Origin of the sequence: Acinetobacter sp. YWS30-1 (assembly GCF_033558715.1) — a bacterium.
In the GTDB taxonomy this organism is placed as follows: Bacteria; Pseudomonadota; Gammaproteobacteria; order Pseudomonadales; family Moraxellaceae; genus Acinetobacter.
Map to the genome: position 1 here is coordinate 1 of NZ_CP114606.1, position 230,686 is coordinate 230,686.

Genomic DNA, 230,686 nt, shown 5'->3' on the forward strand with positions numbered 1-230,686 from the left:
ATGCTTTGGACAGACTGCTTAAATCGCTTGCGACAAGAGCTCTCTGGAAATGTCTTTACAATGTGGATTCGCCCGTTGGTTGCAGAAGAGCTGGACGATACCCTGCGTCTTTATGCACCTAATCCGTATTGGACGCGCTACATTCAAGAGCATCATCTGGAACTGATTTCGATTTTGGCCGAACAGCTGTCTGAAGGTCGCGTACGTAAAGTTGAAATTCTGGTGGATTCACGTCCAGGTGCAATTTTATCTGCCAGTGAACAGCCAGCGACGACAACAGCGGCTTTGGAATCTGCACCTGTGGTTGCGCCAGCACCGCGTCCTAAGAAAGAAAAAGAAGATTCAGGCAAAAATAGCCGTAAACGTCAGCTGAACCCTTTATTTACGTTTTCGTTATTTGTTGAAGGTCGTTCTAACCAGATGGCAGCTGAAACCTGTCGTAAGGTATTAACCCAACTCGGGGCTTCACAACATAACCCGCTATTTTTATATGGTCCGACTGGTCTGGGCAAAACCCACTTGATGCAAGCCGTTGGTAATGCTTTATTGCAGGCCAAGCCGAATGCCCGCGTAATGTATATGACTGCGGAAAGCTTTGTGCAGGATTTTGTCAGTTCCCTACAACAGGGCAAGGTTGAAGAGTTCAAAAAAAACTGCCGTTCATTGGATCTTTTGCTAGTCGATGATATTCATTTGCTGGCAGGTAAAGAAGCCAGTCTGGTTGAATTCTTCTATACCTTTAACGCGCTATTGGATGAATCGAAGCAAATTATCCTGACCTCGGATCGTTACCCTAAAGAATTGACCGAACTGGACCCACGTCTGGTTTCACGTTTTTCCTGGGGACTTTCTGTGGGTGTGGAACCACCCGATATCGAAACCCGAATTGAAATCTTGCTGAAAAAAGCCGAAAACACCGGTGTAGATTTACCACGTAACTGTGCGCTATTTATCGCCCAACAAGTAGTAGCGAACGTCCGTGAACTGGAAGGTGCGCTAAACAAAGTGGTGGCGATCTCGCGTTTTAAAGGAACACCGATTGATCTGGATGTGGTGCGTGAGTCTTTGAAAGATGTCCTCGCAATTCGTGCCCGGACCATCAGCACTGAAAATATCCAGCGTGTAGTGAGTGAATATTTCCGCATTCCGCTTAAAGAGCTGGTAGGTCCAAAACGTACCCGTATTTATGCCCGTCCACGTCAGCTTGCAATGGGTCTGGCACGTGAACTGACTGGAGACAGTTTCCCGGAAATTGGTATGGCTTTTGGTGGTCGAGATCACAGTACAGTCATGCATGCCTGCGAAAAAGTACAGAGCTTGCGTGAAGAAGATCCGATCTTCAATGAGGACTATAAAAACCTGCAACGCCTGTTGCAGAGTTGACCTAAAACGCTCAAATTCTGTTCTTGCTATGCGGCCTGTTTTGCCGCATAGTTAACTGCTAAAAATTCAACTTTTATCTTATTAATCTTCAGCTTTAGAGGAATGTACCGTGCGTTTAAAAATCGCGAAAGAAAGCTTACTGAATGTTCTCTCACATGTCGTAGGAGCGGTTGAACGTCGCCATACCTTAAATATTCTTTCAAACCTGAAAATCCAGGTGACTGCTGAAGCTTTGACCGTCACTGGTTCGGATCTGGAAGTGGAACTGGTTGCCAGCACACAGTTGGCTGAAGGTGCATGCCTGCAAGCCGGTGAAACCACTGTTCCAGCACGTAAGCTGATTGATATCTGTAAATCTTTGCCATCAGCAGCCCTGATCGACCTGCAAATTACCGATGACCAGCGTTGTATCCTGAAATCTGGAAATAGTCGTTTTGTGCTCGGTACTTTGCCTGCGGATGACTATCCATTACTGAATACTGAAAATACTCAAGGCACGCAAGTGACTGTGACTCAGCGCGAATTAAAGCGTCTGTTTGAAAAAACGGCTTTCGCAATGGCAGTGCAGGATGTGCGTTTCTACCTGACCGGTACTTTACTTGAAATTGACGCCAATCAGCTTCGTGCGGTAACGACAGATGGTCACCGCTTGGCACTGTGTGAAACAGCAGCACAATCGACTGCAACTCAACCGATTCAAGCCATTGTTCCACGTAAGGCAGTCGCTGAATTACAACGTTTATTAAGCGTTGAAGATGAGCAGCTTTCTCTGCTGATTGGTCGTGAATTATTGAATGTGACCATTCGCATGGCCAGCCGTGATAAAGAACAGACCGATATCACAGTTCGTTTCACTACGAAACTGATTGACGGTAAATTCCCGGACTACCGCCGTGTGATTCCACGTGGTGGCGACAAGAATGTGATTATTGCGCATGACGTGTTTAAGCAATCTTTACAACGCGTGGCTATTTTGAGTAATGAAAAACTGCGTGGCGTATTCCTGAACTTTAATGCCGGTTCATTACAACTTCGTGCCAATAACCCGGAACAGGATGAGGCGATTGAAGATCTGGCCATCCAGTATGCAGATGCACCACTGGAAATGTCATTCAATGCGCAATACCTGATTGAAGTGCTAGGGGTACTGGACGGTGAAGATGTATCGATGACCATGACTGAAGCGAATCAGTCTGTGCTGGTTCAAGATCCATCTCATACCGATCAGACTTATGTCGTGATGCCAATGCGTGTCTAAGCGACAGCTGAGTTAAGCCAACGCTATGCATATTACGCGTCTTCATATTGAACGTGTACGAAACTTAAAAACGGTTGCACTCCAGGGATTGCAACCGTTTAATGTTTTTTATGGCCAGAATGGTTCAGGCAAGACTTCAGTACTGGAAGCTATTCATTTACTGGCCACAGGACGCTCCTTTCGTACCCATATCCCGAAAAATTACATTCAGCATGGCGCCTCGGATGCGATTGTGTTCGCCCAATCGGAAACTGAAAAAGTCGGCATGCAAAAAATGGCCAGCGGGGAACAGCTGATTAAGGTTAATGGCGATGCGATTGCGACTCAAGGCCAGCTTGCTAAAATGTTGCCCTTACAACTGCTTGATCCACAAAGTACCGATATTATCGATCATGGCGCCAAACCACGTCGTCAGTTATTGGACTGGTTAATGTTCCACGTGGAACCAGAGTTTTATCATGCCTGGCAATATTATTCACGAGCCTTAAAACAGCGGAACAGCCTGCTTAAATCCAAACGTTTTCTAAGTTTGTCTGATCTGGAACCGTGGAACCAGATGCTGAGTGAGTATGGCGAGATTTTGCACTCCCAGCGTGTCGGCATCGTGGAACAGTGGAAGCCATTTTTTGAGGATGATCTCAAGCATCTACTGCCTGATCTGGAGATTTCTCTGGAATACAGCCCTGGCTTTCACAGCGAAAACGGCCTGCTGAATGACCTGACCAATCATCATGATAAAGATGTGGAACGACGCTATACCGAATATGGTCCACATCGCGCAGATTTGCGTATCAAGACCCCTTTGGGGGATGCTGATGTGATCCTGTCCCGTGGACAAAAAAAGCTTTTAATGATGGCACTTAAACTGTCGCAAATCGCAATGCTGCATTCTTGTAATAAGGAAACTGTGGTATTATTAGATGATGTGACAGCAGAATTAGATTTAACCGCACAACAACGTTTAATTGAGCGATTGAGCCAGCTTGGTAGTCAAGTTTTTATTACCACTTTAGACCATGAATCAGTACAAAAGCACCTACATGATCTGTCTATCTCATATCAGTTATTCAATGTTGAAAACGGTACAGTTCAAGTTGTTGTGCAATAGTTTTTAAATTTTTACCTATCTTTGGATAAACCTATATTTCACTAGGGAGAAACCATGAGTTCAGAAGATCAAGCTGCTTCTCAAACAGAACAAACCACTGAAAAAGCTTATGATTCCTCTAGCATCAAGGTATTACGTGGTTTAGACGCAGTACGTAAGCGTCCAGGCATGTACATTGGTGATACAGACGATGGTACCGGCTTACACCACATGGTCTTCGAGGTCGTAGATAACTCGATTGATGAGGCGCTGGCAGGTCACTGTGATGAAATTTTAGTGACTATTCATGAAGATGAATCAGTTTCAGTATCAGACAATGGCCGTGGTATTCCGACCGACATTCACCCTGAAGAAGGCGTGTCTGCTGCAGAAGTGATTCTAACCATTCTGCATGCTGGCGGTAAGTTTGATGATAACAGCTATAAAGTTTCTGGCGGTCTGCACGGTGTAGGTGTATCCGTAGTAAATGCGTTGTCAGAAAAACTGGAATTAACTATTCATCGTGCCGGTAAAATCCATGAACAGGAATACCGTCATGGTGACCCACAATTCCCGTTAAAAGTAGTAGGTGAGACCGATAAGACCGGTACTCGCGTGCGTTTCTGGCCAAGTGCTGAAACCTTTAGCCAGACCATTTTTAATGTCGATATTCTGGCACGTCGTTTACGTGAACTTTCCTTCCTGAATGCAGGTGTACGAATCGTATTACGTGACGAACGTATCAATGCCGAATACATTTTTGACTATGAAGGCGGTTTGGCTGAGTTTGTTAAGTACATTAACCAAGGTAAAACCCACCTGAATGACATTTTCCATTTCACCACTCAGGCGGAAAATGGCATTGGTGTAGAAGTTGCACTGCAATGGAATGATTCTTATCAGGAAAATGTACGCTGCTTTACCAACAACATCCCGCAAAAAGATGGCGGTACTCACTTAGCCGGTTTCCGTGCAGCACTGACCCGTGGTTTAAATAACTACATGGACAGTGAAAATATCCTGAAAAAAGAAAAAGTTGTGGTTTCAGGTGATGATGCGCGTGAAGGTTTGACTGCGATTGTGTCAGTAAAAGTGCCGGATCCGAAATTCTCTTCACAAACCAAAGAAAAACTGGTATCGAGTGAAGTGAAATCTGCCGTTGAGCAGGCCATGAACAAGGCATTCTCTGAATATCTGTTAGAGAATCCACAGGCGGCTAAATCAATTGCAGGCAAGATCATTGATGCAGCGCGTGCCCGTGATGCGGCGCGTAAAGCCCGTGAAATGACCCGTCGTAAGAGCGCGCTGGATATCGCCGGTCTTCCAGGTAAACTGGCGGATTGCCAAGAGAAAGATCCAGCTTTATCTGAACTGTACCTGGTCGAAGGTGACTCTGCGGGCGGTTCTGCAAAACAGGGCCGTAACCGTAAGATGCAGGCAATTCTGCCGCTAAAAGGTAAGATCCTGAACGTGGAACGTGCCCGTTTTGACCGTATGATTTCTTCTGCAGAAGTGGGTACGCTGATTACGGCACTCGGCTGTGGGATTGGTCGTGAAGAATATAACCCGGACAAGCTGCGTTATCACAAAATCATCATCATGACCGATGCTGACGTGGATGGTTCACATATTCGTACGTTGCTGTTGACCTTCTTCTTCCGTCAAATGCCGGAACTGGTGGAACGCGGTCATATTTATATTGCACAGCCACCATTGTACAAGTTGAAAAAAGGCAAGCAGGAACAGTACATCAAGGACAATGATGCACTGGAAACTTACCTGATTTCGAATGCGATTGATGAGCTGGAACTGCATATCAGTGCCGATGCCCCTGCGATTCGTGGTGAAGCTCTGGCCAATGTGATTACTGATTATCAAACTTCACAGAAGAGCCTGGCACGTTTAACTGTACGTTATCCTGCAAGCTTGCTGGATGCGTTGATTTCACTCGAAGCATTCAAGCTGGATCAGCTGGAAGATAAAGCGTATGTGGAAACCTGGGGTGAAGACCTGCGTGCAGCGATTGAAAAAATCCAGCCAAGTTTACGTCCTGAATTGAGTCTGGAACGTTTTGAAAAAGACGTTGATGGCCAGATCGTAGAAAGCTGGTTGCCGAGGATTACGATTTATGTGCATAACCTGCCGCATCATTACCTGCTAGATGCTAGCCTGCTCAGCTCAAGTGAATATGCACGTTTACTGAAAAATTCGAAAAGCTGGTTCACGCTGCTTGAAGAGGGTGCTTATTTACAGAAAGGTGAGCGCAAGATTCAGGTCAGCAGTTTCCATCAGGTTTGGCAGCACATTCTGCAAGACTCTCGCCGCGGCATGATGATCCAGCGTTATAAAGGTCTGGGTGAGATGAACGCAGACCAGCTGTGGGAAACCACGATGGATCCAGAAAACCGTAACATGCTACAAGTGACGGTGCAGGATGCAATTGAAGCAGACCGCATGTTCTCTTGTTTGATGGGGGATGATGTGGAACCGCGTCGTGCCTTCATTGAAGAAAATGCCTTGAATGCTGATATTGATACCTGATCCATTGGAATAAATCGAAACGAAAAAGCGCCTTTTAAGGCACTGCTGTCCCACAATTTTTCACAAGAGGAAGCTCAAATGAGCTTCCTCTTGTTTTATGGGTATTTTATCGGGTGAAAATAAAGCTTTTAAAGTTCTTCTTTCAAACAAATTCACTTGAATTATTCTGAGTAAACGTTGAACTGTCCAACCTGTTTTTCCTAAATGTTGAGCGAAACTCACCAATAAATAGGCGATCATCGCAATCCAGATTTGTGTCTGAATTGCGTTCCTGCTGCGACCTAGAAACGCTTTTAATTTGAGATTCTGCTTAATCGCCTTAAAGAACAGCTCAACTTTCCAACGATCTTTATAAATCGCCGCAATGGTGGAGGCGGCTAAATGAAAGTTATTGCTGAGAAAGCTAAAGTGCTTGCCACTTTGCTGATCTCTATATTCAATTCTTCTTAACACTGGGGCTTTTCTTTTTAGGGCATGTGCGCTATTCAGCTGAATGGTTTCATCTTTTAGAATACCTTTGGATTCAAGCACTGGATGTTGCTGGATCACCTGATACACAGATTTAGGCCTAAAACGTGTGACAAATCCAATGTTTTGAGCAGTCAGATTTGCATACCATTGGTAATCGACATAGCCTTTATCAAAAACTACAATGCTGCCAGCAGGAAACTGGAATTTGCGGCCTTGTACCATGTCATTTTCTTTGCCATTTTCAACTGCAACAAACTCAGGAATATCATTGCTGTGATTCAATCCTATACTGAGTTTCATGCTGGCTTTTGAGTCGTGAACTTTGGCCCATTCACATAAGGAAAGCGACAGGTCAATATGACTGGCATCCAAGGAATACAAGGGATTCTTAAAGCGAAATTTATGAGCGACTTTTGAGTGGTCATAGTATTTAAGCAACTTGTAAAATAGCTGTTGATACAAGGCAGCAGGCTGCTGCTCATTGATTCGTGCCAGCGTGCTTCGGGGAATAGACTTTGCTCCGAGATGACTTAGCTTTTCCTGTTGGCACTCCAGATTGGATTGAATATCTCTCAGACTTTGCCTACAAGAGAATTGAGACATCAATATGGCAATAAACTGATCCCACCGGGAAGCCGCTCTAAATTTCTGTCCAACATGGTGCACTTTAGCAAGTTGTTCAAAATCCTGTCGCACAACAGGTTTAATTAGCTCATGAAATACGGTATTCTGATGTGACAAAACCTGAATCCTGGTCGTTAAAGTGTTTGTTTGCACTCATATTTTAACTGTTAGGACTCAGGTTTTTTTATTTAAAGCAAACTATGGGACAGCAGTGCCTTTTAAGGCGCTTTTTTTACGTAAATTTTCTATTAATGCCGGATGAACTGTTTAGAATAATTTTAATCTAAGCAGTTTTTAGACCAATGATCCGCTGATATTAGGTTTCAAAAAAGCCTGGTTCAGTAGAATCAAGTCTTATTTATAAAGAGGTTTATCCATGGATAGCCAGCTTGAAGAAATACGTGAGATCTGGGCCAATGCATTCTATAGTGGCGACTATGATGTGCTGCGCCACTACGAACATCAGGACTTTCAGGTGGTTTTTGAACAGGAAGGCCGCGTAGAAGGAAGTTATCTGCGTTATGACCGGATCGCTCATGCGGTACAAAACGGTGTATGGAAACCGCTGAAGCCAGACATAGAATATGAAGAATACGAGTACAATGAAGATCAGACCGAATGCCGGATCTTGATTGGACTGGAAAATAATAAACAGCGTCTTCAGGAGATCTGGAAGCTAGAGGATGAATGGAAAATTCTAGAACTTAGATTTTTGAAATCCTGAATTTCAATGATTTATTAAGTTACTTCGAAATTTTTTAAAAATATTTGAATAGTGTTGTTTTAAATCTTGCTTAAACCTTGATCAATCGTGTGGATAACTGCAAAGTTATCCATATTTTTTATGTGAATAAGATAGTATTTATCCACAAGTTATATTGCCTTTCTTATCTCTCATTTTTTTAAATTCAAATTTAATTTCTATATCTTGTGGATAAGTGTTTTTAAATTTAAAATAGGTTTTTGAATTTAAAAGACTAGTTGGAGCCATAACTTCTCTGCTCTTAAAAGCAACCAGTTCAGGTGAATTTTTATCTGTTTTTAATGGAAAAATTATATAAACCAGCTAAAAATTAATAGCTTATATTAATATTGTAGATTTAATTAATAATCAGCGTGGAACATATTTTAATTCTAAAAATCTTCACTGTAGTGAAACTACACAATTAATTTAATAATCAAGTGAACTTTCAATTTTTTATTACTGAATCATAGGCTTATAGATTTTTCTAACTTTTACTTCTATAGCTTAGTTTCTTTAAGCTGGATCATCACGTGACCTAGTGCCAGTTCATTTGATAAACAGGCAATAGATCTGAACTTTTAAAACTGAAAATAGAAAAAGTATGGTTTATAAAATGGTGATCAAAAATAAAAAAAGCGCCTAACGGCGCTTTCTATTTTTTAATGATTGTATTTATGGGGTCAGAATAATCTTGCGGCAGTCTTCTTCACGTTTATCGAAAATACGATAGCCTTCAGCAGCTTCTTCCAGTTTCATGCGATGGGTAATAATCACTTCTGGAGACAGCTGGCCATTTTCTACATATTCAAGTAATTGTGGCAGGAATTTATGTACATGTGTTTGACCCATTTTAAAGGTCAAGCCTTTATCGAAGGCATCACCAAACAGGAAGCCATGAATTGGACCAGCATATACGCCTGGCACACTCACCACACCACCACGGCGTACTGCGGCGATACATTGACGTAGGGCAAAGCCGCTCGAACCTTCAATTTTTAGATTCGTCATCACAGTTTCAAGCAAACTGCCTTTGGCCTCGAAACCAATCGCATCAATGACGGCATCAACACCACGATGACCGGCAGTATTTTGAATAATATATTCAGCTGCATCGACTTCATCAAAATTCACTGGAATTGCACCATAAGTTTGATGGGCGAAACGCAGACGGTAAGGGTGGTGATCGACCATAAAGATCTGTTCGGCACCTAGCATACGTGCGCAGGCAGCCGACAGTAAACCAACTGGACCAGCACCATAAATCGCAACACTGGAGCCGCGAGTGACCTGGGCATTGGTTACAGCCTGCCATGCAGTAGGCAAGATATCAGTCAGAAACAGGACTTTTTCATCCGGTAATGATCCCGGCACTTTAAATGGGCCCACATTACCTTTAGGCACACGAACATATTCAGCCTGTCCGCCTGGTACACCGCCATATAAATGGCTATAACCAAACAGAGCCGCACCTGGTGGAATTTGTTTCTTATTGATAATTGCACCACGGCCAGTATTGGTATTTTCACAGGCAGCCATCAGTTCATGTTCACAGAAAAAACAGTGACCACATGCAATCACGAAAGGAATAATTACCCGGTCGCCTTTTTTGACTTCTGTGACTTCAGGGCCGACTTCTTCTACAATTCCCATAAATTCATGGCCGAAAATATCGCCATCTTCAGTGGCCGGGATTTTACCCCGGTATAGATGCAGATCTGAGCCACAGATGGCAGTCGCTGTCACCCTTAAAATGACGTCATCTGGTTCCTGAATCACTGGATCTGGAACGGATTCAACTCGTACATCCCGAGCACCATGATAGGTAAGAGCACGCATGCGGATTTCCTCTCTCTAGTTCAACATTAAACAGACTCGTATCAAGGCTACCAAAAATAAAAAACACTTTTATTAGAGCCTTATGCGCCAAGAAATCGCTGTAAATTAATGTATGAAATAAGACATCCGAGTGTTTAAAAAATAAACTTATATAGGATTTGCGTAATTCACTACAAAATATGTCAAAAAACGGTTTCGATAAAAAAATCAGGGAAAAGATGGAGAGAGCAATATATAAAAAGTATAAAAAAGAGATTAGCTCCAGTTGCAGCTAATCTCTAAGATTTGAATCAAGGTTTAAAACTTAACCTTCCTGAAAAGATTGCTCCAAACTTTCTAGCTCCATCATCAGTTCTAGCATTTGCTCTTCGGCAGTTTCCAGTTTCTGTTTCAGTTCAGTTTGCTCGTTCATAAGTTTCAGCAAGTCATCTTTACGTGCAGCTTCATATAAAGCGCTATCTGCCAGCAATTCTTCAATTTCTGCCAGACGCGGTTGTAACTTGTCAATTTGCGCTTCGCATTTTTCGATATTCTTGCGAATCGGACGAGTCTGCTCACGACGCTGAGCGGCCAGTTTGCGCTGTGCTTCCTTATCTACTTTGGCTACCACCACAGGTTTAGCTTCTGTTTCTACTACCTGTGCTTTGGCTAAGGCATTCTGTGCATTGATCTGCTGTTGACGCGCTTCACGTAACCATTTGGCATAGTCCTGCAAATCACCCTCAAATTCGGTACAACGTCCGGCATGTACTAACAGCAATTCATCACATACTGTCGCAATCAATTGACGTTCATGCGAAACGAGTACCACCGCACCTTCAAAATCCTGCAAAGCCATAGTCAGGGCATGGCGCATATCCAGATCCAGATGGTTTGTCGGTTCATCCAGAATCAGTACATTTGGACGCTGCCAAACAATTAAAGCCAAAGCCAAACGTGCACGTTCACCCCCAGAGAAACTCTCACATGGGGTATCCATGCGCTCACCGCTAAAACCGAAACTGCCGAGGAAAGAGCGTAAAGAAGCTTCACTGATTTTTGGATCGGCGATACGTGCCAGTTGTAGCATTGGGCTGGCATTAGCATCCAAAGCATCCATCTGATGCTGAGCAAAATAACCGATATTGAGTAATTCTGAGGCTTTACGTTGACCATTTAATAAAGGCAAATCTCCGACTAAGGTTTTGATTAGGGTTGATTTACCCGCACCATTCATTCCCAGTAAACCAATGCGAGAATTTGGGGTGATTTGCAGGTTAATTTTGCTGGCAATCGATTTATCGCCATAACCAATTTCCGCCTGTTCCAAGGCCAGAAGTGGTGAACTCATTTTGGTCGGTTCACGGAAACTGAAGGTAAAAGGTGTATCCACATGAGCAGGGGCGAGATCCTGCATGCGCTCCAGCATTTTGATCCGACTTTGGGCCTGACGTGCTTTGGTCGCTTTGGCTTTAAAACGGTCAATAAATTTTTGTAAATGTGCCCGGGCTTCCTGCTGTTTCTCAAAGGCTTGTTGCTGTTGCGCCAGACGTTCACTACGGGTCACTTCAAAAGTTGAATAATTGCCGGTATAGAGGGTGAGTTCCTGATTTTCGATATGCAGAATATGATCCGTCACAGCATCCAGAAAATCACGGTCATGCGAAATTAGCACTAAAGTGCCTTCATACGCCTTTAACCAATCTTCGAGCCACAAGATCGCATCCAGATCCAAGTGGTTGGTTGGTTCATCGAGTAATAGCAGGTCGGAACGGCTCATCAGGGTACGGGCCAAATTCAGTCGCATCCGCCAACCGCCTGAAAAACTGGAAACATCCAGACGGATCTGATGATCCATAAAGCCCAGACCGGCCATTAACTGAGCTGCTTTTGATGGTGCAGAATAGCCATGAATCTCGTCGAAACGGCCATGTAGCTGTGCCAGTTCTGCATCGGACAGCTGTTCTGGATGCGCAAGTTTGGCCTGTATATCCCAATACTCTTCATCGCCTGACAGAACAAAATCAATGGCCGGCATATCTAGTGCTTTAATTTCCTGAGCCATATGCGCTACGGTCCACACGGATGGACGGGTTAGTGAACCTTCATCTGCACTGAGCTCACCTAAAAGAGCCGCAAACAGGGTTGATTTTCCTGCGCCATTCACGCCGGTTAAACCAATTTTCCAGCCGGGATGAAGCTGCATGGAGGCTTTTTGAAATAACACTCGCCCACCACGGCGTAACGAAACTTGGTCTAACTGAATCATTGAACTTACTAACAAGAGCAAAAGAGAATGCCGCTATTCTAATGGAAAGCCGGAAGAAAACAAAAAATCTTCGTTGCAGCTTATCCTGTTCAGGCTTTAAAAATTTATAGATTCATATATGATGAACTATATTTTGAGTAAATACTCTATTTTGTTTAAAAACCGAAAGATAGAGCCATCAAGGTTCATAATAATATTGAGTAGAATAAAAATGAAAAATAGATTTTTAATTTTATCCGCACTGGGCCTATGGGCTTCGAGTGCACATGCTGCCCCAGTCAATGTCTGTGTATTTGATTTACTGGGAAAATCGGGTGAATCCTTCAAGCTGCTGGAAGAGTGGGCATTGGCCAGCAAGCAGTGGGGGGCTACGGTTCAATTGATTGCTTATCAGGATGAAGCTAAAGTCGATCAGGATGCCAAAGCCGGAAAATGCGATGGCTTCTATATGACGTCCATGCGTGCGCGAGCTTATAACAAATTTGCAGGCTCCATTGATGCCATTGGCGGCGTTCCTAATAATGACATTGCCATGAAAGCGGTGAGTTATGTGCTGGATAAGCGTAATACCAAGCGCATGACCACTCAGATTGGCAAGGAAAAATTTGAAGTAGCCGGTATTGGCCAGATTGGTCCTGCTTATATCTTTGTCCGTGATCGTAATATGAACAAGCTAGAACATATTAAGGGCAAGAAGTTTGCTGTGCTGCATTATGACTATGCCCAAACCATTATGGTGAACCGGGTAGAAGCTGTACCGGTAAATTCGGAAATTTCCAATTTCATCCGTAAATTTAATCAGGGTGAAGTGGATATTGTGGCAGCGCCCGCTTATGCCTTTAAACCTCTCGAAGTGACTAAAGGACTGGGCCAAAAAGGAGCCATGATTAACTTTCCGGTGGTCAATGTCACGGCAGATCTGATTATTCGACCGGATAAATTTCCGGAACAGTTTGCAGCCAATTCCCGACAATGGTTTGTTAAGCAGTTACCACGCAGCTTCGCGATGGTGAAACGTATGGAAGCAGAAATCCCGCGTAAATATATTCTGAACCTGAGCCGTGAGGAACAGGTCAGTTATCAAAAAATTCTGCGTGAAGGACGCATGGATTTAACCAAACAGGGCATCTATGACGCTGGCATGATGACAGTATTAAAACGGGCACGTTGTACTGTAGAAAGAACTAATTTCGAATGCTCAATCAGTGGTGAATAATTTTAAAATCATGTATATCTTTGTAACTACAGCGAATGAAATGTAATTCAAAGTAGCCAAGTTAAAACATTAAGATACTGATATATTTATAAAAAAATTAGATAAAGGAAATTGGATAAAGCTCATTTATCTTTATAGGCCAAAAAATGACTTTTATCTGGAGTAAATGCTCTATTTTTTTGAAATAAATTTGCTTAATATTTGACGCGTGTACGGACACTCAGCTAACAACAAGATTTCAAAGGATAACTAAAATGAAAAAAACACTCTTATCATTGGCTGCATTTTCTGCATTTGGTTTTGCAGGTGTGGCACATGCAGAAAAGGTCAATATCTGTGTGTTTGACCTACTTGGTAAATCTGGCGAGTCTTTCCAGATGGCTCAGGAATGGGCGCTGGCAGCAAAAGGCTGGGGCGCAGATATTAATCTGATCGCCCGTCAGGATGAAGCCGTCGCTGACAATGACTTTAAGGCTGGCAAATGTGATGGTGTATTCATGACCGCCATGCGTGCCCGTCAATACAACAAGTTTGCCGGTTCGATTGATGCCTTAGGTGGTGCTCCAAGTAATGCCATTGCACAGCGTGCGATTAGCTTCGCTTTAGATAAGCGTAATGCGGCTAAAATGGTTACGACCATGGGCGGTAAAAAGTATGAGGTGGCCGGGATTGCGCCACTGGGTTCAGCTTTTATCTTTGTGCGTGACAAAAACATCAACTCTATTGAAAAAGCCGCAGGGAAGAAGTTCGCTGTTCTTGGCTATGATGATGCGCAAAAAATCATGGTTCAACGTGTAGGTGCTCAGGCCGTAGTGTCTGATGTATCCAACTTCGTGGCCAAGTTTAATAATGGCCAAGTCGATATGGTGGGCGCACCGGCGTATGCGTACAAGCCACTCGAAATCTATAAAGGTCTGGGCAATAGCGGTGCGATGTTTAACTTCCCGGTACTGCATGTCACCTCTGACTTTGTGATCCGTCCGGAGAAATTCCCGGCTGGTTTTGGCCAGAAGTCTCGTGACTGGTTCATTAAAAACCTGCCTAAGAGCATGGCGATGATTAATCGTCTGGAAGCTGGTATTCCAGCGAAATATAAGCTGAATCTGAGTGCAGAAGATAAAACCAAGTACCAGAAGTTATTACGTGAAGGGCGTATGGATATGACCAAGCGTGGAATCTATGATGCCAGCATGATGTCGGTACTGAAACGTGCGCGTTGCTCTGTCGATAAAGCCAACTTTGAATGTTCACTTTCTGGCGAATAATTTGATTTTTAAGGAAAAAAGCTTAGATTTATCTAAGCTTTTTTTATATTAAACAAAGTCAGATCTGCCATTGCAGATCACAGCAAAGCAGTTAAGCTGATTAAAAATAATGTTTTCATGTTTAGTATAAAAAACAATAACATGTAGCACTTAAAGCAGATAACAAAAACAAGGCAATCAAGGAAAGCAAAATGATGCAGAGAGGATGGAAAGCCCTGGCTGTAGGTGCAGCACTCACGGCAGTTTCAGGTCTGACGCAGGCTAAACAGGTGGTATGTGTATTCGATCTGGTCGGCAAAAATGGTGACGTCTATGCCGTAATGAAAGACTATCAGTTGGCTGCAAAAAACTGGGGTGCTGATATCGAGCTTAGGGTAAATACCAATGAAGCTGTCGTCGCAGAAGATTTTAAAGCCGGTAAATGTGACGGGATCAGTGTTACCGGTATGCGTGGCCGTCAGTTCAACCGTTTTACTGGTTCACTCGATGCGATTGGTGCAATTCCTGATCTGAACCTGGCGGTAAAAGTTATGCAAGGCCTGGCGAGTCCGACCTTTGCCAAGCTCATGGTTCAAGGCAAGTATGAAGTCGCAGGGGTAATTCCGGTAGGCGATGCCTTCCTGATGGTCAATGACCGGAGTATTAATACTGTTGCAAAAGCAGCAGGTAAAAAAATTGCTGTACTTGACTATGACGAAGCACAAAAAATCATGGTTCAACAGGTGGGTGCACAGGCAGTCAGCGCCGATGTGACCAACTTTGGCTCTAAATTTAACAATGGTCAGGTCGATATTATTGGCGCGCCGGCTGCTGTATTTAAACCGCTAGAACTGCATAAAGGTTTGGGTAGCAAGGGTGCTATTGTGAATTATCCGGTATTGCAGGTCACCGGTAATATTATTATTCGTCCAGATAAATTCCCGGCAGGATATGGACAAAAATCACGTGAATGGGTGAAAAGCCAGTTACCACGTGCTTTTGGAATTTTGGGTAAAATGAAGGCAGATATTCCCTCTAAATACTGGATGGATATTCCTGAAGCAGATAAGCCAGGTTACCAAAAGCTGATGCGTGATTCGCGGATTGATCTGACCAAACGCGGTATTTATGACAAACGTATGATGAAGTTACTCTGGCAATTCCGCTGCAAGCAGAATCCGAAAAACTTCGAATGTGCATTACAGGATGAGAACTATAAACAATCCTGATAAAATTACTCTGATTTGACTTTTAATCTGTACAGACTGACCATATATTGAGTGTGTTATACTTGAAATATGGTCTTTTCTTTTTAAAGACATTCCATTCAACAGAGGAATCCGCCATGAATGCTCAAGCGCTTGTGCTCACCGACAATGCCGCAAATAAAGTACGCCAGTTGCGTGACAGTGAAGGTAACCAAGACTTAATGCTCCGTGTGTATGTCACCGGTGGCGGCTGTTCAGGTTTCTCTTATGGCTTTAACTTTGCGGAAAGCCAAAATGAAGATGATGCAGAATTCGTCAATGGCGATGTCAAAATGCTGGTCGATTCTCTAAGCTATCAATATCTGGTCGGTTCAGTGGTTGACTATGTTGAAGGTCTGGAAGGTTCACGTTTTGTGGTACAAAACCCGAATGCGACCACGACCTGTGGTTGTGGATCTTCATTCTCGATCTAATACCTATCAAGTTGAATAAAAAAGTCCTCATATGAGGACTTTTTTATATCTGAAGAAAGCTTAGCTTTCCAGTTTGACCGCTTCAAGCAGGTCAAAAATCACTGTAGTGACATCCTGACTCAGTTCGCGGTTATTAAATATCTCGTAGGCTGTAATGGTAATGTCCGTATCACTCGGCAACAGACGCTGTTCTTCCTCAATCAAGTCATTGATCGGTAACAAAGTCTGTTTCACTTGCAGATGCAAAATATCCTTAAATTCAAGATTTTCATCATCCAGCTCGATCAGCTGTTCATTGAAATAAGGCAGCAAAATTGAATGAAGATAAGGTTGAATATCCTCGATATCAAAGATCTCGATATCACGGGTTTCATCAATCGTACTAATGTGGTCATTTACTTCAATTAAAATATGGTAGTAACTCACATGAATCTCCAAGAAAGTTGGCCTAAGACGTCCTACTGTTCTTCACAATAACATGAAATGAAACCAAGTTGTATTTCTACTAGCCTAAACACATAAATAATATAGGGAATTAAAACCTGAATGTTATCGGGTATACAATAGGGTCTTGTCTGCCGGGCGTAGTTTGAAATCTTGCAGATTCTGTTCACCCAATACAGGATACATTAAGGCTTCCGGATCATTATGATGATAGAGACCCAAGGCATGGCCCAGCTCATGTGCCAAAGTTAAACGTAAATCATCTTTGGCATCAAACTGGTAAATCTGGATCTTATCTCCCATAAAAATACCCTTATGAAACTGGCGTGGGGGAAAACGCTGCTGGGCCTGCTGGATATTTCGCTGATGGCTTTGCACACTGTTTTGATGAACAGAAACTTGCTGATTAAATGAAGATAGCTGTTCCTGAAGATAGGCATATTCGCGCTTAAAACTTTCCAGTTTAGGCTTGAGCATTTCCATCTCATACTGAAGCTGTTCACGCTCGGCAGATGAGCTGGCTTGTTGACGGCGTTGCAATAAGGTTTGAAATTCAAACTCAAGCTGACTTTTTTGCTGGATCAGTCGTTGCTGCTGATCTTCCAGATTTTTCTGTGAAACTTGCAGATTGCTGACTTCACGCTGATATCTGGCTTCATCGGCAAGTAACTTTTTTTCAACCTTTTTAAAGGCTTCATAGTCCTGTTGGCGTTGATCATAAATCAGTTGAATGGCCAGCTGAGCATTCTCATCATAGACCATCAGATCATCGCGATTGGTTCCTTCATGCCAGATCTGAATAGCTTCCTGACTTAATTGAATGACCTCATCACGGGTCAAGCCAAAACCGGGATCGACTTGGTCAATCCGGAAACGTAGGCGCGTATCAAAAGGATGGGTCAAACGGTCAGCCAGGGAATTAAATTTTAATTGTGGATGGGTCTTGGTTTGTAGATACAAAAACAGTGACACAATGAAAACGACAATCCCCAGAAAGCTTAAAAGACGCATAGTGTTTTTTTAAATATTGTTTGGCTCAATGTAGCTAAAAAACCAGCAAAATCCTAGCGTCAGAGCGATAAAAAGTGGCAATAAAAAACCGTGCTTATGCACGGTTCTGTTCAGGTCAGATTATGATTTTTTACCTTTCCACTGTTCAATCTGTCTTGGCATATTGGAATGATAGATAAAACCAAGGCCTATACCATTCAATAAGAAGATCATAAATTCAATTAAATATTTCAGGTTATAGGAATGTCTGGTTTGGTGATTAAAGGCATACAGCGTGATTTCAGATTTAAAGATCTGGAAAATAATATAGCTCAGCAATCCAATAGCTAGAATGATAAAACCTTTTCCGGAAGGGTAACGCTGAGGTACAGCCAGGATCAGTAATACAATGATAGCAATCAGGAAACCCAAGGAAAAAGAAGCTTCAATTCCGAAAGTTTGCAGGTAATTAAAAGGTGCTAGTACCACATTCGGCGGTAAGATCAGAAGCAGATTGCCCATCGGGTAGAGCAGCATGATCGCAAGCCCGGAAGCCAGAAGAAAAAGCTTAATAAAATTCTGCATACGTTTTTATTTTTAAGTTATTTATTTCATTATAGTTTAATTAAAAAACATTCTATTGCCTATGCATTGAGCAAAAAAAAGACCGCATAAAATGCGGTCTTTTTCTCAAAGTGACAAATTATTTTTTGTCATCTTTTACTTCAGTGAATTCAGCATCAACTACACCGTCATCTGCTTTTTGAGCTTGGCCTTCGCCGCCTTGAAATGCATTAGGATCGAAACCTTGTGCACCGCCTTGGCCTTGAGCTGCTTCATAAGCACGTTGAGTGATCGGCATAATAATGTTTTGCAATGCTTCAGTTTTCGCTTTGATTGCTTCAACATCATTTTCTTTCGTAGACGCTTCTAACTCAGAAACCGCAGTTTCGATTGCAGTTTTTTCGTCAGCAGTCACTTGTTCGCCAAGATCTTTTACTGCTTTTTGAGCAGAAGAAACTAGTGCATCCGCTTCGTTACGTGCTTTTGCAAGCTCTTCGAACTTACGGTCTTCTTCAGCATTTGCTTCAGCATCTTTGATCATTGCTTCGATTTCAGCATCAGACAAACCTGAGTTTGCTTTGATCTGGATAGATTGCTCTTTACCAGTGCTCTTATCTTTCGCAGATACTTTCAAGATACCATCCGCATTGATGTCGAACGATACTTCAATTTGTGGCACACCACGTGGAGCAGGTGGGATGTCGCCTAACTGGAAGTTACCCAACAATTTGTTTTGTTGAGCCATTTTACGTTCACCTTGGTAAACTGAAATGTCTACAGCAGGCTGGTTGTCCGCAGCAGTTGAGAACACCTGAGATTTCTTCGCAGGAATCGTCGTGTTTTTCTCAATGATTGGAGTCAACACGCCACCCATGGTTTCAATACCAAGAGTTAGTGGAGTTACGTCAAGAAGAAGTACGTCAGTTTTATCACCAGACAATACCGCACCTTGGATCGCAGCACCCATTGCGACTGCTTCGTCCGGGTTCACGTCTTTACGTGGTTCACGACCGAAGAATTCTTGTACTTTTTGTTGTACAAGTGGCATACGAGACTGACCACCTACCAAAATTACGTCAGAGATGTCAGAAGTTGAAAGACCAGCATCTTTCAGCGCAATCTTACAAGGCTCGATGGTACGAGCTACAAGATCAGCCACTAAACCTTCAAGTTTTGCACGAGTTACATTGATCACTAAGTGTTTAGGACCAGTCGCATCTGCAGTGATGTATGGAAGGTTGATTTCAGTTGCGTTAGAAGAAGAAAGCTCGATTTTTGCTTTTTCAGCTGCTTCTTTCAGACGTTGTAACGCAAGTGGATCATTCTTCAAGTTAACGTTTTGTTCTTTCTTAAACTCTTCAACCAGGTAGTCGATCAATGCGTTATCGAAGTCTTCCCCACCAAGGAAGGTATCACCATTAGTTGATAACACTTCGATTTGCTGGTCACCATCAAGGTCAGCAATTTCAATGATTGAAACGTCGAATGTACCACCACCCAAGTCGTATACCGCAACTTTACGGTCGCCTTCTTTCTTGTCCATACCGAACGCAAGCGCCGCAGCAGTTGGTTCGTTGATGATACGTTTAACTTCTAGGCCTGCAATTTTACCTGCATCCTTAGTTGCTTGACGTTGTGCATCGTTGAAGTAAGCAGGAACAGTAATCACCGCTTCAGTGACTGTTTCACCCAGGTAGTCTTCTGCAGTTTTCTTCATTTTTTTCAGAACTTCTGCAGAGATCTGTTGTGGAGCAAGTTTCTTGTCGTTTACTTCAACCCAAGCATCGCCATTGTCAGCTTTCAGGATTTTGTAAGGAACCAGACCGATATCTTTTTGTACTGCCTGGTCTTCATAACGACGACCGATCAGACGTTTGATCGCGAATAATGTGTTTTTAGGGTTGGTTACCGCTTGGCGTTTAGCTGATTGACCAACAAGGATCTCACCATCTTTGTACGCAATAATAGATGGAGTTGTACGTGCGCCTTCAGCGTTTTCGATAACTTTAACTTTGTCGCCTTCAAGTACTGCAACACATGAGTTTGTAGTACCTAAGTCAATACCAATGATTTTAGCCATTTGGATGTTTCCTCAAAAATTTTTTTGTGATTTACACTTGTTATCCGATATGAGAGCCGTTCAATTTTTTTCAAGTAAATTTTTAGAAAAAATTTCACAAACTCCCGATTTATTTCGCTTAAGCGCCAACCATGACCATTGCAGGACGTAATAAACGACCATTGAGGGCATAGCCTTTTTGCAAGACTGTACCGATTTCATTAGATTTGGCATTTGGATCAATACCGACTGCCTGATGCAATTCAGCATTAAAACCATTTGCGGTATCAACTGCGACTACACCAAATTTCTCTAGTGTATTGAGCAACGCTTTCAGGGTCAGTTCTACGCCTTCACGTAACGGGCCCTGTTCTTCGCCTGCAGCAACAATCGCGCGCTCCAGGTTATCTACTGTATCTAGCAGTTCTTTAGAGAACTTTTCCAGAACAGTGTCTTTATGTTTTTCTGATTCACGCTGGATACGTTCTACACTTTTTTGTGCTTCGTAAACTGCATTGGCAGTGCGTGCTTTTTCTAACTTTAAGTCACCTTCAAGTTGTGCAATCTGCTCTTGTAAAGATTCAACGGTAACTTCTACTTGCTCAGGTTCAGCTTGAGTTTGCTCTACCTCTTGTGTCGCTTGCTCTTGCTCAAGATCTTGAGCTTGTTCGTTCTGCTCAGTTGCCATTGATTTACTCCGTTTAAATGGGTTCTTAAACATGTACAGTCCTTGGGCGTCAGAGTTAACTGCGTTAATACTGAACTGCCATGATTGAAATTTTTAATTATTTAAAGAAATCGGGGCAGGGGCAAAAAATTCAAGCACAAGTACAGATTAATTTTAGGATTTATTTAGATTTAATGACTTTCATAAATGTAGCATCGTATTTTTAGATAGAAATAATAATTTTTATCTGTTTTAAATATTTTTAAGACCGGTGCATCATAGCGTCATTAACAGCGACCTTGTTCTGAGGAGAGAGCTGAACCAGGTTGCTGTTGCCTTATTTTTTAAGCTGTTTTTTCCAGTCGGATCCCTCACACATGGTCCGGCTTTTTTTTGTCCAGATTATTTTTTAGACATAAAAGCGATTAATAACTAAGCAATAAAGTATTACACAAAAAATGAGCAACGCTATATTATTCATTTCAGATTCTATCGCTGTAGTTTCTTCTCTTTTTAGAAATGTGTTTTCGTGGCTTATCTTTTCTCTAGATAAGCCTTTTTTTTGCCTGAAATTTGCTACGGTTTTCGACTTATAAAATGGGATCATCTTCATCAAGGCTGTGTTGAGTAAAAACATTTCTTCTATTCAAAGAAAATAACTGGAATGAGATCAAAACCATAAAACCGAGTCCATAAAAAAAGCCCTGATCTAAATCAGGGCTTCTTTTTTTATTTATATTCTGCCTAATCACGACGATTACGTGGTCGCTGCTGTTCCTGTTTACGTCGCTGATCATTCCAGCGTGGATTATTGGAGCGGTTTTGCTGAACCCGTTTACGCTGCTGTTCTGCCACTTTTTTACGTTGTTCCAGCTGCTGGCGACGTTTACGTTCGGCCTGGGCCTGTTTCTGACGCTGGTTACTCAGATTCTTGCGTTGCTGTTCCAGACGTTGTCGTTCCAGTTGAGTTTTACGACGATCCAGTTCTATTTGCCGACGACGTTCCTGTTTCCAGTTACGCTGCTGAATATTTTTGCGCCGTTCTAGTTCCAGCCTCTTACGTTGCTGTTCATATTCCCAGCGTTGCCGGTCATAGCGGCGGTCTTGATCATAACGATAGTCATAACCTCGATCGCGACGGTCATAACGTCCGTCATAATAACCATCATCAGGAAAAGCCACACAGCCTACGGCTAAAAATGCAGTGGCTAAGGATACCGTTATTATTCTTATCGCCATAAGCTATCTCCTTTTATACAGACTTCTACATCAAAGTCGCAAAAGTGCTGTAAAAATCTCACTTAAACTGTCAATGACATCTGATTAAATTCAGGTTAGCGTATTTGGCAGATGATCTATGTACATTGATATTAAGACTTATATAAGAATATGGTCACTAAAACCCTAATCATGTAGAAAAAATGAAGAATTATGGGAAAAGGATGAAAACTCATGGGTGCGAATAATCCGGTCACAAAATTTGTAATGGATAAGGGGCAGGGCACTGCAGCACGCTTGCTGGATTGCCTGCCGAGCTTTGCACAAGAACGTCTGGTAAAAGCATTGGATTATCCTTATGACTATCCTGATTTGGATCCTTATATAAAATGCTTGATGGCGATTCAGATCAAACAGGGACAGCACGGTTTTATTAGTGAAGATGCGGTGCGATCACGTCAACTGTTTGATGAACGCATGAAAGCTATTCAGGCGAAACCGACGCCGGTCAAGGCAGTCGAGGATCTGCGTTTGCCATTGCAAAATGGCACTATCTTTGCCCGACATTATCATCCGGCACCACAGAAAAAATTGCCGATGGTCATTTTCTATCATGGTGGTGCATTTATAGTGGGTGGTCTGGATACGCATGATGAGTTCTGCCGTTTATTGGCGGTGCATGCCAAGGTGCAGGTACTCAGCGTGGCTTATCCGCTAACGCCCGAATACAGTCCTTTGCAGATGGTACAGGTCTGTGAAGATGCTCTGGCTTGGGTACATCAAAACATTAAGCAGCTGAAAATCTATAAAAACCAGATTGTAGTGGCAGGGGATAGTGCAGGTGGAAATCTGGCGGCAGTGGTTGCGCAGCGGAGTGCCGATAAAATCTATGCACCTCGCGTACAGTTATTGCTTTACCCGGCTGTCGATTTTAAAAGCCGCCATCCTTCTTTTTATGCATACAATCAGGGCCTGGTACTTTCAGCTCAGGATATTGATCTGGTGACCAAGCTATATGCTGAAACACATCAGGTCGAACTGGACGATCCGCTGATTTCACCGACCTATGGTGAACTGAAGAATCTACCGCCTGCCTATGTGATTACCGCCCGTCATGATGTGTTGCATGATGAGGGTTCAATCTATGCTCTGAAGTTACGTGAGAATGGGGTACGAGTGTACTATCAGGAATATACGGATCAGGCACATGGTTTTATCAATCTGACCCCAATTCATAAACGTTCGAAAAAGCAGGTTATTGAACTCAGCAAGAATTTCCGTAAATTCCTGGATAAAAAGATCTGATTCAAAAATAGATGTAAAAAAGGTGTTTCACGTGAAACACCTTTTTTATTTTTTATGGATCTTGGCTTCTGGAAAGACTAAATTAAATTTAGGTACATAAAAGCTTTGTAAATATTTAGCTTTAGAAAAATCCGGGAATATATCCTGAGTATCTTGCCACTCTGCTTGGATGAGCTTGGATAAATAACCCCAAAATTGAGGGCTAAACTGATAATGCTGGGATTTCCAGGTTTGCCGGATTTTTAGCATGGAGCTTGGAAGATGATGACTATTTAAATAGAAAGAACGAGGAGATTTAGGTTTTTTAAGACGAAGCGTCATGCTTTGCCCACGATGAGTTATGCGACAAATCGTTTCTTGTCCCTGTTCCTGCCAATCAAACTCTGCATATTCTTTAGGAATACCCCACAAGTGCTGACCATGCACAATAGATTCATGAGTAGAGACATAAATTTTCGGAATAGTCGAAAGACGCCGTCTGCTAATTAAAGGATGATCCATAATCAGCAATTCATCATAAGGACCCACAGGAGAATGATGGTAGCGCACCAATAAAACCTGAACGACACGGCCAAGTGGAGATGGCGCAATCCGAAAACTCTGAAATTCACGAATAAAATGAGGGGTAATCCAGTAATTCAGAATAAAACCCTCCCCCTGCAAATGCCAAGGCGGAAATTGATGGACGCTTTTCTCCTGTAGTAATGCATGGCTCATTATTATTCTCTTGTCTTTAGTCGGCAGGTCACTGCATTATTAGTCATGAAAGATTAATATGTTGTGAATCTCAACCTTTCTTTATCAGTAGATGAGTTAAAAAATGTTAAAAAAATCATTATCTGCTATCGCGTTGATCGCATTTAGCTTGCCAAGTTTTGCTGCCAATACCCTGATCGAGATGAAGACCTCATCCGGTAATATCGAAATTGAACTCTTTAATGACAAAGCACCGATTACGGTGAAAAACTTTGAAGAATATGTCAAAAGCAACTTCTATACAGGAACCATTTTCCATCGGGTCATTCCAGGCTTCATGATTCAGGGCGGAGGTTTTGATCTCAACATGCAAGAAAAAGCCAATAATAAAGCTTCAATCAAGAATGAATCAGATAATGGTTTGCAAAACAAACGTGGCACTTTGGCTATGGCACGTACCAATGATCCTAATTCGGCTAAAGCACAGTTCTTTATTAACCTAGTAGATAACAGTTTTCTGGACCGTTCGACAAGAAATGCCGGATATGCAGTATTTGGCCGGGTCACAAAAGGTATGGAAGTAGTCGATAAGATCGCTCAAGTGCCTACTCAAAACTATGGCATGCATCAGGATGTTCCGAAAACAGCCGTAAAAATCAACAGTGTGACCCTTAAAACACCAAGCGTGAAAAAGTAAGTGAAAAATAAAATATAAATATTTTGTTTGTATTTTCTTTGGAATATTATGAACTTATGTGAAAATTGGTAGAAAAATGAACCAATTTGGTGCATAAAAATGAAACAGTCATGATTGGTGTGCGTTAAAAGCACTTGCTTGTGTAGGAAATTGCCCTATAATGAGCTCATACCGACGAGATAGACGGAAACGAACGAAACACGAAGCGTTGAGTTGTTAAGTTTATCGAAGTCCAGCTTCTGGCATTGACGAGATGTTAGAAAGATCATTAAGAGATTATGAAGAACAACTTGTGTGGATTTTTACTGGTTGATTGATCGAAATTATTTTCATTGATTGATTGGTTTAAATTACTCGAAGTTTATTTGAGCGAAATTTAAGTCAGAAAATTGATGAGCCAAGTTTAAGAACTTTACTTATAAAGTTCGAAATGATTTTAACTGAAGAGTTTGATCATGGCTCAGATTGAACGCTGGCGGCAGGCTTAACACATGCAAGTCGAGCGGGGATAGGGTGCTTGCACCTGATTCCTAGCGGCGGACGGGTGAGTAATGCTTAGGAATCTGCCTATTAGTGGGGGACAACGTTCCGAAAGGGACGCTAATACCGCATACGTCCTACGGGAGAAAGCAGGGGATCTTCGGACCTTGCGCTAATAGATGAGCCTAAGTCGGATTAGCTAGTTGGTGGGGTAAAGGCCTACCAAGGCGACGATCTGTAGCGGGTCTGAGAGGATGATCCGCCACACTGGGACTGAGACACGGCCCAGACTCCTACGGGAGGCAGCAGTGGGGAATATTGGACAATGGAGGCAACTCTGATCCAGCCATGCCGCGTGTGTGAAGAAGGCCTTTTGGTTGTAAAGCACTTTAAGCGAGGAGGAGGCTTACCTGGTTAATACCCGGGATAAGTGGACGTTACTCGCAGAATAAGCACCGGCTAACTCTGTGCCAGCAGCCGCGGTAATACAGAGGGTGCAAGCGTTAATCGGATTTACTGGGCGTAAAGCGCGCGTAGGTGGCTAATTAAGTCAAATGTGAAATCCCCGAGCTTAACTTGGGAATTGCATTCGATACTGGTTAGCTAGAGTATGGGAGAGGATGGTAGAATTCCAGGTGTAGCGGTGAAATGCGTAGAGATCTGGAGGAATACCGATGGCGAAGGCAGCCATCTGGCCTAATACTGACACTGAGGTGCGAAAGCATGGGGAGCAAACAGGATTAGATACCCTGGTAGTCCATGCCGTAAACGATGTCTACTAGCCGTTGGGGCCCTTGAGGCTTTAGTGGCGCAGCTAACGCGATAAGTAGACCGCCTGGGGAGTACGGTCGCAAGACTAAAACTCAAATGAATTGACGGGGGCCCGCACAAGCGGTGGAGCATGTGGTTTAATTCGATGCAACGCGAAGAACCTTACCTGGCCTTGACATACAGAGAACTTTCCAGAGATGGATTGGTGCCTTCGGGAACTCTGATACAGGTGCTGCATGGCTGTCGTCAGCTCGTGTCGTGAGATGTTGGGTTAAGTCCCGCAACGAGCGCAACCCTTTTCCTTATTTGCCAGCACTTCGGGTGGGAACTTTAAGGATACTGCCAGTGACAAACTGGAGGAAGGCGGGGACGACGTCAAGTCATCATGGCCCTTACGGCCAGGGCTACACACGTGCTACAATGGTCGGTACAAAGGGTTGCTACTGCGCGAGCAGATGCTAATCTCAAAAAGCCGATCGTAGTCCGGATCGCAGTCTGCAACTCGACTGCGTGAAGTCGGAATCGCTAGTAATCGCGGATCAGAATGCCGCGGTGAATACGTTCCCGGGCCTTGTACACACCGCCCGTCACACCATGGGAGTTTGTTGCACCAGAAGTAGGTAGTCTAACCTTAGGGAGGACGCTTACCACGGTGTGGCCGATGACTGGGGTGAAGTCGTAACAAGGTAGCCGTAGGGGAACCTGCGGCTGGATCACCTCCTTAACGAAAGATTGACGATTGGTAAGAATCCACAACAAGTTGTTCTTCATGACGATGTATCTGAGGGTCTGTAGCTCAGTTGGTTAGAGCACACGCTTGATAAGCGTGGGGTCACAAGTTCAAGTCTTGTCAGACCCACCATCTGCCAGAAAACAGAAAATCAGAACATTGACTTAATTGATAAGCTGGGGACTTAGCTTAGTTGGTAGAGCGCCTGCTTTGCACGCAGGAGGTCAGGAGTTCGACTCTCCTAGTCTCCACCAAATTTCAAGACCAGAAAAACAACGTTTTTCCTTGAAATTTAAGCAAGAAGCTACGCTTCGCGCAGTATGTGATCATACAGTAGCGTGAATGTTTAGTTCCTAAGCGATCAAGTGTGTAGATCCTAGAGATTAGCAAGTAGAAGCGTTAAGATACGCACCACTTGATAATCTCTGTGATTTATCACAGTAATGCAATCCGACGAGGATGCATTAAATCATTAACAGAATATATTTGAGTTGAAATAATTTGTTCATACTCATACAAGAGCGGAAACAAGAGATCGCAAGATTGATTGTTGAAGTGATTGAATGAGAACTAGCGAAATTAACTGAATCAAGCGTTTTGGTATATGAATCTAATTGAAGCTGTACAGTAGTTAAATCTACGAGACGCCAACTGTATGAGAGTGATGAGTAATCATCATAATCTGTTGCTTATCTTACTTGTGGGATAAACGACTGTTTGGGGTTGTATAGTCAAGTAATTAAGTGCATGTGGTGGATGCCTTGGCAGTCAGAGGCGAAGAAAGACGTGATAGCCTGCGAAAAGCTCCGGGGAGGCGGCAAATATCCTGTGATCCGGAGATGTCTGAATGGGGAAACCCACCGGCTATAAGGTCGGTATCATAAACTGAATACATAGGTTTATGAGGCGAACGCGGAGAAGTGAAACATCTCAGTATCCGTAGGAAAAGAAATCAATTGAGATTCCCTCAGTAGCGGCGAGCGAAAGGGGAACAGCCCATTAAGTCATATCAGTTTTAGTGGAATGCTCTGGGAAGTGCAACCATAGTGGGTGATAGTCCTGTACACGAAAGGGCTGATATGATGATGTCGAGTAGGGCGAGGCACGTGAAACCTTGTCTGAATATAGGGGGACCATCCTCTAAGGCTAAATACTCCTGACTGACCGATAGTGAACCAGTACCGTGAGGGAAAGGCGAAAAGAACCCCTGTGAGGGGAGTGAAATAGATCCTGAAACCGCATGCATACAAGCAGTGGGAGCCACTTTGTGTGGTGACTGCGTACCTTTTGTATAATGGGTCAGCGACTTATATTCAGTAGCGAGGTTAACCGAATAGGGGAGCCGTAGAGAAATCGAGTCTTAATAGGGCGTTTAGTTGCTGGGTATAGACCCGAAACCGGGTGATCTATCCATGAGCAGGTTGAAGGTTGGGTAACACTAACTGGAGGACCGAACCCACTGTCGTTGAAAAGCCAGGGGATGACTTGTGGATAGGGGTGAAAGGCTAATCAAACTCGGTGATAGCTGGTTCTCCCCGAAAGCTATTTAGGTAGCGCCTCGGACGAATACCATTGGGGGTAGAGCACTGTTTCGGCTAGGGGGTCATCCCGACTTACCAAACCGATGCAAACTCCGAATACCAATGAGTACTATCCGGGAGACAGACTGCGGGTGCTAACGTCCGTAGTCAAGAGGAAAACAATCCAGACCGCCAGCTAAGGTCCCTAAATCATAGTTAAGTGGGAAACGATGTGGGAAGGCATAGACAGCTAGGAGGTTGGCTTAGAAGCAGCCACCCTTTAAAGAAAGCGTAATAGCTCACTAGTCGAGTCGGCCTGCGCGGAAGATGTAACGGGGCTAAAACTATGTACCGAAGCTGCGGATTTGCAATTTATTGCAAGTGGTAGGGGAGCGTTCTGTAAGCCGATGAAGGTGTGTTGAGAAGCATGCTGGAGGTATCAGAAGTGCGAATGCTGACGTGAGTAACGACAAAACGGGTGAAAAACCCGTTCGCTGAAAGACCAAGGGTTCCAGTCCAACGTTAATCGGGGCTGGGTGAGTCGACCCCTAAGGCGAGGCCGAGAGGCGTAGTCGATGGGAAATTGGTTAATATTCCAATACTTCAGTGTAATGCGATGAGAGGACGGAGAAGGTTAAGTCAGCCTGGCGTTGGTTGTCCAGGTGGAAGACTGTAGGCATGTATCTTAGGCAAATCCGGGGTACTCTATGCTGAGAGTTGATAGCAAGCCAGTTTACTGGTGAAGTGGCTGATACCATACTTCCAGGAAAAGTCTCTAAGCTTCAGTTACACTGGAATCGTACCCGAAACCGACACAGGTGGTCAGGTCGAGTAGACCAAAGCGCTTGAGAGAACTCTGCTGAAGGAACTAGGCAAAATGGTACCGTAACTTCGGGAGAAGGTACGCTGCCGGCGGTGATAGGACTTGCTCCTTGAGCTGTTGGCAGCCTCAGAAACCAGGCCGCTGCAACTGTTTATTAAAAACATAGCACTCTGCAAACACGAAAGTGGACGTATAGGGTGTGATGCCTGCCCGGTGCTGGAAGGTTAATTGATGGGGTTAGCGTAAGCGAAGCTCTTGATCGAAGCCCCAGTAAACGGCGGCCGTAACTATAACGGTCCTAAGGTAGCGAAATTCCTTGTCGGGTAAGTTCCGACCTGCACGAATGGCATAATGATGGCGGCGCTGTCTCCAGCAGAGGCTCAGTGAAATCGAATTCGCCGTGAAGATGCGGTGTACCCGCGGCTAGACGGAAAGACCCCGTGAACCTTTACTGCAGCTTGACATTGAACTTTGATCTTACTTGTGTAGGATAGGTGGGAGGCTTTGAAGTGGTGACGCTAGTTGCCATGGAGCCGTCCTTGAAATACCACCCTGGTAATATTGAGGTTCTAACTCTGCTCCCTGATCGGGAGCGAGGACCATGTCTGGTGGGTAGTTTGACTGGGGCGGTCTCCTCCTAAAGAGTAACGGAGGAGTACGAAGGTGCGCTCAGCGTGGTCGGAAATCACGCGTAGAGTATAAAGGCAAAAGCGCGCTTAACTGCGAGACCCACAAGTCGAGCAGGTACGAAAGTAGGTCTTAGTGATCCGGTGGTTCTGTATGGAAGGGCCATCGCTCAACGGATAAAAGGTACTCTGGGGATAACAGGCTGATACCGCCCAAGAGTTCATATCGACGGCGGTGTTTGGCACCTCGATGTCGGCTCATCTCATCCTGGGGCTGAAGCAGGTCCCAAGGGTATGGCTGTTCGCCATTTAAAGAGGTACGCGAGCTGGGTTTAGAACGTCGTGAGACAGTTCGGTCCCTATCTACCGTGGGCGCTGGAAATTTGAGAGGATCTGCTCCTAGTACGAGAGGACCAGAGTGGACGAACCTCTGGTGTACCGGTTGTGACGCCAGTCGCATCGCCGGGTAGCTATGTTCGGAAGGGATAACCGCTGAAAGCATCTAAGCGGGAAGCCTACCTCAAGATAAGATTTCCCCGAGACTTTATGTCTCCTAAAGAGCCGTTGAAGACTACGACGTTGATAGGTTGGATGTGGAAGTGCAGTGATGCATGAAGCTGACCAATACTAATTGCTCGTGAGGCTTGACTATACAACACCCAAGCAGTTGTATATAAAGCATCAATTGATTTCATATTGATCTAACGATCAGACGAAAACTTGATTTAGTTAAGCTAATCGAACAAATGAGAGTATAATTAAGCACTGCTTAGTTCTACTCGCAAGAACTCAGATACTTCTGTTAATGCATTCTATTTGAAGAAAGCTAGGCAAACGAAGCACAAGCAACGTAGATAAGACCATAGCGAGTAAGCATACCAGTTGTGCTGGCGACCATAGCAAGAGTGAACCACCTGATCCCTTCCCGAACTCAGAAGTGAAACCTCTTAGCGCTGATGGTAGTGTGGGGTCTCCCATGTGAGAGTAAGTCATCGCCAGCTCATTATTCCTAAAGCCCTCTGCTCACGCAGGGGGCTTTTTTTATATTTATATAATCACTTTTCTCTCTTTAACGACTAATTTTTTACAGCTGTATAATCTCTGATCAGCTGTAAAATGTTATACTACTCGTGTAAATATTTTTTATTCTCTGAGTCATATGCAGCAGATTCTCATAAACACATTTGTGTTGATATGGCTCAGTTTGATTTCTCCACAGCTATACGCTGTAACAGAATTAAATTTTGATCATCATCAGTATGTCAAACTCGATGGAGAATGGGATTTCTACCCCAATCAGCTGATTGATCCCACTTCTGAGCAGCGACCATCCCCATTAAATTCCTTTAGTCAGACTCTGGCTGTTGAAAAAGTTCATTTACCTAATTCTTTCCTGACCTTAACAGGTCATAAAGACTATATTGGAACTTTTCAAAAAACCTTCAAGCTGCCTGAATCAGCCATTAATCATGCGGTTTATGTTTACATACCATACCAGTATGGGGCTTATCGCCTGTATGTTGATGATCATCTCCTGATAGAAGTAGGGCAGGTAGGCATACATGGTCAGCATCAGACCATGATGGCGCCAAAGTTGGCTTCTTTCTTTCCCTCACAGCGGGAAGTGACGATTACCATTCAGGCTTCAAGTTATCACCATATCCGTGGCGGGCTGGAAAACAGCATGTTTATTGGCTTTAACCAGCCTATTCTGGATAAGTTTTATGATCAGGTAATTCCTTTAAGTGTGATCAGTGGCGTTCTGCTGATGATTGGCTGCTTTATGGTGTTCTTTGCAGTATTTCGCAGCCTTAAAACGCAAGCAGGTAATTTGCTGCTGTTTCTAGGGTTATTTATTCTGTGCTTGAGCCTACGTAGCTTCTTTGCAGTCCCATTCATTTATACTTTATTCACGAATATTTCCTGGGTATGGGGCACACGATTTGAGTATTTACTGACTGAATTGGCGACTCTGTTCTTCTTGATTTATATCTATTTATTGCCGTATCGACTGTTAAATCCTTATTTATTAAAAATCACAGCTTTGTTAATTAGTATCAATGTGGCTGTGACCCTGTTTACGCTGCCTTATATCTTCCAGAGCTTCTTTTTCCAAAGCTTTAGTATTGCAGTACTGGTTTTTATTAATCTGCTTTATGGCGCTTACCGCATGCACAAATCGCATGTGCGTTATTCCAAGATCAATTCTATTGCGGTAGTGCTGGTCTGCCTGACCTTCCTGCATGACTATTTACTTGCGCTTAAGGTAATTGATTCAGTTGAAATTGCATTTTATACCTCCTGTGCCTATTTTATTTTAATTACCTTTCAGCTCAGCCGTGATTATGCGGTGCAAAGTATTAATACCGAGTTGTTAAACAAGCAGCTTTTGCGCCTGAATAAAGAACTTGATCAGAAGGTTCAGGACCGTACGCGTGATATCACCCTGCTCAATGAGAAACTCGCGCAGCAGGTGAGGCTGGATTCGCTGACAGGTGCCTATAATCGCTTTGCCTTAAATGAACAGCTTCAGCAGCAATATGAGCATGCGATCGTAAACCAATCTTCGCTGGCTGTTTATATGATCGATGTGGATTATTTTAAAAACTATAATGACTATTATGGCCATCTCAAAGGTGACTATATTTTAAAAACACTGGTTCAAACCATTCAGCAAATATTGCCTGAAAATGGCTTTCTGGCACGTTATGGGGGTGAGGAATTTGCGGTTTTACTGGCAGATATTTCCTCGCAGGAAGCCGAAGCTTTTGCCGAGCAACTTTGTGAGGTCATTCGTCAGCTCAATTTGGAACATGCCAATCGTGGGGATGACAAGACCTGGATCAGTATCAGTGTTGGGGCAGCGATTATGGACGCTGAGCATATCTATAAAAATGTTGACCGTTTACTGAAAACAGCCGATCAGCAGTTGTATCAGGCGAAAATTCTTCGCGATTCAGCCTGTATTAAATAATAAAAAATCCAATCAATACATCAGCTATCTTTATCCGATCAAGTTATATCCGCTTACGATTCCTTTACTTTTTTATTATTTTAACCGCTGTCCGGAATGCTAAATTGGTACTTATCTGAATGAAATTAGCATGAAGAATAACAATGAAACAGACTCAAATAGCAGCAATTTTATTATTAGGCTTGGGTTCCTATAGCCTGACTGCCTGTGCCCAAGACAAGATTTCATCACCGGCAGCTGGGCAATCCTCTGCCAAAACCACACAGCAAGCCTATAAAGTCGAAGAATTTGCACAGTTGAATGAGCCATGGGCACTGACTGAGCTGCCAGATCAGCGTTTACTGATTACCGAAAGATCTGGAAAGTTAAAATTATTTAATCCAGCCAATCGCAGTACTCAAACTGTTCAGGGTATTCCTCAAGTGGCCTATGGCGGACAAGGTGGCTTAGGCGATGTCGTACTCCATCCTGACTTTGCCAAGAATCAGTGGGTATATCTCAGTTATGCTGAACAAGGGCAGGGTGGTTATGGTGCAGTTGTGGTTCGTGGCAAGTTAGATCTCACCAAGAGCACACCACAACTCACTCAGATCAAAAAAATCTGGACTCAGGTACCGAAATTTTCTTCCGGTCAGGGCCATTATGGGCACCGGATTATCTTTGGCTCAGATAACAAACTCTGGATCAGTTCGGGTGAACGTCAGCAATTTAATCCAGCTCAAGATATGAAATCCAATGCCGGCAAGATTATTCGTCTGAATGATGATGGTTCAATTCCTTCCGATAATCCATTTATGAATCAGGGTGAAATTGCCAAGCAGGTCTGGAGTCTGGGACACCGTAATCCTCTCGGTCTGGCATTTGATCCACAAGGGCAGCTTTGGGTGATTGAAATGGGGCCTAAAGGTGGTGATGAGCTGAATAAAGTGATGAAGGGCAAAAATTATGGCTATCCGATCGTCTCCAATGGAGATCATTATGATGGCAAGCCGATTCCGGATCACAGCACCCGACCAGAGTTCGAAGCACCAGCACTAGATTGGACTCCAGTAATTTCTCCTTCAGACTTGCTGTTCTATACTGGCAATAGCTTTCCTCAATGGAAAAATAAAGCTATAGCTACAGGTCTTTCTTCTCAGGCAATGATTGTAATTGATACTACTCAAAGCCCTGTTAAAGAAATACAGCGACTGGATATGAAAGAGCGGATTCGTGGTGCGATTCAGGCCAAAGATGGCTCACTCTGGGTGATTGAAGATGGTCCAAAAGCCAAGTTGCTTAATATGATCGCATCTCAGTAAAAAGCTAAATAGTTAATATCAGAATGAAAGAAAAAGGCCCCAACTCCTGTGAGGGCCTTTTCAAATTTAGCTCAGATACCTTTCCTCCGGTATCGATCAGCATCCTGCCGATGTTTTATTCTTGTTTTTGCAAGGCTTCCTGTCTTGGTATGCACTCAATATAGCCTGAGTCAGAAAGACCGAGTAGAGGCATTGACCGCATCTGCTGTAGGCCAGAGGTGACAAGCTCACTTGAAAATATTTGTCCGATCAAATCCCAAGTTATCAGGACAATTTTACGATATGGTAGAGATAGAAGACCTTATTGAAGCTCATCTCTCTATTCAATAAAAAAATATTTAAAAAAATTCCATAACATAATAGAAAGGAGAAGCACATGCCTACCGTTCAAATTGAAGTCCGGCAGCAATATTCCCAGGCTGATGAAGAGCAGTTACTCGACAGCGTATTTCAATGTGTGAAAAATGCGTTTCAGCTGCCTGACTATGACCGTAATATCCGGCTGGTGGTACATGAAGCCCATCGTTTTCAATATATGGGCTCATCTGGCCCAGCCTGAATACTTTACCTTGATCAGTATTGACTGCTTCGTTGCCCGAAGTCTGGAGACCAAGCGCAAACTGTATCAGCAGATTATAGAAAGCTTGGGAAAATTGGGCATTCCGCCTGATCATATTCTGATTCATCTGCGAGAAAGTCCATTGGAAAATTGGGGAATCCGCGGTGGGCAAGCGGCCTGTGATGTCAATTTAGGCTTTAATGTAGAGATCTGATTTTTTTAAGAAAAATACCAGATTTTAAATACAAAAAAGCCCCAACATCCTGTTGAGGCTTTTCTGGATTTGCTTCTCAGATCTGACTCCTGTCTAACCTGTCAACGTCCTGTTACTCTGCGCTTTTTATTGTTGTTGTATCGCTTTGCAGACTTCCTGTCTGTCTATGAATCAAACTATAGCCTTGAACTGAAAGTGGGAATAGCCGACAAATTCTGCGCTGCCTGTAGGCTAAAGCGCATATCGCTGTCGTCCTCAGGCACTGACATATTGGATCAGCTTATCCACGACATCTCTGAGTGTTTTATTTTCGAATTCATTCCCTTCAAAGCTGTAGTCCTTATTGCGACTAAAAATGTCCCGCAGCTCCACAATGGCATTGGTATCCACCATGCCAAGCTGAGTGCCGACCTGACGGATCTGATCAATGGAACGTGAGCCGTTGGTGACGCCATAACCGATATAAGCTGCCGGTTTGCCTTGCCATTCCTTGGCTAGATAATCCAGCGCATTCTTTAATGCTGGGCTATAGCCATGGTTATATTCAGGACTGATAAAAATAAATGCATCCGCAAGAGCAATAAAGTCGGCCCATTCCTGCTGTTTCGGCTGATCATAAATACCGGTCAATGGAGGATGAGAACCAGCAAAAAGCGGAAGATCCCATTCTTTTAAGTCGACAAGTTCGGTTTCAAGCGTGCTAAAACCATATTTTTTAATTTCCTGTAGTACCCAATGTGCGACCTTAATTGCTGTACGTCCTTCACGCACACTGCCAACCACAATATAAATTTTCATATCTTTCCCTTTCTTATCGCATGCTCATCAAATTAAATTAATCAGATTTCTGAACAGAGACTAGAGAGGATTTGTATCCAAAGACTAAAAAAGCTCCCGAAGGAGCTGTTTTAAATCATGTGATTAGCTGATATTACATCAGCTTCACACCTTGCTGGCCAGCAGGAGTGACTTTGAAGATTTCGACTTCAAAGGTGATGTTTTTACCTGCAAGCGGATGATTAAAGTCCACTTCGGTGATGTCATCATTTACGGATCTTACTACGCCATACAAAGTCGATTTGGCCTTGTCTTCAAACTCAATCATGTGACCTTCAATTGGACGTTCGCCGAATTTCACCGTATCAAATTTTTGGACATTTTCAGGATTCCACGGACCAAAAGCTTCTTCGGGTGGAAGGCTGACAGTACGACGGTCACCAGCACGCAAGCCCATTAAGGCTTTTTCAAAACCTGGTAATAGGTTGCCATCACCAATGGTCAGGCTTACCGGTTCTTCACGGCTACGGGTATTGTCAATTTCTACGCCACTTTCGATCGCGACAGAAAAATGAAGCTCGACTTTAGAGCCGTCTTCAACACGAGTTTCCTCGTTAGGATTAATAAAATCAGTCATGTTGCGCCTGTGCACGTTGAATTCGGTGTTTTTCCAGGAAAAACGTATCAATCAGCAGCAGAATCGTACCTAAAGTAATGGCACTATCCGCAATATTAAAAGCAGGGAAGTGGCTGTTCTGATAATAGACATGAATAAAGTCAACCACATAACCCAAAGAAATGCGATCAATCAGGTTACCAATAGCACCACCCAGAATCAGGGCAACCGCTAATGGTAATACTTTCATGCTCTTTGGCATACGCATCAGCCAGAACACGAAAACCACAGACACTAAGCCTGCAAGAGAGGTAAAGAAATAACGTTGCCAGCCACCGGCATCGGACAAGAAACTAAAGGCAGCGCCATAGTTATGTAACAGTGTCCAATTTAAAAAGGGCAGGACGGGCACCGGATCTGCATATTCCAGATGTGTTACCGCAATCCATTTGGTCCATTGATCTAGAATGATCGCCAGAATAGCCAGTCCAATCCACCACAAATTGTGAGGATAGAACTGGAACAGACCCTTTTTCTGCTGTGGGTTAGGCATATTTTCTCTCTTCACCTTGGCCGCTCGGGAGGTTAATAATACAACGACCGCATAGTCCTGGATGTGAGGCATGTGTATTCACATCAGGAAGCACGTGCCAGCAGCGTACACATTTCTCGCCATCTGCCGCAGATACTTTCACGCGTAGACCTTCAAGTTCAGCATCATTGCCTTGAGCAGCATCAAACGGATTCACGATCACCTGAGAAGTGATCAGAACGAAACGCAGCTCATCACCCAGACGGTCTAGAACAGCTTTCAGTTCATCATTGGCCCACAGCTCAACTTTGGCAGACAGGTTTGAACCCACCAGTTTCTCGTTACGCGCATTTTCAATGTGCTTGTTCACCGCAGATTTGACTGCAATCAGGGTTTGCCAGTCTGCTTCAGACAACAGGTTTGCCTGTGCTGAAACTGGAATATCGTACCATTCAGCAGTGAACACATATTTCTCGCTTTGACCTGGAATTAGTGGCCATGCTTCTTGAGCGGTGAAGCTCAGGATTGGTGTCATCCAGCGAACAAAGGCTTGTACCAGATGATACAGCGCAGTTTGCGCAGAATGACGTGCCTGTGAATCTGCTTTAGTGGTGTACTGACGGTCTTTGATGATGTCTAAGTAGAAACCACCGAGGTCGTTAATACAGAAATTGGTCAAGGCATTGGTCACGATATGGAAGTTCATATCTTCATATGCTTTCTTGATGGTTTCCTGTACATCATTCGCGCGTTGCAGGATGTATTGATCCAGTGCAATCAGTTGATCTACAGGTAGTGCATCAGTTTCCGGATTGAAGCCATTCAAATTCGCCAGCAAGAAACGCAGGGTATTACGGATACGACGGTAACCATCTGATGCACGGTTAAAGATTTCTTTACCTGCGGTCATTTCATAACGGTAATCTGCTGAAGCGATCCAGAAACGCAGGCCGTCTGCACCCATGTTCTTGATAATGTCTTGCGGAGTAATAATATTACCCAGCGATTTCGACATCTTGCGACCTTTCTCATCAACCACGAAACCGTGAGTCAGCAGACCTTTATATGGCGCACGTTGATTGATTGCCATAGAGGTTAATAATGAAGACTGGAACCAGCCACGGTGTTGGTCAGAACCTTCAAGATACAGATCAGCCGGATCAGTTAACTCTTCACGGTCACGCAGCACTGCATAGTGGGTTGTACCAGAGTCAAACCATACGTCTAAGGTATCGCGAACTGCGTTGTACTGCTCAGCATCATTACCAATAAAGTCTTTGGCTTCACGGTTATACCAGGCATCAATACCTTCCTGTTCGATCAGTTTAGCCACTTCTTCGATCAGTTCAGGTGTACGCGGGTGCAGTTCATTAGTGTCTTTGTGCACGAAGAATGGGATTGGCACGCCCCAAGTACGTTGACGTGAGATACACCAGTCCGGACGGCCTTCGATCATTGCCTGGATACGGTTTTTACCCCAATCCGGAACGAAGCTGATGTCATTTTCAATGGCATTCAATGCGCCCTGACGCAGACCTTTTTCATCCATGCTGATGAACCATTGTGGGGTCGCACGGAAGATGATTGGAGTTTTATGACGCCAGCAGTGCGGGTAGCTATGCTTGATCGGCTTATGTGCCCATAGCTTGTTAGCTTCGCCAAGTGCCGCAATAATTTGGGGATTGGCCTTGTAGATGTGCTCGCCTGCAAATAGTGGTGAAGTCGGTAAATACACACCATTACCACCTACAGGATTATCTACTTTCAGGTTATACAGCAGACCAACTTTATAATCGTCCACACCGTGGCCAGGTGCAGTATGTACAGCACCAGTACCGCTGGTTGCAATAACGTGTTCACCCAGAATCACTGGCACTTGACGCTCAGCGATTAAAGGATGTTGTAGTACCAGATTCTCAAGTTTCGCACCGGCAAAATCTGCAATTACTTCAACCGCATTAAAACCATAACGTTCAGTCGCAGATTCAACCAGATCTTTGGCCAGGATAAAGTTTTGCGCCGCTTTATCTTCACCACGTGCAACAACCAATTGGTATTCAATTTCAGCGTGCAGAGCAACCGCCTGATTCGCAGGCAGGGTCCAAGGCGTAGTCGTCCAGATCACGATATCGGTTGAGTCTTTAACTTCAACACCTAAACGTGCAGACAGATCCGCCAGATCCACCACGGTGAAACCCACGTCAATCGCGTCTGACTTTTTATCTTCATATTCAACTTCAGCTTCAGCCAGTGCTGAACCACAGTCCAGACACCAGTTCACCGGTTTAAGACCTGGCTGGATATGGCCATTTTTCGCGATTTCACCGAGTGAACGCACGATGTTGGCTTCCTGCTTGAAGTTCATGGTGAGGTAAGGATTGCTCCAGTCACCAAACACGCCCATACGGATGAAGTCTTTTTTCTGTAGCTCCACCTGACTCAATGCATATTCGCGGCAAGCTTTACGGAAAGTAGGCGCATCCACTTTAACGCCGACCTTACCGACTTTTTCTTCAACTTTCAGTTCAATTGGAAGACCGTGACAATCCCAGCCTGGCACATAAGGCGCATCAAAGCCGTCCATGATGCGGCTTTTAATGATGATGTCTTTAAGTACCTTGTTGACTGCATGACCTAAGTGAATCTGGCCATTGGCATATGGAGGGCCATCATGAAGCACGTATTTTTTCTTGCCAATTCGCGATGCACGAATCTGCTGATAAATGTCATCGGCATACCACTCTTCTAACCATTTCGCTTCACGTACTGCCAGATTTGCTTTCATTGCAAAGTCAGTACCTGGGAGGTTCAGCGTGGCTTTATAATCCACTGCATTTTCAGGAGTTTGCTTATCGCTCATGCAAGTTGTCTTCCAATTTAATCAGTCATTAGACTGACACGTTTTACAATAAAAATACGGGACATTAAAAGGGAAATGTGGGGTGTTTTCGACGAAACTCAAGCAGTTTCTCAACATCATCATCAATTCCGGCCTTTAACGCTTCAAGCGAAGGATAATCTTTTTCGCCATGCAGATAATTCAAGAAGGTTACCCGCATTAACAGGCCATACAGATTAGCAGAAACATCAGGAAAATGTACTTCTAATCGCCATTCCGGATGAGTCTGTTTGATCGCAGGGCGGGTACCTACATGACCGGCACCAAACAGGCTGCCCTGATCATAGCCGGCAATACCCGGCTGTTCAGGATTTTCTTGCTGAACCTTGGCGCTGAGTGATCCGGTTTCACAGACGACTTCAACCCCATAAATACCCTGCAGACAGGGTCTATGCCGGTTTAACCGGACATTAATGGTCGGGAAATCAATGGTACGGCCAATCTGGTCGCCGTATTGCACCCGGCCGGTAATACTATAAGGACGTCCCAGTAATTTGGCTGCCAGAGCCAGGTCACCCGCTTGCAGAGTCTGACGGATGCGGGTAGAACTGACCCGTTCACCATCCAAGGCAATGGTATGCAGGTTGGTAACCTTAAATCCGTAGTCTCGCAGGAATTCACTATTACCTTGACGGTTTTTACCAAAGTGAAAATCATCCCCCAAGACCAGATGCGCTGCATTCAGTTTATCTTTCAGAATGTCGGCAAAGGCTTCGGCACTCAGGCTACGAAAATGATGATCAAACTTGGCGACCGCAATATAGTCCACACCCAGTTCGCTTAAATATTCCACTTTTTCACGCAAAGAGGAAATACGCGGCGGTGCTTCATAACCTTTAAAAAATTCAAGCGGTTGTGGCTCGAAAATCATCACAACAGTTTTTAGTTGCTCAGCTTCTGCAACAGCTTTTAACTGTTTGATCATGGCCTGATGACCCAGATGCACGCCGTCAAAATTACCAATCGTAACGGCGGTTTTTGGCAATTCAGAATGTGACGCTAAAGCATTGAGACGGAGCAGCTGCATAGGCGAAATCAGGGAATTTAAAAATAGGAAAGGCTATATATTGCCATAATCTCAACGATTCGTCTTGCTGTTGTGTTTTTATGCAAAAAAATTATTGAAAAATCACGAAACCCATCAAGAAGAAAGTGTGCCATCCAAGAATCTTTTGCTGTTATTTAAGCATGAGATCTGCAAAATAGAAATCTAAAAACCCGCTTTTCATTGCCTGGATTTTGCTTTCTAATGTCACGGTTTTCTCAGTATCGAGTAGTTTGCATGTCAGATTCGGCACTCATCATGGCATTGGCCAGTGAATCCAAAGGTTTGTTCGAAGCAGAAGGTGTAGAAGTCCACTATAGTGGCATCGGCAAGGTGAATGCTGCTTTTAAGGCTTTTGAAGTGATTCAGAAAACTCGCTGTAAAACCCTGATTAATCTCGGCACCGCAGGCAGTTCCCATTTCAAGGCGCATGAACTGGTTGAAGTTAAGCGTTTTGTGCAACGTGATATGGATGTTTCACCACTAGGATTTGAAGTTGGTATTACCCCGATGGATGATCATTTGCCAGGCGCAATTGATCTGGAACCGTTCTTTGCCCATTTACCGAAAGGGGTTTGTGGAACAGGGGATAGCTTTGAAACAGGCTTACCAAAAGTGGCTTGTCAGCTGGTGGATATGGAAGGCTATGCGCTGGCCAAGGTATGCAGAAAATTGGATGTGCGCCTGATTTCAGTCAAATATATTACTGACGGTGCAGATGATAGTGCTCATTTGGACTGGGAAGAGAATCTGCTGCTAGGTGCGCAGAAATTATTGAATTTATATCAAACGTTAAAATAATAATAAAGGGTGAGAGAAGGGGTCGGCGACCATAAAATTTATGGCCGTATGCCAAATGATTTTTGCGTTGACCTATTTTTCTTGTGTACGCGGAAGTACGCCGTACAGCATCATATGTACAGTATGCTGGATAATCCGTTGTTGCATGCTGCGGTTACGCAAGGTCTTGCCTGTTACCATTTCCATCTGGGTCGCGAAATCTGCATAGTTCTGGGTCACGGCCCAGATATTCAGAATCAGCAGTTCAGGATCGATATCTTTAGAAATTTTGCCTTGTTCCTGCCAGTTTGAAATCACTTTGGCTTTACGCTTGACCAGTTTTTTCAATGGACCTTTTAAGATTTCTAAAATGTGCGGCGCACCCTGAATCACTTCCAGAGCGAATAAGCGTGAAGCTTTAGGCTGGGTACGCGATACTTCAATTTTTTGCATCAAATAATTGGTAATCGCTTCTTCAGGCTCAAGATCAGCTTCTAGCATTTGTAAAGGTGCCAGCCATTTTTGTAGAACGGTCGTTAAAACCTCTACATAGAGCGCCTCTTTATTTTCATAATAATAGAAAATATTCGACTTATGCATTTCTGCAAGTTGTGCGATCTCATCTAAACTCGCCCCATTAAAACCGTATAGGGAAAAAACATCGAGTGCAGCATTCAGCAGCTGGTTGCGTTTTTGAGTACTCTTTTTTTGTTCCATCAGCAAATATTAAAAACAATTAAAAAGGGAATTTTTAATTGTACGTCAAATCATCAGATTTGTGCATCAAGTCAGGCGCTAATTTTATGAATAATGATGATTTATTCTTTAGATTAAAGATATAATTAGTATCGGTTTAAGGCGCAGGAATTAAAAACCAAGCTTTTGAAAAGGTTGATGATTTTTTAAGTACTAATTATTACCTTGAAGCATCATAAAGTTAAAATAAAATTAATGAATGAAGTTGAAATTTTGCCAATTGCTGAATAAATAATCAGTGAGACAGATATTCTCTTGATTCAAAATAAGGAATCCAGAATAAACAGTTATTCCAGATTCCCTCACATTTTAGGTTGCCAGAACGGCATTCAGAACCTGCTGTTCAAGTTCGGCGAATTTCACATTCTTTTGTCGTGGACGTGGCAGATCAACTTTGAACTCTTTGGCAATATAGCCTTTATCCAACAGGATAATCCGGTCTGCCAGTTGTACGGCTTCACTCACGTCATGGGTGACCAGAATCGCGGTAAAGCCCTGTTCAGTCCATAATTTTTCAATTAGGTTCTGCATATCCAGACGGGTCAGGGCATCCAGCGCACCAAGTGGTTCATCTAGTAATAAAATACGCGGCTTATGTGACAAGGCACGTGCAAGAGCTGTACGCTGACGCTGACCACCAGACAGTTGTGAAGGCCAAAGCCCGGCTTTTTCTTTTAAGCCGACTTTCTCTAGCATTTGTGATGCATTGTCATGCTGGTCTTTGGGTAAGCCGAGTTGCACGTTCTGTTCGATGCTGCGCCATGGCAATAAACGCGGATCCTGGAACATCACGCGGATATCATCAGCGGTGATGCCTTCACGGATATGACGTGCGGACTTGAATTTAATTTCGCCATAGCTCTGTTTTTCTAAATCTGCAATCAGACGGAGCAGGGTACTTTTACCACAACCACTACGGCCAACAATCGCCAGAAATTCACCCGGCTGAATATGCAGGTCCAGATCTTCCAGTACCTTCACCGAACCATAGAACTTGTGCAGCTGTTCAATAATGATTTCGGCACCCGCAACGGCATTGGGATTGATGTCGGTTGCAGCAGGCTCCTGCACTGCAGTCGGATCATTGGCAAGACGCCCTAAGCTGAGATCAGTCATCACATGCTCCTCAATATTTTTTCAATTATTTTTGATAGCCAGCATGCCAGCGCAGCAGGAATCGTTCTAAGGCCACGGCTAGGACATCTGCCAGTTTACCGAGCAGGGCATACAGTAAAATACCCACCAGTACGACATCAGTTTGCAGGAATTCACGCGCGTTCATGGTCATATAACCGATACCGGACTGGGCAGAAATCGTTTCAGCCACAATCAGCAGTACCCAGACCAGACCAAGTGAAAAACGTAGGCCGACCAGAATTGAAGGCATTGCCCCTGGCAGGATGATTTCTTTATAAAGCTGCCAGCGAGTCAGGCCATAGCTTTTACCCATTTCAATCAGCTGGGAATCGACTGAACGAATCCCATGATAGGTATTGATGTAGATTGGGAAAAACACACCAATCGCGACCAGAAACAGCTTGGCTGATTCATCAATTCCGAACCAGAGAATCACCAGTGGAATCAAGGCCAAAGCCGGGATATTACGGATCATCTGTAAGGTGGTATCCAGCAGGGTAGAAGCCGTTTTGGATGAACCATTCAGTAGACCCAAAATCAGCCCTAGACCACCACCCACCAATAACCCACTTAGGGCACGACCAGCACTCACTTTGACATGTGTCCATAACTCACCGCTAAGTAGTAAATTCCAGAATGCGATGACTACGGCACTTGGTGCAGGCAAAATACGGCTTTCCAGCAAACCGGTACTTGACGCGATTTGCCAGAGTAGAATTAATCCAACAGGAACTAACCAGGGCAGCAGATGCTGCCCCAGAATTGTTCCACGTGAAACCTGCTTTGGGGTCAGGGTTTCACCTGAAACGACTTTTGACATTAAGCAGACTCCTTAATTTTCTCAGCCTGCTTGTTCTCGTCAGGTGTGTAGTTGTTCGCCACAATCTCACCGAATGGACCAGTCAGGTTTGGCTGAGCCAGTTTTTGCTGAGTTTCAAGCGGAAGTAATGGGAATACCAGTTCCGCAAAACGGATCGATTCTTCCAGATGTGGGTAGCCTGAGAAAATGAAGGTATCAATACCTAGATCAGCATATTCCTGAATACGTGCAGCGACAGTTTCCGGATCGCCGACCAGTGCTGTGCCTGCACCACCACGAACCAGACCTACACCTGCCCACAGGTTTGGAGACACTTCGAGTTTGCTACGGTCGCCATTGTGCAGCTCAGCCATACGACGTTGGCCGACAGAGTCCATTTGCTTGAATTTCGCTTGTGCAGCAGCAATAGTGGCATCATCTACATACTGGATGAGCTCGTCTGCTGCTCTCCATGCTTCTTCATTGGTTTCACGCACGATCACATGCAGACGGATACCGTAGCTCAGCTTGCGACCTTTCGCTTCCGCTTTGGCACGCACATTTTCAATTTTTTCTTTCACTGCTGCAGGCGGCTCACCCCAAGTCAGGTAAGTGTCGACCTGATCAGTGGCCAGTTCAACGGCTGCATCTGAAGAACCACCGAACCAGAGTGGTGGATATGGTTTTTGAACTGGTGGATAAAGCAGTTTGGCATCATCTACACTGAGACGTTCGCCATGGAAAGTGAAGCTTTCGCCGGTATGTGAACGGGTCAGAATTTCACGCCAGATTGTCGTATATTCAGCTGCAGTCTTGTAGCGTGTTGCATGATCTTCATAAACGCCGTCACCTTTTAGTTCTTGCTCATCACCACCCGTCACCAGGTTCAGCAATACACGGCCACCAGACAGACGGTCAAAGGTTGCAGCCATACGTGCAGTCAGGGCAGGCGTAGTAACACCTGGACGCAGCGCGACGAGGAATTTCAGTTTTTTAGTGGCATCAATCAGGCTGGCTGCGGTTAACCACGGATCTTCACATGAACGGCCAGTCGGGATTAACACGCCTTCATAACCAAGATTATCGACCGCAACCGCAATCTGCTTCATGTAGGCATGATCGACCTGGCGTGCACCTTTGCTGGTACCTAAGTAGCGGCTGTCGCCATGTGTCGGGATAAACCAGAAAATTTTCATGTCTTTGATCCTTAGATTATTTGCCTGCCCAAACGGCTTGCTGAATATTGATAGATTTCGGAATGATCTTGAGTTCGCTAAAACGGTTTGCGAGTTCCTGCTGATCGGCAATCACTTTCTTGGTAAGCGGTGCCGGACCAGACGGATTCGGACGACGCTGGATAAAGGTCTGGCTGACAATCGGTTTTAGACCGGTACTTTGTGCAAAGATGCTTGCAGTTTCAGCCTTATGGCTTTGTACCCATTTATCCGCAACATTGATCTGCTTGATAATGCCTTTTAAGGCTTGTGGATGATTTTTGATTAAATTTTCTGAAGCCAGGTAAAAGGTATAATTTGGACTTAAGCCCTTGCCTGAAGATAAAACTCTGGCTTTATCTTCTACTTGAGCCGCAGCATAGTACGGATCCCAAATCGCCCAGGCATCAATCGCACCTTTCTGGAAAGCTGCACGCGCATCAGCAGGGCTTAGCCAGACCGGTTGGATATCAGTCCATTGCAGACCCGCTTTGCGTACTGCCTGTACCAGTAAATAATGTGAGCTTGAACCGCGGTGCACGCCAACACGTTTACCTTTGAGCTGGCTTAGCTTGGTAATTTTGGAATTGTGCTGGACCAAAATGGCAGAAGATAAAGGTTTTGCAGTTTCATAAGCAAAATAGTGCAATGGTTTATTGCCTGCCTGAGCGTAGACAGGAGGCGTATCTCCAGTTGCACCTACATCAATAGAACCTACCGCCAATGCTTCTAAAATTTGCGGTCCGCCTGGGAATTCATTCCAGCTGATTTTTGCATTTGGAAATTCCTTTTCCAACAGTTTTTGCTGCTGGGCAATGACCAGGTTCACAGAAGCTTTTTGATAGCCCACACGAAGCTGTTTAACAGAAGGATCTACTGCCCAAGCGGCACTTGAACCCAACATCGCGCAAGCAACTAATGCAGCGTTCATTCCATGACTGGAGGTCTTGAACCATGTGATTGCTTTGTTGTGTAGCTGATGTTGAGTCATGATTAAATCCCCTAAATTGTTCTTTGGTTTACTTCGCGATAATTGCAGATTGAATATTCAGTTTGGCTGGAATCAGTTGCTGGCCATAGAAGGCATCAGCCACCTGTTGTTGTTTTTGTGCCACTTCGGGAGTGAGTGGTTTTACCCCAAAGCCCATGCGTGAAATAGACGTTTTCAAGACATCAAAGGCCAGGCCTGTCGGTTTTTCCAGAAGTTTGGCGGCTTCATCCTGATGAGCAGAGACCCACTCAGTGGTCAGGTTGAGTTCATTCACGACAGCTTCAATAATCTGTGGGTTGGCTTCAGCAAACTTGCGATCTGCCAGATAGAACTGATGATTACTGACGATGTTCTCACCCGTGGCGATGACACGGGCACCAATCTGATGTTCTGCTGCAGCGAAGAACGGATCCCAGATCACCCAGGCATCGACAGCACCGCGTTCGAAAGCGGCACGGGCATCAGAAGGTGGCAGGTAAACCACTTCGATATCGCTGAGTTTCAGATTATTGGCTTCAAGGACTTTGAGTAGTAAGTAATGAACATTTGAGCCTTTATTTAAGGCAACACGTTTGCCTTTCAGATCCTGAACTGACTGGATATTCGAATCTTTTTGTACGATTAGCGCTTCAGCTTTCGGTGCTTCAGGCTGATTGGCCACATAGACCAGATTTGAGTTCGCTGCTTGAGCAAAGATCGGTGGCGCTTCACCGGCTTCACCAAAAGATACGCTGCCGACATTCAAGCCTTCAAGCAACTGAGGACCAGCCGGGAATTCAACCCATTTCACATTCACGCCTTGTTCTTTTAATGACGTTTCTAAGGTGCCACGTTCTTTTAAGATCGGCAGTACGCCATATTTCTGGAAACCAATATTCAGGGTCACGGCTTCCTGTTTTTTGCCACAGCCAGAAAGCATCATCACGCCAGCCACCGCAGCACTAAGGACCGCAGTTTTTGTGAATAATTGAATGTGTGATTGGCGCATGAATCAGAACTCCTGAAAATTTAGAAATGTGAAATGAAGAACTTAGGCATACGCTAAAGCTTTTTACTTTTCTAAAAAAATAACTATTCAGGAATTTCTAATGAAGAAAAAAGATAAATAAAAAAGTGCAAAACTTATGCAGGAAAGTGATTTACACATTAATTTAGGAAGAAAGAATTATTTATATAAGACAATGAAATATAAAATTATTTATTCTAAATAAAGTGGCCAGATATGCTTATTAGAAAATCAGCAATAGGATTTTTATGCTGAATACAGGTTTTATGAATATCGTTATCTAAAATAGAGATATGAGAGCGAATAAAAAGTCACTTTAAAGTGACTTTTTACAGACAATTGAATTGCGCTGATAATTATAAAAAGCCTGTCGGGCATCAGGCAAATCATCTACTGATGCCGGTTCAAAACCCTGTTCCAGAAACCAGTGTGCAGTACGGGTCGTTAAAATAAACAGTTGCTGAATACCCAGACTTTTGGCCTTATCTTCCAGATAATGCAGGATCTGGCTACCGCGGTTGGATTGACGGTAACTTGGATCTACTGCAACGCAGGCGATTTCTGCGGAACGCAGTTCATTGCCCGTAGTCGGAATCGGATACAGGGCAGCACAGGCCAGAATCATGCCGTCACGCTCAATTACCGCGAACTGGTCGATTTCATTTTCCAGACGTTCCCGCGAACGGTAAACCAGAATACCTTCTTCTTCTAAGGGGCGGAGCAAACGGATCAGGCCACCGACATCCTGAATATCGGCCATACGCACTTCTTCATAATGCGCATCGGTGATCATGGTGCCGGAACCATCCCGGGTGAACAGTTCTTCCAGCAAGGCGCCGTCATAGGTATACGAAATCAGATGAACACGATTGACGCCATTTTGGGAAGCTTCCTGAGCGGCCTTGAGCTGGAGCCGAATTTCAATATCCTGTTCATCAGAAAGAATATAGTCATCCAGTTGCTGTGGGGTTACTTCCCGTTTTAACTGGCCCTTACTGTCGAGCAGACCATGCTGTCGACCCAAGATAATCAGTTTATCTGCTTTGAGGCGGGTCGCAGTTTTGGTTGCAACTTCTTCAGCTAGAAGGTTAAAAACTTCGCCTGTCGTTGAATAGCCGGTCGGACCGAGAATCACAATATTATGATTATCCAGATGACGTTGAATCGCATCAGTATCAATCGCCCGAACTTCACCAGTTAACTGAAAATCAACCCCGTCACGGATACCATAAGGTTTGGCTGTTACAAAATTTCCTGAAACGGCATCGATGCGCGCACCATACATGGGTGAGTTGGCCAGCCCCATCGATAATAGCGCCTCAATCTGTAAACGGATCGATCCTACTGCATTCAGTACACAGCTTAAGGATTCACGAGTTGTGACCCGACGCTGCTGATGGAAAGGGGTCTCGAAGCCACTCGCAGCCAGATTCTGGTTAATCTGCGGACGCGCGCCGTGCACCAGAATCAGCCGGATTCCTAAAGAATTGAGCAGGGCAATATCATGAATGATGTGCTGAAAGTTGTCATGCAATACCGCTTCACCATCAAACATGATCACAAAGGTTTTATTGCGATGAGCATTGATATAAGGCGCAGAATGGCGAAACCAGTGCACATATTGCAAGGTATTGCTCGGTGAGGTTTCTGCTGCAGTCATAGCTGTGCCCATTTCAATATTTAAAGATCTAGCTTTGATTCTAATGAAAAAATACTGAAGTGGAAGTACAGATATAAAAAAACACCTGAAGCGAGCTTCAGGTGTCTGCTAGAAGGGCAGAAAAGAGAATGATTAGTTGATGATTCGAACAATCTTGTCGTTACGATCGTTGACTAGTACATAGTCACCATTGATTTTGTACCATTGCTGGTTTTTACCTGCTTTCGGCAGACGGCGTGCTTCATGGCCACTGACTTCAAAGCGACGGTTGTCATACTGGTTTGGCAGTTTTTGACCTACGCGCCAGTCACGGCTTGGGTTAACCCCACGGTTGTTATAACGACGGTCATCCCATTTTTTCGCATCTTTATGATTCCAGTGCGGTGCTGATTTATGCGGTGCATAACGTGGATCATGATGCTGCGGTGCTGCCATTGCAGAAGTAGCAACCAGCGCACTAAGAGATAAGGCAATTGTAGTTAAAACTTTTTTCATGGCTCTCACCTAAAAATCTGTACATGTTTTCGATGAGATTAAATTAGCGAATAAGTAGATAGAAAGCGTGAGGTCAGTTTAGTGGAATTGTTAAATTCATGAAGGAATTTAGGAGATTAGCCACGATTAAAAGGAAAGCTCTAAAATAAGAAAAAGCCTAAAAAGGCTCATCCGAAAAATCAAAAAGCCCAAACGAGGTTGGGCTTTGCATCAGGTTCTGAATCAGTCTCCGATAATCCGGACAATACTGTTATTTTCAGAGTTCACCAGAATGTAGTCATTGTTGACTTTGTACCATTGCTGCTTACGGTCTGGTTTAGGCAGTTTATGGTCCTTATACTCGACCTTGTAGCCATTACTGCGATAATGCTGCGGCATGACATAGCCAGGCTGCCAGCGTAACTGTTGCAGACGTTTAACGCCACGTTCTTCACGCATACGACGTTTATCATACTGGTCTTGGTGATCGTCATGAAACTCACGCGATTTCTTGGCCTGATGATGACCCGGACCCCGTTCCATACGCTGTTCATCATTGAAATGAGGGGCAGCGTTTGCAACATTTGCCAGCATGAATGCACTGCAGGACATCGCCAATGCTACCAGAACCTTTTTCATGTTGAACCCTCATTCAATTGTTCATTTTCTACAGTAACTAATGTACGGAAAAATTGCAGAGAAACTGTGAAGAACTGGCTGAAGTTTTATATCAATTACAGAGAAATTATGATTATGCCATGATTTTACATAAGCTTAGGATGCACTTCAGTCAGTTGGCCAGTTATGCCCAGCCCCATTGGCATTTCAGCAAAACCGGGATAAAGATGCAAGCGCAATGTCCTGAATTGTGTATCAAAACCGTCTCAAATTAGTGGAAAAATATTCTTTTTAAGCACCAGATCTTGATTCGGTCATTGCAATTTTTCAATTCCACTGTTCCGTTAAACCCTGTAAGGACTGAATGGCTTCAGCCACAGACTCTGCCTCGACTGCATCTTCTAAAGCCAAAATCAGGGCAGTTGATAACTGCAAATTTTCAATACAACGAATAGTTTCAGTTTTACGTTTTTGGTCTGCCATTAAATTTTCCTTCGCTTTGATTTAACTTGAAAAGCATTATAAAAATTTTATATTAATTTGGAAAACCGAATAATTTTATATTATTGATTCATTAAAACGATTTATATCTTTTTTTTTAAAGAATTTAAGGATAAGAAAAGCGCACTATCCGTAAATGCGCTCTTTCGGGATCTAATGAACGATCTTAATAGGCATAGTTCAGATCAGTATAGTCACTTAGGGATTTCTGTACATGTGCCTGAATAAAAGTACGCACATCTTCTGCTGTCATTGCTTTGCCCTGATTGCTAATCACATGTTCAATTTCAGGCTGACCTTCGATCTTGATGCGATAGACAAAGTGTTTCGCCACCTGATAGCGATCGTCCAGTTTTTCGATACCGGTCACATAATGATAGGAATGTTCAAAATTCAGATCGGTATGGGAAAAGACAAACTGGTCAAACAGTTTCAGTTTTTGACCATTTTCGAGTGCCTGAATGTCATCGACAATGCTGGCATCAAACTTCATGCCGTATTTTTCAGAGATCGGCTGCTGATCGACCAGCAGAGAGACCATGCCATCTTCCAAAGTCGTCACGGTGATGTTGTTTAAGTCAGTCATGTTGCACTCAAATAAAAATCTGTTGGCGCTAGTATAGGGGAATTTGCAGCGAACTGAATAAAGACAGTATTGCAGAGATAAGAAAGGTCTGGCTGATTCAGTCTGAAATCTGGATGAATTGGGCAGAAGAATAAGCCAGCTTTCAAATGGGTCTTATCTTTATAGAGTTTAAAAAAAACAAAAAGCCAATGCGGACATTGGCTTTTAAATAGGTGTCAATTAAAGATTAGTCCTGCGCATCAATACTTTGACCGTTCATATGCAAGCTATCTTCACCCATCAGGTACAGATAGGCTGGCATGATGGAATCCGGTGTCGGTAAGGTTTTCGGATCTTCATTCGGATAAGCCTTGGCACGCATTGCCGTACGTGTAGCGCCTGGATTGATACAGTTAAAACGGATATTCGAATTGACCCGTTCTTTGGCAAATAACTGGCTCACTGCTTCAATGGCAATTTTTGAAACTGAATAAGCGCCCCAGCATTCCAGGGCTTCACGACCTACGCCGGAACTGGCAAAGACCACAGAAGCATGTTTGGATTTTTCCAGCAGGGGTAACAGGGCTTGGGTAATCACAAAAGGCGCACGAAGGTTAACCGCCATGACATCATCCCAGACATTAACCGGATAATCTGCCAGTGACACTCGCTCGCCTAAAATACCGGCATTATGCAAAATCCCGTCCAGACGGCCAAACTGGCGATCGAGCGTGTCGAGCAATAATTCATAATCACGTTCAGAGGCGCTAGATAACTGCAATGGGAGAATGGCAGGTTGCGGCGCACCTAAGCTTTCAATCTCGTCATAAATGACTTCAAGCTTGTTTAAGGTACGCCCGTGCAGAACTACAGTTGCCCCATGCAGGGCATAGCTGATTGCTGCTGCACGACCAATGCCATCGCCCGCACCCGTGATCAGGATGATACGATCTTTTAACAGATCGGGGCGAGGTTGATATTCTGAATACTTCATTATCTACCTCCTCATTATTATTGTTAAGTGTCTTCAGTAGTTTCAGGAATCAAGACAGGACACTTGGCTCGCTCAAGACCAGTTTTTGAATGTGCTGGTGTAACTCGTTCACTGTATTCACTATATAGTCGGCTTGCCAGGCTGTTAAGTCATCTTTGTATTGCAGTGGTAAATAACCGTATGCTGCCAGTATGGTATACATTTTGGCATTGCGGCCAGCATCAATATCCCGTGGATGGTCACCGACATAGATACAGTCTTCTGCAGCCAGCTGTAACTGCTGGGCAGCCAGATACATTGGCTCCGGATCTGGCTTGGTTCGAGTTACATCTTCCGGACAGACCAGTACGGCACAGCGCTCGGTCAGGTTTAAAGCTTTGAGTAAAGCTTCGCTCAACCAGCGCGGTTTATTGGTCACAATTCCCCAAGGGACATCATTTTCTTCTAATTCTTCAAGTAGAGGATACATTCCGCTGAACAGGTCTGTATCTACAGCAATATCTGCGCCATACATATCCAGAAAACGCTGGCGATGATCCAAGAAAACCGGATCTTCCAGTTGTAGTTCCGGATAGACCAATTTGACCATAGCGCGGGCACCTTCTGAAACCTGGGTACGGATCAGATCAGCTTCAACCACTTCACGGCCGGCTTCGCGGCACATATGCTGGATAATCCGGATAAAGTCAGCCGCAGTATCAATTAAAGTACCATCTAGGTCGAATAGAACCGCCTTCATTGGGCAGCCTCTTGCGCACTTTCTTTAACGGTATACACCATATAGTTCACGTCAACATTCGGTGCCAGCCAGTAACGCTTGGTCAGCGGGTTATAATGCAGGCCAGTCATATCTTTCAGTTTTAAACCGGCATTACGGATGTCGTGCGCCAACTCAGAAGGCTTGATGAATTTGCTGTAATCATGTGTACCTTTGGCCAGCATACGCAGGATATATTCTGCACCAATGATCGCGAACAGATAAGATTTTGGATTACGGTTAATGGTCGAGAAGAAGACATGACCACCTGGTTTGGCCAGTTTATAACAGGCCTGAATAATAGAGGCTGGATCAGGTACATGTTCCAGCATTTCCATACAGGTAACCACATCGTATTGACCGGCTTGCTCTTCTGCCAGCTGTTCTACCGGAATCTGACGGTATTCAATATTGCTAACATCTTCCTGCTCAGCATGGATGCGTGCCACATTCAGTGGCGCTTCGCCCATATCAATGCCCAGCACCTGAGCGCCACGGCGCGCCATGCTTTCTGACAGGATGCCCCCGCCACAGCCCACATCCAGCACTTTCTTGCCGCTCAAGCCACCAGCATGTTCATCAATCCAGTTGAGACGCAACGGATTGATCATATGCAATGGGCGGAACTCGGAATGCTGATCCCACCATATAGCTGCAAATGCTTCAAACTTGGCAATTTCTTGTGGATCAACATTCAATTGCGACATCGGTGTTACCTCAATCAGTCGTGATTATTTAAAATTTAAGTTCGCCCAGAGGCGGTATAAACAGATTTAACTTCTTGTAAATCAGTACACTTGTTTAGTGTAGCGATTCTGGAAAAAAAAGCGATAAAAGCTGTAAAAAAGTTCACAGAATAAAAACGAAACCGGCATAATTACTTTATAGTGAAGCCATAAATTAGACATAATGATTTAGAGGACGATAATCCCAATGAAAAAATTTATTTTAGGCACTGTAGCCGCATCTGTTTTGGCATTTTCTGGCAGTGCAATGGCCGCCAACTTTGTAGCAGGTCAAGACTATCAAGTCCTGGCGAATCCAGTAAAAGTTGAAAAGCCGGGGAAAATTGAAGTCCGTGAATTCTTCTGGTATGGCTGTGGTCACTGCTATTCTCTTGAACCACACATGCAAAGCTGGTTAAAAAAATTGCCTAAAGATGTACGTTTTGTACGTACTCCAGCCGCGATGAATCCACTATGGGAACAGGCAGCTCGTGCGTATTATGTGTCTGAAGCTCTAGGTGTTCGTCAAAAAGCGCATTTGCAGCTATTTCATGATATCCATGCGAAGAAACAGCCAATTCTGGAGCAGGCTCAATTGGCCAAGTTCTATACCCGTTATGGTATTTCTGAAGCGAAATTTAATACCACTTATAAATCATTCCCGATTTCTTCAAAAATCGCACAGGCCAAAAATCTGGCTGCGACTTATCAGTTAAGCGGCGTACCAGCGGTAACCGTAAATGGTAAGTATGTAGTTCAGGGCGATGATGCCAAAGTGGTTCAAGTGGTGAATTATCTGGTTGAAAAAGAGCGTAAAGCTAAATAACACCAGATCTGCATGAATCTAAAAACCCGCAGCTGTATGCGGGTTTTTTTATGTCAGGATAAAATTGAATTGTGAAATAGATTTCACTCAGATGAGACCTCAGGTTTGAGATAAAATTCCACGAAATAACAGTTCTAACTGCTTTAGGCTTTGCGCTTTGAAGTCATTTATCCGAGTTTGTCGCAGTTCGGGATCAGGCTGTGCCTGAAGCTGAATCCAGCCCATAGCCCAGTTTAATGCAAGAGGAACCAGGACCTGTGCCAGTGCGGTTAATTCGGCTGGAGAAGAAGATTGCTGGGCGGCTGGAATCTGTTCCAGGGTATGCCGAAAGTCTTGGGTCAGATAATGAATTTCCCGCTCAATGCCTTGTCTGATAATGTTGGAACCGCCCCAACGTTCGGCACTGACAAATGTCCAGGCTTCGGGATGGGCATCGACTGCCTGAAAAAACAGTTCGATCTTGGCTGAAAGCTCATTAAGAGAAAAATCTGCAGGTCCTAACTGATTCAGCACACCTTTGAGATGAATTGAAACCTGATCCAGAAGTTCCAGTCCCAACTGATCCATATTCTGAAAGTGTCGATAAAATGCGGCAGGCACCAGCCCGACTTCATGAGTGATTTCGCGCAGGCTGATGCTGCTAAATGCATAGCCACGGCTGCTCAATGCCAAGGTAGCATCGAGGAGGGCCTGGCGGCTTTGGTGCTTGCGTTCTTCACGTAAAGACATAGGGATCTTCCTTCGGCAGATTTGCAGTTTAGCAAAAAACATCTGTCCATCGCAGTAGCGCAGATGGACTGAAAAATCTATACAAGCAAAGCGTGTCCAGTGATTTTGTAAATGATCTGTCCTCTGTTCCAATCTTGGCGGAGGCTTCTGTTATACTGAGCCGCAATTATTTTTAGTCAACAGCAGGACCTATTATGCGTATCGACCAACGAGCATTAGATCAATTACGTGAAGTGAAAATTACCCGTAACTATACACGTTATGCGGAAGGTTCCGTATTGGTTGAATTTGGTCATACCAAAGTGCTGTGTACTGCCAGTGTAGACAGCTCTGTACCACGTTTCCTGAAAGGTCAGGGTCAAGGCTGGGTAACAGCGGAATATGGCATGCTGCCACGTTCAACACATACCCGTAGTGATCGTGAAGCTGCTCGCGGCAAACAAAGTGGCCGTACTCAGGAAATCCAGCGTCTGATCGGTCGTAGCCTACGTTCAATGGTCGACCTGAAAAAACTTGGTGAAAATACCATTACCATTGACTGTGACGTGATCCAGGCAGATGGTGGTACCCGTACTGCATCAATTACGGGTGCAGCCGTAGCATTGATTGATGCCATGAACGTATTGCTTGAGAAAAAGAAAATTAAACAGGACCCACTTAAAGGTCTGGTAGCAGCCATTTCTGTAGGTATTTTTAAAGATGAAGTCTTGCTGGATCTTTGCTATGAAGAAGATTCAAACTGTCAGACTGACTTGAATGTCGTGATGACTCAGGCAGGTGAATTTATTGAAATCCAAGGTACTGCTGAAGATAAGCCATTTACCCGTGAGCAATGCAATGACATGCTGGCCATGGCTGAAAAAGGGATTCAGGAACTGATCAAGAAACAGCAAGAAGCTTTGGGCTGGTAAGCTTTTCAAGTTGTAAAAAACGCATCTTCGGATGCGTTTTTTATTGTACCTACACATTGCCTGACAAAAAATGAACAGGATCTGTCTACTGTGTAACCTCTGTTTTAAGCGATGATCTTTTAACCAAATCTCATTCAGAGGGGTATAACATGAAAATATGGTTAATGGCATTTTCAGTATTTGCTGTGCTGGGTTTAACTGCCTGCGATTCGAATTCTCGTGATGAAAACCGCGATGGTGCAAATATGGAACGAGGAAGTGATACCAATTAACAGAGTAGAGGCCATTCAACCTCTATGATTTATATCCTTGAGAATAAGAAAAAGGGTGCTGTGGCCACTGCTGTCCCATAGTTTGCTTTAAATAAAAAAACCTGAGTCCTAACAGTTAAAATATGAGTGCAAACAAACACTTTAACGACCAGGATTCAGGTTTTGTCACATCAGAATACCGTATTTCATGAGCTAATTAAACCTGTTGTGCGACAGGATTTTGAACAACTTGCTAAAGTGCACCATGTTGGACAGAAATTTAGAGCGGCTTCCCGGTGGGATCAGTTTATTGCCATATTGATGTCTCAATTCTCTTGTAGGCAAAGTCTGAGAGATATTCAATCCAATTTGGAGTGCCAACAGGAAAAACTAAGTCATCTCGGAGCAAAGTCTATTCCCCGAAGCACGCTGGCACGAATCAATGAGCAGCAGCCTGCTGCCTTGTATCAACAGCTATTTTACAAGTTGCTTAAATACTATGAACACTCAAAAGTCGCTCATAAATTTCGCTTTAAGAATCCCTTGTATTCCTTGGATGCCAGTCATATTGACCTGTCGCTTTCCTTATGTGAATGGGCCAAAGTTCACGACTCAAAAGCCAGCATGAAACTCAGTATAGGATTGAATCACAGCAATGATATTCCTGAGTTTGTTGCAGTTGAAAATGGCAAAGAAAATGACATGGTACAAGGCCGCAAATTCCAGTTTCCTGCTGGCAGCATTGTAGTTTTTGATAAAGGCTATGTCGATTACCAATGGTATGCAAATCTGACTGCTCAAAACATTGGATTTGTCACACGTTTTAGGCCTAAATCTGTGTATCAGGTGATCCAGCAACATCCAGTGCTTGAATCCAAAGGTATTCTAAAAGATGAAACCATTCAGCTGAATAGCGCACATGCCCTAAAAAGAAAAGCCCCAGTGTTAAGAAGAATTGAATATAGAGATCAGCAAAGTGGCAAGCACTTTAGCTTTCTCAGCAATAACTTTCATTTAGCCGCCTCCACCATTGCGGCGATTTATAAAGATCGTTGGAAAGTTGAGCTGTTCTTTAAGGCGATTAAGCAGAATCTCAAATTAAAAGCGTTTCTAGGCCGCAGTAGGAACGCAATTCAGACACAAATCTGGAGTGCGATGATCGCCTATTTATTGGTGAGTTTCGCTCAACATTTAGGAAAAACAGGTTGGACAGTTCAACGTTTACTCAGAATAATTCAAGTGAATTTGTTTGAAAGAAGAACTTTAAAAGCTTTATTTTCACCCGATAAAATACCCATAAAACAAGAGGAAGCTCATTTGAGCTTCCTCTTGTGAAAAATTGTGGGACAGCAATGGTGCTGTGGCACCCTTTTTTAATAATAAGACTTTAACCATTAAAACGCATTGATAGGTCAATGGCTTTGACATCTTTGGTCAGTACACCCATCGAAATATAGTCTACGCCTGTACTCGCCACTTCACGTAAGTTATCAATGGTGATATTGCCTGAAGCTTCCAGTTTACAGCGACCAGCCACATGTTTAACGGCATCAATCATTTGCTGCTGACTGAAATTATCCAGCATCACGATATCAGCCTCGGCTTCTAGGGCCTGATTCAGTTCATCCCAGGTTTCAACTTCCACTTCAACTGGTTTACCCGGTGCAATCTGGTGGGCCATGGCAATCGCCTGGCGAATGCCGCCGGCTGCCATAATATGATTTTCTTTAATCAAAAAGGCATCGAATAGGCCCAGACGGTGATTCTGACCACCACCGACAGCAACAGCATATTTTTGGGCAATACGTAAGCCTGGCAGCGTTTTACGGGTATCTAAGAGCTTGGTATGCAGACCGTCCAACTCTTTGACATAGGTTGCTGTTTTGGTCGCAACTGCAGACAGCGTCTGTACAAAGTTCAGGGCAGGGCGTTCTACAGTCAGTAGGCTACGTGCAGAACCGGCCAGTTTTAGAAAAGCTTCATTGGCAGCGACATGATCGCCGTCATTTTTTAGCCAGATCACTTCTACACTCGGATCATAGGCCTGAATCAGGGCATTGACCCAAGGCTGACCAGCAAGAACCATTGCTTCACGGCTAATAATCGTGGCAGTCGCCTGTTCATCTTCAGGAGTCAGCAGGGCAGTAATGTCACCATCGCCAATATCTTCGGAGAGTGCCTGTTGAATATTGATCTGAATCGACTGTTCTAGCAAAGCCTGAGATATGCTCATGAGTATTTCCGTATCTTTTTTAGCCGTGAAAAATTGTGCGTTATCTTAACACCGTTACATTAAAATGAGCGATTTTTCATACAGCCTGCCGGGATGAATTGAGATTTGCCTATGAAAGTTTTAGCATTAAGCCGGCTGCAATCCTGATATTGCAGATTTTATTTTTGTACAGGACAGTTTTATGCAACAGGCAGCTGAGTTTCAAATCCAGGACGGGCAATTGCTCGGGGCGCGCCAGATCCCTTCTCCAAATTTTAATCAGCGGCCTGAACATACCGACATCCAGTTACTGGTGATCCATAACATCAGTCTGCCGCCGTCACAGTTTGGTGGTGGCTATATTGAACAGTTTTTTCAGAATCAGCTGGAGTGGTCAGTGCATCCGTATTTTCGGACTATTGAAGGCATGCAGGTGTCGGCGCATCTGCTGATTTTGCGTTCTGGTGAAGTGCTGCAGTTTGTGAATTTCAATGACCGAGCCTGGCATGCAGGTCGTTCCAGCTATCTGGCCAAAAAAGAATGTAATGATTATTCCATCGGGATTGAACTGGAAGGCAGTGATGACCTGCCGTTTGAACAGGCACAATATGATGCCTTGGTCAAAGTCACCGCCTGTTTACAAGACTATTATCCAAAAATGCAGCAGCATATTGCCGGACATTCGGACATTGCACCGGGACGTAAAACCGATCCGGGACCATATTTTGACTGGTGTGCTTTTCGTGCCCAGTTACAACATTATAAGAACCCATGACCCTTCAGGAAGTCATGTGATTAAGCAATGAACTTCTTTTGCAAGTTTCATTACAATAGGCCCAAATTAATTATTAGGTGAATAGGATGGCGCTTTGGCGTTCGACCGTAATTGTCAGTGCGATGACCATGTTGTCGCGGGTTCTGGGATTGGTCCGGGATGTGGTTTTACTGAATGTATTCGGTGCCGGTAAAGATTTCGATACCTTCGTGGTGGCATTTCGTATTCCAAACTTTTTCAGACGGCTGTTTGCAGAAGGGGCATTCTCCCAAGCCTTTATTCCGGTACTGACAGAATATAAAACCAGTCGTACTCATGCAGAAGTGCAGATCCTGATCAGCCGGGTCTTTGGCTGTCTGGCTACTTTCATGACCACCCTGACCATGATTGCCATCATTGCCGCACCGGTGATCATGTATATCTATGCGCCAGGGTTCCATGGCGATGAAGCAAAGTTTGCGCTGGCTACAGACATGTTCCGCTTGACCATTCCATACCTGCTATTTATGTCACTAACGGCTTTTGCCAGCAGTATTCTGAACAGTTATGGCTCTTTCAGTACGCCAGCCTTTGCTCCGGTCTTATTGAATATTGCCATGATTGCCGGTGCGCTCTGGCTCACCCCTTTTATGGCAGAGCCGATTATGGCGCTAGGCTGGGCAGTCGTAATTGCCGGTATTTTGCAGCTGGCAATCCAGATTCCAGAATTATGGCGTAAAAACCTGTTGATTCCACCGAAAGTAGACTTCAAGCATGAAGGGGTGGATCGCATCATGAAACTGATGCTACCCGCTTTGTTTGGTGTATCGGTCACCCAGATCAATCTGTTACTGAATACGGTTTGGGCTTCTTTTATGCAGGATGGTTCAGTGTCGTGGCTGTATAGTGCTGAACGCATGACCGAGTTGCCATTGGGTCTGATCGGTGTCGCAATCGGTACCGTAATTCTGCCGTCTTTATCCACACAGCATACGGAAAAGAATCCGGAAAAATTCCGTGGCATGATGGACTGGGCAGCGAAAGTCATCGTACTGGTGGGTTTGCCAGCCAGTATTGCCTTATTCATGCTGTCAACACCGATTATTCAGGCATTGTTTGAACGCGGACAGTTCACTTTTGAAGATACCCAGATGACAGCCTTGGCACTGCAATGTATGAGTGGCGGTGTGATTGCTTTTATGCTGATTAAAGTCTTTGCTCCTGGCTTCTATGCCCAGCAGGATACCCGTACACCTGTACGCGTCGGTTTAATGGCCGTAGCAGCCAATGCGATTCTGAACGTGATCTTTATTGGTTTCTTTAAACTGATTCATTGGGAAGCGGAGCATATGGCACTGGCACTGGCTTCGACCGGTTCAGCCATGGTCAATGCAGGTCTGCTGTATTTCTATCTGCATCAACGCAATATTTTCCGTTTTGGTGCGCACTGGAAAAAAATCTTTATGCAATTCATGTTTGCCAATGTGGTGATGATTGCAGCCTTGGCCTATGCACTGAGCTGGTATAACGGTGATGTATCACAGTGGATGCGTGTACTGGAAGTGCTGATTTTATGTGTGGTAGGAGTCGTGGCGTATTTGGCCGCATTGGTCGCTGCTGGTTTCAGACCACGCCATATCAAACCGTAATTCATTTTGGGCGCATAAAAAAACAAGAGCCAAATGGCTCTTGTTTTTTCTGTAGGAAACTTTTCCTTAAGCAGAACTCAGTCGCTAGACCTTGCCGCGAGAAAGGAAACCAACAATGGCAAGAATAACGGCAATCACCAATAAGATAATTGCGAAATCCTTAGATAAGCCTGCTACTCCACCGAAACCAAGTAGACTGGCAATCAAGGCAATCACAGCAAAAATAATAGCCCAGCGAAACATATCAATTCTCCATGTGTTTTTATTCTCAAATCCAGTATAGGAATATTCGATTTTGGGCACTGTTAGTGTTTTGTTGATGTACTGTCTCTGATTTAACAATAGTTTACGTGATATTAATAAGATTCACGTCCCTACATTTCCTTTGTTGAGACTTGGTATAATAAGCTGATTTTTACCATAGCCGTTTTGATTATGTCTGATGCCTTACGTCCATACTTCTGGAAAAAATATAGTCTCACTGAGCTGACGCCAGAAGAATGGGAAGCGCTTTGTGACGGTTGTGGACTTTGCTGCCTGATCAAGCTGGAAGATGAAGACACCCATGAAGTTGCCTATACCAAAGTGGCTTGCAAATTACTGGACTGCAAAACTGCCCGCTGTTCGGATTATCCGAACCGGCTGCAATATGTGCCGGATTGTATCCAGCTGACACCTGAGAAACTGGACACTATTCACTGGTTACCCTCAAGCTGTGCTTATCGCCGAGTTGCTGAAGGGAAAAGCCTGCCATCCTGGCATTATCTGAAGACGGGTTCACGACAAAGCGTGATTCAGGCCAAAAAATCCGCTGCTGGTCGCTGCTTAAGTGAAGTCGATATTGATGAAGATGAAATTGATGAATATATCGTGCGCTGGGTGCGCTAATGATTAGCGCAATCCAACCCCGTCAAATGATTAAATAAAAAAATTAAGCTGCCTGTTGTAGCAGTTGCTGTGCTGAAGACCCGGACATAGGACGATAAAAATAAAAACCTTGTCCGATCTGGCAATCACAATTGATCAGCGTGTCCAGTTGTTCAGTATTTTCAATGCCTTCGACCAATACAACCAGAGAAATACTGGAACCAATCTGGGTAATGGCTTTGACAATGGCCAGCGCAGACGGATCATTGTTCATGCGTTCTACAAAGTTGCGATCAATCTTGATGCAGTCGACCGGATATTCCTGCAAACGGGTCAGGGAAGAATGACCGGTACCGAAGTCATCCAGAGAAATATGAATTCCATGTTTTTTCAGCAGGTTCAGTGCCCGGATCACATAATTGGCTCCGCCTTCAGACAAGCTCTGCTCGGTAATTTCCAGCTCAACCTTATGCGCAGGAATATCGAATCGGGACAGACGAGCCAGAAATTTCTCAGCATAGTCATCGCGCAGGAATTCAACTGGAGCTGCATTGATTGAAATTGGCAGAATATCCAGACCTTCGGCCTGCCAGCGGCTCATATCCTCAAAGACTTTCAGCTGCATGGTTTCACTGATGCGCGAAGCCAGATCATAGTCCTGGAACGCTGAAAAAATATGAGAGGGTAACTGGATCTGATGCTGCTGATCCTGCCAACGCAATAAGGCCTCAAAACCAATCACCTCACCATCGGAGAGACGGACCTTAGGCTGATAATAAGGAATAATCTGATCCGCATGAATAATCTTGCGTGCCAGCGTCAGTTGTTTGGTCATGTTTTCCAGTGATCTGAACATCTCCTGATTAAACATGCGAATCCCGCCACGACCACTATTTTTCAGATCATTCAGGGCAATATCGGCGCATTTCAGCAGGTTAGAGCTATTCTGGGCATCTCGCGGATAAACGGTACAACCAATACTCATGCCGATACTCATGCGATGGCCGACATAACTCACTGGTTGTTCCAGCTGGGCATAGGCCAGTTGTGCAGTATTAATCAACTGGGTTTCGTTTTCCAAGTTTTTGACCAGAATGGCAAACTCATCTCCACCAAGACGGGCAACGACTATATTTTTGGAACCAAAACAGGCCTGAAAACGCTTGCCCAAGACATGCAGTAAATGATCTCCGGCAATATGACTCAAAGTGTCATTGATATGCCGGAAATAGTCCAGATCGATCAAGAGCAAGCCAACCATCATTTGCTGCTGCTTAGCTTTTAGCAGTACTTGTTTAAAGGTCTTATAAAAGGCATTGCGGTTATACAGGCCGGTCAGCTCATCACGCTGAATTACGGCTTTTAAACGGCTTTCTGCTATTTTTTGCTGACTGATATTGCGTGAAACGCACAGGATATTTTGGGGAATATTATTTTCGTCTAATACTGGAGTCAATAAATGATCCCAATATTCTGGGTCCTGATTCTCTGTCTGGGCTTTTTCTACAAAACGGCTATTTAAGCCTTGGGCAGCCTGTTTTAAAGCACGTTGTCCGGTTTTCTTAACCTCAGCGGGTAACAGGCTTAACCATGAATGCAGGGCAGGCTGCTGTTCAGGATCAATCCCTAACTTATGACAGGCTGACTGATTGATATGACGGATCTCGCCTTGTGGAGACATGACTTTAATACAGTCGACACTGGCATCCAGCATATTTTTCTGGGTAGAAATCACCTGAGACAGCTGTTGCTGAATCTCGAAATATTCATGAATATCGGTCAGGGATACCGACCATTGCAGCAGATGTTCCGCTGTATGCTGAGACTTGATGGCCAAGGCACACATACGGTAGCTGGAATCGGCCGATTTAATCCGGCACTGGGTATTAAAGCCTTGTTGCTGATTCAGGGCAGCATGCCATTGCTCAGAAAAGGCTGGTTGATCATCTGGATGAATCAGGCTTTGCCATTCTTTAGGACCATGTTCACTTAAATTAGTGCCTAAATAATCCGAAAGTGCCTGATTAAAATATTCAATATTATCCTTGCCCAGCACCCAGAGTGGATGTGGCACATCATTGATCAGATCCTGTAATAATCTGGATTTTGCATGTTGCTCATTAGAAGATTGTATCGAGGTTGAAATAAGCGACTCAGCGCATTCTGCAGTTGTTCGTCTAGATTTATTATGCTTCATGCATCCCCACCGATACCACCCAAAGAGCATCCAATCAGTTGCTCAAGTCCATTCTAATTAATATGAGACAATGTGAAATTTACAAGGTTATTCACCTGTAATTAATCATGTTCTATTTATCTACTTTTCATAAGATTAATCCATTCATTGTAAAAAAAATAGAGCTTTCTTACATAAATTAAATTTTTCTCATAAATGTTTGAAATATTGGAATCAAAACTACCGGTGTTAGAATGAAAGCAGAATTTAATTTGAGCCAATAATAAGATGTCAGACAGTCATATCCCGCTTCCAGAACGCTTGCGGCCTCGCGACCTTGCAGAAATTATCGGGCAGGATCACTTGCTTGGAGAGAATGCACCTCTACGTCAAATGATTGACCAAGGGCATTTACCATCGATTATCTTCTGGGGGCCACCTGGAGTAGGTAAAACCACAATTGCCTTGCTACTTGCCCAAGCGGTGGACCGGCCATTTATCAGCCTGTCTGCACTCAATACTGGTGTGAAAGAATTGCGTGAAGTCATTGCAGAAAGTGGTGATCTGCTGACGCCCGTGGTGTTTATTGACGAGATTCACCGTTTTAATAAATCCCAACAGGATGCACTGCTGAATGCCGTCGAAAAAGGCAAAATTACCTTGATTGGTGCGACGACGGAAAATCCATCTTTTGAAGTCAATAGTGCCTTGCTGTCACGTTGTCAGGTCTATACCTTAAATGCGCTGAGTGATGAAGCGATTCAGACTTTACTGACTCAGGCGATTCAGACTGACAAATTTCTGCAGGAACGCTATATCCAGATTGAAGAATTTGACGCCTTATTGCAGTTTGCCGCTGGGGATGCGCGTAAGGCCCTCAATTTGCTGGATCTGATTGCCAGTACCTTTGAGGCTGACCAGGAAAATATCATTACCAATGCGATTGTGGTCAAAGTCGCACAGCAGAATATTGCCCGTTATGACAAATCTGGCGAACAGCACTATGATCTGGTTTCGGCCTTCATCAAGTCGATTCGTGGCAGTGATCCGGATGCTGCCCTGTACTGGATGGCGCGTATGCTCAAAGGTGGTGAAGATCCGGTCTTTATTGCCCGCCGTATGCTGATTGCAGCATCAGAAGATATTGGCAATTCCAATCCGAATGCCTTGTTGCTGGCGGGCGAATGCTTCCGCTCAGTTCAAGCGATTGGCATGCCGGAATGCCGGATTATTCTGGGACAATGTGCGGTTTACCTGGCGACTAGTGCCAAAAGTAATAGTACCTATCTGGCGATTAACAAGGCGATGGATCTGGCTGAAAAAACGGCCAATTTACCAGTGCCTTTACATCTACGTAATGCACCGACCAAAATGATGAAAGAGCAGGGCTATGGGGTAAATTATCTGTATCCGCACAACTATCCGGAACATTTTGTCCTGCAAGATTACCTGCCGCCTGAGCTGAAAGGCACCAAGCTGTACGAATCGGCACGTAATAAGCGTGAAGTAGAAGGCGAACGTCTGCAACAACGTCGCTGGCAGCAGGAACAACAGCAGCAATAAGCAAAAAAAAGCCCAATTCAAGGAGAATTGGGCTGAAATAGGATGTCTTGGGGGAGATACATCCTAGAGGGTAAGGGTATAAATCTGGTCAGCAACATCAGATGGATTGCATCTGCTGAGGAGATTGCCGGGATGCAGTAATACTAAGACATGCATTGAATAATGTAAAAACGATCATTTTTATTAATAAAATTCATTTTTTCGATCATAAGATTAGACAATAAAAAACCGGGCTATTAACCCGGTTCTTTGAAGCACTATTAGTGCTTAGATATCTTCAAGATTGATACCTAAACGTGCTGCAACTTCTTCGTACGCTTCAACCACGCCGCCTAGGCCTTGACGGAAACGGTCTTTATCCAGTTTTTTCTTGGTGTCTTTGTCCCATAGACGGCAACCGTCTGGAGAGAATTCATCACCCAGTACGATACGGTCGTGGAACACACCAAATTCAAGTTTAAAGTCAACCAGAAGCATATTACCCGCTTCGAATAATGCTTTAAGCACATCGTTCACTTGGTAAGTCAGTTCTTTCATTTTTGCCAGTTGTTCAGCAGTCGCCCAACCTAAAGCAATCGCTTGAGATTCGTTCACCATTGGATCGCCTAGCGCGTCATCCTTGAAGAACAATTCGAATGTAGGAGGAGTTAATTCTTTACCTTCTTCTACACCCAGACGACGGCATAAAGAACCCGCAGCATAGTTACGTACCACACATTCTACTGGAATCATTTTAAGTTTTTTCACTAACACTTCAGTTGGTGTCAGCAGTTTCTCAAAATGAGTTTCAATACCAGCAGCAGCCAGCTTTTCCATGATGAAGGCGTTAAAACGGTTATTCACCTTACCTTTACGATCCAGTTGTTCGATTTTTTCGCCATTGAATGCGGACGCATCGTCACGAAAAACTAAAATCAGGTGGTCTTCACTGTCCGTGGTATAGACAGATTTCGCTTTACCAGTATAGAGCAAGGTTTGTTTTAACATGAGGGAACCTTCTACAAAAAAAAATGCCTAGAAAATGTCTAGGCTGGCCAATTTTGGTAAATCTGGTTTAACAGTTCTGCTGCTTTTTCGCGGTCGGCAAAACTGTTATCGGGATTAAACACAGCCAGGGTGTTACTCGAACCTGCGGGAGAGAGTCTTAAAACATAGGTTTGCTGATCAACCTGAATCGTTACTTCATAACGATCTTTATTTTGACCAACGATAGAATGGTTAAGGCTGCTAAGCGTGGCAAGAGTGTATTGCCATATTGTAGCAGCATTTCCATCAATTTTGAGCAGTGGATTTTGATTTCCGTCAGTGACTAATTGCGGCTTTCCTGAAAAATTTTCTTGAGTTTCATCTGTTTGAGTTGAATTTACTGGCTGTGCAGTAGGGCGTGGCATCGCAAAGCGGTTACCACGCTGATTTTCAAGCTTTGGTGCATTTTCCAGGGCAAGCGGATCCACTGTCGGAGCAGGGTACAAAGGCGTTGCAGGACGAACCATTGACCCTTCAGGATATTGTAATGGTTGCAGCGTGGTTGTTTCTTTATAGTCCAAGGTACCGTTTTTAAAGGCCATTGAACTACAACCTGCTAAACTGAATACTGAAAGTGCCAGGGTAAGTCCTAAACGTAATTGCATAATCGTTGCTCTTTATTTAATGACGCTCGCTTCTACAAGTGCCTCATGAAGCGGAGCGCGATATTGTTCTGCAAGTGGTGTTAATGGAAGGCGAATACCTGTACCAATTAAGCCCATATCATGGAGAGCCCATTTCACAGGAATTGGGTTTGATTCGCAAAATAGAATATTGTGTAAATTTGCAACCTGAGCATTGAGCTCTTCAGCACGTGCAGCATCGCCTGCAATGGCTGCAGCACATACTTCACTCATGACTTTTGGTGCAACGTTGGCAGTCACAGAAATATTGCCTTTGGCACCATGACCCATTAACTCATAGGCAGTTGCATCATCACCTGAGTAAACGGTCATGTTTTTACCTGCCAGACCTTCAATCAGGGCAGCACCACGGGCTACATCACCTGTTGCATCTTTAATGCCCACGATCTGTGGAATATCTGCCAGACGGATCACGGTTTCATTAGCCATATCCACGCCAGTACGGCCTGGAACGTTATAAAGAATTTGAGGTAGGTCAACCGCTTCAGCAATGGCTTTATAATGCTGGTATAAACCTTCCTGAGTCGGTTTGTTGTAGTAAGGAGTAACCAGCAGGGCAGCATCAGCGCCAAGTTCTTTGGCTTCCTGAGTCAGCTCGATTGCTTCACGAGTCGAGTTTGCGCCTGTACCGGCAATGATAGGAATACGTTTGTTGGCAACACGAATGATTTCTTTGATCACTTGAGTGTGCTCGCTCATGCTGAGCGTTGATGCTTCACCAGTAGTACCTACAGCCACAATGCTGTTAGTGCCTTCTGCAATATGCCACTCAACCAGCTTCTCGAGACCCTTCCAATCTACGCTGCCATCTTCAAACATGGGGGTGACGATTGCGACAATGGAACCCTGAATGGTCTGTGCTTGCTGAGTCATTTTAAAAAACTATCCTATTTGTCCATCCGAAGAGAATGAGAAAACATATTTGGGATGGGTTTGTATTTTGATTTGTAGCAAATTCAATAGATTTGCACTGAATTGAATATTGCTTATGCAAATTATGACTGATCAAACGCATAAGAACAATATGCTTTAGTAAAAGCCACTGAATTCTTTATACAAAGCCTCTAGGCAACAATCAAGTTTTAATCGTTATGATTTTTTGCTGTCCAAATCATCCTTTATCCTCCAGCAGGATGAAAGCTAATGAATTCATTTTTTCAGGAAAAAATACACAGAATAAGTCACTTAAGTGAATTAAATAGATTTAGAAAACATTCTTTTATGGTGTTTTAGGGGAGTATTAATATTTATATTCGATGAATTAAGAGCTAAAATATATCGAATAATAAACCTCATTTATGAGGAATAAAAAGCAAAAATGCCTGAACTAATCTTTTTTTCGTATTAGTGATCGGCCCCGAATTTTTCTCACTGTTGAATTTCTGGGTTTGATGTATAAGTCTAAATCCAAAAATACTGGGATTTTAATACTTCTCATTAATTGCTTTTTTGACTTTATCGAACAGCATCTTAAAGTCATCAATTTTCTGGATTTTTCAGTATATCCGAGCAAATTGTTCAACTTATTGGTAGTTAATTCTATTTGAGCGCTCATAGATGATGGCCTCTCTTTTGAACGCTGATTGAACAAGGATATTCCAATGGAAAAATCAGACAATAAGCACGCGATCATCACGGTAGGGATCTGCTTTCTGATCGCTGTGATTGAAGGCCTGGATATTCAGGCTGCCGGGATTGCCGCTGCTGGTATTCGTGAGCACTTTGGTCTGGATAGCTCACAATTGGGTGTGTTTTTTAGTGCAGGGATTCTGGGCTTATTGCCTGGTGCACTGGTCGGTGGTCGATTTGCGGACCGTATTGGCCGTAAGAAAGTTTTAATCTGGTCAACCGCAATTTTTGCACTATTTACCTTATGTACCGTGTGGGTGAACAGTTTCCACAGTTTGCTGGCAGTTCGTTTTCTGGCGGGTGCGGGTCTTGGCGGTGCAATGCCAATCTTAATCACGCTGGCTTCTGAAGCCGTGGCTCCACAAAACCGTGGACGTGCCGTGGGCCTGATGTACTGTGGTATGCCAGTGGGTGCTGCAATCTTGTCTTTAATCGCAGCAACTGAATTCGGTGCAAACTGGAAAAATGTTTTTTACTTAGGTGGTTTATTACCCATCATCGTGATTCCACTGATGATGTTGTGTCTGCCTGAATGTAAAGAATACTTAAAGACACAAAACAAGACAGCCGCAGAACGTGCAGCATCTCCTCAGGGTTATTAATTGTTATTTGAATTCTACTTATTTCTATACTATTATATACAAATGAGTAGATATGTTAGCATTAGTGTTGCAGCTAAAACATTGGGTGTATCCATCCAAACCTTAAGAAGGTGGGATGAGGAAGGTGTTTTAGTTGCAGATCGAACACCTAAAAATCACAGACGTTATGATCTGAGCAAAATCACGCCTGAACTTATCCATGATCTCGCTATTCAAAACAATCGAAAAACGATTGCTTATGCAAGAGTTTCGAGTCACGACCAAAAGGCTGATCTTGAAAGGCAGAAACAAGTTTTGGAGATGTATTGCGCCAAGCAAGGTTGGACATTTGAATTAATTAGCGATCTTGGTTCAGGAATGAATTATCGCAAAAAGGGGTTAAAAGCCCTTTTAGATGGGATTATTGATAATGAAATTGGTCGCTTAGTTCTTACCCATAAAGACCGATTATTACGCTTTGGTGCAGAATTGGTATTCGCTTTATGCGAAGCACGTAATGTTGAAATTGTGATTATTAATCAAGGTGAAAATCTGAGTTTTGAAGAAGAACTTGCTCAAGATGTATTGGAAATTATTACAGTGTTCTCCGCAAGATTATATGGTAGTCGCAGCAAGAAAAATCAAAAGTTAATACAGGCTGTTAAAGAAGCACTATGAGTCGATTTATACGAGGGCATGTCATTGAGTTGATGCCTAATAATAAGCAAGCAAGCTATTTCGCTCAAGCGTGTGGTGTTGCTCGTTTAACGTATAATTGGGCGTTAAAGGAATGGCAACGGCAATATAAAGCTGATAAGGAATATCGAGATCAGTGTGAATATTATGGTGTTGAAGTAGATCGGAACTTACTAAACAAGCCTAAAGAGGCAAAACTAAGAAAACATCTAAATTCTTTTAAATTTGAAAAATACCCTTTCATGAAGAAGGTGACTAAATGTTCGCCACAGCTTGCTATCAAGCAACTAGGTAATGCTTTTGATCGGTTTTTTAGTGGTCTAAGTAAATACCCCAAGCCAAGGAAAAAAGGTAAGGATGATCGCTTTTCATTATCAAATGATCAATTCAGTATAGATAATAAATCTATTAAAATCCCCAATTTAGGTTGGGTGAGGATGACTGAGGCTTTACGATACAAAGGTAAAATCTTGTCAGCTAAAGTTTTTAAACAAGGTCGCAAGTGGTTTGTGTCGATTGCTGTTGAATTGGCTCAGATTGAAAAACTAAAACCCAAAACAGGGTTGTCTATTGGTGTGGATCTAGGGGTATCTAGTCTTGCTACCCTTTCAAATGGTGAGGTTATACCATCACTTGCACCACTCAAAAGACAGCTTGCTAAACTAAAAAGACTCAACAAGTCTTTTAGTCGCAAGAAAAAAGGTAGTCAGAATCGGGAAAAAGCAAAAACCAAGCTTTCTCGCCTGCACTACAAAATAGCTTGCCTTCGTAAAAATAATCTTCACCAGGTCACAACTGATCTGGTTACACGTTTTGATGTGATCGCAATTGAAGATTTAAACGTTAAAGGCATGGTGAAGAATCGAAAACTCGCAAGAGCTATATCTGATATGGGTTTTTATGAGTTTAAAAGACAATTGATTTACAAGGCTAAACAGCATGGAAAATCTATATTGTCTGTTGGTCGATTCTTCCCAAGTAGTAAAATGTGTTCTTGCTGTGGTGAATTAAATCAATCTCTTACACTTTCAATTCGTGAGTGGAAGTGTTCTGTTTGTCACACCAAGCAAAGTCGAGATATTAATGCAGCAATTAATATTTTAAATCACGCTGATAAGGATTTAATTGCTGCTTAAGTGGTGATTAAGGCGGTGAGTTACACCGTGACAGCCTATGGAGTTGGGGTAATTCCAAAAGCAGATGCTTTTGGTTCTTGATGGTGAAGTAGGAATTAAACATCAAATCCACATAAGTAGGTTTGAGTAGGTTTTAAATAACGGTTCATTCAAGGATCTGTTTAACTCTGACAACTTGCTTCGTACGCTTTGCATCTGGGTCAGCTACTTCTTCACCCTGATGGTGGTGTACATTATGTTGAGCTGGTTGCCATCATTGTTCATGGAACTGGGCTTCACCCGTAAAGATGGTTCAACTGCAGAGTTCTACTTTATGGTGACTGCAACGATTGGTACCGTGATTTTGGGTATGCTGACGGATCGCCTGAAAAAAGCGTATGTCATTCTATTGATGTACGGCGGTATCCTGGCGGGTCTATTAGCGTTGAACGGTGCAAGCTCACTTGAGCAAATGTACATGGCCGCAGCACTGGCAGGTGCCTTTGTGATTGGCTGTCAGGGTGTACTCTATGCCTTCGGTAGTATCGTTTACCCAACTGAAGTACGTGGTACAGGGGTAGGTGTTGCTTCCGCAGTTGGCCGTATCGGCGCCATGCTTGGCCCTGCAATTGCGGGTCAGCTACTGACAGCAGGTCTTCGGTGCAGCAGGGGTGATCTCGGCAGCGATTCCATGTATCGTAATCTCTGCGGTATGTATGCTACTCCTGGTCAGCCGTACCAAGGTTTAAAAATAAAAAGATGAATATCCGAAAAGCCTGCACTGATGCAGGCTTTTTATTTTCCAGTATCAGTTCAGCTTAAGACAAATTCTTTCTATGTTTTGGAGAGCAATAGCTTTTACAGTTAACTCATCATGCGTTTTATCAGAATGCAGAGTCATTCTATTTTTACCTAAAGGGCTAAAAATTTTCTTTAGTTTTAAGCTATGCTTGGATGCAAACTCAGATTTCAAGGGATGAAAATGATGCAAAATGCGGCGCTGATTGTGGTGGATGTACAAAAAGGATTTACCCCAGGTGGAAATCTGGCTGTTACCAATGCCGATCAGATTATTCCGAATATCAACCGATTGGGGCAGTACTTTCAGAATATTGTGCTGACTCAGGATTGGCATCCGGCAGAGCATATCTCCTTTGCAGACAATCATCCTGCTCAAGCAGCCTATGACACGATTCAGCTGGATTATGGTTCTCAGGTCCTTTGGCCGAGTCATTGTGTACAAGGGACTGAGGATGCTGAATTCCATCCGGAGCTGAACCTTCCGCAAGCTCAACTGATTATCCGCAAAGGCTTTCATCAAAATATCGACAGTTACTCCGCCTTTATGGAAGCTGATCAAAAAACCAGTACCGGTCTGGCCGGCTATTTACGTGAGCGCGGTATTGATACCGTATTCATCGTGGGTATCGCGACTGATTTTTGTGTGGCCTGGACTGCGATGGATGCCTGCAAACTCGGCTTTAAGGCCTATGTCATTGCGGATGCCACCAAAGGTATAGACCTGAACGGTTCGCTACAACATGCCTGGCAGGACATGCTGGCACAGGGTGTAAAACGGATTTATCTGAAAGATATTATTAATGCTGCCTAAGCGCTGACTTAAGGCGATTAGGGCCATTTGCCATTATGCAATGGTTTGTTTACTTTGAGGCATCCACAGATGCCTTGATTTCTTTTTCATGACACTTGGATTTTCCCATGTCAGCACTTCTTCAATTTAGCCAGTTTGTCCAAAAGACCTTTGCTCTATGGGTCATTCTGTTTTCAGCCATTGCCTTGATGCTGCCGGATCTTTTTGTCTGGTTACGCGCCTATATTCCCTGGATGCTGGGTCTGATCATGTTCGGCATGGGCATGACCATGACGCCAGGTGATTTTAAAAGTATCTTGCAAAGTCCCAAGGCCGTTGCGATTGGGGTCGTGGCTCAGTTTATGGTGATGCCAGGGTTAGCCTTTTTGCTCTGTCAGCTATTCCAGCTTCCGGCTGAAATTGCGATTGGTGTGATTCTGGTGGGCTGCTGTCCAGGTGGCACGGCATCTAATGTGATTACCTATATGGCCAAAGGCAATACGGCCTTGTCTGTGGCGTGTACTTCGGTATCAACTTTATTGGCACCGCTTTTGACTCCGGCAATTTTTTATCTGCTGGCCAGCCAATGGATTGAAATTAATGCCTTATCTATGCTGATTTCGATTCTACAAGTGGTGCTGTTTCCAATCATTTTAGGTTTGATTGTCCGTGCCCTTCTAAAAACCAAGGTAGAAGGCTATATCCAAGTAATGCCAGTAATTTCGGTGATTGCCATTGTCGCAATTGTGGCGGCCATTATTGCTGGCAGTAAAACCCAGATTCTGGAATCCGGGTTAATGATTTTGGGTCTAGTGGCTTTACACAATGGAATGGGCTACTTGTTGGGTTATTGGGCAAGCCGAATATTGAAACTGGCAGAAATCGATTGTCGCGCGGTTTCGATTGAAGTGGGAATGCAGAATTCTGGTTTAGGGGTAGCGTTGGCTGCGACCCATTTTGCCGCGTCTCCCATCACTGCGGTTCCAAGTGCTATTTTCAGCCTATGGCATAACATTTCTGGACCCGCCTTGGCGACGTACTGGGCCGCCAAAAGTAAGACAATTGAATCTGCATCAGCACAAGATACTTCCGCAGATAGATAACATCCTGATTGCTGAAGATTTTATTTCTCTCATATAAAAAGCCCGATATTCAATCGGGCTTTTTGCTTTCTGTGACTTAGGACGCTTTAGACTGTTTCGATTTGAGAATCTCGGTTCTGAAGCTTTGCGCTAGTTCAGCACTTTCCGCATCCATCCCATTGACCACAAAGGCATGACGGGTCAGAACATTGGTCGGATTTGGCATGCTGACCAGCTCAAAGTGGTCCGCGATTTGTTTCAACAGGGCATTAGGAACATACAGTGCACTTTCCTTAGCGACTAGTTGCTGAACCAGACGTTCTGCAGCCTGAACGGAATTAAGCTGCATTTCTTCAACGGCTGAAGAAATTGCGCTACGTGTCTGCAGGACAAAACGTTTTTCTTCGCGATAACGCTTATACAGGACTTCTGAAAGCAACTGGAATACTGAACTGATCATGGTCAGACAGGCGAGGGCATCTGGCTTCTCTGCCGCAATACTGATACTGGCACCTTTTTCATCAAACTTGTGTACGGTACAAATATCCGTGCTGTTCAGTTTGTAGTGCTGGATGCACAGTTCAGTAGCTTTGTTCAGGAAAATCTGGCACAGATTGAAATAAGGAACCGATACCGTCTTATTCACACTATCTAGCAACTGTTTTGGATCATAGAACTGAATGTTCAAGCTCAGGCTATCGGTATCTAGGACCACAGGTTTACTGTCTTTTTCTTTCGGTTTGTTTTTCAGGGCTTGCTGTGCCTGGGCAATGGCGAGGGCAGCATTATGCTTTTCCTGTTCTAATGCCTGAGTTAAAGTCTGAATCTCGAATTTCAGTCGCGATTCATTATTGATACGTGCCAGATACTCGGTACGGCTTGGACGCGCTACCGCACGATAACCGACCCAAAGCAAACCATGAATAATGAAAGAGAACAGAATGGCAAGCCATTGAGTCCGGAGAATTTCACCAATACTTGGCTCAATCAGGGTGATTTCAATCACACCGACTTTTTTCTCGTTTTGCAGGGCATCTCGGACAAAAACTTCCCCATCACGGGTCTTGGTCAGTCCACCAGTGGCTAAAACCTGACCATTCGCATCCAGGATACGAATTGAAGCAACGCTTGGGTTAGTCGCATAACGGTTGGCCAGAAGTGCCAGAGAAACGCGGTTCGCCGGTTCAAGCTCCGCCAGGCTGTCTGTGACCAGTTGGCTCGTCATGAGCTGTCCCTGGTTGGCACGGTTATCATTCAGTTGGTGAGTCGTTGCCAATACCAGTAAAAAGGTATGCAGAGCAAAACTTACAATCAGTAGGCTAGCAAATAGCCCTTGTCTAGGCGCATTCAACGTAAACTTCCAAGGCAATTCTGTTCAATTTCGATTATGATTCTAACAATAGTTGTAGCTCAGACCCGAGTCAATTCATGCGAGAAATCATTCTTATATCATTCTTAGGACCCGACCAGCCTAATCAATTTACACGATTAATGCAGGTTTTGTCCGCTCATTCCTTACAGATTCTAGATGTGGGGCAAGCGGTCATTCATAATCAACTGACCTTAGGTATTGTTGTATCGTCTGATGACCAAACTGCAACAGCATTAGCCATGAAGGAAATCCTGATTCTAGCACATGATATCGGGTTAACAGTGCGCTTTAAACCAATCTCTGCTGCTGAATATGAACAGTGGGTAAGAGAGGGTGGCCGCACGCGTTATATCGTAACGGCATTGGCCCCGGAATTAAATGCCTCTCATCTGCAAGCCGTGACCAAAATCGTGTCGAGTCAGGGCTTCAATATTGAAACCGTGACCCGTCTTTCTGGCCGTCCTGAGCTGGATGGTTCCAATACTGGCCCTAAACGTGCCTGTGTACAGTTTGGTCTGAAAGGCCAGATGCTGGATGCAGCAGCCATGCGTGCAGCCTGCTTAAGCCTGTCGAATAACCTGAATGTCGATGTGGCAGTACAGGAAGATAATGCTTACCGCCGTAACCGTCGTCTGGTCTGCTTTGACATGGACTCGACCCTGATCGAGCAGGAAGTCATTGATGAGCTGGCGATCGAAGCTGGTGTCGGTATCCAAGTCTCTGAAATCACTGAACGCGCGATGCAGGGCGAGCTGGACTTCCAGCAAAGTTTCCGTGCTCGTGTTGCTTTATTAAAAGGCATGGATGCATCGGTATTGCCAAAAATTGCTGAGCGTCTGACCGTGACTGAAGGTGCAGAACGCCTGATTTCAACCCTGAAAGCACTGGGCTACCGTACCGCAATTCTGTCTGGTGGATTCCAGTATTTTGCAGAATATCTGCAAGCCAAACTGGGAATTGATGAAGTTCATGCCAACGTTCTGGATGTGCAGGATGGCGTGGTGACAGGCGAAGTCAAAGGTCATATTGTGGATGGCGCACGCAAGGCTTTATTGCTCCGTGAAATTGCCGACAATATGGGAATTTCTCTGGAACAGACCATTGCTGTAGGTGATGGTGCCAACGACCTGCCAATGCTTTCAATTGCGGGCCTAGGTGTGGCTTTCCGTGCCAAGCCTTTGGTTCGTCAGAATGCCAATCAGGCCATTTCCAGCGTGGGTCTGGATGGTGTGCTCTACCTGCTCGGTGTACATGATAAAGATCTGAGCCGCGCGTAACACATAGCTTTTCGGTGAAATCCAACGCGGCCTTAGGGTCGCGTTTTTTTATATTTTTAGCTTAACTTTTATCGAGGGACGGCGCAGCTTGTCTATAAATACCCCGATCATCTTAAACGGAAAATATTTTTTTTAAGTCGATGAAAGGGCATATGATTTTGTAATGACACGCCAACATCGACGCAGCAATTGATCCACAAATACTGTGAAAATAAAAAATGTAATGACAAAATAATATCGCGACAGAGTATGTCGTAAGGGGAGAAAACAGGACTTTTTTTATGCAAAAAACTCAGCATAATGCATGCATAGAGATACAAATCGACACATTCCATTTTATTGATTTAACGAAATTCAATAGGTAGGACGGTTGCAATATCAAGCATACACACTATCCTTTTGGATGGAGGGGTTTATATGGTAACAGCGAATCTAGCAACTCTCGTAGGCTTTAGTTTAGTCGCCGCGGCTGTGCTTGCTGTTTTCTTCTCGCCTTATCGTCGCTGGTTAAGTTTTATGGCTGCGGGAATGCTAGCCTGGGGCCTGATCGAAGTGATTCGAGTAGGTACTCAAGCCTTGTTTGAGCTCCCGATGACATATAGCTATCTGACAGCTTTAACGGCCGTGATGGTCGTAGTGACCTTACTGTTATTGCGTGAAGATCGACGTGCAGAGCGTGCTTTGGCTAAACGCCGTTATATCGAACATACACCAGTGTATGAAGATGACCAGCAGCAGCTATCTAGCCGTTAAGTTCTCTAATATCAGCGAAATAATGCACCTGCGGGTGCATTTTTCGTTTAGAAATATGATACAAAGTCCTGCATCTGCCTGGCTTTGATCTATGCTAGGATATTTGTCAATTTTCGTACAATTAGAATAGGCATAATTCCATGAAACTGTCCTCCATTCCTGTGCTCAAACTTCCTCTGGTTGACCTCAGTACCGATCCACTTGATTTGCTGGTCGCAGGTCTTGCATTACGTATGAAGCAGTTAGCGCGTACCAGTCCGAAATTTATTGAATTGGTACATGAACGCCAGTTCCGTATCCAGATCGGAACAGATGAAGGAATGGCACGTCAGATCGTTGTGAATAATGGTCATATCGATACCGTTTCAGGTGATGCAGAAAAAGCTGATTTTGTACTGCAATTTGCTGACAGTGAACAGGGCGTAAAAACGTTGCTCAAAGGTGATCCGACTGCATTCATGACCGGTATGCAAAGTGGCACGATTAAAATGGAAGGTGATTTTGGTCTGCTGGTCTGGTTTAACCAGGTTGCGAAAATGATTCCACCTAAACTGCCAAAACCAGTTAAAGAAAAAGTGAAAATGGCACGTCAGTTTATTAAAGAAAAAACTGGTAAATAACTCCTAATCCCCCTGCTTTAATTAAAGGAGGGGCTAGGGAAGGATTATCATAAAAAAGCCCTCATCAAGAGGGCTTTTTTCATTTTGGAACAATGACGGTTTATTCAACTTCCAGATTAAACGTTACCGGCCCATCATTGACCAGATGCACTTTCATATCGGCCGCAAAAATACCGGTTTGTACATTTTCGAACTGGCTCTGCGCATATTCAACCAGCTGTTCATACAAGACCTTGGCATCGCTTGGCGGCATGGCGGGACCAAAATCCGGACGTAAGCCTTTTTGAGTTTGCGCCATCAAGGTAAATTGGGACACTAGCAGTAAACCGCCACCGGCCTGACTGACATTCCAGCCCATCTTGCCCTGCTCATCATCAAAGAAACGGTATTTCAATATCTTATCAATCAGTTTTTTGCCTTTTTCCAGATTGTCTTCTTTACCTAAACCTAGAAAAACCAGAATACCTTTGCCAATTTCTCCGGTGGTTTCACCATCGACCACGACTTTGGCTTCCAGTACCCGTTGTAATAATGCACGCATAATCAATTTTAGTCAGATTCAAAATTGCCGCCATTGTAGCAAGATCAGACTCATCTGTTATTAAGTTAATGTCTAAAAAATGGGCTTAATTGATTGATTAGCATTGATAATATTTTAAACTATCTAAAAACACGATCATAATCATAAAAATTATCTGTTTTATCTATTTTTTGCTCTCAAGTATCTTAGCTGCATGCAGGAAAGGTATTAAATTGAGAGATTTAGAAATGTTTAAGCGTTCATTACTTGTTGCAATGCTTGCAACGGTGACAGCTGCACAAGCTGCACCATTAACCAAAGATAACGGGGCACCAGTCGGTGATAACCAGAACTCGATCACTGCGGGTCCACAAGGTCCAACTTTGCTGCAGGATGTACAACTGGTTCAAAAACTGCAACGTTTTGGCCGTGAGCGCATTCCTGAACGTGTCGTACACGCACGTGGTACGGGTGCTTATGGTGAATTCGTTACGACGAAAGATCTGTCTGATTTAACAATTGCTTCTTTATTCAAGGCCGGTACCAAAACTCCAGTTTTTGTGCGCATGTCTACCGTCATTCATGGTAAAGGTTCACCAGAGACCCTACGTGACCCGCACGGTTTCGCCATCAAATTCTATACCCAGGAAGGTAACTGGGACTTGGTCGGTAACCAGACACCAGTCTTCTTTATCCGTGATGCGATCAAATTCCCGGACTTCATCCACGCGATGAAACCAAGCCCCGTCACCAACGTACAAGATGCCAACCGTGTGTTTGACTTTCTGTCTAGCCAGCCTTGGGCAACCAACATGCTGACTTATGTTTATGGCAAGCAAGGTGTCCCAACCAGCTACCGCGAACAGGACGGTTTTGGTGTACATGCCTACAAACTGTATAACGACAAAGGCGAATACAAGTACGTGAAATTCAACTTCCGCTCTAAACAGGGCGTGAAGGGCTTAAATGTCAAAGAAGCGGCTGCGCAACAAGGTAAAGATTTCAATCACTTGACCAATGATCTTTATAACAACATCTATGCAGGTAATTTCCCGAAATGGGATCTGTATATTCAGGTGCTTGATCCTAAAGATCTGAATAGCTTTGATTTCGATCCGTTAGACCCAACCAAAATCTGGCCAACCAATTTGGTTCCAGAAGTAAAAGTCGGTACATTGACGCTGAACCGTATGCCGAAGAACTTCTTCAATGAAACTGAACAGGCTGCATTTGCACCAGGTAATCTGGTACCAGGTATCGAACCCTCTGAAGACCGTTTGCTTCAAGGCCGTATCTTCTCTTATTCAGATACACAAATGTACCGTCTAGGTGCCAACCATCAGCAAATTCCAGTAAACCGTCCAGTGGTGAATGTGAACAACAACAACCAGGAAGGTCATATGAATGTGTCTGAGCGTGACTCTGATGTGAACTACGAGCCAAGCCGTAAAGAGCCTAAACCGGCGACTGAAAAAGCACGTGCAGTTGAAACACCATTGACTGGTCATGTTCAGCAGATCGCTACTAAAGAGCAAAACTTCAAGCAAGCAGGTGACTTGTATCGTTCATATACTGCCAAAGAGAAAGATGACCTGATCATGAACCTGGCGGCTGATCTGGGCAATGTCAAAGATTCAGAAACCAAGCACATCATGTTGTCTTACTTCTATAAGGCAGATGCTGACTACGGTATGCGCATGACTAAAGCTGTAAATGGTGACATCTCAATCGTTAAAGCCAAAGCTGCAAAATTAAAAGACTAATCCCGATTGGTCTTGAAGAACTGGTGACTAGGGCCTAGCGCATCACCTCCAAAAAGTCCTGTAATACTCCAAACCTTTCCTGCACCCTAGGGGGAGTTTTACAGGCACTCTGTTTTTCATTCCATCTCAGGTCAATTGAGTTTTTAAAAACTTAAATTTTCCTTTCGATTTCTATTGGAGTTCATCATGAAAGTTCTGCCACACGCATTTCTAGCCAGTATTCTTGCCTTTAGTTCCGCATTCGCAACTGCTGCTGAAGTGAAGAATGTCTCCCCTGCAAAAACTGCGGCAAGCGTTCAGATGACCTCACAACAGGAATTGATCGATCTGTTTTTTGCTGCTGCTAAAATCGGCAATAGCGAAGTGATCAATGAATTTTTAAAGCACGGCTTTCCAGTCGATGTACGCAATCAAGATGGTTATACCTCGTTGATGATGGCAACCTATTATGGCCATCAGGATATTGTGACCACCTTACTGGCCAAAGGGGCAGACCGCTGCGCCCGGGACAACCGTGGCAATACAGCCTTGATGGGTGCCTTGTTTAAAATGGAATTTGCCATTGCCAAACAGCTGCGTCAGGTCGACTGTGATGGCCAAGCCAAGAAAACCGGGCAAAAAACCACAGCTGAATTTGCCAAGGTGATCGGTCAGGAAAAGCAGCTACAAAAAATTATCAAGGAACAGGAAAACGGGCTGAAAGCAGTCAAATAACTGTGTGGGAAGCAGTTTATTTTCTTGAACTTTTGTCGATAATTCAGCTAGCTGTACGTAAATCCTGCAATATTGCCTAAACTTTTATGCTTTAATGCGGGATAAGCACAGCGATATTTCCCTTAGTTATGGCTCCAATTATCCACTCTTTGTTAGATACTGACTTGTATAAATTCACCATGCTACAAGTGGTATTACACAAGTTTCCACAAACGCATAGTGTCTATCATTTCCGTTGTCGCAACCTGGAAGATACGGAATATCCGCTGACGGATATTCTGGATGATTTGAATCACCAACTGGATTTGCTGTGTCAGCTCAAATTTAAAGAAGACGAATTACAATATTTACGCAGCCTGCGTTTTATCAAAAGCGATTTTGTGGATTATCTGGAACTATTCCAGCTCAAACGGCGTTTTATTAAGGCCACCATCGACAATGAAGGCCGCCTGGATATTACTATTGAAGGCCCCATGGTTCAGGCAATGATGTTTGAAATCTTTGTACTGGCCATTGTGAATGAACTGTATTTTAGCCGCATTCGTACATCTGAAGTGCTAGCTGAAGGTGAGCGCCGTTTAAAAGCTAAAATTGAACTTTTAAAACAGTATGATGCCGCGCAGAACCCGAATGATCCACCATTCCTGGTCTCGGACTTTGGTACCCGCCGTCGTTATAGTTTTGACTGGCAAAAGCATGTGGTCGAAGAATTTAATAAAGCTGCACCGCACGTGTTCCGTGGGACCAGTAATGTGTACTTAGCCAAAGAGTTGGGCATTACCCCGATCGGGACGATGGCGCATGAATTTCTGCAAGCCTTTCAGGCGTTAGATGTGCGTCTGCGTAATTTCCAGAAAGCCGCCCTGGAAACCTGGGTACAGGAATACCGTGGTGACCTTGGAATTGCCTTGACCGATGTAGTCGGTATGGATGCTTTCCTGCGTGACTTTGACCTGTACTTTGCCAAACTGTTTGATGGTTTGCGCCATGACAGTGGTGATCCCTATGAATGGGGTGACAAAGCTTATGAGCATTATAAAAAGCTGAAAATTGACAGCAAAACCAAAATGCTGACTTTTAGTGATGGCCTGAATCTGGAAAAAGCCTGGAAATTGCATCAATACTTTAAAGATCGCTTTCAGGTCAGCTTCGGGATCGGCACCAATCTGACCAATGACATGGGGCAGACGCCGCTAAATATCGTATTGAAACTGGTGGAATGCAACCGTCAGTCGGTAGCGAAAATCTCCGATAGCCCAGGAAAAACCATGACGGATAATGATACTTTCCTGGCATATTTGCGTCAGGTGTTCAATATCTCAGAACCTGTCTAAAAATCTCTGCTTGATTCAAAAAACCGCTTCAATCATGAGGCGGTTTTTTCTTGGATGATGGTCTTTCTTAAATCAGCTTTAGCTAAAATTATGCTAAGGATCTAGATAAAAACAACATAATTGAAAAAATGAGCTGTGCTAAGATCAAAAGGATTTGACCGCAATGACAACTACTAAGATGACAGCTTCCGCCTTTGACTTTGGTCTGCTGATTGAAGCAGAAGATTTGGTTCCACATTTGGGAAATGAAAAACTTCGAATTGTTGATTTAAGCCGGGCGTCGGTTTATGAACAATTGCATATTCCACATGCCTTACATCTGCAACCCAAGCTGCTGGTTCGTCAGGAAGAAACAGCCATGGGCCTGTTACCGGATGCAGAAGGGCTGGAAGCTTTAATTCGTTACCTGAATATTTCTCCTGAACATCATGTCGTAGCTTATGATGATGAAGGCGGTGCGTGGGCAGGGCGTCTGCTCTGGAACCTGCATTGTTTGGGCTTTGAAAATACCAGTTTACTCAATGGCGGCATTCATGCCTGGCTGGGTGCGGGACTACCGACTTCATCGGATCAGGAAACCTTTATACCTGTCGATCATCTGGTTCCAGTCAATCTTGAAAGAAAGGCTGAGTTTCAGATTGATTATGATGAATTAAAACCACTCATTGAAAATGAAAAAATTCAGGTATGGGATTGTCGTACAGAAGATGAATACACTGGCCTGCGTCTGGCTGCGCGACGCGGTGGTCACATCCCGGGCGCACGTCATTTTGAGTGGAGTACTGCCCTTAACCGGCAAAATCATTTAAAATTACATCCTTTACCACGTACTCAGCAGCGTCTGGAACAACTGGGATTTGATCTGGATCAGCCGGTTGTGGTGTATTGTCAGTCCCATCACCGTTCAGGTCTGGCTTATATTCTGGGGCGCTTATTCGGCTGGAAGATTCGAGCCTATGATGGTGCGTGGAGTGAATGGGGCAACCGCCTCGATAGTCCAATCGCTACAGGAGAGGTGCCATCTTGAGCATCACATCGCGTCTAAAACAACAACTGTTTATCCAGGCCCAAAAAGTGGTGCCACAGCATCGCCTGTCCCGTGTGGTGGGAAAAATTGCAGCCAGCGAAAATCCGATTGTAAAAACAGCCGTGATCGCAGCATTCAAGACCAAATACGGGATTGATATGTCGATTGCTGAGCAAACCAATGCCCTGAAATTCAAATCATTTAATGATTTCTTTACCCGTGGATTAAGAACTGGAGTGCGTGCGGTCGATGCTGATTCAACCGCAATTGTGTCTCCGGCAGATGGCGCAATTTCCCAACTGGGTAAAATTGAAAATGGCGATGTGTTTCAGGCCAAAGGCCAGAAGTTTACGGTTGAAAACCTGATTGCTGATCCGCAACTGGCAGAACCATTCAAGAATGGTGAGTTTGCGACGGTGTATCTGTCACCACGTGACTATCATCGTGTTCACATGCCATTTGCCGGGACTCTGACTGAAACTTTATATGTGCCGGGTGAACTGTTCTCGGTCAACCAGACCACAGCCGAAAATATTCCAGGTCTGTTTGCCCGTAATGAACGTATGGTATGTCTGTTTGATACCGAACTTGGTCGTATGGCAGTGGTTCTAGTTGGTGCGATGATTGTGGCTGGTATTGAAACTGTGGCGACTGGCAAGGTAAAACCATCTGGTCGTATCGAGCTAAACCAGCACAATTTATTCCTTGAAAAAGGCGCTGAACTGGGTCGTTTTTACCTAGGTTCAACCGCCGTTATCCTGTTTGAGGAAAACAAGATGCAATGGGATGAGAAATTTAAAGCCAATTCAACCGTATTGATGGGTGAGGCGTTGGGTCATACCCTATAAAAAGCTTTTAATCTCCTGTTATGTTGCTTCCCCCTTTGAAAAAGGGGGATTGAGGGAGATTAAATATTCTAATTTCCTCCTCTTGCGTTTCAATTCAAAGCAGTGCTTCAAAGCTTGCTTAGGAGGGAATCTCATGATAACAAATATCCCTTAGATTCTTTCCCTTTGAAAAAGGTGAGAAGCCTTGCTTCGCAAGAGGGAGTTAAAAAATTAAAATCCCTCCCAACCTCCCTTTAAAAAAGGGAGGAGATAAAAGATTCAAAAAAAAGCGCCATCTGGCGCTTTTTTATTTTCTAAACTTTATCGTTTGACAACGATCGAATCGATACCACTGTGCTGTAAGGTTTGCTGTGCAATAATCGCAGATTCTGCTGAATCATAAGGTCCAGACACGACACGATACCAAACCTTGCCATTTTCCACACTGCGGACTACATCTGCAGATAAACCGTTGAGAATGATTTCTGCACGGCGGGCATCTGCCTGATCCGGGTCATCAAAACTACGAACTTGTAAAATATAGCTTGCAGAAGCAGGAGTTGGGGCTTCGGTTGCATCCAGACCTGGCTCAGTTGCTGTTTCTGATTCATCAACTTCAGGTCTTGGTGCCTCTACAATCACCACTGCTTCCTGATTTTTTGCTTCAGGAACCGCCTCTTCAGGAATCGGTGTCACTTGCTGCTGTGGCAACAGATCATAAAAACGGTAGTCTTTATTGGTATCTTCTTCTTGAGAATGCTCAGCCGTAGCCTGGTTTTTAGGTTTAACAGGTTCCCATGGCTTCCACAGCATGAGTGCCATTAAAAAACTTAACACGATTAAAATGATCACGAGTGTGCCGAGCCAGGTAGGAATAAGTGGCTTTTTGGGCTTATTCGGTCTTTCAGATACACCGCGCTGCGTTTTTCCAAACACTTGGGATTTCCTCTTATTTATCGGGGCAAATAGAAAAGGCATAACAGCAGTTATGCCTCTACTATGACTTCATCCTATGTGATCGTGATAGAAAAGTCATTATCTAGATCACAAATCACACAGAATTTTAATTTATCTGCATCTTCAAACACATAGCTAAAGTTACAAAATATTTATTCAGCAGATAAACGGCAATGACTAGCATGCTGACTTCGAGCAGAGCTCTCCGTCTTGCGTCAATGTAAAAGCAGTGCTTTACATTTTCGCTTCGAGCTTAGCTCTCGCCTTGCGAGCATGCAAAACAGTGTTTTGCTTACATGCTCTCAGGCGCAGATACACCAAGCAGTTCCAGACCGTTACGCAGCACCTGGCGAACATTTACAGATAACAGTAAACGTGCCTGAGTTAATTCTGCATCATCGCCCAGAACCTTGTTGTCGTTGTACCAGCCATGGAACAGCGCAGCCAGCTCTTTCAGGTAGTTACCAATCTGATGCGGTTCATAGCTGTTTGCAGCACGAACGACAATCTCTGGATAAGCTGCCAGCTTTGCCAGAATTTCAGTCTCCGCTTCCAGCTCAAGTTTGGCTGCCAGACCACGTGCAGTGGCTGCATCAAAGTTCACACCTGTAGAGGCTGCCTTTTCTAACATACGGCAGATCCGCGCATGCGCATACTGGATGTAATACACGGCATTGTCCTTGCTTTGAGATACGGCAAGGTCAAGGTCGAAGTCAATGTGCTGTTCAGATTTACGCATGACATAGTAGAAACGTGCTGCATCATTACCGACTTCTTTGCGCAGGTCACGCAAAGTCACGAACTGGCCTGAACGAGAGGACATTTGTACCATCTCGCCACCACGCCACAGGCTGACAAACTGAACCAGAAGTACAGTCAGTTTTTTCGAGTCATAGCCCAGAGCATCAATCGCTGCTTTTACACGTGCGATATAACCGTGGTGATCTGAACCCCAGATATCAATGATATCGGTATAGCCACGTTGTAATTTGTTTAGGTGATACGCAATATCAGACGCGAAATAAGTGGTTTGACCATTACGGCGTTTCACTACGCGGTCTTTTTCATCACCAAATTCAGTTGACTTGAACCAGATGTTGCCATCTTTTTCATACAGGAAGCCTCGCTGATCTAGAGTTTGTAGCGCTTCACCAATTTTTTCAGTCAAAGTTGCTTCGCTAAACCATTGATTGAAAGTCACTCCGAATTCACCGAGGTCATCTTTAATATCATCAAGAATGGCTTTTAATGCAGCCTGATGGAAGACGCGGTAACCTTCATTTAATAAGGTTTGTGAGTTGAAGATCAGGCCATCAATGTGTTTTTCTTTATCGCCTGAAACAACTACTTTATTGCCTTCAGCATCCGGTTCGGCAGCATACTGTACGTCTTCAGGGACATCTTTATAAACGTCTGCAACAGGGCGAACATAGATATCGCCGTCTTGATCAATAATGCTTTGTGCGATTTCTTTAACGTAATCACCTTGATAGGCATTTTTCGGGAACACCAGTTCCTGACCCGTCAATTCTAAATAACGTAAGTAAGTTGAAGTCGCCAGAATATCCATCTGACGGCCAGCGTCGTTGACATAATATTCACGGTCAACTTTGGCACCTGTCGCTTCAAGCAGATTTGCAACAGTCATACCATAAGCAGCGCCACGACCATGACCTACATGCAGGCTGGAAGTCGGGTTCGCAGACACAAATTCAACCTGAACGCGTTTTTCCGCATTGGCCTGGGTACGACCATATGTTGCCTGTTGAGCCTGAATCTGATCCAGCACAGCAAAACGCTGGTCTGCATTTAAAAAGAAGTTAATAAAGCCTGGGCCTGCAATTTCTGCCTTGCTGATATCCGCCACTTCAGGCAGGGCAGCAAGAATTTTTTCTGCTAAATCACGCGGTTTCATACCCGCAGCTTTAGACGCGATCATGGCAATATTTGATGCAAAGTCACCGTGGCTGCGGTCTTTGGTACGCGTCAAATTACTTGTATTGTTCCAGTCAGATGGGAGTACGTTTTGTGCCTGTAAAGTTTGCACTGCATGATCGAGAGCTGCTTGGATTGCCGTATTCATAATCAGTCGAAAATAGATATCGCAGAAAAACAGCAAATATAGCAAATTTCCGACTCTTTAGGTAAAACCATTTATGGGGAATAAAAAATATACGATTAGCAGCCTATGGTTTCTATCCCTCGGTCGGTCATCAATGAAGGATCACATGAGAAAGAGGGGAATAAATAAGTTGCAAACTTTACTATAAAAAATGAATCATCCAGCAATCAAAATGGCCTATATTAGCCTGATTGAAACTATAAAAAGAGTCAGCATGGATTCAAAACAGCGTCCGACCATCATCGGCAATATTCCCAAACTTCCAGCCAAATGGGCCTTGGTCATTGTGCCTTTTATCTTGTCCTGCCTGATGAGTGGAATTATTTCCATGATTAACATGCTGCGCAATCTGGGCTGGATTGAGGGCTTTATGGCCCTCTGGTTTCATAACTGGATGATTTCCTGGGCGATTGCTTTTCCGATTGTGGTGACGCTTTTACCTTTTGTACGCAAATTTGCCGGCTTGCTGGTCGATATGTCAGGAAATCAGCCACCCAAATAATTGTTTTCTATCAATGAGAATTAAGAAAGAAGTTCTAGAAGGTAAAAAGCATTCACTAACAGATGGGCTCTCTAACTAAAAATCAATTAAATCAGATGCTCGACTGCAGCACGGATGATTCCAAGGATCAGACCAATACAGGCCCCGACCACGACACCATTAACCCGGATCATATGCAGGTCACCACCGACTTCGTTTTCAATCTTGTCGATCATCTCAGTCGAATCCCATTCATGAATACGTTCACTGATAAAACGGATCACTTTCTCACTGTACTGGTCACTCAAATCGACAGCGATACCACTGAGACGGTTATTCAGCAACTCACGCACTGAAGTATTTGAAATAATATTTTCACCGACTTGCTGAATGGCGACTCGCAGATTCTCCGCAATCCCCGAATCCGACTTTTGCAAATCTGCTTTGATGGCATCGCATAAAATGACCACTGCACCACTGATAAAATTTAGCACTTGCGGACTGTCAAGCAGGGCATCTTTAGTTTCATTCAGTCGCTGGCTGGCCATACTTTCAGAATCTGCCAATTGCTGCATCAATTCTTGAGCTGTTTCTTCAATTTTAAGCCGCCACGGATGGTCGGGATCTGCCAGCATGGCTTCCACCCGCTGAATCACCGAATCGATACTGCGTTGCTGCACATCAATACCGATCCAGCTGGCGCCTTTGGCCAGACGCCAGACGCCCATTTCCTTGAATAAAGTGCGGGTCAGCTCACGGGTTTGTTCTGGATGTGAAGTCATCCAGGCATGTACCACATCTAGGCCGCGTTGCAGCACATCCTGATGGAAATCATTTTCCAAAACAGCGCGCAGCATTTCGCTGGCCAGGGTATTGATCTGGGTGTTTTTGACCCATTGCACACTATTGCTCTGAATAAATCCGGCGATCTGTTCCTGCCCGACAAATTCAAATACTTTGGGTACGGTCTGCTGAATCACTTGTGTGACTTGAGCATTATTCTGCGGATTGGCCAGCCAGCGGCCAGCAGCCAGACTTAAATCGGTACTGGCCAGACTGCGCTGCACAATTTGCGGGGAAAGGAAATTTTCCTGCACAAAGCGCCCCATAGATTCGGCAATCCGGGCCTTATTGCGTGGAATAATTTCAGTATGGTCACGTAAAAATTTTGGAATCGGTAGCCGGCCAAAAGGATTGCGGAACAGCACGGTAATTGCATACCAGTCCGCCAGACCACCGACTACACCTGCTTCGGCAGAGAGCATCAGAATATGAATCAGCCAGACATATTCAGGCAGCAGTTTGGCAGTAATCATCAGCGCCAGCCAAGCCAGTACTGCGACGACCAGTGCAATAGTCGCAAAACGTTTACTGCGTTGTAAGCTCGGTGACGGCTGCTCTTTCTGCATAAATCATCCTGTTATTAGGGCGTGGCCGGCTGCGGTTGGAGTACTTGGCCGGATGGACTTACTCCATATTTAGCGCCAAGTGATTGTAAAATCAAGCGGGCATCAAAGGCATCTTTCGGCTCCTGACCGGCTTTAAAGCACTCAATGGTATAAGCCACTTGAGCAGGATCTAAAGTGACAGTATAGGGCTGGTCATAGAATGGATCGGGCCAGAATCCCGGATAGCGACGGGAATAACCATAAGGACGATAATAGCCGTATGGATAGACGCTAGGCGCCGGATAGACAATCGCCTGACGCGGTGGTTGCTGGGTACGGTTGCTTGGATCGTTCAGTACCCGGAAAAACTGGAAACCGTTCTGAACTGTGGTCTGCGCGGCTTTCAGCAGGGTAATTTCTTCGGCTGTACCGAAACTCATATTAGGTCGCGCCTGAAAACTGATGCGATAAGTGTTGGCATTCAGTGGAGTAGTGCTGTACTGGCCGAGCTGGTCAAAGGTAAGCGGCTTGGACGGTATCGTTGCACAGCCAGAAAGCAGGGCAGTCGTCGCAAGGGTCAGGGCAATGACGGTCTTTTTCATCTTCGTTCTCCTGATAGGATGATCCAGCGAGTTACAGACCTCTAGAAGCTGCTATCTGGCTGGGTCAGGAAACTCAATTCTTCCTCGGTGGATTCACGGCCCAGAATCTGGTTGCGATGTGGGTAGCGTCCGAAACGGTCAATAATGATTTTATGCTTGATTTCATATTCGAGGTTTTCTGGATTGCCGAGGCGCTGAAATAATTTTAGCGCAAATTCATGGATTAATTGAGACTCGCTATGCATGAAAGGCATATAAAGAAAGGAACGTTGCTCCGGACTCAGCTGTTTATCCAGATCCTGGCTGATGGCTTCCTGAGCCAGTGCCAAAGCCAGACTATCCTGAGCAAAAGCACGCGGCGTATCCCGAAAAATATTGCGTGAGAACTGGTCCAGAACAATGATTTCAGCTAATCGACCATCAGCATTCTTACGCCATGACCATAGTTCAGCTCTACTCGCCTGTTCCAGAATATCACCAAATTTTTCCTTCAAACTTTGGTCGAACTGGTCACTTTTGGCAAACCAGTTGGGTTGAGTTTCAGGACTAAACCAGAAGTCTAAAATATCTTGATAATTCATAATGTTTACAATTTATTAGCATTTATTTGTTAATAAAATCACAAATTTCACATGTCTTATAGAGAAACTTTGTGTTAAAAATTTGCCCAACTAAAAATCAATGGTTTGCTTGAAAACTAGGCAGGGCAGCATGTGCTGTCTGGAAATCGCGGTATACTAAGCTAAACCGATGATTCTATTTTAATAGTTACCCCCATTAAGCGAGATTGTAATGAGTCAACCTGAATCGACTGCCCATGATGTATTACCGGAATGGGTAGATTCGTCGCTCATCAAAGGAATGCTGCGCGGTATCGAGCGTGAGAGCTTGCGTATGCAAAGCAATGGTTTCCTGTCACAGGAACCGCATCCTCATGCCTTAGGTTCAGCTCTGACACATCCGCATATTACGACCGATTATTCTGAAGCCTTGATGGAGTTTATTACTCCACCGAAAGAGAGTATTACTGAAGCTCTCAACTATCTGACCGACATTCATGCCTTTGTACACCGTCATCTGAAAAATGATGAAAAGCTCTGGCCGATGTCTATGCCATGTATGCTCGACAGCAAGGATGAAAATATCCCGCTAGCGCAATATGGCAGCTCCAATATTGGTTTATTTAAAACGCTGTATCGTCATGGTTTAGGCGTGCGTTATGGCCGTCGTATGCAGACCATTTCCGGGGTTCACTATAATCTGTCTTTCCCGGATCATTTCTTTATAGCGCTCCAGGAACAGGAAACTGATGAAGAGCTGCGCGCTTTAAGTCTGCAGGATTATCGCAGCCATCGTTATATGGGGCTGATCCGTAACTTTATTCGTTTAACCCCATTGGTGATTTTTCTGGTTGGCGCCAGTCCAGCCGTTTGCCAGTGTTTTATGACCGGACGCGATCACCATTTATTCCCGCTGGTACGCGGTACTTTATATACGCCTTATTCGACTGCATTACGGATGGGACGCTTTGGCTACCAGAATTCAGCGCAGAAACAGCTGGGTATTCACTACAATAATCTGCAGGATTATCTGGAAGGTCTGCAAAAAGCGGTCAGAACACCGTACAAACAGTTTACCCGTCTGGGTCTGGATGATGCCAATGGTCAGCCAATTCAGATCAATGACCATGTGCTACAGATTGAAAATGAATACTACAGTCTGGTGCGTCCAAAGCAGGTACCTAAAGAAGGTGAAACTCCATCGCAAGCCTTGCAAAATCGCGGGATCGGCTATGTTGAGCTGCGTGCTGTAGATGTCAATCCGTATAGCGCGATCGGGATCAATGAAGATACTGCCGGCTTCCTGGAAGTAGTGGCACTGTACTGCTTATTGCAAGACAGCCCGGCATTGCTGGATGCCGAACAGGAAATCATTGACCAGAATCAGGCTGAAGTGGTCAATCGTGGCCGCGCCTATAACGCTGCGATTATGGAAAATGGCCAGCGCTATATGATTGAAGACTGGTGTAATCTGCATTTGCAACGTATGCAGCCACTGGCTCAATTGCTCGATCAGGCTTATGAAACTGATCTATATAGCAATGCTATGCAAGCCATGCAGATCCGTGTCGATGAAGTTGATGCGACCTTGTCAGCCCTGATTGTCGGAGATATTCGTAGCCACAGCAGCATGTGGCAGTTTGGCCAGCATTTGGCCCATCAGCATAGCAATCTCTATGAATCACATCGATTAAGCAAAGAAACACTTAAATATTTCAATGAATTGTCACAAAAGTCATTGCAGCAACAACAGCAGCTCGAGCAAGATAACACGATCAGTTTTACTGAATATTTAGCCCAATATCGATAATAAATAAGAGGATTAACCATGCAATGGGGTTATCGCTTCGTGAGTGGTGTGTTGTTTTTGGCATCTGTTGCCGGGATGGCATTTGCTTTATATCTTGAGCATGGACAGGGTCTGAACCCTTGCCCATTGTGTGTGTTTCAACGAATCGGATTGATCGGACTAGGGATTATTTCCCTGATTGCCTTGCTGCATAATCCGAAATCCAATGCCATGAAGCGTGGTTATGCTTTCTTAGGCTCGCTGAGTATCTTATGGTCAGTCGGTGTCGCTGCACGGCATGTCTGGCTACAGAACCTGCCCCCAGATCAAGTGCCGAGCTGTGGCCCAGGTCTGGATTACTGGCTGGAAACTTTGCCGATGAAATCGGTATTACAGCAGGTATTAAACGGTTCAGGTGAATGTGCCGCAATTGACTGGACGTTCCTGGGGCAATCTTTACCGGTCTGGTCATTGATGTTCTTCAGTATTTTATTGCTGATCAGCCTGTGGCAGTTATTCCGCAAATATCAGACTGCGCCCGTCAAACGTTTAAGAGATAAATACTGATTTTCAAAATTGGAATCAAAAAAGCCAGTCTACAGACTGGCTTTTTTTTATCACTCTCTTAGAGGCGAACCAAATTTTTTACCTTCAATCATGTTAGGGCAATGCCTTCAATACTGTCCAGATCGGTCACGTATTCATGAATTTGCGTATAGGTTTCATCTTCCACACTTGGATAGAACCAGCGCACAATCTGTTCGGCCACCAGTGGATGATACTGAATTTCAAAATGATTCAGTCCATAGAAAATCGCCTTATGTGCGTCGGGTACTTTCAGATCAAAACGCGGATGGGGATGTTCGCCCAAGGCACTTTTGACACTGACCAGATAATCACCGATCACATTAAGCGTTTTGTTGGTATGGTGTTCAAACTCGATCGTACCTGCCACCAGATAGGCATCAATATGCGCAGGAATCGGTGCCGGTTTACGGTTGTCGTCCATAAAGCCAATCCGTACCGGATTGTGTTCCCAGTCATCATCCCGGACGCTGCCATGACGTAAGTCTAGAATTCCGTTACTGCGAATATTCACCACATGTCCCACAATTTTCACTAAAGGAAAATGTCCGAGCTTTTCCTGCAAACTAAAACCAAAACGTTCCAGTACCGCACCATGATGCGGTGAGCCCAGACAGACCAGATTTTCTACCATCGGAATCCAGTCATAGACATTTTGTTTGCCATAGAACAAGGCGCTGCGTGACACCAGACCGCCCATACTGTGTCCGATCAGATCAATACTGGTAATTCCTGGATTACGTTTGACCAGATCCTGCAAGGCATTGGCCAGACTGCGGCCATTGGCTGAAATGCGGCGTCCGGTATTGTAATTCAGGTACAGCATGGTGTTATGGTCACGCTGTGCCAGTAATTTTTCCCCAATACCCGGATATTTGCGGGTTGACCAGTCCAGATGGTTCATGCACAGACCATGTACAAATAGGGTAATGCGTCCAGTTAGCTCACCTTGTTGCAGAGAACCATAATGATCGTAAATGAGCATCGGCAGGGCGAGGGGATTCTGATATTTCAGCAGATAATCGCCAATAATCCCGTTCAGGGCACTGACCATAAAATGCATGGTCGGGGTCAGGGGTTTATTATGTAATTTAGGAAATCTTTCAATAATACGACGCAGTCCAGGCGCAATCAGGGTATTGCCATAATGAAAGATCATGTCATAAGACATTTGATACAGACGTACGATATAAGGAATATTCTGGAAAGTTTTGGAATTTTTTTCACTCAGCCCGAATACGCTCATTAAAATTTCACGCTGAATCGATTTAATCAGCTCCTGTACTACATCACTAAAGCGCATGGTGACCAATTGTGCCAGGCCTTCCAGGACATCTGCCTGGCTAAGCGGAGTTCGGTCCCATCGACAATAGGTTTCATGCAATGGCGTTAAACTTGGCATTTGATCCTATCCTTTATATGAGCCGTAGACATCTTTCTTTTTTGAGCACTTCGCGGTATAAATTCTTTTTTCAGTATTCTTGATTCTCAATTTATTCGGAATACTCTTAAAATAGCGAGAATTGCATAACATTAAAGGCTTTTTTGTCAGACAATTTAAGCAATTAAGTGGTTATAAAATGAAGTGTATTTCACACTTTTAAATTAAATTTTGACATTTTGTTTGTTTTTTATTGATTGCCGATGAATATCATTTACCTGCATGGGTTCAAGAGTAGTAGTAGCTCGATTAAAGGCCAGTTATTGGAACAATACTGTGCCAAGTACCCGGATATTCAGGTGCATTTACCCGATTTGAACATGCCGCCGATGACTGCAATTCAGAAGATTTCTAAATTGATCCAGTCGATGGATCAGGTGGCATTGGTCGGCAGTAGTCTTGGGGGATTCTATGCGACATATCTGGTCGCTCAAGCGCATGTGCCGGCTGTACTGATCAATCCGGCAATGCGACCATGGCAGCTGTTTCGTGAACTGTTTGATGATGAATTGCCTCTGCAGATTCATCCGAACTGGTGCCTGAATGACGCAGATCTTGGCCAGCTCGAAGCTATGGCGCTACCAACTGCACAAGATGCAGACAAAATATTAGTGCTGTTACAACAAGGCGATGAAGTTTTGGATTATCGTGAAGCACATCGCTATTATAGTTCAGCTCGTCCACCTGCACTGCTGATGACCGAGGCCAATGGCAGCCATGGTATGGATGATTTTGCGGAGAAAATTCCGCTGCTCTTACAGTTTTTATCCGACTGCATAAAAAAGGAAACCGAATAACGTGTCTCAATATACGGCTCAATCTCTTGAAGTTTTATCTGGTCTAGATCCGGTGCGTCGTCGTCCGGGCATGTATACCGATACCTCTCGTCCAAACCACTTGGCGCAGGAAGTGATTGATAACGCGGTCGATGAGGCACTGGCGGGACATGCCAATAAAGTCACGGTCACGGTGTATAAGGATGGTTCATTATCGGTCGAAGACAATGGCCGTGGTATGCCTGTCGATATTCACCCGGAATATGGTCAGAGCGGGATTGAAATTATCCTGACCAAACTGCATGCCGGTGGTAAGTTCAGTACTGATAATTATCAATTTTCTGGCGGTCTGCATGGCGTAGGGATCTCGGTCGTCAACGCGCTTTCTAGCCGCGTAGAAGTTGAAGTTCAGCGTCACGGTAACCTGTACAAAATGGCCTTTGAAAATGGTGAACCGACTGCACCGTTAGAAGTACTAGAAGGCAAGGCACCGAAACGTGCCACAGGGACAACTGTTCATTTCTGGCCGGAAACCAAATATTTTGATTCGCCTAAATTTGCCCTTAAAGCATTAAAACATAACTTAAAAGCCAAAGCGGTATTGGCTGCTGGTCTGCAAATTAACTATATCGACCAGATCAATGATGAAAAGATCACCTGGCAGTTTGAAAATGGTCTGGTCGACTATTTGATGGATGAGCTGGAAGACCGTGAAATCATTCCGGCCCCTGCGTTTGTGGCGACAGGTGATGCTGAGCGTGCCAGTGCAGAATTTGCCATCTGCTGGAATGTGGAAGGTGGAGAAAGTATTCAGGAATCATACGTCAACCTGATTCCAACCGCACAGGGTGGTACTCACGTGAATGGCTTACGTTCAGGCGTGACCGATGCCATGCGTGAGTTCTGTGAACTGCGTAACCTGTTGCCGCGGAATATGAAACTGTCTGCAGAAGATGTCTGGGATGGAGTGAACTATATCTTGTCACTGAAATTCCAGGAGCCACAATTCTCTGGTCAGACCAAGGAACGTTTATCTAGCCGTGAAGCCTCAGGTATCGTACAGAATATTGCCAAAGATGCGTTTGCGCTATGGTTAAACCAGAATTCAGACATTGCTATGCAACTGGCAGAAATGGCGATTTCCAAAGCAGGTCGCCGTCTAAAAGCAGCCAAGAAAGTTGAGCGTAAGAAAATTGTCGCTGGTCCGACTTTACCTGGGAAACTGTCAGATTGTGTGGGACATGATCTGGATCAGTCTGAACTGTTTATTGTGGAAGGGGACTCTGCGGGCGGCTCAGCCAAGCAGGCACGGGACAAGAATTTCCAAGCGATCATGCCGATTCGCGGGAAAATTTTAAATACTTGGGAAGTCTCTTCGGATGAAGTGCTGGCCTCTCAGGAAGTGCATAACATTGCAATCGCGATTGGCGTCGATCCAGGTTCAGATGACCTGTCTGAACTGCGTTATGGCAAGATCTGTATTCTTGCCGATGCCGATTCGGATGGTCTGCATATTGCGACTTTGTTATGTGCGCTGTTTGTAAAACACTTTCCGATTCTGGTCGAGGAAGGGCATCTGTTTGTAGCGATGCCACCACTATTCCGTATCGATGATGCTAAAGATGTGCACTATGCGCTGGATGAAGATGAACTGGAAGGCATCCTGAAAAAATGTAAAACCAAGAACCCGCAGATTACCCGATTCAAAGGTTTAGGTGAGATGAATGCCAGCCAGCTTCGCGAAACGACTTTGGATCCTAATACTCGCCGTCTGGTACAACTGGATCTGGATGATGTGCACCTGACTTCAGGCTTACTGGATAAACTTCTGGCCAAAAAACGCGCCAGTGACCGTAAAGACTGGCTGGAACAGAAAGGTAATCTGGCGGATATCGTTGTTTAAGTATATTTCTAATATGCATTTAAAAAGTCCGCAATCGCGGGCTTTTTTAACAACTCAATTTAGGACTCAACTTTTAAATAGTGTCCATCTGCATAGACATTATGTCCAAAGCCACAACCTGAACTGCCACTGTCCTGTTTTAAAATTACCTGCTGCCCCTGTTTAGGATCAAAAGCAAAATTGAGATTAATTTTGCAGTCATCTGATCGATAGGTCGTTTGGGTTTTATTAACAGGCATTGTGGTTTCAAATTCACCTATATTTGGACCATAAATCATGCTATTTAGTCCCATATAGAGGCCATTAAAATGAATCTGATAAGAATTTTTAATCCGTTTGACTTGAATGGTATTCCAGTGACCGAAGCCAGCATGCTGTATATAGATGCCAGCCAAGTTTTGAGTTTTTTGCGGGGAAGGAAGCTGTTTTAAATTAAATTGACTGCTTTTGGCTTGAGGAAAGACTGAGAACCAGGCCCGTGCCCATTGTGGCTTTCCTGATTTAAAATAGCTTAAGCCAACATTATTAAAAGCAGTGGCAATAGCATTTTCGGAAAAAGATACACCACTGTTTTCACTATGCATCTCACAAAAAGCAGACCAGGAAGCTTGCTGTTGAAATTGTCCTAGCGCATTTTGATACTGTTTCTGATCATAAAATTTTCTTCCCGAGTTGGCATAGCTTTTCACCTTGGCACATTCGGATCGGAGTTCAGTTTCAAAGTCTGAATTGGCGAAACTGAAACTACTCAGAGGGAGAATACTGATAAAGATAAGCCACTTATTCATAATTTTACTCAACTGACATTATTCTGGTTTTAATAGAAAATTTTATCTATCAGTAATTTTTCTAACAGATTATTGATCCAATTAGATTAAGTTTTACATAAAAAATAAAATATTTTGGTTTAATTCAGGTTGAGTTGCATCAATACCAGATCGCGCCATTGTCCAAATTTCTGTCCAACTTCCGGCATATAACCGGTTTGTTTAAAACCTAATTTCTCATGTAAGGCAATTGATGCATGATTTTCATGGTCAATGGCACCGACCATGACATGGATAGCATTTTGCCGCGCATGTTCAATCAGCTTGAGCATCAAAGCTTTACCCAGACCTTGCCCAATAAAGTCTGCATGAATAAAGACAGAATGTTCAACAGTGTGTTTAAAGCCCTGAATGGGTCGAAATGTAGAATAATCCGCATAACCTGCAATTTGCCTGGATGCTGAATGCTCAGCTACTAATAAAGGAAATTGCTGAGCATTTAATTCATTCAGCATGTTCTGAAAATCCTGGATCGTTTTTGGCGTGCTATTCCAGGTTGAGGTTCCGTATAAGATTTCAGCATTGTAGATCGGGAGTAGATGTTCCAGATCTTGAATTTGAGCAGGACGAATAACAAAGCTCATAAGCAGATGCCAAAAAAGAAAGAGAATATCTAACCATAACCTGAATTTAGGCAATAAAAAAGCAGAACCGAAGTCCTGCTTTATTCATTCTAAAAACTTAGAAGTGGTATTTCACCAATGCGCTGACATTATGTTCGTCTAAACCTTTGATTGCATATTTATTGTTCCAAACTGAATGCTCAACACCGAAGTATAATTTGGTTTCAGGTGAAATATGTTTGCCTGCATTCCATTTGTATTGAGACGTCCAGTTCAATTCACTTGCATGATCGTTTTTCTCAGCTGTTGACCAGTCTAGGAAAGCATCTGCTAGGAATTCTTCACTACCAATTTTAAATGGAACCGCATAAGTAATGGTCATCTGATAATCATCTTCAGAACCTTTTTCATTATCAACTTTATAGAAGTTGATGTTTGCATAACTGGTATAAGGAACATCTAGAGCAAATCCAATACCATATAGGTAATTATTAAAGCCTTCACCACCTTCCCAAGTAGTAGAAATAAGTACGTCTTTAATTGGACCAGCTTCAAGTTTTTGGCCAGTGACCGCACCTAAGCTTAAACGTGGTGAAACTTCAAAGTAAGTTTCATTACCACTGAGATCATTATTAGTACGGTCAGCAAAGGCGAAGATATCACCATATTTTAAACCAGCTGCATATTCAGCCGTAATGGTTGACTGTTCTAAATCATCAACCATACCTATAGGATGTGCATAATTTTCGCCATATAGGCCTGTCAAACTAAAATCCTGCCAAACTGCTGCCTGAGTGAAAGCTGCTGTTGAAGCCAATGCACAAAGTGCCGCGATTTGTGTAAATTTCATTTAAATATCTCCCCCGAGAAAGCAGCTTAAGGATACAGATTAATAAGTAAAAATAAAGTCAAAATTGATCACTGACAGAAATATTTCATCGTCCTGAGCTGATGATAATTTGAGATATTGGGAGAAGAAGGTTTATAGGATATTTGAAGCGAGTTAAATTTTTATATTTAAATTAATTTTAAGAATTGAGACTCAATTTTGAAGCTGATTAAAGTAATTACATAGATCTTTTATGAACAGGGCAAAGACTGCTTTAATTTTGGGAAGGTCATGTGAATAGTATTTCGATTGTTCCAAATCTGGAAGGTCAATCACGATCCGGTAAGCAGTTGTCACGATCGGTTGTCCTTTTGCTAAAAAAATCAAAATATCACTTGCATATTTTCAAGAGAGGACCGATATTCGAAGTATAGGAACACGGTTCTGCAGACTCAAAAATGTGTTCATCATTCAATCTGGAGGGTTTTATCCAAAGCGATTTGAAGATTTGAAATGCAATATAAAACAGCAAGCTATACACGTGCCAAGATAAAAATTCTGCACTAAAAAGTTAAAATGATTTGAGGATGGTATTTTATGAACATTGAACTCCGTACCGATAAAAACATTCGCAATAGTGATCGTCTAATTACTTACGTTCGTACCGAATTAAATCAGGAATTTCAGCGCCACAGTGAGCGTATTACCCATTTCTCAGTGCATCTTAGCGATGAAAATGCCGCCAAAGGAGGCGATGATGATATTCGCTGCATGATCGAAGCACGTCCTGCCGGCTTGAAGCCAATTGTCGTGAACCATCATGGTCATAATGTTGATACTGCCATTCATGGTGCCATCGACCGTTTAAAACGCAGTCTGGAACATGTGATTGAGAAAAAAGATAACGTACGTAGCACTCCGCTAAAACTTGCGGAAGAAGATACGGGTACAGATCTAGAACAATAAATAATTCGCAGATGAAAAAGGCCCCTACGGGGCTTTTTTCAATTTTAGATAAAATAAACGAATGAGAACAAAACAAATCCCGCTTTATTCGGCATAATAGTGAAAAACGAATTTGAAGTGAGCTCCATCATGTTAACTGCGCAACAACAGCTTTTTGTGCAAGCACTCGAAGAACTCAATCTGGGTCAGGTCAAACAGCTTTTGGCAGATGGACTTAACCCGAATTTTATTGATCTGGAAAAAGGCCCAGTTATTTCCATCTGGTCAGATGGCCTGTTCAAATGGTGGGAAGAAGTCTGCGAAGCTTATGAAGCGGGCAGTCCCTTAACTGCTGAAGAAAAACAGCAACGTCTGGATGTACATTTACAGATTCTGGAAGCGCTGATCCAGGCCAAAGTCAATTTGCATCTCTGGGATGCTGAAGAAGTTTATGGCCCGCTTTGGGATGCGGCCAGTGCAGCCTGTGTACCTGCAGTGCAGCGCCTATTAGAAGAAAAAGTCAATCCGAACAGCAAGGATGAAGAAGGATTAACCATTCTGTCATCGATTAGTGATTTATTCTTTGATTGTGATTTTGATGAAATTAACTGGGCAGAAGCACTGGAAGAAGAAAAACAGACCCTAGAATTATTGCGTAGTCATGGCGCAAAAATGACCAAGGAATTACATTAAATTTTAAGAAAGAGCTCCAACAAGATGAAGACAACTTTAAGAATATTGGGTTTGATGGCACTGACGGGTGTCAGTGCACAGCTTTGTGCTGCAGTTGAATTTGACCGACCAGGTGAAGGTTTGGGTACCAGTACCGTACCAGTGGGTCAGTTAGCTTGGGAACAGGGTTTACCGAGTTTCTCTTATAGCGAAGCGACTGTGGATGGAAGCAAGCTGAAACAAACCACTTTAAATGCCGACGTCTTGTTGCGTACCGGTTTGACTGATGATCTGGAATTACGTTTAGGCTGGGCTGGTCCGGCCTGGTCACAAACCAAGTTCAATGGTCAGACTGAAGAGGATGATGGTTTAGGCGATGTCAGTATTGGCCTGAAAAAAGCCATTGATCTGGATGATGAAAAACTCAGTATGGCGCTGATGGCTGAAGCTATTATTGCCACAGGTAATGCTAATTTTAGTAATGAAGAAGATATTTATAGCCTGAGCTCAGCAGTTGCTTATCAATATAATGATTTGGTGAATACTGCACTGACCATGCGTTATGAATGGCAGGATAGCAACTGGGCAATTACTGCGATTCCAGCTTTAGGCTATCAGATTACTGAGCGCTGGTCAGGTTATTCGGAACTGATTTATCGTAAAGCCGAAAGTCAGAATAATGAATATGCACTAGGGACTGGCGTCATGTATGCATTGAATGATCAGGTACAACTTGATGCCAGTGTTGGGGTAGATCTGGAAGGTCAGAATAAAGGTTACTTCTCAGGCTTGGGCGTATCATTCCTATTCTAAGCTGCTCTTATTCCGATATGACCAAAGCACTACAGTTTAAGATCGGGAGAAAAGTTTTTTCTCCAGTCTTATTGGGCACAGTGTTGCTTAGTAATATTGCTCAGGCAGAAGCGCCTTTGCTTTCGCCTGAGCAGGCTTTTCCTCTGAGTATCAGTTCAGTCACTCAGCAACAGGCTGAACTTAGCTGGGAAATTCCGCAAAACTATTATCTTTATCAGCATAAGGTAGAGGTAAAGCAGGGAAGTCAGCCGATGACCTTGCAATTACCACCCGCTGAAGATCTACATGATGAAAACTATGGTCATACCCAGGTTTATTATCAGCAATTAAAAGTTCAGATTCCGACACAGGCGGGTCAAACGTATCAGGTCAGCTGGCAAGGTTGTGCCAAAGACCGGCTTTGTTACCCACCCCAAACCATTGAATTCAAGACTGACTTATCCGGTCTGGTGCAATATGAATCTACTGGCTCGGGTAATAAACGGTTACTGGATCTAAGTAGCTCTTCCTCACAGCACAATCGAATTCTGGAAAATTCTGCTGATGATCTAGAATCAGGAAATACAGACAGTAAAATCGTTGAAGTCATTTCTACACGATCCAACAGCGACTCGGCACAAGACCAGCAATGGTCTACACGTCTGGCTGAAAGTTCGCTGGCTTATGGATTGCTGTTATTTTTCGGCTTGGGCATTTTGCTGGCATTTACGCCATGCTCTTTGCCGATGCTGCCAATTCTGACTTCATTAATTGTTCGTGATAGCAAAGGCATCAAGGCCTGGATGATTGCCCTAAGCTTTGTAAGCAGTATGGCCGCAGTCTATGCGGTATTAGGCTTGATCGCGTCTTCAGCCGGACTCAACTTTCAGCGCTGGTTACAGCAACCTGCCACCCTGATGGCATTTAGTGCATTATTTGTGGTATTTGCCCTCAACCTGTTTGGCCTGTTTGAAATTAAAATGCCACAGCGTCTGACGCAACGTCTGGACCGGGTTCAGGCGATGCAGCAAGGGGGAACTCTGGTTAGCGCTGCGATCATGGGATCTGTTTCTGCCTTGCTGGTTGGGCCTTGTATGACGGCACCATTAGCCGGTGCTTTATTATTTATTTCCCAGACTCAGAACCAGTGGCAAGGCGCAGTGCTGTTGTTTACGTTGGGTTTCGGTATGGGCACCCCGTTGCTGCTGGCCAGTATTATGGGGGCACGTATTCTACCTCGAGCCGGGCACTGGATGAATCAGGTGAAAGTGCTCTTTGCTTTCATTATGCTAGCTTTGGCCTTGTATTTTATTCGTCCGCTGATTTCAGAAGCGGCATTGCAGTGGCTGTCGCTAGGGCTGGGCTTAAGCTTTGTTGTTTATGTTCTGGCACGATTATTCTGGAAAAATACCGGACTGCGCTGGCTCTATATCATCTGTTTGGCTATTGCAGTGCCTTATATTACATATAGTCAGTATCAGCATAGTCAGCGTTTTTTTGTTGAAACTGCCCAACAACAGGCGAGTTGGCATATAGCAAAAACGGCCACTGAATTTGAACAGTTATTGGCTACAGTACCGCAAGGGCAGAAGGTCATTATTGATGTCTATGCTGATTGGTGTGTGGCCTGTCAGCCGATTGAACATAAAGTATTAAAGGCAGTTGCTGTCCAGCAGGCCTTAGCCCCTTATTTTCTGATCAAGCTTGATCTTAGTCAGTATGATGCTACGCATCAGGCTTTACTTAACCGATGGGAAATTCTGGGACCACCGACCTATTTATTTCTTGATACTCAGCAGCAGGAGATTCGCAGCTTACGTTTGACTGGCGCATTTAGTAAAGCAGAATTATTGGCACAGCTACAGCTTTTAGAACAGCTCTAGCATTCACTTTAAAGCTTTTCGGGTACATGCTTTAAAGTGAATAAGGCCGATAAAAATATCAGGCTGGTTGAACTTTTAGAGGTTCCAGATAAGATTTCACTTGATTCCGTCCACTAGCTTTGGCCTGATAAAGGGCCTGATCGGCTTGGCTTAAAAGTTGCTGTGGGCGTAATTCTGGTTTTGAAATAGCAATGCCAAAGCTGGCCGTCACCGGGATCAATTGTCCTTCATCACTAAAAATCTGTAGTTGCTGGATCGCGCTTCGGCAACGCTCTGCTACCTGCTGAGCTTTCTCCAGGCTGGAATTATTCAGGACCAGAATAAATTCTTCACCACCGAACCGGCCAACGACATCGCTTTCACGCAATTGCTGGTTTAGTACCGCACTGACTTGTACCAATGTTTCATCGCCCTTGTGATGTCCATAGTAATCATTGATCTTTTTGAAATGATCCAGATCCAGCAGCACCAGGGCATAGTTAAAAGTCGCAGTACTATTTAACTGATCCAGACATTGATTAATGCTACGGCGATTAAACAGATTGGTCAGAGGATCAATCTGGCTGAGATGGTTAATTAGCTGTTCGCGATAGCGCCATTGACTGAGTAAAATCTCAAATAAAATCATGCAGACAGCAAGAATCGGCAGGATAAAATACAGCATTGATAACAGCCAGAAGCTATTATGGAAAAACTGGTCCTGAATATTAAAAAGTGGTGAATAAGGCAGTTGTTGGTTAAAGCTTAGATAGGCACAAGTTACCAGAAACAGTGAGGCCGGAATCAGCATGCTATAGACCAGTCTCCGGTGAAACAGGACTAGACCTACCGTCATCAGGCAAACATAGGCAATTGTGGCTACCGGGCTAATCACGCCTACGATATATGCATCCCGACACAGGGACACCACAAAGATGCCCACTGCCAGATAGGGAAAATATCGTTCTATCAGTGCATTGCCCTGAAATTTATAACAGGGATAAATCAGAAGAACCAGCGCCAGTAAAAATAGGCCATTCATGTGAATCTCTGAACGAACGACATCAATATGGACATGCTGCCAGTATTGCGGATGTGACAGGACAAAAAGGTCCCAACTTAGCCAGCTGATATGTATGCCACAGCCCAGTGCCAGCATCAGGATACACTTTTTCAAAATTCCCCAGTTCATCACCACTTCATCTTCGATCAGATATTTCTTGAGTCGATGATTCTGGAATTTTTGTAATACTGCTGACATTCGCTTCATACAACAGGTCTGACCTTTATTGTTATTGCTAAGTTTTTAAAAGATAGAAAAATATTGCTTTAATTATTTACAGAAATATAACATAAAATTAATTCATTGATAATCAGTAATATTTATCAAAAATTAAAAAAAAGGAGAAAAATTAAGCTAGAAATTTATTGTTCTAAATACGCAATGAAGTGTTTTATTTAAACCCATTATTTCATTATTTAAAGTTTATTAAGCTATGTCCATTCCCGAACAATGAACGGACCAGATTAAGCAATGAAAATTTTACAGATTGATGCCAGTATTTTAGGTGATGCCTCTATTTCCCGTCAGTTGACTCAAGCTATTGTGGGACAGCTTCAACAGAAACATGGTGAGGCAGTTGAGCTTGAATATCTGGACTTAGCTGCACAGCCGATTCCACATTTAACTGCCGAAATTTTGATGGGTCAGAATCTTGAGCAGGCGGCTTTAGGAGAACAGATTTTACAGCAGTACTTACAGGCGGATATCGTGGTGGTAGGGGCTGCTATGTATAACTTCGGCCTACCTTCTACTTTAAAAGCCTGGATTGACCGCATTAGTGTGGCGGGACGTACCTTTAAATATACAGAAAATGGCCCAGTGGGTCTGGCAGGTGAAAAGAAAGTCTATATTGCCAGTAGCCGTGGGGGTATTTATGGCGAACAAAGCCCAGTCGATTTCCAGGAAGCTTTCCTGAAAACTGTATTTAACTTTACTGGCGTAACTGATGTGCACGTGATTCGTGCTGAAGGCGTCAATATGGGTGATGTAGCGAAACAGCAGGCAATTGAAACTGCGATGGCGCAGGTAAGCCAGATCTAAAATTCGATAGAAAATGAATGAACAAAAAAAGGTCAGCAATCGCTGACCTTTTTTATGGCTTCTTTTAAATTTCTAGTCTTGATCCAGACGATGAGCAAATTCTGAAAGATCCGCCAGCGCTTGTCGGGCCTCTTCAAACCAGGCACTAAACATCTGAAAGTTATGCCACATCCCGGTATATATCTTGAATTCAACCTCGACACCAGCCTGTTCCGCTTTTTCCTTGAAGCGTGTGGCATCATCCAGCAGAATTTCTTTAGACCCCACCTGTATATGCATCGGTGGCAAACCACTGAGATCGGCAAAAAATGGGGAAATTTCCGGATCGCCACGATCCATTGCACTCGGTACATAATACTGAATCCCGGTTTTGAGGGTTTCAATCGACAGCAGGGCATCATGTTTCTGATTATAGCGTAGTGATTCACTAGTCAGGGTCAGATCAAGGAAAGGGGAAAGTAGAATCAGTCCACTCACCTGTGGTAGGTCTTCCTGCTGTAACTTGAGTGCCAATGCCAATGCCAGATTAGCACCACACGAATCTCCGGACAGAATAATATCCTTGGCCTGAATGCCCTGATCTAATAACAGATTATAGACATCAAATAGGGCCTCCAAAGGTTCAGGATAAGCAGATTCAGGTGCCAGAGGATAATCAATATGCAGTACTTGCATCTGGGTGCGAGCGGCAATCTGGGTCATAAAGGCACGATGGGTATTTAAGGAACCGAGATAAAAAGCACCGCCATGAATATGAAAAATCAGCTGGCTGGATTCCTGTTGCGGCTTGATTTCCTCGGCATGTATACCCGCCAGTCGGAGTGAACGGATTTGTACGGACTTATCTTGCGGAAAAATCTTGCACATCTGCTCCAGTGCGACCCGCAAGGAGCTTGGAGGAAGATTGAACCGACTAGGCGCACGGATGGTCGCTTTTAAAAGACTTTCTGTAATTAATTGTTTCGTCACGGGGCTCATCTTCATCTTCTTTCCATCTTTTTCTGCTTTTATTGATTATGTGGATTATTTACCAACAATGTTTACAAGGTTACACTAAATAGTCACAGGTAAAAATTGCAAAAATGTTGTGACTTTTTAATACTACATCGGTCTATCTCAGACTAGGGAAATGAAGAAAAATGAAAAAAATTACGCTAATGTTAGGACTACTCGGCTTATCTGCGCTGGCCAATGCTGCAGATCCTTTAAATGGTACCGTTTGGAAAACGATTGACGACGAAACCAAACAACCAAAGGCTATAGTAAAATTTACTGAGCAAAAAAATGGGACATTATCTGCAAGCATCCAATCGGTATTAACACCGGGTGAAGAAAATGCTTGTACAAAATGTGAAGGTCCGTATCACAATAAATCGCTGAAAGGTTTAACGATTGTGAAAGGCCTGAAAAATACAGGCGGAACCAGCTATGACAGTGGTTCGATCCTAGATCCAAAATCTGGTAAAACTTATAAGCTGAAAGGCAACCTGACAGATGGTGGCAAGAAGCTTGAGCTGCGCGGTTATATCGGCGTGTCTGCTTTAGGTCGTAACCAAACCTGGATTCGTGCCAAATAATAGATCATGACCGTTCTCTAAAAACTACCATAAAAAAGCCTGACAGAAGTCAGGCTTTTTTTATTCTTCCAGATCATCTGGGATGATTAGTCTTTTAGCTTTTGATAAGCGGCTTCGTCAAAACCAGCGATAAAACCAGTTGCAGTCTGTAATACCGGACGTTTGATCAGGCTGGTATGAGTAGTTAAGGCGGTAATCAGATTATCTTCACTGGCAAGGGCATTTTCCTGCTCTTCAATAGTAAGTTTACGCCAGGTGGTGCCTTTCTTATTCAGTACCACATCTTGACCTAAAGCATCTAGCCAGGTTTTAACAGTATCCGCGTCAATTCCCTGTTTTTTATAATCATGAAATTCGTAAGCCAATCCCAGTTCATCAAGTAAATCAAAAGCTTTTTTCATCGAATTGCAGTTTTTAATGCCATAAATCTTGAGCATGCTCGCTGTATCCCAAACAGTTTATTTATTGATGGCTTAGCTTAGCTGAATTTATGCCGATCGCCTATGTGTTTCCAAGAAGCTTGTTTTTAAGCAATATTTAAAAGACATGTCATTCGATTGACATCGTTTAAGAGCAGAATGGGTATTAAAAAGTAAATGGTAAAGTTTAAGAATAAGAAAAAAATGAAGGTACTGAAATGAGAAAACCCGCATCTAATCATCCTGATTATGCGGGTCTCAATACAACGTCCGTTGTCACATCCATGAAAAACAAGCTAAATCTGATAGTTTGTTTTATTTTCTTCCTACGGCGTCCTGTCCTTATAGTGTCATCCTGACATATCCCTGTGCCGTGTGAGTATCATGCGCTGTTAGGGTCTGAAGATAAACCTGAAAATACGTCATGTAGTGTAGGTAATAAACCTTAATTGAGTGAACGAATGTTCACTCAATCTTTCGGTCAGTTTTAGATTTTATAGTCAATAATCACGGGTGCATGGTCACTAAACCATTCATCTTTATAGACCCAGGCATTTACAGTACGGTCTTTCCAGTCCGGTGAGCAGGCCTGATAGTCAATCCGCCAGCCCACGTTCTTGGCGCGGGCTTGACCACGATTCGACCACCAGGAATATAGCTCGGCTTCTTTACGGACTTCGCGGAACGTATCGACATAACCCAGTTCATCATAGATATGATCCAACCATGCACGTTCATGCGGCAAGCAGCCCGATGCTTTCTGGTTACCAGACCAGTTTTTAATATCGATACGTTTATGCACGATATTGTAATCACCACAGACAATGATGGATTTGTCTTCATCGCGCCATTGTTTCAGGATCTTTTTATACTCTTCCAGAAAGTGATCTTTACGTGCCTGCGCTTCATCGCCCGAAGAACCTGAAGGTAAATACAGCGAACAGATATGTGCTGTTTTTTCTAGACCCAAGTCAAATTCTGCCGAGATAAAGCGACCTTGAGAATCGGCCAGTTCAAAACCCAAACCATCGGTAATGGAAACGAAAGGCAGACGGCTGTAAATCGCTGTACCCGCGTAACCTGGACGCTCGGCAGGGAACAGGTGGGTATACCAGCCTTCAGGCTTAAATTTATCAGTCCACTGCGCATGGGTAATCCGGCTTTCCTGCATGCAGATCACATCGGCATCAGACTGTTCGATCCACTCTAGCAAGCCCTTGCTGACAGAGGAACGTAAACCGTTGACATTAATTGAAACGACACGAAGAATTTTTTGATCACCTGGATAGCTACTCTTTGGTATCATGCGCAAGTCTTACCCTTAATTAATGGATTTAGGAGCACCTCATGTCAACGCCAGCTCAGTTTAACCCGCAAGCTTTTATCGAACTCGCATTATCACGTGGTGTGCTTAAATTTGGTGAGTTTACTTTAAAATCAGGACGTGTGAGTCCTTATTTTTTTAATGCTGGCTTGCTCAATGATGGTGAAGCCTTGTCACTACTGGCTTCTGGCTATGCTGCAAAATTAACTGAATGCGATAATGTTGAAGTGATTTTTGGACCAGCTTACAAAGGTATTCCTTTTGTGGCGGCTACAGCAGTGGCGCTGTCTCAAAATCATGGCGTAAGCGTGCCATGGGGTTTTAACCGTAAAGAAGCCAAAGATCACGGTGAAGGTGGTGTGCTGGTCGGTGCTTCAGTGGAAGGGAAAAAAGTCTGGATTATTGATGATGTGATTACAGCCGGTACTGCGATTCGTGAAGTAGTCACCATCCTGAAAAATGCTGGTGCGCAAATTGCAGGTGTACTGGTTGCTCTTGATCGTCAGGAAAAAGGCCAAGGTGAATTATCTGCTATTCAGGAAGTACAAAAAGAACTGGAAATTCCAGTACATGCACTAATTACCATGAAAGATTTAATGAATTACCTAGATGCAAAAGGCGATAGCGAAGCATTGGCGAAAATGGAAGCTTATCGTGTGAAATACGGAATCTAAAACCTGATTCACCAGATAAAAAGTAAAGCCTTAGTAATCTAAGGCTTTACTTTTTATGGGAAGAAAGATTCTGTTCAGGCGACTGTATTTAAAAGAAATATAAATAATAAGATAGAAATTCTGATCTAGATAAACTTTAAATTTGATAAGTTATATTATCTTCTTCAAAATTAAATTTTATATAAATATTCTTCTCAATATATAAATCTTGATCAAAATTATTTTATCTAAAAAGAAAAATATTTTTAAAAGAAACTCATTAAAGCATGAATTAAACCTCATAAAGTCTCTTTACAAATAAAATGAATAAGGTAGTTATGGTCATTGTTTACAAATTGTAATCCGCCTATATTGAAATAAACATTACGTAATTAATTATAAGAATTTCATAATTTTAATTGATTTAAAATAAGAGTACTAGGAATGGATTACTGGAACAGTGTTTTATTTATATCGATTATAACGGTGGTAGGTTTAGCCATTATTGTCATGCTGGTAGGCTACAAGATGTGGAAAAACTTGGTGGTGACTTTACTGATCTCTACAACGATTGGCTTTCTGATTATATGTACTATTAACTTTATCTTTGGGGAAAATCTGAATTTGCCCTGGATTCCTGATCAGAGCTGGCATCATAAGATCACTTTGGAAATTGCCCTGATGAGCTTACTGATTGGCGGGGTCAGTACCTTTATTATTATGCTGGGAACCATGATTTCGAAAAATAATCGTTAAATCATAAAATTAGATGTATTTAGTTGAAAGATAATGCATTTATAAGCAAGGTATTATTATTTTTATTCAGGTTTTAATCAATTTTCTAAACGAGATAAAATACTCAGGGTGAGTATATATACTGATTTGATTTAGAAGATATTAATACTCGTGTATTTCACATTTTTTGCAGTCCAATAAGACGCCCAGTTTTTCTTTACGGCCTTGTTCGGTCATGACCCAAGGACGGTTTTGCCAAGGTGGATCATGCCGCACATGCTGACCATGACCACAGGCCAGTTCAGCGACCCAATGATTTTCTTCATCCAGATGAAAGCCGACAATTGCCTGCTGCATGATAAATGCTCTTGTTGATTAAAGTATTTAAGCATTTATACAAAATTAGTCATGCAAAATCACCATAAACAAAAGAAACTGCACAGGCTATACTCCTTGCTAATGTATTTTTAAGAAAGAGCACAGAGACATGCGCGTACTTGTTGTGATGGATCCCATCGAAAATGTAAACCTGAAAAAAGATTCAACCATGGTCATGTTATGGGCAGCTGCACGCCGTGGACATGAACTGGGTTATGCATTACAGCAAGATTTATATATCGACCAAGGTAAGGCCTTTGGTCTGATCTCGCCTTTGCAGGTATTTGAAGACTATAACCATTACTACGAACTGGGTGAAAAGAAAAAAGAATCGATTGCGGCTTATGATGTGGTGCTGATGCGTAAAGATCCGCCATTCGACATGAACTTTGTCTATACCACTTATATTCTGGAACAGGCAGAACGTGAAGGAGCATGGATTATCAACAAACCGCAAAGCCTGCGTGACTGCAATGAAAAGCTGTTTGCTACTCAGTTCCCGCACCTGCAAGTTCCGACTTTGGTAACGTCGCAACAAAGCCTGCTCCGTGAATTTTTAAAAGAGCATGTTGATGTGATTGTAAAACCATTGGATGGTATGGGCGGCACCGGAATTTTCCGTCTCTATCAGGATGGTATCAATATTGGCTCAACCATTGAGATTCTGACCAACAATGGTAACCAGCCGATTATGGCACAGCGTTATATTCCTGAAATTGTAGAAGGGGATAAGCGTATCCTGATGATCAATGGCGAACCAGTACCGTATTGTCTGGCCCGTATTCCGCAAAATGGTGAAGTGCGTGGCAATCTGGCAGCAGGTGGTTTAGGTCAAGCACGTCCATTAACTGAGAATGATAGAGCCATTGCAGCGCAAGTGGGGCCTTATCTCAGAGAAAAAGGTTTGGTATTTGTCGGTCTGGATGTGATTGGCAATTATGTCACTGAAATTAACGTCACCAGTCCAACCTGTATCCGTGAAATTGATACTCAGTTTGGTACCTCCATTGCAGATGACCTGTTTGATGTACTGGAAGCCGGTCTGGGTCAAGCCTAAGCTTTCAATAATAAAAAAGAGCCTCGTCTGAGGCTCTTTTTATTGGCCATAATGCTTGAATAAAAGCAGGGTCATTAAGATTCCTAATATAGAGAGGCTGGCGGTAACTGCCGCGATATAAGCCCAATTCTGTGTAGTCGAAACCAGTGCTGCGCTCAAAGGCGGCACAAAAAATTGAGCACAGGCTGAAAGCTGTAAAACCAGACCCACACTGGCTGCTGCGGCATTGGCACGCGGGGCATGCTGCAAAGTAATGGCAAAAATAGTGGTCGGGATAATTCCACCAATCAGTGAAAACAGTACAGCACTTATAAACTGTAAGTCGAACATGAGCCATGAACTGGCTGCAAAAGCCAGAAAGCTGCTGCACAGCATGGCTGTAAATCCGGTACTGAATAGCGTCTTGGGTTTCCAGCCACGTTGTAACAACATACCTGCACCAAAAGTGCCGCCCAGATTGGCAAGTACCACGATTGAAACCAGAACGCCTGCAACTTTTAAATCAATACCATGTTCGACATACATGCTGGGCAGGAACCCGGTCACGGTAATCCACTGACTGGTATAACAGGCAAAAATAATAGCTAAACACAGAATGGGTGGATGGGTAAGGGTAACTTTGACAATCTGCCAGAATGAAGTATTTGACGGTACTGGTTGAGGAATTGTGTTAGATGCAAATGCCATTGAATCTATTCGCAGGTATCGTTTAATGATGCCTGCAATAATCAAGCATAGACTGCCGAGAATAGCCCAAATATTCTGCCAGTTCAGGTATTCGAGTAAAACAGGAATACTAAAAACAGCAAGACTGACACCGACACCCATATAGGAACTCCAGAGTCCCATTTTAAAATTCAGTGTTTCAGGCCGACTGATCCGTTTTAAAATTGCAGGCGCGCACAAGGAAATAGTTAAAAATCCAATCCCTTCGGTAAAGCGGAAGAAATATAAGGCTGTGGCATGCTGAATCCAAAGGCCAGCGATACTGCTCAGTCCTAAAATGATTAACGCCAAAATCATGCAGCGCTTTAAACCCACTTTTTCCGAAAAAGCACCAATACAAAGGGCGAATAGCATCCCGGCCCCTTGTACTAAAGATAGGGAAAACCCGGCTTGCGTAAAACTTAAGCCTAAATCCTGTTGCAGAATGGGAATAACAGCAGACAGTTTGCCGACATGCATGGCCGCCAGATAACCGGCTAAAATAATCCATAGATCACGAATTGATATTTTTGACATCTATAATGCTTGAATCCATTTAAGGAGTATGCAGATCAATTTGAAAAAAATTATATAGAGATAGGGATAACATAAAATTTTATTCAGATTTATATGATTTAGGCATAAGTTAATAGGATGAATTAAATGGAAAAATAGCAGTAATTAGTGAAAAATGTATAGATTTAGGAAATGACTATAAAAAGATTAAATGAAAAATATTTAAAAATTATGCTTATATTTCACTTAAGTCTAAGGAAAAATGCAGACCTTATAATAAAACTAGTTTAAACTTCAAATTAGTATGAAAAAAACAATGAAACGCTTGTTGAAATAAGGTAAATAAACTTTCAAGGGCAAGCGTTTGTGATTACAATTGATGACTTAAATTAGACCTCCTGTTTCATTTTTTAATTGAAGAATTAGACCGTGACCGACGCTCAGCAAAAACAGCCTAAACATGTCATGATGATGGCCGCAGGTACGGGTGGACATGTGTTTCCAGCGTTAGCCGTTGCAAAAGATCTACAACAACAAGGAATTGAAGTGTCCTGGTTGGCAACACCAGCGGGCATGGAAAACCGATTATTAAAAAACCATAATATTCCAATTTATCAAATCGATATTCAAGGTGTGCGTGGCAATGGTTTTGTGCGTAAAGTCTTGGCCCCGTTTAAAATTTTAAAAGCCACTCTTAGTGCTATGAAGCATATGAAACAGCTCAAAGTCGAAGCTGTTGCAGGCTTTGGCGGTTATGTGGCAGGACCGGGTGGTCTGGCAGCGCGGATCCTGGGTATTCCTGTAATTATTCACGAGCAAAATGCAGTCGCGGGTTTTACCAATACCCAGTTGTCACGGGTCGCTAAAACGGTATGTCAAGCTTTTCCTGATACTTTCCCGGCACAAGATAAAGTGGTGACTACTGGTAATCCGGTACGCAAAGAAATTACAGAAATTTTAAATCCGTCCTGGCGTTATCAGGAGCGGGAAAAAGCTGGCCAGCCGCTACGAATTTTAATTGTTGGTGGTTCACTTGGGGCACAAGCCTTAAATGAACGTGTGCCGGAAGCCTTGAAACAGTTGAATGTGCCGTTAAATGTCTATCATCAGTGTGGTCAAAATCATGCTGAAGCAACGCGCGCACGTTATGCAGACAAACCCGCCTCCTTGCAGGTTGAAGTTCAGCCGTTTATTGAAGATATGGCCCAAGCTTATAGCGACGCCGATCTGGTCATTTGCCGTGCCGGTGCACTGACGGTTACTGAAATTGCAACTGCCGGTGTAGCCGCGATTTTTGTACCGCTTCCAAGTGCGGTTGATGACCATCAGACTGCGAATGCCAAATTCCTGGCCAATCAGCAGGCAGCTAAAATCTGCCCGCAGGCTACTTTGACGCCAGACAGTTTAAAAACCTTATTAGAGCCGATGCTTGACCGTCAGGTATTGATGGAAATGGCGGTAAAAGCACGCCGTCAGGCTCAACCCGATGCGACCCAGCATGTGGTCCGTTTAATTCAAGAATTGTAATCCGAGTAAATTATGTCTCCAGTAACCCCAGCAGACCAAGCAAAGAAATTAATTAAAGTCCCGGAAATGCGCCGGATCAAGCATATCCATTTTGTAGGGATTGGTGGTGCAGGGATGTGCGGGATCGCGGAAGTACTGAAAAACCAGGGGTATAAAGTTTCTGGTTCAGACATCAAGGCCTCTAAAACTACGGCTCAATTAGAAGAAAATGGTATCAAGGTCTATATCGGCCATGCAGCCAGCAATATTAAGGGTGCCAATGTCATCGTGGTATCTACCGCGATTGATAAGGAAAACCCGGAAATCAAGGCGGCTCTTGAAACCCGTACACCGGTAGTCCGCCGTGCAGAAATGCTGGGTGAGCTGATGCGTTACCGTCACGGGATCGCGGTTGCAGGCACTCACGGTAAAACCACAACCACCAGCCTGATCACCTGTATGCTGGCAGAAGAAAATCTGGATCCAACTTATGTGATCGGCGGTTTGCTAAACCGTACCGGTGTGAATGCCGCTTTGGGTGCAAGTCGTTATATCGTGGCAGAAGCCGATGAATCAGATGCCTCATTCCTGTATCTAGAACCAATGGCTGCCGTGGTGACCAATATCGATGCTGACCATATGGATACTTATGGCGGTAGCTTCGATGTTTTAAAAGATACCTTTATCCAGTTCCTACAAAAACTACCATTCTATGGTTTGGCGGTTGTGTGTGGTGACGATGCCAATATCCGTGAAATCATGCCGCGTATTGGTCGTCCATTACTGACTTATGGTTTTAATGAAGATAATGACATTCGTGCCGTCGATGTCGTACAGGAAGGTATGCGCAGCCACTTTACCGTATTACGTAAAGATCGTGAGCCGCTACGCGTGACTGTGAATCAGCCGGGTCTGCACAATGTACTCAATGCCTTGGCTGCAATTGGGATTGCAACGGATGAAGGCGTATCCGATGCAGCTATTTGCCGTGCACTGGAAGGCTTCAGTGGTGTAGGTCGTCGCTTCCAGGTACAAGGTCAATTCGAACTTGAAGGCGGCGATGTGAAACTGGTCGATGACTATGGTCACCATCCAAAAGAAGTAGAAGCCACTATTAAAGCGGCTCGTGCCAGCCATCCAGATCGCCGTCTGGTGATGATGTTCCAGCCGCACCGTTTCAGCCGTACCCGTGACTGTTTTGATGACTTCGTAGAAGTGCTTTCACAAGTTGATCAGCTGCTCTTACTTGAAGTGTATCCGGCAGGGGAAAAGCCAATTGTAGGTGCAGATAGCCGCGCATTGGCACGTAGTATCCGTTTACGTGGGGAAGTTGAACCAATCCTGATTGATCCGGTTGAGGGGAACCTGAGCCAGGTGATGAAAAAGGTATTGCAAGCAAATGACTTGTTATTAACCCAAGGCGCAGGTAATGTTGGAGCAATCTCAATCGAACTTGCTCAAAATCATTTATATGTAAAGTAAAATAGTCATGTTATGACTGATTGAACAGATTCAAAAAGTTTAAGGATATAAACGTGTCAAATGCTTCAAAATTCGGAAAAGTTGCCGTATTGCTGGGTGGTAAATCTGCAGAGCGTGAGGTTTCGCTAGATAGTGGAACCGCCGTACTTGAGGCATTAATGCGTTCTGGGGTCAATGCAGAAGCGTTTGATCCACAAGAGCGTAGTGTTACCGAGCTAGTAAATTATGATCGTGCGTTTGTGGTATTGCATGGTCGTGGCGGTGAAGACGGTCAGATTCAGGGTGCGCTGGAATGGTTGAATATTCCATATACCGGTACAGGCGTACAGGGTTCTGCCATTGGTATGGATAAAGTCAAAACCAAACAGGTTTGGCAGGGTTCAGAATTACCTACTGCGCCATATCGTATCGTGACCAAGAACTCGAATGCGCAAGAAATTGTATCTGCTCTAGATTTGCCGCTGATCATTAAGCCTGTACACGAAGGTTCGAGTATTGGTATGAGTAAAGTTGAAAAAGTAGAAGACTTTGCTGATGCGATTGCCAAAGCCACTGAACATGATGCCGTGGTTATGGCAGAGAAATGGATCACAGGCCGTGAATTTACCATTGTAATTCTGAATGGTCAGGCCCTACCTGTCATTCGTCTGCAACCGCCAGAAGATGTGGCTTTCTATGACTATGAAGCTAAATATCAGCGTAATGATGTGGAATATGGCATTCCATGTGGCTTAAGCGAGTCTGAAGAGAAAGAATTGCAAGCCTTGGCTCTACGTGCCTTCCAGGCAGTGGGTGCAAGTGGCTGGGGCCGTATTGATGCAATGCAGGATGAACAGGGTAATTTCTGGTTGCTGGAAGTGAATACAGTTCCGGGGATGACCAGTCATTCTCTGGTACCAAAAGCGGCAGCAGCCGTCGGCTATAGTTTTGATGCGCTCTGTGTAGCGATTCTGGAACAAACATTAAACGGTGCGGCACACTAAGTTATGGCTCAACTCCCAGCAACCATGCGCCGTAAACGTGCTGCGATTACCTCAATTCACGACAAGCCGCCGACACGCAAAGAAAAACTGACCAACCTGGGTGGTTGGGCCTTGTTGTGTGTCGCGCTGGTGGTGCTGGCTTTTGGGATTTTTGGCCTGTATAAGGTGATGACGGATGCTCAGGTAGCAGAGCTGAAAGTGGCAGGAACGCGTTCAGCAGCTGAAGAGCGCCAGGTCATGCAGTACGTTTCACCGATTGTGACTGAAAACTATTTCACTTCGGACCTGGAATCGATTCGTGACCGCGCACTGGAATTGTCCTGGGTGGACCGTGTCGTAGTGTCTCGTGCCTGGCCAGACAAGATTCATGTCCGGGTGATGCCGCATCATGCTATTGCACGATGGGGTACAGGACGACTGCTAAGTGATAGTGGCATTATTTTCACTGAAGTCAGTCCTAAAGATTATTCAGCTTTACCGTTGCTGCATGGACCCTCTACTCATGCAAATACCATGATGCGACGTTATAATGAAATCAACCAGTTATTTTTACCACAAGGTATTCGTTTAAAAGAATTATATTTAACTGAACGAATGACGTGGTTTATGCAGTTTGATTCAGGTTTGCGTGTGATTGTCGATAAAGACCAGACCATGAGCAAGTTGCAACGTTTGAGTCATCTGTCCTATAGCGAACTAAAACCGGTATGGTCAAAAATTTCAGCGATTGACCTGCGTTATCGTAATGGATTGGCGATTCAATGGAAAAATTCAATTCCGCCTAAAATTGTAAATGGTCAATTTATTGTAACCATTAATGACACGGGCGTTGAGAATAATGTAACAGTAAAGCCATAATGACCGGCTTTAAAAACTAGAGGCCTTATAAAGCCATAAATCTAACAAACACGTAATGGTAGTAGTTAATAATGAGTGAAGCTGTTCCCTCGGTTGTGGCGATTGACATTGGGACACACAAAGTTTCAGTTTTGATTGGTAAGGTACACGCGCCAGACAATATCCAAGTGATTGGAATGGCGACCGCTCGTAACCGAGGCATGAATAAAGGAAAAATTGTCAGTCTCGATAAAGTCATTACCGCCATTAAAAACGCCGTACAAGAAGCGGAAGATATGGCTGAATGTCGTGTGCATTCTGCGTGGATTTCGATCCCGAGTGCTGAATTAAAAAGCTTTTATGCCTCGGGTCGTACCACCATTGATAATAGTGAACATTCAATTACGACCAGTGAAGTGGTACGGGCACTTGAGCTGGCCAAAGCCAGTCATGTCACCTCAGATCATTATCTGGTGAGTGCGGTACCATTGGGCTTCGAGCTGGATGATGCACCTGAGTGGGTACTCAACCCGATCCGTATGTCGGCACATAGCATGACCGGGCATTATCACTTGATGATGTTACCGATCAGCACCATGCAGAATATTGACCGCGCTTTAAAAGGGGCCAATATCGGTGTGGAGAAAATGGTGGTGTCCTGTCTGGCTACCGCTGAAGCCAGCCTGCTCAAAGATGAAAAAGAATATGGCGTGTGTCTGGTGGATATCGGTGCGGGAACCACCAATGTCGCTGTTTATCTGGATGGCCGTTTGGCATTAACCCATACCATTCAGCGTGGCGGTGAACATGTGACCCGTGATATCGCAGCAGTTTTACAGACTACGACAGAAGAAGCAGAACGTCTGAAATTGCTCTATGGTTGTGTTGACCTGAAAGTGGTTAAACCAGAGCATATGATTCAGTTCCAGGGCATTGATGGACCACAAACCATTAGCCGGATTGAACTGACTGAAATTATCATGGCGCGTTATGAAGAAATCATGGGTCTGGTGCGTGATGAACTGGTGAACCATGGCGCGATGCAGGGACTGTATCATGGTGTGGTGCTGACTGGTGATGCCAGTCAGATTGAAGGTATGGTCAGCTTTGTACGCCGTACCTTGGGTGTATCTGCACATCTGGGCAATCCGCCGGTACAGGTCTATGCGGATGAACAGCACCAGGCGGCTTTACGTCGTTCCCAGTACGCAACAGTGGCTGGTTTGCTGATGTTTAGTCAGAGTGATACCCAGGAAACCCTCGTTGAAACCGAAGACGGGGACAAATTATCAGTAACACAGCGCATTAAACGGGCATGGTCAGGTTTTAACGAAACGTTAAAAGCGATCTTTTAAGCGATTTTTATTGTGAATATTGTTGGGAAGTTGTAGTTAATCCGGCTTGTACTTGACAAGTGCCTGCTTGAGCAGCATTCTTAAAAACAATTTTTATCAAGATTAAGGCAGTATACGGGCTTAGTGACTGCCAATTATGAATTAGGAATTTTATAGGTCATGGCCTCATTTGAATTTTTCGAAGAAGATCATAGCGATAGCAATGGTCAAGCCCGTTTCACTGTATTTGGTGTAGGTGGTGCGGGTGGTAATGCTGTACAGCATATGTTGCAGTCCGATATCCAGGGCGTAAAGTTCGTCTGTGCCAATACAGACAAACAGGCACTGGATCGCATGGAAGCCGAATTTAAAATTCAGCTGGGTGAGCAAAGTACACGTGGTCTGGGTGCTGGAGCAAATCCACAGGTCGGTCAAGCGGCAGCAGAAGAAAGCCGTGAACTGATCCGCCAGCAGCTTGAAGGTACCGATATGGTATTCGTTACTGCCGGTATGGGTGGTGGTACAGGTACCGGTGCTGCGCCAGTCGTTGCTGAAATTGCTAAAGAAATGGGTATCCTCACTGTTGGTGTCGTAACTACACCATTCAACTTTGAAGGTAAACGCCGTCTGCAATCTGCCGAGAAGGGGATTGAAGCGTTAGAACAGCACGTAGATTCTCTGATCATCATTCCAAACCAGCGTCTATTGAAAGTCTTCCGTGATATTTCAATGAAGGATGCATATAAAAAAGCGGATGATGTACTGTTGAATGCGGTACGTAGTATCTTTGATCTGGTGGTACGTCCTGGTCACATTAACCTTGACTTCGCCGATCTGAAAACTGCAATGAGTACACGTGGTTATGCCATGATGGGGGTAGGCTTGGGTCGTGGTGAAAACCGTGCACGTCAGGCAGCAGAACAGGCGATTCGCAGCCCATTACTGGATAACGTCACCATCATGAATGCCAAAGGTATTCTGATTAACGTGACGGGTGGTGATGACGTAACCTTCGGTGAAATCGAAGAAATTACTGATGTTGTAAACCAGATCGTGGATCTAGACGAAGGTCAGGTCTTCTACGGTACAGTATTTGATCCTGATGCTCGTGATGAAATCAGCGTCACAGTGATTGCGACTGGTCTGACTCGCCATGCTGCAGATTCGGTTGAGCCGACTAAACGCGCGAATGTACAGGCAGCACGTCCATCAGCATCACAGGCAGTAGTTGAAGATGATGATGTACCGGCAATTCAGCGTCAGCAAAATGAAGCAGGTGCAGCAGCTAATCCTGCAGCTTCAGTTTCTAGCCCGCGTCCAACGCCAATGAGCATCCAAGATTATCTTAAAAATCAACAGCGTAAGTAATATGTAACAGCATGTGTTTACGATGATTGCACAGAAAAGGTGGCTTTAGAGCCACCTTTTGTTTTTTATCAATGGCCAAATATGCTAACGTATAGCGGTTTTATTGGTGAACAGATGATAAAAAGCATGTTGAAACAACGTACCCTGCAACGTATCGTGAAAGCGAGCGGAATCGGTCTTCATAGTGGGCAGAAGGTTATGATTAACTTTGTGCCACACCACGCCGATGGGGGCATTGTGTTTCGTCGTATTGATCTGGATCCACCTGTCGATATTCCTGCGGATGCCTTATTGATCCAGGAAGCCTTCATGTGTTCGAATCTGGTTCAGTCAAATGCCAAAGTGGGTACGATTGAGCATGTGATGAGCGCCATTGCGGGACTGGGCATTGATAACCTGATTATTGAAGTGTCAGCTTCAGAAGTTCCCATTATGGATGGTAGTGCCGGACCTTTCATTTATCTGCTCATGCAGGGCGGCTTGCAAGAACTAGATGCACCAAAGAAATTTATTAAAATTATTAAACCTGTTGAAGCCCTGATCGATGATAAACGGGCGATTTTCAGCCCACACGACGGCTTTCAGCTAAATTTCACTATTGATTTTGATCACCCTGCCTTTAAAAAAGAACATCAGTCTGCCAGCATCGATTTTTCTACAGAAACCTTCGTTTATGAAGTCAGTGAAGCGCGTACATTCGGCTTTATGAAAGACCTTGACTACTTGAAAGCCAATAATCTGGCTTTGGGTGCAAGCTTGGAAAATGCCATCGGTGTAGATGAAACTGGTGTGGTCAATGAAGAAGGTTTGCGTTTCTCGGATGAGTTTGTACGTCACAAGATTCTGGACGCAGTAGGTGATTTATACCTGCTAGGCCACCAGATCATTGCCAAATTTGATGGTTACAAATCAGGGCATGCTTTGAATAATCAACTATTGCGTAACGTGAAAAGTGACCCAAGCAGCTATGAAATTGTAACATTTGATGACGTAACTCAATGTCCAATTAGTTATGTAACTGTGACATAAGTCCTTGTCTTTGTGTCTTTGTGTTATAACTTAGCTGCATCTAATGTGACGCCTGTCACATAAAAATAACATTGGAATTTATTACATCTCATTGCAATGTTACTTTTTATTGCTTGCCAAACGTAGTAAAGCTTGGCTAAGCTTAGGGTCGCTTATAAAGTCAGCAGCACCGCGAAGTAATTCCTGTGTTTCTGGACTCAAGGCTCTTTCAGATTTTTCTGGAACCGGTTGAACAGGGGATGGATTCCTTAAGCAAACCTGGATTTTAGTGAGATCTTTTAATTCGTTTATTTGAGAGAGTTGTGAGATGTATTGCTTTTGAAGATAGGCCAATTGAGAAATCATGGCTTGGTTTTCACCAGTAATCGTTAACACACCATTTTGATAGCAGGCAACTTGCCATTGTTCGGGTTGAGGCAATAGCGGTTGTACGAGTTTCGTAAGCTTCTGCCATGCAGAAACTTGTGATGAGAGAAACGAAAAGTTTCCTGTTTTTATCTGTTTTCTTGTTTTTTGAAAGACGTTGACAGGTTCCGACATACATAATTCCTACATGTTTATGTCTTAATCTTATGCGCTTCTTAAAGTGGATATCAAGGAAGAGATCTTCAAGAAACTCGATTAGCAGTTTAGAGAGGTTTTTTATGCATATGCCTATGCGACGTATCCTATTGGCATTTTCTATTTCGGTTTCAGCTGCTTCAGTAGCTTTTGCAGATTTAGTGGATCTGAATCAACAAGATGCTACACCTGACCGTCTTGAGCAGTTAACACGTACTTTATCGCAGGGTTCTTATACCCATCCTGAAGATATTGATATTCCCGCACAAACTAAATTAAATGTTCAGCTACGTGAAAAACCGGTTGAACTGAATAATCAGACCATTGCTCAAAAATATGGCAATTCTTCATCCAGTAAAGTTGCATCTTCAAATAATCCTTATTCGTGGTTAGTGGCTCATCCATTACCCGACATGAAACGTGTCAGCTCAAATTTTGGCGGCCGTACCATGGGTGGTCGTGCTGAAAATCACTCAGGTCTAGATCTGGCTGCTGCAAGCGGTACACCGATCTATGCAACTGGTCCTGGTATCGTAACCAAATCGGGTTGGGGTACAGGTTATGGTCAGTATGTCGAAATTAACCATGGTAATGGATACCTTACTCGTTATGCCCATGCTTCACGCTTGATTGCACGTGTGGGAGATCAGGTGCAAGCCGGTGATCATATTGCGAATGTAGGTTGTACAGGTCGTTGTACTGGTCCTCATCTACACTATGAAGTAGTAAAAGACGGTCAACGTAAAAATCCTTCAACTTATTTAGCAATGTTGCCTTAAGCGTAGCTTTGCTCAAAATAACTGAAATACTTTAATACGTCTGATACTTGATACTCATAAAAAATCAATCAAACCGCTTTTAAAGCAATTAGACTGAACATTTCTTCCAGGGAGTAGAGAAGGAGTTCGGTCTAATTGCTTTTAGATATTATATTATCACCGAGAATTATAACTGTCGTATAAAAAATCGCCATTATTGACTTCTTTTTGTTACTTTGTGTAATAAAGTGTCAATGTATATTTAGATAATAAATAGTACTCCAGAACCGCATTCAGCCAAGGCCATACCTGCATAAGCCGTAAATATGATACATATAAGTGATCAATTTGGCTTTCAGGAACTGTAGATTATGGCGTTTTATGGAGATACCGACGCTCAAGAAACCCAAGAATGGCAAGACGCTTTTGACTCCGTTTTGCAGCACATGGGAACCGAGCGCGCCGCCTTTTTACTTGAAAAACTTTATCAACGCGCAATTGCCAAACATGTTCCTATTCAGCGTTTAAATACTCCCTACTTAAACACTATTTCTGTAGAAGAACAACCTGCGATGCCGGGCGACCAGGACATGGAGCGCCGTATTCGCGCGCTGATCCGCTGGAATGCTTTGGCAATGGTGCTTCGCGCAAATAAAACCGGTGATGACTTAGGTGGTCACTTGGCCAGCTTTGCTTCATCTGCCACTTTATACGATGTGGGTTTTAACCATTTCTTCCGTGCCAATAACGACAGCTTCGGTGGCGACCTGATTTACTATCAAGGTCACTGTGCACCGGGGATTTATGCCCGCTCATTTTTAGAAGGTCGCTTAACTGAAGAGCATCTGAATAATTTCCGTCGTGAAGTCGGCGGCAAAGGCTTACCCTCTTATCCTCATCCTTACTTGATGCCAGATTACTGGCAGTTCCCGACGGTATCGATGGGTCTGGGTCCAATCATGTCGATCTATCAGGCGCATATTCAAAAGTATCTGATGAACCGTGGCTTGATTAAGGAAGAAGACCGTAAAGTCTGGGCTTATCTGGGCGATGGCGAAATGGATGAGCCGGAAAGCTTGGGCGCGATTTCACTGGCGGGTCGTGAGAAGCTGGACAACCTGATCTGGGTGGTGAACTGTAACTTGCAGCGTCTGGATGGCCCGGTACGTGGTAATGGCAAGATCATTCAGGAACTTGAATCATTGTTCCGTGGTGCTGGCTGGCGCGTGATTAAAGTTGTCTGGGGTCGTCATTGGGATCCGCTACTGGATAAAGACAAATCTGGTGCACTCAAAGCGATTATGGAAGAAGCAGTAGATGGTGATTATCAGCGCTATCAGGTGAAAGGTGGTGCTTATGCACGCGCACATTTCTTTGGTAAATATCCAGAAGCAGAAGCTTTGGTCAAAGACCTGAGCGATGAAGATATTGATAATCTGAACCGTGGTGGTCATGACCCGTACAAAGTCTTTGCTGCCTATGCAGAAGCGACCAAGGCCAAAGGTCAGCCAACGGTCATTCTGGCGAAAACCGTAAAAGGTTATGGTCTGTCTGATGAAATTGAAGCGGTGAATAAGACCCACCAAATCAAGAAAATGCAGCTGGAATCGTTGAAATACGTACGTAACCGTTTCAACTTGCCATTTACTGATGAACAACTGGAAGAAATTCCATTCTACCGCCCAAGCGAAAACTCGCCTGAAATTAAATATATGAAGGCACGCCGTGAAGCACTGGGTGGTTATCTGCCAGCACGTCGCAAAGAAAGCGAATCTTTACCAATTCCTGAGCTCTCTGTTTTTGATGCTGTGCTCAAAGGTTCAAACGGTAAAGAACAGTCCACCACCATGGTCATGGTTCGTCTCATCTCTGCCTTATTAAAAGAGAAAGCAATCAAGGACCGTGTGGTACCGATCGTGCCAGATGAAGCGCGTACCTTTGGTCTGGAAGGGATGTTCCGTCAATTGGGGATCTATGCAGCGCATGGTCAACAATATACCCCTGAAGATCAGGAACAGTTGATGCATTACCGTGAAGCCAAAGACGGTCATATGTTACAGGAAGGGATTAACGAAGCCGGTGCGATGAGCGCATGGGCAGCCTTGGCGACCAGTTATTCAACCAATAACCTGCCAATGATTCCGATGTACATGTACTACTCGATGTTCGGCTTCCAGCGTATTGGCGATATTGCCTGGGCCGCAGGTGATGCACAGGCGCAAGGCTTCTTGCTGGGTGCAACCGCTGGCCGTACTACCTTAAATGGTGAGGGCTTGCAGCATCAGGATGGTCATTCGCATATTCTGGCCAACACCATTCCAAACTGTGTCTCTTATGACCCGTGCTTTGGCTATGAGCTTGCTGTGATCGTGCATGATGGTCTGCAACGTATGTATGTGAATCAGGAGCGTGTGTTCTATTATCTGACCTTGATGAACGAAAATTACGAACATCCGCCAATGCCGCAAGGTGCAGAAGAAGGCATCAAGCGTGGTATGTATCTGCTGGAAGAAGACGAAAAAGCGACGGTTCAGTTGATGGGTTCAGGCGTGATTCTGCGTGAAGTCATCAAGGCCGCAAAAATCCTGCGTGAGGAATATCAGATTCATGCCAATGTCTGGAGCGTGACCAGCTTTAACGAACTCGCTCGCGATGGTATGGCATGTGAAGAATATAACCGCCTGCATCCACTGGCTGAAGAAGCGAAAGAGCCATGGGTGTCTCAGCAGTTACGTGACAAGGACGGTATTGTGGTATCGGCTACCGATCACATGCGTGCCTATAGCGAACAGATCCGTGCCTATCTTCCAGATAGCCGTCCATTCGTAGCCTTGGGTACCGATGGTTATGGCCGTTCAGATACCCGTGGCAACCTGCGTAGCTACTTTGGTGTCGATGCTGCACATATTGTCGTAGCAACCTTGAAGAAGCTGGCAGATGAAGGCGAAGTCGATGCACGTTTAGTGAAAGACGCGATCTCTAGCTTTGAGTTAGATACTGATCGTCCGGTGGCTTGGGCACCTCAGGCGACTCCTGAATTGCATCCAGTTGCTGACTACAAAGAGGAGAACTAATCATGCAAATTACGACTCCAGATATTGGTGTAGACAAGGCAACTGTGGCAGAAATCCTGGTGAAGGTGGGTGACACCATCGCTGTAGATGAAAGTATTGTGCTGCTGGAATCGGATAAAGCCTCTGTTGAAGTGCCAAGCACTTCAGCAGGTGTGGTCAAAAACATCCTGATCAATCAGGGTGATGAAGTATCTGAAGGTACTGTCCTGATTGAACTGCAGGCTGAAGATGATGCCAGTACGGTAGAAAGTCAGGAAGCTGATGCTGCTGACAAAACTTCGGAAAATACTCCAACTGAATTGCCTGATGAGGAAATCCTGCAGGAAGTGGCGGCACATCAGCCTAAAGCCTCTAGCCAAAGTGAACAGGCCTCTCAATCGGCTTCTACATCTACTGTAGAAGTGAAATTGCCGGATATTGGCGTAGAAAAGGCCCTGGTGGGTGAAATTCTGGTTCAGGTTGGCGATGAAGTTGAGGTGGATCAAAGCCTGGTCGTGGTTGAATCGGATAAAGCAACAGTTGAAGTACCAAGTACAGTTGCAGGTACTGTAGAAGCGATTCATATTCAGGAAGGTGATTCAGTCAAAGAGGGGGTGCTGATTCTGACAGTGAAAACTGCAGATTCAGCACCAGCTGCTGAGCAAGCAGCGCCTCAAGCAGAAGAAAAGCCAAAAGCTCAAGCAACACCTGAAGCCAAAACTGAAACAGCACCACAACAGGCGGCATCCCCTGCAGGCGATATTGAAGTAAAAGTACCTGACTTGGGTGTCGACAAGGCTGCTGTAGCAGAAATTCTGGTACAGGTCGGTGATACGGTGGAGAAAGACCAGAGCATCATCGTGGTCGAATCGGATAAAGCGACAGTAGAAGTGCCAAGCACGACTGCCGGAGTGATTAAGGCGATTCATGTTGAGCTGGGCCAGAGTGTTTCTGAAGGTGTGGCACTGATTACGATTAAAGCTGAAGGACAAGCATCACCTGCTGCAGCTCCAGCGGAAAAATCAGAAGCACCTGCAGTCAAAGCTACGCCTGCACCAGCCACAGCTCCAAAAGCTGAACCTGCTGCGACACCTGAAACGCATAGTGCAGACAAGCTCACCAAAGAGCAGAACGCTGCCAATGCCAAAGTTTATGCTGGTCCTGCTGTGCGTAAACTGGCTCGTGAACTGGGTGTGGTATTGGCAGAAGTGAAAGCTTCTGGTCCGCATGAGCGTCTAATGAAAGAAGACCTGTTTGCGTATGTGAAAGATCGTCTGACTGCACCGCAAACAACAACCGCACCTGCGGCAGCTACAGCTCCTGCTGGCTTACCAAAACTGCCTGATTTCAGTGCTTTTGGTGGGGTAGAAGAGAAAGCCTTGACGCGTCTGCAACAGGTTTCGATTCCACAGTTATCTTTAAATAACTATATCCCACAAGTGACCCAGTTTGATGCAGCAGACATCACTGAGCTGGAAGCTTGGCGTAATGAGCTGAAAGGCAACTTCAAGAAAGAAGGTATTGGCCTGACCATCATGGCTTTCATTATCAAGGCTGTAGCTTATCTGCTCAAAGAAGAACGCGAGTTTGCCGGTCACCTGTCTGATGACGGTAAATCGGTATTGCTACGTAATGAGATCCATATGGGCATTGCGGTTGCGACGCCAGATGGCTTGACTGTTCCTGTATTACGTAACCCGGACCAGAAGTCGATCAAGCAGATCGCCATTGAGCTCGGTGAATTAAGCCAGAAAGCGCGTGACAAGAAATTGTCACCTAAAGATCTGCAAGGTGCGAACTTCACGATTACCAGCTTGGGCTCAATTGGCGGTACAGCATTTACGCCGTTGGTGAACTGGCCGCAAGTGGCGATCCTGGGAATTTCCCCAGCAACCATGCAACCGGTATGGAATGGGGAGGGCTTTGATCCACGTTTGATGCTGCCACTGTCACTGTCTTATGACCATCGCGTAATTAATGGTGCCGATGCTGCACGCTTTACCAATAAGCTGACCAAGCTGTTAAAGGATATTCGTACACTCTTGATCTGATTCATGAATGTATGAAAATAAAAACCCTGCTCCGGCAGGGTTTTTTTATATGACAATTTGTAAATATAAACACGGTTGGCTATAATGGGCGCACTTCATTGGGGAGTAGCCGCCTTTTGCGCAAAGCAGAAGGGTGATGGTCAACATATTTGCTCAACAGGGCATGGTCATCATAGCAAAGAACCAAATAAGCTTCTCGAAGCTTTCTTTTGTTGGCAAGACCTTTGATTTACCATTCTGCAGATTTTGGCTGGCGGGAAGGGTGAATCATCGGTAGAAAATGCCAGCCAGAGAAAGACCGCATGTACGAATTCCTGCTTTCCACGGCCATCGTTGCACTTGCCGAAATGGGTGATAAAACCCAGTTACTGGCTTTGCTTCTTGCAGCACGTTTCCGCAAACCGACACCGATTTTAATTGCAATTTTACTGGCAACCCTGATTAACCATGGTCTTTCAGCAGCCCTGGGGCAATGGGTCACTACCGTTATTGGGCCAGAAATTTTGCTGTGGATCGTGTCAGTCGGTTTTATTGGGATGGCAATCTGGATGCTGATTCCGGATGAATTAGGGGATGAAAACGACAGTATCAATAAATGGCAAAAGTACGGCGTGTTTGGTGCGACTTTTGTGCTGTTCTTCCTGGCTGAAATTGGTGATAAAACCCAGATTGCGACAGTGGCACTGGCAGCACGTTTTGACAGTGTGCTTTGGGTGATGATGGGTACTACCGTCGGAATGATGATTGCCAACGCACCTGCGGTATTTATCGGTGATAAACTGGCGAATAAACTTCCAATCGGCCTGATTCATAAAATTGGCGCCAGTATTTTCTTGATCATCGGTGTCGGCACCTTGGCACAACATTATTTATTTTAAAAATAAAAATCAATTTCGTATAAATCCTGAGCTAAAAACTCGGGATTTTTTATTGTGAAATTGTGCTCAATTTACTGATAAATAAAGTGATATATCCAGTTTTATTGATTGTAAGTTCATTTAATTCCCTATATGTTATATGCCTATAGAAAAACCATCCTAAACGAAAAAAATTGGGGATTACTGATGGCCTTCGAGCGCACCACATCGCAAGTCTTGTTTGATAATGGGACACATAAATGTATTAGTTTTACCAGTCTCGTTAAAGGTGAAGGTGTCCAGGCAAACCAATTTCTGATTTTAGACAATGAGCGTGCTGCAGTACTTGATCCGGGCGGTGATTTAACTTATGTACCGTTGACCATGGAACTGAACCGCTATACCCGGTTAAGCAATCTGGATTATGTGATGGCATCGCATCAGGATCCGGACATTATTACCTCCATGCCGCGCTGGCTGGTCTATACCGAAGCCAAAGTCGTGGCTTCCAAGCTCTGGGCGCGTTTCTTGCCGCATCTGAATTCAGCCTTTATGAGTGACCGTATGAAAGGTAACTGGCTGGATCGTCTGGTTGAATTGCCGGATCATGGTCAGATCATTCCACTCGGTCAATCCAGCATTATTGCTATTCCAGCGCACTTTTTACATTCAGTCGGTAATTTCCAGTTTTATGACCCGATTGCCAAGATCCTGTTTTCTGGTGATATGGGGGCGTCAATGGTCGAGGATGCTTCAAAGCCACTGGAAAATTTTGCAGCGCACATTCCGAAAATGAAAGGATTTCACCAGCGCTATATGTGCAATAACAAGGTGATTCGTTTATGGGTACAGATGGTACGTACCATGGATGTAGACATGATTGTGCCACAACATGGAACACCATTTGTGGGTAAAGAACAGATTAACCAGTTTCTGGACTGGATTGAAACACTGGAATGTGGCACTGATTTAATGGATGAAACTGTTTTTACTTGTCCTGAATAGTTCAAGAAAATTTTAAATTTTTTCTTGAGTAGAAAAACAACATTTTTTATATTTTCCGCCGGCAAAAAAAACTGTTTTTGATGACGAGAATTTATAAGAAATGTTGTCTCAAGTTCCTACACAAGATGCATGTTTAAGTTGTGGCGCATGTTGCGCCTATTTCAGGGTTTCATTTTATTGGGCAGAGGGGATTCCCATGCCTGAGCACTATACTGAGCCTGTCACCTCGGTCTATTCATGCATGGCGGGAACCAATCAGAAAAATCCGCGCTGTGTTGCGCTAGAAGGCAAGATTGGCGAGCAGGTGAGTTGCGGCATGTACGAGCTACGTAGCTCATCCTGTAAAGAAGTGCAGATCGCTGATGCCCAGTGCAATAAAGCACGGATGGCACACAATATGATTCCATTCATCCAGATTGAGCCGGATGAAGCCGAAAATGATGATAATTTCGAACGGGTGAGCTAAATTCAAACTCAAGATTTAAAAAGCAGGGTATGGACTCTGCTTTTTTTATGGGAGAAAAAATTAGTAAGGGATTTTGTAAAGCAAATAAATATGATGACTACTCTGGCATATTTAAATTGTTGATTGAATAGTCAAATTTACAGGTTTAGATATTCGGATTAAATCTAAGTCCAGATTTAGACAAAATAAATTTTGCAATTGCAATGAAATTTAGAGCTAAATTTGTTTATAATAGCGCACGGAAATTACCAGTGAGACTGTTATGTTGACCATCGTTCAAGACGCGTTAACCTTCGATGATGTCCTATTACTCCCTGCCTACTCTACTGTTCTCCCAAAAGATGTCTCTCTAAAGACACGCCTGACTCGCGGCATTAACCTGAATATCCCACTTGTTTCAGCAGCTATGGATACTGTGACTGAGTCACGTATGGCAATTGCGATGGCACAAAATGGCGGTATCGGTATTCTGCACAAGAACATGGATATTGCTGCCCAGGCCGCAGAAGTACGCCGTGTGAAAAAATTTGAAGCCGGTATGGTGAAAGATCCGATCACAGTTACCCCAGAAACTACAGTACGTGAACTGATCGCTGTAACTCAAGCGAATAACATCAGTGGCGTACCCGTGGTTAAAGACGGTAAAGTGGTTGGTATCGTGACAGGTCGTGATACACGTTTTGAAACCAATCTGGAACAGCCGGTTAGCAATATCATGACTGGCCAAGACCGTCTGGTGACTGTGCGTGAAGGCGAATCGAAAGAAAACATTCAGGCCTTATTGCAAAAAAACCGTATTGAAAAAGTGATCGTTGTTGGCGAAAACAATGAATTAAAAGGCTTGATCACGGTAACTGATTTCCGTAAAGCGGAACTTTATCCAAATAGCTGTAAAGATGATCTAGGTCGTCTACGTGTAGGTGCAGCAGTTGGTACTGGCGCTGAAACACCAAGCCGTGTAGAAGCACTGGTTGATGCTGGTGTAGATGTGATCGTTGTGGACACTGCACATGGTCACTCTGCGGGTGTGATCGAGCGTGTACGCTGGGTCAAACAGAACTACCCACAAGTTCAAGTGATTGGCGGTAATATCGCCACTGGTGATGCTGCGCTTGCCTTGCTTGATGCGGGTGCGGACGCCGTAAAAGTGGGGATTGGTCCTGGCTCAATCTGTACAACTCGTATTGTGGCTGGTATTGGTATGCCACAAATCTCTGCAATTGATTCTGTTGCACGTGCATTGAAAGAACAGATTCCATTGATTGCTGATGGTGGTATCCGTTTCTCTGGAGATATGGCAAAAGCGATTGGCGCTGGTGCAAGTACCATCATGGTGGGTTCACTGATGGCCGGTACTGAAGAAGCACCGGGCGAAGTTGAATTCTTCCAGGGCCGTTACTACAAGGCTTACCGTGGTATGGGTTCTTTGGGTGCGATGGCCGGTGCAACTGGTTCTGCTGACCGTTACTTCCAGGATTCTAAAGCCGGTGCTGAAAAACTGGTTCCTGAAGGTATTGAAGGTCGCGTACCGTACAAAGGCCCAATGGGCAATATCGTGCATCAGATGATGGGCGGTCTGCGTTCTTCTATGGGCTATACTGGTTCTGCAACGATTGATGATCTTCGTCAAAATGCCAAGTTTGTGAAAATCACATCTGCCGGTATGTCTGAGTCTCACGTGCATGATGTAACCATCACCAAAGAAGCGCCAAACTACCGTATGGGTTAACTTTCGCTGATTGTTTACTCTAAAAAAGCCGTCATCCTCATGACGGCTTTTTTGTTTTGGTGTACAGTGTTGCACAATGAAAAAGGATGATGTAAATCACCCGCTAAGAAGTGAGACAAAGCATGAGTTATTTTGGTACCGATGGTATTCGTGGAAAATTTGGTGAGTTACCGATTACACCTGAATTTGCCCTGAAATTAGGTTTTTCGGCAGGAAAAGTATTAAAACGAAATAGCAAAAAAAGCAAACCATTGGTGGTACTGGGTAAAGATACCCGTTTATCTGGTTATATTCTGGAATCTGCGCTACAGGCAGGACTCAATGCGGCAGGTGTTTATGTGCATCTGCTTGGACCTTTGCCAACCCCGGCCATTGCCCATTTGACCCGTGCTTTGCATGCCAGCCTCGGTATTGTCATTTCTGCATCACACAATCCGTATTTCGATAACGGCATTAAGTTTTTCTCGAGTGAAGGTAAAAAACTGCCTGATGCTTTGCAGGATGAGATCAACCAGGAACTGGAAAAAGAACTAGTAATTGAAGATAACGCGAACTTGGGTAAAAGTTTCCGTGTGAAAGATGCCAATGGCCGTTATATCGAATTCTGTAAGTCGACTTTCCCATACCATTTAGACCTGAATGATTTAACCATTGTCGTTGACTGTGCCAATGGTGCAGCTTATAGCGTTGGCCCTGCGGTTTTCCGTGAACTGGGTGCTAAGGTTATTTCCATCTATGATGAACCGACCGGTCTGAATATCAATGAGAACTGTGGTTCAACTCATCCGGAAAATCTGCAAAAAGCAGTGGTTGAGCATGGTGCTGATTTAGGCATAGCCTTCGATGGTGATGCTGACCGCGTGATTATGGTCGATAAAAACGGTGAGCAAATTACCGGTGATCATATTCTGTATATTCTTGCGACTCAGGCAAAAAATAAGCCAGCTGGGATTGTTGGTACCTTGATGAGCAATATGGCGCTGGAACTGGCCCTCGAGAAAGCTGGGGTAGAGCTGCTACGTGCCAAAGTCGGTGACCGTTATGTACTGCAAGGTCTGGAAGAAAAAGACTGGTCGATTGGTGGCGAGCCATCAGGTCATATCCTGACTTTAGACAAGAGCACCACAGGCGATGCGATTATTGCTGCACTACAAGTCTTAACCGTGATGGTCGAGCAGAAGAAAGCGCTACATGAGTTAGTGGCTGACTTTAAATTATTGCCGAATGTCTTGGTGAATGTACGTCTGAATACCATGTTTGACCCGTACTCAGTGCCTGCTTTGACTGCAGAGTTTAGCAAAGCTGAAGAGCAGCTCAAAGGCCGTGGCCGTTTACTGATCCGTAAGTCAGGGACTGAACCGGTGATCCGTGTCATGGTGGAAGGCGAGGATCTTGCAGAGGTAACCACACTGGCAAATTCATTGGCTGATGCGGTACGTGCCAACGCCGCTTAAATGGGGGAAGAGTGAATGAGCGATCTGATTAAGGATCTAAGTGAACTGCGTCTGAACTACCAAAAAGGCGAGCTACATGAAGATCAGGTCAATCCCAATCCGCATATGCAGTTTTTGCAGTGGTTTAACCATGCCCTTGCTGCACAGCTGCATGAACCTTATGCCATGTCATTGGCAACTGCAAATGCACAAGGTCGTCCGCATGTGCGTACAGTGTTGCTGCGTGGTGCCACTGAAGCGGGTTATGATTTCTATACCAATTATGACAGTCAAAAAGGTCTGGATCTGGCCGAAAACCCGTATGCAGAATTGCTGTTTTACTGGCAGGAACAGGAACGTCAGATCCGGATTAGCGGTAAGGTAATTAAAATTTCGGAAGAAGAATCGACTGATTATTATCATAAACGTCCGCGCGAAAGTCAGATCGCTGCACATATCAGTACCCCGCAAAGCGGTGTGGTTGTGAGTCGTGAAGAACTACAGCAACGTTTCTGGGATTTGCATCAACAGGTCGCTAATCAGGAAGAACTGGATAAACCGGGATTCTGGGGCGGCTATCGTTTGCAGCCAGATTATTATGAATTCTGGCAGGGGCGCCCCAACCGTTTACATGACCGCCTGAGTTATGAAAAAATCGATGGGGCGTGGAAACTACAACGATTGATGCCATAACAATGCCTAAACTTGAAATCAAGCAAAGACCTTTACTGACACGCCCTGAATCTTTTCAGGGCGTGCCTTCATTTGTAGCTAACATTCTGGCACGCCGTGGCGTGGAATCTGAACAGGAGCTGGAGCTGAAACTCAAGCATCTGCTGGCTCCGACCATGAAAGGCTTAACGGAAGCGGTCCAGCTGATTGATCAGGCTATAGATGCCGGCCAGAAAATCGTAATTGTCGGTGACTATGATGCTGATGGGGCGACCAGTACCACACTGATGGTACTTGCTCTGCGTGATATGGGTGCTCATGTCGACTATCTGGTTCCTGACCGGTTTAAGTATGGTTATGGCCTGACACCTGCGATTGCGGATCTGGCTTTTGCCAATTTTACGCCGGATCTTTTAATCACAGTGGATAACGGGATTTCCAGTCATGAAGGCGTGAAACAGGCGCAAGATCATGGTATGCAGGTGATTATTACCGATCACCACTTAACTACCAAGCCTACACCTGCAGCAGAGGCTGTGGTCAATCCCAATCAGCTGGGTTGTGATTTTCCAAGTAAGGCTTTGGCAGGTGTAGGGGTAGCTTTTTATGTTCTGGCAAATCTATCGACTCATCGTAAAAAGTTGGGTAAATCTTCAACGGTTATTACCAATTATCTGGATCTGGTCGCTTTAGGTACTTATGCAGATGTCGCAAGTCTGGACTATAACAACCGTATTCTGGTGGATGCCGGCTTAAAACGGATTCAACATCATCTTTGCCGACCTGGCATCAGTGCCTTGCTAGAGATTGCTGGTCGTGATGCAGCTACGCTCAAAGTGCAGGATCTGGGTTTTGTGCTTGGCCCACGCATTAATGCAGCGGGTCGTATGGAAACCATGGATATCGGGATCGAGTGTTTGCTTGCTCCGGATCTGGCAACCGCTTATCCACTCGCAGAACAGCTGAATAAACTCAATGTCGAACGTCGTCAGGTAGAAGGCAAAATCAAGCAAGAAGCTTTGACTGAATTGGAAAAAATCCAGCTGGATGAGAATACTTTGCCAGCCGCGCTGATCATGTTTGAACAGCACTGGCATCAGGGTGTGATCGGGATTGTGGCGGGGCGTTTAAAAGAACAGTTCCATCGTCCAAGTATTGTGTTCGCAGCAGATGAAGATGGGATTCATATCAAAGGTTCAGCACGTTCCATTGAAGGGATTCATATCCGGGATAGTATTGAACGGATAGCAGAGCAGTATCCGCATCTGGTTAGCCATTTTGGTGGGCACGCGGCCGCAGCGGGATTAACCATTAAAAAGCAGCATTTTGCTGAATTTAAACAGGTCTTTGAACAGCTGATTGCAGAGATGGATGAAAGCCTATTTACCGCTACGCTGTGGACTGATGGGGAACTACCGGCATCAGCTTTCCAAATTGAAACGGTCGATTTACTGCAAAACTTAAGTCCATGGGGACAAAAGTTTCCTCAACCGATTTTTGAAGGCATCTTTAAGATTCTGGATTACCGCTGGCTCAAGGATGTACATCTGAAATTACGTGTTGCCTTAGAGAATGGACAGGTTGTGGATGCGATTGCCTTTAGTGCCATCGATAAATACAAGTTTGATCCGATGAAGCAGCATGTTCGTCTGGTCTATGAACTGGATAAAAATGTCTTTAATGGCAATGTTAGCCTGCAAATGCGAATTGCTCATCTGGAACAATAAATTATTCAAATAAAAAAACCGCTCAAGTGAGCGGTTTTTTTGCTTTTAATCGGAGGGATTAGAAGCGGAAAGTACCGTTAATACCGAAAGAGTCAGCACCGTCAGTAGTTGTGTAGTTAACGCCAGCTGCAATTGCAGGGGTAAAGAATTTTTGAGTACGAACACTAAAAATAGTATCTGATTCATCAGCAGTAGAGTCAGCAAAAGAAACACCAACGCTAAGTGTAGGATCAATATAAAGATCAGCAGCTAAACGATAAGCAGTTTCATCACCGAAATATGTTACTCCCTCGAAATTAGTAAAATGATTACCAATTTGAGTCACATATTTAGCTCGCAAAGAAACAGCGGTGTCTTCACCTACAGCTACACCGTAACCAAGGGTGCTAGCAAATCCAATTTTAGAAGCAAGCATAGGATCTACACTTTCTTTAGCAACTCCTAGAGCCAACAATAACCCATTAACTGGTAAGTAACCAGCTTCTAAAGAATAGCCAGTAGTGTCATCAGATTCATCATAAGTAAACCCAGGAGCACGTGCGCTAGCTGTATAATCCACTTGGTTTAAACTACCAGAAATATAAAATTGAGAGTTAGGAATAAAGAATTCACCATTAACACCAATAATCTCAAACTCTTCTTCTGCATTAATACCAGCTTCGCTCAATTCATTTTGAGCATTAACGTATCCTAAACCAATATTACTAGCTTTATTTAAAAAGGCAGCTTCAGCTAAAGGAGCATTTTTAGTATTTACGGTATTTAAGTAGTATTTACCGTTAACAAAAAATAAATCCCCATCAGAGTCAAGTTCAAATCCACCTAGATTATTTTCAAAGTCAGTGTTTTCATACCCGACATTAAGTTCAGCTTGGTAAGCATGTGCAGTTCCTAGGCTAGCAAGAAGTGCTGTAGCAAGAGCAAGTTTCTTAAACATTTAGATTTTCTCTCTTTGTTATAAAATATGGCTGTTTTATTAACAGTTGTAACAAATTGTACAGATAATAATCGCCCCGTCAATGTGCAAAAACTACCTAAATGCTTGTTTAAAGTGCAATAAAAAACCCATCCGAAGATGGGTTTTTTATATTGAAATTTCTCACTCTGGATTAGAAGCGGTATTTCGCAGCTACACCAAATGAGTTGTAATCTCGGTTAAACTGTTCGCCAAAGCCTACACGACCTTCTAAGCTCACTTGTTCATTAAAGAATTTACGAGCGCTTACACCAAACTCACTACGATCTGTCAGATCATTGTTATGGTAGTCAGCACCAACACTTAAAGTTTTATCGATGAAGTAGTCAGCTTTTAAATTGTACTCATCCAGGTCGCCAAAGGCAGCACCAGCTTCAAGGTTAATGTCTTTACCATTGCTCAAGGTAGTCACATATTTAGCACGTAATGTTGGATCTACACCGTCGTCCTGGTCATTATCCCAACCTTTCACACCTGCTGCAATTAACAGACCTGGTGCAGGTAAATAACCTACTTCTGCAGCATAAGTAGTTAGATCGTTATCAAACTCATCATTATCTTGCAGATCATGGCCACTTACTTTACCACTTAAGTAAAAATCTGAATTTGGTACGAAGTACTCTGCGCCTACACCATAACGATGCGCTTCAGAATCACCAACTTCTCGGTATTCATACTCAGCTTTCACATTACTCGCACGGTCAAGGAAGGCTGCTTCGGCTAATGGTGCATTACGTGTTTCAACTGGATTAAAGTAATATGTGCCATCAACACCAAAAGAGCCGCTTGAGCTACCATTGTCAGGATCAACTAATCCTGCAGATGCACCCACTTCCGCTTGATAAGCATGAGCTGCTGTACCTGTAAGAGCTACGGCTGAAAGTAATGCTGAAGCGATTGCTAGTTTTTTCATGCGGATACTCCCCTCTGAAAATATGGCTAAAATTAATACACTTTTTGTTACAACTTTAAGTCTAGACCAATTCTAATAATCGTCAATCAAAGGAAAGTTACTGCATTGTGAATAAGGTAATATTATGTAATTTTCATTTAATAACTAATTGAATTTAAAAACTAAAAATGAAATGTTTTGTTTTATTAAAAGTGTGTAGATATTGTGGAATGTATTGAAAATGCTATTTTTTATCTTATTTTGTAGGGGTTTTAGGGTTTTAAAATGAATCAAAAACTGAGTATAAAAATACAGCGAAATATATTTAAGAATAGAATGAGAAAGTATTAAAAATAATATTTAGCTATTTTATCGGGCTGACAAATTTTGTAATTAAAAAATGTGCTAGTGACATTTTCTTGCTTAGCTTTAAAGATGGATTTATCGCTATAAATTGGCGAAATAGACTGTGATATAATATTGACCTAAGAATTTATACCTAATTTTGATTGAGAGTAATTCACGTGGAAATTAATCCGTATCTAAACCAATTAAAAGACTTAAACGAACGTGGTCAAACACTACGGGGGTATCTTTGACTACGATCTGAAAAAAGAGCGTTTAGAAGAAGTCCTGCGTGAATTAGAAGACCCGGCGATCTGGAATGACCAGAGTCGTGCTCAGGCCATGGCCAAAGAAAAAGGTGAGCTTGAAAATGTACTTAATGTACTGGACGGCTTAACCACCCAGCTCGAAGATGCTCAAGCGATGCTCGACCTTGCGGTTGAAGCAGATGAAGAGGCCATGCTGGAAGATGTGCAGGCTGAGCTGAATGCGGCTGAAGAAGAACTGGCGAAGCTTGAGTTCCGTCGTATGTTCAGCAACCCGATGGATCCAAACCCTTGCTATGTGGAAATTCAGGCAGGTTCCGGCGGTACCGAAGCACAGGACTGGGCATCTATGCTGCTACGTATGTACATGCGCTGGATCGAACGTCATGGTTTTAAAGCTGAACTGATGGAAGAATCTGATGGGGATGTTGCCGGGATTAAATCTGCGACGATTCGTGTCGAAGGTGAGTATGCTTATGGCTGGTTGCGTACCGAATCTGGTGTACACCGTTTAGTGCGTAAATCACCATTTGACTCGGGCAACCGTCGTCATACGTCATTTTCTGCCGTGTTTGTCTCACCTGAAGTAGATGACAATATCGAAATTGAAATCAATCCTTCAGATGTCCGTACCGATACCTACCGTGCGTCAGGCGCGGGTGGTCAGCACATTAACAAAACTGACTCTGCAGTGCGTTTAACCCACATTCCAACCGGTATTGTGGTGGCGTGTCAGAACCAGCGTTCACAACATGCCAACCGTGACCATGCCTGGAAGCAGCTGCGTGCCAAGCTGTATGAGCTGGAAATGAATAAACGTAATGAAGCTGCACAGGCATTGGAAGATTCCAAGTCCGATATTGGCTGGGGTAGCCAGATTCGTTCTTATGTCCTTGATGATTCACGTATCAAGGATTTGCGTACAGGTGTGGAAAATTCCAATACTGGCGCAGTTCTGGACGGTGATCTGGACAAATTTATCGAAGCAAGCCTGAAACAGGGCCTGTAAGAAATCGTTTAAAAGCTGGCGTAACAAAGCTTTAACAGACTGTGACTCTTATATCTAAATTATTCGATATATAAATCGAAAAAATACGATATAATGGTCGCAGATGCTGAATGAGGTTTCGTTGCGCCACTGATTGTGATGTGCCTATGGACCTTGATCTAATTTTTAAAGCCTTAGCCAATCCGACCCGTCGACAAATTCTGGAGTGGTTAAAATCTCCGGAGCAATATCTGTCTGCGGAAGAGTGTGGTGGCTTTCAACGTGGGGTCTGTGCAGGTCAAATTGAACGTTTGGGCCAGGTTTCCCAGTCCACCATGTCCAATCACCTGTCGGTATTACAGCAGGCTGGCCTGATCACTGCGACCAAGCATGGACAGTGGTCATATTTCTCCCGCAATGAAACTTTGATTCAGCAATTTATCGAACACCTACAACAACACCTTTAACAGGTGGGAGTAACGATGGCTGAATTAAATTCTCCTTTAACGCTTGGTGCGTTAAAGCTTAAAAACCGTGTCATCATGGCGCCGCTGACCCGTAGCCGTGCAACTGCTGATCGTGTTCCAACCCCAATGATGGTTGAATACTATGCGCAACGTGCAAGTGCTGGCCTGATCATTTCTGAAGCTACAGTGATTTCTGAAGAAGCCAATGGCTATTTAAATACTCCAGGATTGTTTACCGATGCTCAGGTCGAAGGCTGGAAAAAGGTCACTCAAGCGGTTCATGAGAAGGGCGGTCTGATTGTTGCCCAGCTTTGGCATGTTGGTCGTGTATCGCATCCGGATCTGTTAAATGGTGAAACACCAGTCTCTGCAAGTGCAGTACAACAGGCGGGTCATGTCAGCTTGTTACGTCCAAAGCGTCCATACGTTACGCCACGTCCTTTAGAAGTTTCTGAAATTCACGCAATTACCGAGCAATACAAGCAAGCCGCGATTCGTGCCAAAGAAGCCGGTTTTGACGGTGTTGAATTACATGCTGCCAATGGTTATCTGATTGACCAGTTCTTGCAAAGCAAAACCAATCAGCGTGAGGATGAATATGGCGGTTCAGTCGAAAACCGTACACGTTTCCTGCTAGAGGCAACTGATGCACTGATTGAAGTATGGGGTGCGGATCGAGTAGGGGTACATTTTGCGCCGCGTGGTGATGACCATGACATGGGCGACAATGATCCACGTGAAACATTTGGTTATGCCATGGAGCAACTGGGCAAGCGCAAGATTGCCTTCTTCTTTACCCGTGAATATCTGGCTGAAGACAGTATTTCCGAATATATGAAAGAGCGTTCAGGTGGAGTACCTTATATTGCCAATATGCAACTGAGTCGTGAAGATGCGATTGAGCTGTTGGCAGCTGAAAAGGCAGATGCAGTCGCATTTGGTAAAGCCTACATTGCAAATCCTGATCTATACGAACGTTTGCTTGATAATGCACCGCTTAATGAGCTGAAAATGGAAAATATGATCGGCAGTCAGGTGGCTGAAGGTTATATTGATTATCCAACTTTGGCAGAAGTTAAGGTATTAAGCACCATAGAATAATTAGAAATAAGAGCCACATCGATTAACATGTCGATGTGGCTCTGTTATATTTTGCCGATTGAATCTGTTTTGGGGCGCAATGTGGCTACTCCATTCTGGTATAACGCAGCCTTGGCGCTAGCGAAACCGCTTTATCAATCCCGTATACGTAAACGTGCGACCAGTCCGGAACAATTAGAACAAGAACTGTTGGAACGTTTTGGTCCTTTCCAGTCCCCTAAAAATCTGCAAGCGATCTGGTTTCATGTGGTATCCGTAGGGGAAACCAATGCCGCTCAACCTTTAATTGAACATTACTTAAAACTTGGGCATCCGGTTCTAGTGACTAATACCACCAAGACCGGGCAGGCACGTGCTAAATCACTTTTCTTGAAAGAACCTTATTTAGACTTATTTCAGGCTGTATATTTGCCAGCTGACCAGAAAACTCTGATTCGTGATTTTTATCAAAAATATCAGCCTAAATTGCTGTTATTGATGGAAACCGAGCTCTGGCCAAATCTGATTGACCAGGCACCGAATTTTAATGTGCGTTGCCTATTATTGAATGCCCGTCTTTCTGAAAAATCTGCCAAAGGCTATGGCAAAGTCAAAGGCCTAACCCGTGGCATGCTTAAGAATTTAACCGGCCTTTTGGCTCAGGATACAGCAACCCAGCAGCGTTATATTGATCTAGGTATAGCTTCAGAAAAAACTCAGGTCTTGGGCAATATTAAGTTTGATATCACGGCACCGCAGCAATTTATTAATCATGCTGCCCAATTGAAACAGGAATGGTCTCTACAAAGTCGGAAAATTATCACTCTCGCCAGTACACATGCCCCAGAAGAGCAGCAATTGATGGCTGAACTTAAATCTGCGCTGGATGCAGATTCGACATTAGTTTGTATCGTGGTGCCACGTCATCCGGAACGTTTTGATGAGGTGTTTCAGGCGACACAGTTACTAGGTTTAACAATCCGGCGCCGTAGTTTGGGGCAACATATTGAAGCAGATACCCAGGTTTATCTGGCAGATTCCATGGGCGAGATGTGGCTGTGGTATGCCTTGAGCCAAGCCTGTTATGTTGGCGGCTCTTTGAATGAACCAGGTGGTGGGCATAATATTCTGGAGCCGATTGCGCTAAATGTTCCAACGATTCTGGGTAAAAACTATTTTAACTTTCAGACAATTGTAGATGAGTTTGCGCAGGCGCATGCGGTAGAAGTGGTGCAGGATGCCACGCAGGCGGCTGAGACTTTACTAGAGATTTTGAATAATTCAGCTAAAGCTGAAAGCTTGAATACTGCTGCTCAAAAGATGATGCAGCAAAATCAGGGTTCACTTGAAAGGCATATTCAGGTGATTGATCAATATCTTTGATTATATTCTGATTTGTGAAGAAGCTGATTTTCATGGATTGACTGTATAAGGTTAAAACTAAGCCTTATCTTTATAGATTTAATGCTAGGAACTCTTCTTTCTTTTACTTTTGTTTCGGCAAAAGTAACAAAACCATTTGTCATCCACAAAACTCGTCATATACCATCTTTTTGCAGAGGTATCGCAGAACCTATATCAGGCAAAAAGAGTCCTGCCTCGGACAGTTGTGGATGACGTTTCCGCGTATCCCGTGATGGATTTGTTGAGTTAATTTTTTATGAATATCGTCCTGCTTGATCCCCGCCAAACCGAATCTGATCTATGGTCAATTACGTCAAAGCGGCAGCTGGAACATTTGCAACAGCACCTGGAGGTTCAGGTGGGCGATACGTTGAAAGTCGGGATTCGAGAAGGGAAACGGTATTTAACTGAAGTTGTCGAAATTTCTGAAAAAGCAGTTGTATTGAAACCCATTCAAGAAGAATCAGTTCCTGCAAAGCTGCCTGTTACTCTAATTGTAGCTTTACCACGTCCTAAAGTTTTGCGTCGTCTGATCATGGATGCTGTGACCATGGGGGTAGAAAAGATCATTTTACTGCATAGCTACCGGGTGGATAAAAGCTATTGGCAGACCCCATTTTTGCAGCAACTGAATCATTATATCGATCTCGGGCTAGAACAGGCAGGGGATACGCTTGCTCCGAAAATTGAGCTGTATAAACGCTTTAAACCTTTTGTTGAAGATATTTTGCCGGGACTCATTACAGCAGACTGTCCAGCCTTTGTTGCACATCCTTATGCCGAACAGCCGATGCCATATGCACTTCAGCATCCTTGCACGATTGTCATTGGCCCCGAAGGTGGCTTTATTCCGTATGAAGTTGATTTGCTCATAAAAAACGGCTGCCAAGCAGTGAGCCTTGGCAACCGTATTCTCCGTACTGAAACGGCGATTTCATATGTTTTAGGTCGACTGTTTAGCGCGAGCTGAGGCATCTTCATGGCCATCACCACGATAGACTTTCACTTCCTGCACCGGATATGGAATCGAAATGTTATGTTCAGCAAAGGCTTGAATCACCCGTTCCTGAACGGCACTGATTGAGGTGCCTATGCCTGTTTCAGTGGTATTAACCCACCATAACGCTTTGAGGGTAATCGAGAAGTCTGCCAGTGCAATCACATTGACGCTGAATGCAGGTTGACTCAGGATGGTCGGATCTTTATCCAGAATTGCAGTAATAATATCCTTGGCTTTCTGGATATCATCTTCATAACCGATCCCGACCGAAAATTCACAGCGGCGACGGGTATAAGCAGTATTCACCGTGACTGCACTGGTATAGACCGTAGCATTTGGAATTACGATACGACGACCATCTGGCGAGCGTAAAAAAGTTGCACGAATCTGGATATCTTCCACGGTACCCTCCAGACCATTCACGATAATGTCATCGCCAATCTTGAAAGGTTCACCCAGCAAAATCAGTACACCTGAGAGCAGATTCTGGAAAATATCCTTAAATGCGAAACCGATCGCCACCGAACCAATCCCAAGCGCACTCATCAGCTGACCTGGGGTGAAACCTGGAATTGCAATCACCAGCCCGATTAAAACACCGAAGAAAACAATCACGGTACTACCGACACGGTTCAGCACCAGTACCAGATTCTGTCGGGTATAAGTACGGTTTTCTAAAGTCTTACGAACAAAAAACTTAAACAGTTTTGACAGTAACCAGAAAATGACAATGACTGTTAGCGCAATACAGAAATAAGGCACACGCTCCCAGAAACCCTCCATGATCTTGTCAATGGTGCTATAGGCATCATTGTACTTGGAGGTATGTTCGATCACAGTTTGGGCAGTTTTTTCAGTCGCCTGATGCAGGAGCTCAGTCGTCCCTTCAGTTACCTGGCTTAAAGTATTCTCTTGCTCAGCCACAAAAACTCCACAATTTAAATTTCGCTTATTTTGCCTCAACTACAGCAAAAAATTAACAACAGCGAAATTTATACACAATATATTTATGCAAAACAGACACAACTGTCTTAAAAGAACTCAGTCGTTTTTTGTTTCACTTCACTTGGGATTCTTGAAGGTTCACCTTCACTCATATAAGAGAATAACGCAGTCGTCGCCAACAGGCTGAGTACGGTAAAAATGATTACCAGCCAGGCCACAATTTTTTCCCAGACGGGGCTTGTACGTATCGGGCCATACTGATTGCTGCCTCTTGTTCCTGGAAAAAGCAGGATATAAATCCAGACAAACAGATTGATCAAAGGCACGAAGAATAGCAGCATCCACCAGCCACTGCGGTCTAGATCATGTAAGCGTCGTACCGTAATCACAATACCGAAATACAGATAGACCAGCATGATCGCTAAGGCAAACAGGCTGGACAGGCCGTGCAGGGAGATTTGCCAGTTTGAATCTACTGATAGGCTGGCAATGTTCACAATATCAATACTTAAACCTAGCGCAATACTGCTGCATAAGAAAATAAACTGTAAAAATGCAGACCAGGCAATAAAACTCAAACGTCCAAATCGGCCCCTGATCGATAAGGGATGATCTGCTGCAGGAAAAGGAGGAGGGAAATAGGAAGGTTCAGTTGAATTCATGGGCAAGATCCTAAGCTTGTATAAAATACAGTGAGAGTGGGCGACTCATTTTATTTGACGATAGCAATATCTAGCTGACTTTGGCCATAGCTGAGCATTATCCGAAGTTATTCTGATTGAATTTGAATAAATAATCTACGACGAAAGCATGATTGTCGGATTTGAAATATGCAGTACATACTGCCATTATGCATAAAAAACAATCAACAAAATGCCATCAAGCTCTCGTGATGAGATAGAACAAGATCAAGGAAGCGAACAATGAAAGAAATCTATCCAGTACCAGCAGAATTTAAGAAAACCGCACGTACCACTGATACAGAGTATTTTGAGCGTTATCAGCAATCCATTGAACAACCGGATCAGTTCTGGGCTGAACAGGCACAACGCTTGGATTGGATCAAACCTTTTACCCAGGTTAAAAATACCAGTTTTGATAAAGACAATTTTAAAATTGAATGGTTTGCAGATGGCCAGCTCAATGTCAGTGCCAACTGTCTGGATCGCCATCTTAAGGAACATCCTTATAAACCGGCGATTATCTGGGAAGGGGACCATCCGTCCCGTCACAAGATTATTTCTTTTCACGAGCTTTATGATGAAACCTGTCGTTTCGCCAATGTCCTGAAAAAAAACGGGATTAAAAAAGGCGACCGGGTGGTGCTGTATATGCCAATGGTCTCGGAAGCCGCAATTGCCATGCTGGCCTGTGCCCGGATTGGTGCAGTGCATTGTGTGGTGTTTGGTGGTTTCTCACCTGATTCTCTGGCCAGCCGGATTGAAGACAGTCAGGCCAAAATGGTGATTACCGCAGATTCGGGCATGCGTGGTGGTAAAGCCATTCCACTGAAAGCCAATGTCGATGAAGCCCTGAAAATTGCCGGTACCGAATCGATTGAACATGTCATCGTTGTACATCGCACCGGCAATCCGGTAGAAATGCAACAGGGGCGTGATCTCTGGTATCACATGGAAATCATGACCGTCAATGAGATCTGTCCGCCTGAGCCGATGAATGCGGAAGATCCGCTGTTTATCCTGTATACCTCGGGTTCAACTGGAAAACCTAAGGGCGTACTGCATACCACAGGCGGTTATCTGACTTATGTGAATTGCACCTTCCGCGAAGTTTTTGACATCAAACAGGATGATGTGTTCTGGTGTACTGCCGATGTCGGCTGGATTACCGGGCATTCCTATGTACTGTATGGTCCGCTCTCTAATGGTACGACTACGGTCATGTTCGAGGGAGTGCCGCAATATCCGAGCTGGGCACGTACCGGACATATCGTCGACAAGCACAATGTGACCATTCTCTATACTGCACCGACAGCCATTCGTGCCATGATGCGTGAGGGGGATGCCTATGTACGGGAAAGTGATCGTAGCAGCCTGAGAATTTTAGGTTCGGTCGGTGAGCCGATTAACCCGGAAGCCTGGAACTGGTATTACTCGGTAGTCGGTGAAAGCCGCTGTCCGGTGATTGATACCTGGTGGCAAACCGAAACTGGTGGCTTCATGATTACGCCTTTACCAGGTGCGACCGACCTGAAACCGGGTTCTGCAACCCGGCCATTCTTTGGTGTGCAACCCGCCATTGTCGATGCAGAAGGCAAGGAAATTGAAGGGGTGGCAGAAGGGAATCTAGTAATTAAGGATTCCTGGCCAGGTCAGATGCGCACCATCTGGGGTGACCCAGACCGCTTTATTGACGCCTATTTCTCGACCTATCCGGGTACCTATTTTACTGGTGACGGCGCACGTCGTGATGAAGATGGCTATTACTGGATTACCGGTCGTGTCGATGACGTACTCAATGTTTCAGGCCATCGTCTGGGTACGGCAGAAATTGAAAGTGCATTGGTTGCACATGAGGCAGTTGCCGAAGCGGCGGTTGTCGGTATGCCGCATGACATCAAAGGTCAGGGGATTTGTGCCTTTGTCACCTTGCAGGCAGGGACTGAAAGTACTGAACAGCTGCGCGGTGAACTGGTAGCTTGGGTACGTAAAATTTTAGGGCCAGTGGCAACGCCAGATGCCTTGCACTGGGCCCCCGCTTTACCTAAAACCCGTTCAGGAAAAATTATGCGCCGGATTTTAAGAAAGATTGCTGCCAATGAACTGGACAGTCTGGGCGATACCTCGACTCTGGCTGAGCCACAAGTCGTGGATCAATTGATTGCTGAAGTGCAGCGCAATCAAGCATAAGTTTGAGACGTTCAAATACCGGCATTATTTGCCGGTATTTTTGTCTCAGGAATAAGCTCTGCATGCTTTCGAATATAGTGCCAAGCTGCAATCTGCTAAGCTAAAACCATGCTGAACTTAGGTCAAAAGAATGAATGTACGACAACAATATCTAGATCAATCTCCACTGCAAATTGCCCAGCAACTGGCAGAAACTTTTGCCCAAACGGCCGCAGTTCGTGACAAGCAGGGCGGTAATCCTAAAGCCGAACGTGATCTGATTCGCCAGAGCGGTTTACTGGGCCTGTCCATTCCGAAACAGTACGGCGGTCAGGAAGCAGACTGGCAGACAATTTTTAAAACCATTCAAATTATTGCCCGAGTTGATAGTTCATTAGCACATGTTTATGGGTTTCATCATTTGCTGATTGCAACGGTTCAATTATTTTCCCAACCAGAACAATATGGCCCATGGTTTGAACAGACCGCTCGGGAAAACCTGTTCTGGGGCAATACCTTAAATCCACTGGACCGTCGAACTACCGCAACAAAAATTGCTGAAAAAGAATATATTTTTGATGGGCATAAAAGCTTCTGTTCTGGCTCCATTGATTCCGATATTTTACTGTGCTCAGGCTATAACGACGCTGGAAAATTACTGATCGGGGTGATTCCAACAGCACGTAAGGGCGTAAGTTTTCTCGGTGACTGGAACAATATGGGCCAACGCCAGACCGATAGCGGCACCAGCCATTTTGAACAGGTCAAAATTCATGAAGATGAATTGCTGTTAAATCCAGGTCCACTGAGTACGCCGTATTCAAGTTTACGTCCTTTAATTGCCCAATTGATCTTTGTACACATGTTCCTCGGTGTAGCAGAAGGTGCGTTTGAAGTGGCCAAACAAACCGTACAGACTCAAAAAGCCTGGTCAAAATCACTGGTAGAAGAGGCAGTGAATGACCCCTTTACCCAGAAGCATTTTGCCGAGTTCTATGTGCAGCTGGAAAGCGTTCGTCTCTTAGCAGATAAAGCGATTCAAACCTTACAGGCCGCGTGGGATCTGGGCAATGATCTCACTGCCGAGCAGCGTGGTGAAGTTTCAGTGGCGATTGCCATAGCCAAAATCGCGGCCACCAATACATCTCTCTATATCACCCAGAATATTTTCCAGGTGATGGGCGCGCGTGCGACCACGGCCAAACTGAATCTGGACCGTTTCTGGCGTAATGTTCGCACCCAGACCTTACATGATCCGGTAGATTATAAATATCAGGAAGTTGGGGAATGGGTACTGACCGGGAAAGTGCCTGATCCAAGTTTTTATTCTTAATATGAAAATAAAAAGCCTCCAATATTGGAGGCTTTTCATATTAGATGAAGTGATAGTTTCTTCTAAATCTGCTTAAAGGCTTCTATGGCTCGTACACGAGAGGCTTTTAAATCTACAATCGGTTTTGGATAATCCAGTTCCAGATCAGGATTTTTGGCATAAGGTTCATGAATGGATTTGGCATCCAGATGCGCCAGTTCAGGCACCCACTGGCGGATATAGTCTCCATTGGGATCAAACTTCAGGGACTGGCTGACCGGATTAAAAATCCGGAAGTAGGGCACAGCATCCATGCCGGTTGATGCGCACCATTGCCAGCCGCCATTATTCGCAGCCAGATCGCCATCAATCAGGTGCTGCATAAACCAGCTTTCACCCAGTCGCCAGTCGATCAGCAAGTTCTTACACAGGAACATCGCAGTAATCATCCTGACCCGGTTATGCATCCAGCCAGTTGCCAGCATTTGCCGCATGCCAGCATCGACAATTGGAATTCCGGTCTGGCCTTGCTGCCAGGCAGCTAGATCTTCGGGGGCATTGCGCCATTGGATCTTATGGGTATTTTGCTTAAATGGTTGGTGTTTGGAGACACGTGGAAAATCAAACAGGGTCTGTAGATAGAATTCCCGCCACAAGAGTTCATCTAACCAGGTCTGCTGACCCACATCCTCAATCTGGAAATAGCCATCCTGAAAAAGAGCTTGCATACATTGGCGAACTGAAATAACACCGATATTCAGATAAGGGGAGAGGCGGCTGGTACCATCAACTGCTGGCAGATCACGGTCGGTTTTATAATGAGCCATTTTGTCCTCGATAAAATCATCGAGCAGATCCAAGGCAGCTTGATCCTCTGCAGGCCAAAGTTGGGCAGCATGCTCTACCACATAATCCGCTGAGAATTTTTCAAGATCAACATTGGGGAGCTTAGTTGATAATTGGATTGGATCTTGAGTTTCAATCTCAGGATAGCAGGTGGGTACATCCAGAATTAGCCGTTCATAGCACTTTTTCTTAAAGGCACTATAGACCTGATAGGGTTGATTGGACTGGTTCCGGATACTGCCGAGGGGAAACAGGGTGTGGTCATGATAGAGCTCGATCCTGATTTGCTGCTGTTCTAGTAATTGCTGCACCTGAGCATCACGTTCCAGTTCATTGACGCCAACTTCGATATTGGCATGCAGGTTTTCAATCTTCAGGGTTTGACATAGATTCAATATTTCTGACGCCAAATTTTCCCATAAAGGAATATTCAATATAATCAGCGGGATATTCAGTTGCTGTAGCTGCTGTTTTAAATATTTGAGCCGGCGCAGATAAAAATCAGTTTTGATCCGGGCATCCTGATGCAGTTGCCATTGTTCGGGAGAGAGGACTGCTAGCGCAATGCAAGGTCCTTGCTGAGTAGCATGCCAGAGTGCGGCATGGTCATGTATACGGAGGTCTTGGCGGAACCAGATCAACTGCATGGGAATAACGTTCTGAATCGGAATCAGATTATTTTATTCATTCCACCTGAAAATTCTGTATAGAAACGTAGATATGGGCAGAATGATCAGTTAAAAAACCGCCTATGGTATAAGCGGCTCTTTCATTTAACGCTGGTGAATATTTTCTAAGGTATCCACCAAGGTACGCGTGGTCTGGTCAATTTCATAATTGACTTCATCACCTACTTTGGCATTTTTCCAGTTGGTCAGACGCAAAGTTTCGGGAATCAGATCAATCGAAATTTCACTATTGGCGCGATCGACGCGATTGATGGTCAGGCTGCAGCCGTTCAGACCAATAAACCCTTTCAGGAAAAAGTATTTGATATTGCCATCCGGGATCTGAATATCGATATGGTAGGTTTCACCCCGATGTTCCAGATTTTTAATGATTGCTGTGCCTTCGATGTGCCCATACAGATTATGCCCGCCATTTTCTGCACCGACTTTGGCAGAGCGTTCGACATTCACTTCATCACCTACTTGAAGAGATTTTAAGGTGGTGAGGGCAAGGGTTACATCGGAGATATCGAAGTGAATCTGGTTTAGCTTCTGATCAATAGTCGTTACGGTGAGGCAGACGCCGTTGATCGCAACACTGGCGCCAATAAAGATATCCTGAAAAAACTGATTTTCGTTGCTCACGATAATGGTAATGAAGCCATTGCCCTGGCGAATATCCACGACTTTTTCCAAGCCTTGTACGATACCGGTATACATAATTTAAATTTCTATCTCATCGGGTTTGGCTTCATTCTAGTCAAGAATGAAGCAGGCGGCTATCTCTATGCCGAGAACACTGTGTTGCACAAAAAAAATCCCTCAAGCCGAGCCTTGAGGGAATGAATCGTTATGCTGAGCATTATTATAGTTTAAACGAGCTCAGCTTCTTGTTCTTCTTGTTGCTGTTCAGCTTGCTGCGTTTCGAGTTCACGCACGAGTGGCAAGACTTTTTCACCGAAGTATTCCACTTCTTCAATAAAGTGCAGGAAGCCTGAAAGAACCAGATCAACACCAACTTTTTTCAGTTCGATGATACGTTCCGCAATCTGCTGAGGTGTACCGATCAGGTTGGTACGGAAGCCATCGTTATATTGCACCAGATCTTCAAACGTAGATTTGGCCCAGTTACCTTCGCCTTCCTTACTGGCTGCGCCCGCTTCACGCGTTGCCTCACCGAAAGATTTCACCGCCTGAACATTGGCCTTGGCCACGATTTCTCGCAGTACTGCTTGCGCTTCCTCTTCGGTATCACGTGCAATCACAAATGCATTTACGCCAATTTTCACAGAGTGATTATTTGCTTTGGCTTTTTCACGAATATCATCGATCTGTTTTTTCAGCTCTTCCGGTGTATTGCCATTGGTGAAGTACCAGTCAGACACGCGAGATGCCATATCGCGCGCTGCCCGAGAACTTCCCCCCTGGAAGATTTCAATATGCGGTTTCTGTAGCGGTTTTGGACTCAAGGTATAGTCTTTGAACTGGTAGTATTTACCATCAAAACTGAAATTATTTTGAGTCCAGACCCCTTTCAGGCTGCGAATAAATTCTTCTGAACGTGCATAACGTTCATCATGTTCCGGCCATTCTTCACCAATTGCATCAAACTCGCCACGGAACCAGCCACTTACGACATTAATCGCAATTCGGCCGTTGGTGAGATGGTCAATGGTGGCCAGCTGCTTCGCTGCCAGCGCAGGCTTCCACGGGCCCGGCAAGATCGCGGCAATCACTTTTAAGCGTTCAGTTTTTGCCAGGATGCCGTGACTGAAGCTGACTGATTCATGCTGGTTTTCAGCGTTATAGCCCGCAGTAAAACGGATCTGGGTCAGGGCATAATCAAAACCTGCTTTCTCAGCAGTTTGCGCCAGACGGACATTGTAGTCATAGCTCCAGTCCGTACGCTGTTCGATATCGCTAACCACCAGACCGCCACTGACATTTGGAACCCAGTAAGCAAATACAATATTTTTATCTTGTGACATTATTCTTACCCTCTGAATGAAGTGGCCATTAAGCCACTTGAGTCTTTGGCACTTTCTTGCTGTGCAAACGGGATTCTGCGGCATCCAGGCTTGGCACTGCAGCTGAAGGTAAAACTTCTTCCTGTTCGATTTGCTTGTTGATGCCTAGGCTCTGGTTGGCTTGCTGAGATTTTTCTTTAATGACCTCAGCACGCTGCCCCTTTGCTGGCGCCCATTCAAGGATCGGTAGGGCACGAGCCACTGCCAGGGTAATACGGGCACGGAGTAATTCGCTGTGAATGGTGTATTCAGGCGTAAAGTCACGATCTGTGGCATATACCCCGATTGGTAAGGTTTGTGCCTGGAAGAAGCTGAATAATGGGCGTAATTGGTGCTCAAGAACCAGCGCATGACGGTCACTACCACCAGAAGCTGCTAAAAGAACCGGTACATCTACCAGCGCCGTTTGTTCTACGAAGTCAAAGAAATGCTTGAACAGGCCCGTAAATGAAGCGCGGTAAACAGGCGTACCAACAATCAGGGCATCTGCTGCTTCAACGGCTGCCAGATCATCCTGCACGCGTTGCGGTAACTGGTTACGGTAAATTGCACCACCTAAAAGCTGGCCGATTTCGCTAAATTTAATGAAATGTACATTGATTGGCGTCGCTTCACCCAGTTCATCCAGAATGGCTTGAACCAATGCTTCGGTTTTAGAGGGGTGATTCAGGCCGCCAGAAACAGCCACGATATTTAAAGGTTTTTGCTCGGAAAAATGGGACATGTGAAGTACCTAAAAATGGTTAAGCTCGGAATGACCCTATTAATCCCGATTGCCGCAGTAGGTGTAAAATAACGAAATGCTGAAAAGTTATCTGATTTTTCTATATAAGCGGAAAATGTGCTTCTGAAACGGATAGAGCTGGATAAATAGCTGATAACTATATTTATATTGAATAAAGATAAGCTATGCAGAATAGGAATAAATCATATATAAAAAAGTGATGAGAATTAAAGAATTATTGAAATAAGCCAAAATTTAAAAAAATTAAAGAAAAACTCCACATTATTTAAAAAATTGGTGATCTTGCATATCCATAAACTGGCTTGTGTGGTTAGAATAGGAGCTACTGTGCACAAGATCTCTCTCACGTCCTATGAATATTTTAATCGTTGATGATCATCCACTGTTTCGTCATGCTCTGATCCAAGCTGTTCGTTATAGTCTGCCACAAGCGCAGATTCATGAAACTGCAGCAGTCAATGAATTTTATGAACGTCTAGAAAATGGTCCTGAGCCTGATCTTGTCCTTCTGGATTTAAACCTGCCAGGTGCATCGGGCTTTTCTGCTCTGGTCCATGTCCGCGCACAATATCCTTCGATTCCAATTATTGTCGTTTCTGCTCACGAAGAAGCCAGCATTATCCAGCGTGCAATTGCACATGGTGCGATGGGCTATATTCCAAAATCTGCGCATCCAAGCCATATTGGTGAAGCGATTCGTGAAGTCCTCGAAGGTGAAATCTGGTTACCACCCAATCTGCCAGCCAACATGAATTTCGATCCGCGTGCTGCAGATGAAACTGCATTGGCAGAACGGATTCAGTCACTGACACCGCAACAGTTCCGTGTCTTGATGATGGTAGCTGAAGGCCTGCTGAACAAACAGATTGCTTATGAACTGGATGTCTCTGAAGCCACTATTAAAGCGCACGTAACAGCAATCTTCCGTAAGCTGGGTGTACAAAACCGTACCCAGGCGGTGCTTGCTATCAATGCCTTGAATATTGAAGAAAAGAAAATGTAAGGGATTTAACTTACAAAATAAAAAAGACCTCATCTGAGGTCTTTTTTATTGCGAATATATTGCCAGATTAAGCAATATAATCCTGTTTTTGGGTGACATCGGTACAGAACATTGGATTCAGTGCGGATTGCAGTTCATCAATCTGTTCTTGAGTGACATAGCCTTTGGAGATCAGGTATTCTGCTACGCGATCATCACGCAGACTCAGGAAAGTCGCATCATACACACCTAAGTCTACAAACAGGGCAGCAGTTTCCAGACTGTTAAAACGGTCCAGATAAACTTCATCTTCATACATCAGGAATACATGCTCGTCTGTGCTATTCGGATCGACCTGTAGGTGCTCTGCCAGTTCATGCGGGCAGGTTTTGATAAAGAGCAAGTCAGAGAGTTCATCAAACTGGGTGGTATCCAGGCAATCTTCTTCATTTTTCACTTTGCCGAGCCACGCTTTAAAGACCAGTACGGCACCACCACGCAGCAGCATACTCCAGATCTGATGACGGGTTTGTACAGGTAAATCTTCAGCTTCTGCTTCCAGAGATTCAATCAGCTTGTTTTCCTGTTCAGCCAAACGTTCAAATAAACCTAAACCTTGCGGTTTGTAGGCATAAGGTTCAAAGACATCAAAATGCAGTTCATCAAAAACTTGCAGGGCTAAAGGAACCGCATGCTGATACAGGGTTTCAAGTGCCTGAATCTGGGTATCGTCGAGTTTGCTGTATTTAAACATTTGCGTCCAGTCGATGCTGGGTAATAAGGCATTAGCACCATATTGGCGATGGAATTGCTGAGTCTGTGCGGGAAGCTGAGCAATTGATTCATCGAGTTTCATTTTTATAACTCCTATCTAGCAGTGCAAATAGACCAGCTGCCAAAAGGATTTAGACATTGTCAGATGGAAACTGATCGTTTCTTATATTGTCTATTTTTAGAGCTAAGCCTGTTGTATTAAAAATACGACCAAAGTTCTATCTGCCATAAAATAGGATTAAAAATTAATTTAAAACAACAACTTAAATAATTGTAACTAGGTGTACACATGTATATTAATAGAATTGGTGGCTTTTGCCATAGAGAATGCTGAAATGATAATTTTGAGCAATTTATCAGCAGGAATTATGTGAAATTTGGTGCTTTTAGCACATTGGCCTGATTTTTTTGCCAGTCAGGTAAAGAAAGGTATTTGTTTGGTATAAAAAATGCCCACTTTAAATCATTAAAATGGGCATTGAGATGAAAATAAAAAGTTCTAGCTACCTGAGATTTTCAGACCGGATAACCAGGAACGGAGTGAAGCAGGCTTCAACGGTTTTTTCAGCAGGACAATATTTAAATCCTTCAGGCGCTGTGGCAGTTCCGGATCAGAATCTGCGGTAATCAATGCCACCGGAATATCACTACTACGATGTTCCAGAATAAAGTCCAGACCGATTTTATCCTGATTTAAATGCTGATCGACCAGCCAGACCTGAATATTTTCCTGCTGGATCATTTCGGCTGCCTGTTCTGGTTCGGTGGCTTTAAAGACCTGATAGCCCCATTTGGTCAATAAGGTCGACATGCCTTCCAGAATGGTTTCATCATTGTCCAAACATAGAATCTTAAAGGCCTTGGACTTCAATGGCACAGCCTGAACAGGGGCGGCAATGACTTTCGGCGCTGCGGTCAACGGTACTTCAATCATGAAGCAGGAACCTTTGCCCAGCTCGGAAGAAACATGAACTGGATAATCCAGTAGTCCGGTCATACGCTGCACGATGGCGAGACCAAGCCCCAGACCCTGTTCACCCCAAGGCGAAGTATGGCCACATCGCTCGAATTCCTGGAACAGCTTGATCCGCTGTTCTTCAGCAATACCGGGACCGGTATCCCAAACCCCGATCCGGATATGATTTGGCCGGTTGCTAGAACGCAGTACACCGACCACGACCTTACCTTTGGCGGTATAACGTAGGGCATTGCTGACAAAGTTCTGGATAATCCGGCGAATCCATTGTGGATCGGTGTCAATCCAGAACTGGGCATCATGCACTCGCAGTTTGATGCCACGTTGTGCCGCAATGGATTTGAATTGCAGTTCCAGATCACTTAATAAATCATGCAGTGGATAAGCCTGGTGTTTCGGCTGAATCGTACCGCCCTCCAGTCGGGCAATATCCAGCAGAGCTGAGAGCATGCTTTCTGCCCCATGCAGGGCACGATCCAGTTGCTGCAGGGTCTTGCGATCTTCTTCGCTTTGTACACTTTGCTCCAGCGCCGTACTGAACAGACGTGCAGCATGCATTGGCTGTAACAGGTCATGACTGGCGGCAGCAATAAAGCGGCTCTTGGACATATTGGCTTTGTCGGCTTGTTCACGCGCCAGTTGCTGTTCAGACAGGGCATCAGCGAGCTGCTGGGTACGATCCTGAACCCGGGCTTCCAGTAATGCTTCATTTTCACGGAAGGCAGTAATATCGGCAAAGGTCGTCACGAAACCACCGCCTTCAATTGGGTTACCCCGCATCTGAATCACGCGGCCATCTTTACGGATCCGTTCAAATTCATGCGCACTGCCGACCTGCATCCAGTGAATCCGTTTACGCACATGTTCTTCGACCGAGCCCGGACCACATTCACCGCGTTCAGCGTTATAACGGATTAGGTCAGCGATTGGACAGCCGACATAAACAATATCTTTTGGATAGTCGAACAGTTTCAGGTATTGGTTGTTCCAGGCGACCAGACACATATTTTCATCAACCACACTCACCCCTTGGGTCATATGGTCGATCATGGTCATGATCAGGTTCTGGTTAAAACGCTGCCATTGTGAGGCCTGATCCAGAATATTCGCCACCTGACCGAGGGCCAGGCCATTATTCACCATCGCGGTAGTCAGCAGGGTACGTGCCGAGGCTGCACCAATGGTACCGGCCAGATACTGCTCAGTAAAACGCCACCACATGCCATTGGCACTGCTATTTTCATTCAGTTCCACACTATTTTGAGCACAGAACTGCTGGAAGGCCTGCATGGTTGGACCTTCACCGGTAATGCGCTTGGCCAGCGTAATCAGGTCACCAACTTTTAAACGGGCCACATCCTGATGCGAGTAGCTGACATCAGTAGATGGACTTTGAGAAGGAAGCGGCTTGGTTTCATAGTAGAAGAAACTTTCCGCCTGAATCTGTTCAGCCACACTTGGACGGAACATCCGGGAAACCCAGATATATAGGAATGTGTTCAGACCTAGTGCCCAGACCACACCATGCGTTAAAGGATCAAAAGATTCGAAACCGATCAGGGCTTCAGGACGTAACCAGTTCCAGCCCAAAGGACCCTGTTCCAGAAAACTCTGGCTGAACTGCTGATAGGCTTCTGGCAGGCTGCGCAAAATCGTTGGTAATAGCAGGGTATACGACCATAAAGCGAAACCGGTCAGCAGGCCAGCATATACACCTTGCTTACTCCCGCCACGCCAATACAGACCGCCAATCAGGGCAGGGGCGAATTGTGCCACGGCACTAAAGGCCAGCAGACCAAAGACTGAGAGCTGGTCAATATCATTAAAAAAGTTGAAGAACAGAAAGCCCATCAACATCACGGCTAGGATACAGATCCGGCGGGTAAATTTCAGTACCAATGGTAAACGCTTGTCATGCCGTGAGATCAGGTTTAATCGCCAGAGCGCTGGCATGATCAGGTCATTACTCAGCATGATCGACAGGGCGACTGAAGATACCAGCAGCATGCCGGTGGAAGCCGAGAAACCGCCTAAGAAGGCCAATAAGGTCAGCCAGTCCTGATTATAGCTAAGCGGTAAAGACAGTACCGCGACATCTGGAATCGCTAAATATTGGGGAGCCGCATGCAGTGCCCAGCTGGCAATCGGGATAATTGCCAGTGTGGTCAGAATCAGATAAATGGCAAACCAGCGACGTGCACCACGGATATGTTTTTCATCCCGTAATTCAACCACTGCTACGTGGAATTGACGTGGCAAGCAGATAATCGCCAGTGCAGCCAACAGGGTCTGTACCCAGAAACTTTCCGGTACGCCAAACAGCTGTACATCATGGAAGGTTGACTGAATATCGCTACTGATCTGAGGCAGATTTTCTGGTGCTTCAAAAATAAAGAAACAGGCTACGGCCAGCAAGGCAAATAACTTAACAAAAGACTCAAAGGCGACAGCCAGCATCAGACCGCCATGCTGTTCGGTGTTGGCAATCTGCCGGGTACCGAAAATCATCGCCAGAATCGCCAGGACGCCAGTCAGGAACAGTACGCTATTGGTGGTACTGGCAATCCCGGCTGAAGGTTCCAGAATGACCGCCGCACTCAAGGCAATTGCACGTAACTGCAAAGCCAGATAGGGAATGATGGCAATCACCGCCAGAATGGTGACCAGCGAAGCCAGAGGCCCACTCTTACCATAACGTGCAGCGACGAAGTCGGCGATAGAGGAAATCGCATGATGCTGGCGTACCCGTCCCAGACGGCGCCAGATATCGTAACCAATCGCGACAAAGAGCAGGGGACCAAGATAGATCGGCAGGAAAATAATTCCTTCACGAACCGCAGCACCGGTCGCGCCATAAAATGTCCAGGAAGAACAGTAGACGCCTAAAGTTAAACTAAACAATAGCATGCGGCCACGGGTACTCAGCCGGCTGGCATGTTTTTCCCCATAGAAAGCGCAAGTAAAGAGTAAAGTGATATAGAGGGCGAGCACCCCTATGATGAGCCAACTGTTCATATAGCCTGATGTGTACTGTGCATGACGCTATGATACCGCATCATGCACTCAGCAGTTTAAATTGATCATTTTTTAACGACCAAAGTCTAAATTACAAGTCATTCTAAATGTTGTTATTTTGCAACAGTGATAATTCGAATTAAAAAATAGTAAGCCCATGGTGGGGCTACAGGAGTGTAACTATGGATGAGGCCCAAGTAGAAAGAATTCTACAGAATCCCAAATTCAAAGAAATGGTACGTAGAAAAAGTACGCTGAGCTGGACCTTAACCGGCATCATGCTATTTGTCTATGTCGGTTTCATGTTGCTTGTTGGCTACAACAAAGAATTTCTATTGTCTTCAATTTCTGGCGGTGTAACGACCTGGGGTGTACCTCTAGGTATCGGTATCATTATTTTGTCTTTTATATTGTGCTGGGTGTATTCCTACATTGCCAATAACAAACTTGATCAGCTGAACAGAGAAGCAATTCAGGAAGTGGAAGCGATTACAAAAGAAAAGGGGCAACACTAAGATGAAAGGGATTTCATATCAAGCGCTTGCTGCTGCAGCGCTGACCTTGCTCAGCTCGGCAATGGCATTTGCTGGACCAGATCTGGGTGCTGCGGAGCAGCAAGCGACCAACTGGCACGCGATTATCATGTTTGTGATTTTCGTTGGAGCAACCTTATTTATTACCAAATGGGCTGCCAAACAAACCACAAATACTAATGATTTCTATACTGCCGGCGGCGGGATTTCTGGCTTCCAGAACGGTCTGGCCATTGCTGGTGACTTCATGTCTGCAGCATCTTTCCTCGGTATTTCCGCGATGGTATTCCTGTCCGGTTTTGACGGATTGCTGTACTCACTAGGCTTTATGGTGGGTTGGCCAATCGTTTTATTCCTGGTGGCAGAACGTTTGCGTAACCTGGGTAAATTTAACCTGTCTGATGTAGTGTCGTTCCGTCTGGAAGAAAAACCGGTGCGTACTCTAGCTGCATTAAGTTCACTGGTTGTGGTGGCGTTTTACCTGATCGCACAGATGGTAGGTGCAGGTCAGTTGATCAAGTTACTCTTCGGTCTGAACTACAATATTGCTGTGGTGATTGTTGGCCTGTTGATGATGGCTTACGTAATCTTCGGTGGCATGCTAGCGACCACTTGGGTACAGATCATTAAAGCAGTAATGCTGTTGTCTGGTGCGACATTTATGGCTTTCATGGTAATGAAGGGCGTAGGTTTCAGCTTTACCAATATGTTTGAACAATCGATTCAGGTTTACTCTAAAGTACATGACTTGAGCCTTGCAGATGCAACCAAGATTATGGGTCCGGGTAATCTCGCTTCGAATCCGGTCGATGCGATTTCTCTTGGTCTGGCGCTGATGTTTGGTACAGCAGGTCTGCCACATATCCTGATGCGTTTCTTTACAGTAAAAGATGCCAAAGAAGCACGTAAATCAGTGGTGGTTGCAACAGGCTTTATCGGTTACTTCTACCTGTTAACCTTCATTATCGGTTTCGGTGCGATTCTATACGTAGCGAACAACCCGCAGTTCCTGGACATTGCAAAAATGGCAATCACAGGCAAGCTAGAGCTGGTGGGCGGTAACAACATGGCCGCGGTTCACCTGGCAGATGCTGTGGGTGGTGACCTGTTCATGGGCTTCATTTCTGCAGTGGCATTCGCAACCATTCTTGCGGTAGTTGCAGGTTTGACCTTGTCAGGTGCTTCAGCAATTTCACATGACTTGTATGCAAACGTATTCAAGAAAGGCCGTACTACACCTGAATCTGAACTGCGCATGTCTAAAATTGCAACTCTTGGTCTTGCTATCTTTGCGATGATTCTGGGAATCCTGTTCGAGAAGCAAAACGTTGCCTTCATGGTGGGTCTGGCATTCTCGGTAGCCGCATGTGCCAACTTCCCGGTATTGGTTCTGTCTATGTTCTGGAAAGGCCTGACCACACGTGGTGCTGTCATTGGTGGCGTGGTTGGTTTGGTGACTGCAGTAGTACTGATCATACTGTCTAAAGCAGTTTGGGTAGATACTTTCGCGATTTCAGATACACCAGTCGTTCCATTTAATGGTCCTGCATTATTTGCAATGCCACTGTCTTTCTTCTGCTGCTGGTTCTTCTCCATCACAGACCGCTCAGTGAAAGCACAAGCAGAACGCAAAGCTTTCGATGCACAGTTTGTTCGCTCACAAACAGGTATTGGAATCTCAGGTGCATCTGATCATTAAGATCTGATGTCCTAAAAAAGCCTCCTGATGGGTAATGCCAGTCAGTTAAGCAAATTTTAGTAAAATGTAGTAAAAATGAGTGTATGTAAATACGCTCATTTTTTTATGTCTTTATCTGAACATTTAGAATCCACTCTTGAACATTCTCTCCCATCACTCAACCATTTTTGTGAACTTATTGATTTAAATTGGATTGAAACAAGCCTGCATCAAACAGGTAAGGCATCAATCAGAAGGAGAAAATTACCTGCTGAGCATGTGGTTTGGCTTGTTATTGGGCTTGCCTTGTTTCGAAATCAACCCATCAGCTATGTTGTAGAGCAATTAAACCTCGTGTTTGGTACAACAGAATATTGTGTTCCTAGTGCAGCAGTCCAAGCACGACAACGTTTAGGACAAGAGCCTTTAAGTACCTTATTCTCTCTGCTCAGCCAAGCATGGTTTGATGAAACACAGCAACAATATTCAAACTTTCAAGGACTTAGCATATGTGCTGTTGATGGGGTGGTTTGGTCTATGCCGCTGACCGAAGAGAACTTTAATCATTTTGGCTCATCTAAAGGTAAAACTGCTGTAGCACCTTACCCACAAGTGAGAGCCACGTGCCTAGTCAATACCAATACCCATGAAATCATAGATGCCCAAATAGGCAGTATGGATCAGGGTGAACTCACATTAGCAAATCAATTATCTCCTCCAGCACAAAGTATTACATTATTTGATCGAGCTTATTTCTCTGCTGATTTTCTAATAGGGTGGCAAACACGTGCAGAATCAAGTCATTGGCTGATGCGAGCAAAAGATAATTTACGTTATGAAATTATTAAACGGAATTCCCCACATGATTTTCATATCAGGATGCCAATATCACCTAGAGCCAAGAAGCTTAACCCAACGTTAGGGGATTATTGGGAGGCACGTTTGATTGAAGTTGAGCAGGCAGGAAAAATCAGACGTTACATTACTTCATTATTAGATTCAAAGACATACCCACTTATAGCCTTGGCAAAGTTATATGCTCAGCGTTGGGAAATTGAAATGTGTTACCGAGAAATTAAAAGCAATTTGCAGAAAGGTAAGCTCTTAAGAAGCAAGCAACCAGACTTAATTTATCAAGAATTATGGGGTGTCTTGATTGCCTATAATGTTCTGAGACGACAAATGAAACATATGGCTCAACGAGCTAAAGTAAGTCCTTTGAGAATCAGTTTTCATATTGCATCTATTGCCCTTCTTAATTTACTCAGATTCGACTCTTTGGCTTCTGCAGGTAATCTCCCCAAACATCTGGAAAGTTTAATGGAGAAATCTAATCGGTATGTTATACCTGAGAGAAGAGTGAGGAGTTATCCAAGGGTTGTAAAAGGAAAACCTCAAAAATACCCAAGAAAAAGCCAGTCAATCTCTTAACTGACTGGCATTATCCTGATGGGGGCTTTTTTTATAGCGATAAAATACCTGAGCTACCCAATGAAATACTTTGGGATAGGTTATCTAAAATTAAATACAGCTATTTTTAACTGAGATTTCAATGATTTTTATACAATCCTGTTTCTAACCATCAGCTAGATCATGCTATGTTAAGCCAGCGATAACAATAATGATGCTCGACAGGACATCAAGACAAATCTCATGAAGCACTCCCTGCTACGATTCTGGACCCATTTTAAGTATCTGCCTTCTGCCTGGCTGCTATGCCTGCAGTTACTGATTCTGATTCTGTCGATGCTGAGTTATGACAGTGTGTCTTATCGCGCGGGTACATGGATGCTGGGGGTGGTGGTCTTGCTGGTGATTGCCAAGGTAATTCGTCAGACTCCGATGTTTACCATTCTGGGACTCATCTTTGTCGCAGGGGCCATCTTCTTTTCGTCATTAATTGTGTTGGGGCTGCGCTATACCTGGATCATGATCGTCGCGCATCTGTTTGAAGCCAGTGCCTACTTCAGTGCAGCGTATGGCCTGTTACGTTATATGTTTCATGACCGTTATCTGACCAAAGACGAACTATTTGCAGCGGGAGCAGTTTTCACATTGCTGGCTTGGGGCTTCGCTTTTCTCTATAGCATTTGCCAGTTATGGGTACCTTACAGCTTCTCGGATCCAGATCTAAAAGCTTATCAGCCGTGGCTGGATCTACTCTTTCTGAGTTTTAGTGTGCAGTCTGCTACAGGATTATCTGATGTGATGCCGGTCAGCCCGGTCGCACGGATGCTGGCCATTATCCAGATGTTTGTCGGGGTAATGTATCTGGCCTTGATTGTTTCCCGTCTGATTGCCTTACAGTATATTTCTCATCTTCCTAAACAGACTCATATACAACATAAGCATAGAAAGCCTGAGGAATAGAACGTACAGAGCTGCATAGCTTGGTTACAGTAACTTAACGGCTTTATTTTCCTGAATATTTTAAAATCTTAAGGTCCAAAACGTATCTTTGATCGTAATTCTCTCGATCAGAATGTTTTTACTTATCAATAATGATTCAAGCCTCCCGGCATTCAATCTATTAAAAAAATGGGGGATCTATGCCTTCCAAACCTTCATCCTGGTTTGCCAATATCAATCCGAATGTCTTTATTAGTACAGTGGTGATTATCGCCATTTTTTTGGGACTGGTAATACTGGCACCTGATTCATTCGACCTGTTGACCAAGCAAATGAATGCGTGGATTACCACTTCATTTAGCTGGTTTTATGTCCTCTCCGTGGCGATCTTCCTGATTGTCCTGATTTATATTGCCCTGTCTGATATGGGGAAAATCAAACTCGGGCCCGACCATAGTCAGCCAAAATACAGCCAGGCATCCTGGTTTGCCATGCTGTTTACCGCAGGTATGGGAATTGGCCTGATGTTTTTCGGTGTTGCCGAACCGGTTATGCACTATGTCACACCGCCTGCTGGTGAACCGGAAACTGTACTGGCCGCGCAGCAAGCTATTCGCGTGACTTTCTTCCACTGGGGCCTGCATGCCTGGGCGATTTACACCATTGTGGGTCTGTCATTGGCCTATTTTGCGTATCGACATAATCTGCCTTTAAAAGTTCGCTCCGCCTTATATCCACTGATCGGCAACCGGATTCATGGCCCAATCGGAGACGGGGTAGATACTTTTGCCACCTTAGGGACAGTATTTGGGGTTGCGACAACTTTAGGTTTTGGGGTGACTCAGATTAATTCGGGTCTGAATTACCTATTTGGAGTTGAGCAGACCCCCAGTACTCAGGTCATTTTGATTATTGCCGTCACTGTAATGGCATCAATGTCCGTATTTTTTGGTTTGGATAAGGGCATCAAACGCCTGGCTGAACTGAATCTGCTGCTTGCTTTACTGTTACTCATCTTTGTTTTTGTTACCGGTCCAAGTATCTATCTTCTGCAGACCACTATCCAGAATTCTGGACAGTATGTTGCAAACCTGTTCAGTATGACCTTCAATCTGTATGCCTATCAGCCTAGTGGCTGGATTGGTGGCTGGACCATTATGTATTGGGCCTGGTGGATTTCCTGGTCACCATTTGTCGGGATGTTTATTGCCAGAGTATCCGAAGGCCGCAGTATCCGTGAGTTCATTGTTGGGGTTCTACTGATTCCTACCGGATTTACCCTGATCTGGATGGGCTTTATGGGCAATGCTGCATTATTCAGTATCATGCATGAAGCCAATACTAATCTACTTGAGGCAGTACAACGTGACTCCTCTGTAGCGCTGTTCGAATTTTTAGGTAATCTGCCATTTAATTCAGTCACCAGTATTATTGCTACGGTATTGGTTATCCTGTTCTTTGTCACTTCAGCAGATTCTGGATCATTAGTCACGGATTATCTCACGGCGAAAACCGAGAATTCACCGACTTGGCAGCGTCTGTTCTGGACCGTGTTAATGGCTTTATTGGCCATCATTCTGTTACTGGCAGGTGGGCTGGAAGCCTTGCAGTCGGCTACGATTATGAGTGCCTTGCCGTTTACATTTATTATGCTGCTGATTTGCTGGGGACTGATTAAGGCCCTGCATCTGGATGTAACGAAAATGCATGCGCTACAAGCTGCACGTATTACCCCGCGGGCCATTCAGAACCCGCGTAGCTGGCAACAGCGACTCGGTTTAATTATGCATTATCCGCATACGCATGATGAAGTACGTGATTATATTGATACGATGGTCAGCAAAGCTTTTAACAGTTTTCAGGCTGAACTGAAACGTCGTCACATCCAGGTGAAAATCTTTAAATTGGAAGATGGGATCGAGTTACGTGTCGATCATCAGAATGAAATGAACTTTATTTATCAGGTCATTGCTACCCAGACTCTGGCACCGAGCTTTATGCCGGATGCAGATTCTCCGCAGTCTTATCAGGCAGAAGTCTTTTTAAGGGAAGGGGGGCAAAATTATGATGTGATGGAATGGACTCAGGAAGATTTAATCCAGGACATCATTGACCAATATGAACGTCATCTGCACTTTTTAAGTCTGGTCCGTTCTCCAGAATAAATATTTGATCCAATAAAAAAGGACGCTGATGCGTCCTTTTTTTATTCAGTCACTAATTCAGAAATTAGAAACGGAATTTAGCATTTAAGCCTACAGTTTGTGTATCACGAACTACAGCATTTTGAGCAAGATTTGCTTCGTAGTTTGAGTTCACATAACTAGCACCTACAGCAACTGCTGGAGTGATGAAGTAGTTTACGTTTGCGCCCCAAGCTTTGTCTGGAGAGTTAGCGTAGCTAGATTCCATATAAGATGCACCAACGCTTAATTTAGGGTTGATGTACAAAGTAGTACCTAGGTTGTAAGCAGTATCTTCACCATAAACCAAGCCGCTTTCGAAGCCAAGTGACATGTTAGTGCCGTCAATTGCGCCTACATATTTAGTACGAGCAGTGATTGCATCTTGGTCTTCAGCGATTGTTTGAGACTCAAGAGCAGCTTTAGCAACGCCGTTGTTGAACATATTGAAAGCGTCATAAGAAGTTTGGTCTGCAACGCTTGTGTAACCTACAGCTACCAGGAAGTTAGGAATAGGGAGTACACCTACTTCTAATGCATAACGGTCGCCATTGTCATCATTTTGGCCACCTTTACCATCAGTAATTGTATGGCTATAAGAAGCGCTTGCATAAGCAGGAACAACTTTAGTTGGGATGTAAGCTTCACCTTTCACACCGAAAGTATGAGAAGTCTGGTCTCTATCATCAGCATCTACATCATATTCGCCATATGTATAAGCAGCAGAAACGTTAGATGCCTGGTTGATGAAAGCAGCTTCAGCTAAAGGGCCTTTAGAAGCGTCTACATCTTTGAAGTAGTAAGTACCTTGAACAGCACCAGTGAAATCTTTGTCATTTACAGTGTTGTCGATGAACTCTGATTGACCTTGAACTTCGAATTGATATGCTTGAGCACCGGTCATGGCTAATAATAAAGCAGTGGCTAAACCGAGTTTTTTCATGATATTTACCATTTTGTTACAAAAGATGTACAACAGGAACGTATTGTATTGTGACAATTTATTAAGTCAATCCAATTCGAAATCGCTATTTTTTTGTACAAAATCATTGTATTGATTTTGTTTAATAGTCTTTTAATTAGAAAATTTAGTTATTTTAGAAAAAAGCTTAAATAACAATGTTGTATACTAAATAAATTGTTAGATCTAATCAGGAAAATGAATTAATAAAGGATTTTTTGATTGTTTAATTAAGTTGAATAGTGGATTTTAATTCAAAAAACCAATTTATTTATCATGAAAATAATCATGTTTATTACACTGAATTTAAGAGAGGCGTAAAAACTGTAATATAAAGCAAATTTATGAAAGAATTGATCGGTTTAGCGACAAAATCAGGGTTATAATGTGATGTATTTCACTGTTTTGTCTATAAATTGTGATATGTCATAAATCCTAGTAAATTAATGTGCTTTACATTGTTACCAAATTGACTGATAATAAAAAAATCAGGTTAGAGTTCATGTTTTTACATGATAATTTGACTGATTCTCCACATATTTTTGTTTTTATCGGCCCAGCTTTCCCCAAGGTTGGGCTTTTTTTTGCCAGAATTTTTTAGAAGCATCAGTCTACGGATTAGTTCATAAAAGAAGATTAGAAAAACTAGTATAGAAAGCCGTCAAAGATGATTCTTAAGTGCACCTTAATGGTGCATTATTTCAATTTAAAAATTGCTTCGTTCTATAAAGTTGCAAAAAAAAACCTCAATTTCTATATAAAATTGAGGTTTTTTCGCCAAAATTTGCGGGTAAATCAAAAAATCTGCTGAGGAATAATTTAACTCGCCCTAATGCAGTGCATTATGCACCTAATTGTTGCACGTGTAAATAGTTCAGAAAGCGAGTTTTTTAATTTTCTTATATTTTAAATTATGAAATTTTCATTCCTATTTATATTTTAGTGATAACAGATGAAAAATCCTGAAAATATAAAGAGTTAAAACCTTTAAGAACATAAGAAAAACCTTCTGAAAATCAAAGCAATTGGGAAGAAATATTGATGATGAGTAGGCGTTTATTTGTATAATCTATCTACTATTAAATGGGGAGTCCTTGATTCATGTGAAGGACTAAAAATCAAGATGAATACTTTGCGCTCTGAGAAAATCAGCAAACATCTGTACTGGTCGATGTCGATCATTATTTTATGTTTATTGTGTATTTGTATTCCCTTAATTATTGATAGTAGTCAACATTATTTAAAATCAAAACAAACCTATCAGCAGCTTGATGCCTTACAACAGGTCACCGATCTCTCCAATAAAATCTCCCGGGAACGGGCACCTGCCAACAAAGTAATGTCCAGCTCGGTTGAGGAATTTGCCAAACATCAGCAGGAGTTAAGCGATTACCGTCAGGAAGTCGATCAACAGATGCAAATTACGGCTCAGGCACTCGATCAGGTTGGTTTTAATCACCTAAGCCAGCAACTTTTATCTGAATTGAAACCGAGCTTGCAGAATGGACGTCAGCAGGTCGATCTCTATACTCAAATACCTCGCCCGGAACGTACTGCACAGGAAATGGATCAGGCTATTCTCGCCATGTTTACTGCCTGGGATAGCAGCCGTAAAATTCTGAAAGGAGTAGTGATTGCCTCTGCTACGCCATCTGCCCGTTTGGATAATTACATGAGTGAAATCCTGTTTTTATCTGATCTCAGGGATCAATCGGGTCGGGTAGCGTCAAATGTCATGGCACATGTGACATTTGGAACCCACATTCCAGAGCAAAACATTACCCGTTCCTTGCAGGTCCAGCATCAGGTACGCTACCTCTGGGATATTATTGATACGCTACAGCCTGTTCAGGACAAAACTGATGAATTTATTCGTTTACATCAGCGGGTCGGAACTGAATTTATCCAGCAAGGTTTACCGATTGTGGAGCGACTGATTGAAGATAGCCGCCAGCAGCGTCCTTATTATTTAACTGGAACCCAGCTGACTGAAGCCATTGTAGATAAATTTACAACAGTGATTGATTTGCAGAGCTATTTACTGCAATACACCAAAGATGTGGCTATTAAGGAAATGCGCCATGGTCTGAATCATTTGATCTGGACAGTGGCCTTATCTGGAATTTCCCTGATTACGGCAATTTTGACCATGATTTTTGCGCGTAAACGCATCTTTATTCCTTTAATTCGCGCACGTAAAATTTTATTTGATTTGTCCATTGGGTCTGAACGGAAGCAAGCACAATCAAAACTAAAAACAGACCGGCCTACTGAATCCTTATTTACAGCAATTCAAAAACTGCAGCATACGCTGCAAGAGCGTGAAGCATTAGAATTTCGACTGAAAAATATTGCCCATTCCGATTCCCTGACTGGACTGGCTAACCGTTTTGCGCTCGATGAATATATCCGTTTTATGGAAACGCATCCGACCCAGTTTAAGCGAACCTGCCTGATGATTATCGACATTGATCACTTCAAACAGGTCAATGATCAATATGGGCATATTATTGGTGATCAGGTCATTCAACTGGTTGCAGAGCGCTTAAAAGCCAATATTCGAGCTTCGGATCTACTGGTTCGCTATGGCGGAGACGAATTTCTGGTCCTGATTGAAAATATCGAGATGCAGCATGCTTTCATGCTAGCGAATAAAATCCGGACTGAAGTCGCTGAGCATTCTATTCTGACCTCAGCTGATGAAGATATTCATGTATCGGTGAGTATTGGGGTAGCGATTGGTGCAGAGTCATGGATTGCTTTACTGGAACAGGCCGATGAGGCGTTATTTAAGGCCAAAGCCAAAGGACGTAATGTGGTGGCTGAGGTTTGATTTTAGGAGATATAAATCATCTTATAAACCATCATCCCATTCATTAAGGAAATGAGCAATGATATCTCCGTGGCAGTCATGAGGCTTACAGAAACAGCCTAATCTTTTCCCTGCTAAATGATAAACATCCTCTCTTTTGGCTTTCATTAAAATATCTTTATCAAAATCATATTTAAATTTATTAATAACTTCCTCACGACTTTCTTGTTCAGCGCCATTCATCGCATAAGGATTTCCCCAAATTGAACCTCTTCCAATATATTCATATTCCTCAGATTTTTTTATATTTTTAAATTTTGGGTGGTGATGAATATTAATTACTCGAGTAATTTTAATGGGAATCACCCTCAAAGGTATTTTATTTTTTTGGAAAAAACTCACTTCCTCTGAAAAAACTTCTCCATCATCAAAAATTACAACATGTGTATATTCTAAATTTTTCCATTCTTCACAAATAATAAGATCTGTGCAGTTAGTATTTTGCGCAAAATATTGCTTTAAAAGCGAATGAGGATCATGAGGGCAAGAAAGTTTGAAATTTGAGAAAAAACTCGTTATACGAGTTAGTTTTCTAGCAATTTTAGAATAGCAATTAAATTCCTGAGGAAGAAATACTAGAACATTTGACATAATCAATAGAGGTGCTTAATTTCACTTATAGTTGTCTGTGACTGTGCTAAATAGTCTAATACAAGACGACGATGGCATTGATGTGGTAAATGTTCACTGCATAATAAACATTGGTCGTTAAAATCATCTAAGTTAAATGATTTTTCAATATTACGTTTAGACATTAGGCTCATAAATTTTTCTTCGTAATTTTGCCAACTGATTTCACCTTTTTTGTAAGGTTTTAATATTTCGTCAATAGGTGCTAGATCTGGAACATGCTCATATTCGCAGTTACATATTTCCTTTAAAAAATAAATTAAATCATCTCTTTTAGCAAATCCTGCTAATTGTGAGACATTATTAAGACGAACATCAATTATTTTTTTGACCTGATTTTTTTTGAGCAGATTAAAAAAGATCTGAGCTTTTTTTTGAGTAAAGCCAATTGTATAGATATTCATAATAAGTAGATCGCTGCAATTAATTTATAACAATCGCCATTCCACGGTTCACCTAAGCTAATACATAAAATAGCACTTTTAATATCAATATGACTTCGATTTTGCAAAATATTATCAAAATTAGGATCGGTGCAAGCAAAATTGTAGGATGTATGATTATAGATAAAAGTACCACGTCTTTTATTGTATTGAGTATATAAACGTAGGTCATTTACATGTATGAGATATAAAGAATTATTTATAATTTTCTTGAATTGAATAAGATAAAAGTTAACGCGATCTCCATTTCCCCATAAATCGTTAGGATAGTCTAAGAATGAGAGGAGTTCTCTTGTTTGAATTCTAAACTTATCTAACCATTGTGAGCCATCAATTAAATAATTTTCTGGTTGGTTAACTAAAGGTGCATGAGCAGAAAAACTAATTTCAGCCTTTTGCAAAGTTTTTAGCTGCCAGATTTGTCCTTTCCAATTTTTTACTGTAATTTGACTATTTGTAAGTGCTTTACCCTGTGCATCGCCTACAGGTCTAATCCATTGTTTTGTTGAGGTGCATTTTCCGGCTACGCATCGTGCTTGATTCTTTAAAGAATTAGCTAGAATGACAATTTCTTTTTTCATTATTTAAATAAAATTTAAAATTAATTTTTTTATTATAAATAGTTAGCTGCTAGTCATAAATATAACTAGCAGCTAACTTTAGTATAATTTTAGCTTATTACTTCAATAACGGCTTTAAGAATTTCCCTGTATGTGAAGCCTTAACTTTCACAACATCTTCCGGAGTACCTTCCGCGATAATCATACCGCCACCCGCACCACCTTCAGGCCCAAGGTCTACCACCCAGTCTGCAGTCTTGATCACATCCAAGTTATGTTCAATCACAACAATGGTATTCCCTTTATTGCGTAGCTCATGCAGGATGTCCAGCAGCTTGGCAATATCATGGAAATGCAGACCAGTGGTTGGCTCATCCAGGACATACAGGGTTTTACCGGTATCCCGTTTGGCCAGTTCACGTGCCAGTTTGACACGCTGTGCTTCGCCACCAGAAAGCGTCGTCGCTGACTGACCCAGACGAATATAACCCAGACCAACCTGATGCAAGGTTTCCAGACGACGATGAATCACTGGAATCGCATCAAAGAAATGCATGGCATCTTCAACGGTCATCTGCAATACATCAGAAATATTCTTGCCTTTGTAGTTCACTTCCAGCGTTTCACGGTTATAACGCTTGCCATGACAGGCGTCACACGGCACATACATATCCGGCAGAAAGTGCATCGCTACCTTAATCATGCCATCACCTTCACAGGCCTCACAGCGTCCGCCTTTCACGTTAAACGAGAAACGGCCAGCGGTATAACCACGCGCTTTGGCTTCCGGAGTCTGTGAAAACAGTTCGCGAATTGGAGTAAACAAACCGGTATAAGTTGCTGGGTTCGAACGTGGCGTACGACCAATCGGGCTCTGGTCAATATCAACCACTTTATCCAGAAATTGCAGACCATCAATTGAGTCAAACTTCTCAGCAGTTAGCGTGGTTGCACCATTCAGCTGAGTCGCTGCTAGTGGCAACAGAGTCCGGTTAATCAACGTAGATTTACCAGAACCTGAAACACCGGTAACACAGGTCATGATCCCTAAAGGAATGGTCAGATCGACTTTCTTCAGGTTATGCCCGGCAGCACCCATCAATTTGATCTGTTCTTCCGGTTTCGGTGGCTGAACCCGTTTTTTCGGTACTTCAATTTTCAGTTTGCCAGACAGGTATTTACCGGTCAGGGAATCTTTGTTTTCAGCGAGTTCCTGATAAGTTCCTTCTGCAATCACATGACCGCCATGCACACCGGCACCAGGACCAATATCAATAATATGGTCTGCAGCACGAATTGCATCTTCATCATGTTCGACCACTAAAACGGTATTACCGAGATCACGCAGACGAATCAGGGTTTGTAACAGGCGATCATTATCACGCTGATGCAGACCAATCGAAGGTTCATCCAGCACATACATCACACCCATGAGGCCAGCACCAATTTGTGAAGCCAGACGGATACGCTGTGCTTCACCACCAGACAAGGTTTCGGCAGAACGGGACAGACTCAAATAGTTCAGACCGACAGATACCAGGAAGTGCAGGCGTTCACGGATTTCCTTGAAAATCTTGTCCGCAATTTCACCACGCGCACCTTCCAGATTAATGCCCTGATAATAGCTCTCGGCATCGCCAATCGACATGCGGGTAACGTCGGCAATGGTCTTGTCCAGAATTTTCACATTACGTGAGATTTCATTCAGACGTGAACCATCACAAGCATCACAAGCGGCATTGGATAGATACTGCGCCAGATCATCACGCACATAATTGCTTTCGGTTTCGCGGTAACGGCGTTCCAGATGCGGCAAAATACCTTCAAATGGCATCACCCGGTTATGACGACGACCACGTTCATCAATATAGCTCAGGTCAATTTTTTCTTTGCCGGTACCGTACAGGAATTTTTTCTTGGTATTGGCATCCAGTTCATTCCAAGGCATTTCCAGAGAAAAACCAAAATGCTCAGCTACTTTTTGCAGCATGCCATAATAATATGGACGCTGACGGTCCCAGCCACGAATCGCACCCTGGCTAATGCTGACCTCCTGATTGGGAATCAGTTTGTCTGCACTAAAATGGCTACGGGTACCCAAACCATCACAGACCGGGCAGGCACCGAAGGGATTGTTAAATGAAAACAGGCGTGGCTCCAGTTCAGCCACAGCGCGGTCACATTCCGGACAGGAGTGTTTGGCAGAAAACACGCGATCATCATTTTCACCTTTCATCCAGGACAAAATCGCAATATCTCCACCGAGACGCAGTGCAGTTTCAAAACTTTCTGCAATCCGGTTACCGAGATCATCACGTACCTTAAAGCGGTCAACCACGACTTCAATAGTATGTTTTTTCTTTTTGTCCAACTCGGGTGGTGGATCAATTTCCATGATCTCGCCATCGACACGTGCACGCACAAAGCCTTGGCTTTGCAGTTGCTCAAATAACGCTGTGTACTCACCCTTACGTTCACGCACGACAGGCGCTAACAATAACAGCGCAGTGCCTTCTTCCAGTTCTTTAACCGCATCGACCATTTCAGTTACGGTCTGTGCCACCATAGGCAGGTCGTGTTCCGGACAGTAAGGTGTACCTACGCGTGCGTAAAGCAGACGTAAATAGTCATAGATTTCGGTAATGGTACCTACAGTCGAACGCGGATTATGGCTAGTCGATTTCTGTTCAATAGCGATGGCTGGGCTTAGGCCCTCAATCGAATCAACTTCCGGCTTTTCCATTTGCGAAAGGAATTGACGCGCGTAGGCAGACAGAGATTCTACATAACGGCGTTGACCTTCCGCATATAACGTATCGAATGCCAGTGAGGACTTACCTGAACCAGACAGTCCCGTAATCACCACAAACTTGTCGCGTGGAATATCAAGGTTCACATTTTTCAGGTTATGGGTACGTGCACCTCGAATACGGATGTGACTTTGGCTCATGCAATGATCCTAGAAAATTCATCAAAAACCTTTATATGATACCGAATGAAAAATGTTCAAGTGCAAATAAAAGTATTTTAAACGTCAAGTTGTGTCGGATATTGGTCAAAAGATCAGTACTAAAGCAACTGGGGGAAAATGTAGATTAGATTTGCTCTTTTCCAAACATCTAATGGATGAAATTTCATGATGCATAACTCCATCGAAATTAGCTTCACTTTCCATCATTTAGGGTTTGGCTTAAAAATAAAAAAGCCCTGTATTAAACAGGACTCAGTCAATAGAAACTAAAATTAATCATCCAGACCTAGCCATTGGCGTTGTTCATAAGCACTGTCCCAGAACAACCATTCCAGACGTGCTGCATAGGTATAGGCCTGATGCATTTTTTCTAGAGTATCGGCATCGACCCGTGCTGCCACTCGATCCACAGTAGCAATTACATTGCGTACCGCCGTATGAAAATCTTCACCGGCATAGGTATCAATCCAGGCCTGATACGGATTATTCGGCGCCGCCTTATCGACAATATCCTTACCCACTTCTGCATAGATCCAGAAACATGGCAGTAGGGCAGCCAGAACCACCGGATAACTTTCTGCCCAGGCTGTTGCCTGTAAATAAGAGGTGTAATGATGGCTGGCCAGAGTCAAAGGTGTATTTTCAAATTGGGTTTTGCTGATGCCAAAATCCTGCATAAAGCCATCATGCAGGCTACGTTCGACTACAATAGCAGTTTTAGCGGCTTCACTGAACTGGATTACGTCATCTGCTTCAAAAGCTTTGGCTGCACACACCGCCAGTGCACGGCCATAGGCCAGTAAATAATGCGCATCCTGAATCACATAATGACTAAAAGCTTCACGGCTTAATGTTCCCTGCGCCAGCTGCTGGTTAAAAGGCAGCGCCAATGTCTTTTGATAAAGTCCGAGATTACGTTGCCATACGTCTTGAGAGAAACTCATACTGAAATCCTTAGCAGTTGAAGTCAAAATATCCAGCACTATAGCAAAGATGAATCTGTTTAAAAGATCAGCAAATCTGAAAAGCAGAAAATACCTAAAAATGGTTCAGGAAGTGCTTTGGTTTATGCGGCAAAAGTTTCATAATTGGGACAACTTTTAGTCTTAGTATTTCTCTACGTTTAAAGAAATGCATTTAATGAAATTTATCTAAGGTCGATATATATGTTGAAACACTTTGGTTTCTCAATCGTATTTTCGATCGTGTGTCTTGGTTTGTCTGCTTATTGGGGATTTACCCATGGTCCGGAAGCGGGCCTGCAAACCATGTTCACAGCACTGACCATCACCGCTATTCTGGCGATTATGGAAGTGTCGTTGTCGTTTGATAACGCGGTTGTCAATGCATCCGTCCTGCGCGGTTGGGATCATTTCTGGAAAATGATTTTCCTGACAGTCGGGATTCTGGTTGCAGTTTTCGGGATGCGCCTGATTTTCCCGGTGGTCATTGTGGCCGTGACTGCGGATATGGGCTTTATGGAAGTGGTGCAGCTCGCCTTAAATGCACCCAAAGAATATTCGGCCAAACTAATGGCACATCATGCCGAGATTTCTGCCTTTGGTGGTGCCTTCCTGATGCTGGTATTCCTAAACTTCTTCCTGGATGAAGAAAAAGACACCCACTGGTTCCGCATGCTGGAACGCCGTCTGGCGCATCTGGCAAACGTTCCGGCGATGTCAGTCTTTATTACCCTGATTGCCTTATTAATCATGGATTTCCAGGTCGAAGAAGCGAAACGTCTGGATGTTATTCTGGCGGGGATCTGGGGAATCGTGATTTATATCGGGGTACAGGTCCTAAGCCATATGTTAGGTGGGGAACCGGAAGTAGACGAAGAGGGTAATGCCGTTCGTCATGATGCTGAAGGCGTACCGACTGGCGTGGTAAAAGCCGGCTTTGGTGGCTTTCTTTACCTGGAAGTGCTGGACGCCTCTTTCAGTTTTGACGGTGTAATCGGTGCCTTTGCGATTACGTCTGACGTGGTAATCATCATGTTAGGCTTGGCCATCGGTGCGATGTTCGTGCGTTCGATGACCATTTACCTGGTCGATAAAGGCACGCTGGATGCCTATATCTATTTGGAACATGGCGCGCACTATGCGATTGGTGCTCTGGCATTTATCATGCTGGCAAGCAGTACCGGTGTACATATTCCTGAAGTAGTGACCGGTCTGATCGGTGTGGCTTTCATTATCTGGGCAGTCATTGCTTCGATTCAATATACCAAGCGTCAGTTATTAAAAGCAGGCAAATAGCCCCGTGATCGCTGAACAGAAGCGTAGCTCCGGCTACGCTTTTTTATCCATTGGAGCGTAAAACCTCGTGGTTCAGCACGAGGATATAAGCGACTGGAGTAAACCACATGAACGACACGAAATGTCGTTTTAAATACTTGTACTATAGTCACTATTAAGAAAAATACTGTTAAAATAATTGGATGAAGACACTCAAATTACGCATAAAAGACAAACATTGCAAGGTGCTAAATCAGTTAGCATCCGAAGTAAATTTTGTTTGGAATTATGTCAATGATTTGTGTTTTAAACATCTTCAAAAAAAACAACAATTCTTTTCAGCATACGATATTGCAAAATACACGAAAGGCACATCGAAAGAATGCAACTTGCACAGTCAAACTATTCAGGCAGTGACAGAAGAATTGGTCACAAGACGCAAGCAGTTCAAAAAAGCAAAACTAAAATGGCGTGTCAGTAATAAAAAATCAGCTAGACGTTCACTAGGTTGGATACCGTTTAAAAAGGTTGCAATCAAATATGCTGATGGCTGTGTTCAATATGGTAAACACCAATTCAAGTTATGGGATAGTTACGGTTTAAGTCAATACAGGGTTAAAACAGGCTCATTCGTTGAAGATAGCCGAGGCCGTTGGTATGTATGTCTTGTAGTTGACAATGCTAAAACAGAGAAAACCACCGCTAAAACCTCAATTGGCATAGATTTAGGTTTAAAAGATTTAGCCACTTGTTCAGATGGTGTAAAACTTAAAGCCCCTCAAATCTATCGGAAATATGAACAAAAACTTGGTATTGCTCAACGTGCAAAAAATAAAAAACGAGTGAAAGCAATTCACGCCAAGATTAAAAATGTAAGACAAAACATGCTGCATCAATTCAGCCATAAACTAGTAAAAGAACATGCAGCAATCTTCGTTGGCAATGTGAATGGCAAAGCATTAGCGCAAACCAAACTAGCCAAGTCTGTGTTAGATGCCAGTTGGACAACACTAAGAACCATGCTCAAGTATAAATGCGAGAACGCAGGGGTATGGTATGAAGAAGTCAATGAAGCCTATACCACCCAAACTTGTTCGTGCTGTGGCTCACGCTCCAGTAGTCCGAAAGGTAGAGCAGGTTTAGGAATAAGAGAGTGGCAGTGTGGTGAGTGTGGTAGCTCATGGGATCGGGATGTAAATTCCGCACTGAATATTCTTGCGCTCGGGCATGAGCGTCTAGCAGTAGGAATCCCCTTGCTTTAGCTGGGGGAGGATGTCAATTTTCAGATAGTCCTCATCTTTATTTCAAATAAAATTCATGCATTCCTTTGAGCGGAATGGCCTATAATCTACGCATCAAGATTAACTAACTCGATCGCCAGACTTTATGATGAATGCCTTAGAACGTCGCTCGACCTTTGCCCTGAGCAGTATTTTCGCACTGCGCATGCTGGGGTTGTTTATGATCATCCCTGTATTCTCTGTAGCAGGGCAGTCATATGAATATGCTACGCCTGCACTGATTGGTCTGGCGGTGGGTATTTATGGCCTGACACAGGCCATTTTACAGATTCCGTTTAGCCTGATTGCGGACCGTTATAGCCGTAAGCCACTGGTGGTTTTAGGCTTGTTACTATTCGCTCTAGGTGGTGCGATTGCTGCAATGTCTGACACCATTTATGGCGTGATCATTGGTCGTGCGATTGCCGGTGGTGGGGCAGTTTCAGCAGTGGTAATGGCCTTATTGGCTGATGTGACCCGTGAAGAAAACCGCATGAAAGCCATGGCGGTGATGGGCATGAGTATCGGCCTGTCCTTTGTGGTGGCCTTTACCATGGGGCCGTGGGTGACAGGACTGGTCGGCATTTCTGGTCTGTTCTGGGTGACTACCGTAATGGGCTTGGCTGCGATTGCGATGCTGTTGATGGTTCCTAAAGTCACTCGTCATCATAAAAATTTTCAGCAAGGTTATGTAGAGCAGCTAAAACAGGTCCTGAAAATGGGAGACCTGAACCGTCTGCATATTTCAGTATTTACCCTGCATTTGCTACTTACAGCGATGTTTATTTATGTGCCATCGCAACTGATTGAAGTTGCTGAACTGCCATTATCGAGCCATGGCTGGGTCTATCTGCCGCTGCTGGTCGTGAGCTTGTTTTTTGCCTTCCCAAGCATTGTACTGGCAGAAAAATACCGCAAGATGCGCAGCATTTTCCTGACAGCGATTGGCGGGATTATCCTGGGTCTGCTGATCATGATTTTTGGTTTTGAGTCTAAATATGTGCTGATCGGTGGATTGGGATTATTCTTTATTGCTTTTAATGTCATGGAAGCCTTACTGCCCTCCTGGCTATCCAAAGCAGCCCCGATTCAATCCAAAGCCACTGCGATGGGCGTGAATGCCAGTAGTCAGTTCCTGGGCGCATTCTTTGGCGGGATCATTGGTGGACAATTGTTGTTACTCAACAACACTTCGCTCGGTTGGAGTATTTTATCGGCAATTGCTATAATTTGGCTGCTCATGAGTTTTGGGTTGGCTCAACCACGCTATCTTTCATCGCTCGTGCTTCGTCTGCCAGAGAGTAAACAAACAGATGAATGGACTTCTCAACTTTTGGCGATTCGTGGTATTGAAGAGGTTGTGGTCATGTCTGAACAGCAAGTCGCCTTTGTAAAGGTCGATAAACAGCAGGTTGATGATGTTTCGCGACAACAATTAACGCACTTGTTAGGTAAAGAGGTAGCCATTTAAACATAACTCTTATAAAGTAAAATATAGAAATAAATAGGAAGTGTACGTCTGATGCGTGGTGTTAATAAGGTCATTTTAGTTGGTACTTTAGGTCGAGATCCTGAGACCAAAACTTTCCCAAATGGTGGTTCTCTCACTCAATTCTCTATCGCAACCAGCGATTCATGGACTGATAAAAATACGGGCGAACGTAAAGAGCAAACCGAATGGCATCGTATTGTGCTGCATAACCGTTTAGGTGAAATTGCACAGCAATATCTGCGCAAAGGTTCTAAAGTTTATATCGAAGGTTCATTACGTACCCGTCAATGGACAGATCAAAGCGGTCAAGAACGCTACACAACGGAAATCCGTGGTGAGCAAATGCAAATGCTGGATTCTGGTCGTCCACAAGGCGAGCAAGGCGATAACGGTTTTAACCAGCCACGTTTTAATAACAATAACCAAGGTGGCGGTTATAGCAATAATTCACAAGGTGGTTATGGCTCAGCGCCTCAGCAAGGCGGTTTTAACAATAATCAGGGCAGTGGTTATGGCAACAATAACCAAAATAACCAGGGTGGTTATGCGCCGAAGTCTGCACCTGCTCCAGTAGCAGCACCTGCAGCTGATCTGGATGATGATCTTCCGTTCTAATCCTCATATTAGAAAGGAAATTCATCATCAAAACCCGCCATTTGGCGGGTTTTTCATATCTGGGTTTTCTATTTTTTCACTGAAACCCACATGGTGATCACCGCCCGAAACACGACTTCTTCTGCAGTATCTTTAATTTCTACATTGACCAGATAATCGCTGCCTTCGTTCCATATAAAGTTAGGCTCGGCGGGTGTCGCAATCGCGATCAGATCAGTAGTGGCTTTTTTGACATATTCGACCTGCATACCCTTGGGAATCCAGCGATGAGTTTTCGGAACGGTTGCATCGGTCATGGTGCCGCCTGCCAGTTCAGCCATGTTACACATGGCAATCGCGTGTACAGTACCTAAATGGTTCAGCACGGCACGATGTTTCTTGATGCTCACTGCACAATATCCAGGCTTTAAATCTTCAAACAGTGGAGAAATACTGCCGAAATAGGGTGCTTTTAGACAAAGTAATTTAGAAAAAAGATATTTACCGGCTGGCTTATTTTCTAGGCTTTTCCAGATTTTTAGGGCTTGGCTCATCTATAACTTCCTGTATATTATTTTTAATCAGAATAATATTCTCATACAGAATATTATTCTGTATTGGCACATCTGACAAAAACCAGACATCAGGCTGCCAGCCTGCTTTCAAAAATAGAGAGGATTTAAATATTAAAAATGCAAAACATGGAATTGCTGGAAAGGATTTTTAAGGGAAGACGGGCTTTACTCAAACGTCAGATTCTGGAATGTGCATTGACAGAGTTTCTGCGTACAGGCATTGCTGCGACTACGATTGAAATGATCCGTGATCAGGCCGATACCAGTATCGGGGCGATCTACCATCATTTTAAAAACAAGGAAGGGATCATTGCGGCACTATATATTGCAGCGCTCACAGATCAGTCAACGCAGCGTTTGCAGGCTCTGTCACAAGTTCAGGGTATTGAACGAGGTATACAGGCGGTTATTCAGAGTTATATCGATTGGGTTGTAGCGTATCCTGATTTTGCCCGCTTTCTTTATGCCGCGCATCATACAGTTCAAAGCAGTGACTTCGGAGAAGAATTGCAGCAGTCGAATCAGCAGCGCAATCAGGACTTACAACAATGGCTGGCTCAGCAGGCAGATATCGGGCAATTACAAGCTGTTCCCTTAGAACTGCTTATGTCACTGATCATTGGACCCACTGAAAGTTATTGCCGGAGCTGGTTATCTGGTCGAGTTCAAACCTGCCCTAAATACTATGCAGCAGCCTTAGCAAAATCGGCCTGGCAATCTATACAGCATTTTCAAGAAAGTGAAGCCGCCAAAATCGATTAAACAAATCAGAAAGATAAAAATAAAAGGAATTATAAATCTAAAAATCCGATAGTTTTTATGAAAAGTTACGGTTTTACCTGTTGGTGGTTTTTGCGTATTCTTAACTACATCAAATGAACACACACTTTCACGAATAGATAGGAATAGACTTATGAGTTTAATCAATACTGAAGTTAAGCCATTCAACGCAACTGCTTACCACAATGGCCAATTTATTGAAGTGTCTGAGCAAGACATGAAAGGCAAATGGTCTGTAGTATTTTTCTATCCTGCTGACTTCACATTTGTTTGTCCAACAGAATTAGGCGATCTTGCTGATCAGTATGCTGAATTCCAGAAACTGGGCGTAGAAATCTACTCAGTATCTACCGACACGCACTTCACGCACAAAGCTTGGCACGATACTTCTGACGTGATTGGTAAAATCCAGTATCCAATGATCGGCGATCCAACCTGGACTTTGGCGAAAAACTTTGAAGTGCTGATTGAAGCTGATGGTCTGGCGGATCGTGGTACTTTCGTGATCGATCCAGACGGTAAAATCCAGATCGTTGAAATCAACGCGGGCGGTATCGGTCGTGACGCGCAAGAACTGCTTCGTAAAGTAAAAGCGGCTCAATATGTACACGCTCACCCAGGTGAAGTATGTCCTGCAAAATGGAAAGAAGGTGAAGCGACTCTTGCTCCTTCAATCGACCTGGTCGGTAAAATCTAATTCGATAACACTTTATCGAAATTAAAAAACCCAGCCCTCAGCGCTGGGTTTTTTATTATCTACTGCTCATGACTACCTAAATTAACGTCTTATAGCAAAGCTAAAGTTATAAGTAGCTACACAGAAATCTAAGAGTCGAACCGTCTTATATTTGAAATACTGCATTCTAGAAGTACGGTATTGATGACTGCTGATAAAGCTTAAAATGGCTGCATGTTCATCCTATTGTGTATAGGAGTAAAAGATGAAAAAAATTATTGGTGTTTACCGTAATCAAAACATGCACTGGGTTGGTGACGGCTTCCCGGTGAAAAACCTGTTTTCTTATGACCGTTTGGGGCAGGCCATTAGTCCATTTTTATTGCTGGATTATGCAGCGCCGTATCACTTTGCGCCAACCACTGAGCAGCATGGTGTAGGTTCACATCCGCATCGTGGTTTTGAAACTGTAACCTTGGCTTATCAGGGTGCAGTGACCCACCAGGACTCCAGTGGCGGTGGTGGTACGATTCAGACCAGCGATGTGCAGTGGATGACAGCGGGTGCAGGGGTGGTGCATGAAGAATTTCATTCTCCAGATTTTGCGCAAAAGGGCGGCCTGTTTGAAATGGTTCAACTCTGGGTCAACTTGCCAGCCAAAGACAAAATGACCGCGCCACGTTATCAGGCCATTACTGCAGCTGAGATTCCACGGATTGAAATGGATGAAGGTGCAGGACATATCCGGGTGATTGCCGGAGAATTCGGAGGTCATCATGGCCCTGCGCATACCTTTAGTCCGGTGAATGTCTGGGATGGCGAGCTAAAAGCGGAGTATGAAACTACGTTGCATGTACCTACCGGACATAATGCTTTGCTGGTTGTACTGGCGGGTGAGCTGGTGGTAAATGGCAGTCAAAAAGTCCTGGATAGCTCTATTGTGATGTTTGCGCGCGATGATGATCCTGAAATTCAGCTACAGGCCGATCAGGACACTAAATTTTTGCTTTTGACCGGTGAGCCGCTGAATGAACCTATTCAAGGCTATGGCCCATTTGTAATGAATACCAAGGAAGAAATTATTCAGGCATTTCAAGATTTTAATCAGGGTAAATTTGGTGAAATCGCGGTACAGGCCGAATAATACAGTCAGTCTTAAAACAAAGAAGCCTCTGCACAAGCAGAGGCTTTTTTTTCTAATGCGCTGGAATTTCTTGTCGTTTTTACGAGTTTCTTGGATAAATTCATTTTGTTTATCTCTATGAATTTATCTCTTTCTTGTGCTGCATATTATAGAGTGTTTTGCGGTCTTTGTAAACCGATGATTAAAAAATCGGTTAATTAAATCATTTGTTTTTTAAAGATTTATTTTTAAATATTTAAATATAATGGCGGTTTAAGTTACTCTATATAAAGACGTTTTTTGCTATTCAAAAAATGTAATTTATTTGTAAAGTTACGTTAACTCAGACTTACGAAAAAAAAGTATTCTGGAAGATTTTAATAACCTATTTGCCGAAAGCATGGTTCATAATTTCTTTTAGTTTTTCAATGACGGATGATCAGATTGGATATCGCAGTAATTGGTAGTGGCATGGCTGGACTGGCTACTGCCAGAATTCTTCAGGACGCAGGACATCGCATTACTATTTTTGAAGCGCTTCAAGGTCGCGGCATGGACAGTCATAGTCTCGAATTTGAAGGAGGCCTCATTGACGCACCTTTACGTGTGATGAATCCTTATCTGTGGAAAAATACCTTAAGTCTGGCGACTCATCTGGGCATTAAAACTTACCCGGTACGTACCTATATGGCCTGTAGCTGGCTGTTTGAAGACCGGGTAGAAACCTGGCTAACCACGTCACGTAGCCGGATTGGCAATATTCCGATTATCAATAACCGCAAAGGCATCCAGCAATATGGCTGGCGTCTGGTTAAAGGTTTGCTGCAACTCAAAACAGCCTTGGCAAAATTCTTTAAATCCAAAAATCAGGACATCAGCCTGGCAGAATTTATCAATCGCAATGAGATTGAAGAAGTGTTCTGGCATGGTGCGGTGATGCCGGTGCTGTATACCATCTGTACCTGTAATCCAAAAACCATTGGTGAATGGCCAGCCAAACCTTTATTGATTTTCCTGCGTCAGCTAACGGATGGTGATGCCTTATTACGTATGCAGGGCGGTACTCCGGCTTTGGTAGACAAGCTGATTGAAGGCATTCACATTGAAAGTGGTGCGCCGATCGTTTCGGTAAAAGAGCAGGGCGACAAAGTACTGGTAGAAAATGCAGCTGGTCTGTCGAAAACCTTTGATCGTGTGGTTGTGGCGACACCAACCAATCATATTGATGAATTCCTGGATCATGAACAGTTTGGCCGTGATATCGAGCTGTTAAAGAAATTCAAATTTGAACAGGGTGAATTGGTCATTCACCGCGATAGCAGCGTGATGCCACCGAAACGTAAGGATTGGGCTGTACTCAGCTATATGATGGATCGCAAGTTTACCCGTCAGCAATTTACGGTTTGGCTGAATGCGGTTGAACCGAGTCTGGTGGGTAAATCACCAGTATTCCAGACCTGGCGTCCTGTGACTGAGATTGATCCGAAAAAAGTGATTTCATCAGTGACCTTGACCCGTGCGGTAGTAGATGCCAATACCATCGCCCTCAATAAAGAATTACAGCATCGTCATCTGGAAATGAACCGTAAAGTGTTCTACTGCGGCTCATGGTCATCGGACGGTTTACCAATCTTGGAATCTGCAGTGACTTCTGCCATGAAAATTGCTGCAATTATGGGAGCACCGTTGCCATTTGAAGGACTTAAACCTAAGATCGAGGTAGCACCCCAACTCGGTTATTGATTGATGCAATGGTTTCAGGCACTTCGTCAGCGTCTTCCTCAACATAAATATGCAATTGATGCTTCGTTGCTGGGAGACCAGTCGCAGTTGCCCTGGAGCAATCTGGGTTATTGGCGGGAAGGGCAGCAGGATTATGTAGCTGCCTGTCGAACTTTGGCCGACCATTTGGCAGAAATGGTCGGTTTAAATTCAAAGGATAAATTGCTGGATCTGGGCTGTGGCCAGGGTGCCAGCCTGTTGCACTGGCAGCAACACTATCAGGTGCAATATCTGGCCGGTGTAGAACTTCAGCCTGCTTGTGTGGCGAATATTCAGCAACATTTACCTAATCTCAATGCCATCTATCCGGCTTCTTTCCTGCGTTTAAAAGACATGCATTTTTCCCAGCGCTTTGATGTGGTGCTATGTCTGGATGCTGCCTATCATAGTTCCGTTCCCGAACTTCTAGATCAGGTACGCAGTGTTTTGAACACCAATGCACGGATTGGCTTTCATCATCTGATCTTGTCTGAAAAATGGAACAGCTTGAATGCGCTGCAAAAGCGTAAATATCAGTTTCTGCTGACATCCGCCGATGTCAATTTAAAAAACCTGATGTTGAAAAATGAGCTTTATCATTGTTTGGAAAATTTTGAATTTAAGAATATTCAGATTGAAGATCTGTCCGAAGCGGTATTTTCAGGTTTTGCTGATTATGTAAATCAGAATTTAAATACAAAGAAATTGAAACAAAAAGGCAAAAGACTGGATCAGTTTAAAATCCAGATGACGGCAAAGCTTTGTCAGAAGTTATATCAGGATGGGATTGTAAGATATGTGCAGGTGACGGCACAGGCGATCTGAGTATTCAAGGCAAAAAACAGCTATATAAAAATGCCAAACCCAGAAACATCAAAGCCTCACTAAAAAGCGAGGCTAAGAAAATGGTGCCGGCACACGGATTCGAACTGTGGACCTACTGATTACAAGTCAGTTGCTCTACCAACTGAGCTATGCCGGCGTTGTGGAGTGCATTTTACAGATTTTTCTTAAGGGCGCAAGCCAAAAAATAACCGTTCAATCTTATAACCAATTTTTTATTGCTGATCATTGAATCATCTTCACTCAGGCATCTACATTTAAATCATGAAATTGCCCATATCAGTGATATGGGCAAGGATAAGGGGTTGATATTTAAAATCTATTATGAGTGAGTTAAAAGGGAATTATCTGCTTTTGAGTATCCGATCCAGGTCTTGTGCGCATTCCTCTAAAGTAAAGGCCATATCAAACTGCATTTGAGGTTTGAGTTCTTGAGCAAGACTTCTCCACTGTTCAATTAATTTTAGGGCTTTTTGAATCTTATGTTTGTTGACGTCTTTGGCAATGGTCGGGGTATAACCACCGCGTTTGGCATTTTTTATCTGTTTCATGTAGTTTGCGCTGTTATTCATGTCCACTCTCCGAATAGCAGTGTTTCCACTTTTTTCTAACCCAAATAAGGAAGACTCAAGCAATAACGTTTTCTATCTTTAGGTTTTTATTCTCCTTTTATCCTGTTTTGATTCCACCATAACATAGCGATGATGACAATTAAATTAAGCTATTTTTATGCCAGTTTTTGTCTCCATCATATAAATAAACTAAAAGAAGAACATAAAGTTAAGAAATTAATAAAAATGGATATATCATGGTTTTATCCAGAGAATTTATTTCAATATATCTCAACCTATATCCTTACATCTTTAAATCTATCAAAAGAAAAGGCAAGCAATACTCATCTCAAAAATAACCAGTAAAATGAATTATCCTTTTTCAATTCATCTGTCCAAGATGCTCACTTTTAAGGTTTTAGACTATAAAAAAAGCCCAATATAAAATTGGGCTAGGGCTTAAGGCTCGACTTCTAGCGGATCACCATCTTCAGGACGAAGATGACGTGTGCCATCATCCGCAGGATCTACACTTGATCCATCTTTGGTGATCGGATTGTACATTTCATCCTCTTTTTTATCGTCAGTGAACTCCTCATCTTCGAAATCCAGAGGCTCATTATCATCATCAAAATTTAGGGGTTTTTCATCATCTTTCATAGCGATCCATCATTTTTTACCAAGATAGGATCATGCTCGAATATTCCTCAGTGTCATTCAACAGCCATCCGGCATCATTTATGTAACTTGTATAGTTATTCTTTTATTTTTAATCCATTCCCTAATAATTTCGGCAACAAAAAAGGCTCAACCCCTTTAAGATCAAGCCTTTTGCACTACGGTGAACTACCGTAAAAGTCGAATTTGGCGGTGAGAGAGGGATTCGAACCCTCGATACGCTATAAACGTATACACACTTTCCAGGCGTGCTCCTTCAGCCACTCGGACACCTCACCATGGCCGTGGATGATATAGAAAAAAAGCCAGTCTGCCAAGCTTGAAACAATTGATTTGCGGAAAAACTTTGAGCGCAATGCTATGATTCGCAAAAATGCTTGTTAAAAACGAAGACGATATATGCAAAGCACTGCACAGAAAGCAGCTCTCCCGGTAATTACGCTGGCTGCGCTTGGGGTTGTTTTTGGAGATATTGGAACCAGTCCATTGTATGCACTACGCCAATGTTTCTTGACGTCGCACCTTGCCATTAGTGAAGCTTCGGTGTTGGGCATTTTGTCCTTGATCTTCTGGTGCATCATGCTGACGGTGAGCTTCAAATACGTCACTATTATCATGCGTGCCGATAACAACGGTGAGGGCGGAATCATGTCCTTACTAGCTCTCAATTTGCGAACTACACGCATTTCTGATGACAAGAAAATTTACCTGATTGCGCTTGGCTTTATTGGGGCATCGCTGTTTTTTGGTGATGGAATTATTACCCCGGCGATTTCCGTATTATCTGCGGTTGAAGGGCTGAGTATTGCCACGCCTGTGTTTAATCAATGGTTAGAACCTCTATCGATCGGGATTATTGCGGGACTCTTTCTGGTGCAACGTCATGGTACCGGAACCATGGGTAAATTTTTTGGTCCACTGACCTTACTCTGGTTCCTGTCGATTGGTGGTTTTGGTTTATGGAGCATTATCCAGACCCCGACAGTACTGGCCATGGTGAATCCATACTGGGCCTATCATTTTGTGGTCGATCAGCCTTTTGTAGCCTTCTTGACCATGGGCGCCGTGATTCTGACCATGACCGGGGGTGAAGCTATTTATGCTGATATGGGGCACTTTGGTCGTCTGCCGATTCGTCTGGCCTGGTTCATTATTGTGTTGCCCTGTTTGTTACTGAATTATGCTGGGCAGGGCGCGTTGTTGCTGCGCCGTCCTGAAGCACTGGAAAATCCTTTTTATATGCTGCTTCCAGAATGGGGCTTATATCCAATGATTGGTTTGGCAACGGCAGCTGCTGTGATTGCCTCACAGGCGGTGATTACCGGGGTGTTCTCCATGGTGAATCAGGCTATTCAACTGCGCTATTTACCGCGTCTGAGCGTAAAACATACCTCAGCTGAAGAGCGTGGACAGATTTATCTGCCATTCATTAACTGGATGCTGTTTATTTCCGTGGTGATTCTGATTTTACTCTTTGAAAATAGTGCCCGCTTGGCGAGTGCTTATGGGGTCGCAGTCACCATGACTATGCTGTGTGGCACCATTTTAATTAGCATTCTGGCTTACGGTTTCTGGCGCTGGCCAATCTGGAAAGTGGTGTTATTTGCCACACCATTCCTGATGCTGGATCTGGTTTTTGTAGCCTCAACATCTTTAAAAATTGCATCAGGTGGCTGGGTGCCGATCCTGCTCGGGGCGGCATTATTTACGATTCTGATGACCTGGAAAGATGGTCGTGCACTGGTTCTGAACCGTCTGGAAAAAGATGCGCTACCGATTGACTTGTTCATTAAGAGTATCTCAATTGGGGGAGGCACCAAGTTTGTGCCGGGTGAAGCAATTTTCCTGACCGGAACCCCGACCATTGTGCCGCATGCCATGTTGCACAATATCAAGCACAACAAGGTGCTACATGAGCGCAATATTCTAGTGACGGTTATTACCCGGGATATTCCTTTTGTAGGCGATGAAGAACGCATCAAACTGGAAAAACTCAGTGAACATTTTTATCGAGTCACGATGTATTACGGGTTTAAGGATCAGCCAAATATCCCGGAAGCATTGCAACATGCGTATGCAGAATGGGGCTTTGAATATGACCTGATGCAGATCAGTTTCTTTATCTCCCGGGAACGGATTATGCATACGGTGGGAGAGGGAATGGCACCCTGGCGGGAAAAACTGTTTGTTTCCATGCAGCGTAATACCAGTCCGGTCAGCGACTTCTACCAGATCCCGACCAACCGGGTGGTTGAACTGGGTAGCCAGATCGAGATGTAAAAATAGAAAAACCAGAGCTAGGCTCTGGTTTTTTTAGGGGAGAGAAATTTAGAAAGCTTTATAACAAATTATTGTTCTGTTGCTTCTGTCTCAACCGGCATTTCAGGGGCGGCGTTTAAAGGTGCATCTACCGCAGGATCAGCTTCAGCTTCTACTGCAATTTCAGTTTGCTCAGTCATCGCAGCCGCTTCAGGTGCAGCAGCTTGCTGTTCTTCAAGAGCTGGTTGCTCTACAGCTTCACCCATAGTCATTTCCTGTTCTGTAGCAGGGGCTGCTGGTTCAGACTCAAGATTGGCTGGAGCTGGATTGGTATCCGGCATTTCTGGTTGTGCAACAGGTGCATCAGGCATGCCTGGTGTTGGCATTGGCTGATTTGGCATTGATTGTTGTGGCTGCTGGCCTGGCTGAGCAGGTGCAGACATTGGCTGGTTTACCAGACGGATCTGTCCAGAGTTCACCAGGCTTTCCAGTGAGGCTTGCTGACCATTTACAGTGGTACTAATTTTAGCTTTAGATAAGCTTTCAAGTGTTTCACCCGCTTGTACAGGAGGCTCAGCGAATGCGCCGGCACTGATCACACTTGTAAATATTCCGAGACCTAATAACTTAGATAGTTTGGAATTCATAAATTAACTCCATTGCTAATAATTGTACGTAATTTGAGTAGTCAAATAGCTTTGCACACTCAAGACGAGGTCACAATCAAAGCTACTTAAAGGTTAAAAAACCGCGCTGAAAGCTCACTAAAAAAACGACACTTTGTTACAAGATTTAAGAATATAGGGGTAGATTGTGTAATTATTAGGCAAATAAAGAGGGTAAGATATACTTCATATACATGGCTTGTTAAGCTCGCAAAACCCCCGATTTTGATCTTAAAAGCACGTGTAGCATGGCAAAGAAGCAGCGTAAGTCGAAGAATTCAGTTTTTCAGTTTTTTAATGAAAATAGCGTGAAAGTGATCCTGGCAATGGTCGCTTCCGGGAGTTTTGCGATTGCGTTTGGCCAGGAAAAAATCAGTCAGTGGATTTCTCTGCCTTCTACATCGAATTCGAGCTGTCTGGAACAGTTTTACCGGGACATCCCGCCTTCCTTAATGAAAGACAGCCTGAAAAAAGACAGTTATTCACTGTGTTTTAATGGCTTTAATGTGGGTTATTCTGGGGTATCCAAAACGCCACTATGGGTGGCGGAGGCCTTAACACCGAAGCGTCTGAGCCAGAAAATTCCACGTGAAGACAATTTCCATGAAGAAACACGACTGAGTGCTGCTCATCGCGCGACTTTGGCTGACTATCGTGGTTCAGGCTATGACCGTGGCCATATGGCACCAAATGCAGATATGCCAAATAAAGCTTCACAGTCTGACAGTTTCTCGCTGGCCAATATGGTCCCGCAGGCACCAAAGAACAATCAGCAGGTTTGGCGTGAGCTGGAAGAAGCAACCCGTGCCATTGTGACCAAGCAGAAGCAGGACGTATATGTAGTGACCGGGCCGGTCTTTGCTGCCAAAAAGCTGAAAACTATTGGCAAGGGTGTAATTGTACCAACTGCCGTGTATAAAGCGATCTACATGCCGAAAACTGGTGCCATTGGTGCCTACTATGCACCTAATGATAATTCGCTCAAGGTTCGCATTGTCAGTGTCTGCTATCTGGAAGAGCAGCTTGGCATTAACCTGTTTCCTCAGTTAACTGAAGAACAGAAACGCAATACCTATCATCTGCCACTGACTGCAAATGCTGTGAAGGCCAACCAGAAAATTGCCTATTCGAATTGGGATGCAGAAAGCCAGTGTGCTGAAGATGTGCCGAAAGAAGATCTGGAAAAACTGCAGCGTGAGTTCAAACCGTCGGCTTCAAGTTCGGCCAGTACAAGCAATACCAGCTCATCAGTTAATAAGAACGGGATCGATCATGATACCCAGGACACGATTGTTAAACAGCTGATTGAGGCCTTACTGCAATACATCCTGCAGCTGCTGAAATAGTGAAAAGGAGCTTGCTGTAAAAAGCAGGCTTCAGGTAGCATGCTGAAGACAGGTGAGTAAAAATAATAAAACAGAGTAGAAATTAATGTTTAAAGCATTTGAAAATGGAACCGAATCGCATGCGATTCATGATCTGACAGTTGAGAATGATCTGGACCGTGTCAGTCTGTATGGCAATCTGCAAATTACTAAAGACCAGGCTGGTCTCAAGGCAGCCAAAGTCTTGCAGGCACTGTTAAATGATATTGTGCAGCAACTCGAAGAAACACCGGATCTGCCAGAAAAAATTGAACGCAATGATGCAGATGAAATTGAAAATCCATTTTTATAGAAATTTCTTAATCACTATTCTGGCTAGAAAAAAGCTCCTTTGATGAGGAGCTTTTTTATTTTATTCAAACTTTTAAATCTGATATGGGACATTAATCTCTGCGGTAGCAGGATAGTCCAGAAATTTTTCCTGCACCTGGGTTTTTAGATATTCTGAGCGCCATTGTTGTGGTGTTTGAGCCGTCCACTGCTTGAAGGCACGCTGAAATGCGCTCTGCTCAGAATAGCCAAGCAGCATGCTGATTTCCTGCAGACTCAGATGAGGGTCTTTCAGATATTGCATGGCCATCATGCAGCGGATTTCCTGCATACGCTGCTGATAGGTCTGACCCTGTTTTTGCAGGTAACGTTGTAGCTGACGTACAGAAAAATTCATCTGTTTGGCGATATGTTCAATCTGGAACATATTTTTCTGCAGACCCACCAGAATCGCCTGTTGCAAGCGCTGATCAATCTGGGTGGAGTTCGGAAGTTTTTCCAGCACCGCTTCTGCCTGTTGCATCAGTAATTTCTGTAAGGTCTGATCACCTTTCTTTAAAGGCGTAGACATTTCACTCACAGGAATCAGTACCTGATTTTTGGCCTGTCCAAAACGGACCTTGCAGCGGAAATACTGTTCATAGACCGCAATATTTTTATTGACCGGATGCTGAAAATGGACTTCATGCAGATGCAGTTGATGCTGGTCAAGAATGCTTGAGCGAATAAATTCAGTCATGAGCGCGATAGCAATCTCATCTGTGAGTTGCGTACTCACTTTAAACGGAATCTCGCTCCAGGAAATGGACAGGTAATCTCGATCCAGACTGACCTGTAAAGGACTGCCATCATAGATCAGGCGATGATAGTCATGATAACGCATAAAGGCTTCGCCCAGCGTTTCACTGGATAATGCCAGATAGCCAATAATACCCAGATGCTTGGCTTGCACCAGTTGCGCGATTTCCAGGCCGAGTGCTGGCCGCTGCAACTCCTGGTCCAGCTGGCTGAGCAGATCACGCCAGAGAATATAATCAAAACGCTCCAGGTTCTGGATCGCAAACAATTTCTTGGGAATGTCCAGTTGTTTGAGCTGGTAATAGTCCAAAAGCAAATGTCCTAAACCACCATATACCGAACCGACATAATCTTGGGGAACGTGCATTTTTTAATTCTTTTGTTCTGTCGTTTTTTGTCAATGATATTGAAATTATCGGTCAATATCTAGCCCTTTGTTTGACCTATAGTGTAAACAAACAGGGAGGAAAAGATCATGTGGAAAGGCTTTCTAGCAGGACTGGTCGTAGCCAATGGCTTTGAATGGTTTGCGCATAAATATGTGCTGCATGGTACGCATCGAGCAGGGCAGACGCGTTATAGCCCAGTGCCGGACAGCATGCGTTCACATTGGGAACATCATCGTGAAGTTCGCAAGACCAGATTTTCTGATTATGCCTATGTGGAAGGTTTGAAAAACTGGCGAATCCGCAATGAAATCGGTTCACTGGCCGTCGCAGCAAGCGTATTCGGGCTGGCTTTTTATCCCTTGTCCAAAGGTATGTTTTTGGCCACGCTGTATAGTGCAGGCAATTATTTCTATATGCATCGGCGAGCACATCTGGAGCCAGAATGGGCCAGAAAAAAAATTCCCTGGCATTATGATCACCATATGAATAGTAACCAAGACGCCAACTGGTGTGTAACCAAGCCCTGGTTTGATTATTTGATGGGAACCCGGGTGATTTCCTCAGCAGATTTACAGGAAAAAAATCCCCTTGGTATTGTCTTGCCGGAACAGATCTCTATGCGCTTAACCCACTTAACCCAGCGTTATTTCCCGGCTAAATGGGCTAAAGATCGTGATTAAATAACTTAAATTTCGAGTAATCTGCCACATAAAATGTTAACCATTTCTCACTTTGGTTAACCCTGTCGTGATTTGTCAATAAATTCTGCATATATTGTCAATATTGTGCTCAGGATTTCACCTATATTTGCGTCGGTTGATGATTGAAAGTCTTATCAACCTGCATACAGATTGAGTTATATTGTAAATGTCAAAGATACCAAGTGCTGTAGTTCTTCTTGGTTTTTATAGGGAGTCGCAAGACTCCTTTTTTTTGTCCAGAATTTAAATGATTTCTAAGAATAATGCATAAAAAAAGAGCGTGATATTCACGCTCTTTTTCATTTGAAGGCTGTCGTTTAAAGACGCATTTCAATACCTTGAGCAGCTAGATAAGCCTTGGCTTCAGGAATGGTATGTTGGCCAAAGTGGAAAATAGAGGCGGCAAGTACTGCATCGGCACCACCATGGATAATCCCGTCAGCCAGATGCTGCAAGTTGCCTACGCCACCAGAGGCAATCGTTGGTACAGTGACGCGGTCATTGATAGCACGCATGAGTGGAATGTCATAACCTGCTTTGGTGCCATCGGCATCCATAGAGGTAATTAACAGTTCGCCTGCGCCGTAGCTGGCCATTTTTTCTGCCCATTCCAGGGCATCAATGCCGGTCGGTTTGCGTCCGCCGTGGGTAAAGATTTCCCATTTATTCTCGCCAGTTTTTTTGGCATCAATCGCTACCACGATACATTGCGCGCCAAAACGCTGTGAGGCTTCCTGTACAAACTCAGGGTTGAAGACGGCTGCCGAGTTGATGCTGACTTTATCCGCACCTGCATTTAATAGTAGACGAATATCTTCGACTTTACGCACGCCACCGCCTACTGTAAGCGGTACGAATACAGATTCAGCCATACGCTCAACGGTACGGTAAGTGGTGTCGCGTCCATGATGTGTAGCGGTAATATCAAGGAAAGTAATTTCATCGGCACCTTGTTCATTATAACGGCGTGCCACTTCTACCGGGTCACCCGCATCACGAATATCAAGGAACTGAACACCCTTGACTACGCGACCGTTGTCGACGTCCAGACAAGGAATAATACGTTTAGCTAGCATAAATTTTTCCAATTATTACAGCCGATTATGAAACTCACCCACGCAAGCGCTACACCTTGGTAGATGGAAACGGTATTCTAGCAAAAATATGTAAGTTTTTTCGCAGGTTTTCTATGTCGGTTTATACCACTTTGACTTTAAAGGAAGTTCAGGATTTCGCAGCACCCTATGGACTTGAGGTGATTGATCTGATTCCCATTCAAGGAGGTATCCAGAATACAAACTATTTTCTGGTCTGCGAAAACCAGCAATATGTGCTGACCGTTTTTGAAGATATGGATGAACAGGCCGCCGGAGAACTGGTGCCGGTCTTGCAGCATCTGGGGCAGGCAGGTCTGGCCGTACCGGTGCCTTTATCCCATTCAGGCAAAGCCATTCATACGCTAAAAAATAAGCCGGCACAAATTGCACCACGCATGATGGGCGAGCATCCGATGCCATCTACCGTTGCGCAGGCGGAAGCGATTGCCATTGCTCAGGCCAAAATGCATGTCGCACTGAAAGATTTTAAACTTGAGCGCGCCTTTGTCCGTGACCATGCCTACTGGTATAACGTAGCACAGGAAATTAAACCGAGTCTGAACGCAGCAGATAAAGTCTTACTGGGTAAACTTCTGGGCCTGTATGAAGCTTTAACCGCAGTATATCCGGATCGTCCACGTGGCTTTATCCATTCGGATCTGTTCCGTGACAATACCCTGTTTGAGGGTGATCAGCTGAAAGGAATTCTGGACTTTTATGAGCTGAATAAAGATGAATTCCTGTTTGATATCGCGATTACTTTAAATGACTTCTGTACCAATTATCCAGAAGTTACTTTAAATGCAGAAAAGGCCAATGCCTTTTTAAAAGCTTATGAAACTGTTCGTCCTTTAACAGAAGATGAAAAATCATGTCTGGAGCTTTACCTGGCAATGGCTGCGGGCCGTTTCTGGATGATGCGTTTACAAGTGGCACAGAAAAATGCGGCTGAAGGCCGCACCGGTGAAGATATTCTGCAAAAAAATCCGGAAGAGATGCGTAACATGCTGATTGAACGTTTAAAATTTGTGACAGCTTAAATTAAAAATAAACAGGAACAGGCAAAATGCGCGATCAGGGACGTTTGGTAGAATGGTTTGATGACAAAGGCTATGGCTTTATTCAGCCCAATGATCCGGCCAAAGATCGCGTGTTTTTGCATATCAAAGATTTTGCCCGTCCCGGTCCACGGCCAATTGTTGGTTGTGCGCTAGATTATCTGGTGATTCTAGATGAGCAGGGACGTTATCGTGCCCAGCAGGTTATGTACCTGAAAGCATCACAAACCAAAACGGCAAAAACAAAAACTAAAACATCAGGCCGAAGCCAGCCAGAAAAACTACAGCCGATGCAGGTTGCTTCTGTGGCCTATATTTTGGTACTGGCGGGACTCAGTTTAGCTGGCTTGTTGAGTGGAATGGTCCTGTTACTGGTGAGCCTGATGAATGTTCTCAGTTACTGGCTATATGCCCAGGATAAGGAAGCGGCACAACTGGGCAATCGCCGTATTCCTGAAAACACCCTGCATTTGGTGGCTTTTTTGGGAGGGTGGCCGGCAGCCTGGCTGGCACAGCAAAAATTACGTCATAAAACACAAAAACAACCCTTCCGGCAAATTTATTTTTGTACTATAGCTTTTAACATCATTTTGATTATATGGCTGATTTCTCCCTTTAACAGCCTGAATATCTAGAAACAACCACAGGAGCGTAGATGAACTATTCAATTGATAAAGACTCAAATCGCACGCTAACCCTGATTCTTTATATCTTATATATTGTGGCCATTTTTAGTGGTGGCTTGCTGGCAGTGATTGCGCTGATTATTAACTATGTGAAGCGCTCGGATGTACGAGGTTCGATTTTTGAAAGCCATTTTACCTGGCAAATCCGCAGTTTCTGGTGGTATCTGTTCTGGAATATTGTAGCCTTTGTGCCGTTCCTATTCCTGTTCTTTACCCATGAAGATCCGGACCTGTTTGCAGGCGTCGCTTTTGGTGCATCCACTTTCTGTCTGGTTGTGGTCTTTGTTTCCTGGATCTGGATTGTCTATCGCGCGATTCGCGGCATTATGCGTCTGAATGACAATCGACCGATGTATACCAAATAAGATTAGCTATATTTCTCTAGATAAAAAACTCCCCCTTTTTTTAAGAGGGGGAGTTCATAAGCTTAGGAAAGATCTTCCTTCAACTCTTCTATTTTTTCTTTTCTGAAAAACTTGAGTTTCCACTCACTGGCAATCACCCCAAGTACCACCATCAATCCGCCTAGAAGTGCCAGCGCAGGCAAACGTTCTCCCGCCATACGTCCAAATAAACTTGCCCAGATCGGTTCACCGGCATAAATGATCGCAGCTTGAGAAGGATCTACCATTTCCTGCGCCCAGTTCATCACTAGCTGAATACAGGCACTGGCAATACCGAGACCGACCAAAATACCTGCCAGATGCCAATGGAAGTCAGGTAACTGTGATTCACCCAGCATCGGTGCAATCAGAAAACAAAATAACGAGGCAAAAATGAGTTGTAGCACGGTGACACGCCGAGTATTCACCTTCGGAGCAAAATGACTGATAAAAATAATCTCAAGCGCAATGGCAATCGAGCCGAGCAAAGTCAAAGTCTGACCAAAATTCAGCTGAATGGCACCAAAGCCATTACCGGTTAAAAAGACCAGACCAAGAAAGGCAAACAGGGCACCGACCCAGGTCATGAAGTGCGGTTTCTTACGAAATAGCAGCCATAGCAGTAGCGGCACTAAGGGAACATACAGCGCAGTCAAAAAGGCCGATTCACTGCTACTAATCGTTTGCAAGCCCACCGTTTGTGTTCCATAACCGATCGCAATCACAGCCCCAATGATGGCACCCGCTGCCACTTCTTTAAGCGTCATGCCTTTCAAGTGCTTCAGCGACAGCAGAGTTACGGCAATTGCCGCCGCTGCAAAGCGTAATCCGACAAAGATCACCGGACTACTGAAATTCAGGCCATATTGTACAGTGATAAAGCTGCCACCCCAGATGATGGTAATGAGGATCAGAGCAAGTTGAGGAACTTTCGTCCTCCAGGTAGAGGATGTTTGGGAAACAGATGTCGACATGGGAGAGAGGATCAAAAAATTGAACAATAAAAAAAGAGGTCCACAGACCTCTTTTTCAGCAGACGCTATTATAGCGCTTCTTGTTCATCCAGCAATAATTGTGCTTCACGTAGATTTAAAGTGCCTTCATAGATCGCACGACCGGTAATCGCACCTAAAATGCCAGGCTGATCTTTCAGGTTACGCACGTCATCCATATTGGTTACACCACCTGAAGCAATTACAGGCAGACCTGAATATTGTGCCAGATGTACAGTTTGCTCAATGTTGACACCCTGCATCATGCCATCACGGGCAATATCGGTATAAACAATACTAGACACGCCTGCATCCGCAAAACGTTTTGCCAGATCAGTCGCTTTTACATCAGTCACATTCGCCCAGCCATCCGTTGCCACCATGCCGTTCATGGCATCGACACCCACAATAATGTGGCCTGCAAATTTTTTGCATGCTTCTTCTACAAATTCAGGATTTTGTACTGCTTTTGTACCAATAATCACAAAAGATACGCCTGCTTCCAGATAATGCTCGATAGTTTCCAGTGAGCGGATCCCGCCACCAATCTGGATAGGCAATTCTGGCTGTGATTTGGCAATGGCTTCTACCACTGGCTTATGAATCGGTGTACCTGCGAAAGCACCATTTAAATCTACTAAATGCAAGCGGCGAGCGCCTTCATTTACCCAATGCTGTGCTGTTGCCACCGGATCGTCAGAAAATACGGTATCGTCTTCCATACGACCTTGTTTTAAACGGACACATTTGCCATCTTTCAGGTCAATTGCAGGGATGATCAGCATGCTTTCGCTCCTTGCTCAATCTTTAGAATGAATTTCAGTGAGTTCATCTTAGCAAATAAAGTCGAAATTTCTAACTCTTAAACGGTATGAAAAAAGAAAACCTGTCTGAAGATATGCTGGAGTGACAGGATTTTATTCTTCAATTTTTTTATTCTTTGCAATACTCCTGATGGAATCTGATATCAAAATGATATTTCGCTAGAAAACTGATCTTCTGTTTGTTCAAATTTTTGAATGCGGGCGAATTTTCAATTTTAGTGAAGTATTGGGAACTTCCTTAGGACCCAAGCCACGGTGCAGCAATTCTTCAAAGACCAGTAAAGGTGCATAGGCATCTGCAGCCGCATATTCAATTTGTGCCTGACTGAGATGTTTTTTCGCCCAGTTCGATGTCGTAACCCGTTTTGATTTAGGAAAATTCACCTGAAATAGCAAAGCCATCGCATTTTTTAATCCAAGAGGATTTTTAATGCCGAACGCACCAAAGCACTTTGACAGTTCAATCACACTGTTCAGCTCAATGCCTCTTTTACGGAAAAGATGCGCATCATTTTTCAGGCCAAAACCAACTTTAATCTGGTCTCGATTGGCAAAAATCGGTTTCAGAAAATCCCAAATGGCAGTATTCATCTGAAACAGGTAGGCCTTTTCCAGAGTGGCCAGCTGAATCAGATGCGGACCAGTGGACACTTCACCAACCTTGAAGGTCGGTTTAGACTCAGTGTCCAGACCAAAGACTGCGATCTGCCCAAGTTCTTCGCGTAGAGCTTCACATTGCTGAATGCTGTTAATCACCACAATATTTTCAGGCGCGATATTTTGAAAAGGTGGAAAATTTGCTATTGCCTCTTTACTCGGCAGAATATCGTTAAGCTGGGTATCCATGATTAAAGCATCTTCCATTGATGAATATTCAGGTTGAATAGAGCATACCTTAGAGAAGGAAGCTTGGATGTGAATTATTTTTCAAAAATAAAATTTTAAGCTGTAGCCCATAAAAAAGCCCGCATGATGCGAGCTTTTTGAATGTATTGGATTAGATATTCCAATCCACAAAGTTTTTTAGCAATTGAAGGCCTGCAGTATGGCTCTTTTCCGGATGGAACTGGGTCGCAAACAGGTTGTCTTTATGCAGGGCAGTACAGAAATCAATACCATAGTTACAGGTCGCTGCCACGATGCTTGGATCTTGTGGTTCCACATAGTAACTGTGCACGAAATAGAAACGTGCATCCTGAGCAATGTCTTTCCACATCGGATGGCTTGGATCGGCCTGATGTACCTGGTTCCAGCCCATATGCGGTACTTTTAAACCTGCCATTTCCGGGAAGTGTTTGACTTCACCGGCAAAAATGCCCAGTGCATCCGCACCGCCATTTTCTTCGGAACGTTGCATCAGGGCCTGCATACCGACACAGATGGCCAATACCGGTTTGTTGAACACGGCATTACGTACGACTTCATCAATTCCAGCTTCATGCATGCCTTGCATACAGTCACGCATTGCACCTACACCCGGAAAAACGATTTTGTCGGCTTGGGCAATCAGTTTTGGATCATTGGTCACATCTACCGTTGCACCGACGTGTTCAAGTGCTTTGGCTGCTGAGTGTAGGTTTCCCATGCCATAGTCAAGAAGGGCAATACGGGTCATTACAAGGTACCTTTGGTTGAAGCAACAGTATTCGCAGCACGTGGATCAACTTCACATGCCATACGCAGTGCACGGGCAAATGCCTTAAATACACTTTCGATCTGGTGGTGACTGTTTTTACCTTTCAGGTTGTCAATGTGTACAGTCATCAGCGAGTGGTTGACAAAGCCCTGGAAAAACTCAGAAAACAGGTCTACATCAAAACGGCCAATCATGGCACGGGTAAATGGAATGTCCATAAACAGACCCGGACGGCCAGACAGATCCACCACGACACGGCTTAAAGATTCATCAAGCGGCGCATAGAAGTGTCCATAACGGCGTAGGCCCTTTTTATCACCCAAAGCCTGAGCGAAGGCTTGACCTAAGGTAATACCACAGTCTTCTACGGTATGATGGTCATCAATTTCCAGATCTCCATCACAATGAATATCAATATCAAACAGACCATGTCGCTTGATTTGATCAATCATATGATCTAAAAATGGAATACCAGTGTTTAAAGTGCCTTGACCAGTACCATCGAGGTTCAAACGAACTCGAATTTTGGTTTCGTTGGTATTTCTTACCACTTCACTGATACGATCTGTCATAGACACGTTCCTCAAATACGTCAAAATGATTGATGTAGAAAATATTTTCGCCGTGACGACGTCACCGCATATTAGATTGCTCAGGAGGGTTTATCAATGCCTATTACCGTACATGCTTATACTTCTCTAGAAAACGACGAAGTGCGCAGCCAGCTTGAGCGACTGTATGACACTAGCCCTGAATTTAGTGATGGGGCAGATGCCATTGAACATCTAGAGCAAAACCTTGCACAGTATACCTTACTTTATACCGCAGAATTTAACACCAAAATCATCGGCGCCATCTGGTGCACGGGACAAGGCGAAAGCCGAACCCTGGAAAATATTGTGGTGCATCCGGCCAACCGTGGACGCGGGGTTGCAGAAAGGCTGGTGAGTGAGGCATGCCGCATGGAAGAGGAAAAAGGAGTAAAAGCATTCGTACCGGGATGCGGAGCCATTCACCGCTGTCTGGCAAATCTTGAAAAAATTTAGATACAGATAAATTTCAAGCAGCCTTCGGGCTGCTTTTTTTGTAAATACCGGATTCAATTTATTTTATTAGTCAGGTATTTGCTGAAAATATGAAAATATTGCTGTATAAACATGCAAATCGATGGAAAAGTAAACATTTGATGATTTTTATACGTTATGTACTTGACGATTAAGAGCTGAAACTGTTTAATACGCGACATCGGCGTGATAGCTCAGTTGGTAGAGCAACGGATTGAAAATCCGTGTGTCCCCAGTTCGATCCTGGGTCTCGCCACCATATTCAAAACGATTTTAAAGTTTTCAATCCCTGATCCCATCAGGGATTTTTTTTAGGCCAAAATTCAGACACTCAATCTTTTTTTTTCATAATTTCGATTGACTAATGTGTCCAGATACGGCTTAATACACCGCATCGGCGTGATAGCTCAGTTGGTAGAGCAACGGATTGAAAATCCGTGTGTCCCCAGTTCGATCCTGGGTCTCGCCACCATATTCGAAAAAACCTCAAACAATGTTTGAGGTTTTTTTTCGCCTGTGATTTTTGATTCAGCCTAAGAATTAACTTGTTTTGCCATTCATCTGAGCAGGAATGAGTTCTCAAAATAATCAAGGTAATCTAATAGATAATTAAATACAGACTTTAGCAACCGATAAAGGCACTCAGGTTGTGAAATTTGAAGTAGGGGGAAAGCCCATGAATAGTCTAAAAACATCTTTATTTGGGATTCTGTTAGGTACATTGAGCATAGCAGTACATGCAGAAGAACAGAAACCGGTACTTACCTTACCGACGATGACCATTATGGCTGAACCTGAAATGAGTAATGAGACTGGCTATGTCCCGTTTATTGAGAATGAAGCCAATCGTCTTGCCTTGCAGCATCAGGTAATCCGGGGAACTAAGGATGCAGAAAATTTTATGGTCAATCCAAATGTGCTGGCAAACCTCGATATTAAGCCGACCCAAGCTCCAGATTTGAGTTTACTGTCACCTGCACTGCAACAGTATGTGAGGACCATTGCCCAGGGCTTACAATCTGGTGATCCAACCCAAGGGCTGTATACACTGCTGGAGAATGTCGGGATCGATCGTAGCAGCAGCTTGCAACCAGGACGCGGTCTTCAACTACAGATTAATCTGGACAAGGTGAATCTGGGCTTATTAGAAAACTACAACAATCCATCTCCTGTAGCGCAATTTCCAAGATCTCCTTAAAGGATGAGCCAGTAATGCAAATCAATCCCCATATTGGGGATTTTTGCTTTTTTAAATCTAACTTCTGAATAATTCATATTTTTTAGGAGCTTTGCTCCTGATTTGCTGGTTGGCTTTATGAGGGTGTAATGGATTCGATTGACCGTTTATCAAACTTAACAATAAGAAGCTGTATTACTTGTAAGATTTAATCTGACGCTTTCCCTTTTCCAACCGAGGGGTAATAAGATGAATCTCCTAAAATCCATTCAAAGCTTGGGCCTGATGCTGACCTGTACTGCTTTTACTCTCCCTGTACTGAGTCATGCAGCTCCTGCTCATTCTGAAGCAACGGTACTTCCCACCTTAACTGTCATGGCAGAGCCTGAAATGCGTGCTGTGACGGAAATAACGCCTTATCAGGAAGGTGCCAGCCAGCGTAAGGCTTTGCAGATGCGCCTGATGAAAATTGAACGCGATATCCAGGCTTATAGTGTCGATGGTGATGTCGTTGCAAATATTGACATGGGGGCAGCAGCGCCTAATCCAGATCTGGACAGTCTGCCTACTGTGTTCCGGGAATATGTACTGGCAGTAGCGCAAGGCTTGCAGTCCTCAGATCCAAGAAATGGAATCTATGTGATTTTGCAACCTTTTGGCATTGACCGGAATGCCACCAATGTCCAGATCGTCAGGGAGCAGTTTGATCCGAATCGGCTTGAGCTCAGTCTGCCTTTTGGTTCGCGCTAGCACATAATCCGATGGGTCAGGCTGATCAGGTCAGTCAGTTTCGGTATAGCCAGATCACGTCATGAAGAAAGGAAGTCTGAAAACTTATTTCCTTTCTTCAGGCTTTTTACTGGATTCATTTTTTCAGTATTGAGGAAGCACGTTCACAAATGTGAAAAGCTCTATGTCTTGAATTATGCTGGAAAAATAAGCATAGTGTAAAAAATCAACAAGATCTGGATGACAGACTTGGAGCGTGTAGATGCCCCGTGTTTTTATGATTATCGCTGGAGTGGTACTGGCAATTTTGATCTGGTTATTTTATCAAAATTCTGTAGAGCAGAAACAGCAGGCCGATTTGCAAGAATATGAAACGGTACTGGAAGAAAAAACTGGATCTATTTTGCAGCAGGCACAGGATTGGTCTAAACCGATTCGGATTGATCTGGAAGATGATCGTTTGGATGGAGATTATGCCGTAATGGCCCAGTTTATTCTGGGTCAGATGCGTGATCGTGCCGAGGCTCGTAATCAGTACTTACGTGACCTCAAAGCAGCGAACTGGGATAGTTTTCTGGATATTGACCGCTTAGCCAAAGATCAGGCTCAAGACTATAAAGAAACCGAAGCCATGCTGAAGCGCGTGCATGAAATTGTCGAGGGTTATGAACAGACAATTCAACAGCGGGCAACCCAGCAGTTAGAGCAGGTGAAACAGCTGGATATTAAAAATCGCTATCGTCAGCAGCTGGCAGATAATCTGAAAGCCAATCAGCAGCAGGATAATGCCTATGCAATTTTTGAAATTGAGAAACAGAGTCTGGCCAAAGCAGACCAGTTATTTCTGGTGCTGAAAAACAATAAATGGGAAAAGAAAAACCAGACCTTTATGTTCTATGAAGATGCACCCTTAAAGCAATTCAATAAGCTCTATCAGGAAATAGTGCAGCTTAACCAGCAAATGACTCAAGTGGATCAGCAGGCTCTTAAAGAAGCAGAGAACAAACTCTAAATATAAGGGTCTTATGGATTTTTATGCGCTAAATTGTATTGAGGTTTTCTTGCTAGATCGATCAGTCTTGCTGCATTGCTTACATCAAAGATGTACCAGTTCTCATCTGTAATAGAACCAACTATGCTTGAGAAAAATGAATATCCAGAAGCATGCTTGCAGACGGAAAGAGAAGATAGGGAGCACAAGCTTTTATGCAACAACTGAGATGTTATAAAGAATTTCCGGTCTGGTCACAGCAAGCTATTCCACAAGGGTTCAAGCAGCCACATAATACCAAAGCGGGGACTTGGGCAAAGCTGACCGTTCTTAAAGGTGAGCTGCATTTTGCCATGCTGGATCAGTCAGGTCATATACAGTCTGAACATGTATTTACGCCAGAGCAGCAACCACCGTTTATTGAGCCACAGGTGTGGCATAAGATTATTTCTGCCAGTGAAGATGCAGAATGTCAGCTGCGTTTTTACTGCAAACCTGAGAATTACTTCAGCAAAAAATATCAGCTAAGCCCGACTCATTCGGAAATTCTGGCGGCTATGCCGTATTTAAAGGGTGGCCGTGCGCTGGATGTCGGTTGTGGTTCAGGCCGCAATTCGCTGTATTTGAGCCAGAACGGTTTTGAAGTCAACGCCTGGGATGTGAATGAAAATAGTCTGCAGACCTTAAGACAAATCATTCAGGCCGAAGAAATCGGGAATATTCAGGTTCAGCAACGGGATTTAAATTTTGACCCCAGTATTCAGGGCCAATATGACTTTATCTGCTGTACGGTAGTGATGATGTTCCTGCAGGCCGATACCATTCCACCTCTTATTGCACAGATGCAGCAGGCGACAGTGCCGGGCGGTTATAACCTGATTGTCTGTGCGATGGATACCGATGATATTTCGGCACAGCCAGACTTTCCGTTTAGTTTTAAGCCGGGACAGCTCAGTGCCTATTATGAAGGCTGGAATATTGTGAAATACAATGAAGATATCGGTGAGCTATACCGTGTCGATGAGCAGGGCCAGCGGATTAAGCAGCATTTTGCCACCATGTTGGCGCAGAAGGTTTAAATAAGATTAAGTCTTTTAATTCCTGAAAATAAATTAAATCATCCAAAATAAAAAAGATGTCAAGCTGACATCTTTTTTATGCTTAAAAAATCTTAAGCCGCTTTTTTAAACCAAGAGAACCAGCCTTTTTTCTCGGCTTTTACAGCTGCTTCAGCAGGTGCTGCTTCTACTGGTTGAGCTGCTGCAGCTTTTACTTCTTCAGCTTTGGCTACAGTTGCTTCTTTTACTTCAGCAGTTTTTACAGCTGCATCAGTTTTCACAGCTTCTACTTTAGTATCCGCTACAGTTTTTGCTGCTACCACTTTAGCGTTCGCTGCTTCTTTAGTTTGAGCAGCTTGTTGTTGAGCTGTTTCTACTTTAGCGACAACTGCTTGTTTTTCAGCAGTAGCTTTGACAGCAGTATCTTGTGCTTTAACGGTTGCAGTCGCTACTTTTGCTTGTGCAGGCGCGGTTGCTTGTTGAGTAGTTTGAGCTGCAACAGTTTTTGCTTGTTCTTTCATTGCAGCAACAGGAGAAACTGTTGTAGAAGCCATAGCAGAAGCTGAAGTTGCAACGATAGCAGTTGCTAGAAGTATTTTAAGCATTTTCATGCGTAACCCCATAAATAAAGGAGAGAAATGTGAGGCTATGATACGCTTGTCAAATATAAGTGGCTGATGAATAAGTTTTTATTGGTTGAATATTCAACTAAATTTACAAAGGGATAACACTTTGGTTGTTAAATAACTATAATCGTGAAAAATATATAATTAATAGAGGGTTAGGTGAGCGGGCTAGAAACAAATGGTTATATTACATGTGCTTCTTGTAATACAATAAATAAGCTTCATGAGATTGGTGAACAAGGTCTTTATCATTGTGGTACTTGCCAAAATCCATTAATTTTCATTAATAAAGAAAAACCTAAATCAGGTTTTATGAAAATTCTTGTTATTGCTGGATTGAGTGGGGTTGCTGGTGGTGTAGGCATAGATCAAATAAAAGACGCTCTCAAACCCACTGAAATTAATTATTCGAGAATACAAACTAATTGGACTGATAAGCAGGTTAGGCAGTTTGATCTTAATTGTAAGGCAAATTTGGCTATGCAAAAGAAAAGATGGGATGCTGAACGTATTGATAAGACATGCACATGTTTTACGACGTACATAGTTGAAAATACTAATTATCCACTCTGGGGTGAGTTAGATCCTAAAGTGGTTGATGCAGGTACAAATGAATGCATTTAGAAAATAATGAAAAAGATCAATTAAATTTAAACCCTAATTTGGAAAAGTTTTTAAACTTAATTGAAGAAGTTTATACAGGTAATTTAAAGGCTTTTAGCGATGCATTTTCCGATGAAGATGCTTCTTTTTATGAGCGCTTAAAAAAAGATATTCAGAGGGCAAAACAAGGGTCATTAACCATTAAGAAAGAAGATGCATTGAAGAAATATATATTTTTTCTTGAATATAAACAGTGGGAAAAGAATACAGGCAATAAATTTTCTAAGAAATTAGATTTACAAATAGATACAGCAATTGAAGCCTTATGTAAGGCAACTGGGCAGTGATACTGCCCAGTATAAAAAGCTATTTACATGCACCAGGTACACGACATGCACAGCTTGAAGGAGCGTGACAGGCGTGATCATCACCACAGCGTGCTTCAATTGTGAAATCAGGGTATGGGCCAAACCAAACTTCATAAAGTTCTTTAGTTCGCTGGAAAGTATTTTTCAAATTTTGTTGGTCGACTTCATCATGGATTCCAAAATATGGATAGTGGTGCAGATAAGCTCCAAAAATTTTCAAGCAATCCATGTGGTAATTTCGAGTATCTAAAATGTGAGCATGCCAAAACTCATCAACAAGTTTATTAGGTACTAGCGTTTCTTTTGGATAGAAATATTTTAACGCTAGAAAACGTTTATATTCTTGCTCTGCAAATTCGCAAACTTTTTTTGACATGGTTGCTTCTTTACCTGATGTTAATTTAAATTTTAATTTATTGAAATTTAAACTCTCAACCGAAGTCGGCATGTTTGAGCTTGCTAGAGTAGCTTTATGGTTAAAGTCTATTGCTAAATTTCCCATTTCTTTTTCCTTAGTAGGTTTATAGCGTTGTTGCTATGTAGGAAATATTGCCATGTAGCTTTATTTGGATTGGGGAATTTTAAGGGACAAAAAAAACCCGCAAAAGCGGGTTTTTTTTTGATCTTGGTATTTAAGAATTAAACACGTTCGATCACTGTTGCAATACCTTGACCTAAACCGATACACATCGTCGCAAGACCGATTTGTGTATCTTGCTGTTCCATCACGTTCAACAATGTTGTTGTGATACGCGCACCAGAACAACCCAATGGGTGACCCAATGCAATCGCGCCACCGTTATGGTTCACGATGTCTTGCTTGTCATAAATGCCTAAGCCTTTAAGAACAGACAGACCTTGTGCAGCAAAGGCTTCGTTCAATTCAAAAGTTTGAATATCAGCAATTGACAGGCCAGCACGTTTCAACGCTTTTTGTGTTGCCGGAACCGGACCATAACCCATGATCGCAGCATCACAGCCTGCAACCGCCATAGAGCGAATTACAGCACGTGGCTTAAGACCTAAGGCTTGAGCACGTTCAGCAGACATTAACAACATTGCAGATGCACCATCAGACAAGGCTGAAGAAGTCGCTGCAGTCACTGTACCGCCTTTCGGATCGAATACTGGACGCAAAGATTTGAACGATTCAAGGTTCGCATCTGGACGGATCACCTCATCGATATCGCACAGAACTTTATAACCGTCAGCATTATGACCTTCAATGCCAACGATCTCGTTCTGGAACAGACCATTTTCAGTTGCAGCCCAAGCACGACGGTGAGATTCAACACCAAACGCATCCTGTTCTTCACGAGTAATGCCGTTCATGCGACCCAGCATTTCAGCCGTCAGGCCCATCATATTTGATGCTTTTGCATAGTGCTTAGATGCAGCAGGGTTCAGGTCGATGCCATGCATCATGCCTACATGGCCCATATGCTCTACACCACCGATGATGAAGATATCACCCTGGTTAGTCGCGATCTGTGCAGCCGCAGTGTGGATTGCCTGCATAGAAGAACCACACAGACGGTTAACCGTTTGACCTGCAACAGTCTTAGGAAGATCAGCTAACAATGCGATGTTACGCGCAATGTTCATACCTTGTTCCAGAGTCTGGTTCACACAGCCCCAGATCACATCTTCGACTTCATTCGGGTCGAATTCGTTACGAATCATCAACGCACGGATAAGTTCAGCTGACATGCTGTCGGCACGTACATTGCGGAACATACCGTTTTTCGATTTGCCCATGGCAGTACGTACGCCATCAACAATCACAACGTCACGTGGATTTAAAGTAGCCATTCACGTCACTCCTTAACCGTAGAATTTTTTGTTGTTAGCAGCCATGTCGCGCAATGATTGCGGCGCTTCATAAGCCTTACCTAAGTGCGCGTATTTGTCGCAAAGTGCAACATACTCAGCTACACCAGTCTGGTCGATATAACGGCATGGACCACCACGGAATGGAGGGAAACCTACACCCATGATCATCGCCATATCTGCTTCAGCCGGAGTTGCAACAATGTTGTCTTCCAGGCAACGAACAGTTTCGTTACAGAAAGCCAGCATCATACGGTCAATGATCTCTTGAGGATCAAATTCACGTTTTTCAGCAGTTGCAACAGATGCCACAAGCTCGTATGCAGTTGGATCAACCACTTTGGCTTTTTTGCCTTTACGGTCAAGTTCGTATTTGTAGAAACCAACGTCATTCTTTTGACCCAGACGGTTGTTTTCGTACATCACTTGGATTGAACCTTTGAAATCAGGTTTCATACGATCCGGGAAGCCTTCAGCCATCACTTCTGCACCGTGAACGCCAGTATCGATACCAACCACGTCCATCAGGTAAGCAGGACCCATAGGCCAGCCGAATTTTTCCATCACTTTGTCGATTTGCTGGAAGTCAGCACCATCTTTCAGTAACAGGTCAAATGCACCGAAGTAAGGGAACAGTACGCGGTTTACCAGGAAGCCCGGGCAGTCATTCACTACGATTGGTGTTTTACCCATTTTCTGAGCAAGCACAACAGTCGTTGCAATCGCTTCAGCAGAAGTCCTCTCACCACGAATCACTTCTACCAATGGCATCATGTGTACCGGGTTAAAGAAGTGCATACCCACGAAGTTTTCAGGACGTTCCAGATTTTCAGCCAGACGCGTAATTGAAATCGTAGATGTGTTCGACGCAATAATCGTGTTTTCACGTACTTTAGATTCAGTTTCTTTCAGTACGATACCTTTCACTTTCGGGTTTTCAGTTACTGCTTCGATCACGATGTCGACTTCTTTAAACTCGTCATAGCTTAAAGTAGGACGGATGCGAGCAAGAGTTTCACCCATTTGCGCCGGTTTCATTTTCTTGCGTTCAACCTGCTTGGTCAGCAGTTTATTCGCTTCAGACATACCCAGTGCAAGTTGCTGGTTACCGATGTCTTTCATGATGATTGGAGTGCCTTTGCTTGCCGCCTGGTAAGCAATACCACCACCCATGATCCCTGCGCCTAGAACGGCAGCCTGGTTCACTGGATGTGCACCTTGTTCATATTTTTTAGAAGTTTTCTTCACCACCTGGTCGTTCATGAACAGACCGATTAACGCACCCGCTTGTGGAGTTACCGCAGCTTTCGCAAAGCCTTGAGCTTCAACTTTTAACGCTTCATCGCGGTGTAAGCTTGCACCTGCCTGAAGAGAATCAAGCAATAGTTTTGGCGCCGGGTATTGAGCAGGGTTTGCTTTTGCAAGAACCGCACCTTTCGCCGTATTGAATGCCATCATTTGCTCAAGCATGTTCAGCTTGATTGGATCCAGTTTTTCCTGGCGTTTTGCCTGCCAGTCTAAACGACCGTGAATTGCCTGTTTCACCAGGTCAATCGCAGCATCTTTCAGTTTGTCTGCAGCCACAACCGCATCAACAGCACCATCTTTCAGTGCAGCAGCCGGTTTTTTCGGAGTAGCCATGGCCATCCATTCAACTGCATTGTCGATACCGATCAGACGGCTTAAGCGAACCGTACCACCGAAACCAGGGAAGATACCAAGTTTGATTTCAGGCAGGCCGACTTGCGCCTGTTCTGACATCACACGGTAGTCACAGACTAAGCACATCTCGAAACCGCCACCTAGTGCCATACCGTTAATCGCGGCAACTTTAGGAATGTCCAGGTCTTCGAAGCTGTTAAAAATTTCATGAACTGGTAGTGCCCAGTCAACAATTGCCTGTTCGCCTTGAGCAAAGTTATCGCCGAATTCAGTAATGTCAGCACCTACAATAAATGTAGACTTACCTGAAGTCACGATTAAACCCTGAATGTCAGCAGCGGAAACTGCGTCAATCGCAGCCTTGAAATCTTCAATCGTTGCACGGTTGAATTTGTTAACCGACTCACCTTGTAAGTCAAAGCGGAATTCTGCAATTCCGTCCTCAAGCATTTGGACGGTAATGGCATTGCCAGCGTGGATCATGCCCTGATCTCCTTTATTTTGGAGGACTTCTAAGTTGATGTTGTGAAGCAAGCGCGCATTTCCCGCGCACTTTTTTACTTCGCTAATCTTACGATAACTATATCCAAAAAGAACAACACAAGTTGTATCAAGCCGTGACGCAAGGGTCATCAATTTTCATCGCTCAATCAAGGCGTTGTCATGTCCGGAATACAGTGAACCGTTATCGCAGTGTAATGAAGTTATTGTTTCAATTTCACTTTTTTATTGCTGTCGCGCTGTTTTTATAACGTAAATTGACCAGATAGGGAATGTTTGCTGTGTGGTGTTTTGGTCAAAATAGTCAATTGAGATTCAAATTATTCGATACGGATGTAAGAAAATGTATGCAACGCTGTGTTCTACAAGCGGGTAGGGAGAGCAAAAGCAGCTTTGTTATAATGCGGCCCAGATGTGACTTTTTTATTTTTCCCCGTTCTTTTTTAGGGCTAGGATTTTTTGGGTATTGATATGCTTAAGTGGATTATTTTGGCCATCTTTGTCATCTCAGCGTTATATATTCAGCGACGTGGCACAGTTCGGCATTCTTTTTATCGCCAGTTTTTTGACCATTCGACCCTGTTTGCACCGATCAATTTTCTGATGTACGCCTTTTCAAGCGTACCGAATCAGCCTTATATCGATACGCAGCATTTTAAAGACCTAAAAGTGCTGGATGAAAACTGGGAAATGATTCGTGACGAAGCACAGGCACTCTATCAAAAAGGCGGGATCAAGGCTTCGAGCAAATATGATGACCTGGGGTTTAACTCATTTTTTAAGACTGGCTGGAAACGCTTCTATTTAAAATGGTATGACTCGGCGCATCCCTCTGCAGCAGAACTCTGCCCAAAAACTACCGTCTTGCTCAAAACTTTGCCTACCATTAAAGCGGCCATGTTTACCGAGCTGGCACCCGATAGCCGTTTGGTCCGTCATCGTGACCCTTATGCCGGTTCATTGCGTTATCACTTGGGCTTAATGACCCCGAATGATGACCGCTGCTTTATCGATGTCGATGGTCAGCGTTATTCCTGGCGCGACGGCGAGAGCGTGGTATTTGATGAAACCTATATTCATTATGCCGAAAACAAGACTGACCAGAACCGGATCATTTTCTTTGCTGATGTCGAGCGACCTTTAAAAACCCGCTGGATGGAACGCTTCAATCACTGGTTTGGTAAAAAAGTGATGACAGCAGCCAGTTCACCGAATGAGGTTGGGGATCAGACTGGTGGCTTAAACAAAGTCTTTGGTTATGTCTATCAACTCCGGGTAAAAGCCAAAGCTTTAAAAGCACAGAACCGCCAGCTGTACTATTTCCTGAAATGGTTCCTGATGCTGGGTATTTTCTTCCTGATCTTTATTCGTCCTTATCTGTTTGCCTAAGCTGCAACATAAAAAATAAAGCGCCCACATGGGTAATGCCAGTCAGTTAAGAGATTGACTGGCATTTTTTTGGGTATTTCTGTGGTTTCCCTTTCACAACTCGTGGGTAGTTTCTACTTCTTTTTTTCGGTAAAACATACCTTTTAGATTTTTCCATTAAACTTTCTAGATGTTTAGGCAAATTACCTGCGGAAGCCAAAGAATCAAACTTCAATAGGTTAAGGATAGCAATAGAGGTAATATGAAAGCTCATTCTCAAAGGACTGACTTTTGCACGTTGCGCCATATATTTCATTTGTCTTCTTAGAATATTATAGGCAATAAAGACTCCCCATAATTCTTGATAAATCAAGGCAGGTTGTTTACTCCTTAAATGCTTCCCTTCCTGTAAGTTACTCTTGATTTCTTGGTAACACATTTCTATTTCCCAACGCTGGGCATAGAGTTTTGCTAAAGCTAATAATGGATATCTCTTTGAATCTATTAGTGAAGTGATATAACGTCTAATCTTACCTGCCTGCTCAACCTCAATGAGACGTGCCTCCCAATAGTCTCCTAAGGCTGGATTAAGTTTTTTAGCTCTTGTTGATATCGGCATTCTAATATGAAAGTCATGTTGCGAATTACGCTCCACAATCTCATACCGTAAATTATCTTTTGCACGCATAAGCCAATGACTTTCTTCTGCACGTTTTTGCCACCCGATGAGAAAATCTGCAGAGAAATAGGCTCGATCAAATAGGGTAATACTGTGTGAACAAGGAGATAATTGGCTTGCCAGTGTGAGTTCACCTTGATCCATACTGCCTATTTGAGCATCTATAATTTCATGGGTCGCGGTATTTACTAAGCAGGTTGCTCTCACTTGTGGATAAGGAGCATCAGCAGTTTTTCCTTTAGATGAACCAAAGTGTGCAAAATTCTCATCTGTATAAGGCATAGACCAAACAACACCATCAACAGCGCACACACTCAGACCGTGAAAGTTTGAGTATTGCTGCTGAGATTCTTCAAACCAGGCTTGGCTAAGTAAAGAAAATAGCGCATTTAAAGGTTCTGATCCTAAACGTTGTCGTGCTTGTACTACTGCGCTAGGAACACAATATTCTGTTGTACCAAATACAAGTTTTAGCTGTTCTACGACATATCCGATAGGTTGATTTCGAAATAAAGCGAGTCCAATGACAAGCCACACCACATGTTCAGCAGGTAACTTCCTTCTTCTAATTGATGCCTTACCTGTTTGATGCAGACTTTCCTCAATCCAGTTGAAATCAATAAATTCACTAAAATGGCTAAGTGAAGGTAAAGAATGTTGAAGGGTGCAATCTAAATTTTCAGATAAAGTCATAAAAAAATGAGCGTATTTACATACACTCATTTTTACTACATTTTACTAATATTTGCTTAACTGACTGGCATTACCCACATGGGCGTTTTTTATTACTTGCAGAGATTCACCACATCATTCTGATTTTGTGTAAGATAAAACAAAATAGGGGGAAGATGATGCGTGTATTTCGTTCCAAAAAAGACTGGTGGCTGCTGGCATTTTTGATCTGTATGAGCGGTTTGTTATTGCAATTATTACTGACCATGCAGGCCAAAGGGACGATGGCTCAATATCCGGTGCATACCGCAGTCTATATACTTACAATCCTCTTGGTCTGGTGGCCGGTTTGGAGTACCCGTTATATCGTGCAGGATGGGCAGTTGATTATCAAAAGCTTGTGGCTGACCTGGCAAATTCCGCTTGGTTCGATTCAGAATATCCAGCCTACAGATCACTCAGAAATTGCACCTGCTTTGTCTTTCAAGCGTTTAAAAGTTAGCTATATGCTGGCAGATCAACAAAAGTATGTCCTGATTTCACCTAAAGACCCGGATGCATTGATTCAGGCGATTCAAGCACATCAAACAGTTTAATTGGAATCGGAGGCTTGAGGCTGAACTAGCAATTGACCATTAATGCAGTCCAGATGGAGTTGCAGTTGTTCTGGATGGTTCAGGAAATAAATCGCTAAGATCGGTTCCAGTTCAGTCCGTATTTTTCGGCCCAGATGACGGGCGCCATAACGGATGTCATGACCCTGATAAAAATGGGCCTTGGCTGCATCAGTGAGGTGAATCTGTCGTTTCTGATGTTGCAGACGTTGATTTAATTTATCCAGCTCAATCTCAACCAGTCGTGGCAGGGCATCATTTTGGACAGCCTGATAGTGCAAGGTACGGTCAATCCGGTTTAAAAATTCAGGATCGAACTTGCGCTGCATGACTTTTTCAATAATCTGCTGGGTCGGTACTTTTTTCAGACATAGTTGCTGCATTTTTTGCGGCAGATAGCTGAGCTTTTCCAGATATTGTTGCGCGGCTTGTGCACCGACATTACTGGTCATAAAAATCATGCAATTACGAAAATCGATGGTTTTGGTACCAGCAGTCAACGTCAGTCGACCAGTATCCAGTACATTCATCAGACCACGAATCACTTCAGTACTGGCTTTTTCCAGTTCATCAAACAGCATGATGCCGGGACGGGTATGGCTTCCGGCAATAGCGGTTTCATCAAACAGGCTATGGCCTTTTTTAGAGCCCACATAACCCGGAGGCGCGCCAGTCAGGGCAGCTGCATAATGTTCCTGCGCCAAAGTATTCATATCAATCCGGCAGAAAGCATCAGGACGGCCATAAATTGCTTCGGCAATCAGACGCACGGTCTCGGTTTTGCCGACACCGGTCGGGCCAAGCATTAAGGTAACCGAAAGCGGACGTTCAGGACTGGAAAAGTCAGCCTTGACCACATGCAGCATTTTTTCAATTTCATTTAAGGCCGCATCCTGACCGATGATCCGTTCCCGTAGCAACTGCATCACAGCCTGAGGTTCAAAATGAAAACGCGGTTTCCCAATTAAAAGGTCACGCTCAGATTGGCTATGGCTAGAGGTGGCAGGTTGCACAACATGAATACCGGATTGGGAACTTGTCATCTTGGATCATCTCGAGATTGGACCTGTCGAGCATAGCAAAGTTAGTTCAGGCGACTTATAGCTTTTAGCAATCAGACCATATTGGGTTGCTTATAAATACGGCGGTCTGGGCATAACCTGTTTCACTTTCGATGACAGTTCGGGTGAATTTTGTGTCATCGCTTGAAAATGACACATTAAACATCACATATATCTGCATATTGCAGGTGAAAAATAGGTTTTAGGTGAACGAGAACGCACGCCCTCATATTGAAAAAATCTTGGCCAATATGACCACCTTACCCGGGGTCTACCGGATGTATGGCAAAGATGGCGAACTCTTATATGTGGGAAAAGCCAAGAACCTGAAAAATCGGGTATCTAGTTATTTTGTCAAAACCCTTGATCATCCCAAGACTCAAGCTTTGGTGGCACGGATTTATGACATTCAGACCTTGGTGGTGCGTTCAGAAACTGAAGCTTTATTGCTAGAGCAAAACCTGATCAAGCTGCATCGTCCACCGTATAACATCATGCTGCGTGATGACAAATCCTATGTCTATATTTTTGTCTCTGCAGACAAGCCCTATCCGCGGATTGCCAGCGGTCGTGGTAAGGGCAAACATCAGGTCGGCAAGTTCTTTGGACCTTATCCGAGTGCTTACAATGCCCGCGATACTTTGGTTATTCTGCAAAAATTATTCAATGTACGTTCTTGTGAGAATGGTTTCTTTGCCAATCGTACTCGACCTTGTTTGCAATATCAGATCAAGCGCTGTTCCGGCCCTTGTGTCGGCCTGATTTCACCTGAGGATTATCAGGAAGATGTCAATAATTCGATTCGCTTCCTGCAAGGCGATACCAAAGAGTTGAATCAGGAACTGATTGCCAAGATGGAAGCAGCCGCAGAAAATCTGGAATTTGAAAAGGCGGTATTTTATCGTGACCGGATGGCATTACTGCGTGATGTACAGGCCCAGCAGGCGATTTATAAAGTCAAAGGTGAGGCAGATATTCTGGCGATTGCCTACCAGGCAGGAGTAACTTGTGTGCAGATCATGCATGTGCGTAATGGCAAGATGCTCGGCGGTAAAGGCTATTTTCCGGATATGCTGAGTGACGATCTGGGACAAATGCTCTCGGATTTTATTGCCAACTTCTACTTCCAGGTTGCCGATGAAATTCCTTCTGAACTGATCGTAAATATTGAAATGCCAGATCGGAAGGAGCTGGAAGCCGCACTTTCTCAACATTTTGACAAGAAAATTCAGATCAAATCCAAAGTTCGGGAAACCCGTGCCGAATGGCTGGAACTTGCACAGATGAATGTGCAACATGCCATTCAGGGCAAGCTGGCCAATCACTTTGAGCTGAATGAACGTTTCCATCAGTTAGAGGAAGTCGTGGGACGGCCGGTAGATCGGATTGAGTGTTTCGATATCTCGCATACCATGGGTGAAGATACGGTTGCTTCTTGCGTAGTCTTTGATAGTGGAGGCGCGCGCAAACGCGATTATCGCCAGTTTTCTATCAATGATATTCAGGCGGGTGATGACTATGCCGCGATGCGTCAGGCCTTAACCCGTCGTTATAAAAAAGCCATGCTGCCAGATTTGCTGCTGATTGACGGTGGTAAAGGGCAATTGCATATGGCGATGGAAGTCATGCAGGAACTTGGGCTGGATGCCTTTATGGTCGGTGTGTCTAAAGGCGAAGGACGTAAGCCGGGTCTGGAAACCCTGCATTTTACCGATGGCGGTAAGATCCAGCTTCCAGAAGATCATAAGGCCCTGCATCTGATCCAGCAGGTACGTGATGAAGCTCACCGTTTTGCCATTACCCGCCATCGGGCCAAACGCGATAAAAAACGGGGTTCATCCGTATTGGAAGTGATCCCAGGATTAGGGCCGAAGCGCCGTCGTGATTTATTGACCCATTTTGGCGGGATTCAGGGTGTGCTTAAAGCTTCAGAAAAAGACCTGCAACTGGTGCCAGGTCTGGGTTCTGTGATGGCCCGGATGATTTATAAAGTTCTGCATGAGTAATTGTTTTATATCAATTACAAGTGCAAAAATGCACATTGACCTTCGAGTCAAAGGTCATTTCTATTCATAGATTTTTCCAGCAATATATCGGTTCATCAGACAAAGTTGAAGGATCGATATGTCTTTGCAAACACTGTACGCACAAATTGCGCAGCAAGAATGGATTGAAATGCCGCCAGGCTGGGGACAAGGAAGAACCATCTACGGTGGACTTGCAGCTGCAGTCATGATGCAAAAAGCTGTGGTAATAATCAATGATCCTACTAAACGTTTGCTGAGTACCAGTGTGACTTTTGTTGGCCCGGTACAGGAAGGCAAAGCACGCCTGACTGCGGAAATTCTGCGTGAAGGCAAATCGGTCACTACCATCGAAGTGCGTCTATGGCAGGATGAGGCTGTTCAGAGCATTCTGATTGCCAGTTTCGGCGTAGCGCGCGATTCTAGCATTCAGGTACATCAGGAAATGCAGGCTCCGGATTATGCTCCTCCTGACGCCTTGTTTCAGATTCCTGCACAGTTCAAGCTTCCAAAGTGTTTTGATCATTTCGAACTCAGATGGGCGGATTTGAATCTGCCGTGCAGTTCAAGTGTACGTCCTGATTTTGAAGGCTGGTGCCGCTTCCATCCAGATCAACATTCTGACCGTGAATTTCAGTTAGCTGACCTGATGGCCATTTTTGACATCTGGCCACCTGGGGTGTTACCGATGTTTCAGACACTGGCCCCAGCGAGCAGCCTGACCTGGACTGTAACCTATGTGCATCCAGTGCAGCATCAGCTACATGATTGGTTTAAATATAAAGTGATTACCGACCATGCGGCTGACGGTTATTCAACAGAACATGCCTATCTGTGGGATGTAGAAAATCGGCTGATTGCGATGGCCAGACAGACAGTGACGGTGTTTGCCTAGTGACACTTCAAGTCAATTCGTATAAAGTGAAGCGTATTAATGATGGATTAAACCTCGAAAAAAGTGTGCATTTTCATCGTACATGAGGGGAACAATTGGCGGTGTCTATGACTACAGGTCGTATCCTGAATATTCCAAATATCTTGACCTTGGCTCGTATTATCCTGATTCCGGTTTTTTTATTGGTCGCATATTGGCCACCGGCAATGGGATTTAATGAAACCAGTCCTGATGTGACGCGGCATATTATCTTAACGACAATTTTTGTAGTGGCTGCAGTCACTGACTGGTTTGATGGTTATCTGGCGCGTACTCTGAATCAGACGTCTGCTTTTGGTCGTTTTTTGGATCCAGTTGCAGACAAGTTGATGGTCGCTGCTGCGCTTATTGTCTTAGTGCAATGGCAACCTTCGATCTCGATGGCTTTTGCAGCGATTGTGATTATTTCACGGGAAATTACAGTTTCAGCTTTACGTGAATGGATGGCTGAACTCGGTGCGCGTACCAGTGTGGCGGTGTCGACAGTGGGTAAATACAAAACCGCGTTCCAGATGATCGCAATTACGGTTTTCCTGCTGAACTGGCCACCGCTAGAAATGCTGGCTTATGCTTTGCTATATACAGCTGTGGTACTGACCTTATGGTCAATGTTTATTTATCTAAAAGCAGCCTGGCCATATCTGAAACAGCCTTAATCAATAAAAGCTCCTTAAAGGGGCTTTTTTTTATAGCTGAAATAGGAAATATAAAAATAGCAGGCAAAAAAATACCCAGCCTTTGGGGGAAGAACTGGGATGAAATCGGGGGTATTTCTCAGTTATTATTATAGTTATTCAAAGATATCTCATCTTCTTGCTGGTCATTATAGGGAGCACCTTCCACAAAATCATGTGGTTTCTTGTAGCTGAATGTTGTGTTTTGTGAGAGCAATGTATACAGAATTTACAATTGATTATTTTGATACAAATCTGATTGCTTTTCAGTAAGATAATGGCTGCTTAAATTTAAAAAACACGGTAGGAAAATGACAGGTTTTGAGCCTGTTTTTTAGGTCAATAATTTTCGATTTCATGAAAGTTAAAATAGTTTTTAGAGTGCTTTTAAGAGAAATAGAGTATCTGAAATAGAGTATCTATAGAAAAAGAATATCCGAGGAGTCTCTTGTCAGGTATTTAACTCATGATCTGATGAAGAAGTAATTTTCAAATTAAAAAGGGAATTCTTTTTATAGGTTACTTTTTTATAGCATTCGAAGTGATACCTTTCGCTTAATTTACGTAAGAGAAAAGCTTGAGCTTAGATAAAAAAATTTCCATGTAAGGAGTTTTTTTATTCTATGAACTTATAGCTGCTTGTCTTGTGTAAAAAACAAAAAGAGTAGGGCTTTAAACTAAAAGGGGAATCTTTCATAGATTTCCTTTTTGACAAGTAAAATTATGCGCTTCGCTTGTCTTGCAGAAAAATAAGGCAGTGTCTTAGCTTTTTCACTTGAAGCATAGCTTCTTATCTTGCACAAGGGCAGAGCAGTGCTCTTTCCCATAAAAAGAGCCTCAAAAGAGACTCTTTTTAAATGCTTGCCTACGCGGACTTCGTCCTTGTCTTGCGTAAAAAAGAAAAGCAGTGCTTTCTTTTTTTACTCAGGCTTTAGACCTTCAGCTTTTTCCAATGATTCATCATTGTTAAAGAACTTCTCGCGTTGCTCTTCAAGGAACTTTTTCGCATCCGGTTCAAACACGTTTAAACGCTTTTCATTGATCAGCGTGGTCTGGTGTTTCAGCCATTCTTGCCAAGCCTGTTTAGATATCGTATCAAACAGTTCCTGACCCTTTGCACCCGGGAATGGTGCAAAGTCTAAACCTTCCATTTCTTGTTGATACTTACGGCAAAAAACTTGTCGAGACATATCAATACTCCAATTTAAAGCGAAAGCAATTAAGCGTAAAGTTTCTCTAGGCGAGCATGCGCACGTTCGATCGCAGCTTCAACCTGTGCAGGTGCAGTACCACCGATGTGATTACGTGCATTCACAGATGCTTCTAAGGTCAGGGCTTTTTCGAATACATCTGCCTGAATCAGATCAGAGAACTGTTGCAGTTGCTCAAGTGTCAGTTCAGACAGGTCTTTACCTTCCTGTACACCCAGAGCTACCGCTTTACCCACAATTTCGTGTGCATCACGGAATGCTACGCCATTTTTTACCAGATAATCTGCCAGGTCAGTGGCCGTTGAGAAGCCACGAAGTGCTGCTTCACGCATAATTTCGATGTTTGGTACAAGCGCAGGAATCATATCCGCAAATGCCATTAATGAACCACGGACGGTATCGATCGCATCAAATAATGGTTCTTTGTCTTCCTGGTTATCTTTGTTGTAAGCAAGCGGTTGACCTTTCATTAGGGTCAACAAGCTCATCAGATCACCATATACACGGCCAGTTTTACCACGGATCAGTTCAGGTACATCCGGGTTTTTCTTCTGCGGCATAATAGATGAACCAGTACAGAAACGGTCTGGAATATTTACGAACTTGAACTGAGCCGATGTCCATAGGATCATTTCTTCAGACATACGTGACAGGTGCATCATAATTAAAGATGCCGCAGCATTGAATTCAATACCGAAATCACGGTCAGAAACAGCATCAAGTGAGTTTTCAGCAACAGCTTCAAAACCTAGAAGCTCAGCGGTATAAGCACGGTCAATCGGGTAAGTCGTACCTGCCAGAGCAGCAGAACCGAGTGGCATACGGTTAACACGTTTACGGCAATCAATCAGACGCTCAGAGTCACGTACCAGCATTTCAAACCAAGCCATTAAGTGATGACCAAAAGTCACTGGCTGTGCAGTTTGCAGATGGGTAAAACCTGGCATGATGGTATTGGTATTTTTCGCTGCCAGACCCAGGATGCCTTTTTGCAATTTTTTCAGTAATTCCAGGATGGCATCAATTTCATCACGGACATACAGACGGATATCTGTGGCAACCTGGTCATTACGGCTACGGCCCGTATGCAATTTTTTACCGGTGATGCCGATACGCTGAGTCAGGCGCGACTCAATGTTCATATGCACATCTTCAAGGTCAATGCGCCATTCGAAGTTACCTGCTTCAATATCTGCTTTAATGGCAGTCAGACCTTCGATAATGTCATCACGTTCCTGTTCGGTCAGTACGCCAACTTTTGCCAGCATGGTTGCATGTGCAATCGAGCCTGCAATGTCTTGTTTATAAAAACGTTGGTCAAATTGAACAGATGCTGTAAATTCAGCAACAAAAGCATCAGTCGCTTCAGAGAAACGACCGCCCCACATACCCGAAGTCTGGGCTTGTGATGGATTTGAGGAATTAGAAGATGTGGTCATGTCGGCTCAATCAGATTAAAAGCAGTAGAACGAAAAAGAGTATAACAAATTCAAAGCCCGTTGCCGAAGTCCAAGTCGATCAATCTTTTACATCTCCGACCGGATCAGTGCAAAGCTCTTATTTTTTTAGCCAGATCGGCAAGCTGCACTATTTGCTGGAAATGTTTATTGGCGGCAATGTGCTGGCCATGGTCTTAGCCTTGGCAAAAGCACAGTCCTGGCAGGCACTCAATCTGGCAGATCTGCTTCAATATATGCTGTATATCAACTGGATACTGTTATGTTTTGCAGCGCTAGTCGAGCTTTTTCATCAGCACTTTCAACGTATGGGGATTAAGCTGGCATTAATCTGCGGATTTTTGCTATTACAGGCGGTTGTTTTGGTGACTACGACCAGTCTGAATGTGCTGACTTATTTTGGCAGCAATTTGAATTTTCAGGGACTGAGTCTGGCAGTCGCACTGGATCAGGTCGGCCTACATCTGAGTTTTGGTATCCTGTTAGGCATGTTCTGTTTTCGCTATCTGTATTTGCGTGAACAATGGGCGCAGCAGCAGCACAGTGAATTAAATGCACGGATTCAGGCCATGCAGGCCAGGATTCATCCGCATTTTCTGTTTAATAGTCTCAATAGCGTGATTAGCCTGATCAGTATTGACCCGGACAAAGCCGAACAAATGTTGCTGAATTTGTCCCGTCTTTTTCGGGCCAGTTTTCAGGAATTGAAGCTGGTCAAGTTGCAGGAAGAAATTGAACTCTGCCAGCGCTATCTGGAGATTGAACAGATTCGTCTGGGAGAGCGTTTGCAGGTCGAATGGAAATTAGAAAACAAAGACTTATACTCACAAGTCCAAATTCCATTATTGACTTTACAACCCCTAGTGGAAAATAGTATTTTCCATGGAGTTGAAAAAATTTTGACAAAGAGTACCATAAGCATATTGATTGAAATCTTGCAAAATCAAATTAATATCATCATAACAAACCCCTATACGCAGGATAATAAAACATTAAAAAAGGGACATGGTATTGCAATTGAAAATGTCAGACAGCGTCTGGAAGCTTATTACGGACCTACGATGACGTTTCAGACTTTCGCCGGTGGAGGGGTGTTTACCACGGTTGTGCAATATCGCTATAAATAAAAAGAAATCAAGGAAATCACAGTTAACTTATAATCAAATGAATAATGTTGACTGGATTAAGGAGGAGAAATGGACGTCCTGATTTGTGACGATGAGCCTTTGGCTGTCGAGCGACTATCACGTTTAGTCTCTCAACTGGGGCATGATGTGGTTGCAACAGCTACGCATGGTCGTCAAGCAATTGATCTGGCTCACCAGCATGAACCTGATGTCATCTTATTAGATATTCAAATGCCTGAAATGGATGGTTTGACCTGTGCGCAGCATTTGCGTCAGCTCGACCCGATGCCGGCTATTGTCTTTTGTACGGCCTATGACCAACACGCGCTGGATGCATTCAAGTCTAATGCAGACGGCTACCTGCTTAAACCGGTGATGCAACAGGAATTGGCACAGGTTTTAGAGCATCTAATTAAACTTACCCAAGCTCAAATGAGCCAACTAAAACAAAAAGAAAATATGGAAGAAATCAATATCAGCCGCCATCAAATTGCGGCAAAGACCTATCGCGGGGTCGAATTGGTGCCAGTTGAAAATATCTATTATTTTCTGGCGGATCAAAAATATGTGACCGTACGCCATAAAAACGGCAGTGTCCTGATTGATGAAACCCTGAAGGAGTTGGAACAGGAGTTTGGACATCAGTTCATCAGGATTCACCGTAATGCACTGGTTTCGGTTCACTATCTGGAAGGCTTGGAAGTGGTGAGTTCCGGCCAGTATCAGGTGCGTTGTCGTGAACTGGAAGAGCGTCTGGCGGTCAGCCGGCGTCATTTGCCATTCTTGCGGGAACGGATTCAGAAACTCTAAACGGATCAATGAGTTCGTCTGGACCAGTATTGAAACTTGCATAAATTCGCTTGCATTTTCAAGTGAGCAGGTTAAGTTTAGACTATTGTTCTCATTGACTGTTTATTGAAATTTATGAAGACCCTAAAAATTGCTACTCGACAAAGTCCACTTGCGCTCTGGCAGGCGGAACATATCCGTGCACGCTTACAGGACCTGCATGCTGGACTTCAGGTCGAGTTAGTCACTTTTGTTACACAGGGTGATAAAATTCTTGATACGCCATTGGCTAAAATTGGCGGTAAGGGCTTATTTGTAAAAGAATTAGAAGCAGCCTTACTAGATGGTCGTGCTGATCTGGCAGTCCATTCAATGAAAGATGTGCCAATGGCTTTGCCTGAAGGCTTATCTTTGGCAGTCATCTGTGAACGTGAAGATCCACTGGATGCTTTTGTCTCAAATACTTATGCCAGTTTTGACGAATTGCCTCAAGGTGCCAAAGTTGGAACTTCCAGCTTGCGCCGTAAAACCCAGATTTTAAAACAGCGTCCGGACCTTGAGATTATCGATTTACGCGGTAATGTTGGTACACGCTTATCCAAACTGGATGCAGGTCAGTATGATGCAATCATCCTGGCCAGTGCCGGTTTAAAACGCTTGGGCCTTGCAGATCGTATTCGTCATAGTATTGTGCCTGAAGTAAGTTTACCCGCAGTAGGACAGGGTGCACTGGGCCTGGAATGCCGGAGTGGAGATCAAGCGGTATTAGATTTAATCCAGCCTCTGTTACATGTAGAAACTGATGCCTGTGTCCGTGCCGAACGTGCCTTTAATGCCTATCTGGAAGGTGGCTGTCAGGTGCCAATCGCAGGCTATGCCACTTTAAATGAAGGTGTCATTTCGATTGAAGGCCGGGTCGGTAGCGTAGATGGCGCAACTTTGCTACGCGCACAGCAAAGTGGAACCATGGCAGATGCAGAGCAATTGGGCGTGCAGCTGGCCAAAGATCTACTAGATCAGGGTGCAGGCGAGTTACTGAAAGCCCTTTATTCAAAATAATGTTGTTCATTAATACCCGTCCGAGTGATCGTGCTGCAAATTTAACGCAAGCTCTACAGACAGCGCAGATTCCGGTGATAGAGTTGCCCTTGCTAGAACTGGTACAGCAGCCTTATACGGATGAGCTGGCCAGTTTATTTAGACAACTACCCCAAGCAAAACTGATTGTCGTAGTGAGTCCGACCGCTGCCCAGATGGGCATGCAATATTTGCAGCAGGCAGGCCTATCATTGCATGATCTTGGAAGTGTCCAGTGGGTCGCTGTAGGTAAAGCTACCGAGCAGGCTTTAGCAAGCTACGGTATCCAGAGTTATGTGCCTGATGTGGAGACTTCGGAAGGGATGCTGCAATTGCCTGTGCTACAGCAGTTAGCTACCGGATCAACTGTCGCCTTTTGGCGAGGTGAAGGTGGGCGTCAGTTTATGATGCAGCATTTAAAGGATCAGCAAATTCATATATTGAATTTCATTTTATATGATCGTCAGTGTCCGCCAGTGACTTCCGAGATATTAGCTAAACATTTGACGAGCCTTGAAGCTAATCCCCGTTATGCAGTCTTGGTCAGCAGTGAAGCGAGCTGGCTTAACTGGCTAGCCTTGATGCAGCCGTATCCGCATCTCATTAATCGGGCATTGTATTTGGTTTTGGGGCCGCGTTTGGCTGCCATGCTTGGGGAATATCAACAGCAACATCAGGCTGGTTTTCAATTCGCTCAGTTAGAGGACTTAAGCGGATCGACGATTTTGCAGCAGCTACTGATGTACTAGGAAACGCATGAAAAAATTATTCATTGTTTTTTTCATCTTGAGCTTGGCGTGGATTGCCAAGCTGAGCTATGACCTGTTTGGCTTAAATTCAGCACAGACTGAATTGACCCAGAATTTGAAGCAACTGCAACAGCAGAATGCCAATCTGAATGATCAGATGGTGGCCTTAAAACGTCAAGTTGCTACGGGCCAAGCGTTAAGCCCTGAAACACCGAACAAGGGGACAGTTCAGGATACTCCTAGGGCTGATTTGCAGGATGATCTGCCTTTGGTCGAGCAATATCTGGATCTGGTTGAGTTTGCCTTGCAGCAGCAACAATATGCAATGGCTATGGAAAAGTTGAATCAATTATCCAATCAGCTTGAACATCTAGAATTGGCACCTGCTCTTCTGGGTAGCCTGAATCAGGCGATTGACAAGGATCGGGAAGTCCTTAAGCAGTTCATCAACAATCGTTTAGTACAACAGAATAAATTAAAAGAATTACTGCAACAGATTGATATTGAGATGGAAAAGGAAATCCAGGTGCAGCATCAGCACCGCGCTACAGCCCAAAGCTCATTTTGGCAGCGCTGGATTCAGATTGAATCAGTCGAGAAACCGAGTGCAGTCTTAATGCAGCGTAATCTGGTCTTAAAAGAAGCTCAGCTGCGTTTACTGATTGCAGAAAATAGTGCGCAACAAGGACAGCAGGTAGCTTTCCAGCAAGCCCTGAAAAGTGTGATCGAGGTATTGGCTCAACTTCCGGATGCGCAAAGCAAACAATGGATTCAACGACTGGAGCAAATTAAGGCAGCACCTCAAACGCCTACTCCTCAGCTCAATACGCGTACCCTGATCGGTTAATTGCTTATGAAACAGATTTTACTTGCTTATTTACTGGTTGGTTTGCTGGGCTTAGCGATCTTGAGCGTACTGAGCTATGGTTATGGTGCGGGCTATGTCTATCTGTATTGGCGCGGACTACAAATCCAGACCACTTTCTGGTTCCTGGTGGGCTTGCTTATCGTAATCAGCTTTCTGATGCATATGCTGTGGTATGCGACCAAGCGTTATCTCAGCTTTAAACAGCGTAAACATGAAACGGTATTCAGCTTTGCCCGCTTGCATCCTTATGAGCAGTTAGCCGTAGTTTGGTTATTAAATGCTGCACAAGATCAACGGGATTTTATCCAGCAGTCTTTTAATCAGTCGGGATTGCTCAAGTATATTATTGATGCCCGATTATCCTGGGGACAGCAACAATATAGCGAAGCATTAAGTAGTTTAAATCAGTCCAATCCCATGGCATTTGAACTGGCAGAATTACAGCGGATTGAAATCTATTTATCGCAGCAGGATGGTCAGCAGGCATTAACTCACCTAGAATTTTTAAATCAGCATGAGTTATCTCCTTGGTTAAGACGGGTCAAAACCGCTTATGAGCAGCGTTTAAATGCTTTATGGGGGCAATTCGCCTTACAGTTTCCCTGGTTATATTTACGTTCAACCAAATATGGACATTTAGACCAAGAAGTAAAAAAAATATGGCTGCAGCAATTATTAATAGCTTATGACCAGGCTACTGAAGATGATTTGGAATATTTAAAACAACGTTATCTGGATTTAAAACAGGACATATTTAATCGTGACTATGAAGTCAAGCTATTATGGTTGAAACTATTATTTAGAATGCCGGAAATGAGCGTTGAGCATGAAAGCCTTGCTAAACACTTACTGGAACTCCAATTTAATCAGGATGTATTCTATTTATGGTTCCAGCAGCAGTTATTAAAGCAGTTTCCAGATTATGCAGATATTGAGCAGCAGATCTCAGTTTGGGATGCAAAATATACTGCACTGCCAATATTAAGTTTTGCCAAATGGCATATTCTACAGGCGACTGGCCGGGTAGAAGAAGCTCAGCAATTGCTGGATCTCTATCCAGATGACATTCGCATGAGCTATTTGAGAATTAAATCTGTATTACAGGGGAGAGAGGATTTAATACAGCAGTTAAATGCCGTATTTGAATCGAATGTTAATTTTATCGAAATCAGAATTTGAGGAAATAATGTCAGAATTACAACAATATCCGGTGATTTATTCGCAAACTGTTGCATGGGGAGACATGGATGCGTTTGGGCATGTTAATAATGCCATGTATTACCGTTATATAGAAAGTGCCCGTTTGGCTTATTTGGGTAAATTAAATATTTTTGATGAAGATATTTTAACAGTAGTGGCTTCAAATCAATGCCGTTATTTAAAACCTGTGGTTTATCCAGATCAATTAAAAGTGGCGGCACGAATTGATGAAATTCGGAATAGTGCAGTCAGAATGCATTATTTATTATGGAGTGAACAGCAGCAAAGTATCGTAGCTACTTCCGAAGCAGTAATTGTATGTTTAAATAAAAATATGCAGAAAACTGAAATACCTGAACATATTCGAGAAAAAATAAAATCGCTAGAATTAACTGTACAACATGAAATTTAATATTAGAGTTTTTATCTCTAATTTAATGATTAATTTTGTAATGACCCTTAAGTTTATTGTTATACATTTAAAATTTTATATTGAATATTACACTTAATATAAATATGATGGGTTCGTTATTTATTAAAAGAAATAATGCTATTTATTGGAGAACATGATGCCAGACATTACAAATTTATCAGTTGAAGAGTTAAAACGTTTACAAGCAGAAGCTGAGTCTTTAATTGCTTTGAAAAAAGATCAGGAAATTGAAGATGCTTATCATCAGGTATTGGATATTGCCGACAAAGTAGGCTTAACGATTGAACAGCTTCTTGAATTTGGTGCTTCTAAACGTAAAAAAACTGCACGTAAGTCTGTAGAGCCACGTTATCGCAGTAAAAGCAATCCGGAAGACACCTGGACTGGTCGCGGTAAACAGCCACGCTGGTTAGTTGCTGAATTAGAGAAAGGCGCAAAACTGGAAGATTTCGTGATCTAATCCTTCTGCCGCATTATTCATCATCATGCTGTTATGCATACGGCCTGTGATTGATCAGCCAAGCACATCCTGCTTGGTTTTTTTATGCCTATGAATTGGCGTCAGAGAAAAAGTGTGCATAATGTGATTATAAAATGACAAAACTATAAATTTAGGGGTTTCGATTGGATAGGTTGGTCGTGGCGGGATGAGCAATAAGCCGAAAACATTAAAATGGTTGATATTTGCAATTCTAGCCTTTTTTGTCTTTGTGATTCTGCAAGTTCCTGCAGCTTGGTTAATTTCAAAATTTTATAAAAATAATCAGGTTTTACATAATGTAAGCGGGAATATCTGGCAGGGAAGTGCGGACTGGAAAAAAGGTAATCTTCGGGGAAGTCTGAACTGGCAGGTTCGTCCTTTGGACCTGTTGTTACTGAGATTAGGGGCGAATATTGATCTGCATAGCGGTAATACCCAGTTTTCGGGTGTGATGGGCTATGGTCTGAATAAAACTTTAACCGTCAAAAATCTTGAGGGACAGCTTGCACCTGAAACTTTAAAGAAGATTGCTGACTGGCAGTGGCCTACCAACCCGATTCAGTTTAAAGAACTCGATTTTAAATATAAAAAAGAGCAAGGCTTTAGTCATGTAGACGGTCAGATGCAATGGAGCGGTGGTGAACTGATTTACACGTTTGCTCAGCGTCAGGAGCGCATGAATGTACCGGTTCTGAGTGGTCAGTTATCCGATGAGAATGGGCAGCTGCTGCTGGATGTACGTGACAATCGTGATCAACGTATGTTGAATATTAAACTGGATCCAACCTTAATGCTGGATATTCAGCTGACACAACGCTTTTTACTTAATGCTCCTTCTTATACCGGTAAAGCTGGGCTGGATACTTATGTGATTAGTACCCGTCAGCCTTTGATGGGGGGCTTTAACTGATGGCAAGCCCACTCGATTATTTTAAAAACATTGATCTGAAACAGACAGAGCGTATTGCTCCAATTTTACTGTTTCTGCTGATTCTGTATCTATGCTGGAAATTGGCTGCTTTATTCTGGCTTCTGGTGGCTCCTCCACAAGCGATGCAGATTGATCAGGTAGAACTGGGGTCACAACAGGCTCAAGTGCCAAATATAAGTGCCTTTTCACTATTTCAGGAAAATACTTACGCAGCGAAAACTGCTGAAACTGCCAATATTGTCTTACAGGGGGTTGTGGTAGCGAGCCCAAGCTATAACTCTTCAGCAGTCTTGAAAATTAATGACCAGTCTGATCGTTATCGGGTCGGAGAGGTATTGGGGAATAGCGGTTTTACGCTGGCTGAAGTGTATTGGGACCGGGTGATTTTGCGTAAATCAAGCGGTGCTACCCAAGAAATCCTGTTTAAAGGGCTGGAAAATGGTTTAAACCAGCCGATTGTGCCGGATATCTCAGCAGCATCTTCAAATTCAATGCCTCCGCTGCATACGGAAAGTGGTATGCCTGAACAACCTTCACCACAGAGTGAAATCAATCGGGCCATCCAGCAGATGCAGGAAAATAAGGACCAGTACTTACAGAATATGGGGGTAAGTGCAGCAGATGGTGGTTATGAAGTCACTTCACGAACACCGGCTGCACTGCGTAATCGCTTGGGATTAAGACCGGGAGACCGGATTTTGTCTTTGAATGGTCAGACCCTGTCGCAGGGACAAACCGAAGCACAGTTACTGGAACAGGCTCGACGTGAAGGTCAGGTCAAACTCGAAATAAAACGTGGTGATCAGGTGATGACCATACAACAGGATTTGAAGTGATGTGTCATCACGCATAGGGTTAGGAAACACAAAAGTTTATGGCTTTATTTAATAATAATCGATCAGCATGGGCATTCTGTGTGGCCGCACCATTGGTTGCTATGGTCAGTACGGCAAGTTATGCGCAAACCTGGAAAATCAATCTCCGGGATGCAGACTTAACCGCCTTCATTAATGAAGTGGCAGATATTACCGGTAAAAATTTTGCGGTAGATCCACGGGTTCGAGGCAATGTCACGGTCATTTCCAACAAGCCACTGAATAAAAATGAAGTTTATGACCTGTTTTTAGGGGTCTTGAATGTCAATGGTGTGGTGGCCATCCCTTCAGGAAATACCATCAAGCTGGTACCAGACAGCAATGTCAAAAGCTCCGGGATTCCCTATGATGCCCGTCATCGTGCGACCGGTGACCAGATTGTCACTCGCGTGATCTGGCTGGAAAATACCAATCCAAATGACCTGATTCCAGCCCTGCGTCCGTTAATGCCACAGTTTGCCCATTTGGCTGCCGTTCCGGGCACCAATGCATTGATTGTGTCGGACCGGGCGACCAATATCTATCAGCTGGAAACCATCATCCGTAATCTGGATGGCACAGGTCAGAATGATATTGAAGCCATTAGTCTACAGTCTAGTCAGGCTGAAGAAATGATTGAGCTGATTGATTCAATGGCAGCAACAGGTGCAGCTAAAGATCTGCGTGGTTCACGGGTGCGGGTCATAGCAGATGTGCGTACCAACCGGATTCTGATTAAAGGGGATCCAGCAACGCGCAAGCGTATTCGTCAGATTATTGAAACGCTGGATGTGCCTGCAGCAGACCGTCTGGGTGGTTTAAAAGTCTTTCGTTTGAAATATGCCAGTGCCAAGAATCTTTCGGAAATTTTGCAGGGGTTAGTGACAGGGCAGGCAGTCAATACTGGTTTGGATAATTCTTCTTCCAGCTCATCTTCTTATAATTCGACTAATAACCTGAATAACAATAATACCACTAGCTCAAATAGCTCAGGTGCATCCAATATTCAGCTCAATACTGGCATGAAAACCGAGCAGGGCGGGATCAGCAGCTTTAATGCCAATGGCGTCAGCATTATTGCGGATGCCACGCAGAATTCTCTGGTGGTTAAAGCAGACCCGCAACTGATGCGTGAAATCGAATCTGCCATTGGTCAGTTAGATGTACGCCGTCAACAGGTTCTGATTGAAGCTGCAATTATTGAAGTAGAAGGGACAGATGCAGATCAGCTGGGTGTGCAATGGGCCTTAGGTGATATCAGCAGCGGAATTGGTCTGATCAATTTTGATAATTTTGGCACCAGCCTGAAAAATATTGCAGCAGGTTATCTGACTGGCGGTAGTGCAGGTGCGGCAAGTACTGTAGGTGCAGGCAGTTCACTGGTAATCGGTGATTATCGTGAAGGTAGTGATGGTTCACGCCGTTTATACGGCGCGATGATTCAGGCATTAAAAGAAACCACCAAGTCTAATCTGTTGTCTACACCATCCATTGTGACCATGGACAATGAAGAGGCTTACATCGTTGTCGGTGAAAACGTACCCTTTGTGACCGGTTCAGTTTCTACGGGAGCCGCAGGTGTTGCTAATCCTTATACCACTATTGAGCGTAAAGATGTCGGTGTAACCTTAAAAGTCGTACCGCACATTGGTGAAGATGGTACG

207 protein-coding genes, 6 tRNA genes, 3 rRNA genes, 3 pseudogenes and 1 riboswitch (1 of these 220 cut by a window edge) are annotated in these 230,686 nt (G+C 43.9%); of the genes and pseudogenes, 128 read left to right on the forward strand and 91 right to left on the reverse strand.

Annotated elements, in window-relative coordinates; translation table 11 throughout:
- The 4 genes from dnaA (at position 1) to gyrB (ending at position 6,269) form a co-directional block, all read left to right on the forward strand.
- On the forward strand, positions 1 to 1,383 hold the full coding sequence (gene dnaA, locus O4M77_RS00005) for a chromosomal replication initiator protein DnaA (RefSeq protein WP_004780349.1): 1,383 nt from the start codon (positions 1 to 3) through the stop codon (positions 1,381 to 1,383).
- A 109-nt stretch (positions 1,384 to 1,492) separates the two neighbouring features.
- Positions 1,493 to 2,641, forward strand: a complete 1,149-nt coding sequence (gene dnaN, locus O4M77_RS00010; RefSeq protein ID WP_159124285.1) for a DNA polymerase III subunit beta — start codon at positions 1,493 to 1,495, stop codon at positions 2,639 to 2,641.
- Positions 2,642 to 2,666: 25 nt separating this feature from the next.
- Positions 2,667 to 3,749, forward strand: coding sequence for a DNA replication/repair protein RecF (gene recF / locus O4M77_RS00015; protein WP_179993059.1), 1,083 nt, complete (start codon positions 2,667 to 2,669; stop codon positions 3,747 to 3,749).
- Positions 3,750 to 3,803: 54 nt separating this feature from the next.
- Positions 3,804 to 6,269: a DNA topoisomerase (ATP-hydrolyzing) subunit B gene (gyrB, locus tag O4M77_RS00020; protein WP_166139278.1), complete on the forward strand. Its 2,466-nt coding sequence runs from the start codon at positions 3,804 to 3,806 to the stop codon at positions 6,267 to 6,269.
- 60 nt (positions 6,270 to 6,329) lie between these two features.
- On the opposite strand, the gene O4M77_RS00025 is transcribed toward gyrB, so the two are convergent.
- Positions 6,330 to 7,481, reverse strand: coding sequence for an IS4-like element ISAbe18 family transposase (locus tag O4M77_RS00025; protein WP_194088144.1), 1,152 nt, complete (start codon positions 7,479 to 7,481; stop codon positions 6,330 to 6,332).
- Positions 7,482 to 7,740: 259 nt separating this feature from the next.
- On the opposite strand from O4M77_RS00025, the gene O4M77_RS00030 reads away from it, so the two are divergent.
- A complete protein-coding gene (locus O4M77_RS00030) occupies positions 7,741 to 8,088 on the forward strand; it encodes a hypothetical protein (protein ID WP_180012252.1) in 348 nt (115 codons plus the stop codon).
- Between the two features lie 693 nt (positions 8,089 to 8,781).
- On the opposite strand, the gene O4M77_RS00035 is transcribed toward O4M77_RS00030, so the two are convergent.
- Complete coding sequence (locus tag O4M77_RS00035; RefSeq protein WP_159124281.1) at positions 8,782 to 9,945, reverse strand: zinc-dependent alcohol dehydrogenase; 1,164 nt, start codon at positions 9,943 to 9,945, stop codon at positions 8,782 to 8,784.
- Positions 9,946 to 10,249: 304 nt separating this feature from the next.
- Positions 10,250 to 12,193: an ATP-binding cassette domain-containing protein gene (locus O4M77_RS00040; RefSeq protein WP_180070371.1), complete on the reverse strand. Its 1,944-nt coding sequence runs from the start codon at positions 12,191 to 12,193 to the stop codon at positions 10,250 to 10,252.
- 211 nt (positions 12,194 to 12,404) lie between these two features.
- Here O4M77_RS00040 and O4M77_RS00045 point away from each other — a divergent pair, with 211 nt between their 5' ends.
- From O4M77_RS00045 to erpA, 4 genes are all read left to right on the forward strand, one after another.
- Positions 12,405 to 13,409 carry a putative solute-binding protein gene (locus tag O4M77_RS00045; protein ID WP_180048234.1) on the forward strand — a complete coding sequence of 335 codons (1,005 nt, stop codon included), beginning with the start codon at positions 12,405 to 12,407 and terminating at the stop codon, positions 13,407 to 13,409.
- 254 nt (positions 13,410 to 13,663) lie between these two features.
- Positions 13,664 to 14,674 carry a putative solute-binding protein gene (locus O4M77_RS00050; RefSeq protein ID WP_180048235.1) on the forward strand — a complete coding sequence of 337 codons (1,011 nt, stop codon included), beginning with the start codon at positions 13,664 to 13,666 and terminating at the stop codon, positions 14,672 to 14,674.
- A 194-nt stretch (positions 14,675 to 14,868) separates the two neighbouring features.
- Positions 14,869 to 15,882, forward strand: coding sequence for a putative solute-binding protein (locus O4M77_RS00055; protein WP_166139095.1), 1,014 nt, complete (start codon positions 14,869 to 14,871; stop codon positions 15,880 to 15,882).
- Positions 15,883 to 15,998: 116 nt separating this feature from the next.
- A complete protein-coding gene (gene erpA / locus O4M77_RS00060) occupies positions 15,999 to 16,334 on the forward strand; it encodes an iron-sulfur cluster insertion protein ErpA (protein ID WP_004780362.1) in 336 nt (111 codons plus the stop codon).
- Between the two features lie 60 nt (positions 16,335 to 16,394).
- Here the strand turns inward: erpA and O4M77_RS00065 are convergent, their stop codons facing one another.
- From O4M77_RS00065 to O4M77_RS00090, 6 genes are all read right to left on the reverse strand, one after another.
- Positions 16,395 to 16,772: a hypothetical protein gene (locus tag O4M77_RS00065; protein ID WP_162835342.1), complete on the reverse strand. Its 378-nt coding sequence runs from the start codon at positions 16,770 to 16,772 to the stop codon at positions 16,395 to 16,397.
- 111 nt (positions 16,773 to 16,883) lie between these two features.
- Positions 16,884 to 17,789 (reverse strand): matrixin family metalloprotease, encoded by a 906-nt coding sequence (locus O4M77_RS00070; RefSeq protein ID WP_034171331.1) that lies wholly within the window; start codon positions 17,787 to 17,789, stop codon positions 16,884 to 16,886.
- A 120-nt stretch (positions 17,790 to 17,909) separates the two neighbouring features.
- On the reverse strand, positions 17,910 to 18,353 hold the full coding sequence (locus tag O4M77_RS00075; RefSeq protein WP_180139123.1) for a hypothetical protein: 444 nt from the start codon (positions 18,351 to 18,353) through the stop codon (positions 17,910 to 17,912).
- Between the two features lie 118 nt (positions 18,354 to 18,471).
- Positions 18,472 to 20,412: a molecular chaperone DnaK gene (gene dnaK, locus O4M77_RS00080; RefSeq protein WP_104426786.1), complete on the reverse strand. Its 1,941-nt coding sequence runs from the start codon at positions 20,410 to 20,412 to the stop codon at positions 18,472 to 18,474.
- Between the two features lie 118 nt (positions 20,413 to 20,530).
- Positions 20,531 to 21,079: a nucleotide exchange factor GrpE gene (grpE, locus tag O4M77_RS00085; protein WP_166138659.1), complete on the reverse strand. Its 549-nt coding sequence runs from the start codon at positions 21,077 to 21,079 to the stop codon at positions 20,531 to 20,533.
- Positions 21,080 to 21,802: 723 nt separating this feature from the next.
- Positions 21,803 to 22,297 (reverse strand): hypothetical protein, encoded by a 495-nt coding sequence (locus tag O4M77_RS00090; RefSeq protein ID WP_323713652.1) that lies wholly within the window; start codon positions 22,295 to 22,297, stop codon positions 21,803 to 21,805.
- Positions 22,298 to 22,510: 213 nt separating this feature from the next.
- On the opposite strand from O4M77_RS00090, the gene O4M77_RS00095 reads away from it, so the two are divergent.
- On the forward strand, positions 22,511 to 23,581 hold the full coding sequence (locus tag O4M77_RS00095) for an alpha/beta hydrolase (protein WP_323713653.1): 1,071 nt from the start codon (positions 22,511 to 22,513) through the stop codon (positions 23,579 to 23,581).
- A gap of 45 nt (positions 23,582 to 23,626) precedes the next feature.
- Here O4M77_RS00095 and O4M77_RS00100 read toward each other — a convergent pair whose 3' ends face one another.
- A complete protein-coding gene (locus O4M77_RS00100; protein WP_323713654.1) occupies positions 23,627 to 24,298 on the reverse strand; it encodes an acetoacetate decarboxylase family protein in 672 nt (223 codons plus the stop codon).
- A gap of 103 nt (positions 24,299 to 24,401) precedes the next feature.
- Here O4M77_RS00100 and O4M77_RS00105 point away from each other — a divergent pair, with 103 nt between their 5' ends.
- The 9 genes and pseudogenes from O4M77_RS00105 to O4M77_RS00145 all read left to right on the forward strand — a co-directional run bounded on the left by O4M77_RS00105 (position 24,402) and on the right by O4M77_RS00145 (position 34,972).
- Positions 24,402 to 24,974 carry a peptidylprolyl isomerase gene (locus O4M77_RS00105; protein WP_323713655.1) on the forward strand — a complete coding sequence of 191 codons (573 nt, stop codon included), beginning with the start codon at positions 24,402 to 24,404 and terminating at the stop codon, positions 24,972 to 24,974.
- Between the two features lie 437 nt (positions 24,975 to 25,411).
- Positions 25,412 to 26,949: ribosomal RNA gene (locus tag O4M77_RS00110) — 16S ribosomal RNA — on the forward strand.
- A gap of 61 nt (positions 26,950 to 27,010) precedes the next feature.
- Positions 27,011 to 27,087, forward strand: a tRNA-Ile gene (locus tag O4M77_RS00115).
- Positions 27,088 to 27,133: 46 nt separating this feature from the next.
- Positions 27,134 to 27,209: transfer RNA gene (locus O4M77_RS00120), tRNA-Ala, on the forward strand.
- A 475-nt stretch (positions 27,210 to 27,684) separates the two neighbouring features.
- Positions 27,685 to 30,576: ribosomal RNA gene (locus O4M77_RS00125) — 23S ribosomal RNA — on the forward strand.
- Between the two features lie 234 nt (positions 30,577 to 30,810).
- Positions 30,811 to 30,925 (forward strand): 5S ribosomal RNA (gene rrf, locus O4M77_RS00130).
- The 16S, 23S and 5S rRNA genes sit together here with 2 tRNA genes alongside, the layout of an rRNA operon.
- A 185-nt stretch (positions 30,926 to 31,110) precedes the next feature.
- A complete protein-coding gene (locus O4M77_RS00135) occupies positions 31,111 to 32,898 on the forward strand; it encodes a GGDEF domain-containing protein (protein ID WP_323713656.1) in 1,788 nt (595 codons plus the stop codon).
- Between the two features lie 143 nt (positions 32,899 to 33,041).
- Positions 33,042 to 34,199, forward strand: a complete 1,158-nt coding sequence (locus tag O4M77_RS00140) for a PQQ-dependent sugar dehydrogenase (RefSeq protein ID WP_323713657.1) — start codon at positions 33,042 to 33,044, stop codon at positions 34,197 to 34,199.
- 376 nt (positions 34,200 to 34,575) lie between these two features.
- A pseudogene (locus O4M77_RS00145) lies at positions 34,576 to 34,972 on the forward strand (tautomerase family protein).
- Between the two features lie 255 nt (positions 34,973 to 35,227).
- Here the strand turns inward: O4M77_RS00145 and O4M77_RS00150 are convergent.
- From O4M77_RS00150 to ribF, 5 genes are all read right to left on the reverse strand, one after another.
- A complete protein-coding gene (locus O4M77_RS00150) occupies positions 35,228 to 35,770 on the reverse strand; it encodes an NADPH-dependent FMN reductase (RefSeq protein ID WP_180011127.1) in 543 nt (180 codons plus the stop codon).
- Positions 35,771 to 35,903: 133 nt separating this feature from the next.
- Positions 35,904 to 36,386 (reverse strand): FKBP-type peptidyl-prolyl cis-trans isomerase, encoded by a 483-nt coding sequence (locus O4M77_RS00155; protein WP_125278879.1) that lies wholly within the window; start codon positions 36,384 to 36,386, stop codon positions 35,904 to 35,906.
- Entirely contained in the window at positions 36,379 to 36,918 is a 540-nt protein-coding gene (gene lspA / locus O4M77_RS00160; RefSeq protein ID WP_004781354.1) for a signal peptidase II, read from the reverse strand. Before lspA ends, O4M77_RS00155 begins: the two co-directional genes overlap by 8 nt.
- The gene (gene ileS / locus O4M77_RS00165) at positions 36,911 to 39,757 is read right to left on the reverse strand and encodes an isoleucine--tRNA ligase (protein ID WP_313660042.1); all 2,847 of its coding nucleotides are present in this window, start codon (positions 39,755 to 39,757) and stop codon (positions 36,911 to 36,913) included. The genes lspA and ileS overlap by 8 nt, the downstream gene beginning before the upstream one ends.
- Positions 39,758 to 39,821: 64 nt before the next feature.
- The gene (gene ribF / locus O4M77_RS00170) at positions 39,822 to 40,823 is read right to left on the reverse strand and encodes a bifunctional riboflavin kinase/FAD synthetase (RefSeq protein WP_034705207.1); all 1,002 of its coding nucleotides are present in this window, start codon (positions 40,821 to 40,823) and stop codon (positions 39,822 to 39,824) included.
- A 255-nt stretch (positions 40,824 to 41,078) separates the two neighbouring features.
- Between ribF and O4M77_RS00175 the strand changes: the two genes are divergently transcribed.
- On the forward strand, positions 41,079 to 41,642 hold the full coding sequence (locus O4M77_RS00175) for a 5'-nucleosidase (RefSeq protein WP_125278875.1): 564 nt from the start codon (positions 41,079 to 41,081) through the stop codon (positions 41,640 to 41,642).
- Between the two features lie 72 nt (positions 41,643 to 41,714).
- On the opposite strand, the gene O4M77_RS00180 is transcribed toward O4M77_RS00175, so the two are convergent.
- The 14 genes from O4M77_RS00180 to ubiG form a co-directional block, all read right to left on the reverse strand.
- A complete protein-coding gene (locus tag O4M77_RS00180; RefSeq protein WP_262738008.1) occupies positions 41,715 to 42,338 on the reverse strand; it encodes a TetR/AcrR family transcriptional regulator in 624 nt (207 codons plus the stop codon).
- A 348-nt stretch (positions 42,339 to 42,686) separates the two neighbouring features.
- A complete protein-coding gene (locus tag O4M77_RS00185) occupies positions 42,687 to 43,493 on the reverse strand; it encodes an ABC transporter ATP-binding protein (protein WP_125278874.1) in 807 nt (268 codons plus the stop codon).
- 25 nt (positions 43,494 to 43,518) lie between these two features.
- A complete protein-coding gene (ssuC, locus tag O4M77_RS00190) occupies positions 43,519 to 44,334 on the reverse strand; it encodes an aliphatic sulfonate ABC transporter permease SsuC (protein ID WP_313660039.1) in 816 nt (271 codons plus the stop codon).
- Complete coding sequence (gene ssuD / locus O4M77_RS00195; RefSeq protein WP_313660038.1) at positions 44,334 to 45,509, reverse strand: FMNH2-dependent alkanesulfonate monooxygenase; 1,176 nt, start codon at positions 45,507 to 45,509, stop codon at positions 44,334 to 44,336. Before ssuD ends, ssuC begins: the two co-directional genes overlap by 1 nt.
- A gap of 16 nt (positions 45,510 to 45,525) precedes the next feature.
- Positions 45,526 to 46,518, reverse strand: a complete 993-nt coding sequence (locus O4M77_RS00200; protein ID WP_409516594.1) for a sulfonate ABC transporter substrate-binding protein — start codon at positions 46,516 to 46,518, stop codon at positions 45,526 to 45,528.
- Positions 46,519 to 46,546: 28 nt separating this feature from the next.
- Positions 46,547 to 47,506 carry a sulfonate ABC transporter substrate-binding protein gene (locus tag O4M77_RS00205; protein ID WP_180025298.1) on the reverse strand — a complete coding sequence of 320 codons (960 nt, stop codon included), beginning with the start codon at positions 47,504 to 47,506 and terminating at the stop codon, positions 46,547 to 46,549.
- A 334-nt stretch (positions 47,507 to 47,840) separates the two neighbouring features.
- A complete protein-coding gene (gene argA / locus O4M77_RS00210) occupies positions 47,841 to 49,184 on the reverse strand; it encodes an amino-acid N-acetyltransferase (RefSeq protein WP_313660037.1) in 1,344 nt (447 codons plus the stop codon).
- A gap of 132 nt (positions 49,185 to 49,316) precedes the next feature.
- Positions 49,317 to 49,679, reverse strand: a complete 363-nt coding sequence (locus O4M77_RS00215) for an RcnB family protein (RefSeq protein ID WP_313660036.1) — start codon at positions 49,677 to 49,679, stop codon at positions 49,317 to 49,319.
- 222 nt (positions 49,680 to 49,901) lie between these two features.
- Entirely contained in the window at positions 49,902 to 50,297 is a 396-nt protein-coding gene (locus tag O4M77_RS00220; RefSeq protein ID WP_034704024.1) for an RcnB family protein, read from the reverse strand.
- A gap of 306 nt (positions 50,298 to 50,603) precedes the next feature.
- A complete protein-coding gene (locus O4M77_RS00225) occupies positions 50,604 to 50,759 on the reverse strand; it encodes a hypothetical protein (protein ID WP_313660035.1) in 156 nt (51 codons plus the stop codon).
- A gap of 184 nt (positions 50,760 to 50,943) precedes the next feature.
- Positions 50,944 to 51,363, reverse strand: coding sequence for a hypothetical protein (locus tag O4M77_RS00230; RefSeq protein WP_004781373.1), 420 nt, complete (start codon positions 51,361 to 51,363; stop codon positions 50,944 to 50,946).
- 226 nt (positions 51,364 to 51,589) lie between these two features.
- On the reverse strand, positions 51,590 to 52,336 hold the full coding sequence (locus O4M77_RS00235; RefSeq protein WP_323713658.1) for a YciK family oxidoreductase: 747 nt from the start codon (positions 52,334 to 52,336) through the stop codon (positions 51,590 to 51,592).
- Positions 52,337 to 52,385: 49 nt separating this feature from the next.
- On the reverse strand, positions 52,386 to 53,075 hold the full coding sequence (locus O4M77_RS00240; RefSeq protein ID WP_323713659.1) for an HAD-IA family hydrolase: 690 nt from the start codon (positions 53,073 to 53,075) through the stop codon (positions 52,386 to 52,388).
- Positions 53,072 to 53,800 carry a bifunctional 2-polyprenyl-6-hydroxyphenol methylase/3-demethylubiquinol 3-O-methyltransferase UbiG gene (ubiG, locus tag O4M77_RS00245; RefSeq protein WP_034704015.1) on the reverse strand — a complete coding sequence of 243 codons (729 nt, stop codon included), beginning with the start codon at positions 53,798 to 53,800 and terminating at the stop codon, positions 53,072 to 53,074. Before ubiG ends, O4M77_RS00240 begins: the two co-directional genes overlap by 4 nt.
- A gap of 226 nt (positions 53,801 to 54,026) precedes the next feature.
- Between ubiG and O4M77_RS00250 the strand changes: the two genes are divergently transcribed.
- On the forward strand, positions 54,027 to 54,644 hold the full coding sequence (locus O4M77_RS00250) for a thiol:disulfide interchange protein DsbA/DsbL (protein ID WP_004781380.1): 618 nt from the start codon (positions 54,027 to 54,029) through the stop codon (positions 54,642 to 54,644).
- 99 nt (positions 54,645 to 54,743) lie between these two features.
- Here O4M77_RS00250 and O4M77_RS00255 read toward each other — a convergent pair whose 3' ends face one another.
- A complete protein-coding gene (locus tag O4M77_RS00255) occupies positions 54,744 to 55,373 on the reverse strand; it encodes a TetR family transcriptional regulator (protein WP_323713660.1) in 630 nt (209 codons plus the stop codon).
- 194 nt (positions 55,374 to 55,567) lie between these two features.
- Here O4M77_RS00255 and rph point away from each other — a divergent pair, with 194 nt between their 5' ends.
- The 3 genes from rph to O4M77_RS00270 all read left to right on the forward strand — a co-directional run bounded on the left by rph (position 55,568) and on the right by O4M77_RS00270 (position 57,870).
- Positions 55,568 to 56,284, forward strand: coding sequence for a ribonuclease PH (gene rph, locus O4M77_RS00260; RefSeq protein WP_004781384.1), 717 nt, complete (start codon positions 55,568 to 55,570; stop codon positions 56,282 to 56,284).
- A gap of 149 nt (positions 56,285 to 56,433) precedes the next feature.
- On the forward strand, positions 56,434 to 56,556 hold the full coding sequence (locus O4M77_RS00265) for a hypothetical protein (protein WP_005232802.1): 123 nt from the start codon (positions 56,434 to 56,436) through the stop codon (positions 56,554 to 56,556).
- Positions 56,557 to 56,718: 162 nt separating this feature from the next.
- Entirely contained in the window at positions 56,719 to 57,870 is a 1,152-nt protein-coding gene (locus O4M77_RS00270) for an IS4-like element ISAbe18 family transposase (RefSeq protein WP_323713661.1), read from the forward strand.
- Between the two features lie 52 nt (positions 57,871 to 57,922).
- Here O4M77_RS00270 and nadC read toward each other — a convergent pair whose 3' ends face one another.
- Positions 57,923 to 58,768 (reverse strand): carboxylating nicotinate-nucleotide diphosphorylase, encoded by an 846-nt coding sequence (nadC, locus tag O4M77_RS00275; protein WP_034704010.1) that lies wholly within the window; start codon positions 58,766 to 58,768, stop codon positions 57,923 to 57,925.
- A gap of 181 nt (positions 58,769 to 58,949) precedes the next feature.
- On the opposite strand from nadC, the gene ampD reads away from it, so the two are divergent.
- Positions 58,950 to 59,522 (forward strand): 1,6-anhydro-N-acetylmuramyl-L-alanine amidase AmpD, encoded by a 573-nt coding sequence (ampD, locus tag O4M77_RS00280; protein ID WP_313661392.1) that lies wholly within the window; start codon positions 58,950 to 58,952, stop codon positions 59,520 to 59,522.
- Positions 59,523 to 59,599: 77 nt separating this feature from the next.
- The gene (gene murJ / locus O4M77_RS00285) at positions 59,600 to 61,150 is read left to right on the forward strand and encodes a murein biosynthesis integral membrane protein MurJ (RefSeq protein ID WP_171431246.1); all 1,551 of its coding nucleotides are present in this window, start codon (positions 59,600 to 59,602) and stop codon (positions 61,148 to 61,150) included.
- An 84-nt stretch (positions 61,151 to 61,234) separates the two neighbouring features.
- Here the strand turns inward: murJ and O4M77_RS00290 are convergent, their stop codons facing one another.
- Entirely contained in the window at positions 61,235 to 61,393 is a 159-nt protein-coding gene (locus tag O4M77_RS00290; RefSeq protein ID WP_004647174.1) for a DUF1328 domain-containing protein, read from the reverse strand.
- Between the two features lie 192 nt (positions 61,394 to 61,585).
- Here O4M77_RS00290 and O4M77_RS00295 point away from each other — a divergent pair, with 192 nt between their 5' ends.
- Positions 61,586 to 62,038, forward strand: a complete 453-nt coding sequence (locus O4M77_RS00295; RefSeq protein WP_004781392.1) for a YcgN family cysteine cluster protein — start codon at positions 61,586 to 61,588, stop codon at positions 62,036 to 62,038.
- 43 nt (positions 62,039 to 62,081) lie between these two features.
- On the opposite strand, the gene O4M77_RS00300 is transcribed toward O4M77_RS00295, so the two are convergent.
- Positions 62,082 to 64,214: a putative bifunctional diguanylate cyclase/phosphodiesterase gene (locus O4M77_RS00300; protein WP_323713662.1), complete on the reverse strand. Its 2,133-nt coding sequence runs from the start codon at positions 64,212 to 64,214 to the stop codon at positions 62,082 to 62,084.
- Between the two features lie 267 nt (positions 64,215 to 64,481).
- Here O4M77_RS00300 and O4M77_RS00305 point away from each other — a divergent pair, with 267 nt between their 5' ends.
- On the forward strand, positions 64,482 to 65,756 hold the full coding sequence (locus O4M77_RS00305; protein WP_034704000.1) for a replication-associated recombination protein A: 1,275 nt from the start codon (positions 64,482 to 64,484) through the stop codon (positions 65,754 to 65,756).
- A gap of 267 nt (positions 65,757 to 66,023) precedes the next feature.
- Here the strand turns inward: O4M77_RS00305 and purC are convergent, their stop codons facing one another.
- The 3 genes from purC to dapA are packed head-to-tail and all read right to left on the reverse strand — an operon-like array spanning position 66,024 to position 68,299.
- Positions 66,024 to 66,743, reverse strand: coding sequence for a phosphoribosylaminoimidazolesuccinocarboxamide synthase (purC, locus tag O4M77_RS00310; protein ID WP_004781395.1), 720 nt, complete (start codon positions 66,741 to 66,743; stop codon positions 66,024 to 66,026).
- Positions 66,744 to 66,781: 38 nt separating this feature from the next.
- The gene (locus tag O4M77_RS00315; protein ID WP_166137549.1) at positions 66,782 to 67,387 is read right to left on the reverse strand and encodes a lipoprotein-34 precursor (NlpB); all 606 of its coding nucleotides are present in this window, start codon (positions 67,385 to 67,387) and stop codon (positions 66,782 to 66,784) included.
- Between the two features lie 12 nt (positions 67,388 to 67,399).
- On the reverse strand, positions 67,400 to 68,299 hold the full coding sequence (gene dapA / locus O4M77_RS00320; protein WP_125278859.1) for a 4-hydroxy-tetrahydrodipicolinate synthase: 900 nt from the start codon (positions 68,297 to 68,299) through the stop codon (positions 67,400 to 67,402).
- A gap of 728 nt (positions 68,300 to 69,027) precedes the next feature.
- Between dapA and O4M77_RS00325 the strand changes: the two are divergent.
- From O4M77_RS00325 to O4M77_RS00350, 6 genes and pseudogenes are all read left to right on the forward strand, one after another.
- Positions 69,028 to 69,651: pseudogene (locus O4M77_RS00325) on the forward strand (MFS transporter); the annotation flags it as partial.
- Positions 69,652 to 69,699: 48 nt separating this feature from the next.
- On the forward strand, positions 69,700 to 70,314 hold the full coding sequence (locus tag O4M77_RS00330) for an IS607 family transposase (RefSeq protein WP_034703196.1): 615 nt from the start codon (positions 69,700 to 69,702) through the stop codon (positions 70,312 to 70,314).
- Positions 70,311 to 71,468 carry an RNA-guided endonuclease InsQ/TnpB family protein gene (locus tag O4M77_RS00335; RefSeq protein ID WP_125279454.1) on the forward strand — a complete coding sequence of 386 codons (1,158 nt, stop codon included), beginning with the start codon at positions 70,311 to 70,313 and terminating at the stop codon, positions 71,466 to 71,468. Before O4M77_RS00330 ends, O4M77_RS00335 begins: the two co-directional genes overlap by 4 nt.
- A 142-nt stretch (positions 71,469 to 71,610) precedes the next feature.
- Positions 71,611 to 72,196 (forward strand): annotated as a pseudogene (locus O4M77_RS00340) (MFS transporter); the annotation flags it as partial.
- A 233-nt stretch (positions 72,197 to 72,429) separates the two neighbouring features.
- Positions 72,430 to 73,059 (forward strand): bifunctional nicotinamidase/pyrazinamidase, encoded by a 630-nt coding sequence (gene pncA, locus O4M77_RS00345; RefSeq protein WP_159124185.1) that lies wholly within the window; start codon positions 72,430 to 72,432, stop codon positions 73,057 to 73,059.
- Between the two features lie 107 nt (positions 73,060 to 73,166).
- Positions 73,167 to 74,141, forward strand: coding sequence for a bile acid:sodium symporter family protein (locus tag O4M77_RS00350; RefSeq protein WP_166137546.1), 975 nt, complete (start codon positions 73,167 to 73,169; stop codon positions 74,139 to 74,141).
- 76 nt (positions 74,142 to 74,217) lie between these two features.
- Here the strand turns inward: O4M77_RS00350 and O4M77_RS00355 are convergent, their stop codons facing one another.
- Positions 74,218 to 75,471 (reverse strand): hypothetical protein, encoded by a 1,254-nt coding sequence (locus O4M77_RS00355; RefSeq protein ID WP_166137543.1) that lies wholly within the window; start codon positions 75,469 to 75,471, stop codon positions 74,218 to 74,220.
- A gap of 77 nt (positions 75,472 to 75,548) precedes the next feature.
- Here O4M77_RS00355 and serB point away from each other — a divergent pair, with 77 nt between their 5' ends.
- The 3 genes from serB (at position 75,549) to O4M77_RS00370 (ending at position 78,142) form a co-directional block, all read left to right on the forward strand.
- Positions 75,549 to 76,769: a phosphoserine phosphatase SerB gene (serB, locus tag O4M77_RS00360; RefSeq protein ID WP_166137537.1), complete on the forward strand. Its 1,221-nt coding sequence runs from the start codon at positions 75,549 to 75,551 to the stop codon at positions 76,767 to 76,769.
- 417 nt (positions 76,770 to 77,186) lie between these two features.
- Positions 77,187 to 77,522, forward strand: coding sequence for a ciprofloxacin tolerance protein AciT (gene aciT, locus O4M77_RS00365; RefSeq protein WP_034703185.1), 336 nt, complete (start codon positions 77,187 to 77,189; stop codon positions 77,520 to 77,522).
- 140 nt (positions 77,523 to 77,662) lie between these two features.
- Positions 77,663 to 78,142, forward strand: a complete 480-nt coding sequence (locus tag O4M77_RS00370; RefSeq protein ID WP_004281258.1) for an SCP2 sterol-binding domain-containing protein — start codon at positions 77,663 to 77,665, stop codon at positions 78,140 to 78,142.
- Between the two features lie 100 nt (positions 78,143 to 78,242).
- Here O4M77_RS00370 and dtd read toward each other — a convergent pair whose 3' ends face one another.
- Positions 78,243 to 78,683, reverse strand: coding sequence for a D-aminoacyl-tRNA deacylase (gene dtd, locus O4M77_RS00375; RefSeq protein ID WP_004281259.1), 441 nt, complete (start codon positions 78,681 to 78,683; stop codon positions 78,243 to 78,245).
- Positions 78,684 to 78,910: 227 nt separating this feature from the next.
- On the opposite strand from dtd, the gene O4M77_RS00380 reads away from it, so the two are divergent.
- From O4M77_RS00380 to asd, 5 genes are all read left to right on the forward strand, one after another.
- Entirely contained in the window at positions 78,911 to 80,425 is a 1,515-nt protein-coding gene (locus O4M77_RS00380; protein WP_166137610.1) for a catalase, read from the forward strand.
- Positions 80,426 to 80,611: 186 nt separating this feature from the next.
- The gene (locus O4M77_RS00385) at positions 80,612 to 81,139 is read left to right on the forward strand and encodes an ankyrin repeat domain-containing protein (RefSeq protein ID WP_166137534.1); all 528 of its coding nucleotides are present in this window, start codon (positions 80,612 to 80,614) and stop codon (positions 81,137 to 81,139) included.
- A gap of 128 nt (positions 81,140 to 81,267) precedes the next feature.
- Positions 81,268 to 82,473, forward strand: coding sequence for a nicotinate phosphoribosyltransferase (pncB, locus tag O4M77_RS00390; RefSeq protein WP_166137531.1), 1,206 nt, complete (start codon positions 81,268 to 81,270; stop codon positions 82,471 to 82,473).
- A gap of 178 nt (positions 82,474 to 82,651) precedes the next feature.
- Complete coding sequence (locus tag O4M77_RS00395) at positions 82,652 to 83,500, forward strand: sulfurtransferase (RefSeq protein ID WP_323714075.1); 849 nt, start codon at positions 82,652 to 82,654, stop codon at positions 83,498 to 83,500.
- Positions 83,497 to 84,348: an archaetidylserine decarboxylase gene (gene asd, locus O4M77_RS00400; protein ID WP_166137528.1), complete on the forward strand. Its 852-nt coding sequence runs from the start codon at positions 83,497 to 83,499 to the stop codon at positions 84,346 to 84,348. Before O4M77_RS00395 ends, asd begins: the two co-directional genes overlap by 4 nt.
- A gap of 300 nt (positions 84,349 to 84,648) precedes the next feature.
- Here asd and O4M77_RS00405 read toward each other — a convergent pair whose 3' ends face one another.
- Positions 84,649 to 85,263 (reverse strand): SPOR domain-containing protein, encoded by a 615-nt coding sequence (locus tag O4M77_RS00405; RefSeq protein ID WP_159124212.1) that lies wholly within the window; start codon positions 85,261 to 85,263, stop codon positions 84,649 to 84,651.
- A 313-nt stretch (positions 85,264 to 85,576) separates the two neighbouring features.
- Positions 85,577 to 87,367 carry an arginine--tRNA ligase gene (gene argS, locus O4M77_RS00410; protein WP_166137525.1) on the reverse strand — a complete coding sequence of 597 codons (1,791 nt, stop codon included), beginning with the start codon at positions 87,365 to 87,367 and terminating at the stop codon, positions 85,577 to 85,579.
- Positions 87,368 to 87,620: 253 nt separating this feature from the next.
- On the opposite strand from argS, the gene O4M77_RS00415 reads away from it, so the two are divergent.
- Positions 87,621 to 87,908 carry a DUF2798 domain-containing protein gene (locus O4M77_RS00415; RefSeq protein WP_125278848.1) on the forward strand — a complete coding sequence of 96 codons (288 nt, stop codon included), beginning with the start codon at positions 87,621 to 87,623 and terminating at the stop codon, positions 87,906 to 87,908.
- Between the two features lie 86 nt (positions 87,909 to 87,994).
- Here the strand turns inward: O4M77_RS00415 and O4M77_RS00420 are convergent, their stop codons facing one another.
- From O4M77_RS00420 to O4M77_RS00430, 3 genes are read right to left on the reverse strand one after another with little or no spacing between them, the layout of a single operon-like run.
- A complete protein-coding gene (locus O4M77_RS00420) occupies positions 87,995 to 89,296 on the reverse strand; it encodes a DUF445 domain-containing protein (RefSeq protein ID WP_159124210.1) in 1,302 nt (433 codons plus the stop codon).
- A 14-nt stretch (positions 89,297 to 89,310) separates the two neighbouring features.
- The gene (locus O4M77_RS00425; protein WP_166137522.1) at positions 89,311 to 89,877 is read right to left on the reverse strand and encodes a CC0125/CC1285 family lipoprotein; all 567 of its coding nucleotides are present in this window, start codon (positions 89,875 to 89,877) and stop codon (positions 89,311 to 89,313) included.
- 41 nt (positions 89,878 to 89,918) lie between these two features.
- A complete protein-coding gene (locus tag O4M77_RS00430; protein WP_166137519.1) occupies positions 89,919 to 90,458 on the reverse strand; it encodes a DUF924 family protein in 540 nt (179 codons plus the stop codon).
- A 211-nt stretch (positions 90,459 to 90,669) separates the two neighbouring features.
- Between O4M77_RS00430 and gshA the strand changes: the two genes are divergently transcribed.
- Positions 90,670 to 92,247, forward strand: a complete 1,578-nt coding sequence (gene gshA / locus O4M77_RS00435; RefSeq protein ID WP_159124207.1) for a glutamate--cysteine ligase — start codon at positions 90,670 to 90,672, stop codon at positions 92,245 to 92,247.
- Positions 92,248 to 92,265: 18 nt separating this feature from the next.
- Positions 92,266 to 92,793, forward strand: coding sequence for a disulfide bond formation protein B (locus tag O4M77_RS00440; protein WP_166137516.1), 528 nt, complete (start codon positions 92,266 to 92,268; stop codon positions 92,791 to 92,793).
- Between the two features lie 88 nt (positions 92,794 to 92,881).
- On the opposite strand, the gene O4M77_RS00445 is transcribed toward O4M77_RS00440, so the two are convergent.
- Entirely contained in the window at positions 92,882 to 94,213 is a 1,332-nt protein-coding gene (locus O4M77_RS00445; RefSeq protein WP_166137513.1) for an alpha/beta hydrolase, read from the reverse strand.
- Between the two features lie 242 nt (positions 94,214 to 94,455).
- On the opposite strand from O4M77_RS00445, the gene O4M77_RS00450 reads away from it, so the two are divergent.
- Together O4M77_RS00450 and parE are read left to right on the forward strand one after the other, a co-directional pair.
- Positions 94,456 to 95,049 carry a YqiA/YcfP family alpha/beta fold hydrolase gene (locus O4M77_RS00450; protein ID WP_166137509.1) on the forward strand — a complete coding sequence of 198 codons (594 nt, stop codon included), beginning with the start codon at positions 94,456 to 94,458 and terminating at the stop codon, positions 95,047 to 95,049.
- A 1-nt stretch (position 95,050) separates the two neighbouring features.
- Positions 95,051 to 96,931 (forward strand): DNA topoisomerase IV subunit B, encoded by a 1,881-nt coding sequence (gene parE, locus O4M77_RS00455; RefSeq protein ID WP_166137506.1) that lies wholly within the window; start codon positions 95,051 to 95,053, stop codon positions 96,929 to 96,931.
- Positions 96,932 to 96,990: 59 nt separating this feature from the next.
- Here parE and O4M77_RS00460 read toward each other — a convergent pair whose 3' ends face one another.
- The 3 genes from O4M77_RS00460 to O4M77_RS00470 form a co-directional block, all read right to left on the reverse strand.
- Positions 96,991 to 97,719, reverse strand: coding sequence for a hypothetical protein (locus O4M77_RS00460; protein ID WP_166137503.1), 729 nt, complete (start codon positions 97,717 to 97,719; stop codon positions 96,991 to 96,993).
- A 119-nt stretch (positions 97,720 to 97,838) separates the two neighbouring features.
- On the reverse strand, positions 97,839 to 98,342 hold the full coding sequence (locus O4M77_RS00465; RefSeq protein ID WP_166137500.1) for a GNAT family N-acetyltransferase: 504 nt from the start codon (positions 98,340 to 98,342) through the stop codon (positions 97,839 to 97,841).
- Between the two features lie 97 nt (positions 98,343 to 98,439).
- Positions 98,440 to 99,171 (reverse strand): outer membrane protein OmpK, encoded by a 732-nt coding sequence (locus tag O4M77_RS00470; protein WP_200229438.1) that lies wholly within the window; start codon positions 99,169 to 99,171, stop codon positions 98,440 to 98,442.
- Positions 99,172 to 99,747: 576 nt separating this feature from the next.
- Between O4M77_RS00470 and O4M77_RS00475 the strand changes: the two genes are divergently transcribed.
- The 4 genes from O4M77_RS00475 (at position 99,748) to dsbD (ending at position 103,442) form a co-directional block, all read left to right on the forward strand.
- Positions 99,748 to 100,116 (forward strand): HPF/RaiA family ribosome-associated protein, encoded by a 369-nt coding sequence (locus tag O4M77_RS00475; protein ID WP_005232722.1) that lies wholly within the window; start codon positions 99,748 to 99,750, stop codon positions 100,114 to 100,116.
- Between the two features lie 129 nt (positions 100,117 to 100,245).
- Positions 100,246 to 100,788: an ankyrin repeat domain-containing protein gene (locus tag O4M77_RS00480; protein ID WP_004781453.1), complete on the forward strand. Its 543-nt coding sequence runs from the start codon at positions 100,246 to 100,248 to the stop codon at positions 100,786 to 100,788.
- Between the two features lie 24 nt (positions 100,789 to 100,812).
- Positions 100,813 to 101,580 (forward strand): transporter, encoded by a 768-nt coding sequence (locus tag O4M77_RS00485; RefSeq protein ID WP_166137494.1) that lies wholly within the window; start codon positions 100,813 to 100,815, stop codon positions 101,578 to 101,580.
- A gap of 17 nt (positions 101,581 to 101,597) precedes the next feature.
- On the forward strand, positions 101,598 to 103,442 hold the full coding sequence (gene dsbD, locus O4M77_RS00490; protein WP_166137491.1) for a protein-disulfide reductase DsbD: 1,845 nt from the start codon (positions 101,598 to 101,600) through the stop codon (positions 103,440 to 103,442).
- 58 nt (positions 103,443 to 103,500) lie between these two features.
- Here the strand turns inward: dsbD and O4M77_RS00495 are convergent, their stop codons facing one another.
- Positions 103,501 to 104,691, reverse strand: a complete 1,191-nt coding sequence (locus O4M77_RS00495) for a GGDEF domain-containing protein (RefSeq protein WP_166137488.1) — start codon at positions 104,689 to 104,691, stop codon at positions 103,501 to 103,503.
- 264 nt (positions 104,692 to 104,955) lie between these two features.
- On the opposite strand from O4M77_RS00495, the gene O4M77_RS00500 reads away from it, so the two are divergent.
- The gene (locus O4M77_RS00500) at positions 104,956 to 105,525 is read left to right on the forward strand and encodes an FMN-dependent NADH-azoreductase (RefSeq protein WP_166137485.1); all 570 of its coding nucleotides are present in this window, start codon (positions 104,956 to 104,958) and stop codon (positions 105,523 to 105,525) included.
- A 72-nt stretch (positions 105,526 to 105,597) separates the two neighbouring features.
- Here O4M77_RS00500 and O4M77_RS00505 read toward each other — a convergent pair whose 3' ends face one another.
- A complete protein-coding gene (locus O4M77_RS00505; protein WP_166137482.1) occupies positions 105,598 to 106,509 on the reverse strand; it encodes an alpha/beta hydrolase in 912 nt (303 codons plus the stop codon).
- 155 nt (positions 106,510 to 106,664) lie between these two features.
- Here O4M77_RS00505 and O4M77_RS00510 point away from each other — a divergent pair, with 155 nt between their 5' ends.
- Complete coding sequence (locus tag O4M77_RS00510) at positions 106,665 to 107,102, forward strand: DUF2147 domain-containing protein (RefSeq protein WP_004781465.1); 438 nt, start codon at positions 106,665 to 106,667, stop codon at positions 107,100 to 107,102.
- 86 nt (positions 107,103 to 107,188) lie between these two features.
- Here the strand turns inward: O4M77_RS00510 and O4M77_RS00515 are convergent, their stop codons facing one another.
- Both O4M77_RS00515 and O4M77_RS00520 read right to left on the reverse strand, forming a co-directional pair.
- The gene (locus O4M77_RS00515) at positions 107,189 to 107,539 is read right to left on the reverse strand and encodes a Spx/MgsR family RNA polymerase-binding regulatory protein (RefSeq protein WP_166137479.1); all 351 of its coding nucleotides are present in this window, start codon (positions 107,537 to 107,539) and stop codon (positions 107,189 to 107,191) included.
- A gap of 469 nt (positions 107,540 to 108,008) precedes the next feature.
- Positions 108,009 to 108,827: an exodeoxyribonuclease III gene (locus O4M77_RS00520; RefSeq protein ID WP_159124217.1), complete on the reverse strand. Its 819-nt coding sequence runs from the start codon at positions 108,825 to 108,827 to the stop codon at positions 108,009 to 108,011.
- 41 nt (positions 108,828 to 108,868) lie between these two features.
- Between O4M77_RS00520 and pyrE the strand changes: the two genes are divergently transcribed.
- Positions 108,869 to 109,519, forward strand: a complete 651-nt coding sequence (gene pyrE, locus O4M77_RS00525) for an orotate phosphoribosyltransferase (protein ID WP_125279724.1) — start codon at positions 108,869 to 108,871, stop codon at positions 109,517 to 109,519.
- 423 nt (positions 109,520 to 109,942) lie between these two features.
- The gene (locus tag O4M77_RS00530) at positions 109,943 to 110,254 is read left to right on the forward strand and encodes a hypothetical protein (protein ID WP_159124191.1); all 312 of its coding nucleotides are present in this window, start codon (positions 109,943 to 109,945) and stop codon (positions 110,252 to 110,254) included.
- Between the two features lie 141 nt (positions 110,255 to 110,395).
- Here the strand turns inward: O4M77_RS00530 and O4M77_RS00535 are convergent, their stop codons facing one another.
- Positions 110,396 to 110,590, reverse strand: a complete 195-nt coding sequence (locus tag O4M77_RS00535; RefSeq protein ID WP_166137476.1) for a DUF3565 domain-containing protein — start codon at positions 110,588 to 110,590, stop codon at positions 110,396 to 110,398.
- Positions 110,591 to 110,720: 130 nt separating this feature from the next.
- Here O4M77_RS00535 and gshB point away from each other — a divergent pair, with 130 nt between their 5' ends.
- A complete protein-coding gene (gene gshB, locus O4M77_RS00540) occupies positions 110,721 to 111,668 on the forward strand; it encodes a glutathione synthase (RefSeq protein WP_166137473.1) in 948 nt (315 codons plus the stop codon).
- Between the two features lie 39 nt (positions 111,669 to 111,707).
- Here the strand turns inward: gshB and O4M77_RS00545 are convergent, their stop codons facing one another.
- Positions 111,708 to 112,910, reverse strand: a complete 1,203-nt coding sequence (locus O4M77_RS00545) for a CynX/NimT family MFS transporter (protein ID WP_166137470.1) — start codon at positions 112,908 to 112,910, stop codon at positions 111,708 to 111,710.
- A gap of 408 nt (positions 112,911 to 113,318) precedes the next feature.
- Between O4M77_RS00545 and murG the strand changes: the two genes are divergently transcribed.
- From murG to lpxC, 7 genes are all read left to right on the forward strand, one after another.
- Positions 113,319 to 114,416, forward strand: a complete 1,098-nt coding sequence (gene murG / locus O4M77_RS00550) for an undecaprenyldiphospho-muramoylpentapeptide beta-N-acetylglucosaminyltransferase (RefSeq protein WP_034703617.1) — start codon at positions 113,319 to 113,321, stop codon at positions 114,414 to 114,416.
- Positions 114,417 to 114,428: 12 nt separating this feature from the next.
- Positions 114,429 to 115,877, forward strand: a complete 1,449-nt coding sequence (gene murC / locus O4M77_RS00555) for a UDP-N-acetylmuramate--L-alanine ligase (protein WP_005232692.1) — start codon at positions 114,429 to 114,431, stop codon at positions 115,875 to 115,877.
- 53 nt (positions 115,878 to 115,930) lie between these two features.
- Positions 115,931 to 116,860, forward strand: coding sequence for a D-alanine--D-alanine ligase (locus O4M77_RS00560; RefSeq protein ID WP_166137467.1), 930 nt, complete (start codon positions 115,931 to 115,933; stop codon positions 116,858 to 116,860).
- Between the two features lie 3 nt (positions 116,861 to 116,863).
- Positions 116,864 to 117,718: a cell division protein FtsQ/DivIB gene (locus O4M77_RS00565; protein ID WP_034703611.1), complete on the forward strand. Its 855-nt coding sequence runs from the start codon at positions 116,864 to 116,866 to the stop codon at positions 117,716 to 117,718.
- A gap of 71 nt (positions 117,719 to 117,789) precedes the next feature.
- A complete protein-coding gene (ftsA, locus tag O4M77_RS00570; RefSeq protein ID WP_034170249.1) occupies positions 117,790 to 119,052 on the forward strand; it encodes a cell division protein FtsA in 1,263 nt (420 codons plus the stop codon).
- 159 nt (positions 119,053 to 119,211) lie between these two features.
- Complete coding sequence (ftsZ, locus tag O4M77_RS00575) at positions 119,212 to 120,399, forward strand: cell division protein FtsZ (RefSeq protein WP_034170248.1); 1,188 nt, start codon at positions 119,212 to 119,214, stop codon at positions 120,397 to 120,399.
- A gap of 126 nt (positions 120,400 to 120,525) precedes the next feature.
- Positions 120,526 to 121,428 carry a UDP-3-O-acyl-N-acetylglucosamine deacetylase gene (gene lpxC, locus O4M77_RS00580; RefSeq protein ID WP_034170289.1) on the forward strand — a complete coding sequence of 301 codons (903 nt, stop codon included), beginning with the start codon at positions 120,526 to 120,528 and terminating at the stop codon, positions 121,426 to 121,428.
- A 99-nt stretch (positions 121,429 to 121,527) separates the two neighbouring features.
- Here the strand turns inward: lpxC and O4M77_RS00585 are convergent, their stop codons facing one another.
- Positions 121,528 to 121,968 carry a DciA family protein gene (locus tag O4M77_RS00585; RefSeq protein WP_004781492.1) on the reverse strand — a complete coding sequence of 147 codons (441 nt, stop codon included), beginning with the start codon at positions 121,966 to 121,968 and terminating at the stop codon, positions 121,528 to 121,530.
- Positions 121,969 to 122,078: 110 nt separating this feature from the next.
- On the opposite strand from O4M77_RS00585, the gene O4M77_RS00590 reads away from it, so the two are divergent.
- The 10 genes from O4M77_RS00590 (at position 122,079) to recJ (ending at position 135,740) form a co-directional block, all read left to right on the forward strand.
- A complete protein-coding gene (locus O4M77_RS00590; RefSeq protein ID WP_034170247.1) occupies positions 122,079 to 122,768 on the forward strand; it encodes a M23 family metallopeptidase in 690 nt (229 codons plus the stop codon).
- A gap of 350 nt (positions 122,769 to 123,118) precedes the next feature.
- A complete protein-coding gene (gene aceE / locus O4M77_RS00595) occupies positions 123,119 to 125,821 on the forward strand; it encodes a pyruvate dehydrogenase (acetyl-transferring), homodimeric type (RefSeq protein ID WP_125279167.1) in 2,703 nt (900 codons plus the stop codon).
- Positions 125,822 to 125,823: 2 nt separating this feature from the next.
- Complete coding sequence (locus tag O4M77_RS00600; RefSeq protein WP_166137461.1) at positions 125,824 to 127,851, forward strand: 2-oxo acid dehydrogenase subunit E2; 2,028 nt, start codon at positions 125,824 to 125,826, stop codon at positions 127,849 to 127,851.
- A gap of 88 nt (positions 127,852 to 127,939) precedes the next feature.
- Positions 127,940 to 128,080, forward strand: a riboswitch (yybP-ykoY riboswitch).
- A 73-nt stretch (positions 128,081 to 128,153) separates the two neighbouring features.
- A complete protein-coding gene (locus tag O4M77_RS00605) occupies positions 128,154 to 128,729 on the forward strand; it encodes a TMEM165/GDT1 family protein (protein ID WP_159123792.1) in 576 nt (191 codons plus the stop codon).
- Between the two features lie 186 nt (positions 128,730 to 128,915).
- Positions 128,916 to 129,713, forward strand: a complete 798-nt coding sequence (locus O4M77_RS00610) for an MBL fold metallo-hydrolase (RefSeq protein ID WP_159123793.1) — start codon at positions 128,916 to 128,918, stop codon at positions 129,711 to 129,713.
- Between the two features lie 100 nt (positions 129,714 to 129,813).
- A complete protein-coding gene (locus O4M77_RS00615; protein WP_166137458.1) occupies positions 129,814 to 130,179 on the forward strand; it encodes a YkgJ family cysteine cluster protein in 366 nt (121 codons plus the stop codon).
- A gap of 262 nt (positions 130,180 to 130,441) precedes the next feature.
- On the forward strand, positions 130,442 to 131,908 hold the full coding sequence (gene guaB / locus O4M77_RS00620; RefSeq protein ID WP_034170242.1) for an IMP dehydrogenase: 1,467 nt from the start codon (positions 130,442 to 130,444) through the stop codon (positions 131,906 to 131,908).
- 122 nt (positions 131,909 to 132,030) lie between these two features.
- On the forward strand, positions 132,031 to 133,362 hold the full coding sequence (gene glmM, locus O4M77_RS00625) for a phosphoglucosamine mutase (protein ID WP_323713663.1): 1,332 nt from the start codon (positions 132,031 to 132,033) through the stop codon (positions 133,360 to 133,362).
- A 15-nt stretch (positions 133,363 to 133,377) separates the two neighbouring features.
- Positions 133,378 to 134,034, forward strand: a complete 657-nt coding sequence (gene pdxH / locus O4M77_RS00630; RefSeq protein ID WP_313482628.1) for a pyridoxamine 5'-phosphate oxidase — start codon at positions 133,378 to 133,380, stop codon at positions 134,032 to 134,034.
- Positions 134,035 to 134,036: 2 nt separating this feature from the next.
- Entirely contained in the window at positions 134,037 to 135,740 is a 1,704-nt protein-coding gene (gene recJ / locus O4M77_RS00635; RefSeq protein ID WP_323713664.1) for a single-stranded-DNA-specific exonuclease RecJ, read from the forward strand.
- Between the two features lie 58 nt (positions 135,741 to 135,798).
- On the opposite strand, the gene O4M77_RS00640 is transcribed toward recJ, so the two are convergent.
- Positions 135,799 to 136,677: a putative porin gene (locus O4M77_RS00640; protein WP_323713665.1), complete on the reverse strand. Its 879-nt coding sequence runs from the start codon at positions 136,675 to 136,677 to the stop codon at positions 135,799 to 135,801.
- Between the two features lie 172 nt (positions 136,678 to 136,849).
- The gene (locus O4M77_RS00645; protein ID WP_323713666.1) at positions 136,850 to 137,629 is read right to left on the reverse strand and encodes a putative porin; all 780 of its coding nucleotides are present in this window, start codon (positions 137,627 to 137,629) and stop codon (positions 136,850 to 136,852) included.
- Positions 137,630 to 138,132: 503 nt separating this feature from the next.
- Between O4M77_RS00645 and prfB the strand changes: the two genes are divergently transcribed.
- The 5 genes from prfB to O4M77_RS00670 all read left to right on the forward strand — a co-directional run bounded on the left by prfB (position 138,133) and on the right by O4M77_RS00670 (position 143,128).
- Positions 138,133 to 139,228, forward strand: a protein-coding gene (prfB, locus tag O4M77_RS00650) for a peptide chain release factor 2 (RefSeq protein ID WP_104426741.1) whose coding sequence is annotated in 2 segments (ribosomal slippage) — positions 138,133 to 138,204 and positions 138,206 to 139,228 — 1,095 coding nt in all. Because the reading frame shifts where the segments join, the coding sequence is not laid out codon by codon here.
- A gap of 146 nt (positions 139,229 to 139,374) precedes the next feature.
- Positions 139,375 to 139,674 (forward strand): ArsR/SmtB family transcription factor, encoded by a 300-nt coding sequence (locus O4M77_RS00655; protein ID WP_121979733.1) that lies wholly within the window; start codon positions 139,375 to 139,377, stop codon positions 139,672 to 139,674.
- A gap of 15 nt (positions 139,675 to 139,689) precedes the next feature.
- Positions 139,690 to 140,775, forward strand: a complete 1,086-nt coding sequence (locus O4M77_RS00660; RefSeq protein WP_323713667.1) for an alkene reductase — start codon at positions 139,690 to 139,692, stop codon at positions 140,773 to 140,775.
- 81 nt (positions 140,776 to 140,856) lie between these two features.
- Positions 140,857 to 142,137, forward strand: coding sequence for a 3-deoxy-D-manno-octulosonic acid transferase (locus tag O4M77_RS00665; RefSeq protein ID WP_323714076.1), 1,281 nt, complete (start codon positions 140,857 to 140,859; stop codon positions 142,135 to 142,137).
- A 277-nt stretch (positions 142,138 to 142,414) separates the two neighbouring features.
- Positions 142,415 to 143,128 carry a 16S rRNA (uracil(1498)-N(3))-methyltransferase gene (locus tag O4M77_RS00670; protein WP_180017255.1) on the forward strand — a complete coding sequence of 238 codons (714 nt, stop codon included), beginning with the start codon at positions 142,415 to 142,417 and terminating at the stop codon, positions 143,126 to 143,128.
- Here O4M77_RS00670 and O4M77_RS00675 read toward each other — a convergent pair.
- Both O4M77_RS00675 and O4M77_RS00680 read right to left on the reverse strand, forming a co-directional pair.
- Positions 143,102 to 144,082: a mechanosensitive ion channel family protein gene (locus tag O4M77_RS00675; RefSeq protein ID WP_159123798.1), complete on the reverse strand. Its 981-nt coding sequence runs from the start codon at positions 144,080 to 144,082 to the stop codon at positions 143,102 to 143,104. The two genes, O4M77_RS00670 and O4M77_RS00675, sit on opposite strands and share 27 nt — an antisense overlap.
- A 107-nt stretch (positions 144,083 to 144,189) precedes the next feature.
- Complete coding sequence (locus O4M77_RS00680) at positions 144,190 to 144,765, reverse strand: DUF805 domain-containing protein (protein WP_034170236.1); 576 nt, start codon at positions 144,763 to 144,765, stop codon at positions 144,190 to 144,192.
- Between the two features lie 261 nt (positions 144,766 to 145,026).
- Between O4M77_RS00680 and acs the strand changes: the two genes are divergently transcribed.
- Both acs and O4M77_RS00690 read left to right on the forward strand, forming a co-directional pair.
- Positions 145,027 to 146,973, forward strand: a complete 1,947-nt coding sequence (acs, locus tag O4M77_RS00685) for an acetate--CoA ligase (protein WP_323713668.1) — start codon at positions 145,027 to 145,029, stop codon at positions 146,971 to 146,973.
- A 130-nt stretch (positions 146,974 to 147,103) separates the two neighbouring features.
- Positions 147,104 to 148,285 carry an acyl-CoA dehydrogenase family protein gene (locus O4M77_RS00690; protein ID WP_323713669.1) on the forward strand — a complete coding sequence of 394 codons (1,182 nt, stop codon included), beginning with the start codon at positions 147,104 to 147,106 and terminating at the stop codon, positions 148,283 to 148,285.
- A gap of 62 nt (positions 148,286 to 148,347) precedes the next feature.
- Here O4M77_RS00690 and O4M77_RS00695 read toward each other — a convergent pair whose 3' ends face one another.
- The 4 genes from O4M77_RS00695 to msuE all read right to left on the reverse strand — a co-directional run bounded on the left by O4M77_RS00695 (position 148,348) and on the right by msuE (position 152,529).
- Entirely contained in the window at positions 148,348 to 149,757 is a 1,410-nt protein-coding gene (locus tag O4M77_RS00695; protein WP_323713670.1) for a deoxyribodipyrimidine photo-lyase, read from the reverse strand.
- A 126-nt stretch (positions 149,758 to 149,883) separates the two neighbouring features.
- Positions 149,884 to 150,498: a riboflavin synthase subunit alpha gene (locus O4M77_RS00700; protein WP_323713671.1), complete on the reverse strand. Its 615-nt coding sequence runs from the start codon at positions 150,496 to 150,498 to the stop codon at positions 149,884 to 149,886.
- 152 nt (positions 150,499 to 150,650) lie between these two features.
- A complete protein-coding gene (sfnG, locus tag O4M77_RS00705; RefSeq protein ID WP_323713672.1) occupies positions 150,651 to 151,766 on the reverse strand; it encodes a dimethylsulfone monooxygenase SfnG in 1,116 nt (371 codons plus the stop codon).
- 28 nt (positions 151,767 to 151,794) lie between these two features.
- The gene (msuE, locus tag O4M77_RS00710; protein ID WP_166139499.1) at positions 151,795 to 152,529 is read right to left on the reverse strand and encodes an FMN reductase; all 735 of its coding nucleotides are present in this window, start codon (positions 152,527 to 152,529) and stop codon (positions 151,795 to 151,797) included.
- Positions 152,530 to 152,902: 373 nt separating this feature from the next.
- On the opposite strand from msuE, the gene O4M77_RS00715 reads away from it, so the two are divergent.
- Entirely contained in the window at positions 152,903 to 153,553 is a 651-nt protein-coding gene (locus O4M77_RS00715) for a response regulator (RefSeq protein WP_004781530.1), read from the forward strand.
- Positions 153,554 to 153,620: 67 nt separating this feature from the next.
- Here O4M77_RS00715 and O4M77_RS00720 read toward each other — a convergent pair whose 3' ends face one another.
- Together O4M77_RS00720 and O4M77_RS00725 are read right to left on the reverse strand one after the other, a co-directional pair.
- Positions 153,621 to 154,388 carry a hypothetical protein gene (locus tag O4M77_RS00720; protein WP_166139501.1) on the reverse strand — a complete coding sequence of 256 codons (768 nt, stop codon included), beginning with the start codon at positions 154,386 to 154,388 and terminating at the stop codon, positions 153,621 to 153,623.
- Between the two features lie 417 nt (positions 154,389 to 154,805).
- Positions 154,806 to 158,297, reverse strand: coding sequence for a PAS domain-containing hybrid sensor histidine kinase/response regulator (locus O4M77_RS00725; protein WP_323713673.1), 3,492 nt, complete (start codon positions 158,295 to 158,297; stop codon positions 154,806 to 154,808).
- Between the two features lie 182 nt (positions 158,298 to 158,479).
- Between O4M77_RS00725 and O4M77_RS00730 the strand changes: the two genes are divergently transcribed.
- The 5 genes from O4M77_RS00730 (at position 158,480) to O4M77_RS00750 (ending at position 165,022) form a co-directional block, all read left to right on the forward strand.
- Entirely contained in the window at positions 158,480 to 158,812 is a 333-nt protein-coding gene (locus tag O4M77_RS00730) for a DUF485 domain-containing protein (RefSeq protein WP_004781535.1), read from the forward strand.
- A 1-nt stretch (position 158,813) separates the two neighbouring features.
- Positions 158,814 to 160,529, forward strand: coding sequence for a cation acetate symporter (locus O4M77_RS00735; RefSeq protein WP_159123808.1), 1,716 nt, complete (start codon positions 158,814 to 158,816; stop codon positions 160,527 to 160,529).
- A 105-nt stretch (positions 160,530 to 160,634) separates the two neighbouring features.
- Positions 160,635 to 161,939, forward strand: a complete 1,305-nt coding sequence (locus O4M77_RS00740) for an IS4 family transposase (protein WP_159124594.1) — start codon at positions 160,635 to 160,637, stop codon at positions 161,937 to 161,939.
- Positions 161,940 to 162,161: 222 nt separating this feature from the next.
- Positions 162,162 to 162,878: an ion channel gene (locus tag O4M77_RS00745; RefSeq protein WP_159123809.1), complete on the forward strand. Its 717-nt coding sequence runs from the start codon at positions 162,162 to 162,164 to the stop codon at positions 162,876 to 162,878.
- Positions 162,879 to 163,057: 179 nt separating this feature from the next.
- Positions 163,058 to 165,022 carry a BCCT family transporter gene (locus O4M77_RS00750; protein ID WP_180017244.1) on the forward strand — a complete coding sequence of 655 codons (1,965 nt, stop codon included), beginning with the start codon at positions 163,058 to 163,060 and terminating at the stop codon, positions 165,020 to 165,022.
- 64 nt (positions 165,023 to 165,086) lie between these two features.
- Here O4M77_RS00750 and omp33-36 read toward each other — a convergent pair whose 3' ends face one another.
- Positions 165,087 to 165,983, reverse strand: coding sequence for a porin Omp33-36 (omp33-36, locus tag O4M77_RS00755; RefSeq protein ID WP_323713674.1), 897 nt, complete (start codon positions 165,981 to 165,983; stop codon positions 165,087 to 165,089).
- Between the two features lie 1,141 nt (positions 165,984 to 167,124).
- On the opposite strand from omp33-36, the gene O4M77_RS00760 reads away from it, so the two are divergent.
- Positions 167,125 to 168,834, forward strand: coding sequence for a GGDEF domain-containing protein (locus tag O4M77_RS00760; RefSeq protein WP_323713675.1), 1,710 nt, complete (start codon positions 167,125 to 167,127; stop codon positions 168,832 to 168,834).
- A 21-nt stretch (positions 168,835 to 168,855) separates the two neighbouring features.
- Here the strand turns inward: O4M77_RS00760 and O4M77_RS00765 are convergent, their stop codons facing one another.
- The 5 genes from O4M77_RS00765 to tenA form a co-directional block, all read right to left on the reverse strand.
- A complete protein-coding gene (locus O4M77_RS00765; protein ID WP_104426728.1) occupies positions 168,856 to 169,464 on the reverse strand; it encodes a DUF4326 domain-containing protein in 609 nt (202 codons plus the stop codon).
- A gap of 2 nt (positions 169,465 to 169,466) precedes the next feature.
- Positions 169,467 to 169,907: a DUF488 family protein gene (locus tag O4M77_RS00770; protein ID WP_104426727.1), complete on the reverse strand. Its 441-nt coding sequence runs from the start codon at positions 169,905 to 169,907 to the stop codon at positions 169,467 to 169,469.
- Positions 169,904 to 170,527 carry a dual OB domain-containing protein gene (locus O4M77_RS00775; protein ID WP_323713676.1) on the reverse strand — a complete coding sequence of 208 codons (624 nt, stop codon included), beginning with the start codon at positions 170,525 to 170,527 and terminating at the stop codon, positions 169,904 to 169,906. Before O4M77_RS00775 ends, O4M77_RS00770 begins: the two co-directional genes overlap by 4 nt.
- Positions 170,528 to 170,624: 97 nt before the next feature.
- A complete protein-coding gene (gene uvrA, locus O4M77_RS00780; RefSeq protein ID WP_166136876.1) occupies positions 170,625 to 173,456 on the reverse strand; it encodes an excinuclease ABC subunit UvrA in 2,832 nt (943 codons plus the stop codon).
- 293 nt (positions 173,457 to 173,749) lie between these two features.
- Positions 173,750 to 174,421 carry a thiaminase II gene (gene tenA / locus O4M77_RS00785; RefSeq protein ID WP_159123702.1) on the reverse strand — a complete coding sequence of 224 codons (672 nt, stop codon included), beginning with the start codon at positions 174,419 to 174,421 and terminating at the stop codon, positions 173,750 to 173,752.
- Between the two features lie 222 nt (positions 174,422 to 174,643).
- Here tenA and O4M77_RS00790 point away from each other — a divergent pair, with 222 nt between their 5' ends.
- The 4 genes from O4M77_RS00790 to ssb all read left to right on the forward strand — a co-directional run bounded on the left by O4M77_RS00790 (position 174,644) and on the right by ssb (position 179,101).
- Positions 174,644 to 175,735, forward strand: a complete 1,092-nt coding sequence (locus O4M77_RS00790; protein WP_004781554.1) for a DUF475 domain-containing protein — start codon at positions 174,644 to 174,646, stop codon at positions 175,733 to 175,735.
- Positions 175,736 to 175,917: 182 nt separating this feature from the next.
- Entirely contained in the window at positions 175,918 to 176,976 is a 1,059-nt protein-coding gene (locus O4M77_RS00795) for an RNA-guided endonuclease InsQ/TnpB family protein (protein ID WP_159123703.1), read from the forward strand.
- A gap of 124 nt (positions 176,977 to 177,100) precedes the next feature.
- On the forward strand, positions 177,101 to 178,465 hold the full coding sequence (locus tag O4M77_RS00800; RefSeq protein WP_159123704.1) for an MFS transporter: 1,365 nt from the start codon (positions 177,101 to 177,103) through the stop codon (positions 178,463 to 178,465).
- A gap of 51 nt (positions 178,466 to 178,516) precedes the next feature.
- Positions 178,517 to 179,101 (forward strand): single-stranded DNA-binding protein, encoded by a 585-nt coding sequence (ssb, locus tag O4M77_RS00805; protein WP_159123705.1) that lies wholly within the window; start codon positions 178,517 to 178,519, stop codon positions 179,099 to 179,101.
- A gap of 68 nt (positions 179,102 to 179,169) precedes the next feature.
- On the opposite strand, the gene O4M77_RS00810 is transcribed toward ssb, so the two are convergent.
- Entirely contained in the window at positions 179,170 to 179,634 is a 465-nt protein-coding gene (locus tag O4M77_RS00810; RefSeq protein ID WP_312332872.1) for a hotdog fold domain-containing protein, read from the reverse strand.
- A 138-nt stretch (positions 179,635 to 179,772) separates the two neighbouring features.
- Here O4M77_RS00810 and O4M77_RS00815 point away from each other — a divergent pair, with 138 nt between their 5' ends.
- The 5 genes from O4M77_RS00815 (at position 179,773) to O4M77_RS00835 (ending at position 184,820) form a co-directional block, all read left to right on the forward strand.
- On the forward strand, positions 179,773 to 180,417 hold the full coding sequence (locus tag O4M77_RS00815) for a TetR/AcrR family transcriptional regulator (protein ID WP_323713677.1): 645 nt from the start codon (positions 179,773 to 179,775) through the stop codon (positions 180,415 to 180,417).
- Positions 180,418 to 180,568: 151 nt separating this feature from the next.
- Positions 180,569 to 181,132 (forward strand): alkyl hydroperoxide reductase subunit C, encoded by a 564-nt coding sequence (gene ahpC / locus O4M77_RS00820; RefSeq protein ID WP_005232609.1) that lies wholly within the window; start codon positions 180,569 to 180,571, stop codon positions 181,130 to 181,132.
- 244 nt (positions 181,133 to 181,376) lie between these two features.
- Complete coding sequence (locus O4M77_RS00825; RefSeq protein ID WP_180012427.1) at positions 181,377 to 182,255, forward strand: pirin family protein; 879 nt, start codon at positions 181,377 to 181,379, stop codon at positions 182,253 to 182,255.
- 414 nt (positions 182,256 to 182,669) lie between these two features.
- Positions 182,670 to 183,977: an FAD-dependent oxidoreductase gene (locus O4M77_RS00830; RefSeq protein ID WP_125279600.1), complete on the forward strand. Its 1,308-nt coding sequence runs from the start codon at positions 182,670 to 182,672 to the stop codon at positions 183,975 to 183,977.
- A 3-nt stretch (positions 183,978 to 183,980) separates the two neighbouring features.
- On the forward strand, positions 183,981 to 184,820 hold the full coding sequence (locus O4M77_RS00835) for an SAM-dependent methyltransferase (RefSeq protein WP_159123709.1): 840 nt from the start codon (positions 183,981 to 183,983) through the stop codon (positions 184,818 to 184,820).
- 81 nt (positions 184,821 to 184,901) lie between these two features.
- Here O4M77_RS00835 and O4M77_RS00840 read toward each other — a convergent pair.
- The 4 genes from O4M77_RS00840 to O4M77_RS00855 all read right to left on the reverse strand — a co-directional run bounded on the left by O4M77_RS00840 (position 184,902) and on the right by O4M77_RS00855 (position 186,345).
- A tRNA-Thr gene (locus O4M77_RS00840) sits at positions 184,902 to 184,977 on the reverse strand.
- 205 nt (positions 184,978 to 185,182) lie between these two features.
- The gene (locus tag O4M77_RS00845) at positions 185,183 to 185,410 is read right to left on the reverse strand and encodes a hypothetical protein (RefSeq protein ID WP_004781576.1); all 228 of its coding nucleotides are present in this window, start codon (positions 185,408 to 185,410) and stop codon (positions 185,183 to 185,185) included.
- A gap of 438 nt (positions 185,411 to 185,848) precedes the next feature.
- Positions 185,849 to 186,049 (reverse strand): hypothetical protein, encoded by a 201-nt coding sequence (locus tag O4M77_RS00850; RefSeq protein ID WP_004781578.1) that lies wholly within the window; start codon positions 186,047 to 186,049, stop codon positions 185,849 to 185,851.
- A gap of 205 nt (positions 186,050 to 186,254) precedes the next feature.
- Positions 186,255 to 186,345, reverse strand: a tRNA-Ser gene (locus O4M77_RS00855).
- A 121-nt stretch (positions 186,346 to 186,466) separates the two neighbouring features.
- Here O4M77_RS00855 and O4M77_RS00860 point away from each other — a divergent pair.
- Positions 186,467 to 188,347, forward strand: a complete 1,881-nt coding sequence (locus O4M77_RS00860; RefSeq protein ID WP_104426719.1) for a potassium transporter Kup — start codon at positions 186,467 to 186,469, stop codon at positions 188,345 to 188,347.
- A gap of 68 nt (positions 188,348 to 188,415) precedes the next feature.
- Here the strand turns inward: O4M77_RS00860 and O4M77_RS00865 are convergent, their stop codons facing one another.
- Positions 188,416 to 188,973 carry a hypothetical protein gene (locus O4M77_RS00865; protein WP_180052761.1) on the reverse strand — a complete coding sequence of 186 codons (558 nt, stop codon included), beginning with the start codon at positions 188,971 to 188,973 and terminating at the stop codon, positions 188,416 to 188,418.
- Positions 188,974 to 189,239: 266 nt separating this feature from the next.
- Here O4M77_RS00865 and O4M77_RS00870 point away from each other — a divergent pair, with 266 nt between their 5' ends.
- A complete protein-coding gene (locus O4M77_RS00870) occupies positions 189,240 to 190,337 on the forward strand; it encodes a DNA/RNA non-specific endonuclease (RefSeq protein ID WP_323713678.1) in 1,098 nt (365 codons plus the stop codon).
- Between the two features lie 85 nt (positions 190,338 to 190,422).
- Positions 190,423 to 190,668: a hypothetical protein gene (locus tag O4M77_RS00875; RefSeq protein ID WP_180002502.1), complete on the forward strand. Its 246-nt coding sequence runs from the start codon at positions 190,423 to 190,425 to the stop codon at positions 190,666 to 190,668.
- A gap of 72 nt (positions 190,669 to 190,740) precedes the next feature.
- On the opposite strand, the gene O4M77_RS00880 is transcribed toward O4M77_RS00875, so the two are convergent.
- Positions 190,741 to 191,811, reverse strand: a complete 1,071-nt coding sequence (locus O4M77_RS00880; protein ID WP_180017522.1) for an AraC family transcriptional regulator — start codon at positions 191,809 to 191,811, stop codon at positions 190,741 to 190,743.
- A gap of 108 nt (positions 191,812 to 191,919) precedes the next feature.
- On the opposite strand from O4M77_RS00880, the gene O4M77_RS00885 reads away from it, so the two are divergent.
- Positions 191,920 to 192,513 (forward strand): hypothetical protein, encoded by a 594-nt coding sequence (locus O4M77_RS00885; protein WP_179991945.1) that lies wholly within the window; start codon positions 191,920 to 191,922, stop codon positions 192,511 to 192,513.
- A 338-nt stretch (positions 192,514 to 192,851) separates the two neighbouring features.
- Here the strand turns inward: O4M77_RS00885 and hisF are convergent, their stop codons facing one another.
- Positions 192,852 to 193,610: an imidazole glycerol phosphate synthase subunit HisF gene (gene hisF, locus O4M77_RS00890; protein WP_004781588.1), complete on the reverse strand. Its 759-nt coding sequence runs from the start codon at positions 193,608 to 193,610 to the stop codon at positions 192,852 to 192,854.
- Positions 193,611 to 193,723: 113 nt separating this feature from the next.
- On the opposite strand from hisF, the gene O4M77_RS00895 reads away from it, so the two are divergent.
- Genes O4M77_RS00895 through O4M77_RS00905 form a run of 3 tightly spaced genes read left to right on the forward strand, consistent with a single transcriptional unit; the run spans position 193,724 to position 195,740 of the window.
- On the forward strand, positions 193,724 to 194,671 hold the full coding sequence (locus O4M77_RS00895) for a homoserine kinase (RefSeq protein ID WP_180002505.1): 948 nt from the start codon (positions 193,724 to 193,726) through the stop codon (positions 194,669 to 194,671).
- A 26-nt stretch (positions 194,672 to 194,697) separates the two neighbouring features.
- Entirely contained in the window at positions 194,698 to 195,324 is a 627-nt protein-coding gene (locus O4M77_RS00900; RefSeq protein WP_180087121.1) for a DUF1294 domain-containing protein, read from the forward strand.
- Positions 195,325 to 195,344: 20 nt separating this feature from the next.
- On the forward strand, positions 195,345 to 195,740 hold the full coding sequence (locus O4M77_RS00905; protein WP_004781593.1) for a DUF4870 family protein: 396 nt from the start codon (positions 195,345 to 195,347) through the stop codon (positions 195,738 to 195,740).
- Positions 195,741 to 195,802: 62 nt separating this feature from the next.
- On the opposite strand, the gene O4M77_RS00910 is transcribed toward O4M77_RS00905, so the two are convergent.
- From O4M77_RS00910 to hisB, 5 genes are all read right to left on the reverse strand, one after another.
- Complete coding sequence (locus O4M77_RS00910; protein WP_323713679.1) at positions 195,803 to 196,732, reverse strand: DMT family transporter; 930 nt, start codon at positions 196,730 to 196,732, stop codon at positions 195,803 to 195,805.
- Between the two features lie 68 nt (positions 196,733 to 196,800).
- Positions 196,801 to 197,535: a 1-(5-phosphoribosyl)-5-[(5-phosphoribosylamino)methylideneamino]imidazole-4-carboxamide isomerase gene (gene hisA, locus O4M77_RS00915; protein ID WP_323713680.1), complete on the reverse strand. Its 735-nt coding sequence runs from the start codon at positions 197,533 to 197,535 to the stop codon at positions 196,801 to 196,803.
- Positions 197,536 to 197,757: 222 nt separating this feature from the next.
- Complete coding sequence (locus tag O4M77_RS00920; RefSeq protein WP_373687750.1) at positions 197,758 to 198,438, reverse strand: 3'-5' exonuclease; 681 nt, start codon at positions 198,436 to 198,438, stop codon at positions 197,758 to 197,760.
- A 133-nt stretch (positions 198,439 to 198,571) separates the two neighbouring features.
- Positions 198,572 to 199,189 carry an imidazole glycerol phosphate synthase subunit HisH gene (gene hisH, locus O4M77_RS00925; RefSeq protein ID WP_004781601.1) on the reverse strand — a complete coding sequence of 206 codons (618 nt, stop codon included), beginning with the start codon at positions 199,187 to 199,189 and terminating at the stop codon, positions 198,572 to 198,574.
- Entirely contained in the window at positions 199,189 to 199,782 is a 594-nt protein-coding gene (hisB, locus tag O4M77_RS00930) for an imidazoleglycerol-phosphate dehydratase HisB (protein ID WP_005232589.1), read from the reverse strand. The genes hisH and hisB overlap by 1 nt, the downstream gene beginning before the upstream one ends.
- A 96-nt stretch (positions 199,783 to 199,878) precedes the next feature.
- Here hisB and O4M77_RS00935 point away from each other — a divergent pair, with 96 nt between their 5' ends.
- From O4M77_RS00935 to tehB, 7 genes are all read left to right on the forward strand, one after another.
- Positions 199,879 to 200,256 carry a GNAT family N-acetyltransferase gene (locus O4M77_RS00935; RefSeq protein WP_004781604.1) on the forward strand — a complete coding sequence of 126 codons (378 nt, stop codon included), beginning with the start codon at positions 199,879 to 199,881 and terminating at the stop codon, positions 200,254 to 200,256.
- 201 nt (positions 200,257 to 200,457) lie between these two features.
- A tRNA-Phe gene (locus O4M77_RS00940) sits at positions 200,458 to 200,533 on the forward strand.
- A 137-nt stretch (positions 200,534 to 200,670) separates the two neighbouring features.
- Positions 200,671 to 200,746 (forward strand) — tRNA-Phe (locus tag O4M77_RS00945).
- Between the two features lie 204 nt (positions 200,747 to 200,950).
- Complete coding sequence (locus O4M77_RS00950; RefSeq protein ID WP_323713681.1) at positions 200,951 to 201,472, forward strand: hypothetical protein; 522 nt, start codon at positions 200,951 to 200,953, stop codon at positions 201,470 to 201,472.
- Positions 201,473 to 201,700: 228 nt separating this feature from the next.
- Entirely contained in the window at positions 201,701 to 202,201 is a 501-nt protein-coding gene (locus O4M77_RS00955; protein ID WP_166136836.1) for a hypothetical protein, read from the forward strand.
- Positions 202,202 to 202,442: 241 nt separating this feature from the next.
- Complete coding sequence (locus O4M77_RS00960) at positions 202,443 to 203,192, forward strand: hypothetical protein (RefSeq protein WP_323713682.1); 750 nt, start codon at positions 202,443 to 202,445, stop codon at positions 203,190 to 203,192.
- Positions 203,193 to 203,386: 194 nt separating this feature from the next.
- Entirely contained in the window at positions 203,387 to 204,250 is an 864-nt protein-coding gene (gene tehB, locus O4M77_RS00965) for an SAM-dependent methyltransferase TehB (RefSeq protein ID WP_323713683.1), read from the forward strand.
- Between the two features lie 92 nt (positions 204,251 to 204,342).
- Here tehB and O4M77_RS00970 read toward each other — a convergent pair whose 3' ends face one another.
- Positions 204,343 to 204,840: a hypothetical protein gene (locus O4M77_RS00970; RefSeq protein ID WP_323713684.1), complete on the reverse strand. Its 498-nt coding sequence runs from the start codon at positions 204,838 to 204,840 to the stop codon at positions 204,343 to 204,345.
- A 174-nt stretch (positions 204,841 to 205,014) separates the two neighbouring features.
- On the opposite strand from O4M77_RS00970, the gene O4M77_RS00975 reads away from it, so the two are divergent.
- Together O4M77_RS00975 and O4M77_RS00980 are read left to right on the forward strand one after the other, a co-directional pair.
- Entirely contained in the window at positions 205,015 to 205,479 is a 465-nt protein-coding gene (locus O4M77_RS00975; RefSeq protein WP_323713685.1) for a hypothetical protein, read from the forward strand.
- The gene (locus O4M77_RS00980) at positions 205,470 to 205,805 is read left to right on the forward strand and encodes a hypothetical protein (RefSeq protein ID WP_284879778.1); all 336 of its coding nucleotides are present in this window, start codon (positions 205,470 to 205,472) and stop codon (positions 205,803 to 205,805) included. Before O4M77_RS00975 ends, O4M77_RS00980 begins: the two co-directional genes overlap by 10 nt.
- Before the next feature lie 19 nt (positions 205,806 to 205,824).
- Here the strand turns inward: O4M77_RS00980 and O4M77_RS00985 are convergent, their stop codons facing one another.
- The 3 genes from O4M77_RS00985 to fadB all read right to left on the reverse strand — a co-directional run bounded on the left by O4M77_RS00985 (position 205,825) and on the right by fadB (position 209,801).
- Positions 205,825 to 206,328, reverse strand: coding sequence for a glycine-rich domain-containing protein (locus tag O4M77_RS00985; protein ID WP_180013864.1), 504 nt, complete (start codon positions 206,326 to 206,328; stop codon positions 205,825 to 205,827).
- A gap of 137 nt (positions 206,329 to 206,465) precedes the next feature.
- Entirely contained in the window at positions 206,466 to 207,638 is a 1,173-nt protein-coding gene (gene fadA, locus O4M77_RS00990; protein ID WP_323713686.1) for an acetyl-CoA C-acyltransferase FadA, read from the reverse strand.
- Between the two features lie 12 nt (positions 207,639 to 207,650).
- The gene (gene fadB, locus O4M77_RS00995) at positions 207,651 to 209,801 is read right to left on the reverse strand and encodes a fatty acid oxidation complex subunit alpha FadB (RefSeq protein WP_323713687.1); all 2,151 of its coding nucleotides are present in this window, start codon (positions 209,799 to 209,801) and stop codon (positions 207,651 to 207,653) included.
- Positions 209,802 to 210,290: 489 nt separating this feature from the next.
- On the opposite strand from fadB, the gene lpxO reads away from it, so the two are divergent.
- Entirely contained in the window at positions 210,291 to 211,208 is a 918-nt protein-coding gene (gene lpxO / locus O4M77_RS01000; protein WP_323713688.1) for a lipid A hydroxylase LpxO, read from the forward strand.
- A 46-nt stretch (positions 211,209 to 211,254) separates the two neighbouring features.
- Here the strand turns inward: lpxO and O4M77_RS01005 are convergent, their stop codons facing one another.
- Complete coding sequence (locus tag O4M77_RS01005; RefSeq protein WP_323713689.1) at positions 211,255 to 212,559, reverse strand: IS4 family transposase; 1,305 nt, start codon at positions 212,557 to 212,559, stop codon at positions 211,255 to 211,257.
- Between the two features lie 158 nt (positions 212,560 to 212,717).
- Between O4M77_RS01005 and O4M77_RS01010 the strand changes: the two genes are divergently transcribed.
- Positions 212,718 to 213,134, forward strand: coding sequence for a PH domain-containing protein (locus O4M77_RS01010; RefSeq protein ID WP_159123727.1), 417 nt, complete (start codon positions 212,718 to 212,720; stop codon positions 213,132 to 213,134).
- On the opposite strand, the gene O4M77_RS01015 is transcribed toward O4M77_RS01010, so the two are convergent.
- Positions 213,131 to 214,195: an AAA family ATPase gene (locus O4M77_RS01015; RefSeq protein ID WP_323713690.1), complete on the reverse strand. Its 1,065-nt coding sequence runs from the start codon at positions 214,193 to 214,195 to the stop codon at positions 213,131 to 213,133. The genes O4M77_RS01010 and O4M77_RS01015 overlap by 4 nt on opposite strands.
- Before the next feature lie 224 nt (positions 214,196 to 214,419).
- On the opposite strand from O4M77_RS01015, the gene uvrC reads away from it, so the two are divergent.
- The 3 genes from uvrC (at position 214,420) to pgsA (ending at position 217,827) form a co-directional block, all read left to right on the forward strand.
- On the forward strand, positions 214,420 to 216,219 hold the full coding sequence (gene uvrC / locus O4M77_RS01020) for an excinuclease ABC subunit UvrC (protein WP_180025219.1): 1,800 nt from the start codon (positions 214,420 to 214,422) through the stop codon (positions 216,217 to 216,219).
- A gap of 118 nt (positions 216,220 to 216,337) precedes the next feature.
- Positions 216,338 to 217,132: a thioesterase family protein gene (locus O4M77_RS01025; protein ID WP_323713691.1), complete on the forward strand. Its 795-nt coding sequence runs from the start codon at positions 216,338 to 216,340 to the stop codon at positions 217,130 to 217,132.
- Between the two features lie 107 nt (positions 217,133 to 217,239).
- Positions 217,240 to 217,827 carry a CDP-diacylglycerol--glycerol-3-phosphate 3-phosphatidyltransferase gene (gene pgsA, locus O4M77_RS01030; RefSeq protein WP_004781631.1) on the forward strand — a complete coding sequence of 196 codons (588 nt, stop codon included), beginning with the start codon at positions 217,240 to 217,242 and terminating at the stop codon, positions 217,825 to 217,827.
- Positions 217,828 to 218,765: 938 nt separating this feature from the next.
- Here the strand turns inward: pgsA and O4M77_RS01035 are convergent.
- Positions 218,766 to 219,035 carry an oxidative damage protection protein gene (locus tag O4M77_RS01035; protein WP_005232563.1) on the reverse strand — a complete coding sequence of 90 codons (270 nt, stop codon included), beginning with the start codon at positions 219,033 to 219,035 and terminating at the stop codon, positions 218,766 to 218,768.
- Positions 219,036 to 219,064: 29 nt separating this feature from the next.
- Entirely contained in the window at positions 219,065 to 220,495 is a 1,431-nt protein-coding gene (gene argH / locus O4M77_RS01040; RefSeq protein ID WP_051065353.1) for an argininosuccinate lyase, read from the reverse strand.
- On the opposite strand from argH, the gene O4M77_RS01045 reads away from it, so the two are divergent.
- The 11 genes from O4M77_RS01045 to gspD form a co-directional block, all read left to right on the forward strand.
- On the forward strand, positions 220,486 to 221,640 hold the full coding sequence (locus O4M77_RS01045; RefSeq protein WP_180017504.1) for a sensor histidine kinase: 1,155 nt from the start codon (positions 220,486 to 220,488) through the stop codon (positions 221,638 to 221,640). The genes argH and O4M77_RS01045 overlap by 10 nt on opposite strands.
- 69 nt (positions 221,641 to 221,709) lie before the next feature.
- Positions 221,710 to 222,450, forward strand: a complete 741-nt coding sequence (locus tag O4M77_RS01050; protein WP_005232557.1) for a LytR/AlgR family response regulator transcription factor — start codon at positions 221,710 to 221,712, stop codon at positions 222,448 to 222,450.
- A 114-nt stretch (positions 222,451 to 222,564) separates the two neighbouring features.
- The gene (gene hemC, locus O4M77_RS01055) at positions 222,565 to 223,488 is read left to right on the forward strand and encodes a hydroxymethylbilane synthase (RefSeq protein WP_159123732.1); all 924 of its coding nucleotides are present in this window, start codon (positions 222,565 to 222,567) and stop codon (positions 223,486 to 223,488) included.
- The gene (locus tag O4M77_RS01060) at positions 223,488 to 224,255 is read left to right on the forward strand and encodes a uroporphyrinogen-III synthase (protein WP_180070603.1); all 768 of its coding nucleotides are present in this window, start codon (positions 223,488 to 223,490) and stop codon (positions 224,253 to 224,255) included. Before hemC ends, O4M77_RS01060 begins: the two co-directional genes overlap by 1 nt.
- 7 nt (positions 224,256 to 224,262) lie before the next feature.
- On the forward strand, positions 224,263 to 225,102 hold the full coding sequence (locus tag O4M77_RS01065) for a hypothetical protein (RefSeq protein WP_180057926.1): 840 nt from the start codon (positions 224,263 to 224,265) through the stop codon (positions 225,100 to 225,102).
- Between the two features lie 6 nt (positions 225,103 to 225,108).
- Positions 225,109 to 226,302, forward strand: a complete 1,194-nt coding sequence (locus tag O4M77_RS01070; protein ID WP_180052770.1) for a heme biosynthesis protein HemY — start codon at positions 225,109 to 225,111, stop codon at positions 226,300 to 226,302.
- A gap of 7 nt (positions 226,303 to 226,309) precedes the next feature.
- The gene (locus O4M77_RS01075) at positions 226,310 to 226,735 is read left to right on the forward strand and encodes an acyl-CoA thioesterase (RefSeq protein ID WP_004781650.1); all 426 of its coding nucleotides are present in this window, start codon (positions 226,310 to 226,312) and stop codon (positions 226,733 to 226,735) included.
- A 154-nt stretch (positions 226,736 to 226,889) separates the two neighbouring features.
- Positions 226,890 to 227,216 (forward strand): H-NS family nucleoid-associated regulatory protein, encoded by a 327-nt coding sequence (locus tag O4M77_RS01080; RefSeq protein WP_079281036.1) that lies wholly within the window; start codon positions 226,890 to 226,892, stop codon positions 227,214 to 227,216.
- 187 nt (positions 227,217 to 227,403) lie between these two features.
- Positions 227,404 to 228,147 (forward strand): type II secretion system protein N, encoded by a 744-nt coding sequence (gene gspN / locus O4M77_RS01085; protein WP_180002520.1) that lies wholly within the window; start codon positions 227,404 to 227,406, stop codon positions 228,145 to 228,147.
- Complete coding sequence (locus O4M77_RS01090; RefSeq protein WP_323713692.1) at positions 228,147 to 229,004, forward strand: type II secretion system protein N; 858 nt, start codon at positions 228,147 to 228,149, stop codon at positions 229,002 to 229,004. Before gspN ends, O4M77_RS01090 begins: the two co-directional genes overlap by 1 nt.
- 38 nt (positions 229,005 to 229,042) lie before the next feature.
- Positions 229,043 to 230,686 carry the 5' portion of a type II secretion system secretin GspD gene (gene gspD / locus O4M77_RS01095; protein WP_323713693.1) on the forward strand. It continues 609 nt past the right edge of the window, so the window shows 1,644 of its 2,253 coding nt (coding positions 1–1,644); the start codon lies at positions 229,043 to 229,045; the stop codon falls past the right edge of the window.

Coding starts and splice junctions, on each gene's coding strand:
- O4M77_RS00140 (WP_323713657.1), top strand. CDS start 33,042: ATGAAACAGACTCAAATAGCAGCAATTTTATTATTAGGCTTGGGTTCC.
- O4M77_RS00240 (WP_323713659.1), bottom strand. CDS start 53,075: ATGAAGGCGGTTCTATTCGACCTAGATGGTACTTTAATTGATACTGCG.
- O4M77_RS00350 (WP_166137546.1), top strand. CDS start 73,167: ATGTCAGCACTTCTTCAATTTAGCCAGTTTGTCCAAAAGACCTTTGCT.
- O4M77_RS00075 (WP_180139123.1), bottom strand. CDS start 18,353: ATGCAGAATTTTATTAAGCTTTTTCTTCTGGCTTCCGGGCTTGCGATC.
- O4M77_RS00235 (WP_323713658.1), bottom strand. CDS start 52,336: ATGAAGTATTCAGAATATCAACCTCGCCCCGATCTGTTAAAAGATCGT.
- erpA (WP_004780362.1), top strand. CDS start 15,999: ATGAATGCTCAAGCGCTTGTGCTCACCGACAATGCCGCAAATAAAGTA.
- aciT (WP_034703185.1), top strand. CDS start 77,187: ATGGTAACAGCGAATCTAGCAACTCTCGTAGGCTTTAGTTTAGTCGCC.
- O4M77_RS00380 (WP_166137610.1), top strand. CDS start 78,911: ATGTTTAAGCGTTCATTACTTGTTGCAATGCTTGCAACGGTGACAGCT.
- lspA (WP_004781354.1), bottom strand. CDS start 36,918: ATGCCTAACCCACAGCAGAAAAAGGGTCTGTTCCAGTTCTATCCTCAC.
- murC (WP_005232692.1), top strand. CDS start 114,429: ATGTCTCCAGTAACCCCAGCAGACCAAGCAAAGAAATTAATTAAAGTC.
- O4M77_RS00970 (WP_323713684.1), bottom strand. CDS start 204,840: ATGAAAATGCTTAAAATACTTCTAGCAACTGCTATCGTTGCAACTTCA.
- purC (WP_004781395.1), bottom strand. CDS start 66,743: ATGTTAAAACAAACCTTGCTCTATACTGGTAAAGCGAAATCTGTCTAT.
- O4M77_RS00510 (WP_004781465.1), top strand. CDS start 106,665: ATGAAAAAAATTACGCTAATGTTAGGACTACTCGGCTTATCTGCGCTG.
- O4M77_RS00415 (WP_125278848.1), top strand. CDS start 87,621: ATGGATTCAAAACAGCGTCCGACCATCATCGGCAATATTCCCAAACTT.
- msuE (WP_166139499.1), bottom strand. CDS start 152,529: ATGTCCCATTTTTCCGAGCAAAAACCTTTAAATATCGTGGCTGTTTCT.
- O4M77_RS00725 (WP_323713673.1), bottom strand. CDS start 158,297: ATGAACAGTTGGCTCATCATAGGGGTGCTCGCCCTCTATATCACTTTA.
- O4M77_RS00775 (WP_323713676.1), bottom strand. CDS start 170,527: ATGAAAAAAGAAATTGTCATTCTAGCTAATTCTTTAAAGAATCAAGCA.
- O4M77_RS00070 (WP_034171331.1), bottom strand. CDS start 17,789: ATGCGTCTTTTAAGCTTTCTGGGGATTGTCGTTTTCATTGTGTCACTG.
- ssb (WP_159123705.1), top strand. CDS start 178,517: ATGCGTGGTGTTAATAAGGTCATTTTAGTTGGTACTTTAGGTCGAGAT.
- O4M77_RS00185 (WP_125278874.1), bottom strand. CDS start 43,493: ATGACTGATCTCAGCTTAGGGCGTCTTGCCAATGATCCGACTGCAGTG.
- O4M77_RS00220 (WP_034704024.1), bottom strand. CDS start 50,297: ATGAAAAAGGTTCTGGTAGCATTGGCGATGTCCTGCAGTGCATTCATG.
- O4M77_RS00500 (WP_166137485.1), top strand. CDS start 104,956: ATGAAAATTTTACAGATTGATGCCAGTATTTTAGGTGATGCCTCTATT.
- O4M77_RS00960 (WP_323713682.1), top strand. CDS start 202,443: ATGCCCCGTGTTTTTATGATTATCGCTGGAGTGGTACTGGCAATTTTG.
- O4M77_RS00715 (WP_004781530.1), top strand. CDS start 152,903: ATGAATATTTTAATCGTTGATGATCATCCACTGTTTCGTCATGCTCTG.
- O4M77_RS00445 (WP_166137513.1), bottom strand. CDS start 94,213: ATGCCAAGTTTAACGCCATTGCATGAAACCTATTGTCGATGGGACCGA.
- acs (WP_323713668.1), top strand. CDS start 145,027: ATGAAAGAAATCTATCCAGTACCAGCAGAATTTAAGAAAACCGCACGT.
- hisB (WP_005232589.1), bottom strand. CDS start 199,782: ATGACAGATCGTATCAGTGAAGTGGTAAGAAATACCAACGAAACCAAA.
- recF (WP_179993059.1), top strand. CDS start 2,667: ATGCATATTACGCGTCTTCATATTGAACGTGTACGAAACTTAAAAACG.
- O4M77_RS00440 (WP_166137516.1), top strand. CDS start 92,266: ATGCAATGGGGTTATCGCTTCGTGAGTGGTGTGTTGTTTTTGGCATCT.
- O4M77_RS00265 (WP_005232802.1), top strand. CDS start 56,434: ATGAAAATATGGTTAATGGCATTTTCAGTATTTGCTGTGCTGGGTTTA.
- O4M77_RS00450 (WP_166137509.1), top strand. CDS start 94,456: ATGAATATCATTTACCTGCATGGGTTCAAGAGTAGTAGTAGCTCGATT.
- pncA (WP_159124185.1), top strand. CDS start 72,430: ATGATGCAAAATGCGGCGCTGATTGTGGTGGATGTACAAAAAGGATTT.
- O4M77_RS00810 (WP_312332872.1), bottom strand. CDS start 179,634: ATGAGCCAAGCCCTAAAAATCTGGAAAAGCCTAGAAAATAAGCCAGCC.
- gshB (WP_166137473.1), top strand. CDS start 110,721: ATGCGCGTACTTGTTGTGATGGATCCCATCGAAAATGTAAACCTGAAA.
- pgsA (WP_004781631.1), top strand. CDS start 217,240: ATGACTACAGGTCGTATCCTGAATATTCCAAATATCTTGACCTTGGCT.
- O4M77_RS00735 (WP_159123808.1), top strand. CDS start 158,814: ATGAAAGGGATTTCATATCAAGCGCTTGCTGCTGCAGCGCTGACCTTG.
- uvrA (WP_166136876.1), bottom strand. CDS start 173,456: ATGAGCCAAAGTCACATCCGTATTCGAGGTGCACGTACCCATAACCTG.
- O4M77_RS00155 (WP_125278879.1), bottom strand. CDS start 36,386: ATGACTGATTTTATTAATCCTAACGAGGAAACTCGTGTTGAAGACGGC.
- O4M77_RS00180 (WP_262738008.1), bottom strand. CDS start 42,338: ATGGAACAAAAAAAGAGTACTCAAAAACGCAACCAGCTGCTGAATGCT.
- O4M77_RS00095 (WP_323713653.1), top strand. CDS start 22,511: ATGGGTGCGAATAATCCGGTCACAAAATTTGTAATGGATAAGGGGCAG.
- O4M77_RS00315 (WP_166137549.1), bottom strand. CDS start 67,387: ATGCAATTACGTTTAGGACTTACCCTGGCACTTTCAGTATTCAGTTTA.
- O4M77_RS00050 (WP_180048235.1), top strand. CDS start 13,664: ATGAAAAAAACACTCTTATCATTGGCTGCATTTTCTGCATTTGGTTTT.
- recJ (WP_323713664.1), top strand. CDS start 134,037: ATGCCTAAACTTGAAATCAAGCAAAGACCTTTACTGACACGCCCTGAA.
- rph (WP_004781384.1), top strand. CDS start 55,568: ATGCGTATCGACCAACGAGCATTAGATCAATTACGTGAAGTGAAAATT.
- O4M77_RS01075 (WP_004781650.1), top strand. CDS start 226,310: ATGTCAGAATTACAACAATATCCGGTGATTTATTCGCAAACTGTTGCA.
- pdxH (WP_313482628.1), top strand. CDS start 133,378: ATGAGCGATCTGATTAAGGATCTAAGTGAACTGCGTCTGAACTACCAA.
- O4M77_RS01045 (WP_180017504.1), top strand. CDS start 220,486: ATGTGGTCATGTCGGCTCAATCAGATTAAAAGCAGTAGAACGAAAAAG.
- O4M77_RS00740 (WP_159124594.1), top strand. CDS start 160,635: ATGTCTTTATCTGAACATTTAGAATCCACTCTTGAACATTCTCTCCCA.
- O4M77_RS00690 (WP_323713669.1), top strand. CDS start 147,104: ATGAATGTACGACAACAATATCTAGATCAATCTCCACTGCAAATTGCC.
- lpxC (WP_034170289.1), top strand. CDS start 120,526: ATGTTGAAACAACGTACCCTGCAACGTATCGTGAAAGCGAGCGGAATC.
- omp33-36 (WP_323713674.1), bottom strand. CDS start 165,983: ATGAAAAAACTCGGTTTAGCCACTGCTTTATTATTAGCCATGACCGGT.
- O4M77_RS00425 (WP_166137522.1), bottom strand. CDS start 89,877: ATGAAAAAGACCGTCATTGCCCTGACCCTTGCGACGACTGCCCTGCTT.
- guaB (WP_034170242.1), top strand. CDS start 130,442: ATGTTGACCATCGTTCAAGACGCGTTAACCTTCGATGATGTCCTATTA.
- dapA (WP_125278859.1), bottom strand. CDS start 68,299: ATGACTCAGCAAGCACAGACCATTCAGGGTTCCATTGTCGCAATCGTC.
- O4M77_RS00040 (WP_180070371.1), bottom strand. CDS start 12,193: ATGATTCAGTTAGACCAAGTTTCGTTACGCCGTGGTGGGCGAGTGTTA.
- O4M77_RS00700 (WP_323713671.1), bottom strand. CDS start 150,498: ATGTATACCGGTATCGTACAAGGCTTGGAAAAAGTCGTGGATATTCGC.
- O4M77_RS00950 (WP_323713681.1), top strand. CDS start 200,951: ATGAATAGTCTAAAAACATCTTTATTTGGGATTCTGTTAGGTACATTG.
- O4M77_RS00395 (WP_323714075.1), top strand. CDS start 82,652: ATGACAGCTTCCGCCTTTGACTTTGGTCTGCTGATTGAAGCAGAAGAT.
- ubiG (WP_034704015.1), bottom strand. CDS start 53,800: ATGTCGCAATTGAATGTTGATCCACAAGAAATTGCCAAGTTTGAAGCA.
- O4M77_RS00745 (WP_159123809.1), top strand. CDS start 162,162: ATGAAGCACTCCCTGCTACGATTCTGGACCCATTTTAAGTATCTGCCT.
- O4M77_RS00850 (WP_004781578.1), bottom strand. CDS start 186,049: ATGAAAGATGATGAAAAACCCCTAAATTTTGATGATGATAATGAGCCT.
- O4M77_RS00865 (WP_180052761.1), bottom strand. CDS start 188,973: ATGAATTCCAAACTATCTAAGTTATTAGGTCTCGGAATATTTACAAGT.
- O4M77_RS00105 (WP_323713655.1), top strand. CDS start 24,402: ATGTTAAAAAAATCATTATCTGCTATCGCGTTGATCGCATTTAGCTTG.
- O4M77_RS01025 (WP_323713691.1), top strand. CDS start 216,338: ATGTCTTTGCAAACACTGTACGCACAAATTGCGCAGCAAGAATGGATT.
- O4M77_RS00295 (WP_004781392.1), top strand. CDS start 61,586: ATGTCTGATGCCTTACGTCCATACTTCTGGAAAAAATATAGTCTCACT.
- O4M77_RS00215 (WP_313660036.1), bottom strand. CDS start 49,679: ATGAAAAAAGTTTTAACTACAATTGCCTTATCTCTTAGTGCGCTGGTT.
- O4M77_RS00750 (WP_180017244.1), top strand. CDS start 163,058: ATGCCTTCCAAACCTTCATCCTGGTTTGCCAATATCAATCCGAATGTC.
- O4M77_RS00825 (WP_180012427.1), top strand. CDS start 181,377: ATGAAAAAAATTATTGGTGTTTACCGTAATCAAAACATGCACTGGGTT.
- O4M77_RS00955 (WP_166136836.1), top strand. CDS start 201,701: ATGAATCTCCTAAAATCCATTCAAAGCTTGGGCCTGATGCTGACCTGT.
- argS (WP_166137525.1), bottom strand. CDS start 87,367: ATGAATACGGCAATCCAAGCAGCTCTCGATCATGCAGTGCAAACTTTA.
- argH (WP_051065353.1), bottom strand. CDS start 220,495: ATGACCACATCTTCTAATTCCTCAAATCCATCACAAGCCCAGACTTCG.
- O4M77_RS00420 (WP_159124210.1), bottom strand. CDS start 89,296: ATGCAGAAAGAGCAGCCGTCACCGAGCTTACAACGCAGTAAACGTTTT.
- dnaK (WP_104426786.1), bottom strand. CDS start 20,412: ATGGCTAAAATCATTGGTATTGACTTAGGTACTACAAACTCATGTGTT.
- glmM (WP_323713663.1), top strand. CDS start 132,031: ATGAGTTATTTTGGTACCGATGGTATTCGTGGAAAATTTGGTGAGTTA.
- O4M77_RS00730 (WP_004781535.1), top strand. CDS start 158,480: ATGGATGAGGCCCAAGTAGAAAGAATTCTACAGAATCCCAAATTCAAA.
- O4M77_RS00205 (WP_180025298.1), bottom strand. CDS start 47,506: ATGCGCCAATCACACATTCAATTATTCACAAAAACTGCGGTCCTTAGT.
- O4M77_RS00590 (WP_034170247.1), top strand. CDS start 122,079: ATGCCTATGCGACGTATCCTATTGGCATTTTCTATTTCGGTTTCAGCT.
- O4M77_RS00640 (WP_323713665.1), bottom strand. CDS start 136,677: ATGTTTAAGAAACTTGCTCTTGCTACAGCACTTCTTGCTAGCCTAGGA.
- O4M77_RS00895 (WP_180002505.1), top strand. CDS start 193,724: ATGTCGGTTTATACCACTTTGACTTTAAAGGAAGTTCAGGATTTCGCA.
- O4M77_RS00055 (WP_166139095.1), top strand. CDS start 14,869: ATGCAGAGAGGATGGAAAGCCCTGGCTGTAGGTGCAGCACTCACGGCA.
- O4M77_RS00230 (WP_004781373.1), bottom strand. CDS start 51,363: ATGACTGACTTAAACAACATCACCGTGACGACTTTGGAAGATGGCATG.
- O4M77_RS00670 (WP_180017255.1), top strand. CDS start 142,415: ATGAATATCGTCCTGCTTGATCCCCGCCAAACCGAATCTGATCTATGG.
- O4M77_RS01035 (WP_005232563.1), bottom strand. CDS start 219,035: ATGTCTCGACAAGTTTTTTGCCGTAAGTATCAACAAGAAATGGAAGGT.
- ssuC (WP_313660039.1), bottom strand. CDS start 44,334: ATGTCAAAAGTCGTTTCAGGTGAAACCCTGACCCCAAAGCAGGTTTCA.
- O4M77_RS00655 (WP_121979733.1), top strand. CDS start 139,375: ATGGACCTTGATCTAATTTTTAAAGCCTTAGCCAATCCGACCCGTCGA.
- O4M77_RS00770 (WP_104426727.1), bottom strand. CDS start 169,907: ATGAATATCTATACAATTGGCTTTACTCAAAAAAAAGCTCAGATCTTT.
- gyrB (WP_166139278.1), top strand. CDS start 3,804: ATGAGTTCAGAAGATCAAGCTGCTTCTCAAACAGAACAAACCACTGAA.
- O4M77_RS00645 (WP_323713666.1), bottom strand. CDS start 137,629: ATGAAAAAACTAGCAATCGCTTCAGCATTACTTTCAGCCGTAGCTCTT.
- O4M77_RS00305 (WP_034704000.1), top strand. CDS start 64,482: ATGTCAGACAGTCATATCCCGCTTCCAGAACGCTTGCGGCCTCGCGAC.
- O4M77_RS00885 (WP_179991945.1), top strand. CDS start 191,920: ATGTGGAAAGGCTTTCTAGCAGGACTGGTCGTAGCCAATGGCTTTGAA.
- fadB (WP_323713687.1), bottom strand. CDS start 209,801: ATGATCCACGCTGGCAATGCCATTACCGTCCAAATGCTTGAGGACGGA.
- O4M77_RS00335 (WP_125279454.1), top strand. CDS start 70,311: ATGAGTCGATTTATACGAGGGCATGTCATTGAGTTGATGCCTAATAAT.
- O4M77_RS00045 (WP_180048234.1), top strand. CDS start 12,405: ATGAAAAATAGATTTTTAATTTTATCCGCACTGGGCCTATGGGCTTCG.
- O4M77_RS00720 (WP_166139501.1), bottom strand. CDS start 154,388: ATGAAACTCGATGAATCAATTGCTCAGCTTCCCGCACAGACTCAGCAA.
- O4M77_RS00900 (WP_180087121.1), top strand. CDS start 194,698: ATGCGCGATCAGGGACGTTTGGTAGAATGGTTTGATGACAAAGGCTAT.
- pyrE (WP_125279724.1), top strand. CDS start 108,869: ATGTCAACGCCAGCTCAGTTTAACCCGCAAGCTTTTATCGAACTCGCA.
- O4M77_RS00430 (WP_166137519.1), bottom strand. CDS start 90,458: ATGAATTATCAAGATATTTTAGACTTCTGGTTTAGTCCTGAAACTCAA.
- O4M77_RS00495 (WP_166137488.1), bottom strand. CDS start 104,691: ATGAAGCGAATGTCAGCAGTATTACAAAAATTCCAGAATCATCGACTC.
- O4M77_RS00290 (WP_004647174.1), bottom strand. CDS start 61,393: ATGTTTCGCTGGGCTATTATTTTTGCTGTGATTGCCTTGATTGCCAGT.
- hisH (WP_004781601.1), bottom strand. CDS start 199,189: ATGACCCGTATTGCCCTTCTTGACTATGGCATGGGAAACCTACACTCA.
- O4M77_RS00795 (WP_159123703.1), top strand. CDS start 175,918: ATGAAGACACTCAAATTACGCATAAAAGACAAACATTGCAAGGTGCTA.
- ftsZ (WP_034170248.1), top strand. CDS start 119,212: ATGGCCTCATTTGAATTTTTCGAAGAAGATCATAGCGATAGCAATGGT.
- O4M77_RS00370 (WP_004281258.1), top strand. CDS start 77,663: ATGAAACTGTCCTCCATTCCTGTGCTCAAACTTCCTCTGGTTGACCTC.
- O4M77_RS00790 (WP_004781554.1), top strand. CDS start 174,644: ATGTTGAAACACTTTGGTTTCTCAATCGTATTTTCGATCGTGTGTCTT.
- O4M77_RS00200 (WP_409516594.1), bottom strand. CDS start 46,518: ATGACTCAACATCAGCTACACAACAAAGCAATCACATGGTTCAAGACC.
- serB (WP_166137537.1), top strand. CDS start 75,549: ATGCGAGAAATCATTCTTATATCATTCTTAGGACCCGACCAGCCTAAT.
- gshA (WP_159124207.1), top strand. CDS start 90,670: ATGAGTCAACCTGAATCGACTGCCCATGATGTATTACCGGAATGGGTA.
- O4M77_RS00175 (WP_125278875.1), top strand. CDS start 41,079: ATGTCAGATTCGGCACTCATCATGGCATTGGCCAGTGAATCCAAAGGT.
- dtd (WP_004281259.1), bottom strand. CDS start 78,683: ATGCGTGCATTATTACAACGGGTACTGGAAGCCAAAGTCGTGGTCGAT.
- O4M77_RS00530 (WP_159124191.1), top strand. CDS start 109,943: ATGGATTACTGGAACAGTGTTTTATTTATATCGATTATAACGGTGGTA.
- O4M77_RS00475 (WP_005232722.1), top strand. CDS start 99,748: ATGAACATTGAACTCCGTACCGATAAAAACATTCGCAATAGTGATCGT.
- O4M77_RS00765 (WP_104426728.1), bottom strand. CDS start 169,464: ATGTCAAATGTTCTAGTATTTCTTCCTCAGGAATTTAATTGCTATTCT.
- O4M77_RS01060 (WP_180070603.1), top strand. CDS start 223,488: ATGTTGTTCATTAATACCCGTCCGAGTGATCGTGCTGCAAATTTAACG.
- O4M77_RS00980 (WP_284879778.1), top strand. CDS start 205,470: ATGCATTTAGAAAATAATGAAAAAGATCAATTAAATTTAAACCCTAAT.
- O4M77_RS00030 (WP_180012252.1), top strand. CDS start 7,741: ATGGATAGCCAGCTTGAAGAAATACGTGAGATCTGGGCCAATGCATTC.
- O4M77_RS00600 (WP_166137461.1), top strand. CDS start 125,824: ATGCAAATTACGACTCCAGATATTGGTGTAGACAAGGCAACTGTGGCA.
- O4M77_RS00330 (WP_034703196.1), top strand. CDS start 69,700: ATGAGTAGATATGTTAGCATTAGTGTTGCAGCTAAAACATTGGGTGTA.
- tehB (WP_323713683.1), top strand. CDS start 203,387: ATGCAACAACTGAGATGTTATAAAGAATTTCCGGTCTGGTCACAGCAA.
- O4M77_RS00255 (WP_323713660.1), bottom strand. CDS start 55,373: ATGTCTTTACGTGAAGAACGCAAGCACCAAAGCCGCCAGGCCCTCCTC.
- nadC (WP_034704010.1), bottom strand. CDS start 58,768: ATGAGCATATCTCAGGCTTTGCTAGAACAGTCGATTCAGATCAATATT.
- hisF (WP_004781588.1), bottom strand. CDS start 193,610: ATGCTAGCTAAACGTATTATTCCTTGTCTGGACGTCGACAACGGTCGC.
- O4M77_RS00835 (WP_159123709.1), top strand. CDS start 183,981: ATGCAATGGTTTCAGGCACTTCGTCAGCGTCTTCCTCAACATAAATAT.
- O4M77_RS00515 (WP_166137479.1), bottom strand. CDS start 107,539: ATGCTCAAGATTTATGGCATTAAAAACTGCAATTCGATGAAAAAAGCT.
- fadA (WP_323713686.1), bottom strand. CDS start 207,638: ATGGCTACTTTAAATCCACGTGACGTTGTGATTGTTGATGGCGTACGT.
- O4M77_RS00880 (WP_180017522.1), bottom strand. CDS start 191,811: ATGCACGTTCCCCAAGATTATGTCGGTTCGGTATATGGTGGTTTAGGA.
- O4M77_RS01070 (WP_180052770.1), top strand. CDS start 225,109: ATGAAACAGATTTTACTTGCTTATTTACTGGTTGGTTTGCTGGGCTTA.
- O4M77_RS00225 (WP_313660035.1), bottom strand. CDS start 50,759: ATGGCAGACCAAAAACGTAAAACTGAAACTATTCGTTGTATTGAAAAT.
- O4M77_RS00920 (WP_373687750.1), bottom strand. CDS start 198,438: ATGGAAGATGCTTTAATCATGGATACCCAGCTTAACGATATTCTGCCG.
- gspN (WP_180002520.1), top strand. CDS start 227,404: ATGAGCAATAAGCCGAAAACATTAAAATGGTTGATATTTGCAATTCTA.
- ahpC (WP_005232609.1), top strand. CDS start 180,569: ATGAGTTTAATCAATACTGAAGTTAAGCCATTCAACGCAACTGCTTAC.
- O4M77_RS00875 (WP_180002502.1), top strand. CDS start 190,423: ATGTTTAAAGCATTTGAAAATGGAACCGAATCGCATGCGATTCATGAT.
- ribF (WP_034705207.1), bottom strand. CDS start 40,823: ATGCAGCTGCTCCGTCTCAATGCTTTAGCGTCACATTCTGAATTGCCA.
- O4M77_RS00830 (WP_125279600.1), top strand. CDS start 182,670: ATGATCAGATTGGATATCGCAGTAATTGGTAGTGGCATGGCTGGACTG.
- O4M77_RS00615 (WP_166137458.1), top strand. CDS start 129,814: ATGTTGTCTCAAGTTCCTACACAAGATGCATGTTTAAGTTGTGGCGCA.
- O4M77_RS00610 (WP_159123793.1), top strand. CDS start 128,916: ATGGCCTTCGAGCGCACCACATCGCAAGTCTTGTTTGATAATGGGACA.
- sfnG (WP_323713672.1), bottom strand. CDS start 151,766: ATGTCACAAGATAAAAATATTGTATTTGCTTACTGGGTTCCAAATGTC.
- O4M77_RS00385 (WP_166137534.1), top strand. CDS start 80,612: ATGAAAGTTCTGCCACACGCATTTCTAGCCAGTATTCTTGCCTTTAGT.
- O4M77_RS00470 (WP_200229438.1), bottom strand. CDS start 99,171: ATGAAATTTACACAAATCGCGGCACTTTGTGCATTGGCTTCAACAGCA.
- O4M77_RS01050 (WP_005232557.1), top strand. CDS start 221,710: ATGGACGTCCTGATTTGTGACGATGAGCCTTTGGCTGTCGAGCGACTA.
- O4M77_RS00090 (WP_323713652.1), bottom strand. CDS start 22,297: ATGGCGATAAGAATAATAACGGTATCCTTAGCCACTGCATTTTTAGCC.
- O4M77_RS00585 (WP_004781492.1), bottom strand. CDS start 121,968: ATGTCGGAACCTGTCAACGTCTTTCAAAAAACAAGAAAACAGATAAAA.
- O4M77_RS00100 (WP_323713654.1), bottom strand. CDS start 24,298: ATGAGCCATGCATTACTACAGGAGAAAAGCGTCCATCAATTTCCGCCT.
- tenA (WP_159123702.1), bottom strand. CDS start 174,421: ATGAGTTTCTCTCAAGACGTATGGCAACGTAATCTCGGACTTTATCAA.
- O4M77_RS01065 (WP_180057926.1), top strand. CDS start 224,263: ATGAAAAAATTATTCATTGTTTTTTTCATCTTGAGCTTGGCGTGGATT.
- O4M77_RS00605 (WP_159123792.1), top strand. CDS start 128,154: ATGTACGAATTCCTGCTTTCCACGGCCATCGTTGCACTTGCCGAAATG.
- grpE (WP_166138659.1), bottom strand. CDS start 21,079: ATGGCAACTGAGCAGAACGAACAAGCTCAAGATCTTGAGCAAGAGCAA.
- O4M77_RS00680 (WP_034170236.1), bottom strand. CDS start 144,765: ATGAATTCAACTGAACCTTCCTATTTCCCTCCTCCTTTTCCTGCAGCA.
- O4M77_RS00150 (WP_180011127.1), bottom strand. CDS start 35,770: ATGAAAATTTATATTGTGGTTGGCAGTGTGCGTGAAGGACGTACAGCA.
- O4M77_RS00860 (WP_104426719.1), top strand. CDS start 186,467: ATGCAAAGCACTGCACAGAAAGCAGCTCTCCCGGTAATTACGCTGGCT.
- O4M77_RS00815 (WP_323713677.1), top strand. CDS start 179,773: ATGCAAAACATGGAATTGCTGGAAAGGATTTTTAAGGGAAGACGGGCT.
- ssuD (WP_313660038.1), bottom strand. CDS start 45,509: ATGAAAATTTTCTGGTTTATCCCGACACATGGCGACAGCCGCTACTTA.
- O4M77_RS00870 (WP_323713678.1), top strand. CDS start 189,240: ATGGCAAAGAAGCAGCGTAAGTCGAAGAATTCAGTTTTTCAGTTTTTT.
- O4M77_RS00905 (WP_004781593.1), top strand. CDS start 195,345: ATGAACTATTCAATTGATAAAGACTCAAATCGCACGCTAACCCTGATT.
- O4M77_RS00845 (WP_004781576.1), bottom strand. CDS start 185,410: ATGAATAACAGCGCAAACTACATGAAACAGATAAAAAATGCCAAACGC.
- O4M77_RS00480 (WP_004781453.1), top strand. CDS start 100,246: ATGTTAACTGCGCAACAACAGCTTTTTGTGCAAGCACTCGAAGAACTC.
- O4M77_RS00465 (WP_166137500.1), bottom strand. CDS start 98,342: ATGAGCTTTGTTATTCGTCCTGCTCAAATTCAAGATCTGGAACATCTA.
- O4M77_RS00485 (WP_166137494.1), top strand. CDS start 100,813: ATGAAGACAACTTTAAGAATATTGGGTTTGATGGCACTGACGGGTGTC.
- O4M77_RS00035 (WP_159124281.1), bottom strand. CDS start 9,945: ATGCGTGCTCTTACCTATCATGGTGCTCGGGATGTACGAGTTGAATCC.
- ftsA (WP_034170249.1), top strand. CDS start 117,790: ATGAGTGAAGCTGTTCCCTCGGTTGTGGCGATTGACATTGGGACACAC.
- argA (WP_313660037.1), bottom strand. CDS start 49,184: ATGACTGCAGCAGAAACCTCACCGAGCAATACCTTGCAATATGTGCAC.
- aceE (WP_125279167.1), top strand. CDS start 123,119: ATGGCGTTTTATGGAGATACCGACGCTCAAGAAACCCAAGAATGGCAA.
- ileS (WP_313660042.1), bottom strand. CDS start 39,757: ATGAGCGATAAGCAAACTCCTGAAAATGCAGTGGATTATAAAGCCACG.
- O4M77_RS00800 (WP_159123704.1), top strand. CDS start 177,101: ATGATGAATGCCTTAGAACGTCGCTCGACCTTTGCCCTGAGCAGTATT.
- O4M77_RS00985 (WP_180013864.1), bottom strand. CDS start 206,328: ATGGGAAATTTAGCAATAGACTTTAACCATAAAGCTACTCTAGCAAGC.
- O4M77_RS00935 (WP_004781604.1), top strand. CDS start 199,879: ATGCCTATTACCGTACATGCTTATACTTCTCTAGAAAACGACGAAGTG.
- O4M77_RS01080 (WP_079281036.1), top strand. CDS start 226,890: ATGATGCCAGACATTACAAATTTATCAGTTGAAGAGTTAAAACGTTTA.
- hemC (WP_159123732.1), top strand. CDS start 222,565: ATGAAGACCCTAAAAATTGCTACTCGACAAAGTCCACTTGCGCTCTGG.
- O4M77_RS00910 (WP_323713679.1), bottom strand. CDS start 196,732: ATGTCGACATCTGTTTCCCAAACATCCTCTACCTGGAGGACGAAAGTT.
- O4M77_RS00505 (WP_166137482.1), bottom strand. CDS start 106,509: ATGAAGATGAGCCCCGTGACGAAACAATTAATTACAGAAAGTCTTTTA.
- O4M77_RS00660 (WP_323713667.1), top strand. CDS start 139,690: ATGGCTGAATTAAATTCTCCTTTAACGCTTGGTGCGTTAAAGCTTAAA.
- hisA (WP_323713680.1), bottom strand. CDS start 197,535: ATGCTGATCATCCCTGCAATTGACCTGAAAGATGGCAAATGTGTCCGT.
- O4M77_RS00565 (WP_034703611.1), top strand. CDS start 116,864: ATGGCTCAACTCCCAGCAACCATGCGCCGTAAACGTGCTGCGATTACC.
- O4M77_RS01015 (WP_323713690.1), bottom strand. CDS start 214,195: ATGACAAGTTCCCAATCCGGTATTCATGTTGTGCAACCTGCCACCTCT.
- O4M77_RS00460 (WP_166137503.1), bottom strand. CDS start 97,719: ATGAATAAGTGGCTTATCTTTATCAGTATTCTCCCTCTGAGTAGTTTC.
- O4M77_RS00300 (WP_323713662.1), bottom strand. CDS start 64,214: ATGAAGCATAATAAATCTAGACGAACAACTGCAGAATGCGCTGAGTCG.
- dsbD (WP_166137491.1), top strand. CDS start 101,598: ATGACCAAAGCACTACAGTTTAAGATCGGGAGAAAAGTTTTTTCTCCA.
- O4M77_RS01005 (WP_323713689.1), bottom strand. CDS start 212,559: ATGACTTTATCTGAAAATTTAGATTGCACCCTTCAACATTCTTTACCT.
- pncB (WP_166137531.1), top strand. CDS start 81,268: ATGGCTCCAATTATCCACTCTTTGTTAGATACTGACTTGTATAAATTC.
- O4M77_RS00250 (WP_004781380.1), top strand. CDS start 54,027: ATGAAAAAATTTATTTTAGGCACTGTAGCCGCATCTGTTTTGGCATTT.
- O4M77_RS00545 (WP_166137470.1), bottom strand. CDS start 112,910: ATGTCAAAAATATCAATTCGTGATCTATGGATTATTTTAGCCGGTTAT.
- ampD (WP_313661392.1), top strand. CDS start 58,950: ATGCAACAGGCAGCTGAGTTTCAAATCCAGGACGGGCAATTGCTCGGG.
- O4M77_RS01090 (WP_323713692.1), top strand. CDS start 228,147: ATGGCAAGCCCACTCGATTATTTTAAAAACATTGATCTGAAACAGACA.
- O4M77_RS01010 (WP_159123727.1), top strand. CDS start 212,718: ATGCGTGTATTTCGTTCCAAAAAAGACTGGTGGCTGCTGGCATTTTTG.
- O4M77_RS00535 (WP_166137476.1), bottom strand. CDS start 110,590: ATGCAGCAGGCAATTGTCGGCTTTCATCTGGATGAAGAAAATCATTGG.
- lpxO (WP_323713688.1), top strand. CDS start 210,291: ATGCTTAAGTGGATTATTTTGGCCATCTTTGTCATCTCAGCGTTATAT.
- dnaA (WP_004780349.1), top strand. CDS start 1: ATGCTTTGGACAGACTGCTTAAATCGCTTGCGACAAGAGCTCTCTGGA.
- O4M77_RS00520 (WP_159124217.1), bottom strand. CDS start 108,827: ATGATACCAAAGAGTAGCTATCCAGGTGATCAAAAAATTCTTCGTGTC.
- O4M77_RS00695 (WP_323713670.1), bottom strand. CDS start 149,757: ATGCAGTTGATCTGGTTCCGCCAAGACCTCCGTATACATGACCATGCC.
- O4M77_RS00760 (WP_323713675.1), top strand. CDS start 167,125: ATGAATACTTTGCGCTCTGAGAAAATCAGCAAACATCTGTACTGGTCG.